Source organism: Methanomassiliicoccales archaeon, assembly GCA_026394395.1.
GTDB lineage: Archaea > Thermoplasmatota > Thermoplasmata > Methanomassiliicoccales > UBA472 > UBA472.
Map to the genome: position 1 here is coordinate 1 of JAPKYK010000002.1, position 227,808 is coordinate 227,808.

The following is a 227,808-nucleotide window of genomic DNA, read 5'->3' on the forward strand; positions in this document are numbered from 1 at the left end:
ACCACCGGAACGCACTTCGGCGCGGTCAAATCATTATGTCAGGCCTGCCGCTCCCAGCTGCGCCGGGCGGACAAGGGGCTGTACTGCGACCTGTGCGAGGCCTACGAGTCCCGCAAGGTCGCCGACGACTACGGCTTTGTCGAGACCATCCTCATAACCGGTAAGGAGTGAGGGGGGAGTGGGTCTTGGCCGAGACCAACCGCGAACTGGCCAAAGAGATACGCGAGCTTAGGGAAGAGGTTCGCCAGATGAAGGAGCTCATCGACATGCTGGTCACGCTGGTGGTGGAGAGCGACGACACTGACGAGGATGACATCTCAGACCTGCTCCTGACCGGAGGCGCGGAGGTCCCGCGCTTCAACACCTGACCATCATGAAGCTCACCGCCCTGCTCTCGGGAGGCATCGATTCTCCAGTGGCCGCCTGGCTAATGGCCGAGAGGGGGGCGGAGGTGACGTTGCTGCACATGGACAACCGTCCCTTCGGCAGCGACCTGGGGGTTCGTAAGGCGCAAATACTGGCCGAAGCGCTGCGCCGGGCCACCGGGCAGGAGATGCCGCTGTATATGGCCCCTCACGGCGAGAACCAGGCCATTAACAAGGAGAGGTGCCACCCATCCTACCAGTGCGTGCTGTGCAAGCGGCTCATGCTGCGCACGGCCCAGGCCTTGGCCAGGCGCGTGGGCGATTCCGGCATCATCATGGGTGATTCCCTCGGCCAGGTGGCATCGCAGACCCTGAACAACATCAGGGCGGAGCAGCATGGCCTGGAGATGCCGGTGCTCCGTCCCCTCATCGGGCTGGACAAACTGGAGATCGAGCGCATAGCCAAACAGATCGGGACCTACGAGATCTCCATAATGAGCGACGGGAGCAAGGATTGCACCGCCGTTCCCAGCCGGGTCATAACCAGCGCCTCGCTCGACGACGTTCTGGCCGAGGAGGCCAAGGTGGACCTGGAGACCATGGCCATAATTTCCGCGGAAAAGGCGATCCGGGTCTATAGTCCAGGGTAGTGGTTGCAGGACATGCCGACCTCGGGCTCGTAGATCATGTCCGCAGTGATCTTCCTGATGTACTTGGCCTGCACCCGTGAGACGTAAAGGGTGTGCTCCCCGACCTTTATAATTATGTCACTGGGCTTGGGGGATTTCAGGGCGATCGGCAGCAGGACCGGTCCGGAACAGGAGGTGCATATGCGATGGTCCCCTCCGTTCTTCATGATATAATTGATCACCATCTGGTCAACAGCTATCTCCGACATTCGTCCCGCTTTAACGATAGCTCGTATATAAGATGAACGAAGGAAGGCCCTGAAAAAGGCAAACTTATTCAGCGCCGCAGATGATAACCGAGGCGTGAAGGTGGTTTTGGACACTTCGGCCCTGTTCTCGTTGGAACAGGTGCCCCAGGACTGGGAGGCCTTCGTCACCGAAGGGGTGCTGGGCGAGCTAGAGAAGTACGGCGACCGCCGGGCGGACCATCTGCTGCCCATGCTCAAGGTCTCCCAGGCCACCTCCCGTACCCTGGGGGCGGTCAGGAAAGCGTCCAAAGGTACGGGCGACTCAGCGCGTCTCTCTCCGGTGGACGTGGAGGTGTTGGCCCTGGCCTTGGAGCTTAAGGCCAGCGTGGTGACCGACGATTATTCCATCCAGAACCTGGCCGTGGTGCTGGGGATAGATTACATGCCCCTGGGCATGAAAGGGATAACCAAGGTCATCAGGTGGAACTATCTGTGCACCGGGTGCGGGAAGGTCTTCAAGGAACAGCATCCCGATTGCCCGATCTGCGGCTCGCCTTTGAGGACCACGCGCAGAAAGTGATCAGCTCTTCCCGCCCAGCTCCTCGCTTTTCTTGGCCGCGGCCTCCACGGCATCGATGAAGGCGCCGCGCACGGCCGCTTCCTCCAATACTCTGAGGCCTTCGATGGTCGTACCACCCGGCGAGGTCACCATGTCCTTGAGCTCACCAGGGTGTTTTCTGGTCTCCAGGTAGGTCTTCCCCGCCCCCAGGACCGTCTGGGCGGCCAATTGCAGCGCGACGTCTCGGGGCAGGCCGGCCAAGACCCCACCGTCGGCCATGGCCTCGATGACCATGTATATGTAGGCCGGGCCGCTGCCGCTGAGGCCGGTGACCGCATCCAGGAGCTTCTCGTCCAAGCAGAAGGCCACCCCCACGGAATTGAGGATGCTCTGCACGGTCTCCTTGTCCTCCTTCTTGGCCGAGCGGCCCAGAGCGAAACCGGAGGCCGAAGCGCCGACCAGGCAGGGCTGGTTGGGCATGACCCGGACCACGCGCACACCCCGGTTGAGGTGCGATTCTATAAGAGAGATCCTAACGCCTGCGGCAATGGATATGATCAGGTGTGACTCTTTGAGGTACGGCTTCAGCTCGTCGAGGACCGGTCCCACATGGTACGGCTTGACCGCCAAGATGACCACGTCCGAGAAATGCACCACCTCGATGTTGTCCGAGACCGTCTGCACACCGACGGTCTTGGTTATAAAGTCCCTCCGTTCCGAAACGATCTCGCTCGCTATGATGTCCTCAGCCTTGGCCATCCCGGCCGAGATGATGCCCTTCATCATGGCCTCGGCCATGTTGCCCGCACCGACGAATCCGATCTTCATTCTTTCACCTGCCATTGGCAGCCCTCCCTCTATCCTCACTATCATATTAATCCGATTTGGTGTGATGTGACGCCAGATGCAGAGCAGGCTCCGCATCGATGAGATGATTTAACTCATGTGTATTAATATCTCCTTGCTTTTTTCCCGAGTTAACAGGGCTTTAATTTTAATTTTATATAATTTAAAATATTTAACTTGCTGGTCATGTTAAAAAATGTTTCATAAAAAGGCCCCATCAAATCTCAAAAGTTTAAATAAAGGAAGCATTATCCCCCTACAATGCTCGTAGACGACTATTTCCCGGTTGCAATGTTTGCTCTGGTGGCTTTACTGATTCCCTTTATTGCCATTTTCATGGGAAAGCTATTCAGGCCGACGAAGCACGCTGAGCTGAGAGAATCCACCTACGAGTGCGGTGAGAGGCCTATCGGAGTGGCCCAGATCCAGTTCCATGTTCAATTCTATATCTACGCCATCATCTTCGTGGCCTTTGACATCGTCACGGTTTTTCTGCTTGTTTGGGCCATGTCCTTTGAAGGACTCTCCGAGATCGCGAAAATCTCTGCGATCGCATTCCTCATCATCCTGCTCGTGGGAGTATACTACTCATTGAAGAAGGAGAGGATATTGTGGATATAGACCTGTCATTCAACGCCATGACCATGACCGCCAAGCAGTTCGGCGAGATGACGAAGAACTTCGTCCGCGAGACCATGGTGGCTACGGGCGGAAAGAAAGCCATTGATAAGCTGACCGCCCCCATATGGTCCTGGGGCCAGAGAAACTCGGTCTATCCGCTGCACTTCGGTATAGCGAAGGCCCTGTACGAGCAGATGCCTTCGCCCAAGTGGGTTGTCGCCATGGGCGAGTGCACAATATCCGGCGGCCCTTGGTATGACGCCTATAATGTCATTCAGGGCGCGGACACGTTCATTCCCGTGGACATATACATACCTGGATGCCCTACCCGCCCCGAAGCCATGATTCAAGGCTTCAATATGCTCAACCGCAAGATGACTGCTGAGAACCGCGGCAGCTTCCTGGACGATTGAGGTGTTGCAATGAGCCAAGTCATCGTTTACGACAAGCCCGACCGGTCCGAAGAAGAGGTCGCCAACGCCATAAAGTCCAAGTTCCCTGCGGTGGAGGTCGTCAAGGTCGCTCCCCGCAACATCGTGCTCAAGGTGGGCCGGGAATCGTTCTTGGACATGTGCAAGTTCATGAAGGACGAGCTGTCCTTCGAGCACACCTCCTGCGTCAGTCCGGTCGACTACCTGGACCATTTCACCGTTGCCTATCACATATCCTCGTGGGCCAACCACGTTATGGCCGAGGTCCTAGTGGACCTCCCCCGCGACGATCCCACCGTGGACTCGATCACCCCGTTATGGGGTGGCGCCAACTGGCATGAGAGGGAGGCGTTCGACCTCATGGGTGTCGTTTTCAAGGGACACCCTGACCTGCGCCGCATCATGCTCCCCGAGGAGTTCAAGTTCCACCCCCTGAGAAAGGACTTCCATGTTGGAAGGAGGGTCTGAGATGTCTGATGAGATGTGGGTCAACATGGGTCCCCAGCACCCCTTCAACCATGGTCTGTGGAACCTCAGGGTAAGGCTCAATGGAGAGACCATAACCGCAGCAGAGCCGATCATCGGCTACCTGCACAGGGGCTGGGAGAAGATGGTGGAGAACCGCACCTACTCGCAGATAGTCCCCCTCGCTGACCGTCTGTGCTATGGGTCGTCCCTGTCCTGGAATCACCTTTATTGCTTGTCCGCGGAGAGACTTTACGGCATCGAGGCTCCAGAAAGGGCCAAATACATCCGCGTGGCCGCCTTGGAACTACAACGCATCACCTCTCACTTGACATGGCTGATGGCCGTCGGTACCGACCTCGGCAGCTACACCATCATGACCTGGACCATCAGGGAGAGGGAGCTGTTCCTCGACCTCCTGTGCCAATTGAGCGGCGCGCGCATGACCTACAACTTCACACGCATCGGCGGGGTCAGGAACGATCTGCCAGAGAATTTCGAGCGTGATGTCAACCGCGTGCTGGACGAGTTCGAGAAGCGCCTGCGCGACATGGAGGCGCTGTGCGACGAGAACGAGCCGTTCCGCATGAGGACCGTCGGCATCGGGAAGATGAGCGCCGAAATGGCCATCAACCTGGGGCTGACCGGCCCTATCATGAGGGCCAGCGGCGTGGACATGGACCTGCGTCGCCTCGACCCGTACGAAGTGTACGAGGACATGAAGTTCGAGGTCTGCGTGGCCACGGATGGCGATGTGTATTCACGATACCGCGTACGCATTGACGAGATGCGCGAGAGCGCGAAGATCGTCCGCCAGGCCTTGGCCGAGATGCCCAAGGGCCCCATCCGGGTCAAGGTGTCCAGATGCCCTCCGAAGGGAACGGTCGCCTGCCGTGTGGAAGACCCCCGCGGAGAATCGCTAATGTACATCGTAAGCGACGGTACGGAAAAGCCCTACCGCCTGAAGGTGCGCTCGCCGAACTTCGTCAACTTGTCCGCCTCCCCGCCCATGCTAGTTGGGTTCAAGATATCCGATGTCCCGGCCATCATGGGAATGATGGACATGTGCATAGGAGAAACGGACAGGTGATCAAATGTCGACTCTCTATTTTGAACTGACAAATTTCACCGAGTGGCTGCTAGGATTGGTCGCCGCGCTCATCGACTGGACAAAACTGAGCTTCCTGAGCGGTCTGGCCGACTGGGTGGAGTCCGAGCCGGTGGTCACCGCCGTGGCCACTTTGTTGGTCGTAGCGATATTTTTGATCACTGCGATGATGTTCGGCCTATGCTTCATATGGCAGGAAAGGAAGTTCCTGGGAAGGTTCATGGACCGCCGCGGTACCCAGGTGGGCCTGCTCGGTTTCTTCCAGAACTTCGCTGACGGTATCAAGGTCATCCTGAAGGAGCACATCGTTCCCAAGGACTCCGACCATGCCCTTTTCGAAATGGCCATATTCACATACCTGGCCTCGACCTTCATGCTCTTCGGATGCATTCCGTTCAGCGATAACTTCTACGTGATAAATGTCAACCTGGCCGTGCTGCTCGGAATAGCCATCTTCTCCTTCGGACCGTTCAGCATCCTGATCGGTGGATGGGCGTCCAACAACAAGTTCACCCTGATCGGCGGTATGAGGGCTGCCGCCCAGCTGATTGCCCTGGAGATACCGCTCCTGCTGTGCGTCGTCTCTGTCGTCGTGCTGACCGGTGACCTTTCGTTCGTTGGTATAGTATCCTGGCAAGAGCATAACATCTGGCTCATTGTACCTCTGTGCATCGGTGCGCTCACGTTCTTCGTGGCCGCTGTAGGTGAGTCTGAGCGTGTCCCGTTCGACCTGCCTGAGGCCGAGGCCGAGCTCGTCGAAGGATGGGCCACTGAATACGGCGATGTAAGATGGGGCCTGCAAATGGCCTCCGATTACTTCCGCGCCTACATCCTGTGTGGTCTGTTCACCATGCTCTTCCTGGGCGGATGGGCCGGCCCCGAGTTCATATGGGCCGAGATATGGTACCTTGCCAAGACCTTCATCGTGTTCTTCTTCTTCATCTGGGTCAGGGCTGCCACTGTGAGGATCAGGACCGACCAGATATTGAAGATGGGCTGGAGGAGACTCCTTCCCCTGGCCGTGATTAACCTGCTCATAGCTATAGCCCTTAAGGTCGCGGAGGTGTTCTGATGAGGATGGAGGAAAGGACTTACACGAAGGCGGACCATCTTCGACCTACTGGATACGTATTGAAGACCATGAAGGTCACCTTCAAAGGCCTGGTACGGGCCACTAAGAACCGTCCCTGCACCATCCTGTACCCATGGGAGAAGCTGATATACCCCGACAACTTCCGAGGCCGCCCCGGGATCGTCCTGGAGAGGTGCATAGGCTGCGCCCGCTGCGCCAGGGAGTGCCCGAACCAGTGCATCGAGATGGTGCAGGTGGAACTTCCTAACGTGGGCAAGGTCAAGCGCCCCCAGGTGAACGTCGGACGTTGCATGATGTGCGGCAATTGCGCCGAGGCCTGCCCGACCAATGCCATGATCGTCACCCCGGAGTTCGAGCTGGCATCATACAACCGCGCCGCCCTGATCTACGACCCGATCAAGCTGCAGCACCCTTACAAGCCCGGATATGAGGTGAACTATCAGTTCGCCTTGCTCTCCGAGATGAAGGGAGGCGAGGTCAAGACCTACGCCAAGAACGACCATAACGTTCATGACACCATCCAGCTGGAGGGCACCAAGTGCATCTCCTGCGGAAGGTGCGCCAAGACCTGCCCTGCCGGAGCTATCGAGATGGTCGAGACCGGCGAGATCAACCAAAAGACCAAAAAGCCGATAAAGCACCCCAAGTTCGAAAACACCAAGTGTGTGGTCTGCGAGCAATGCGTCGATGTGTGTCCTAAATCGGCCCTTTCCGTCAAGGAGGTGTTGTGATGGACCTCGACCTGTTGTTCTTCCTGATATTCTCAGGCCTGACCGTAGGATGCGCCGTCATGGTGCTGGCAACCAAGGACATCGTGCGCAGCGTGGTGTGGCTGGCGGCCACGTTCCTCGGCGTGGGCATAATCTATCTATTCCTGAACGCAGAATACCTGTTCCTCATCCAGATACTGGTGTACGTTGGCGCCATCAACGTCCTGATACTCTTCGGTATCATGCTAACCAAGCGTCGCATGATCGGCGCGGATAAATGCGATGACGAACCCAAAGGGAGGCGGTCGCCGTGAAGTACGATGAGATCACGAAGATAATGGTCTACAAGGTGCTCCTGGCAGGTCTCCTGCTTGAGTTGATGCTGTTCTCCATCTTCTCCGTCGAATGGGGCGATGCGGGCAACACGCTAATCGATACCGCCACCGTCGGAATGGCGGTCTTCAACGACTACGGGGTGGCCGTGCTCATGTTGGGCCTGCTTCTCCTCTCCGCTATCTTGGGCGGCGTCTTCATCGCACAGGAGGATGATGAGGAATGAACATACCTCTGGAATACATACTGATGCTATCTTCATCCCTGTTCGTCATCGGGGCGGCCGGGGTAATACTGAAGAAGAACGCCATCGTCGTGCTGATGTCCATTGAGATCATGCTCAACGCCGCGAACATCAACCTGGTGGCCTTCTCCTCGAACCTGGGCGACGCTCAGGGACAGGCCTTCGCCCTGTTCTCCATAGGCATCGCCGCGGCCGAAGTGACCGTGGCTCTGGCCATACTGCTCAACCTGAACAAGCTGAGGAAGACCGTGAACGTGGACGACATCAACCTATTAAGGTGGTAAAATGAGCATACTCGAATACGCATGGTTGATCCCGGTCCTACCGTTACTGGCCTTCGTCATAGTCGGGTTCCTGGGCGGCAAGATGAAAGACAGTGGCCATTTAGTGGCCTTGATCGGTGTCGGAGGCGGCATGGTCCTGGCCCTGTGGACGGCCTTCGAGCTGCTGACCACCGGGACCGTCTACCGAGACTCCATGGACTGGGTGGTCCTAAGTTCGGACTACACCATCGAGATGGGGATCTTCCTGGACAACGTGGCGGCCATGATGCTCATCGTGGTCTCCTTCATCTCCTTCCTGGTGGTCGTCTACTCCAAGGGTTACATGCACGACCAGGGGAAGAGGCAGCACCGTTACTTCACCGAGATATGCCTCTTCGTGGGCGTCATGCTCGGGCTGGTATTGGCCAACAACTTCCTGCAGATGTTCATCTTCTGGGAACTGGTCGGTCTCTGCTCGTACCTGCTCATCGGCTTCTGGTTCGAGAGGCCTGCAGCGGCCCGCGCGGCCAAGAAGGCCTTCCTGGTGACCAGGGTAGGGGACGTCATGTTCATGATCGGCCTCTTCCTGCTGTTCACCGAGCTGCACACCCTAAACTATGAGCTGGTCTGGGCCTCCCTGGCCTCAGCGGACCAGACGACCCTGGCCTTCGCCGCCTTCTTCCTGTTCGGAGGGGCCATAGGCAAGAGCGCCCAGTTCCCGTTGCATGACTGGCTCCCGGACGCTATGGAAGGTCCGACCACCGTCTCCGCGTTAATACACGCGGCCACCATGGTCAACGCCGGTGTCTACCTGGTCGCTAGAGCCTTCCCGATCATAGCGACGAGCGCCGAGGTAAGCCTCTTCGTGGCCGCCATTGGAGGCATCACCGCCTTCATAGCCGCTACCATGGCCCTCTGCGCCCCTAAGATCAAGGGAGTGCTCGCTTACTCCACCGTCTCACAGCTGGGGTACATGATATTGGCTCTTGGCTCTGGTGCGTTCCTATGGAACCAGGGTCATGAGCTCGCTGGAAGTTTAGCCTTCGGAGCTGGCCTGTTCCATCTGATGAACCACGCCTTCTTCAAAGGCATGCTCTTCCTTGGCGCCGGTTCGGTCATTCACTTCGTAGGCACCGAGAACCTGAACGAGATGGGCGGCCTAGGCAAGTACATGAAGGTCACAAGCATCACCATGCTGATATCCTCCCTGTCCATCGCCGGCATTCCGGTCCTGTCCGGGTTCTGGAGCAAGGACGAGGTGCTCGCCGTGGCCTTCGAGGCCGGGGACCTGAACCTCACGTTCATGCTGTTATGGGTGCTGGGAGTCGCCACCGCCTTCATGACCGCCTTCTACATGTTCCGCATGTGGTTCATGGCGTTCAAGGGCGAAGAGAAGGAGGGTACCAGGCGCGCTCTCGCGCACGGGCACCACGCTCACGAGGCCCCGATCACCATGTTGATACCTCTGATCGTATTGGTGATCCTGGCCTTCGGCTCCGGATTCGCGCTGTTCATCGGCGACGGGTTCTACTCGACCATCAATATGGGCGGTAATTTCGAGGCCATGGATATAGGCGAGCGCCTAACCGAGGTGTTCACCTCCCCGCTGACCTACCTATCCATAGTCGCGGCGGTGGGCGGGATCCTTCTTGCATACTTCACCTTCTTCAAGACCAAGGTGTCCGCGGAGAAGGTCGTGTCCAAAGGCTTCCCCAAGGCCATGCGCCAGCTGTTACTGGACCGCTACAAGTTCCCCGTAGCTTATGACAAGATAGGCTACGTGGGCGTGTACGGCTTCTCCCTGCTGCTGGACAAGTTCGATCATTATATCATCGACGGCATAGTGAATGCCATCAGCGCCTTCCTGATCAAGGCCGGCGGAGTGGTCCGCAAGGCCCAGACCGGGCTGATTCAGAACTACACCACGCTCTTGCTGTTGGGAGTCTCGCTGATAATCGTTCTGCTCTATGTCGTAGGAGCGCTGAGGTGATCCCATGTTAGAGAACATACCGATACTATCCCTGCTGTTGTTATTCCCCCTGATCGGTGCAGTGGTCACCTTCTTCCTGGGGAAGAACCCCAAGATGGCCAAGATGTCGGCGTTGGCTTTCTCCGCCATATCCTTGGCGCTCTCGCTGTTGATGCTCACGGAATACGTGCAGACCGCCGGCGGCTACCAGTTCCATGAATCATTCACCTGGATAGACGCCCTCGGCATCCAATACATCGTAGGCGTGGACGGAATCAGCGTGCCCATGGTCTTCCTGAGCACCCTATTGGTTTTCCTGGCCGTAATATTCTCCTGGGACATCGAACACCGGACCAACCAGTACATGGCCTTGCTGCTAGTGCTGGAGCTCGGAGTGCTAGGTGTCTTCATGGCCCTGGACTACTTCGTGTTCTACATCTTCTGGGAGGTAGTGCTGATCCCGATGTACTTCCTGATCAGCATCTGGGGCGGTCCGAGGCGGTCCTATGCGGCGATCAAATTCTTCATCTATACCCACATCGCCAGTTTGGTCATGTTGCTGGGCATATTCGCCATGTACTTCGAGGCCGGGTCCATCAGCGGAATCTACACCTTCAGCATGGAGACCATAAACGCGATCTCCCCGACGTTCGGGACCACCTTCCAGATAATTGTGTTCGGAGCCCTCTTCTTCGGCTTCGCCGTAAAGATGCCCATGTTCCCCTTCCATACCTGGCTACCGGACACGCACGTGGAAGCCCCCACCGCCGGCTCCGTCCTCCTGGCCGGACTACTGCTTAAAATGGGCGCCTACGGTATCATCCGCATCGCCCTTCCCGCCCTGCCCACCGGTGCTGGTGAATGGCAATGGGTCATGGTCATAATGGCCATCCTGTCCATCATCTACGGCGCTCTGATGTGCCTGGCACAGAAGGACCTGAAGAAGATGGTAGCATACTCCTCCATCAGCCACATGGGGCTGGTGCTGCTAGGATTCGCCACCTTCAGCGAGCTTGGGATCGCCGCAGGCGTGTTCCAGATGTTCGCCCACGGTCTCATCACCGCCGTCCTCTTCATGATGTGCGGCGTGGTGCAGCACAAGACGGGCACCAGGAACATCCCCAGGCTGGGTGGCCTGGCGGCCAAGATGCCGTACGCCGCGACCTTCATGATGATCGGTTTCCTGGCCTCCCTGGGCCTGCCGGGAATGGTCGGCTTCGTGGCGGAGTTCTCGATATTCACCTCCACCTATGATGCCTTCGGCTGGCTGCTACTGATCCCGGTGATGAGCGTGGCCATAACCGCCGCCTATTACATCTGGGCCATGCAGCGGACCCTCTTCGGCCCCCTGACCAAGGAAGTGGACACCGAGCACATGCACGACCTGTACTGGTACGAGGCGCTGCCCCTGGCGGTGCTTAGCGGTTTCATCGTGCTCTTCGGCATGTTCCCCGCACTGGTGATGGACTACATACGCCCCGCCGTCGGCGCGGTCGTGGGTCTTCTGGGAGGGATCTAAGTGGACTACTCAGCGATATACCCCGAGATCATATTGGCCCTGTTCGCCATAGCCATACCCGCCGTGGGCATGGTCATCAAGGACAGCAAGTACCTGGCGACAGTATCGTTGGCAGGCGTTGGGTTATCCATGCTAGCGGTCCTCATGCACTTCCTCAGCAGTGCCGGGGCCGTGGTATTCGACACCGGCATCCTGGTGCTGGATGACTTCAGCGGCCTGTTCATGATGATCTTCCTGAGCGTGGCCTTCGTGGTCATACTGGCCTCGGGCAAGTTCATCGAAGGCCAGAAGCACGCCTCGGAGTATTTCTCCCTGATTCTGCTAGCGACCGTAGGCATGCTGCTGGTGGCCTCTTCGACCGACCTCTTCGTGCTTTACGTAGGCATCGAAGTGACCAGCATATCCTCCTACGCCCTGGTGGCCTTCCGCAAGAAGGACCTGAAGGGGACGGAAGCGGCCACGAAGTACTTCATCTTCGGCGGCGTTTCCTCGGCCTTCACCCTGTTCGGTATATCCCTGCTGTACGGCGTGACCGGCACGACCTCCTTCGCCGGCATCGGGGCGGCAATGGCCACCCTGACCGGGTTCCAGGAGATCGTCTGGGTGGCGCTGGTCATGGTCATCGTGGGCTTCGGCTTCAAGGTGGCCATGGTACCGTTCCATTCCTGGGCCCCGGATGTGTACGAGGGTGCCCCGAGCACCATCACCGCCATGCTGGCAGCCGACTCCAAGAAGATGGGCTTCGTCGCCCTGTTCAAGTTCTTCCTGATCGGTATGATCGCCATCAAGGCGGACTGGGACATCGTGGTGGCCCTAATAGCCATAGTGACCATGACGGTGGGCAACCTGGCAGCGCTCAACCAGACCAGCATCAAGAGGATGTTGGCCTACTCGAGCATCGCCCAGGCCGGCTACATACTGATCGCCATACCGGTGGGTACGGAATACGCCCTGACGGGCGGAATATTCCACATCATGACCCACGCCTTCATGAAGGGCGGAGCGTTCATCATCGTGGCCACCCTGTCCGTCGCGGCCATTGGCGAGAAGATTGCGGACTATAAGGGACTGGCCAAGAGGTCCAAGTTCATGGCCTTTTCCATGATGGTGCTGCTCTTCTCCCTGGCGGGCATACCGCCCCTGGCCGGGTTCGCCAGCAAGGTCGTGCTGTTCTCCGCCCCCATATCGGGTGCGGTGGCCGGCTCGGAATGGATGATCTGGCTGTCCGTGGCAGGCATCATCAACAGCGCCATATCCCTGTACTACTACGCCCGCGTGGTCAAGTACATGTACGTGGACGAGCTGGAAGAAGGTGCCCCATCGGACAAGCTAAAGCTGCCCAAGAGCATGATGGCTGCGGTCGCGATATGCGTCGTAGCGGTCATCGTGATAGGGGTCTATCCGAACTTCTTCATACAGCTCTGCCAGAACGCCGCCCATGCCTTGTTCGCCTGAAATCCCTTACCCCTTTCTCTTATTTTTTCTTCTCTGATGGGAACGCTGGCCTGTTCGATGGCTTAAATACTTCCAGTAATGGTTAAGTATGGATTGCTCATATCCAGCGACGATGTCTCAGTCATGGGAGGCCTCCATCAAGGATGAACTGCAGATGGTGGAACAGGAGATCCACCGTAGCATCCAGTCGGAGCAGCCCATTCTCACCGAGATAAGCGATTACGTCATAACCTCGGGCGGAAAGCGCATGCGCCCGGGGGTCACCATACTGTCCTATTTGACCAACGGGGGCAAGGACGTCTCCGAGGCGGTCAAGATCGCCGCGGCCTTCGAAATGATACACTCCGCCACCCTCATCCACGACGACATCAACGACCGGTCGGAGATGAGGCGGGGCAAGCCCTCCGCATACAAGAAGTTCGGACTGCAGAAGGCCTTGGTCGGCGGGGACTTTCTTTTCGTGAAAGCCTTCGCCATCGGCGGCTTCTTCAACGAGGAGATCGTCAGCCTGGTGGCTGAGGCCTGCACGGCCATCGCCGAGAGCGAGATAATGCAGTTCGAGAAGGAGGGGCAGGTCGCTCCCATCGACGTTTACCTGAACATCATCGAGGGCAAGACCGCCAAACCGATAATGGCCAGTGCCCGCATCGGAGCGTATCTGGCCGATGCCAGCCCCGATCGGATCCACGCCATGGGCGATTACGGGATCAACATAGGGATAGCCTTCCAGATCGTGGACGACATCCTGGACATCGTAGGGAACGAGAAGGCCTTGGGCAAGCCCCGCATGGTGGACTTCGATGAGGCCAAGGCCACCCTGCCGCTAATCTATGCCATGGGAGACCCCGCGGTGAGCGAGCGCCTCTCCAAGCTTTTCCAAAAGAAAAGCAAATCGGAGAAGGACATCGAGGAGGCCCTGTCCCTGATAGCCAAGACCACGGCCATCGAAAGGTCGAAGGTCAAGGCCAGGGAGTACGCCGACAAGGCGCTGAAGGCCTTGGAGGGCGTTCCCGAGTCCAATCACAAGGAAGGGCTGCGCAAGCTCGCCGAGACTGTGGTCAACCGCAGCTATTGAGCGCGCGCCCGTTGGTGAGCAGCATGAGCGAGGAACTCAAGGTGGATGTGGTAGTGGTGGGAGCCGGCCCGGCCGGCAGCACCACCGCCAGGTACGCGGCCGAGAGCGGAGCGGACGTGCTAGTTCTCGAACGCAGGTCCCAAGTGGGCGTGCCGGTCCGCTGCGGAGAGTTCATGCCCAGCTTGGAGGAGATGACCGCCATGTTCCCGAGCACCGGCGACATGGCCGAGCTCTTCGAAGTGCCCGCGGACCTGGTTTGCATTAAATGCGACACCACGCGCATCTACTCCCCCAAGTTCACCCGTTACGAGATCCCTTTCATCGGCTACACCACCGACAGGGACCGACTGGACCAGTTCTTCGCCTCCCAGGCCGAGAAGGCCGGGGCCTGGATCATGACCGGTCAGCGGGTCACAAAGGTGAGCGAAGGGCTGGTGCAGACGGACGACCTGACCGTCAAGGCCAAGGTCATCGTGGGGGCCGACGGTCCCATGTCCATCGTGGGCAAGGCCTTCGGTCTGCCGCGTTCCAAGGACCTGTGCCCCGCCGTGACCACCCAGATAAAGGGAGATTTCGAGCCGGTATGCGAGATGTACTTCGGCACGGTGGCCCCGGGGGGATATGCCTGGATAATCCCCAAGAAGGGCGCAGCCAACGTCGGGCTGGGCGTGGCCCGCCGGTTCAGCAAGGACACGATCAACAATTATTTCGAGAGCTTCTTGGAGGTGAAGGGACTGAAGGCCGACAAGCCCGAAGGTAAGCTCATACCCATGTCCATGCCCGCCAAGAGGACCGTGGCCGGGCAGGCTATCACCGTCGGCGACGCCGCCGGGCAGGTCATGGCCGTGAACGGCGGCGGCATACCCATCGCCCGTATGGCCGGGCGGGTGGCCGGCAGGGCCGTGGCCGAGAACGTGCTCAAAGGGACGAGCCTGGAAAAGTACGAAGAGGAGTGGCGCAGGCAGATCTTCAAGCAGCTACGCACCGCCGCCCACACCAAATTCCTGGCGGGACTGTGCTTCGGCAGCGCCTGGCGCACCGAGACGGCCATGAGGTTCCTGGGCGAGCGGAGGATGAACAACCTCATCCGCTGCCGCCGCATCCTGCCTTAGAGGCCCCGGATCAGGGATATCACCGCTCGGGGCATGCTGCGCACGAGGCTCTTGCTCATCCACTCCATCTCCCGCTTGTGGGTGATGGTGCTCTCCATGAGCTCCTCGGACCTCCTCTGAAGTTCCTGGAAGGCCTTCTTCTTCTCCTCCGGGTCCTGCATGGCCACAGCGGCATCCACCTTCTTCATCATCTCCGCCGCCTCGCTAGAGCGCTGCAAACGGTAGTCCAGCTCCTCCTTGGTGATGAGACCGCAATCGAACCTGGCCTTGTTTATGGCGTCGGCGGCCTCGTAGCTGACCTCCGCGATGTCGTCGCGGGTCATCCATTTGGTCTCGTAGGACAGCACGTATTTCCAACTGGGCGAGGGAAGGCGGGCGCGGTGTTCCTCGAGCGTCCGCGCCAATGAGATGTATCCATACTTTTCTGGGTCCTCGAAGACCATGGAGCCAGGGTCCAGGAACGGGGCCAGGGGGGAGATGAACACGCAGAGCCGGGGGTCCTTGTTAGCGACCTCATACAGATGCTTGGCATATTCTGCGCTCTTGACCGCCGACTCCCTGGTCTGCTTCGGCAGACCGATCATGAAGAAGACGTCGAACCTCTCTGCCCCGTACTTCAGGGCGTTCCTGATAGACTCATCCAGCTCCTCGTTGGAGTACTTACGTCCAAGGGCCTCGCGCACCTCAGGATCGTGGGAATCGGGGGATATCTCCACGGAGAACCCTTTGGTGTGCGTACTAGCTAGTTTGTAGAACTCCTCGTCCGGGGGAGTGAAGAACTCGAAGACCAACGGATTGGTCACCTTGAGGCGCTTCACCTCGGCGAAGAAGCGCTCCATGTACTGCGGTCCGCCGCGGCGGGGGTCGCCGACGATGAACGTTGGCGCCTTGATGTAGTTCTGGATGTTACGCACGTCCATGGCCAGCTTCTCCGGGTCACGGAATGCGGGCTTCTTGCGGTTTAGGAAACGGTGCATGGCCGAGCAGGAGCCGCCGCACACCGAGCAGTTCAGGTGGCAGCCCTTGATGGAAAAGACCATGGTGATCGGGTAGCGGTCCCAGTCCTTGAAGGGCTTGTGACCTTCGATGTCGTGGTGCCTGATCACCGACCTGACGATCCAGCCGTAGTCCACGTCCTGATAGTCCAGGGTGTCGGGGACGTAGGAGATAGGGTTGTGGTGGACGCCCTTCTCGTCCTTCCAGCTGAGGTTCTCCACCTGTTCAAGGGGCGTTCCGCTCTTGAGCGCCTCCATCAAGTGCTGCAGTGGGACCTCGGTGGAATCGCCCTTCAGTATCAGGTCCACCTCGGGGCGGTCGAGGAGCTCCTCGTGGTAGTACGTGGCGGAGAACCCCCCCATGAGCACTTTGGCCTTCGGGTGGTGCTTCTTGACCAGCTTGGCGATCTCCAGCGCCCCGTGGGCGTGGGGCAGCCAATGCAGGTCGATGCCGAAAACCTTGGAATCGAGCTTGGAGATGAGCTTCTCCACGTCCAGCTTCCGGTCGTTCAGCATCATGCTGGCCAGGTTGACGATGCGCACCTTGTAGCCGTTCTTGGCCTGGTGCACGGCCATGGTGATGAAGCCGAAGGGGTACATCTCGAAGACCGGGGTGGACGGCACCATGTCGCTGACCGGCCCGTAGAACAGGAACTCCTTGCGAAAATCGTAGACGCTGGGTGCGTGCAGGAAGATGATGTCCTCTTTGCTCATCCTTGGGCCTCTGGCACGCTGACATTGTCGATTATATTTAAAATGTCATGCACCGAGGTTCATCACTTGCCGAAGCGCCTCTGTCTCGCTTGATAGGAGCGTATCGCCCGCATGAAGTCCACCTTGCGGAAGCCGGGCCAGAAAACGTCGGTGAAGTACAGCTCGGAATAGGCTAGCTGCCAGAGCAGGAAGTTCGAGACCCTCTCCTCGCCCGAGGTGCGCAGGACCAGGTCGGGGTCGGGGAAGTCGGCGGTGTATAGAAAGCTGGAGAACATCTTCTCGTCGATCTCTTCCACGTTCATCTCGCCGTCCTTGACCTTGGTGGCGATGCGCTTGATGGCCGTTATCATCTCCTGCCGGCTGCCGTAGGCCACAGCGATGTTGTAGAAGTAGCGGTCGTAGTCCTTGGTTCGCTGCTCGGCCACCTCTATGGCCTTGATCACCCGCTCCGGCAGCAGCTCCTTCTGGCCCAGGACCGTCACCTTGATATGGTTCTTGTGCACCCGGGCGTCCTCCGCCAGCTTAAGAAAGCTCTCGGCGAAAAGGTCCATGAGGAAAGACACCTCGCCCTCATCGCGGTTGAGGTTCTCGGTGGAGAAGGCGTAGACCGTAAGCACGCGAATGCCCATCTCCTGGCACCATTCCATGACCTCCTCCAACTTGTCTTTTCCCTTGGCGTGGCCCTCGTGCGCCGCCAGCCCGATCTCCTGGGCGAAGCGGCGGTTACCGTCCATGATGATAGCCACGTGGTCCGGGATCTTGCCCTCCATGACCTCCTTGAACAGCCGCCGCTCGTAGGTCTGATAGGCGGTGTTGGCGATCGCGCGGGTAATCTCGTTGGACATCTGTGGCACCTAGGTCATTCGGTGTTCTACTTACTTTCGAAGTCCTCGGGAAGCCCGGCGGCCTTGAGCCCGAGGTCGAAGCAGCCTATCGCCGCCACGGCCCCGATGGTGCCGCGCTTCCCAGTGATCTCCACCAGCTGGACGCCGGTCCGCTTGGCCATGTCGATGGCCTGCTGGAGCTTGTAGATGACGCTCTTGGCTTTCCAGCCATAGTCCTCCAGCTCCTTCGGTATCTGGAGACCTACGAAGTAGGCCATGGTGGTCTCCTCCGAGAAGGTGTTCTTGCCCAGCTCCTTCTTGAAGTAGTCGATCAGCTCCGGCAGCTTGGACTCCTCGATGGCAAAGCTGACGCCTACGGAGACGCAGTTGGTGGTCTTCTCCGGCACATTGGGGTTCAGCTGCACGATCTTGTGCTTCAGCAGGTGGCCGACCGGGCAGTCCCGGGCCACCTTGAGCAGCATGGACCAGGAGGCCCCCTGCTGCTTGGTGTCCGTGTCGTCCACTGATATTATGACGCGGATGAGCTTGGGGGTGACCACGGTCACCTCGATGCGGTGCGCCCCGCCGATCTTGACGTCGTCCGGGTACTCGACGAATATTGTTCCCGGGCCTTGGGGCATGCAGGCGCCCACGCCCACGCTGGCGCCGGCCAATCCCACCCAGGTGGTCCGCACATTCTGCCCGTCGACGACCACTGATCGCAACCCCTGTCCTCCCAGGTCCTTGGAGGCCGGGCCGAAGTGGATCTCCCCCTCGCCGATGATCGCATCCATGACGATGGTGTTCCCCTCCACCGTTATGTTGGTGATGGCCCCGCCCGCCCGCTTGCGGTTGCAGGCGTCCCATTCCACCGGACCCTTGGCCGAACATTCCTCGATTATCTGGGCCACGCCGTTCTTCTCGTCGATGAGCGTGAACACGCCCCGGCAGAACAGCTTTCCGTACTTCTTGGTCACTTCTTCCGGTAAGAGCCTTTGCACCATGATGGCATCACTTCGCCCCATCGGCTGGAGGTGAAGAAACATAATCTTAGCATTTATTATTGTTTCCCTGCTTCAGCATCAAGAAGCGGGACGGCACCGAGGCCATGTCCAGCAATTGGACGCTCCCGTCCCGCAAGCGGTAGAACAGGAACTTGCCCTTGCATCCGAGCACCTCGCCGCGATGGCGGCCAGGAACGTCGGCGAACTGCGCCTTGGACAGGTCCGCGTTGAGCAGCGGATATTGGTCCAGCATCTCCACGGGCGAAGGGTCCGTCGGGACGTCCGCTAGTGAGGACAACGACCTTTCCAGCATCTTCTGGTAGGCCTCCCGGTCGACCTGGCGCCCTTGCAGCTTGAGGAAGGTGGTCTTCCTCACCCATTGGGTAGCCTTCAGGGCTTTGGACAAGGCGTTCTCCGCCCTGCGCGCCTCCAGGCGGTTCAGGTACGTACCCAGGCGGGCGATGGCGTCCGCGCCCTGCTCTATGCCCCTCTCCCGGAAACGGGACGACAGGGTCATGCCCACCTTGATCATGTCGCCGTAGAAGGCCGCGTAGACGTGATGCTGCAGGGCGCAGATGTTCCCTCCCTTCCCGCAGGGCATGTCGTGGACGCCGTCGCACTCCGGTTCGAACACGCAGCTCTGCCTGGGTATCCAGGAAGAGGCGCACTGCGGGCACTGGTCGTGCGGTCCGGAGACTATCTGGCGCAGCATGCACGGCTGATAGCCATCGTCGGCGAACGAGCCCACGCAGCGGCGCTCCGGGGACACCATGAGGTCCAGGCGGTCGCCCGGCAGGAAGCGAAGCGGATTATCCTTCACGCATTTCTCCTTAAGATCGAAGACCGTCAGCCCGGGCTGGAAGCCGTCCCAGTCCCAGGAGAGGACGTGGCTGGAATAGGCCATCAACCCTTTGCGCCGCAGGATCTCGTCGGCGGTCTCGAACACGTAACTTCAACCGAACATCTGAGATTAATAGCTATGTCGCAACGCTCTGGAAGTGCTGAAAAAGGTCGGCCCAAGAGGTATCAATATCGAGGCCAATCCAATAATTCTTTTATACCAGTTATCCTGTTCACATAGCTAATGCTCAGCGTGATAAGTGTAGTGACCACATCCGCAGCAAGCAGCGCCATCTCCATAACCACCGCCATCGGCATTGGCGTGGGCGGCGCGCTCATAGCGATACTGCTGATCATACTGCTCTCCTCCCGTGAGCTGATATCCGCTTCCAGCAAGAGCTCGAAGAAGGTCCTGGCGACCCTCGACGCGGCCATCGTCCCGCTCCTGGTGGTCTTCTCCCTGACCATCGTGTTCCAGGTGCTGGAGATCGTCGGCACCATCTGCGTTTAGGCAGGTTTCTTCACCATTTTATTATCTTGATCCCAACGGCGGACCCGCTCGATCATCAATAAGATAAAATTGAAAACGATGCCGGCCGGTCGCCCAATCCTTCACTGAAAGATATCAGAGGGTCTCTTCCTCTTCCTTCTTGGACAGGAACTCCGGCGGGATCTTGTGGGTCAGGAATACCGTCTTCCCCGCCTGGGAGATGACGTTCCCGGCCTTGATGGCTGCGTCGGCGTCGATCTCCAGTATGATGGGGGCGTCCACCCTCACCTTACCGGCGGTGAAGGCGTCCTGGTAGGTCTTGGACAGGTGCACCATCTTGCGGTCCGAGGGCCTCAGGCCGGTCTCGAGGATGATGTCCGCCTCCTCCGGGGTGGCTGGATAGTACAAATGATCGGGTATGTTCTCCGTGGGCAGCTTGAGATCCAGCTCGATGGAGTGGCCGTAGGTCGCTCTCATGAGATCGTTGCTGATCTGGTACCGACCCTTGGGGTCGGTCTCGATGATGGCGATGACGTGATGCGGTCTCAGCCAATGGTAGCGGCGGTTGTTGTCCCGCAGGGCGTTTATGAACTCCCGGATGTTGACGAAGCCCTGGTCGTCCATACTCAGCCCGAAGCGCTCCGGGAAGTGGCGCAGCACACCGGCCATGGTCCTTCCCAGCTGCTCGAGCTCCTGCTCGCTCATCAGGAACTTTCCAGGCTCTCCGCATATCGGGCAGGTCTCCCCGCGATAGTATCCGTGCTCACCGCATTCCCTTAACATAACGTCCCCTCGAACATACAAAGTTGGACTTAAACTTTAGGCTGCTGCGTTCTTTCCAGAGCCCTTTCCGCCGCTAGCACGGTGTTGTGCATGAGCATGACTATGGTCATGGGCCCCACTCCCCCGGGCACCGGGGTGATGGCCGCGGCCTTCTCTTTCACCGCCTCGAAGTCCACGTCCCCTACGAAACGGTAGCCTTTGGAGAAGCTCTGGTCGTCGATCCGGTTCGAACCGACGTCGATGACCACCGCTCCCTCCTTCACCATGTCGGCCTTGATGAAGTTGGCCTTTCCGATAGCGGATATCAGGATGTCCGCCTGGGAGGTGATCCCCTTCAGGTCCTTGGTGTGCGAATGGCAGACCGTGACCGTGGCGTCGGCCCCCTCGCCCTTCTGCATGAGTATGGCGGCCATAGGCTTTCCTACGATGTTGCTGCGGCCCACGATGACCACGTGCTTGCCCGCCGTGTGATAACCGTAACTGTTCAGCATCACCTGGATGCCGTGCGGGGTGGCCGGAAGGAAACCGTCGCCCTCGCCGATGAGCATCTTGCCCACGTTCACTGGATGGAAGGCGTCCACGTCCTTGTCCGGATCGATGGCCTGGACCACCTTGCTGACGTCGATGTGCCCGGGCACCGGCATCTGCACCAGTATGCCATTGACCTGGGGATCGACGTTCAGCTCAGCGATGAGGCGCAGTAGTTCCTTCTCGGAAAGGTCCGCCGGTTTGTGTAGAGTCAGCGAATGCAGCCCCAGGTCCAGGCAGGCCTTGCCCTTCATCCTCACGTAGGAGGCGGAGGCCGGGTCGTCGCCCACCATTATGACCGCCAGTCCCGGGGTCACCCCTTTTTTCTGCAGCTCGGCGATCCTGACGGTCAGGTCCTTCCTTATCTGGTCCGCGACCTGCTTTCCCTCGATTAACTTGGCACCCATTTCCAGCCCGGCTCTTGATGGATAGCCGGATTAATAATGATTGCCGGCCGGGGTGAAAATGCTTTATCCTTTGGCTGGATATCCGAAGCACCAAGGTGGCGCATGAAGAGCAACATCGAGATCGCCCAGGAGGCCAAGGTCCTTCCCATCGATAAGATCGCGGCCAAGCTGGACATATCCTCAGACGAGATCATTCCGTACGGTCGGTACATGGCCAAGGTCCCATTGGCCGTCCTTCGCCGCTTCGACGGCCATAAGAACGGCAAGCTCATCCTCACCACCGCCATAACCCCCACTCCGGCCGGCGAGGGGAAGACCGTCACCACCATCGGGTTGGTGCAGGCATTGGGGTATCAAGGGCGTGATGTCATGGGAGCCATACGCGAGCCGTCCATCGGCCCTACGTTCGGTCTCAAGGGCGGCGCGACCGGCGGAGGCCTCTCCCAGGTCTACCCCATGTGGGACATCGACCTGCACTTCACCGGCGACATCCACGCCGTGGGCGCGGCGCACAACCTTCTCTCGGCGATACTAGAGAACCATATCGCCAAGGGCAACAAGCTGAACATCGACCCGACGCGCATCTTCCTGAAGAAGGCCATCGACATGAACTGCCGCGAGCTGCGCAACATCGTCGTCGGTCTCGGGGGCCGCAAGGAAGGGGGCGTGCCGCACGAGAGCGGCTTCATTATTACGGTTGCCTCAGAGATCAGCGCCATACTGGCGCTCACCACCTCCTTGAAGGACCTCAAGGAGCGGCTCGGCCGCATCATCGTCGGCTATACCAATGACAACCGCCCGGTGGAGGCCCGGGAGCTGGAGTGCGTGGGGGCCATGGCCACCCTGCTCAAGGATGCCATAAACCCCAACCTAGTGCAGACGCTGGAGGGACAGCCCTTCTTCATACACGGGTCCCCGTTCGCCAACATCGCCCACGGTAACAGTTCCATCATCGCCACCAAGTACGCTCTCAAGCTATCGGACTACGTGGTCACGGAGGCCGGTTTCGGCGCCGACCTGGGGGCAGAGAAGTTCTTCGACATCGTCTGCCGCAACAACGGCTTCCGGCCCGACTGCGTGGTGCTGGTCTGCTCCATCAAGGCCCTGAAGATGCATGGCGGCTGCCCCCTGAAGGCCATCGGCTGCGAGGACCTGAAGACCTTGAAGGCCGGCTTCCCCAACCTGGACAAGCACATCGAGAACATACACCGTTTCGGCCTTCCGTTGGTCGTGGCCATCAACCACTTCCAGGCCGACACCGAGGCGGAGATCGCCGCCGTCCGGGAGCACTGCCGGGAGCTCGGTGTCCGCTGCGCCCTCTCCGACGTTTTCGCCCGGGGAGGGGAAGGCGGGCAGGAGCTGGCCGACCAGGTCGTGGATGCCTTGGAAACGGAGAAGACCGATTTCCGCTTCCTTTACGAGCTGGACCAACCGCTGAAGGAGAAGATCAGGATAATCGCCACCGAGATGTACGGGGCCAAGCACGTGGAGTACGAGACCGCGGCCCAAAGGCACCTCAAGACCATCGAGGACTCCGGGATGGGGAACCTGATGGTCTGCATGGCCAAGACGCAGTTCTCGCTCACAGACAAGCCGGAGATGAAGGGCGCCCCCCGGGACTGGGAACTGACGGTCAGGGAGATATTCGTCTCCGCTGGCGCCGGTTTCGTGGTCCCCATATGCGGGCGCATCATGCTCATCCCCGGACTACCGTCGCAGCCTGCGGCCAAGAACATAGACATCGACGACGAGGGCAAGATCACCGGTCTGTACTGACCAGCATATTGGCCAGGTCGATCCCGACCTCGGCCAGGTCCTCCGACGGCAGGGTGGCCGTCCCGCCCTTATCGAAAAGAAGGTTGGCTCCCGGAGGAACCTCGCCGTCACCCCGCCAGATGACCACGGCCAACCTCAGCCGGGGGAAGGCCTCGAACGACGCCGCGGCGTCGCCCATGGCCAAAGGTCGGCCGCCTAGGCTCCGTCCTCTGCTCAGCAGATCCTTCGGCTCGTTCCCAAAGCGAACGGCCAGCGGAAATAGCGCCCTCTCCCGGAAAGCGGCGGCAAAAGGTCGAGCGTCCGCCAACTGGTCGAAGGAAATCCATCCGTCGTCCCTCTTCCATCCCAGGCATCCTTTGAGGTGGTGCAGAGCGATGAGGCCCCAGGGGCTGGCCAGCTCTGGTGAGGTCATCACTATGCGGTCCCTCAGGTCCACCGAGGTCTCCCCGGCGAAGGTCCTCAGCCACAGTTCGTCGCCCTTCAGCTCCGCTCCGGAACAACGGGCCAGGTCCCTCGACGGTATCCCCTCCAAGGCGGCCCAGGCCAGGGCGACCGCTTGCCGGTAGGCGGGATTACAGGTCATTCCAGCTCCGTAGATAATCGGCCAGGCGCACGAAGTGCGCTCCCGATCCCTGCGCGTGCTCGATGAGCCGACGTAGTCCCTCCAACCCACGGTCCGCCTCCTCTTTGGTCCTGATACCGGCGCAGTAGCTCTCCAATGGATGCCAGGAGTGCGTGGCCACCACTAAAAGGCCGTCCTCGAACTCGTTCAGCAGTTCCAGATAATCTTCGATGGGGCGCTTGCCCTCGTGGAAGGGCCAAAGGTAGGAAACGATCCTCTTGCCCCTATGGTCCATGGTCCAGCAGACCGGCGCCTCCGGCAGGCCATTTTCCCTCCGATAAGGCTGAACGACACCATCTTCCAAGCGGACGGTCTCCGACGAATCATAGAGATAATTCTTTTCGGCTAGCTCTTGGAGCAGCGGACCGCTGGTCCTTTGATAGGGGGCGCGAAAACCTTTCTTTTGTTGGCCGAACACCTTGTTTAGCGCGGCCTCCGCCCGGTCCAGCACGTCCCGGACCTGTTCCCGGTCCAGAACGACCCCCGTCTCCTTCCCGGAGAAGTCCTCGTGGTCGTAGCCGTGCAGGGCCACCTCGTGCCCCTTCATCAGCGAGGACAGGTCAAGGTCTCGAGACATTACCTCGGCGCTCCTTCCCTCCCAGAAGAACGTGCCCTTTACCTCGGTGTCCCGGAACAGCTCCACAAGGCGTTCCAGGCCGCGGGCGGAGGAGGTGAAGCGCGGAGTATTCTTCCCATCCATTTCCTTGGATACGGAACAGGACTGCCCCTGGCAGGCCAGATTGACGTCCCGGTCCACGTCCACGGTGAAGGCCACGGCGCGCACGGAGGTATATCCCGCCCCGGTGACTTAAGAAGTGCGGTCCCTCGCAAAACATTTTAATATCTGGCTTATGGTGGCAAATCTATAATGGAGCTGACACGCGGACCGTCTCGCAGCGCCGATCTGGCATCGCGTCCATCCCTTATCGACCGGGAGGGCGCCTGATGGCCAAGGTCATCGTCGTCGGCGGCGGACCGGCCGGGCTGGCATGCGCCGCGGAACTGGCAAAGAAGGGCGTCAGCTGCACTATCCTGGAGAAGGGGGAAAGGCTGGGAGGGCGGTCGAACGAGCTCTCCTGCAAAGGCCAGGTCCATTGCCGCCAATGCGACGTGTGCCGGGTCCACCGCCTGCGGGACCAGGTCCTGGGCCATGGATCGGTCAGCGTCCTCACCGGCGTGGAGCTGGAACAGGTGGAGCGTAGCAACGGCCGCTACCGCTTCGACCTGATCCGTCCGACGGAGGCCATCGACGCCGGAAGGTGCTCCCGCTGCGGCAAGTGCGTGGAGGTCTGCCCCACCGGGGCCATGACCAAGGTCGCCGGCAAGATAAGGCTGGAGCGGGGAAGATGCCGTTCCATCCAGGGGCTGGAATGCGAAAGGTGCGTCAGCGTGTGCCCTGTTGCGGCCATCGACCTCTTCGGCGAGGAGCATCTGAACGTCTGCGGCGAGGCGGTGGTGGTGGCGACCGGTAGCTCCACATTCTCGGCGAAAGAGGACCGCCGGCTGGGATACGGTGAGGTCCCTGGCGTCATCACCTCCCTGGAGCTGGAAGCGCTCCTCGAAGGCCGAGGGCCACTAAATGGCGGGAACCGCCCCAAGATAGCGTTCCTGCTGTGTGTCGGCTCCCGGACCTGCCGCGCCGGCACCGCCATCTGCTCGTCCGTATGCTGCCAGTACTCATTGCGGCAGGCCCTTAGCCTGAAGGAGAAGCTTCCCCAGGCGAGCATAAGCATGTTCATCATGGATTGGCGGGGGATGAGGGAGGACGATCCGTTATTGACCGAACTGAGGGGGACCGACATCCAAGTGATCCGTTCCCGTCCGGCGGAGATAGGCGACGAAGGGGGGCGGCCGAACGTCAGATACGCGGCCGACGGACAGGTGTTCTCCACCACCTTCGACCTGGCGGTGCTGGCCGTAGGCCTGCTCCCCAATCTAAAGGACGAGCTCGCGGACCAACTGTCCATTCCCCGCAACACCCAGGGATTCCTCGACGACGGTAATTGCCAGGACCGGAACATTTTCCTGGCCGGGAGCTGCACCGGGCCGAAGGACATCAAGCGCTGCGTAGCGGAAGGAATCCTGGCGGCCAGCAAGGCCGCGGAACGCATGGAGGGCGAAGATGGCTGAACCTCTCAAGGCCACACTTTTCATATGCCGGGCGCACGGGGCGAACCCCAAGGCCCTCAGGACGCTCTTGAAGGACCCCCGCGTGGCCCATTCTGAGCTCATGCTGTCCTGCTGCTCCCCGGAAGGCCAGGTCCAGATCGCCCTGCATCTCAAAGCGGGGACCACCCAGGCGCTGGTTATCGCCGGTTGCTCCTCCGAGCATCAGGGCAAATATCAGGACCTGGCCAGATTCGCCGGTGTACCCGTCACCCGCGTAGCGATGGTGCCGGCCTCGGCCTGCCGGAGCCCGGCCATGACCGACATGATGCTGTCCAAGGTGCTGGACCCCCGAGAGGCCTCGGTAGCCCCGGAAAGGACCAGCCAGGGGTTGTTGATCGTAGGCGAGGGCGCTTCGGCCGAAGAGGCCGTTCTGCAGGCCACGGCGGAAGGGATGAACTGTCAGAGGATGACCCCGTCAGAACTGCTGGCCGAGGGGAACCGCCTGCTCGGCGGCCCCGGCAACTTCGTTCTGGAACGCGGGGAGGAGCTCCACAGCTTCGGAGCGGTCCTGTTGGCCCTGGACCAGCAGGTGGAAGTGCAGAGAGAACGCCTGAACGAAGGCACCGGGACCGTCGTTCTGCTTCTAGGCGGCGAGGAATGCCAGGAAGCCTTCCGCGCCGAGATGGCGAGGGCAGAGGGCGCGAAGGTCTATGTGATCGCGCAGGAGACGCCGTTCCCTGGCACTGGCGAGCTGCTCTACGCCGAGCTTCAAGGCAACGGGGTCACCTTCCTCCGCGCAGCCCAGGCCGAGGTCCGGTCGGACGGGGTGCTAGTACGCGACGAGCATCTCGGAGAACACGTTCTACTGCCGGTGGGAAAGGTCACCGTCATCCGTTCCCAGAGGCCGTCGGAGGCCGGTCCGCTCCTGAAGATGTTCGGACTGCCAGAGCGACGTAAGGTCGAAGAGACGGAGCCTGGTCAGAGCGGCATGCCGGGGATATATCTGGCGGGATCAGCCTACACCGAGTTCGCCGGGCTTGACCCGGGACTGGCCGCCCGGTCCACGGTCATATCATTAGCCTCTGAGCTGAGAATGGGACAGAGGCAGATACCTCTGGCTAGGGTTGACCCGGAAAAGTGCTCACTGTGCCTCACCTGCCTGAAAATATGCCCCTACCAGGCGCCCTATATCACCGATGAGAAGATGGCGATATCTCTGCAGAGGTGCCAGGGGTGCGGAATATGTCTGTCCATGTGCCCCAGCCGGGCCATCGATATGCCTCCAGCTGACCTGCGCCACGCCACCCGGACGGGAGGTGTCCCGAAATGATCGTCTGCTACTGCTGTTCCAGGTCAGGCCTGCCGGCCGCCCTCCAGGCCTTGGAGGCCGGAGGGATGGACGACGTGTTAATCAAGGAGGTCCCCTGCACCGCTTCGGTGGAAGGGGCCGAAGCGATCCGCGAGTTCAGGCAGGGGGCCCAGGGCGTGCTGTTCGTCGGTTGCCTGCTGGAGAACTGCGCCCACCATCATGGCAGCGAGGTGGCGGCCCGAAGGGCCATCTCCCTCGAGAGGACCGTGGCCGAGGCCGGGCTCGGAAAGGGCAGGGTGGCCATGGTGCACCTGGCCGAGCATCAGTCCGACCGGTTCAGGAAGGCGGTGGAGGACATGAGGGCCATAACTAAGGATGCGGAGGGGAAAGCTTGATAATCGCCGAAAGGAAGCCGCTGACCGAGGTCATAGGGATGCTGGATGGAACGAAGGAGATCACCGTCCTCGGGTGCCGCTCCTGCACCGCTATCTGTCTCGCTGGAGGGGAGAAGGAGGTCAACGAGCTGACCGAGGCGCTCTCTTTGCACTCGGAACTGAAGAGAAAAGGCTGGACGGTACGCTCCGTCACCGTGGAACGGGCCTGCGAGAAGGAGTTCCTCTCTCCCCTGGAAAAGCGGGAGGGCACCGTGGTCAGCCTGGCCTGCGGCGTCGGCGCCCAGGTGGCGCAGGCGATGTTCCCGTCCTTGCGTGTCGTGCCCGGGGTGGACACCTCCAACATGGGCGCCCCGGAGGGCCTGGGCGTCTTCATGGAGAAGTGCGCCGGCTGCGGCGACTGCATCCTGCACCTTACGGCGGGGATTTGTCCCATCGCCCGCTGTGCCAAGAGCTTGCTCAACGGTCCCTGCGGCGGCAGCCAGAACGGCAAATGCGAGGTGTCCCCGGACACCCCCTGCGCCTGGGACCAGATCGTGCAGGCGCAAATGGCCCAGAGCAGGGCCGACCTACTGGACGTGATAATTCCTCCCAAGGACTGGCGCCCCAGCCGGCACGGCGGGCCAAGGCGAATCGTGAACCTGGAGGCCGCCCCCGGTGAGGTCCAGAAAGGATGGAGGGGTGAGGAATGAGCGTCAGCCTCCTACAGTCGACGCTCGACGGCGGCAAGTTCGTGGTCACCATGGAGATCGGCCCGCCCAAGTCCTGCGAGCCGGAACACCTGCGCAAGATGGCCCGAGAGCTCCGGGGCTGCGCCCACGCCTTCAACCTCACGGACAACCAGGCGGCCAACGTGCACATGTCCAGCTTGGCCTCCTCCTTGATATGTATGCAGGAAGGCCTGGAGCCGGTCATGCAGATGACCTGCCGGGACCGCAACCGCATCGCCATGCAGAGCGAGGTCATCGGGGCCAGCGCCCTGGGCATAAGGAACGTGCTGTGCCTGAGCGGCGACCACCAGGTCTTCGGGGGGCAGCTCCAGGCCAAGAACGTCTACGACGTCGACCCGCTGCAGCAGCTAATGATCTTCCGCCGCATGCGGGACGAGGGCAGGAACTGGTCCGGGGAAGCGCTCCCGCAGCCCCCGCAGCTGTTCCTCGGCGCGGCGGCCAACCCCTTCGCCGATCCCTTCGAGTTCCGCGTGACCCGCCTGGCCAAGAAGGTCAATGCCGGGGCGCAGTTCGTACAGACCCAGTGCGTCCTGGACCTGGAGAGGTTCAAGAGGTTCATGGAATTGGTCCGGGAGCGCGGGCTGCAGGAGAAGGTGCACATCATCGCCGGCGTCATCCCGCTGCGCTCGCACAAGGCGGCGCTGTTCATGAAGGACAAGGTGGCCGGAATGAGCGTCCCCGATTTCGTCGTGGACCGCCTGCGCAACGCCGCGGACCCCAAGGAGGAAGGCATCCGGCTCTGTCTGGAAACGATCGAGCAGCTGAGGTGCATGGACGGGGTGCACGGCGTGCACATCACCGCCATCGCCTGGGAGGAGATCGTGCCCCGCCTGGTCCGCGAGGCCGGTCTGATGCCGTAATCACCCCTTCCCCCTTCTCGCGCCTTCGCAGTAAGCATTATTAACAGTCAGCGACCAATCATTACCGGGAGTTAACGATGGTAGAGTTGAACGTCGATTGTTCAGGGAAGAATTGCCCGGTCCCCCTCATCGAAATGAGGAAGGCCATCAGGAAGGCGTCCAAGGGCGACGTGGTGGTGATCACCGGCGACCATCCCGCCTCCAAGAAGGAGATACCCATGGCCGTGGGATCTTTAGGCCAGGAGCTGGTGGACGTCAAGGAGACGGGGGACAAGTGGACCATCCGCATCCGCAAGGTGAAGGATTGATGATATGACAGAGAAGGCCACCATAATCGTGCACAGCGGAGAACTGGACAAGATCTACAGCGCCCTCATAATCGGTACCGGTTCGCTCTCTATGGGCATAGAGGTGTCGCTCTACTTCACCTTCTGGGGGCTGCAGCGCCTGAAGAAGGGCGGATTGGACAAAGGGGCGCTATCCAAAATGAACATGCTCGGCCTGGGGCGGTGGATGGTCAAGAAGCGCATGAAGGCCGCTGGGGTCGAGGAACTATACAAACTTATGAGCGACTTCCGCGAGCTCGGGGGGAAGATAATCGCCTGCGAGATGACCATGGAGGTCATGGGGATATCGCGCTCTGACCTGCGCGAGGACCTTATCGACGAGTACGGAGCGATCGGGACGTACGTGAACGAGGCCAAAGGCTCGCAGATAACACTGTTCATCTGAGGTGCTAAGTTGCCGATATACATGGACAATGCCGCCGCCACCCGCCTGGACGAGAGGGTGCTGGATGCCATGCGCCCCTATTTCCTGGACTCTTACGCCGTGGCCACCTCCGAGTTCGGCTACTCCATGGGCCTGGAGGCCAGGGAGACGTTGACGGAGGCCAGGCAGAAGCTGTCACAGACCCTCGGCGTCAAGGATCACGAGCTGATATTCACCTCTGGGGACACCGAGTCCAGCAACATGGCGCTGAAAGGGGTCGCATTATCTTTGAGTAAAAAGAAGGGAAAGCACATCTTGGTCAACGCCATCGAGGACTTCCCAGTGCTCAATTCGGCGAAGGCCCTGGAGAGACGGGGGTACAAGGTCACATTGCTGCCGGTGGACACGGACGGAGTGCTGGACCTGGAGGCCTTGAAGTCCTCCCTGACCAAGGAGACCATACTTCTCTCGGTGCAACAGGCCAATCAGGAGATCGGCACACTGCAGGACCTCAAGGCCGTCGGCGAGATAGCGCACGATAAGGACGTGCTATTCCACACCGACGCCACCCACGCCTACACCCGGGTGCCGACGGACTACGGGCGGTTACCTGTAGATATGGTGACCATCAGCGCCCACACCATTCACGGTCCCAAGGGGGTGGGCGGGCTGCTGGTGAAGGAGGGGACGCCCCTCTCCAAATGGATGGACGGCGGATTCCAGGAGAACAACCTGAGGGCCGGACTAGAGAACATACCCGGCATCGTAGGCTTCGCCAAGGCCGTGGAGCTGGTCACCGAGGAGGAGAACGAACGCCTGCGGCAGATCAGGGACACGCTGATCGACCGTCTACTGACCGAGGTGGAGGACACCACCCTCAACGGGCATCGCAGCCAACGCGTCCCACAGAACGCCAACATAACCTACCACTATGTGGAGGGCGAGTCGATAACCTTGCACCTGGACATGAGGGGGATAATGGTGTCCACCGGCTCCGCCTGCTTCAGCCGCTCGCTGGAGGCCAGCCACGTCATCATGGGCATCGGTGGGGACCATGAGCGGGCCCACGGTTCCATACGCTATTCGCTGGGACGGTTCAACCGCCTGGAGGAGACCGGGGAGGTCGTGGAGGCCATGAAGGACATCGTGAAGAGGCTGAGGGAGATCAGCCCTTTAAAGAGAGGAGGTAAGTGACATGCCATTGCCGTACAACGCCATCGTGATGGAGCATTTCAAGAACCCGCGCAACGTGGGAAAGATGGAGAACCCGGACGGGAAGTCCACCGTGGGCAGTCCGGCCTGCGGAGACATGGTCTCTGTCTACATAGAGGTGGACGAGAAGACCAAGGTGATAACGAACGTGAAGTTCGAATCGTACGGGTGCGCGTCCAACATCGCCACCGGTTCTATCATAACCGAGATGGCCAAGGGCAAGACCTTGGAGGAGGTCAAGAAGATCACCTGGAAGGAGGCGTCGGACGCCCTCGGCGGATTACCGAAGATCAAGTCGCACTGCTCGGTGCTCGCGGTGGAAGGGCTGCGCGACGCCATCACAAACTACGAAGAGAAGCACGGCCTGGTCGTAGAGAAGGTGCCTACAACCTTGGAGGTCATACGGCGCCGGCTGAAGAACGTGCTGAACCCGTTGACCGGGCTGGACATCGTACGGACGAACCTGGTGACGGAGATGGGGATCAAGGACGGCGTGGTCACCATACGTGTCGACCTGCCGGAGGACCACCAGTTCGCCAACAACATCAAGGACGAGATAAAGGAGAAGATAGAGAACATCTGGGACGTGACCCGGGTGGACCTCTTCTTTAAAAAGTGATCAGCCGCCCAGGAATATGACCAGGGTCAGGAAGGCCAGGTAAAGCATACCGCCGATGAACAGCCCGGACATCTTGATCTCCCGGTGCGAGGATTCCTTATACAGGATCACCGCGGATATCAGGGCTATCATCATGCTTATGCCCTGCAGCATCTGGGCGGACTGCGACCAGTCGATGGTCCACTCGGTGAAGATGACGCCGATGGTCACCGGGATACAGCTCTGGAAGACCATGGCCCCGGTGATGTTCCCGATGGCGAAGGTGTCCTTTCCCTCCCTGATCCACAGGAAGGAGTTGAACTTCTCCGGCAGCTCCGTGGCCACGGGCACGATGAGGATCGATAGAATGAGCGGGCTGAGGCCGATGGCCCCCGCCAGCGACTCGATCTCTCCCACGAACATGTTGGCGCCGACGATGATGGCGATCAGGGCCAAGGCGATCTGGAAAAATATCATGGGCGTGGATGGTTCACCGGTGCGGATGACGCTGTCCAGACCGCGCCCCACCGGGTCCTCCAGACAGGGTATCTCATTGCCCTCGCGATCGAAGCATTTCTTGGCGATGCGGTCGCAGTACAGACCGTCGACCTCATCATCGGCGCAGGTGTCGCCCATCTTCATGGCGTTGTAGACATAGAACACGTAAAGGCCGATCAGTCCGAACCCCAGGACCACCTTGGCCAGGTGCAGCTCGGCCGGCACCAGGGCCGCCAACACGGCCAGGGCGTAAGCCCCGATGAAGAACTTGAGGTCCCTGCGGATGAGCCTCCCGTCCACGCGCAGAATACCAACCCCCCGCCTCTTGCGGAAGACCAGGACGGCCATTCCGCACACGAACAGGGCCAAGGTGGCCAGCATGAACGGGGCTCCCAATATGGCGCCCACGCCGATCGCCCCGCCCGCTCCGCTGTCGTTCAGGAAGAAGATGGCTATGATGGGTATGACCGTCTCCGGAAGGGCGGTACCTACGGCGGCCAGCACCGAGCCGACCGCCCCCTCGGAGAGCTCGAAGCGCTTACCGGCCCACTCCACACCGTTGGTGAAGAACTCGCACCCGATGAGGATGATGGCGAAGCTGAGAACGAAGGCTATGATGTCCATGGGGGATTGAACACGGATTCCGCTCCGTCTAATAAAGCTAATCTTGGAACGAGGTCGGCCTCAACGACGATCCAACCGTTCCGATGTGCGAAAACCATCCCGACCATTTCCGATGATGGTCGAAGGATATTCGCATCAGTGGTCGACCTGTATAGGTCTATCTCTCAGCTCCCTCCAGCCGCCGAGGCTCCTGCGGCGGCGGCCGCGTCCTCCGAGGCCATGACCGCCAGGTACCAGCATAGGGTTATCAGGAGCGCCAGGTCCCGGTTGTTGAGGCCGGCAGGGAATATGAGCACGTCCCCCGCATGCTTGAAGGCCGCCCATTCCTTCCTCAGCTTGAACATCGATTCGCCGCGCTGGTCCGTGACCTCATAATCGAAACGGGTCATCCCGGAACGGGCGAAATGGTACCTTTGCCCGTTGGTGAAGAGCAGGTCCCCGTTCCCCGACCAGTCCAGGGTGAGCTTGGCCAGTTCGACCTCGAACTCCTGCCGGCGCACAGTGATGTTCGGATGGAGGAAGCCACCCCGCTTGAAGGTGTACCTGCCCTCCCGAGACGACGACAGTCCCATGGACCGGAAGGCCTGCGGCCATTCGAGGGTGGCGTAGGCCTTCTCTCCGGATATCAGTCGGTGCCACCTCTGGGTCCATTTGGGCTGCTCCCAACGCAATACCGGAACGTCGATGCTGCCGAACTCGCCGGTCATGACGATACCATTGACTAGTTAGGTAATTATTTTGTCCGCACCGCAGGTTGCAAATACCTCCTGCTTCCCTGCCATGAATCATGACCGCCGTGGAAAACCAGTTCGCTCCGATCGACGACAAATGGTTCGATGAGGCCAGACAACGCTTCGCCTCCCCCTTCATAGGCACCAACCATGGCCATGTGCCCGTGGACCCCATGATGCTGTCGCACGCCGCAGTGGCCAGCGGTCACACCATACGCGAGTTCTACGAAAACCCCGAGCTGGGGTCGCAATGCGTAGCTTCCATACAAGAGCTCTACGACCTTCTACCGATTACGCACTGGTACTTCTCCCTGCCCTGGTTGACCGAGCTGGGAATGGAGGCCCAGTACATGGACTACATGCCTCCCGTCCCCAAGGCCCCTATAGTCTTCGACCCTTCCCAGGTCGACGAGCTAGTGGTGCCGTCGAAGGAGGAACTATCCAAGGGCTGGACCATAAACCAGCTGTTCCGGGGCAACGACTACACGGAGAAGCACTTACCCAAGATGTTCTCCCCCATCGCCATCGCCACCGACCTCACCGGCAGCGGGGCCCAGCTGTGCGGGGTGGAGAACTTCATCATGTGGACGATAACCCAACCGGACCTGGCCCATAAGCTGGTCCGAGCCTACATGGAGACCGCGGCCATCGGCGCCGGGATAATCGCCGACAGATACGGCACGGCAGCCATCACCACCGGTTCCGTGCTGGGCAACAACGATATCTTCTCCGACGAAGCGGTGAGGGAGTTCTCCGGGAAGTACCTGAACGAGTTCGTGCTCAAGTGCTTCGAGAACGGCGCCGGCCCGCAGGTGTTCTATCACCTTTGCGGCAACCACGAGACCGATTACAAGGTGCTCAAGGAAGAGATGGCCTGGTCCCCCATGACCATCGTCCACGTGGGATACCAGGGCCGGGAGGTGTTCCCATCCGACCTGTTGATACAGGAGTTCGGCGGCTATGCCACCTGCATGGGGGCGGTGGACACCAAGCTGATGCTCAATGGCACGCCTATGCAGGTCTACGAGCAGGCCAAGATGCAGTTGCTGAAGGGAAGGAATTGCTCTTCCGGCTACATACTCGGGACCGCTTGCGAAGTGCCGCCCTACACTCCACCCGGGAACATACTGGCCCTGAACAAGGCCGCCAAGGACTTCGGAACCTACGGAACCTGGTGATAAATAATTTCATTATCTCGCGCCATAATCCAATCGTTGGTGGGTGTGTGGAGAAGAGCGATTACGATCTGCCATTAGAGGTTGACGAAGTAGTCGTCCAAAACCCATCCGATGAGGAGCACCGAACCAAGGAGCTCAGACTTTTTTTCTCCATGATCTCGATTGATTACGATGACCCGAACAATTACCTGACCACCCATGGGATCAACCTCATGGGTGACGAGCACATCAGCCGGAAGAGCAAAGGCTCATTCCAATTTCAGAGCTACCTGGTCTTCATCTTCGCAACCATCATTTTCGGACTAGTGGCGATAGTGGGGTTCAACTCGTCATATCCGGTCCGGGGATTGTGGACGTTGCTGGTCTATCTCATCATCATCCTTCCCCTGGTAGCCCTGTATCTGTGGGTCATGTGGCCGCCCGCACCGTTCAGAGATTGATCAGGCCTTCAGGAAGTCGTCGCAGTACAGCTTCTCCGCCCGCAGCATCTCCCCAGCCTTGATCAGTTCCATCAACTGGGCGTCCTGGACGTCAACGATGGCGGCGTTGAGCCCAGCCCCTATGAGCATTCCCAGGTAGGTACGGTTCAAAATGCCTCTTTCCTTGGATCCGTTGGAGACGTTGGAGAGGCCGACCACGGTGCGCGGCGCCGGGTCGTTCAGTGTCTGGAAAAGGTGCATGGCCTTAATGACCTTCATGGCCTGGTCGGGAGCGGCCTTGATGGGCATGACCAGCGGGTCCAGGTAGAGCCGGTCGGGCATTATCTCGTGCTCCATGGCCGTGGTCATCATCAGCATGGCCATCTCGGCGCGCGACTCGGCGTCGTTCGGGACGCCGCGCTCGTCCATGGTCAAACAGATCACGTCGGCATTGTGCTCCCGGGCCAACGGAAAGATGGCCTGCATCTTCTTCACCTCGGCCGTGGTGGAATTGATGATGACCTTGTTACGGCAGGCTCGGACCCCGGCAGTCATGGTCTTGACGTCAGGGGTGTCGATGCATAACGGCAGGTCGGTCACTTCCTGAACGATGCGCACCAGCCAGTCCATGGCCGCCGGGCCGTCGTCCCTTCCCGGCCCCACATTTATGTCCAGGGCTTGAGCGCCGCATTCGATCTGCTTCAGGGCGTGCTCGTGTATGAACTCGGCGTCCCGGGCGTCTATGGCCTTGCCCACCGCGGTGAACAGGCCGTTGATCCTTTCGCTGATGACCAACATCTTCCTTCGGACGGCTATCGTCTGACGGTGTTTTAAGCGTTCCCGAAGAACGGCCTTCCGATGAACTGGGTCAACACTAGATACCGCCGATCGCATTCGTCCATTGTCGTTATCTTTATTACGAAACGGGCAATATACCTGTGGCATACTACTTCGGCGGTGTGCTTCACGCTGAAGGAATTCACATGGTCAAGATCGAAAGGGCGGTTGTGAGCGTCTCGGACAAGGAAGGCATAATCGATTTCTGCAAAGCTCTCAGCCACATGGGCGTAGAGATAATATCCACCAGGGGCACGGCCAAGCTCCTGGCGTCCAACGGGTTGAAGGTCACCGGCATCTCCGAGTTCACTGGCTCCCCGGAGATGATGGACGGACGGGTCAAGACGTTGCACCCGGCCATATTCGCCGGGCTTCTGGCCAGGCGCGATTCCCCGGAGCACATGCGTCAGCTCAAGGAGGCCGGACTGAAGCGCATCGACATGGTCGTGGTGAACCTCTATCCGTTCAAGCAGACGGTGCTGAAGGACGAGAACGACCTGGAAGAGATAATCGAGAACATCGACATCGGCGGACCGTCCATGATTCGCGCCGCGGCCAAGAACTCCGATTCCGTGGCCGTCGTGACCGATCCGGCCAGGTACGCCGAGCTGCTCCAGGAGATGCAGGGGAACAGTGGAGACCTGTCGCCAGCCACTTTGCGCTCGCTCATGCTGGCCGCTTTCCGTTCCACCGCCTATTACGATTCCCTCATCGCCGCGCATTTGGGCGGGGCCTTCGGCGACACCAGCTTCCCGGACACCTACTCCATGGGCCTGGAGAAGCGACAGGACCTGCGCTACGGGGAGAACCCGCACCAGACCGCCGCCTTCTACGCGGACCCGTTCGTCAAGGGCGTCTGCGTCTCCCGCTCCGAACAGCTGCACGGAAAGGAACTTTCATACAACAACATATTGGACCTGGAGTCCGCGCTGGAACTGGTAAGGGAGTTCGAGCGGCCCACGGCCATAGTCATCAAGCACACCAACCCCTGCGGGGTGGCCTCCGCGAACAGCATCTCCTCGGCCTTCGTCAACGCCTTCAACGTTGATCCGCTGGCGGCCTTCGGTTGCGTCATCGGGTTGAACCGGAACGTGGACCTGGTCACGGCCACGGAGATATCCGGGCACTTCGTGGATTGCGTCATCGCCCCCGGTTTCGACAAGGACGCGCTGGAACTGTTGGAGAAGAAGAAGAACATCCGTTTGCTCAGAACGAATGCCCCCATCACCCCCGACGCCTCCCCGGAATGGAAGATGAAGCGCATTAAGGGCGGGCTGTTGGTGCAGACCAACAAGAGCGTCAGCATCACCCCGGCGGACCTCAAGGTCGTCACCAAGAGGGCGCCCACCGAGGAGGAGCTGCACGGCCTGTTCTTCGCCAACAAGGTCTGCAAGCACGTGTGGTCCAACTCCATCATACTGGTCAAGGGCGAGACCGTCGTCGGTATCGGCGCCGGGCAGATGTCCCGCGTCGACTCCTCCATGATCGCGGCGCACAAAGCCGGGGAGAAAGCGAAGGGCAGCGTGATGGCCTCGGACGCCTTCTTCCCCTTCCGTGACGGCATTGACACCGCGGCCCAGGCCGGCGTGACGGCCATCATTCAGCCAGGCGGCTCCATACGCGACCAGGAATCAATTGACGCTGCCAACGAGCACGGTATGGCCATGGTGTTCACCGGTGTGAGGCTGTTCCGACACTGAGCGCCGCATCGACACGTTCATCCTCGGGGCTGGCAAGGAACATTAAATAACGCCTGAGAGGATTCGCTTGGGGATGAGTCCCCAGATAACCTTCCATCCCAAGGGCCGGACCGTGGAGGTCCCACAGGGCACTAACCTCCTCGAGGCGGCCATACTGGCCGGCGTAGAGGTGAACAGCGCCTGCGCCGGAAAAGGTGTCTGCGGACGCTGCCGCGTGGTGGTCGAAGGGCCGGTCGATTCATCGCCTTCCAACAAGATCACCGAGGAGGAGTGGGCCACCGGATACCGCCTAGCCTGCCTTTCCAAGGTCACCGGGGACTGCACCGTATTCGTCCCTGAGGAGAGCCAGCTGCAACCCATGAACATCGTAGGCGGCAAGGTGAAGAACGAACTGAAGGCACTTTCCCCGTTGGTAAAAGGAAAATACGTTCAGATGCGGAAGCCGACCCTGCAGGACAACGACGGGGACCTGGAGAGGCTCTACAAGGCCCTGGGCATGGAACCTGGGGCTCTCGGTTTTCCTCTTCCGCTGCTCAGGTCGCTGCCCCGGGTGGTGCGCGAGAGCGCCGGGGCCGTCACCGTGTTCCTCAACGGGGACAGGTTCGTGGACGTCCGTCCCTGGAACGCCCTCTCCCGGGCCTACGGCGTGGCCATCGACATCGGTACTACCACGGTAGCGATGCAGCTGGTGGACCTGAGCACCGGGGAGATGATCTCCCAGGTGTCCGATTACAACAAGCAGCTGATCTACGGGGAGGATGTACTCACCCGCATCATGTTCGCCGAGGAGCAAGGTCTGGAACGCCTGCGCCACCTCATCGTTGACACACTGAATCACATGATCGCCCGACTGACCACCATCGGCGCCTGCGTCCCCAAGGGGAAGAAGGTCTGCGCCGAGGAGATAGTCGCCGTCATCGTGGCCGGGAACACGGTCATGATACACCTGCTCCTGGGTTTGGACCCCAAGAACATCCGTCACGACCCGTACGTGGCCGTGACCAATCTTCCTCCGTCCTTCACCGCTGAGGATCTGGGGCTGAAGGTGAATTCCCTGGCCGCGGTGCACCTGGTGCCCGGACGGGCCAGCTACGTGGGCGGTGACGTCATCGCCGACGTCGTGGCCAGCGGCATGGCCGAGAGGGACGAGGTGTGCCTGCTCATCGACGTGGGCACCAACGGCGAGGTCGTGCTGGGGAACAAGGAATGGCTGCTGTCCTGCTCGGCCTCCGCCGGCCCGGCCTTTGAGGGCGGGGAGGTGGTCCACGGCATGCGCGCCGGCAACGGCGCCATCGAGAAGGTCTCGCTGCGCGACGGCGTGCAGATCCAGACCATAGGCAACGACCGCCCCAAGGGCATCTGCGGCTCCGGCCTCATCGACCTGTTGGCCCAGCTCTTCATCACCAGCGTGCTGGACAAGAAGGGGCACCTGCAGGACTCCGAGCACGTGCGGGAAGGGGAGTACGGCCGGGAGTTCGTGCTGGTCTACTCCAAGGACGCCCAGAAGGATGGGTATGACCTTCGTGCAACGGGAATGAGCTGCTGCCCTATTGACAAGGTGGAGAGGCGCCGGGACATCACCGTCACCGAGGCAGACATCGCCAACGTGATACGCACCAAGGCGGCCATGTACGCCGCGGCGGAGGTGCTGCTGGACACCGCCGGCATAACCTTCACCGACCTGGACCGGGTGTACATCGCCGGAGGTTTCGGTCACCACATCGACCTGGACAACGCCGTGGCCATCGGGCTGCTGCCTGATCTTCCGAGGGAGAGGTTCACCTTCCTGGGCAACGCCTCCCTGGACGGGGCCAAGTTATGCCTTCTCTCAGACGAGAGGAGGAAGGAGGCCATGCGGGTGCACAAGGCCATGACCTATGTGGAGCTGTCGACGGACCAGCGCTTCTTCGACCGCTTCTCCTCGGCGTCCTTCCTGCCGCACACCGACCTAGACCGCTTCCCCTCGTTGAAACAGGTCAGAAGATGACGTCGAAGCCGTTGCCCCGCACCCTCACCCGGGGGATGTGCTTCCGGGCCGCGCGCTCCATCTCCATCATCGTCTCCTGTGACGGTCCAGGACTGGTCTTGCTGCCGTAAGGCATGTCGCCAGGGTTGGACAGGAACTGGGTAAGGAGAAGTTCGTCCGCGTGCCCTTTGAGGTCCAGGGCGATCCTCTCCACCTTGGCGGCATCATACTCGTCCGGTATGACGCGCAGCGTGGCCCGGATCTTCTCGCCCTTCAAGATATCCAAAGTCCTCTTGGTCTTCTCCAGGTGCTCCTTGGATTTGGCCAGGTCGTAGCTGGTTAGCCGGCTGAACGTTTCCGGGTCATCTAGAGGTGACTTGACCTCCAGCACGTAGCGGGAGATCATGCCCTTGGTGGAGGCGACGAAGTCCGGGTCGAGCGCGGTGGTCTTGAGCAGGACCTCCTTCCCCCGCTTCTTCAGTATGCGGATGAGGTCCAGGGCGTCCTTGCCGTGTAGGGAAGGCTCCGTTCCCCCGATGAAAACGCTGCGTATGTCGTTATCGGACATGGCCTTCACCACGGTATCCAGATCATGGTCCCGGAACGCCGCCGTGGTGTGGGAGCAGTACTTGCACTGCATGGGGCAACCGTAGAACTCCACCGAAGCGTTGGGCTTGGCCCGGTTGATGGTGATGAGCCGCATGCCGAACATATTCGCCGAAATAGGAAATAATGTTTTCCCGGCAGCGTTGATAAAATCGCTCGTCTCTCCATGGGCGCGAACCAGGGCGCGGTCCAGAAGGTGTTCGACGATAGGACATCGTTCTCAGCCATCAAGACCTCGAAATGATTTAATAGCGCCTCGGCCCACTTTGGGGCATGGCCTGGAACTGTGCCGCCACCGGCATCGGGTCGCTGCCCCACAAAGATCCCGCAGAGGCAGTGGAACTGGTGCTCTCCCGCATGGAGGAGGTGCCGTATTGGCCTCAGCTTCCGTCGCTGGGGTTCGGGGAGAACATGTACGCCCAGTTCTCCACCCGCCTCCCGGGGGTCAAGGTGGACGCTCACTGGAAGCGCATCTCGGTGGACCTGGACGATTACGACCCGGAAGAGTTCTACATCGCGGTGGTGTCCGAGGATGTGGGGCATTTCGCCCATGCCCCCCAGGACTTCCACGGGCTGTACGCCCTTTTGGCCGCTGTCAAAGGAAAGAGGTTCAAGGCAGTCAAGGGACAGGTGACCGGACCGGTGAGCGCCGGACTGCAGGTGCTGGACCAGAACGGGAAGCCGGCGCTGTACGACGAAGCGTACGGCGAGATCATCCGCCGCAACCTGAACATGCAGGCTAAATGGCAGGTGGCTAAGCTGAAAGAGGTCACCGACCGCCCGTTGCTGTTCCTGGACGAGCCTTCGCTGACCCTCGTAGGCACTCCCTTCGTATCACTATCTCCGAAGCAGGTGGTGGACTGGATAGACGAGGTCCTGGACGGGGTGGACGCGCTGAAAGGATTACACTGCTGCGGCAACACCGACTGGCCCCTGGTCCTCTCCACCAAAATCGATGTGCTGAGCTTCGACGCCTACAACTATGCGCACACCGTCTCGCTGTTCCCTCAGGAGATCTCCGCCTTCCTGGAACGGGGCGGGGCCATCGCCTGGGGGCTCGTACCGAACATGGAGGAGCATATCGCCAAGGAGACGGTGGGAACGCTTCTGGGACGCTTCGAGAAGGCCTTGGACGAGCTCTCCCGCAAGGGCCTGGACCCCGAACTGGTGCTGGAGCGCTCACTGATCACCCCGCAGTGTGGGCTGGGCGGGTTGGACGTGGCTCAAGCGGAAAAGGTGCTCGAGCTCCTCAACGGCACTGTGGCGGCCGTCAGAGAACGATACGACCTGGGCGGGATGTCATGAGCTTCCTCCTGGCCGTGGCCGGGAAGGGAGGCGTGGGCAAGAGCACCATCTCCTCGCTGCTGGTGCGTTCGCTATCACAGAAGGGAAAGGTACTGGCGGTGGACGCCGACCCCAACAGCAACCTCGGACTGAAATTGGGCATCGAGGTGCCCGGCACGGTGGGTGAGATCCGTGAAGGTCTATTGTCCAAAGGAGGCGAGCCGCCCCGGGACATGAGCAAACAGGAATACCTCAAGCTCAAGCTCAGGCAGATATTGGCCGAGGGCGAGTCCGCCGACCTCCTGACCATGGGCCGCCCGGAGGGTCCGGGCTGCTACTGCTACGTAAACAATCTTCTGCGGGTCTTCGTGGACCAGCTCATGGACGATTATCAGTACGTGGTGATCGACAACGAGGCGGGCATGGAGCACCTGTCGCGGCGGACGGCGAGGGACATAGACCTGCTCCTGCTGGTCTCCGACGCCACCCAGGTGGGAATATCCACCGCCCGGCGCCTTTCGGACCTGGCCGACGAACTGGGGCTGAAGGTGAAAAGGAAGCTGTTGCTGGTGAACGGCGTCCGGGACGGCCAGGAAACGGCGGTGTCGACCCTTGCCCAGGCCACTGGCCTGTCCTTCATGATCACGCACGAGGACGAGGCGGTGCGAACGGCCGCTTTGACAGGGGCCTTTTTGAAAGGCGATGGGCTACTGACGAAAGAGCTCGACCCGGTCATTCGGAGCCTTTCCCCTTCCAATAGGCGAAAAGAAGGGTGACCACGACCACGCTCAGAACGACGGTCATGATCAAAGTTGAATATTCATCCGAAGGCGGGGGCACTTTCACTATCTGGCTCCAATCCCCTTCGCCGTCGGTGCCGTTGGCGCTGATCGCATAATAGTAGGTGGTTCCACGAAGCACCTCCGAATCATACCCGGCAGTGAAGTTGGCGTCCACGGTGTCATATAGTTCCAGATGGCCGGGGTCGGTGCCCCGGTAGACGTTGTAGCACAGGACGGTGACGTTGTCTGCGGGCGCCTCCCAGGACAGGTATATGTGCGCTCCATCCCGCTCGGCGACGAAGTTCATCGGTGCTCCTAGCACCGCCTCCGCTTCGACCAAAGGCGAGGCCGTCATCAGGAACAGGAACAAGATAAGGCCCAAGGACACCGCGCGCAGCACGTCAAAGCATGCCCTACCCTCATCTAAATGATTTCTGGGCGACGACTCGGGGTTCACAGGAATAGGCGTTCGTTCAACTCAGGGACCTCAGGAACTTGGGGATCCCTGACGATTCCTTTGGACCGACGATCACCTGCAGCCCGGTGGCCTCGTTCAGCTTCACGCTCATCCTGGCCACCATGCCGGGTATGACCAGCACGCCCTTGTTCGAGCGCCCCTTGGCCCCGCTGGCCTCCAAGGCCTTCTTCACCGTCTCGGCGGTGAGCTTGCCGGCGGAGAACGACGTCAGTACGGAAAGCCCTTCGGTGTCCACCACCTGCAGCCACACCGGTATCTTGCTCTTCTCGATGTCCGAGAGGACGGTGAAGTAGGTGAGGGAGAAGTTGGTGGTGAAGAGCAGCGGCGCGTCCGGACCGGGGTTGTTCACCGGGTAGAGGTCCGCCTTCACCTGGATGGGGACCTGCGGGTCGGTGAATATGTTCTGGCGCAGCACCAACAGCGGCAGGACCTGCGAGGCCGGAAGCTCTTCGAACGTTAGAACGCTGCCGTACTTCATGACCGCGGTCATGGCCATGAGCATACCGTCCTTCCCGATGGGCATGCTCAGGTAGATAGGGTAACCGAGGCCGCGGAAGGTCTTGCGTATGGCGCTGCGACGGATGATGGTGCATCTCTCCAGCATCTCCTTCATGTTCCCCGGCAAAGGGTCCAGCACCAGGTCTTCAATACCCTCTTTGCGCGCCATCTCGACCATATCGGCCAGCTGTCCGAGGTCATCGGAGCTCAGGACCAGGGGGCACCCGGACGCCTTGGCCGCCGCGGCCATCTCCTTGACGTTGTTAGCGTTGGCGCCGTGCAGCAAGGGCCGGCGCTCCTTGAACTTGGTCGCCGCCGCGGCCATCACAGTCGCGTCCTGGCAGCACAGGATCATAGGCCAGTCAGTAAGCTTGCCGACAATGTCGACGGCCTGAACGAACCTATCCGCGTTTCCGGTGCGACATTCCACCTCCACCGCATCCAGCTTGAGTACCTGGCCCACCCTCTCGAAGCGCAGGGAGCGGGCCTGTTCGACCTTCTCCTCTATCTTCTCCGCGCTGAGGTCGTCCGTCACCCGCAGAGCGAAGGCCGTGGGATGGAAGAAGCGCTTGTCATGCCGGTACAGCTCGGTCTCGTCGCCCATGTCCACCACGTTCTTCCCAGCGCCGAAGCGCACCAGACGGATGGGCGGGGCCGAGGAGCTGGCCAGGGCGTTCCTTCCCGCTTCGCTAAGATAAGGGCAGTCGTCCAGCTTGGCCTTGCTGTTGGCCAGCTGCATGGCGAACGCCAGGCAAGTAGGGTACTTGCACTCGCCGCAGTTCTTCTTGGGCAGGTGCTTGAAGATCTCGATGGCCGTGGGCATCAGCCCTCACCCCCCAGTCCGAAGGCGGCCTGGCGTGCGAGTTCCAAGGCCCCCGGATGCCCGAGGATCAGGATGTCCGCCCCGGACAGCATGGCGGCCAGGGCGGTGGTGGCTTCCCACCATATGCCCCGCTCCAGCGTGTCGCCGGCCTTGGGCACCTCGTCCGTAGCCTCCCGGGCCTTCCAGGCCGAGGTGCAGTCGCAGATCATGGGCACCTGCAGCATGCTGTCGCCGGCCAGCGCCGAGATCCTTATGCGCTCGTTGACGGAATAGGAATATTCTAGGCCCATGCCGAGGGCGGCCATGAGCGGGTCGACCACGATGTCGCCCTTCTTGACCCCGAAGTCGGTGAGCAGGATGACTATCTGCTTGGCCAGGTTGATGTCCAAGTTCGAGAAACCGATGACCGCGTGGCCGTTGGCCACGGCCGCGGCCGCCGCCGACTTGTAAACGGTCTCCGTTGCCTGACCTAGCAGCAACCGTTCCCCTTTGGTCCGCTCCCCCACCCTCTCCAGCACCTTGGCGTCCTTCTCTTCGTGCCCGCTGCCGTAGACGATGAGCGGCAGCTCCATCGCTTTCAGCACGGCCATTACCGTCTCCGCGGCGCTCTCCGGGGAGGCATCCTGGCCTTCCGGGTTGGTGGAGACGAGGTGCAGGCAAATGAGGTCGGCACCGCGGACCGCCCAGGACCTGGCCCAGCTGACCGGGTCCTTGGCGTCGCTGCCGAAGGCCTCCTGGACCGCTTTAGGGACGTCGTCCAGGGCATCGGCCACCATTCCGGCCAGGGCCACCTTGCGCCGCGTGCCGTCCTCGAAGGACAGGAAAGGGGCGCCCTTATTGCCGCCCAATCGCACCGGTCTTCGCGAACCGCCCTTCTCCTGGAAGCTTCCGAGCTCCAGCTCGCCAATCGAACCCGTCCACTTCTCCTTCGGCACCGGCACTTGCGTCATCCATACACCTCAAAGCAACGGCGGCATCCTCAGCGCGGGATGGTCCACCTTGATCATCCAGTTCATCAGGCCCTCGGCGTCGGTGACGCTGGTCTCGTCCGCCACCTGGTCCAGGAAGCCTGGCGTTCCCAATTCCCTGGCCCTATTAATAAGCTCTTCCCTCATGGACTCCTTGAGCGCGGAGGGCATCCAGGCGATGCGCAGGAACCCGCCGTCCCCGGAGATGAACTTCCTGGAGATCAGGTAGCGGCGGCCGACCCCGATGAACCCCGGGGTCTGCTTGCCCCCGCCGATGCTCCCGGCCAAGGTGGAGAACTTCATGCCCACGGGGGTCATCTCGGCGAACTCCCGGTTGACGACGATGACCGATTGCATGTCCGGGCTCATGGCCACGATGACCTCGAAGCAGCCGCAGGAGGTCATGGGGTCCTCCATCATGCTGTAGGCGCAGAAGCGGGTGAGCTTCCCCCGGGTGAGGGCGGTCACCGCCTCGTTCACCCCTTTCCACGATCCCTTGGTTTCGTCCTCGACCTCCCTCTTGGCTATAGGCTGGTTCGGTCCGGATGGCACGATCTCCTTGCCGGTCTTGGCGTCCAGCCAGTTTATCGCTCCGCACAGCCCAGGCCGCTCCGGGGTTATCACGCACACGTGGTCCGGGGCGAAGGACTGGCACATGAGGCACGAATAGAAGGTGTCCACGCTCTCGTCGGTCAGCCCGGCCATACGCTCCTCCCTCTCCTGGTACGACTTCATTGCCTCCGGTAACCGCTGTTCCAGCTCCTTGTCGTCGGTGACGATGGTCACCTGGACCCGCGAGACGATGTTGCCGAACTCCTCCTTGAGCTTGGTGACCAGGATACGGCCCAAGTGCTCCAGGCGGAACCCGGCGCGGTAGGCCTTCTTACTGATACGCACCCAGTTCATGTTGCGCTGACCGGTGTGCCACACGCCCTCAGCGAAGTTCAGGTACAGGTGGATGCGCCGCTCCATGACCGACTCGAAGTCCGCCTGCATGCGCTTGCCGAAAACGTCCACCAGGATGGCCAATGGGGACTGGGACCCCTCGGGCAGCTGGTCCACCTCCGGACCGATGACCCTGATCTCACCGTCCTTCACCTCCTCCTCCGGCCGGCTCTTCAGCAGCTCGAAGGCCGGGGTGCGCCCCCCTCCCGCCTCCAGATAAGTGTCCGGGCGGCGCACGGTCTCGCCCTCGAAGGCCGGGCCAAAAGGCACCGGGATGTCCACGACGGTAACGGCGGTGCGGATGTCCCGCGATTCCAGGCCTCCCTGGAGCATGTCCGCCGGCTCCTTGTGGAACAGGAGGTCCGGTACGCCTTCAACGAACTGGTCCGTGACAATGGGGACATGATGTATCAGGGCGGCCAAGGCCAAGGAAGCCCGGGCGGCGTCCAGCGGTCCGTAGTGCAGCACGAAGGCCTTGGGCCGCTTGGCCAGGTAGGCGGACAAGCGCTCCGCGTCCCCCTTCTGCACCCCGCCGAAGGACAGCGCCGCTCTGGTCACGAAGTCCAGGGCGTGCACCAGCTGGGTGAAGTTGCCCAAGGGGTACAGCATCATGCCCAGCCCCATCTGCACCTCGTTCTCCTGCAGCACCCGGACCACCTCGTCCGCCGCCAGGACCAGCATGCCCCGGGCCTGCAGCTCGCGCACGGTGGTCACCAGCTGCTTGTGGTCCTTAGGCATGCCCATCAGAACCGCCGCCCCGGGGATGGTGTCGTCCACGAAGGCTAGACCGAGCTCGCGCAGCACCTTGTCCGGGACAAAGCCTACGGTGGCCGTCCCGGTGTGCGGATCGCCGTCAAGGTAACGCAAGACTTCCAAGGCCTCGGCGCTCACCAGCGCCGCCTTTCCCGCCTCCAAGGCGTCCCCCAATCCTCGGCCCGAGGGCAACGCGGAATGCCTCTTGACCACATCCAGAAGTTCCGTCAGGGTGGTGATCTCCGCCCCGTCCCAACCGAAGATGCACGGAAGGCGGTACGCGGTCTCCGGGTATTCCACCGGGGCGTCACCCCTCCGTTCTATCGCAGAGAGCAAGGCCACCCTGGCCAGAGCGGTCATGAGCTCCGCGCCCATGAATCCTATGGCGATGACCTGGGTGTTGCTGACCTGGGCCGGCGCCGGCGGATTGTAACGGTGGGGAAGCCCGCAGACCCACCTTCTCCTTTCGATCTCCCGGGCCAGCTCCTCCTCGTTAAATAACAGCGTTCCGCCGAACAGGTCCCGGCTGACGTTCACCAACAGCTCCCTGACCTTCCCTTCCATCGCCACGTTCCTGAGGACCACCGGGCAGCCCATGAGCACCTGCCATAGCGCCAGCCCCAGGTTCTCGGTCCTCAGTCCTATGGGCAGCTGTGTCGCCGGCATGCCCAGTTCCCTGGATAGCTCCCGGCGGGCCTGGTTGAAAGCGGCCAGCGTCACTGGGAGGTCCCCCTCGATCAAAGTTCTTACGCCTTCGATATCCACTAAGCGCGAGGCGCTTCCGCGGTCCTCCATCATCAGACCCCGGCACACGCCTTCCCTAAGGTCCTGCCGCAGGGCTTCCAGCCCCTCGACCTCATCCCGCCGGCCGTCCACGGCGTATCGGCAATAGGTGAGCATGAAGATCGCCAGGGCCTCGCGCAGGCAGAGCAGGAGGTCGTAGGCCTCCCCGGCCGGGACCCCGTCCAGCGGGGCTAACAGACCGACCTGCTCCCAGGCGCGGCGCTCCCGCAGGGCCACAGGCTCGACGCCCGCGGCCTTGGCCAGGTCCCGTCCCAAGATATCCATTCCGATGCCCAGGTCCGCCTTCCACAGGTCCTCCGGGCCCAAGACCTCAACCACTCGGCGCACCAGGTCCGAGATCCCCGTTCCGGATTCCAAATGCTTCACCGAGTCCAGGCAGCTCCGCCGCTCCTCTCGCAAGGTCGTGAGAAGGTCATGCGCCGTCAAGGGTCCGGACTGGATGGTGGGCTGGGTCAAAGGCATCTCTCCGATAACTGACAGGACCATCGAGTTCCCGCCGATATAAATTTGTAGTGCCGGGGTCTGGCGTGAGAACACGAAGCACGCTTTCACTTCGTTCTCCAAGGAAAGGGCTCATTTCTCGACAGAAGCGTCAGGACGATAGAATTATTATCGACCCGACCGCTAATCGCCTAGGGAGAATATGTCGGGACTCGAGGACATCGTGGGCAAAGAGGTCATCAGCGCGGATGCCAAAATCATCGGGAAGGTCGAAGGTATCACCGTAGACTCGGACACCTGGAAAGTGCCGGCGATAAGGGTCATCGTGCGCAAGGGCAACGAGGCCGCCCTCAATATCAAGAAGAAGGCCATAGGGACGCAGAAGGTCCACGTGGCCACCCCGCAGGTCTCCTCCGTCACGGACACCGTGACCCTGGCGGTCAAGATGGAGCAGGTCAAGGATGTGCTCATAGAGGACAAGAAGGTGCCCCTGAACGCCGACAAGATGATCAACAAGAAGGTCGTGGCCCAGGACGGCACGCAGGTCGGTTACCTGGACAACGTCTATTTCGAAAGAAGCAAGAACTGGGAGGTCACCAAGATAGGCATCAAGCTGGACAAGACCGCCAAGCAGACCTTGTTCATCAAAGGCGGGGCCACACCCTCGGCCCAGATAACCCTCATGACCAAGGACGTCAGGAGCGTGGGTGACATGATCATGCTGCGACTGGACATGGAAAGTATCAAGGACTATCTGAACAAGAAACAGGTGTCCAGGAAGTAGAAGGCGGTCCGGCCGCCGTTCTTTATTTCTTAATTTTTATTCCCGCAGGTCCCGAAAGCCTGGCGACACGCATATCAGCAAGATTGGCGATAGAGCAGTCGTGAAGAGCAAAGGGAATGGCGGACGCGGCGTGGAGCAGAAGATCGACACAGGCACCACGCCTGGCGGAATCAAGGTTATAGTGGAGAGCATGCCCCAGGTGCATACCGTGGCCCTCTCGGTCACCGCCACGGTCGGCTCCCGGGACGAAAAGCGCAGCGAGTCTGGCGTGTCCCATTTCTTAGAGCACATGCTCTTCCGGGGGACCAAGACCAGGGACTTCCGCGAGATCAACGAGAAGATCGAAGCGTCCGGCGGCTACCTGAACGCCTACACCACCCATGAGTTCACCTGCTTCTTCACCTTCACCATCGACGAGTCGCTTAAGGTCGGCGAGGAACTGCTTTCCGACGTATTCCTGAACCCGCGCATGGACCCTTCGCTGGTGGAGCTGGAGCGCAGCATCGTCAAACAGGAGATCGGTATGCACATGAACGATCCCACTTCGCATCTGCACACCAGGATGGCCGAGGCCATGTACAAGGGCAACCCCTTGTCGCGCCCAATTCTGGGGATGGCGGAGAGCCTAGATACCTTCACCTCGGACTTTTTGCTGGAGTATCATCACGCCCATTACCATCCCCCGCACGTGGTGGTCTGCGCGGTCGGCCGGGTCGACCTGCAGAGAGTAATGGATTGGGCCAGCCGGTTCGACGACGTCGCTGGCCAGGCGGCCAGGAAAAGGCGCATCGCTCCTAAGCAGAACGTGGGCACGCACTTCTTCGTCAAGGGCGACGATCGTGCCTACATCGGGGTCGGCACGCCGGCGCTCCCGGCGCCGGACGAGATGGCCATGGCCCAAACGATGCTGACCACGGTGCTTTGCGGTGGGACCTCCTCTCGCCTCAACCACCGCATAAGGGAGATGGAGGGGCTGGTCTATTCCATCGGCATGTACCCGTACGCCTACCAGGACTGCGGCTCCATAGTCACCTATTGCTCCACATCCATGGAGCATGTCCCGCGGCTGTTCGATTCCTTCGGCCAGGAGCTCTCCCGTTTCAAGCGCGAAGGGCTGGAAAGGGATGAGCTAGACAAGGCCAAGAACATCCTGAAGGGCTCATTGTTGCGCAACGCCTGCCGCCCGGACCAGAACATGAGCACCTACCTGCACCACTACCTCGACACCGGCAAGGTGCAAGGCATCGAGGAGCAACTGAGCGAGATCAACGCGGTGACCGAAGAACAGGTCATGAAGGTGGCGCAGGACGTACTGCTCCGCAAGAAAGTGTGCACCGCCATCTGCGCCGGCGAGGACATGCGGGCGGAGATGACGGAGGCGGCGGACTCCTTAGACTTCTAAGGCTCCACGACCAGGAGCACCTGGCCGCCCTCGACGGTCTCTCCGGCGCGGACCTTGATCTCTTTCACCTTGCCGGCCACCTCGGTCTGCACCTCGTTCTCCATCTTCATGGCCTCCAATACCAGCATGACCTGGTTGGCCTGGACGGCGTCGCCGACCTTGACCTTGACCGACATGATCTTGCCAGGCATGGGGGCCAGCACGGCGCCTGATGCGCTGCCTTCCTTACCGCCATCCTCGGACTCCTCCAGCACGATATGCTCGATCTCCCGCACCTGCTGCAGCTTCAGCTCCATGGTCCGGTCATCGACCATGACCTTGGCCCCGGTCTCAAGGTCCCCCTCGATGACCATCGGCGCGGCCTCGCCGTTGACCTGGACCTTATCCTCCTTGACTATACACTTGAAGACATGGTCCTCGATCTCCACGCGATAGTCGCCGCCGTTCTTCTCTACGGTGACCTCGTACTCCTGCCCATTTACGGTCATACGCAGCTTCACAGCGGCCACCCCCCTTGGCCCAAGGCCTCCCGACGGGCGGCCAACTTCCAGGCGTCGGCGGTGCCAGCGGTGGGCGTCTTGTCCATGGCGTGCTTCTCCGTGGAGCGCATGTAGAGCACGGCCACCGCGGCCAGGTCCTTGTAGTTCACGCCCTTCTCCATCATCTGGCGGTGCTTGAAATAGTCCAGAGCGACCTGGGGGAACAGGGCGTACGACAGCACGTCCTCCTCGGAGCAGGACACGTGCTCATTGCAGGCGTACTCCTCTACCTGGGCGCACAGCTTCTCGAACTCCGGCTCCAGCAGGTCGGCCGGGCGTACGGTGATGGGCTTCTCGTCCCCGATGATCTTCTTACGGATGGCCGGATCGATCTCCGCGGGCGTTTTGCCGTAAAGGCCGCGGACCAGGTTCTTGGTCTCGTTGGTCACCATCTTGTAGCGCTCACCGGTGATGACGTTAAGGACCGCCTGCGTGCCCACGATCTGCGAGGTCGGCGTGACCAGCGGAACATGCCCCAGGTCGGCCTTCACCCGGGGCACCTCGTCGTACACGTCGGTCAAGCGGTCCTCCTTCTTGGCCTCCCTCAGCTGGGAGATGAGGTTGGAGATCATGCCCCCCGGTATCTGATAGACCAGGACGTTGGTGTCTATGCCGGAGAACCCACTCTCGAAGGCGTGATACTTCTCCCGCACCGTCTTGAAGTACTCGGCTATCTCGGACAGCTTCTTGAGGTCCAGGCCGGTGTCGTACTCCGTGCCGCGCAGCATGGCCACGATCGCCTCTGTCGGCGGCTGGGAGGTGGCCAGGGACATGCTGGAGATGGCGGTGTCAATGATCTCCGCTCCAGCCTCCACCGCCTTCATGTACGTGCCCGTGACCATGCCGGAGGTGGCGTGGCAGTGCACGTGCACCGGCAGCCCGATCTCCTCGCGCAACTGCTTGACCAGCTCGTAGGCGTCCATCGGCGCCAGCAGCCCGGCCATGTCCTTTATGCAGATGGTGTCCGCCCCCATCTCCTGCAGCTTGCGGGCGAACTTGACGAAACCGTCTATGGAGTGCACCGGGGATATGGTGTAGGATATGCTGGCCTCTACGACCCCGCCGTACTTCTTCACGCAGCGTATGGCCATCTGCATGTTGCGGTAGTCGTTGAGCGCGTCGAAGATGCGGAAGACGTCGATGCCCCGGCGGCAGGCGTTCTTGACGAACTTCTCCAAGATGTCGTCAGAATAATGACGGTAGCCCACGATGTTCTGCCCCCTCAGCAGCATCTGGAAGGGGGTGTTGGGCATGACCTTCTTCAGTTTGGTGATGCGTTCCCACGGATCTTCGCGCAAAAAGCGCAGGCAGGTGTCGAACGTGGCCCCGCCCCACATCTCCACCGACCAGTAGCCGATCTCGTCCAGCTGGGGGGCGATTGGCAGCATATCCTCCGTGCGCATCCTGGTGGCCAGGAGGGATTGGTGCGCGTCGCGCAGTACCGTGTCGGTGATCTTGATCTTCATGCTCATCCCTCACAGCGGCATGTTGCCGTGCTTCTTGGCCGGGCGGGCCTCGCGCTTGCGGTCCAGCATCTGCAGCGCCTCGATAAGGCGCATACGGGTGTTGTTAGGTTCGATGATGTCGTCCAGGTATCCGCGCTCGGCGGAGAAGAAGGCCGAGGCGTACAGCTTGCGATACTCGGAGATGAGAACATCCCTCTTCTCCTGGGGGTCGTCGGCCATGATCAGCTCCTGCTTGAACACGATGTTGATCGCTCCCTCCGGTCCCACGATGGCTATCTCGGCCGTCGGCCAGGCCAAGTTGACGTCGGAGCGCAGGTGCTTGGAGGACATGACGCAGTAGGCGCCCCCGATGGCCTTGCGGGTCACCAGCGTCACCTTGGGGGTGCTCGCCTCCGCGTAGGCGTACAGCAATTTGGTGGCGTCCCGGAGCAACGAGGTGTTCTCCTGCTCTACGCTCGGCATGTAGCCTGGCACGTCGACCAAGGTGATTATCGGGATGTTGAAGGCATCGCAGAAGCGCACGAAGCGCGCCGCCTTGAGCGAGGAGTTAGCGTCGAGCGTTCCGGCCAGCACCATAGGCTGGTTGGCCACGATTCCGACGGCCCGGCTGTCCATGCGGGCGAAGCCGATCACGATGTTCTTGGCGAACTGCTCCTGCACTTCCAGGAACTCGCCCTTGTCCACGGTCTTGCGGATGACCTCCTTCATGTCGTAGGGCTTCATGGGGTCCTCAGGGATTATGGTGTCCAGGGAGTCCTCCCTGCGCTCGGGGTCATCGCCCATGGCCTTCTCCGGCGACTGCTCCAGGTTGTTGCTCGGCAGGTAGCAGAGCAGCTTCCGCACCTGCTTTATGCAGTCCATGTCGTCCTCGGCCACGAAGTGTGCCGAACCGGAGCGGGTGGCATGAACGCTGGCGCCGCCCAGCTCTTCGAACGTCACGGTCTCGTTCTGCACCGCCTTGATGACGTCAGGACCGACCATGAACATGTACGATTTGTCCTTGACCATGAACACGAAGTCGCAGAGCATGGGGGCGTAGACGCCGCTTCCGGCGCAGGGCCCCATGACCATGGCCACTTGAGGTATGATGCCCGAGGCCAAGGAGTGCCTGAGCATGACCTCACCGTAGCCTGCCAGGGAATCGACTCCCTCCTGCAGGCGCGCGCCTCCCGAGTCGAAGAGGCCGATGACCGGGCAGCCGGTCTTGACCGCCAGGTCGATGACCTTGCAGATCTTCTTGGCGTGCATGCGGCCCACGGAGCCGGCGAAGACGGTGAAGTCCTGGGCGTAGACGAACACCTGCCTTCCCTCGATGGACCCGCGCCCGGTGACCACGCCGTCGCCGGGCATCTTCTGCTTTTCCATGCCGAAATGGTACGCCTGGTGGGAAACGAAGGTGTCCAGCTCCACGAAGGAGCCGGGATCGAGCAGGGCGTCCACCCTCTCGCGTGCGGTCATCTTGCCCTGATTGCGGTGCATCTCCACGCGTTCGGCGCCACCGCCGGCCCTGGACCGCTTCTTCATCTCCCGCAGTTCCTTGACCTTGTCCTCGCCCATGGTGTTCCCCCATTATTCGTGCTACTAGCTAATGAACGTTACCTGTTTCGAACCTGACCTGCCCCCGGTCCAAGGGGACCACTTCGTGCACCGAGGTGGCGCGGTATATCATGCCGTCCTCGGAGCGCAGCACCAGGGAGCCGTCGGCCTCCAGATGCATGCCCTTCCCTTTGACCCTCTGGTCGCCCAGCCTGATCTCGAGGTCCTGGCCGAGGGACTCGGAGTACCTTTCGTAGAGGGACAGGTCCCTCTCGCCCCGTTTGAACTTGGAATAGAAGTCGTCCAGCTTGAACAGCAACAGGTTCAGGAAATGTTCCTGGTCCAGCTCCTTGCCGCAAATATGCTTGAGGCTGCCGGCCTCCGGCGAGGTGAGGTCGCCCGGCTGGGTGTTGAGGTTGACACCGATGCCCATGATCAGGAAGCGCGGCTCTCCGCCGCGGTAGCAGGCCTCCACCAGTATCCCGGCCACCTTCTTCCCTTCCAGCTTCACGTCGTTCGGCCACTTGATGCGGGGAACGGCGTGGCAGGTCTCCTCGATGGCCTGCGCCACGGGCAGGCAGGAGAGCACGGTCAGCAAGGTGAGGTCCGAGGCGGGCAGCTCGGGGCGCAGGATGATGGAAAGATAGACGCCGCCCTCCGGGGACTCCCAGCTGCGGCCCAGGCGCCCCTTCCCCCCGCTCTGGTGCTTGGCGGTGACCACTGTGCCCTCCGGCTCACCCTCGAGCGCCAGGGCCTTGGCCACCTGGTTAGTGGACTCCACTTCCTCCTTGACCAGCACCTTGCGGCCTATGAGCATCGCGCAGGCCTCAGAAGGACACGCGCCCCTTGCTGCGGAGCTTGAAGTCCCCGCCCAGGGAGGCCACGGTCTCCTGGGATATCTTCTCCAGGTCCCCGGCGTGGCTCAGGTCCGCTACCAGGTCCAGGACCATCTTCTGTCCGTAGACCAGCACGCGGGACTGCACCGCCAGCAGATTGACGTTATGCGCGGCCAGAGCCTCGGTGGTCTTGAAGATGGCCCCGGGCTTGTCCGGAATCTCGAAGGACATTTCCACTAATTGGCAATCGTTAGGCAGGAAGGACATGGACAGCACCCAGGAGTCCACGTCCCCCACCATCATGACCGGCGTGCCGTCCTGGACCCCTTCCAGGTGCTCCAGGTAATCCTTGGGGATGGCGAAGCTGGCATCCTTGATGGCCGATGGCGAGCGGCTGACCTTGCGCAGGGTCTTGACCTTGATCTTGGAGGCCTGCGGGCTGGTGAACCCCTTGGTGTAGCGGTCGCTGATGTGAGATGTGTTGATCTCCAGCCCCTCCACCTTGGAAAGGGAAGCGGGGCTGCTGCGCCTGGTGTTGGCGAACTCCTCCATCAGCTGGGTAGAGTCGCCGTAATAGGAAAGGTCGACCAGCATCTTCCACACCATAGAGATGCCGCAGGTCATGCTGACCGAGACCGAGTTGAGTATGTCCACGTTCCGGTCGGCCAGGAACTTGGCGGCCTGGGCGCAGGCGCCCGGGGCGTCAATCATGTAGAAGGTGAGATTACATAGTTCCCGGTAGTTCTCCGGTCCGAAGGTGGAAAGGACCATCTCGTGCCCCCGCGTCCCGTTCTGCTCGTACCTGAAGAGGGTGGAGTACACCTGGCTCCCGTCCTCCAGGCCCAGGCGCTGGCGGACCTTGTCTCCAATCCTGACCTTGCCGTCCTTAACCCTGCCGAAATCCCATAGCTTCATATGTGGACCCAAGCGCCAAATATTGTACCCCCTGATAAAGATTATCATGCGAATCTTAGGGGGATTCAAAAAATTCCCGGAGCTCCGTTATGGACGCGACGATCGGTCCACGAGCTTTTCCCGGGTGAACTGACAGCGCATGGGGCGGGCTCAGTCCTCGTCCCCGCCCATCTCGTACTCCAGGACCTCCTCGACCCGGCAACGGCAACTGAGGCAATCGTTCAGCGGCTCGGTCTGGGCCATCCTGGCCCCCCGCTCGGTGATGCGCCGCAGCTTACCCTCGGCCAGCTCGACCAGGCCACGGGTGGACAGCTCCACGATCGCCGAGTCCACGGCCTCGCGCAGAGAGTTGTCCTCGACCTCGATCAACGCTGAACTGACCTGGTCCAGGCTGCGAACGGCGGAAACGACCCCGATGACCGAGCGGTGCACGCCCAACCGGCGCAGCGAGGGTATGAAAGGGTTGAAAAAGTCGAAGGAAAGGCTGTCCAGGTCCAGCTCCTTTCCCTCCAGTTCCTGGGGGACGTACCAAAGGAGCTCCGGAGGTTCCACGATGTCGTCCCAAAGGTTGGGCGATAGCTCGGCCACCTTCTCCGGGGGAAGCTTCCAACGCAGCACCAGGGGATAGTTGCGCAGCAGGAAGCCCAGGCTGCCCAGCACGTCGTCCGCGTCCCGGTGCACCGGTCGGCAGAGGTCGTTGGCGTCGTTGACCCCTTCCTCGTCCATTTCCAGCCGGGAACTCCACATGAGGTCGAAGAGCACCAGCTTGGGCAAGTTGACGGTGTACACCGAGGTGACCTGATAGGGGCTGCTGAGCAAGGTCTGGGTCTCCTCCTCCACCGCCTTCATCAGGCCGCCGGGAGACACCAGCCACACCCAGTCCTCCCACAGGTCCTCAGGGATCTCGTCGAAGGTCAGCTCCATGTTATTTCGAAAAGCCTTACTGCTTTTAATAACAACTGCTGGCGGCCGACGCCAATTATATTATAGCATGTGCACAGTACCGCCCTACTTAGTAGAGGTCTACCTAAGAGGTCGGAACGCATGATGGGCAAGGTCCACGTTTACAAAGGCAACCGCATCAGCCCCTCGCAGCTGATAATGATGGTCCTGCTGCAGGAGAGGCCGATGTACGGTTACGAGGTCTTGAAATCCCTGCGCGAGAAATACGAGGGCGTCTGGGAGCCGCAGACCGGGTCGGTGTACCCCGCTCTGCGCCGGCTGCAGGAGCACGGTCTGCTCGATGTGAAGAAGACGGAGGGCAAGGACCATTACTCCCTGAGTGAGGAGGGGAGCGCCTGGTTGGAGGAGAAGCTGACCGCCCTGTCCTCCGGTGTTCTGTACATGTCCCGGACCATGGAGATACTGGGCCTGGCCGCCAAGAAGAACCGAGAGACCAGGGCCTTCGTCCCCCTGGACGAGGAACCGCTGGAGAAGCAACTGGCCATCATAAAGGAAATGCATGAAGCGATGCAGAACAACCTGCAGATGATAGAAGAGCATATCGCTGAACTGGAGAAGGAGATGAGGAACTGAGCGCGATAATCGAAGTCAAGGACCTTACCAAGGTCTATAATGGGTCAATAAAAGCCGTGGATGATATATCGTTCGAGGTCAAGGAAGGGGAGATATTCGGATTCCTGGGACCCAACGGAGCTGGGAAGACGACCACCATCAAGATGCTGACCACCCTTTTGTTGCCGACCAGCGGTCTGTGCACCGTCTGCGGTTACGATTCGGTAAAGCATCCGACCGAGGTACGCAAGTCCATCGGCCTGGTGCCCCAGGAACTGACGGTGGATGACGACCTAACGGGGCGTGAGAACATGATTCTGCAGTCCACGCTTTACGGAGTCGACCTCAAGCTGGCCAAGGAGCGGATCGGCGAGCTCCTATTGCTGGTGAAGCTGGACGAGGCGGCCGACCGCATGGTCAAGACGTACTCGGGCGGGATGCGCAAGCGCCTGGAGCTGGCCGAGGGTCTGATCCACCGACCCAAGGTGCTTTTCCTAGACGAACCGACGCTAGGGCTCGACATCCAGACCAGGACGACCATGTGGGAGCACATCCGGGAACTGAAGAAGAGCTCGAACATGACGGTGTTCATGACCACGCATTACCTGGAGGAGGCCGATTCGCTGTGCGATCGCATCGGCATAATCGACCAGGGTAAGATCATGGCGATGGACACCCCTCAGGCGCTTAAAAAGTCCCTGGGGGGCGACGTGATATCGCTGAAAGTGGAGGAGGAAGGGGATTTCTCCCCAACCATCGGTGCTGTCGACGGAGTGTTCAGCGTAAAGAAAGAGGACGGCTCGTACCGGGTCAAGGTGCTCAATGGCGAGACGGTGACCGCTCCGTTGCTGCAGGAGATCACCAAAATGGGAGGCAAGGTCACCTACGTGAGCCTGGAACGCCCTAACATGGACCAGGTGTTCCTAGAATACACTGGAAGGTCGCTGCGCGACGCGGAGCAGGCCGGGAGCTTCGATAAGATGGCGTCCGCAAGGCAGATGAGGAGGTCGAGGTGAGATGATCCGCGAAACATTATCGCTGACGGTGCGCGAGCTCAAGCATTGGTACCGGGCCAGGATACAGATCTTGATGACGTTGGTCCAGCCGATCATATGGCTCGGACTTTTCGGTCAGGCCTTTCCCATCAATATGCCCCCGGCGATGCTCAATGGCGCGCCGGACTATATGTCGTACATGGCGGTCGGAATGCTGGCGGTGACAGCGCTGTTCACCTGCATGTTCAGCGGCATGTCCATCGTCTGGGACCGACGTTTCGGTTTCCTCAACAAGCTTCGGGCCGCCCCCATACCGCGCGGTGTGATCCCGGTGTCCAGGGTCATGGCCTCGGTGGTCAGGGCGGTCATATCCGCTCTGATGGTGCTGCTGATAGCCCTGATCTTCACGCAAATACCTGGGCTGAAAGGCCTGACGGTCACCTCGGACTTCGGCGTGCTGAACGCGCTTGGGTTGCTGTTCATACTGATACTGCTGGCAACGGCGTTCGCCGCGATATTCGTGGCCATCGCGCTGACCATCAAGCAACAGGAGACCTTGTTCGGCGTGATCAACCTGCTCAACCTCCCGTTGATGTTCGCCTCGGCAGCCCTGTTCCCGATAAGTGGTATGCCGGGATGGCTACAGTCGGTAGCCAAACTGAACCCACTGACCCTGGCGGTTGATGGTATGAGGCAGCTACTGTTCTCCGGTTCGGTGGGGATTTACCCGCTGGCCACGGATATCATCGGTCTTACGGCGTTCGCGGCCGTCTTCGTGACACTAGGAATATTGGTGGCCATGCGCGCTCTGAAGGAGAAATAAACCTGAAAAGGGCGGCAACGCCCCCATCTCACAATTTTCCCAACCTTTATTTTCATCTATTATCATCTGCGAAACGGTGTCCCCTTTGTCCGTCCCATCTGCCAGATCCGATCCTAAGTCACCGTTCACCCATACCTACTCCATAGTCGCCCGGGACGAAAGCACGGGAGAGATGGGAGCCGGCGTCCAGTCCCACTGGTTCTCTGTCGGTACGGTCGTACCATGGGCCTTGGCCGGGGTGGGAGCGGTGGTGACGCAATCCTTCACCAATCTGGCCTTCGGCCCGCGGGGGCTGGAACTGTTGGCCGAGGGATCGTCCCCGCAGGAAGCGGTGGAGCGCTTGACCGAAGCGGACGGAGGACGGGACTATCGGCAGCTGGCAGTGCTCGATTCCCGCGGGCAGGCCTTCGCCTACACGGGAAGGAAGTGCGTGGCCGAAGCCGGGCACAGGTGCGGCAAGAACTTCTCCGTCCAGGCCAACATGATGCTGAACGATACCGTCTGGGGGGCTATGGCCGAAGCCTTTGAAAGGTCCGAGGGACCGCTAGCGGAAAGAATCCTGACCGCCTTGGAAGCCGCAGAATCGGCCGGCGGGGACGCCCGCGGCCGCCAGAGCGCCGCTATCGTAATGGTCAAAGGCCAAAGCACCGGAGAGATATGGAAGGACCGGGCGGTCGACCTGCGCGTGGACGATCACCATGAACCCTTGAAGGAGATGCGCCGGCTCCTGCAGGTGCACCGGGCCTATGAGAGCATGGACGCCGGGGACGCGGCCATGGAGAAAGAGAACATGACCGGGGCGCTGAGAAGCTATTCCGAGGCCGAGGCGCTCTTCCCGCAGAACGAGGAGATGGTCTTCTGGCACGCGGTGGCCCTGGCCAACAACGGTCGTTTGGAAGAATCCCTGCCGTTGTTCCATCAGGTGTTCAAAAGGAACGCCAACTGGAAGGTCCTGTTGCCACGTCTGCTGCCGAACGGGATGCTCAGGCTGAGCGAGGAGCAGGTCCGACGGATAATCGGTTCGTGACGGAAGGTGTTCACTCCTTCTCCAGGACCACGTTGTTGCTCAGGAGGTTAATCTCCTTGACCCGGACGTTGTGGAACTCCAGTCGCTCCCCCACGTCGTCCAGGATGACCAGCATATCGCCCTCCTTCACCAGCCTGACGGCGTTCTGCATGAGCTCCAGCACCCCGTCTCCGGTGGACATGTATACCGTGGAACGGCACATGCGTCTGATATATCCGTGCCAGGTAAAAAACGATTCTATGGAAGATCCTCAGGCGAACTTCCACTGGGCGTACTTGCCCCGTTTCTTGGTGAGTGGGACGATGACCCCCTGCATGGTGAAGGCGTAGCGCACCGGCACCCGCTTGCGCGGCCCGGTCCAGTAAGGGCACTTGGTGCACTTGAACCCCAGTTCCACCTGCTTGTCCTCGAGCGTCTGGTTATGCAGCTCTTCCGTGGGCGAGCAGCACACCGGGCAGCGCCCTTTGTGGCTCGGCTCCCTGGTCTCCCGGTACAGGATGGTGACCTTGGCCAAGTTCCGGTGCAAGGCCATCCGTCTCATCCGGACCTCCCCCACTTTATACTCGGGGTTCTTCTTCTTAAGGTCCTCCAGAACCAGCTCGGTGAAGCGACGTTGGGAGGGGATGTTCTGCTGCTCCCGGATTATCCTCCTTATGGAATCCTCAAGGACCTTGGCGGAGGGTATGCGGTAGGCCATCCGGAATGAATCGATACGTGAATACTCAAAACTTTGCTAAGCCTCATTTTCCGTAACGGTCCGAATGCCAATGATACGACCCTCTGACCGGCGTCCATCAACGACCGGCCATGTTCCAAGGCAGAAAACTGTATTATCGACCGTCCCGATTGCCGGTACAAGGTAGCGCATGAAACAGAGCAAGGTCGTCATCATGGGCGCGGCTGGGCGCGATTTCCATAATTTCAACACCTACTTCCGGGACAACGAGAGGTACAAGGTCGTGGCCTTCACCGCCGCCCAGACCCCCAATATAGAAGGCCGCTGCTACCCCGCGGCCCTGGCTGGCTCCCTCTATCCACAGGGCATCCCCATACTGGCCGAGGAGGACCTTCCGTCCATCATCCGCAAGGAGAAGGTGGACCAGGTCATATTCGCCTACAGCGACATTTCGCACGCAGAGCTCATGCACAAGGCCTCCTGGGTGCTGTCCATGGGCGCCGACTTCCGCATGATGGGCAACAGCAAGATAACCCTGCGGGCGAACAAGCCAGTGATATCCATCTGCGCCGTGCGCACCGGGGCGGGAAAGACCCAGACCACCCGACGGCTCTGCGCCATATTGAAAGGGAGGGGACTGAAGGTGGTCGTGGTACGGCATCCCATGCCCTACGGCGATCTCACGAAGCACACCCTGCAACGCTACGGGGACAAATCGGACCTGGACCGGTTCGACTGCACCATCGAGGAGCGGGAGGAGTACGAACCGCTCATCGAGAACGGGGTGGTGGTCTATTCCGGCATCGACATGGAACTGCTGCTGAAGGACGCGGAGAAGGAGGCGGACATCATCGTCTGGGACGGCGGGAACAACGACCTGCCGTTCCTGGAAAGCAACCTTCACATCGTCCTCACCGACCCGCACCGCCCCGGGCACGAGATATCCTATCACCCGGGCGAAGTGAACCTGCGGCTGGCGAACGTGATAATAATCAACAAGGTGCAGACAGCCGACCGCCGCAACATACTCAAGGTCAAGGAGAACATCGCCAAGTACAACCCCAAGGCCATAGTGATCGAGGCGGCCTCACCGATAAAGGTCGACGACCCCTCCATGGTCAAGGGGAAGAGGGCGCTGGTGGTCGAGGACGGACCGACGCTCACCCACGGGGAGATGGCCTTCGGGGCGGGGACCATCGCCGCCGAAGACAGCGGGGCCCTGGACATCATTGACCCGAGACCTTATGCGGTGGGGTCCATCAAGGCGCTGTACGACCGTTACAGGCACCTGGGGCCGATACTCCCGGCCATGGGCTACACCGACGAGCAGATCAAGGATATGGAGGAGACCATCAACCGCGCCGATTGCGACGTGGTCGTCGCCGGCACGCAGGTGGACCTCCGCCGGATCATGAACGTCAACAAACCTATCGTCCGCGTGCGGTACGAGCTGGCGGAGATCGGTCATCCCAACCTGGAGGACGTCATCGACCAGGAACTTGGGCCGATACTCTTCGCCTGCCACGACGGCTCCTGCAAGGTCAAATGACCTGCGGTCACTTACGGTCCCGAAGCCAATTCAGGCCGTCCTGGGCCTGCTTCTCCGTCTCGTAGATACCCATCTGCCTGCCCATCTCCACTGCGAACTCTGGATAAGCCTGTCCCTTTCCGGTGATGATGTTGCCGTCGACCGTCACATACTCGTTGGTGAAGACGGTCTTGAAGAACATCTCTCCCGGGTCGTCGATGCTGTGCGTGCACCTGCGTCCATCTAGAACGCCGGCGTAGGCCAGCCACCTCGGTCCGCCACAGATGGCCGCCAGCTTGCCGCCTCTCTTGTTCACTGCTCTGATCAGCGATACAAGTACGTCGACCTTTTCCTTCATGGCCGGGTCGTTGATGATATCCAATGGATGCCCTCCGGGTATGACCAACAAGTCGACGTCGTCCGGGTCGACCTCCGTGGCGTCCATGTCGACAACGGTCCAAAGGTTCTCAAGAGAGCGGCAAGGTTCCTTGCCGAGGCCGACCGTGGCGGTCCTTTTGTTCATGAGGTTGTTGGCTACAAATACTAGCTCGAAGCCAGCGTACCCGTCGTAGAGCAGATAGAAGATCCTGGGTCGGTCTTTCTTTGTCTCTGTCATTCACCTCACCTCCAGAACTTACGTTGCGAGTTGCGTTTGGAATCCCCGAACAATCTCGACCATCGACTTGGGATATCCTTCCGTTCGATGTCCGTACCGCCGCAGAGCGGGCAACGCTCCAACCTGAGCTCGGTGCTCACCTCGAAATCGTGGCCGCTCGCGCAATGCCAGGCGATCTTTCGTTCCATTTGCCCGCACCCTTCCGACACCTCATTGGCGGCAGGCGATTTATTCATATCCCCACACGTCACATATTATCGTTCATGACCGTTTCCAGGAAGGTGGCCAAGACCATCGCCGGTCCACCTACCAGCAACGGTGCCGGTGTGAAGCTCATCAGGATGTTCAGCCGGGACGAAGCGAAGATGATGGACCCCTTCCTCATGCTGGACCTCTTCGGCTCCGACCGCCCCAAGGATTACATGGCCGGTTTCCCTATGCACCCTCACCGGGGCATCGAGACGGTCACCTATATGCTGGAAGGACGCGTGGACCACCGAGACAGCCTGGGGAACGAGGGGACAATCGGCCCCGGGGACGTGCAATGGATGACCGCCGGGAGCGGGATATTGCACGAGGAGATGCCCCAGCTGGGGGAGGGACGGTTAAAAGGGTTTCAGCTGTGGGTGAACCTTCCCCACACCAGCAAAATGATTCCCCCGAAATACCGGGAAATCAAGCGCAACGATATACCTATATCCGGCGTCAAGAACATCTTCGTGGTGGTGTACGACGGGGCGGTCAAGCTAGGCGAGGAGAGGAAGGACGTGGCGTCCGGCAACCTAGCGCTGTTCGGTCCCGGTGACAAGGTCAGGATGGAAGTGGGCAAGAAGGCGGCGAAGTTCCTGGTGGTGTCCGGGGTTCCCTTGCGGGAACCGATCGCCTGGAGCGGGTCAATCGTCATGAATACCACCGAGGAGCTGAACCAGGCCTTAGCCGAACTGGAGGACGGTTCGTTCATCAGGAAGAACAGGTGACCCGCTGAGAGCGCACGTTCTATTTTCCCAATCGCCCCTCTCATTGGCAAATTTATTATGGTCATTCCGCCATCGCCGAAGCACGCGGGGGTAGCCAAGCTTGGCCAACGGCGCAGGACTTAAGATTCTGTCCCTAGCGGTTCAAGGGTTCGAATCCCTTCCCCCGCACCATCAATCAAAGGTTTTATTTCGTCTGGTATGCTAGGATTATCAATCTTTTAACATAAAAATGAAAGGGGGAAATACCTGGGTCTGTTCGGGCTTGTGTCATCGTTCGGCTGGTTCGGCTCGACCTTCATAGGCGACATTCTGTACGACACGTATGATAACGGATGGATGATGTGCGGTATACTGGCGTTCCTTGGCCTAGTAATGGCGGTGGGAATGCTCCCGTTCTGAGCACACATGAGGGTCAAGGCCGCCAAGGTAAACGATTAAGTCAGTCTGGTTCAGATAGTCAACATACGCTTTTTAGACCGGTTTAATTAACTTTAACATCTAAATATCTCTATTCTCCACAGATAACTATGAGCGATATGAAAAAGAAAAAGAAGGGAGCGGGTGAACCCCCGGCGAACAATAATCGGTCAGATCACAGGAATTCGAAGCCCTCATCCTCCGTTGTAAGCGCGGTCAACAATTCTAACCAGAATAAAGGATCGAAGAGCAAGAAGTAAAAAAACGCATCCGATGAGATTTCCCAGATGAGGATAATTTTACGGATGATCATTTTTATTATGTCCGATCACTGAAATTATATCCCTGACCTTTGATCATTGGCTAGAAGGTCGAAGGCAGGGCAAACGGCAAGCATCATTAGATGAAAAGGGTCATTTTGAATAATTGTATACTACCCCTGCACTTGAATTTTTAATCCAACAAGAACATGACTGTATTAAATAAAAAATGAAAAGGGCTTTTTCAGCCCTTGCTCTTGATCATCATGACCTCGATGATCTTGACCGCCTCGTCCTCCGGGACGCCGAGGGTCTGCTGTATCTTGGTCAGCAGCTTCTTCTCCTCCTCGACAATGTCCCCATCGGCGAGAGCCAGGTCGGTAGCCACGGCGAAGGCGGTCGCCTTGAGCTCCTCAGGCAGTGACTCCTTCGACATCATGACCAAGGCGTCCACGCCCTGGCGCTTTATGATGTTGATTAGCTTGTTGAGCATAGAAGACATCTGATGCTCGTTGTATCCGGAGAACATCTTCGTCCTCAGGAGCGCCATGTACAGTCCGTGTGCCTCTTCGTCGGTTATGACCCCATCAGCCGCGATCGAGGCCAGGCTAACACCGGCGAACGCCTCTTCCTTGCTCAGCTTTACTTTCTCATCCTTCGAGCCAAATTTATCGAACAGACCCATGATTTTCCCTCATTTCCGTTTAATCCATGCTAAATTGTTCAAAGCGATCCATTTTCTCTGAACGTTTTAACCCACGTTGGATTTTTAGCCTTGAATAACTAGTCTTCAATATAGCTATCGATAATACAATATGGCCTCATGCAATCGTTACATGTATCTTTGGTCACTAGAGGAAAGGGATCCTGTCCTTTGTGGTTCAAGGGTTCCAATCCTTTTTCCACGATCTTGATCTCATAAATTAATAACGAACCTCATCTCGAACCATCGGGTCCAGATGGGTGACGGTGACCTACTAAAAATTTCTGTCTAATTATACGGTATTTGATTAACAAATTAATATGGGTACTATCAATTGATACAGATACCGACTTATTGGAGAAAAGGTGAGCATATGAAGAAAAAGAAAGGATTTTCTGAAAATTTAGAAAAAGAAACAAGGAACAACGCTGATTTCCGTCGGGTCCTTTACACAGGTAAGTTCAGCCAACTTGTTCTGATGAACTTGAAGCCAGGTGAAGATATCGGCGAGGAGGTCCATGATACCGTCGATCAGTTCTTCAGGTTCGAGGAGGGCGAGGGCAAGGTCGTCATCGATGGCGTTGAGAACCTGGTCAAGGATGGCAGCGGGGTCATCGTTCCCTCGGGAGCAAGGCACAACGTGATCAATACCTCCTCAAAAAAGAACCTTAAGTTGTACACCATCTATTCGCCGCCCGAGCACATCGACAAGGTAGTCAGACACACAAAGGCCGATGCGCTCAAAGAGCCGGAAGAGTACGACGGCAAACCTACTGAGTGAAGAGTTGATCAAAAACCTTTTCCAATTATTTCCTTTGTTTATTAGAATAATATTGGGAATTATTTGTCATCCCCATACTTGTTGGCAATAATTAACGGAACGATGGCTATCATAGGGTTCGAGGATCTTCCCTATACCATCATGCTTTGGTTTAAAGGAAATACCGTTGAAAAAGCGACGCTATTATTTTTGTCATTCTGAAATATATAACGAAATAATCATCAAAAAGCCATTAAAACCTTTATTAAGCAGGCGAAATCCATCTATTCCGTATCGAAGCGAGCTATCGTAACAAAATGGGGTGTCGAATGAAACTGAGGTCTGGAATTTCTGTACTATCCACGATTGTAGTGCTTATGCTTCTATTTGGAGCGTTCTTCGTTGTGGCCATAGACTCAGTGGCCGCTGCTCAGGACGGCGACTATATCTATACAACGGGAGGCAGTCCCACCGTTGCCACGATCACGGGATACTCCGGAGCCGGCGGTTCGATCGTCATCCCCTCCACGCTTGGTGTGTATGCCACAGCGGCCATCGGAGATGGCGCGTTCGAATATTGGGAGACCATCACTTCCGTGACCATACCCAGCAGCGTCACCTCGATTGGGAATGGGGCGTTCCAATACTGCGCCAACCTGACCTCCGTGACCATACCCAGCAGCGTAACCTCGATCGGGGCCTGGGCGTTCGCTTATTGCACCTCTCTAACTTCCGTGACCATACCCAACGGCGTCACCTCGATCGGGAGCAATGCGTTCGCCTTATGTACCGCCCTTACCTCCATCACCATTCCGAACAGCGTCACGTCCATCGGGGGCTTTTCGTTCTCCCAATGCACCAACCTGACATCGATGACCATCGGAAGTGGCGTTACGACCATCGGGATAGCGGCGTTCTCCTACTGCACATCCCTGACCTCCGTGGCCATCCCCGGCAATGTCACCTCAATCGGGAAAAATGCGTTCCAGTACTGCGCCAACCTAACTTCGATATCGTTCAAAGGGTTGATCCCCCCGACCAACATTGGTGTGAATTGGATATTAGAAACCAACGCGGGATTACTGGGTCACGCATACAACCGATCTAGCTTTCCCGTTCCTGGAGACTATTATTATGGATTAATGATGGGTATGTACAATCCCGTCCCTCCCCAAGCTCCCACCGATCTCTCGGCCACTCTGGATGACGAACAGGCGATCCTGGCATGGGTCGCTCCAGCGGACAACGGCTGGAACGCCATCACCAGCTACAATGTCTATCGTTCCAATACCGAGAACGGGACCTACGTCCTTGTGGCCTCGCTCTCCAACACGACCTATAACGATACCGGCCTGAGCGACGGCCATACATATTGGTACAAGGTGGCTGCGGTGAACGTAGCCGGCGAGGGGCACCAAAGCTCTGTGGCCTCAGTCGTCCTGCCCGAATCCAGCATAATCAGCGACAACATGATGCTGATATTGGGGGCAGTGATCGCGATTGTTCTGCTATTGGTTGTGGCGTTCCTGTTCATGCGTCGGAAGAAGTGAACATCGCCTGAACAAAACCCTTCCTAATATCAATTGTCCATGGACCGATGCTAACCTTAAAGGTCGATTGTCCGGACCAGCGCCGACCATGGCATAACCGTTCAACAGAACACGATCCCGATCTTCAAGGCCAGATCAGGCCTTCCAGAGTTCGTCGGTGACGATTTCCTTATTATCATCCAATCGCACGATGTCGACGAAGACGTACTTGCCCACAGGGATGCCGATCTCCTTCAAGCGCTTCATGGTCGTCCTCTTGGAGTCCTCGTTGTTCTCGCATTCGATGGTCCCGCTGGTGATCTGTCCAGACCAGTTTATCTTGTACTCATACTTGAACATCTGATCGTCCCCGTGAATGCACCATCTATAAAAAATATTTATTATTTATTCAATCGTACCAGGGTTGTTTTATTATTTATAAATAATCATAATATTTTACACTTCATTCAGATAGTATCCCAACCTCTTCGTTCAATCCCTTTCGAAGAAGACCTTCTTGTCCTTTATTTTCCACCAGGTATGCAACATGAGCCCCCAGCCGACAAGGCTGAGCGCCATGCCCAATAGCCAGACCCAAGGCTCGTCCGAGACCGGGGCCATCCCATTTCCAGTAATGGTCATGGAGGCGAAGAGCGGGACGATCACGGCGAAAAGCTTCAGCATGGTCTTCCGGTCCTCCAAACCCCACATCATCAGCAGGGTGATGGGCATGATGAAATAGGCCATCAGGATTTTCGGGTAGAACAAGAAGAAGACCATAATCACTAGAGCCGATCCCTGCCAAAGCGTCAATTTCCATTTGAACGCCAGCATGGTGGCGCCGCCCAGCCCGACCAGCGCCAACGTCATCCCGGCCCATCCCGGCAGGCCGTATCCCAATTTGCCAAGGTAGTGCCAGGGGCTGATTGAAGAACCGCCGGTGGGGCTGTCCGGATTGCCGAGGAAATAGTAGCGGAAGGATGGCAACTGGTCCGGAAAGAGGATCATCAACGGCACAAGAATGAGCAAGGCCAGACCGACGAAGGAGACCAATATGGCAATGCGGTTCCTGCGGTCTGCCTGGAGGAACATCCAGGGCACCAGCAGCACATTGAACATCTTTGTGAGCACTCCGACCAGCGAAGTGACGCCGGAAGCCCAGCCCCTTCCGAGGTGCAACAGCACCAGGGGCAGGAGGAAAAGGAAGGTGGTTATCGCTTCGTCCTGCACCCCGATGGCGAACTCCATCAGGCACAACGGGTACGCCAGATAGGCCAAGCCGGCCATCATGGCCTTGCGCTCGTCATGCTGGCGGAACCCCAGGTACAGCAACAGCGACGTCAGAATGGAAAAGAAGGCGAAGAACACCTGGTAGGACAGGGTCGAGCCCCCGGTCAACTGAGGCACTACGAACATGTACATGATCAGCGGCGGCGACTCCGAGGTGAAGTCCACGTAAGGTATCTTGCCGTCCAGAATGGACTCTCCCCGAAAACGGTAGAAAGACAGGTCGGAGTTCTCGCTGAAGACATCACTAAAGAAATGGCGCAGCACCAGCGCATCGAGCGCTATGGTCGCACCGTAAAGAACGCAACCTATGATGATCAGGGCAAGCACGCGGCGTCTGAGGTCTCCGGTGAGGGTCCAATCTATCACCCTATCCATGAGCCCCTTGCCGTCTGGGTCATCCGTCATCTTCTATAGGCCCCCTGCCCCTGCCATATTGCGGACTACATGCGGTTTCCTGATATTTGATTTAGTGGCCAGTTATGAGGGTGTTCAGCGCTGGGCTGGTTCAAGACCGGATGAACTTCAGGTAAGCGATGCCTTCCAACCGGTACATCTTGTCCAATAGGTCGTTTATCTCCTTGGCATCCCCGCTCAGCATCATCATGTTCATGCACTTGTGATTTCCCAGGTGATTGTGCACGTGGGTCCTGATCAGCGGATGGTTGTCGTGATAGATGTCATGGATCGAGCCGGAGGCGCAGGCGTCGTTCACCATGATCAGGACGCCATCGACCGAGCCGACCATGGTCCGCCGTTCGTTGTTCTCCGCCAGAAGCGTCCGCATGGCTGCCCGTATGGCCTCGGAACGGCCGGTGAAGCCCAGTTCCTTCTGCAGGAACGCCAGGTCCTCCACGTTCTTGTCGGTCAGGGATACGCTTATGATAGGCATCGGAATGAGAAATGTTATTAACTATTATTTAAAGTTGTGATTAATGATTATTAATGACATCATCTTCATTTTCAAAATTATTATAGAAATCCAGCATCAGATGTTCAAATGGAACTGAGCAATATCATCAGAAGCGAAAAAGGATTTAATTAATAAATAAATGCGATAATGTTATTAACCTCCTCAATATACCAATTGTTGGGACAATGAACAAAAAGCAGGCCATCTTGGTCATCGGCGTGGTAATGGTCACGATATCGTTGATGACCGTCTCGGTGCTTCTCAGCGACGCATCAGATACTGAGAGCGATAAACTGAATGTCGTGGCCACCTTCTATCCACTGGCCTACATGGCCGAGGCCATCGGCGGGGAGAAAGTTTCCGTCACTTGCCTGATCCCATACAACACCGAGATCCATTCCTATTCCCCGACCACCAAGAACATGTTCGACACCGACAATGCGGACATCATCCTCTACAACGGAGGGCCGGGGGACTCCTGGCTGATATCCGATGTGCTGCCATCTATCGATGCTGACAATAAACTGATCGTGAACACCACGGCGGGCGTGGAGTACATCTCCGGGACAGATGAGCACGAGGAGGGCGGGGCAGGCGTGGACCCTCACACCTGGATTAGCCCGAAACAAGCACTGATCCAAGCGAAGAACGTGTACCAGGCCTTATGCCAGATCGACCCCAACGGAACATCGTACTACGAGCAAAAGTTCGAGGTCCTGAACGCCACCCTAACTGAACTGGACCAGGAGTACCAGTCCCTTTCGCAAGGGAATCTGACCACTATAATCGTCTCTCATTCCGCCTTCGGCTACGTTGCGAGCGACTACGGTTTCAAGCAGGAGGGCGTGATCGGCCTCAGCGGGGACGAGGAACCCTCGATATCCACCATCACCTCCCTGGTCCAACTGATGACCGACCAGAACATCTACACGGTGTTCACGGACCCGCAGTTCTCGGGCAGTTACGCCACCATCCTCAAGGAGGAGGTCCAGGACCAGACCGGGCACGACGTTCAATTGCTGGAGCTGTATCTGATGACCGGGCCGGTGGACGAGATGGACTACCTGAAGCAGATGTCGCAGAACTTAATTAACCTGAAGGCCGGTCTGGAAGTTGCCTGAGGAATTGGTATGGAGCCCATAATCGAAGTGCAGGGACTGACGGTCAAGCGCGGGACCACCGAGGCCATCACCAACGCCTCTTTCGTGATCGAGAAGGGGGATTACGTCGGAGTGGTCGGTCCCAACGGCGGCGGCAAGACCACCTTGGTGCTGGCGCTGTTAGGTCTGCTGCCCAAGGGGTCCGGAAGCATCAAGATACTGGGCCAGGAGGTCGAGTCCTTCAAGCAGTGGGAGAAGGTGGGATACGTCTCCCAATACGCCATCAACTTCGATTCACAGTTCCCCCTGACGGTCAAGGAGCTCGTTGGTCTAGGAAGAATTAACCCCAAGAACCTCGGCCGTTTCCGCAACAAGGACGACTGGAGCGCGGTCAACGACGCCCTGTCGATGATGGGCATATCCGACCTGAAGAACAAACGCATAGGCCAGCTGTCCGGGGGGCAGAGGCAGAGGGCCTTCGTGGCCAAATCCCTGGTCAGCAAGCCGGAGCTGCTGGTGCTCGACGAGCCGGTCACCGGCTTCGACCCCATCACCCAGGAGAAGTTCTTCATGCAGCTGGCCAACCTGAACCAGAAGAAGGGGTTGACCATCCTCATCGTCTCCCATGACCTAGCGGCGGTCTTCTGCCGCATGTCCCGGGTGCTCTGCGTGAACAGAGAGGTGCACAGCAGCGCCATCATCGAAGGCAAGGTGCCGGATGACATACTGAAGAAAGGGTACGGGGAGCACTTCCGTTTCGCCTTCCACGAACATCAATGCCAAGGGGTCTTCATCGATGAGCAGCTTTGATCCCGCGGACATCCTGGGGCTCTTCCAGTACCAGTTCTTCGTTCGGGCCTTGATAGGCGGGGCGCTTGCAGCCATCGTGTCCGCCTGGATAGGACTGTTCCTCATCCTGAGAAAGGAGTCAATGCTGGTCGACGGCGTGGCCCACACCGCCTTCGGCGGTGTCGCGCTCGGTCTCCTCCTCGGCATCGATCCCATGATCGGAGCGTTGGCCATCTCCATCGTGGCGGTTTTCGGCATCACTTACATGAGGCGAAAAGGCTTGGCCCAATCGGACTCGGCCATCGCGGTCATGATGGCCATGGGCTTCTCCCTCGGCATCATCATAATCTACATGGCCGATGGGTTCAACACCGACCTTTTCAACTATCTCTTCGGTTCCATACTCACCATCGACCAGAACGATGTAATGGTCTTGGTGGCCCTGGCCCTGATAATCATCGGCTTCATGGTCTTCTTCTACAAGGAAATGCTAGCGGTGACCTTCGATGAGGATGGGGCCAAGCTCCAGGGCATCCCGGTCAACGGGCTGACCATGGCCTTGTCTTCACTGCCGCTGGCATATTCCTATTCGTGGTCGCCTATCAGCGGTTGGCCTGAGCCCAGACGCGCGTTTCGTATCATTTTTTAATTATTTAAAATGTTAAAAAATTACCATATTTTTGCAATTATGTTTAAATAAATCATATAATTTTGAAAATAATTTCTATTTACTATGTTTATTCATAGTGTTTATGAAACTTTTTTGCGTGTCCCCTGAACAACCATTATATATGGTCCATTGTTGTTAGTGGCATGGGGATTTCCTATGGGCTATGAAGAAATGTTTCCAGCCATGGATAGCAAGTGGCACGGTAATGCCGCTAAGCGCTTTGCGAGCCCCTTTGTGGACAATCCACACGACCGCATAGACGTGGACCCGATCATCTTGTCCAACGCCGCTGTGGCCTGCGGATATACCATAAGGGACTTCTATGAAAAACCAGAGTTGGGTATACACTGCGTCGGCTACATATCCCACCTCTTTGACCTGCTACCAGTTACGCACTGGTTCTTCTCGTTGCCGTGGGTCACTGAGCTGGGTCTGAAGCTGGTCTACAAGGAGACTCTGCCGCCGATCTCTACCGGGCCGATATATTCGACCCCGGAAGACATCGACAAGATGCACGTACCTAGCAAGGACGATCTGTTGAAGGCACAGGCCAAGCACGGTAATCTGGCGACGGTACCTATGTTCTACAGGATCTACGACTATGTGGCGAAGAACCTGCCCATGACCTTGGTTCCGATCTCCTACGGTTTCGACCTGGTGGGAGCGGCTGCCGAGATGGTGGGTGTGGAGAACTTCATCATGTGGACGTTCACGGAGCCGGACGCTGCCCAGAAGCTGGTGCAGAACTACACCGACACCTCCATCAACGGCGCTGAGGCCTTGGCCGACAAGTACGGAATGGCGATGTTGATCGTCGGGTCCGTTCTGGCCAACAACGATATCTTCAGCGACGAGGGCGTTGCGGAATACTCCGTTAAGAACATGTACAGGTACGTGGACGGCTGCTTCAAGCATGGAGCCGGACCGCAGGTGTTCTATCACCTGTGCGGTAACCATGAGACCGACTACAAGCTGTTCAAGGACGGCTTGATGTGGTCCCCGTTCACCGTGATACACGCCGGTTACAAGGGCAGGAACGTTTTCCCGTCCAAGCTCCTGAAGGAGACCTTCCAGGACAAGGCAACCTGCATGGGATCCGTCGATACCAAGCTGATGATCGACCCCGTCCCGAACAAGGTGTACAACCAGGCCAAGGAGCAGCTACTGCAGGGCCGCGATTCGAAGAAGGGTTACATCCTTGGTACCGCTTGCGAGACGCCTCCGTACACCATACCCGGACAGATGTTGGCCTTGGTCAAGGCGGCTAGGGACTTCGGTACCTACGGAACTTGGTGAGGTGACTAAAATGGTACAAGTTACTATACCGCACGATGTGAAGGAGCTTATCGCGAAGAGGGGACTGAAGGAGCACGACGTAATCGATGTTGTGGAAACTGCGGCTAAGACCAATGTGTACATCAAGAAAGGCAACATGGGACTGGCCAAGAAGGTCATCGGTAGCCTCACCGTGTACGTCATGAGCGATCTATCTGGTCACGGCACCGCCGTGGTCAAGAGCGCCTATTCTCACAAGATGAAGCTGGGCAAGATCGTCAACGTCATGGCGGAGACCGAGTGGAAGACCCACGGCGGCAAACCTGTCGCTCAGGGCCACGTGGAGATCGAGTACATGACCGTCAAGAGGAACGGTCCTGCACTGGTCGATCCGGCCACCGGGGACGCTTGGGTCGAGGAGTACCTCGCCGTCAAGACTCTGGCCGCTGCGGAAGGCCTCTTCGAGAAGAAGCGCGCTTAAAACAACTTCAGGCCGCTAAACGCGGCCTTTCTTTTTTCATTTTTTAATTTTATGGCGATGGCGCCGCCCTTCGATTGGCAAAAGTAGAATAGTGCCACATGACATTCCCTTGAAATATTCCGGTGAAATAAATGAGCAAGGTCATTGGTCACACGAACAGCCTCTGCCCCAAATGCCTGAAGACCGTCCCGGCCACCAAGGTCGCCGAGGACGACAAGGTATACCTGATCAAGGAATGCCCCGAGCACGGCACGGAGAAAGTGCTCATCTGGAGGGGCGTGGAGGATTACGAGGACATGAAGAGGTACGCCGCGGTGCAGTCCAAGCCCCTTAAGATAGCGGTGGCCGAGAAAGATAACTGCCCGCAGATATGCGGCCTTTGCCCGGACCATGTGCAGCACACATGCCTAGTGGTCATGGAGATCACCAACGGCTGCAACCTGAAGTGCCCGGTTTGCTTCGCCTCGGCCAACCAGTTCTACAAGTTCAATCCCGCCATGGAGATCATCAAGGGCATGTACCAGACCATGCTCGATTACGTCAATCACCCCATATGCATTCAGATAAGCGGTGGGGAACCGACCATACGTGATGATCTCCCTGACGTCGTCCGCATGGGCAAGCAGATGGGCATCGACCATATCGAACTGAACACCAACGGCATTCGCTTCGCCGAAGACATCGAGTTCCTCAAGAAGGTCAAGGACGCCGGCGTGGACTCGTTGTACTTCTCCTTCGACGGGCTGCACGGTGACATCTACAAACAGACCTGTGGCCGGGACATACTGGCCCAAAAGCTGAAGTGCATTGAGAACTGCGAGAAGGTGGGCATGGGCGTCACCCTGGTTTGCGTCGTATCGCCGAACATCAACCTGGACCGCGTGGGCGAGGTCATCAACTTCGCCAAGTCCAAGGTGCCTACGGTCAAGGGCGTCCACTTCCAGCCCATAGCATACTTCGGCCGCTTCCCCATCGCCCCCAAGGACGAGGACCGGGTGACCATCCCTGATCTGCTGAGGGCCATCGAGGAACAGACCGGCGGGGAGCTGAGGGTGGACAACTTCATCCCCACCTCCTGCTCCAACGTGCATTGCGACGCCAAGTCCATGTCCGTGGTCATGGAGGATGGGACGCTATTCCCCCTGACCAGCCGGGCCTTTGGCCCGCCAAAGGAAACAAAGACCGTGGCCACCAAGACCCGGAAGGAGATATCCGACCTGTGGCGATTCATCGAGGAATCCCTGATCGTCGAGGACGGAGAGGGCGGCGGGGCCAATGAATGGGGTGATTTCGTCGACCGGGCCAAGACAAACTACCTGACCGTCTCCACCATGGCCTTCCAGGACGCCTGGACGTCCGAGACGGAAAGGTTCTGCAACTGCTGCATCCACACCGTGACACCGGATGGGAAGCTGATCCCCTTCTGCCTGTTCAACATCAACTCGCAGGATGGGAAGACCTTGTACCGACACGAGATGTGGTCAAAGTACAGCGAAAAGTGAGCAACGGGGGAAACCCCCATTTTTTTATTTAAAATAATTTACCTGGAGTTCCTTTTTCCGACCTGGGTGTAATAGTTGCCCAGTATATTGTTCACGTAACTGGCCAGGTATTTTTCCCCGTTCCTGTCCTTGGTGATGACCTGTTCCATGGGGAACTCCTTGTCGCAATAGGGGCAGCGGGCATAGCGGCAGTTGGTGCTGGCCTGGCGGCAGCCGCGACAGGCGATGGCCCGGGACTGCATAAGGCTGAACAGTTTTCCGCAGTTAGGGCAATTGAACCGCCTGGTAGTGTTCATTAGTTCGGGTGTGACCCCCGCCCTGCGTAATTCCGGTGTCAGCGGCATATCATTCCTCGTCCAGGTTAACCAACCTCATAATATATTGCTTTTCCCCCGTTTACGTTTCTATAAGGCCTTATCGCTACTCCAGTTCCCGTCCCCGTGGCTCCATGTCCGGAGGGAACAGCACCGGCCAATTGAGGAACGGTCTGAAAGGGTGAGCGGAGAAGGTGTCGGTGGCCTTAATGCCGTCCAGCAATACGTCCATGATGCGCGGGGAGAAGGCCATGACCAGCTGATCATCGGGGACCAACCCCCACATGCGATCTCCCACGCAGGGGATGTCCAGCACCGCGTCCTCCCCGGCGATCACCTTGGCGATGGCCGAGCAGACCGAGGATTGTCCGGCGACGGTGGCCTTCAATATCTTCCCCTCGGCGTACTCGTAGCCCAGCAGGACCTTCAACGCCTGACCCGGGGTAAGATAGGCGACGATGGCATCCGGCTCCGTTGGCATGAGGTCCAGGGGAGCGATCAGCATCGCTCCGTACCTCTGCCCCTCGTTCCCCAGCATGAAAATGCCGTCCTGCAGGGCCTTGGCCGCCTCGTCGTCCTTAGTGAATGGCCGGTTCAATTCACCCTTGGCCAACCTTTCCGGGGTCTTGATCATTCCTAAACAGGCCAGGCCCCACAGGCACTTCATGCCCTGGGAGGTGGATACGCTCACCCCCTCCGTTCGATAATGGCGAGCGAGGACGATCATGTGGCATGTAGCTGTGGAACGAAGGTTGCGGGCGCCGGGGACCGACAGGGCCTCGGAGGCCTTCTCATACATCTTGACCCCCACCGGCCAGGTGCCCAGATTCAAAAGTGAGCGGAACTCCCTGGCCTGCTTGGTCCTATGCGCGTCCGGCATGCCCCATCTATGTTCTTTTGAATTTAATAGTCCTGCGGTTTGAAACAAATATATGTCTCCGATGGCATGGGGTCCAGGATGAGCATTAAAAGCCGCATCGCCATCGCCTACGCGCGCACCAAGCTCTCCTCCAGGAAGGTCTCCGAGGACGTAGAGAACCCCCTGCAAGACTGGGTCCAGCTGAAGGTGCGCAACACGTTCAAGCAGGACGAAGGCTTCCGCAAGGCACTAGACCGGAAGACCCTGGGCGATGTGGACCAGGCGACCTTCGAGGAATACCAGCTGCACAAGTTCCGCAAGCAGGTCGCCTACGTCATGGAGAACAGCTACTATTACAAGAAGAAGTACACCGAAGCCGGGGTGGTGCCTGATAACATCAGGACCATGGACGACCTGGACAAGGTGCCGCTAACCGAGCCTGCCGACCTGGCCGAAGAGCCTTTCTTATTCCTTTGCCCGTCACAGAGCAAGATCGCCCGGACCTTCTCCACCTCCGGGACGTCAGGCAAGCCCAAGCGCCTGTTCTACACCATGGACGACCTGCTGAACATCGTAGATTCCATAGCCGCGGCCCTGAGGTCCGCCGGGCTGAAGAGCAACGAGACGCTGCATATCATGTTCCCAGCGGTGGTGGCCTGGGACCCCAGTCTGATGCTGGAGAACGCTTGCCAGGTGGCAGGGCTGAAGTCGGTGGTGTGCTCCTCGGTGGACGTGGACGAGCAGATCAAGGTAATTAAGGATAACAAGACCCGCATCATCATCGGGCTCACTTCCTTCATCTACCGGGTGACGGTGCTGGCCTGCGACAGGTACGACCTGCGATCCCTAAGGCTCAAAGCCATTATCTGCTCCTCCGAGCCGCTGTCCGAGGCGGTGCGAAAGGAGATGGAGGAGGCCTGGGGCTGCAAATGCCTGAGCCAGTACGGCATGACCGAGATGGGTCTGGCCACCGCCATCGAATGTTACGTTCAAACGGGGCTGCACATCAACGAGGCGGACTTCCTGGTGGAGGTCATCGACCCGGACACCGGGAAGAGGCTGCCTCCGGGAACCGAGGGGGAACTGGTCTGGACCTCCCTGAGCTTTCAGGGCTCCCCCCTCCTGCGCTACCGCTCCTACGACATCTCCCATTACATCCTGCCGCCCTGCGAGTGCGGCCACGTCACCATCGGCAAGATCGGCAAGCCCAAGGGCAGACGGGACGCAGCTACCAAGATCGGTCTGGGAGAGCACATCTTCCCCACGCTTTTCGATGAGGCGATAATGAAGGTGCACGGCGTCCTCAATTACCAGCTGGTCATCGACAAGCCGTCCTTCCGCGACCGGCTGCATTTCACGGTCGAATACAACGGAGATATGGAAGAGGGTCGGAAGGCCGTCCTCGAGACGGTTCTCGCGTTAGAGGAGATACGCAGCGGCCTGGAAAATGATCTTCTGGACCCCATAGAGGTGGAGATGAAGGAGGTCCCCAAGGACTTCACCCCCAAGGCAAAGCCCATAGTGGACCGCAGACCGAGGTTCGACAGCTGACGATTTTCCGTGTTCCTACTCGACTCAGTGCTTGAAAGACAGATATAGGTCGTCTGTTAATCTTTTAATAATCAACATATCCGAAGAAAAGAAAGGCAAGGCTGAGGAGACGGCCGACAAGACTGGAGAAGCGGTCGGCAAGGGTCTGAAGTAAGGCTGGGGTGCGGTCAAGGAAGCTGGAAAGGGCGTGAAGAAAGGGATCGATGAAGATAAAAAATAATAATATCGCCCCATCGCCAACAAACATTGAGGGGTTCCACCCCTCATCTTTCATTTATCCCCGATCGGCTTTTTCAAGGATTTCCCATATAATGAATCAGAACATTCCTCATCCAAACGCATGATAAGGATTATCTACGCATCCTGGAATCAACCTTGACATGAAGGTTGGGGTCATCTCCGTTCAGGGCGCTGTGCCCGAGCACATGCGGATGTCCCAGCTGGCGCTGACGGAGATGGGCAGGAACGGTGAGGTCATCACCGTCAGGCGACCGGAGGAACTGAGCTCCGTCGACTGCCTGATCATCCCCGGCGGGGAGAGCACCACCATCTCCAAGCTCTTGCGCAAGTTCCGCCTCTTCGACGACATCGTGCGGATGGGAGCGGACGGCGTCCCCATCATGGGCACCTGCGCGGGATGCGTGCTCCTGGCCAAAGAAGGAGGAGCGCAGGCCGAGCGCACGGGGACCGAGCTCCTAGGCCTCATGGACATGGCCGTGGAACGAAACGCCTTCGGCCGGCAGCGCGAATCGTTCGAGGCCCATTTGAACATAGATAGAATGAAAGCGCCTTTTCCCGGCGTGTTCATCAGGGCCCCGCTCATTACGAAATCCTGGGGAGAGTGCGAGGTCGTATGCCGTCACCAGGGGGAAGCGGTCATGGCTCGTCAGGGGAACATGATAGCTCTCTCGTTTCACCCCGAGCTTACCTCGGACCCCCGCCTGCACCAGATGCTTTTCTCGTTCGTGTGAAAAAAGTTAAGAAGTTCAGGCGGTCCCTTTGGCCGCCTTGATGAGCTTCCTGAGGTCCTCTCCGAGGTCGGAGTCCTCCACCACGGTCCCGGTGACCACGATGTCCGCCCCGGCCAGCCTGACCTTCTCGGCGGTCTGGGCATCCCTGATGCCTCCTCCGACGATGAGAGGAACGGTAATGGTCTTCTTGACCGCGGCGATCATCTCCAAGGGCACGGCCTCCGGAGCGCCGCTCCCGGCCTCCAGATATACTAGCTTCATGCCCATGTATTCCGCGGCCAGAGCGTAGGCGGCTGCGGTCTTCGGTTCGGCCCTCGGGATGGGGTTGGCCTTACCTACCTTGCCCACCTTCATTCCCGGCTCGACGATGATGTATCCCATGGAGATGGGTTCGAGCTTGATCATCTTGACGATGGGGGCGCCCTTGACCTGCTGCAAAATGACGTTATCCACGGTCGTGCTGTTCAGCATGCTCATGAAGTACATGGCGTCAGCGTAAGGCGAGATGGCGTGGGCTCCGGAGGGGAAGTAGATGACCGGCACCTTGACCTTCTTCTTGATGGCCAGTATAGTAGTGTCCAGGTTCTCCTGGGTCACCCCGGTGGAACCGCCGACCATGATGGCATCGGTTCCCATGCCTTCGGCCACGGAGGCCATCTTAGCGGCGTGCTCCGGGCTCTGCTTGGCAGGGTCCAGCAAGGTCATGTGCATGGTCCCTTTCTTTACCCTCTCATAAATGTAATCCTTAACGTTCACAACAATCCCCCCACGAGGAAGGCCAGCAGGGCCAAGAACATGCCGTACTTAGCCAACTTCTGCCCTTTGGTCGGGTTCTCAAAATGAACTATGGAGCAATATATAAAGATTGCATCGGCGAAGAGGACCGCTCCGAGGTACCAGATGCCGAAGGTCCCGTCCAAGTAGGGCAGGGGGCTCAGGGCCACGGCGACAAGGAAGGAAACGCTGGCGACGATCCCGGCGTTGCGAGCCCCTATCTTCTTCGGCAAGGTCAACCGATCGAAGTCCCCCTCCATGTCCTCGATGTCCTTGACGATCTCCCTTCCCAGTATGGCCAGGAAGGCTAGAAGGGCGATGACGTAGGTGCGTTCCATCATGCCCACCACCGCCCCTCCCAGCAGGAACAACATTCCGGTGAGCAAAGCTATCTCCAGGTTCCCGGTCAAAGCGTCCTTCTTAAGCTTGACCTCGTAGGACATCATCAGCACGATGGCCAGGACCACGATTATCGTGGATGGCAGGTTCAAGGCCAGTGAAGATAGGAAGGATACTACGAAGCAGGCCGCCGAGATGTAGAGCACCTGCCTCGGGGTCACCCGTCCAGAAGGCAGGGGGCGCTCCGGGTGGGCCAGCTTGTCCACCTCACGATCTGTATAATCGTTGAGAGAATTTCCCCCGGCGATGAAGGCGAAGACCGCCACAGCGGCCCAGACGATAGGCTGCCAATGTTCAAGGATGTCAGTGCCAGTAGCTATCAGCACCCCGATGATCAATCCGATCACTCCCATGACGGCGTTGCCCGTCCGGAAGAGCTTAAGCAGCGGGATCACGGCCGAACATCGGCTTGCCCCTACAAAATGTTTGGCGCTGAGGCCAGATTCGGGGAACACCTTTCCCTAAATCGCGTAGGTAGCAAAATGTAATAATAACCCTTCCTGAAATAAGGAACCCATGGCCACCCGTGAACCAGCGGCGGAGGTCGAATCGATCAAGGCCGCCGTGTCGAAGTACTTCCCGATATACGATGTCAGGGTGAGCTACGACGCCCTTACCTTCTTCGTCTCCCCCGATCTATCCACTCTGGACCAGAGGTTCGACAAGCTTCGAGGGGAGCTCAAGGGCCGCATGATGATTCCCATCCTCAAATATTCGGGCGGGGAGTACACCATCAGCGTGGTCAAGCGTCCGGAGATGAGAACCCGCGGGCTTTGGCTGAACGGCATTCTCCTGATCATCACGCTCATCACCACCATCATTGCCGGGGCGGTGCTCTGGGCTTCCTACGCCGGCAACAATGACCTGATGCGCCTGGAGAACTACCTCTGGGGCGGTCTGTTCTTCGCTCTTCCCTTGATGGCCATCCTGGGCACGCACGAGCTTAGCCATTACCTGGCAGCGAAAAGATGCGGCTTGGCCGCCTCACTTCCGTTCTTCATCCCTTCCATTCCACCACTGGGCACCTTTGGCGCCTTCATCTCCATACGGGACCCCATTCCCGACCGGAAGTCCCTGGTGGAGATCGGGGCGGCCGGTCCCATCGGTGGGTTGCTGGTCGCCATTCCGGTGACCCTCATCGGCCTGTGGTTGACCTCCATGGGAGAGCCCTCCACCGGCATGGTGGGCGACAGCGGAGCGGTGGCCATAATGGTCCAGCCCCTGTACGCCCTGCTCACCCTGTTCATTCCGTTGCCGGAGAACGTCACCCTGCACCCCACGGCCTTTGCCGCCTGGGTGGGCTTCCTGGTAACAGCCATCAACCTTCTGCCGGCAGGACAGTTGGACGGTGGGCACGTGGCCCGTGGACTATTTGGTGATAAGGCGAAGTACCTGAGCTACGCTACCGTGGGCCTGCTGCTGGTCCTGGGCATGTACTACAGTGGCTGGCTGCTGTTCGCCCTGCTCATCGTCTTCCTGGGGCTCAAGCATCCCGCCCCTCTCAACGACATAACCAAGCTGGACGTGAAAAGGAAGGTTCTGGGCGTGTTCGCCCTCGGCATATTGCTGGTGACCTTCTCCCCCATACCCCTGGTGGAGATAGCCCCCGACCACTCCTTCGACATCGAGATGCCGGGGGGCAACGAGACGGTCATGATGTCCGGTTCCTCCGTTTATGTGACAATGTACGTGAACAACACCGGGAACACCAACTCCACCATAACTATGAACGTCATGCAGGTGCCCAGCAATTGGAGCGTTTCGCTCTTTGTGCAAGGTGATCCTGAATGGAACGCCACCGACCTGCTAGAAGTTCTCGTGCCCTACAACGAGGGCATCGTGGTCATCATGAAGATCACCGTGCCCCCAGGCGATGACAACGCTACTTGGAACCTGCTCATCGAGATCTCGTCGCTGAACAGCAACCTCACAACTTATCTGGACAAAGAGATAATCTACACCGTCAAGGTCGAATGAACAGGTGATAGTGCCTGGTCAGGGAACGATGGACCCGCTGTTCGTGCTTCTGCATGAGCTGTAGTCCAGTTGCCTCGATCGGCCGGGGAAGCACCACCCCGATACGTCCTCCGCAGACCACCGTCCCGGTCATGGCCTGCAGGCCCCGGAAGTACAACTTGTCGATATCTTCCTTCTTGGTGCTGGCCGCGCGACCGTACGGGGGATCGGTGGCCACGGCCTCCACCGGAGCGAAATTGCTTTCGATATCGCCCACGTCGGAAACCTCAACTCTGACGTCGTGAACCCCAAAATGCTCCAGGTTGCGTTGGCAGCCCTCGACCATCTCCGGGTCTATGTCCGATCCCACGGCCTTCAATCCTAACAAGGCCGCCTCCAGCACTATGCCGCCGGTACCGCAGAAGGGGTCCAGAAGCACGTCTCCCTTCCTCGCCCCGGTGAGGTTCACCAGCGCCCGGGCATAGCGCGGATGAAGAGATATGGGCGAGAAGAACGGCCGCTCAGCTACCTTGCGTTTTTCGAACTGCTTCCGGTCTATCTCACGGTCCTCGATAAAGAAATGTATACGGTCTGATAGCAACAGCCTCAGGCGGATGTCCGGCGAGGACAGGTCTATGCGGTGATCAGCGGCGAGCAGGTAGCCGACCTTCTTGGCCAGCCCGAAGGTGTCGACCTCGGGATGCAATCCCTCCACCGTCTTGGCCCGAACGCAGAGCGTCCCCTCAGGTAGCTGAAGGTCGGGAACCGCCTTCTCTAGGTCTTCCAGATGTGCGCTTCCGAGGTATCGTCCTAAGCGGTGCGTCAGGGCCAACCGTCCGGCTATCGTCGATACGCTGCCCTGGTCGCATTCAGCGACGAGGAATCCCTGGCCGGATTCCTTTTCACGGAAACCAGTGGACTCCGCGCCCAAACAGGCCAGGACCTCCGCTCGAGGTAAGGTGGGATGCTCCCCCGAAAGCTCGAACAGGACCGTGGCATGGGGCATGAGGGCTTCTAATCCCTCACGCCTTCCTCAGACACAGTGATGACCACTTCCGCCTCCGGCCGGTCCGGGGAATCGATGAGCCTAGCGATCCTGCGGTTACCCTTGCTCTTCCTCAGGTAGACCCTGTAAGTTGAAGCGTGTCCTACTATGTGGCCGCCCACAGGCCTCGTCGGGTCGCCGAAGAAGGCGTCCGGCTTGGCCGATACCTGGTTAGTGACCGCTATCACCGCGTTGTTGACCTCGGCGAAGCTCAGGAGCTCGTGCATATGTTTGTTCAACAATCCCTGCCTCTCGGCCAATGTACCGCGCCCAACGAACTCGGCACGGAAGTGGGCTGTCAGAGAATCTACGATCATCAGCTTGACCGGGCTGATCTTGCTAACCTCTAAGGCTTTTTCCACCAGGAGCATCTGGTGCGAGGAATTGTAAGCGCGGGCGACATGTATGCGCTTCAGGACCTCTTCCGGGTCCAAATCCAGAGCATTGGCCATCTGAACGATCCTTTCCGGGCGGAAGGTGTTCTCGGTGTCGATCATGACCACGTCACCGTCGAGCCCCCCCTTCTCCTTCGGTAGAGTAGCGTTGACGGCCAACTGGAAGCATATCTGTGTCTTTCCGCTGCCGAACTCTCCATAGAACTCGGTTATGGCTTGGGATTCCAGGCCGTTTCCAAGAAGCTCATCGAAGGCCTTCGAACCCGTGGTCAACCGGCTCAGGTTCTTTCTCCTTTCCAGGATGACATCGCCCGGTTCGAATCCTCCTACATCGGCGGCCTTCTTGGCGGCATCGATGATCTTGATGGCGGTCGCCTCGCCAATGTCGCAGGTGTCGGCCAAGGTCTTGGGCGACTCCACCGCGATGGTCATTAGATTAGTATATCCAGCTTCTCTAAGCTTATCGGCAGTTGCGGGTCCTACTCCAGGCAACTCTTCAATGTTGGCGTTCGCCATGTCTGCACCTACCTTTCCTTATCTTCCGACATATTAAAAAGGTGTTTGGGGGATGGTCGAAAGTGAATCGACTTAATCACCTATCATCACATACTCATTAAACGTTAGTTGTTACAATCGGTCTTACCCCGATTAAAAGGATTTATTACCGAGTTATGTTTAGGGGAGACCATGGCCCAGAAGAAAAAGAAGGAGCCAGAAGTCAAGGAGGAATACAACTTCATACCTCCGGACTTCAATGAGAGGGAGTTCTTGGAGAAGGACCTGACCGTCACCAAGACCGTCCTGATCACCGCAGCATTAGCAGTGCTGTTCGGCATTGTGGCCTATCTAACGACCGATATTACCTTCGCCATCGGTCTACTGATAATCATCGCCGGGGCCGTTGTTCTTAAGAACATAATCCGGATAATGCCTCTGGACATCAGCACGGTGGAGAACAAGACCTGGCTAGGCAACGGGGTCCTGTTCTTCTTCCTGGCGCTGGGAATTTGGATACTACTGCTCAACCCTCCTTTTGGCGATACTATTAACCCGGAGATCAGCGACATGCAGGTCTGGAACGGAAACGCCCAGCTGACCAAGCCATTCAACAGCGTGCCCGAGGATCAGGCCATCACCTTCAACGCCACCGTGACCGACAACGGCGCCCTATCCCTGGTCCAGTTCACCATATCAGGTTCAGGAGGCAATACCTGGAATATGACCGAGGGTTCCAACGGACGATACGAGATCGTTCATACCTTCGTCGACACAGGCACATACAGCATCGTCATCTCCGCCACCGACGACGTCGGGAACGTGGAGACGCTCAACATGTCGGTGCAGGTCGTTTAAACCCTCCAGTTCTCCCTTTTATCTACTATTATGGTCAGAACTGGACGGTTATCCGCACGGAAGGCCTTCGTTTTGGCGTAACAGCGCATTTCCGACAGATCGCGGAAATCGTTGCCCAGGGCGGCCTTCCCCCCATTCTGCGACAGCAAGGAGTCCGGAGTACGGAAAGCCCGTTCGATAAAGACATTCCAGCATCCCTCTGAAAGGAACGGCTGTCCCAGTCCTCTGTCGCGCCATTTATCGAGGAATTCATCCGCGTTCGCGGTCCAGGCCGGGGGACCCTGGTGCAGCCTTCCCTCCGGCAGCATCGAGCTTTCCAGCTCGAAGGCCAAGCGCACGTCCTTGCCCACTAAATAGGATTGGTCCAGGACCTTGAAGTCGTTAGACTCGAGCAACTTCTTCAGACCCTGCAGGGTCCGTTGGACCTGCGGATAGAGATTGTCGTCCACCAGGTCCGGTCGCTCCAGTACCACTACGAACGGGGACGTCCCCCTGACGCTGAAGGCCTTCCGGATGTCCCTCAGCTCCCACACCGGTCTTTCCCGGGGAAAGAAGAACCGTTCGTCCGGCCGCTTCAGATATTCCCGGCAGGCGTGAATGAACAAGGCCAGGCAATCCAGGGACAACGCCGAGGCCACGTTGCGCTTGGCGTCCACGGGGTCGGCGAAGGTCATCGGTGCCTCACCGCCGCCCTTCTTTTCACCATCAACGCTCAGGACCAGACCTGGGCGCCAATCGGCCGCCTCCTTGAGGACCGCGGCGAAATCGCCATGGCCGAGCGTGAGCAGTTCTGTAAGATAGCCCGAGAACCCCTGTACTCTGGCCTCGGCGCCGTACACGCCTATTCCCTTCATGAACTGCTTGAGCAGACGCACCTGGTCCCTCTGATCGTCCCCCAATCTTCCCAGTACGTATCGGGTGTGGAACGGGGTCCGGTCCACGGCCGAACGGAGCTTGCTGGGATCAGCAATCTTGTAGCAGGGTACCAGGTCCACCTCGAATCTTTGGAAGGACCCGTGGGTGTAGGGGTGCTCGGCATAGTGGGTCTCCCCGTTGAGCACGTCCTTCCCTATCTTCAGACCGACCTTCTCCAAGACGCTCCTTTCCACCTCAGGGGGGAAGAGGACGAAGAGGTCGATGTCCGGCCTTCCTACGTAAGTTCCTTTGGCCACCGAACCTACCAGCATGGTCTCGAGGGGTAGCCCGGTCCTGAAGATGGCCTTGGTGGTGCGGGACTGCAGGTCCTTCACCGCCTGGCCTAGGCTGGTCTGCACCTCCTCGTTCGGCCTTAGCCGGAGCAGCACCTTTTCCTCCAGGGACATGGATTGGGCATGGAGGGAGAGCATTATCTTTTTTTGGGGAAGAAAAACCGCAGCGGGCCGGGCGGTGGGGATTCAAAACTATAGGGAGGAAGAGCACCGGCCTCTTTGCGCTGCAAACTATTCTATGTATGTTCTACTACAAATAACTAACTAATAATTGTTCCATGATCTGTGCACCCTGATGCTCTTGCCCAGCTGCACCGTCATGAGGTCTTCGGCGGCCACGGTACGCACTCCCGTTCCCTTCTCGATCATGGTCGCCTGCTTGTCCGCTCCGGCATGAATGATCTTAGCCCCGAAATGGGTCAATATGGCCATCTCCGGTCCGATCTCCTTGACGAACTCGAGGGCGTCCTCGGTGCATAGGTGGTTGGGTATGCGCGCGCCCCAGGGGCGAGTGAGGGGCAGGACCAGGACCCGGCTCCCCTCCTGCTGCCTGGTGACCTGTTCGTCCAGCTCGGTATCGCTGACGTAGGACACCAGCCCGCTGCTGGTCTGGATGGAAAAGCCCACCCCGGTGGGATCGCTGTGCTTGGTGGCGGTGAACCGTATGCGCATGTCTTCCAAGCTGACCTCTCCGCCCGCCTCGGCCATCTCGATCCGACCGAGCAATGAACGGTGATATTTGGAAATGGCCGGTCCGTGCAATTGCTGGCCCTCCAGCACGGAGCGGCTAGCCAATAGGGCACCTCGCTTCTTCAGGCCTCCCCGGGACATGCCCTCTATCATGACCTCGGCATCGGTGTAATGGTCCGGATGGCAATGGGAGATGAGCACGGCGTCGGTCTTGGCCGGGTCCAGCTTCATGCGGTGCATCTGATGCGCCGCCGAGGGGCCGGGATCGATGTGCAGATTAAGACCGTCCTGAACGTACAGACCACCGGTGGACCTTATCTGGTATATGGTGGAGAACCTTCCGCCGCCGGTGCCCAGGAAGATGAGTTTGGTCACGGTACCCCTTCCGTCATCATCGTCAAAGATGTAAAATCCCCATGCCCTTTGGGCAAATCAAACTTGCCCTCGGCCTCCATACAATTATTATGGCTCGATGGCGTTCCACACACGATGGCTAAGAGCGTTCTGATCAGGAACGGCATGATCGTCACCCAGGACAAGGAAAGGAGGGTCCTGAAAGGGGACGTGATGGTAGAGGACGGTAAGATCACCGAGATAGGCTCGGTGAGAAGAGGGGCGGACCAGATAATCGACGCCGGAGGCGCTCCAGTGCTTCCCGGCCTCATAAACACCCACGCCCACGTGGCCATGACGGTCATGAAGGGGATGGTCGACGACCTGCCCTTCTCTAAGTTCCTGGACCGGGTCTTCGCCATCGATTCCGACCGCCAGGAGTTCGACCTGCTGGCCGGCTCCCGTTTGGGGTGTCTGGAAATGCTCTTGGGAGGGACGACCACCTTCGTGGACCTGTACTACTCCCAGGACGTGATAGCCAGGGCGGTGAAGGAGGCCGGAATGCGCGGCGTGCTCTGCTGGGCGGTCCTGGACCAGGAGTTCACCACTCAGAACGGCGTCCCGCTGGACAACTGCAAGCGGTTCCACGCTCAGTTCGCCGGGGACCGGAACATAATTCCGGGAATGGGGCTGCAAGGTGTGTATGTCTGCTCCGAGGAGACGTGCATGCGCTCCAAGGAGTTCTCCGACCGCACCGGCGCGCTGATGACCTTCCATCTGTCGGAGACGAGGAAGGAGGTCTACGACCACAAGGCCAAGACCGGGGAGCGCCCGGCCGATTGGCTCAACTCCATCGGGTTCCTCAACCATCGCTGCTTGGCGGCCCACGCCGCCTGGCTGACCATAAAGGAAGTACGGGCGCTGGGGAAGGCCGGCGCATCTATCTCCACCTGTCCGGTCTCCAACATGAAGTTGGCCACCGGCGGAGTGGCTCCCATACCAGAAATGCTGCGGGAAGGGGTGAACGTCACCGTGGGAACGGATGGTTCGACGACCAACAATTCCCTGGACCTGTTCGGGGAGATGAAGACTCTGGCCTTGCTGCAGAAGTCCAGCCGCTGGGATCCCACGGTGGTCACGGCACAGGAGGCCTTGGACTTCGCCACGATCAACGCGGCCAAGGCCATCGGCATGGCGGACCAGCTCGGTTCGATCGAGGTCGGCAAGCGGGCCGACATTGTGCTCATGGACGCCCGTTCGCCCGCGCTCCGGCCGGTCACGCCCGAGAACGTCGTATCCAACCTAGTGTACGCCGCCAGCCGGGGAGATGTGCGGACGGTGCTGTGCGACGGGAAGGTCGTGATCAGCGACCGTCGGTCCCTGACCCTCGACGAGGCAAAGGTGCTCGAGGACGCTCAGAAGGCCATGGACCAGATAGTCAAGGCACGCGGTTGAGGAAAAAGGTGGTCCCGACTCCCGGATTTGAACCGGGCACCTGCTGATATCGGCGGCTGAGGACCGGCATGCCGGTATCCCACTACAGTCAGCCGCTCTAGCCAGACTGAGCTAAGTCGGGTGTAAGCCACCATAATACTGATAGCGTATTTATCAATTATTGTACAATAAGACAAGGTCGGACATCCATTTTTACATCTGGAATCGCCACTCTTCGGTCGGCCCCCTAAAAAAACCATTATATAGGGACCGAGTCATAATGTTGTCAGACAAAAGAGGTCTAAACGACCCCTGTTGTCAGGAAATGGCGATGGACGAAGGCGACCTGGAGAAGGTCACGCTGCGATTACCCGCCAGGCATATCCGAGCCCTGGATTTCCTGGTCGAGGTAGACGATTATCCCTCCAGATCCGAAGCCATCAGGGCTGCCGTCCGGGATTTCATATACGCCCGCCTCGACCTGGTCACCGACAAGCTGAAGAAGATGGAGGAGGCCGAAAAAGTACTGGCGGAGATGGAAGCCTACGAAGAGCGGTATTTGAGGAAATAGCCTGTCCAGGAAGGGATGGGATGCACCTAGTCAGGCCCGAGGTTCCCCCCCAGTAACCTCCCCTCATTTTTTTTTCTAAAAAATTAAAAGGTTTAGCCGATGTAGCCGAGATCCTCGCGCTTGGGCGCCTCAGCGGTCTCGGCCTCCTTGAGCTTGTTGGTAATGAGGTCGATCTGCTCGGCCTTCTCCGTCAACGCCTTCAGATCGATGTCGATGTGCAGGAGGGACATCAGGACCTTGAGCACTGCCTCCGCTCCTTTCGGGTCGACGAAGTAGCCAGATGTCTCGCCCATCAGGCATACCGCCTCCAGGCCTTCCATCTTCCCCAGTCCCAGCATCAGTCCGGACGCGCCTACGATGCCGCTGCCCGGTTCGCCCTTCGAGAACACCACTCCGTGCTTGACCATCTCTTCGCAGAGCTTTATGTCGGTCACGGCGCCCAGCACCCGCGGGGCTTCCACTATCCTGCCGATACCGTACCCGCCGAGGGTGTAGATGCGGCTGACGCCCAGCTCCTTGCAGACCTGGATGGCGTGGCTTGACAGCTCGTACTGGCCGTCCGGGGTCATGCCCTGGTAGTCCCCGGTGAGCACGATGATGTCCGGCCGGTCGCCTTCTCCCCGGTAATAATGCAATTCGTTGTTGACCAGGCGGATCACTCCGTCATCGTCCAGCAGCACCTGCGGCGGGAAGTGCTTGGAGAATATATCGGCGAACTTGACAGCCTTCACTTGCTCGACCAGATGTTCGGCCGCCAGCTTGCCTACGTTGCCCACGCCTGGAAGTCCCTCGATCAGCACCGGGGCTTTCAGCTCGGGGCGCTCATGCATGACCATTATGACGCTATCCATCTCAATCACCTTGTTCCTGGCGCGCCTTCCGGCGATACTCCCCGTACCTGTCGTCCGGGGAAAAGCGCGAAGGAATCGGCACCAAGGTAAACGCACCACATCTAGGGCAGGTGTCCTTGAGAGTGTACTCGCGGCACTTCTCGCATAGCCTCAGAGTGGTCTTCATGTTACGATACCTACAGGTCACGATAAGACGTGCCCATTGATAAATCATTATTGAAGCGACACCGTCACTTGCTTTCCCGGTGGAACTGTCCATCGCCGCCGGATTCCTTGATATCAACGATGATCAAGTTGGTGACCACCTTCAAGGCCTCCTCGGCCATCTTATAATCGGGGGCGGTCATGACCATCCGGTAGCGCGGCGCACCGATGTACTGAATCTCCAAGGACTCATCCGAGGAGTCCTTACCCTTCTTCAGGGCGGACTTGATGCGGTCCACACCGTCGGAGGCCGGGGACCGCAGCTCTAATATGCCAGCTATCTGAACGAAGGGCGGGGTGACGTTCTCCTTGGCCACCTCAACCAATGTCCCGGTCCAGTCCCCGGATAGTTCCACATCCTCCAGGGCGTTCTCGTCCATGGCGCAGCTCTCAAAGGCGCCATAGAGCGTTCCGAACTTGTCGACCAGGTCCAGGCCGAACTCTTCCCAACACTGGTCCAAGGTCTTCTCCAGTCGCGAGGCCACTATCTCCAGCAACTTCTCGGCCTTGGTCTCGTTCTTCCATTGCTGGACCTTTTCCCGGCGCTGGTGTTCGTTAACGGATTTCAATGATAGGTCGATATGTCCCTTGGTCGAGTCCACACCCAGAACCTTGCAGACGACCTTCTGGCCCTCGCGAACGTAATCGCGTATGTACTTTACCCAGCCAGTGGCCACATCACGTACGTGAATGAAGCCTTCCTTGTCGCCGTATTCGTCGAGCGTTACGAACGCTCCGAAGTTCTTTACGCTCTGAACAGTGCAGACCACGAGCTCCCCTTCGTCGGGGAACTCGCTGACCTTTGACATTAGTCGACCACCTCAAGCAGCTCTCCCTTGATCTCTCCCTCGCCTCCTCGGGACTTGACCAGGGTGGAGCCGCACACAGCGCAGGCCACGTTCATGGCCGGCTTCTTGTAAGTGATCTGCTCGTTTCCGCAATCCTGACACTTTACCTTTATGAACTTTCCAGTGGTTGCCATGGGATCACTCACCCACAATTTCGAACTTCTTGGCCCGGATGCATGCTTTCTGATGGGCCTTCTTGCACTTCTTACAGCGGTATCGGAGAGAGACCCTCTTGGTGGGCTTTTCGCGTCCTTCAGGCTTTGGCCTGGGGAAACCACCGTAACCGGCGGTGGCCCTGCGGAACCTTCTCTGACCCCACTTCATCTCGCTGGCCTTCCTCTTCTTAACCCTCTCGACCTCATGATCGGTGTGAGTCTTGCAAGTTGGACAGTAAGTCTTGATGGACCTGGGCAACTTCATAATATACATCCCTTTGGAGCAAAACTGCCTTAATACTCAATCTATATTTAAACCCTTAGCAAGGGCAAATATGCTCCTGGGAATGCTGGGTGGCGTGTTCGATCGAATGGCGATATATGCTCCAAATGGATAATCGTCAATTGCTATACGAATCATCGGGACCGCGCTCTCAGACAAGGATATTTTTCAGGACTGTAATCGAACGCCGCTGTATTGAGACCATCCACACTAATGTGGTCGATGCAAAATTTTCGTCAGTGCGATTTCAACGGATTCCTAAATATATCCAACAAAAGCTTATAATATAAGTCTCCTTTTTCCGCTAATTCCCTCATATTATATATTGAATGACATTTTTGTCCAGAAGGGAGAAAATGTTATTGGCCAGTAGAATAGCCAGCAATATAAAATAATGGGGAAATAGAAAAGGATATATATCCATCAATTAATAATTGATATGTATTTATAAATGAGAAAAAGGGTGCATCAATATGGCCGACAAGGGCTTCAATAAAAAGGACGAGTCGCTGGTCGATCTTCTAGTGAACACGGGAATGCCGAAGAACGTTGCCAAAACCTTGGCGTTCTTGCGCAAGAAAGAGGAAACGACATCTGTCGAAATAGAGATCATGACCGCTCTGAGGCAGCCCGAGGTTTCCATCGCTATGCAGGAGCTGCGGCGCAGGAAGTGGGTCATAAAGCGGGACATCAAAAAGGAGGGCAAGGGCCGCCCGGTGCACGCCTATAAGCTGGCCATACCCTTCGACAAGATCATCGAGACGCTGGAGAAGGAAGAGAGGAAGCGGATGGAGTCGATCGAAAAGAACATCGACCAGCTCAAGGCGCTGTCCTTAAACCCCTGATCAAACCCTTTCCATAACCCTTATTCCATCTTCTGAGGCCACCACGACCTTCTTGGCCATTTTCAGGAACAGTCCTGTCTCGACCACTCCCGGGATGTCCTTGAGCTTCCGCTGCAGCTCGTACGGGTCCTTGATCCCATGTTCAAAATGCAGATAGTAGATGTAGTTGCCGTTGTCGGTGACGAACGGGACGTTCCCCCCGCGCAGCTCCGCCCGGCATCCTAGCTCCTCCATGTACATGCGTGTGCGTCCATGGGAGAACTGCACCACCTCCACAGGCAGAGGGAACTTGGTCCCTAGCACATGGACCATTTTAGAATCGTCCACCACGATGACCTGCATGCGCGTCGAATGCGCCACGATCTTCTCTCTCAACAGGGCGCCGCCCATGCCTTTGATGAGGTCAAGGTTGTCGTCCACCTCGTCGGCCCCGTCGATGGTGATGTCGAGGGTCCCTGTCTCATCCAATGTCGCTAGCGGTATCTTCAGCTCGCGGGCCTGCCTTTCGCTGGCGATAGAGGTGGGAACAGCGAGTATGTTGAAACCATCCTTCACCAGCCTCCCGATGGCCTCTATGGCGAAGTAAGCGGTGCTTCCGGTCCCCAGCCCCACCTTCATCCCGTCCTGCACCAGCTCCACAGCCTTCTCCGCTGCCAACCGCTTCTTTTCGCTCATCCTAACCCTCGAAGTTCTTACGCACCAGCTCAATGAGAGTGTCTATGACGTACTCATTTACCAACCGGCCCTTCTCCTTTGAGGCGAGCCGGGCGTCACCACCGAAACCCTGCGGCAGGCATCGCTCCGGGTCGGGATGGATCATGAAATGGCTATCTACGAACACCCCGGCCGTTCGATCGGCAGAGACCAGGTCGGGTCGGATATCTATCATCCGGGACGTTTCCACGATGCCTCCGTGCCCGTCCGGCAACCCCTCGCACACATCGGCCTTCTTAAGGTACGCCAGCTCATAATCGCTCAGCATCATGACCTTAAGCCCTTGACGTGCCGAGGATTCGCAGGCCAACTTGATGGCGGCGCGGTGCACTGAGCCCAGGTGACCTGAGACCACCACTACCTTCCGTACGCCGTTCCTCTGAAGCGCGGCAAGCACGTCGAGTACTAGGGAACGTAGGGTGTCGAAGCTTATGTCTATCGTCCCGGGAAAGTTGCGGGTCGAGGAATGCTGCCCGTAATTTATGGTGGGTGCCACCAGGCCTTCCAGGCGCTCGCTGACCGCGTTGACCACGAACTCCGGCTGGAAGGTGTCCGTACCTAGTGGAAGGTGGGGCCCATGTGCCTCTATGGCGCCTATGGGCAAGAACACTATGGGGTCCGCCCTCACCGCCTGGGCGAAGGCGGTGGAGCTCATCTCGTCGATCCTCATCACTTCACCTTCTTCTCGGTGTCTATGAGCGGCGTCCTGCACACCGGGCACAACCCCTGCCTCAGGGAATCGTTCTGGAAGGTGCTCATGAGCTGGGCGTCGATCTCCTTGACCTTGGCCTTGTCGATGTTCTTGTTGCAACGGGGGCAGTGCAGTGGCATGGTCGCTCCTGTTGGGTTATAGCATGGATTCGATTTCAATCCTTCCACGGCGCATCGATTATAAGCTCCAAGGCACTTCCTGGTTCATGCGCTTGGCCTGCCTTTTCTCTGGGGGTAAGGATTCCACTTACGCCGCGTACCTCATGGAGCAGTCCGGACACGAGATAACGTGCTTGGTAACCGTCGTTCCATCCGATCCTCATTCATGGGTGTTCCACACCCTGAACCTGGAACACCTGCCGGAGATGGCCAAGGCCATGGAGAAGGACCTCATCGCCGTCCCCTCCAGTGGAGGAGAGGACGAAGACCTGGCATCTCTCAGGAAGGCCCTGTTCGGGTTGGATGTGGAGGGCGTGGTCACCGGGGCCATCGCCTCCGATTACCAATGGGACCGCATCAACGGGGTGTGCGAGTCCCTCGGGCTCAAGGTCTTCTCGCCGCTGTGGCGCAAGGACCAGCGGACCCTCATCGAGGACATGCTGTCGTCAGGGCTGAAGATCATCATCGTCGGGGTCTTCGCCGAGGGACTGGACGGATCTTGGCTCGACCGGGAACTGGACCAGAAGGCTTTAAGCGAGCTCGTCAAATTGTCCTTGGAGAAGGGCATCAACATTTCCGGAGAGGGCGGGGAGTACGAGACCCTGGTCCTGGACTCTCCCATGCACCATCAGAGGCTTCAGCCCACGGATGTGGTATCACGCTACTCCCGGGATTCTGGACAGTTGCGCATCGGACGTCTGGTCAGCGTCGAGAAGTGACAGAGCGAGCCTCATCCAATAGCGCCTGGGTGTCCGGACCAACGTGAGGGTTGGACGGTATCCAACGGTACTGTACGGTCATGTCCCGATCGATGACGAAGGCTCCCCGGCAGGCTCGGTTCTTGAACCAGGAGTCATCGTCGCAGTCTATCGCGTATGAGGCCGTCACCCGCCCATCCTCATCGGCCAGCAGCGAGAAAGGCAGTTTCATGGACTCCCTCCAGGCGGAATGGGACCGCACACTGTTGGTGGAGACAGGCAGGATCTGGATGTCGGAGGCCTCAATCTCCGGGAAGGAGTCCCGTAGCTCTCCCATCTGGATCGAGCATATCATCCCAAAATCGGCCGGATAGAACAGGAGCAGGACCACACCCTTCCTCGTCGTCTCGCTGAGCCGCACCGGCTTCCCCATGTCGTCCGGCAGCTCGAAGTCTAGGGCCTTCTGGCCAACGGCCGGCATGCGTTCGAGATCCATCAGTATACAAACTTCCCGGTGCGGTTATAAATTTTCCTTAGCCAGTTTACGGGCCTCGGCCAGCACCTCATCGTAATCGGGCTCCCAGTTGGAGTCTGGAGGTATGTGCATGTAACGGAGTATCCCATGGCGATCGATCAGGAACTCGGAGCGCTTGGGAAATCCAGGCCAGGGGCCATCATCGGCCTCCATGGCGTTCAGGAGCCTAGCCAGCCGCGCCCCATCGTCGCTGAGCAGGTGGAAGGACATCTTCAGGTTCTCGCTGTACGCGCCCAGGGAACGCTGGGAATCATTGCTCACTCCGAAGATGCGGCAGTTGGCCTCATCGAAGGCCTTGTGCATGGCCGTGAAGGTCAGCATCTCCAGGTTGCACACGAACCCGAAGGAGGAGGAGAAAATAAGCAATAGGACGCTCCCTTCCGCCCACTGCTCGCTGAGGCGCACCTCCTGGCCGATCTCATTTATCATGGTCCAGTCTGGGAAGGGCTTGCCCAGGAGGTCTTCGGTCATGCCCTCCCCATGCTCCCGGAGAGCTAAATAAGATTTGCTGACGGACCATGGCCATCTGGAAAGGACTCCCTTCCCGTACCCTTATCATATTATGTTTTTCAACGGATCCGAGCGCCAATAAAAAAAGAGAAATAAAGAGAAATAAGGTGAGGCCGTCCGAATTTGAATCGGAGTCTCAGGCTCCCAAAGCCCGAAGGATGGACCAAGCTACCCCACGGCCCCTCGGCGGCGGGATGGAGTGTCCGGTAATAAATAATTGCCTAAGCTGGCAAGACATTATTAACCCAGTAGTCCAAATACCTGGCATGAAAAAGGGCCTGGTGCTGGGGGCGATCGCCGTGATCGTGGTGGTCATGCTTCTCGCGTTGTTCCTGCTGGGAGGCATCGCCCAGGACCCCCAGGGTTTCACCGAAAACGACCTGAACGCCCCCGCGGTGACGGTCATCGTCCGCGACGAGGACCTGCCCGGCCCCCTCAGCGGTATGGATTTCCCGGCGCACCTGACCCCCTGGATCAGTTACACGCCCATGTTCGAAGAGTTCGGCGGGGTCGTGGAACTGCTGATCGAGAACAACGGCATAAACGATCTGTACGTTCGCTCATACAGCGTCACGTGGGAAGGAGGGAACGCTACCTTTTCCGTGAACTGCTCCAAGCTGGTGGGGTCCGGGGACACCGCAGGCATGGGGGAGCTTTATCTAGCCGGACCTGGTATAAATGGTACGGTCTCATTCCTTATCTCCATGGACCTGTGGGTATCCTCTAACGACGGTTCATTATGGTACAACAAAGGGGAGTTGCCTGTCGAGAGCATTGCGATCAATGTCCTTCCTGAAGAAGACCTTCAAGGACGGGACGTAGAGAAGAACCCAATCGGCTATTACAACAAGGTCAACGAGCTGATAAACTTCGAGGCCGTACAGGTACTGGCGGACCTGGTGCTGACAGCAGCCCCAGGCAATTTTAGCGTCCTCCAGATAATCAAGGCGTTCGAACTGGTCAGCTCCACAATAACGTACGCCGAGGACGAGGACAACCACTGGCAATCGGCCTCGGAGACCATTGCCCTCGGCACCGGCGATTGCGAGGACCAGGCCATCCTTTTGGCCTCACTGGTAACCGTTCTCGGCGGCGATTGCCGGGTCAATCTGATAACCGGACACGCGTTCCCCACGGTCTATATAGGCAACAACACCTCGGACATGCAGGAGGTCAAGGGGAACATCCAGGACTACTATGGGAACGAGGTACCGGTCCATTGGATGGAGGACGAGCTAGGGTTCTGGCTGGTGATCGACACGGTGGGCATGCCTTACGTCGGAGGCTATCCCGCCGCCTCTGTGCCCGTCGGCGACGGCGGAGGGGAGAACTGGAACTTTGAGGATGGCGACTGGGTCAGGACGATAGACGTCACCGGAGAGACCGTCGAAGGGCTGACGTTCTAATCACGATGCGCCAGGATCTCCCGCACCGCCGTCTTGATGGCCTGCTTGCTGTTCATGGACGGGTCCCAGCCGTACGAACGCAGTTTGTCGGAGGACAGCAGCATGCTCTTGACATCGCCGATCCAACCCCGCCCGCCCTGGACCCCGCCGGTCCATTCGTATCTGACGCCCTTCAGCCCCATGGCCTCGGTGACCGCGTCCGCTATCGCCTTCACGGTGAAGGCGTCCGCGGAGCCCAGATTGAATATTTCCACCTTGTTGCGGGCGTACTCCGTTCCGAGGACGAGGCCGCGCACGCAATCGTCCACGTGCACGTACGATTTCACGGTCCCCGGTTCAGCTCCCAATATCTCCAGGCGCGTGGGGTCCAGACGCAACTTGGCTACGAAGTCGTGCAGCACGTTGTGCGTGCTGCGGGTGCCGACGACGTTGGCGAAGCGGAATATGACCGCCTGCATGTCGAAGGAATGGGCGTAGGAGCAGATCAGCGCCTCGCAGGACAGCTTGGTGGCGCCGTACACCGATATGGGCACCAGCGGGCCGTAATCCTCGGGAGTAGGGATGACCGTGGTCTCGCCGTAGACGGTGGACGTGGAAGGGAAGACGAGATTGCTAATCTTCAGCTCCCGCATGGCCTCCAGCACCCGGTAGGTGACCTCTATGTTCTGCTGGAAATGGGACAAGGTGTCCTTGGCCCCGGAGCGCACGTCTGGGTTGGCGGCCATGTGGAATACCATGTCCGCTCCCTTGAATATCGGCCTCAGGTCGTCCTTCAGCAGGTCGGCCTGGACGAAACGGAAGTCCTTGTACCCCTCCGCATCCTCTAGGAAGACCTTCTTTCCCGCGCTGAGGTTGTCCACTCCTACCACCTGGTTCCCCTGCTCCATGAGCGCGTCCGTAAGGTGGCTGCCAATGAAACCAGCGCATCCCGTGACCACGATATTGTTTCCCCTGACCTTCATCTCCTTCCCTCCATCCTCACCTTGATCTGCGCGGCCAGTTCGGCCATGGCCCGGCCCCGGTGGGAGCATTCGTTCTTCACTCCCAGGTCCATCTCGGCAAAGGTGAGCGAATGGCCGTCCGGAACGAATATGGGATCGTAGCCGAAGCCACCCTTCCCCCGCTCCTCGCCGATTATGCGCCCAGGGGACACGCCGATGACGGTGAACTCCCCCAGCTCCTCGGAGCTGACCCCGATGCAGCACTCGAAGCGGGCCCGGCGGTCCCGCCCCTCCAGCAACCTAAGCATCCCCTGACAGCCGAGGGTGTCCATGACGTAGGCCGAGTACACTCCCGGGAAATCGTTGAGCGAGGGCACGAACAGGCCAGAGTCGTCCAGCATGAAGTTGCGATGGCCCTCCCGTTTGAGCTGTGCCAGGCAGGCCAGGACCACCTCATGCAAGGTGTCCGCCTGTATCTCGTCGCACTCCACCGGAAGGTGAAAGACCTCCACGCCCAGCGATGATAGGCTGTGGCGGTATTCCTGCAGCTTGTGCGGGTTCCCGGTCACCAATCCCAGCTTCAAGCGTAACGCCCCCTCTCCTCTATCTCCTTGACCTTCAGAAGGACCTCGTGACCTCGGGGGAACTCCCTAACGTAAGTATCAGCTATGATGTCGTAAGCGTACATCATCTCAGAATGGGCGGACTGGAACGCTTCCCGCAGCAAGTGCATGTCCACGCCCATCTCCTCTAGGCTGGCGGCCTTGGCCCCCAGCGAGAGGTCGATGAACCAGACCCTCCCCCTTTCCAGTATCATGTTCGAGGTGGTAAGGTCCCCGTGCGTCATGCCGTGAGTGTGCAGCCTGGCCACCATCCTGCCTATCTCTTGGCACACGTTCTCAACCTCTTCGGCGGAGGCGGTGGACAACGCGTCCTTCACCCTCGGGCCATCTATCTCCTGCATCCACAGCTCGGCCTTCGCCAGATCGATGTCGTAGACTATCGGGGTGGGAACGCCGCACTCCCGGGCCTCCTGCAACAGACGGGCCTCGGTCCGGGTGCGCTGGGCCCGCAGGGTCCGGTCCAGCTCGGGATGTCGGTAGGTTTTGGGAACCCTGCTCTTCACCAGCACCTGGCGCCCCATCCACGTGTCCCGGCGGATCTCGGCCTCCGCCCCTTTTCTCAGCACTTGCACGGACTGAGTAAAGTCAATGCCCCGTTATTATCCTTTCACTTTCCGCCAGCGGCGACCAATAGGTCGGCGGCTCCGGGGCGAAGAAATCCCTCAGCAGGGCCACCGGGTCCCCCTCGGAGAACCTCAGGTCCGGGGGCAGCAGCCTGGTCACCTTTTCTTCCAGATACCTCGGGTCAAGCAGCAGCACCGCCGCCCGGTCCTCCTCCCGCCTTATGGCCCGGCCGCAGGCCTGCAGTACCTTGCTTAGCGCCTCGTAGGTGTCCAGGTAGGTCCTGGCCTTGTCCTGCCCCAGCTTCTTCGAGGTCCGAGAGAGCATCTCCTTGCGCTCCAGGGAAGGCGGGGGTATCGGCAGTCCGGCCACCATGACCGCCGCGAGGCATCCGGGAGGGAAGTCCACCCCCTCGGAGAACGAACCGTGGATGTTGCAGAGCATGAGCACCTCCCGCCGCCCCAGCAGCCTCTGCACCAGTCCGTCCTTCTCCCCCTTGGACAATCCGGGGCGCTCAGCAAGCAGCTGTTTGCGTCCTTTTATCCCCCTTAGGTCGCGATGCACTGCCGAGAGGAACGAATAGGATGGCAGGAAGACCATGACGTTGCCAGGGACGGCATCGCTCAATCTGGCCAGGCAATGGGCCATGGCCGCCGTCCTCTCCCGACAGCGTTCGCGATAGCGCGTACCCACCTCCGGGACGACGATAGCCAGGCGCCGCTCCGGGTCGAACGGGGAAGAGTAGGAACGGCACACGCTGCCTTCCAGGCCCATGCGGGCGGCGTAGACCTCGGGCGGATGAAGGGTACCGCTCATGAACAGGGCTCCAGCGCAATACTTCAGCACGTTCTGCACCACCAGGGAGGGCTCCAGGAAGCGCATCGATATCTTACCGTCGGAAGGAAAAGCCAAGCGCACGCTAGCGTCGCCGAAGCGCATCCAATCGTTCACGAACTCCTCGCTCTCCGCCAGCTCCTCCGGCTCCGGCAGCCCCACGGAATCAAGGCAGGAGCGTAGCTCCCCCACAGGTATCACTCGATGCCCCCGGGACAGCATGTCCTTCCACACCCTATCGAGCCCTTCGTCTGATCGGACCGTCAGCTCCTTGCTGAAGGCGTCCATTATGCGCGATGGCAGGTTGTGGGCCTCGTCCACCACCAGGTTCTGTGGGCGGGAGCATCCCTGGAAACGTAGGACGTCTGGCAGGTCCCCGAAGGCCCGGGAGAAATCACCGACGATGAGGTCGGCCCCGTTCAGCGCCAGACGGGCGGTCAGATAGGGGCATGTCCCTCGTCTCAAGCTCAGGGCGATGAGCTCCTGGGCGTGCAAGGGCCGTTGCAGCACCTCCCGGGCGCACCGGGCCATGCGCCCGTCCGCCTGTAGGTGGCAGCGCCGGTCGGCCAGGCAGGGCGGGGAGGAGCCGAACGGGCACATGCTTTCCCTGGACAGCAGGTCCACCATCTGGATGTGGCGAGGGAACATCTTCACCGTCTCCACCACCGCCCGATGCTGCGATTGCCTGGGGGTCAGGAACACCGTCCTGCCCCCGGTCCTCAGCGATGATTCGAGGGCGGCGCTCAAGGCCACGGCTGTCTTCCCCAGCCCGGTGGGGGCGTGGGCTACCAGCACCTTGCCCGAGGACATGCACTCCCGCGCGTCCCGGAGGAACTCCCGCTGTCCGAGCCGGGGGGCGGTGAAAGGGAATAGATCGTCATTATCGGGGGTCATGAGACCCTGATCCCCCGGGCCGAAGCAGTCCTTTGGCACTACGGTCAGACTGACCGCAGGCTCACCGCCGAGAAAGTGGATATACGACCAAGTTGGTAACCACCACTGGGGAGCATATGAGGTTCAACATCACAGGGGACAACCTGCAGTTCGTGAACATCGAGTTCGGGCCCGGGGAGGTCATCTACTCTGAGGCTGGAAGTATGCTCTACATGAGCGGGAACGTAAGACTGGAGACCAAGGCCAAGGGCGGCGTGTTCTCCGGCCTGAAACGGGCCATGACCGGGGAGTCCTTCTTCGTCACCAATTTCTCCGTCGAGGGCGGCACCGGCCTGGTGGGCTTTGGTGGCAGCGTTCCAGGGAAGATAATAGCCTTGGACCTGCGGGGAGGGAAGCAATGGCTCCTGCAGAAGACTGCCTTCCTGGCCGCGGAGGACAACGTGCTCCTGGACATAGCCTTCCAAAGGAAGTTCGGCGCGGCGCTGTTCGGCGGCGAAGGCCTGATATTGCAGAAGGTGACAGGGGACGGGACGGTCTTCATCGCCGGCTGCGGCGACTTCATCGAGTACAACCTGGCGCCGGGGCAGGTGATGAAGGTCTCCACGGCCAACGTGGCGGCCTGGGAGAGCAGCGTGCAGTACGACATCCAAAGCCTGGGGATCAAGACCGCCCTGTTCGGCGGAGAAGGGCTGTTCGTCACCACCCTCACCGGTCCGGGAAAGGTGATCATGCAGTCCATGACCATGTCCAAGCTGGCCAATTCCCTGGTCCCCTACCTGCCTAACCGGAGCTGATACATTGGGCTCGCACGGCAAGGACGCCACCATAATGGCGTTGCTCATAATCGCCATGATAGCCGTGGCCTTACTGGCCCTCCTCTATCTCGAATGGCTGCTGGCGGCCATCATCATAATTGTGGTAATCGCTTTTCTGGCGGCCGTGATTATCTTAGTCCTCGGAGGCCTGATAGCCATCCCCTTCTATTTCGCCAAGCGCGGCCGGGACTCGGAGCCTGGATCCTACAAATTGGAACAGATGGAAGACCCGGAACAAAAGAAGAGGGAGTGAACTTGCAGGACGTCGTCCTGGTCCCCTTCCAATGTGCGCCTTTAGACGAAATGCTCGACGGGGGAGTGGAGAGCGGATGCCTCACCCTTTTGTACGGGGAGGCCGGGACCGGCAAGACCAACCTCTGCCTGACCTTGGCCAGGAACCTGGCCTTGCAGGGAAAGAAGACGGTTTTCGTGGACAGCGAGGGAATCTCGCTACAACGTCTAAAGCAGATGTCCGGGGAGGAGCAGGAGAAAGTGCTGAAGGAGGTCCTTGTGAGCGAGGTGCACAGCCTGGACGACCAAGACCGCATGATCACCCAGGCCATCAAGCTGGTCGAGGGGAACTCCGAGGTCGGGTTGATGGTGGTCGATTCCATCACCATGTTTTACCGTTTAGCAAGCAAGGACGAGGAGCGCGCGGAGCGGCGCGTACTTTCAGGCCAGAGCGCCAAACTGCTGACCCTGGCCCGGAGACGCAACGTCCCGGTGGTGGTCACCTCCCAGGTCTACACCGACGTGGAGACCGGGACCTTCGAGGCCCTGGGGGGGAACGTCCTGCACCATAACGCCAAGACCATCATCCGTCTGGATAGGGTCGCTCCCGGGAAGAGGAGAGCGGTGCTGATGAAGCATCGTCATCTGGCCGAGGGTCGGAACGCCGTCTTCTACCTTACCGATAATGGAATCGAGGCCGAACCTCAGATGTCCCTTCCGACGGCGTAGTCCACCATCTCCCGCAGCATCTCCTTCTCTGTGGAGTCCTTCAGGCAGGAGAGCAGGTCCTTGGCCCTCTTGGCGTAGTCCAAAGCGAAAAGGCGGGCGTGCTCTATCGAACCGATGTCCTCCAGCAGCTTTATGGCGGCGTTGACCTCGGCGTCGGTGGCCTGGGCGTTGCCCAGGGCGGACGTCAGCACGCTTTTCCGGGGATCCTTCTCCAATCGTTCCAGGGCGTCGACGACGATGAGGGTGCGCTTGCCGTTCCGGATGTCGCTGCCCACCGGCTTGCCGGTCCTCTTGGCGTCGCCCTTGATCCCCAGCACGTCGTCCCAGATCTGGAACCCGATGCCCAGCAGCCGGGCGTACTCCTTCATGGAGGCGATCTGCTTATCCGTCCCCCGCCCGATGATGGCGCCGCCCTCGGCAGCGCAGGCGAACAGCACGGCGGTCTTCTTCTCCACCATTCCCAGGTACTCTTCGCGGGATACCTCCGGTTTGTCCTCATTGTCCACGTCGATCTGCTGACCCTCGGCCACTAGGAAGACGGTGATAGAGACGATGCGCAGCAGGCGCCTGAGCTCCTCGCCGTTCACGTCAATGTCGGCCAGCATCTCGTAGGCCCGGGCGAACAAGGCGTCCCCGGCGATGATGGCCGTAGGTATGTCGAAGGCGACGTGCACCGCCGGGATCCCCCGCCGTACCGAGTCCTGGTCGATGACGTCATCATGAACCAAAGTGAAATTATGGATGATCTCCAGGGCGCAACCGTACGGCAAGGCCGCCTTTCCCCGGCCGCCCACGGCCTCGGCGGTCAGCATGGCCATTAGGGGTCGCATGCGCTTCCCGCCCGCCTCCGGGTAATGCCTCATCGCTTTGATGAGCTTCTCGTGACTGCCGTAGTTGACGTACCCGAGAAGGGCCTGGTCTATCTCCTTGACCATTTCCCTCGTTCTCTTGCTGTGGTCCATGAACATCACCTACTCGGCGGTAAGCCAGTCGGCCGTCCGTCCGCTTACGATGACCCGCTTTTGCCTCAGTTCGGCCACCTTGGCGCAGCCGGTGAGGAACATGGCGGCCTTGAACTCGGCCTTCATTCGTTCTAGTTTAGCCACGACCTTTTCGCTGGAGTCCAAGGCCTCGGCCAATAGGGAGCGAGCGCATCCGGCGGAGCTTGCGCCTAAGGATATGCCCTTGGCCATGCGCAGTCCGTCGTCCACTCCCCCACTGACGATCATCTCCAGTCCGACATCGGCCTCGATGACCGCCGCCGGGGCGGGGACCCCCCAATCGAAGAAGGTCATGCCCAGGGCACTGGCCACGGAATTCCCCTGGGCTTCGGCCCGGTACATCTCCACCGCGGCGAAGCTTGTACCGCCCACTCCGGCCACGTCCAGCCCTCGTATTCCCGTGCCCTTCAACTGCAGGGCGGTCTCCCGGGATATCCCGGCGCCGGTCTCCTTCACCATGCAAGGCAGCTCTTTCGCCAGGGACCGGATGCCGTCCAGGCATCCCTTGGCGTTGACGTCGCCATCGGGCTGCACGACCTCCTGCAGGAAGTTCAGATGGATGGCCATGATGTTCGCCCCGATGATCTCCTTGGCCTTGACCACGTCCTCCACGGAGAACGGTTTCTTTCGTTTCTGCTTGACCAGCTGAGGAGCGCCAATGTTACCGATCACCAGAGGCACATCGTATTCTTTCACCACGGAATAGGAACCGTCATCGCCGTGCTCGATGGCCGGCCTCTGGCTGCCCACCCCTAACCCGATGCCCATCTTAGCGCAGGCCTCGGCCAAGTTACGGTTGATCTTCTCGGCCTGCGGGAAGCCGCCGGTGATGGCGGTGACCACCAGAGGAAAGTCCAGCCTCTTGCCGAACAGGGTCACCGAGGTGTCGAGGTCATCCATGTCCACCTCCGGCAGCGCCTGATGCACCAGCTGCACGTCCGACCAATAATCGTAGTCCGGAACTACCTTCTGTCTCAGGGCGATGTCGATGTGGTCCGATTTCCTGCGCTCGATCTTCTTCATTTGCCGCTCACCACCCTGGAGGCCACGACACGCTCGCCGCGCAACGCTGACTCCAGCCTGCCGGGGGCCTTTCCGTTCAGGACCAGGCACTCTCCGGTCATCCCGGCCATGTCTATCATATGCTGTATCTTGGCGAATATGCTGCCGGTGACATCAACGTTCCTCTCGGTGCGTGGAAGGGCGTCTAGAACTGCCTTGTCCACCTTCTCGATCAGCCTGGCCCCCGGGTCCTTGGTCGGATCGGAGGTGTAGACGCCGTCGACGTCGGTGACGAACACGACCTTCTCAGGACGGAACTCGCGGACCAGGGCGGTCATCAGCTGATCGCCGGAGCAGATGCTCAACCCCCGCTTTGCATCCCATACCACGTCCCCGAAGGTAAGGGGGACCATGCCCATCTCCAGGTATCTCTTGAAGACGCCCAGGTCCAGACGCTCGAGGGCGCCGTCCTTCATGACGGCGCAGGAGACCGGCGGCAAGGGGACCACGGCGATCCCGCTCTCCGTCAGGCAGCGGGAAACCTCCAGGTCCAGCTCTCGGACGTCGGCCATGACCTTGGCCGCCCCGATGAGCTGGGAAGGTTCAGTGATGCCCAAATGCAGGCGGTTCTCCTTGGCAAGCATGTGCCCGAAGGAGCCCGCCCCGTGCACCAGCATCACTTTCTGCCCGGACGCGGCGATCTCCGAGGCGAGCCTTAGCGTAGTGTCGCGGTCGAAGGTGCGGTACCGCCCTTTGTCAGTTATCACGCTGCCACCCAATTTGACCAGTATCATCTGCTTCAAGATAATCCGTCTCCCGCTATTAATCTTTCAACATCGGAAGTTGGACGGTCACACCTGCCGCCCGCACTTAGGGCAGAAGGCGTCGCCGGCGGCAAGCTCGGCCTGGCAATAGGCGCAGGTCCGCGGCGATCCCAACGGAGCTCCGCACTTGCGACAGAACTGGTCGTCCTGGGCGGTGATGGCCTGGCACTTTGGACACTTACTCTCCGGCTTGGGCACCTTGATCAGATGTACGTCCGCCTTGGCCTCAATGGATTCCGGAGAGTCCCCCAAAAGCTTCCTGGCCTTGAGCCCTTCCTTAAGGGCGTCGTTATATCTATTGTCCGAATAGCACTCCTCGGCCAAGCACAGATGGGCTTTCGCATCCCCCAAGTCCTTTCCCGACCTCTCCTCCTCGGCCAACCGGTCGCGACAGGCGTTGATGATGAAGCGCGACTCGATCAAGTTCAGTTCCAGCTTCTTGACCTCGTGCACCGTCTTGTGCTCCTCCTCCGTCGGTTCAGGCTCAGACGGTTTCGTAACAGGTACATCCAATATCACCGTAGGGGACTTGATCAGCACGTCGCGGGCTCTCAAGGCCAATTCCTTGGCCGGCAGGAAATTGTTGCGGCGGTAAGATTGTTCGGCCTGCAGGATGATGGCCTCGGCCTCTTTGGTGTCCCTGCCCTTCTCCTTCAAGGACGTCGCTATGGACCTGGTGGTGGCGATGCAATTGTAAGCATCGTCTTTTACTATGTTCCTGGCCACGTACTCCTTGTTCCGGGTGCGCATGAAGCGCAGCTCGAAATAGATTACGAATAGCAAGAGTATAAAGAGGACGACAAGGAGAACGATGTTAGTATCCAGCACTATCACCTTACATCTTGGAGGGCACTAGGTTTTGTTCAATATTAATCCTATGTGTAGAATGATATGATAAAAGAAAATGAAGTAGAATGGCTGACAGCGTTCCAGGCTTCCCGTGGGCTCGCGCACCACAGTACAACGGAGAACGCGGGCGGGCTTAGCTTCTGGGATCGGACGAGACCAGGCGTATCCCCGCCGCGATGGCCGTCAAACCATTCTGAATCAGTGCAACCAATCCGATTATAAAAACTTTATTCGCAAAGCACCTTAAATTTTAGAAAATGAACAAGACCGGTCATTTATCACTATTTAATAATATATTTATATAATAAATAATAAATAGACAATAAATTACCGAAATTAGCTTATATTCAAAATTGAGAACAATAATGGAACAATTGAACTTTTAAAATTATATTAAATCACAATAAAAAATACTGGGTAAGTAACATACGCTCAATGAAGAATGAGGTTTATTAAATTATCAACGCTGATAATAACAATTATATATCCATATCTTCGTAATTCATCAACAATTCAATCACTTACAGACGACCTACTGACCAATAAGTTGTAAGATCAATCTTCGCAATAGATGCACCGTCGATGTTTGAGATTGAATCATCAATGGGGGGGACGAGAACATGAGTGCTAGTGACGATGCAGATAATCGTATTAATCTAGGTAAGATCGCCTCTATTTTGATTGCGGTCTTTATGATAAGTGCCGGGCTCATCACAGTGATGCAGTTCGGTGTGAACTCTAGCTCCGGGCAAGGCGATCCGGCTGAATACTTTGTTGGATATAAGTCGGAAAGCGGCACCTGGGTGACTGGTGATCTTGGCAATGCATATATAGAAGGAGATTTTGTCTCTTACCAGTTACGCATTGACAACAGTAGCAAAATATGGGGTGCGGAAGAATTCAGTATCAATTATAATTTCTATCAAAGTTCCCAAGATGCAATTTTTGTTGACGGTTTTGACACATCAAACGCCACTGGCTTCCAATATTCTACTACCGGGCTCCTGGCTGATGGATTTGAGGTTCCATCCTCAGGATGGGGCACGCACATTGCGACCCCCGAGGCTGGAGAGACCGCGGCGGCTGGTGATGCTCAGATCGTCAATTACATGGACGCAGTCGGTGGTACGGATTCCGAGTCCACGCCGAGCGCCATGCGTTACTTCACAGTCAAGAACCTTCCATGGGAAGCTTTCATGGATGGCTATGTCATCTTCTTCTTCAGGGCGCACCTATCCCTGAGCATAATATGGATGGCAGATCTGGAGAAAGATCTTCCCCAGGCCTTGGACGGTAACGAGTTCGAGGGTTGGACCGGGATCAGCCCGCACAATGGTTCCTCTTATGCCAGCGGTGCCTCAAGACATTTCACCGTTGTATATCCTGGGGTTGGAGGAAAGACGATCCCCATCCCCATCACTGATTATCCGAAAGATGTAATCAACGTGCGGAAGTTCATCAACAACGTGCCCTACAATAACTGGTTGATGCACCTCGAGGGCAAGCTGAGCCTATGGGGTACAACTGGTGAGGGTTATGTGTATATACCATACTGTCCTCAACCGGTCCTCACCGGTGCCGGACCATGGGCATTAGGCTACTGTGCCTTTGATGCCCTGCCGCGCGGTAACTATACGGTATGGGAAGAAGGTGTGGGAGGCTATATCCTACGGGGCATAGGAACTAATCCAGACCTTCACCTATACAACCCAGGTAAGTTGCAGTACTTCGATGCCGCTACAGAGACCTTGCTGGACAATCCCGATGTTAATTTCAAGGTCAGGTTCGATATGGAACGCGGTACGTGGCTCAGCCCCAAGACCGAGATCATCGATTTCTATAATTTAGCTGTCGGCAACATCTCCGGGTACAAGATACACGATGTCAATGGTGACGGCACCGTCGACGCTGGCGAATCGGGATTGGCCGGGTGGACCATCGAGCTGTACGAACTGGGCGGCATTTCCCCCGTCGCTACAACCACCACGAACGATACAGGTTATTTCGAGTTCGCTAACGTTCTCGTTGGTGATTATACAGTGAAGGAGATCATGCAAGAAGGATGGTACAACACCTCCCCGATCTCTGAGAACGTATGCATTGGTTGCGCCTCAGAAATAACCGACATAATGTTCCTCAACACCATGTACTCCTCGATCTGTGGAAACAAGGTGGAGGATATCAACGGTAACGGCGTCCAAGACGCGAACGACACCACGATCGCGAACTGGGAGATATGGTTGTACAAGAACAGCGAGCACGTCAACACCACCCATACTGACGAAACAGGTCACTTCTGTTTCGACATGCTCACCCCTGGAAATTACACCGTCGAGGAGCAGGTTCCCGCTGGGTGGTATTACACCGATGTGCAATCATACACCTTCAACCTGATATCAAACAGCCACGAGAGGGTCACCTTCCTGAACACCGAGAAGGTTTCCATCTGCGGTTACAAGTTCGAGGATATGAACGGTGATGGCGTGTGGAACGAGGGAACGGACCTCGGCCTCCCCGGTTGGACCATATACCTGTTCAACGGGACCATCGAGGCGGGGGAGCAACCCTTCAAGACCACCACCACCGACAGCACCGGGTACTTCTGCTTCTCCGGACTGCCGGTGGGCGAGTACACCGTCAAGGAACAAATGAAGTCCGGATGGTATAACACCTCTAAAGATGAGGTTACAATATCGCTAACGTCCGGAGAATCTAAAAGCATCATGTTCCTCAACACCGAAAAGGTGCATATCTGCGGATTCAAGTACGAAGATATGAATGGAAACGGCACGTGGGACGAGGGGGACCTCGGCCTCCCCGGTTGGACCATATACCTGTTCAACGGGACCATCGAGGCGGGGGAGCAACCCTTCAAGACCACCACTACTGTCAGTGGTGGTGGCTTCTGCTTCCATGGACTGCCGGTGGGCACCTATACCGTTAAAGAAGAAATGCAGTCCGGATGGTACGCCACCTCCGACGAAGAGGTGACAGTGTCGCTAACGTCCGGAGGATCTACGTGCGTTGAGTTCCTCAACACCCACCTCGGCCAAATATGCGTCTTCAAGTACGATGACCTGAATGGAAACGGTACATGGGAGCAAGGCGAACCCGGTGTGGCCGGCGTGCTCATGGAGCTGTTCGAGGGCACCATCGGAATCGATGAATCACCTATAGCCACGGGCACCACCAACAGCACCGGCTATGTATGCTTCACTGGTCTGACTCTCGGCACGTACACCGTGCGCGAGAATCCCCTGCAGGGAACCTATCCCAGCAACGGAACGACCAATGTAGCTGTAATCGACCAGTCCAATGAGACCGTGAGGATAAGCTTCGGTAACATCGAGGTCGGCCGTATATGCGTCTACAAATACGAGGATGAGAACGGCAACGGCGTGCGTGACGCGGGCGAGGACACCCTGGTCGGTGGAGTGCACGTAGAGCTTTGGAAGGGCGGGGTGATGATTGGTTGCGGATCAACAAGCGGATGTCCCTGTCACTGCCTGTGCTTCTATAACCTCGTGTTCGGCACCTACATCGTCAACGAGACCGTGCCCGAAGGCTGGTACAACACCACCTCCGCCGAGGTGGAGGTGGTCATCGACCAGTCGGGTGAACATGTTGGCGTGACCTTCCTGAACACCGAATACTCATCCATAAGCGGATACAAGCTGCAGGACATCGACGGCGACGGCTACGCCGACGCCTCGGATACGCCTATAGAGAACTGGGAGATACAACTGTGGCGCGATGGCCATTTGGTCGATACCAACTTAACTAACGAAACGGGTCACTTCTGTTTCGACATGCTCGTCCCCGGTAATTACACGGTGATCGAGGAAACGCGGACTGGCTGGTACAACACAACTCCTGACGAGATACCGGTGACCATCGTCTCCGGCGACCACGTCAACAGCGTCCTCTTCCTGAACACCGAATACTCCTCCATCTGCGGTTACAAGGTTGAGGACCTGAACGGTGACGGACAACAGACCGGGAACGAAACAGGCCTCTCCAACTGGGAGATCCGGTTGTACAAGCTGAACGAAGAGGTGCCCACATCCATCGTTGTAAGCAGCTATGTGCTTGTGGCCACGAACTTCACCGACGAGAACGGACGCTTCTGCTTCACCAACCTGACGCCGGGCCAATACCTGGTCGAAGAGGTCATGCAGGCGGGATGGTACAACACCAGCCCGATAAACTATACCGTCGAGATATCGTCCGGTAACCACGTGGAAAGGGTCTTCCTAAACACCGAGATGGGCCGCATATGCGGTTACAAGGTCGAGGATCTGAACGGTAACGGATCGTGGGACGAGGACGAGCTCGGCGTCCAAGGCTGGTACATAGAGCTAAGGAAGGATGAGGAGTACTACAACTCCACTCTGACCGGTGCCGACGGGAGCTTCTGCTTCACCAACCTCACACCTGGGGAATATGTGGTCTACGAAGGTTACGACTGCCATTGGTACAACACCTCCGCGACCTATGTGGAGGTGTCCATATCCTCTGGTGTTGTCGTGAACGATGTGGTGTTCCTCAACGTGCGCTATGGCCAGATCTGCGTCTACAAGTACGAGGACGAGAACGGCAATGGCGTGCGTGACGAGGGCGAGAACACCCTGGTCAACGGCGTGTTCATCGAGCTGCTGCTTGATGGACAGGGCATACGCTCCGGATACACCGGCCAGTGCCCCTGCATGGTCCGCCTGGGACAGATATGCGTCTTCAAGTACCAGGACATGAACGGGAACGGCGAAAAGGATGCCAACGAACCAGTGCAAGCTGGAGTGACCATACAGCTGTGGTCTAACGGCTCGATGATCGCCAGCGGCGTCACCGGCGAGGACGGCAAGGTGTGCTTCACCAACCTGACCCTGGGCGACTACATCGTAAATGAGACGGTGCCCACAGGCTGGTATGCAACGAACGGCACCTCCTTCAATGTGACCATCGACGAATCAGGACAATACATAGAGCTGACGTTCCTGAACACTGAGTATGGTCAAATATGCGTCTACAAGTACGAGGACGAGAACGGCAACGGGGTGCGCGACGAAGGCGAGAACACCTTGGTCAACGGGGTGACCGTCGTTCTGATGGACGCCTGCGGCGCGGTGATAGGCACCGGCGTCACGGGTGACAACGGCACCGGCAAGGTCTGTTTCACTAACCTGACACTGGGCACCTACTACGTGGAAGAGACCGCCTGGCCTTCGGGATGGTACTCCACCGATGCGACGATGAAGGAAGTATGTCTGGAGACCTCCGGGGCCTCGAACAGCACATTCTTCCTGAACACGCAGTATGGACATATATGCGTCTACAAGTACGAGGACGAGAACGGCAATGGCGTGCGTGACGAGGGCGAGAACACCCTGGTCAACGGCGTGTTCATCGAGCTGCTGCTTGATGGACAGGGCATACGCTCCGGATACACCGGCCAGTGCCCCTGCATGGCAACTACACGGTTCGTGAGACCGTGCCCACAGGATACTACAACACCACCTCCACCTCGGTGAATGTGACGATCGACCAATCGGGTGAAGAGGTCTGTGCGACCTTCCTGAACACCGCGTATGGAAGCATCTGCGTCTATAAGTACGAAGATAAGAACGGAAACGGTGAGCTGGACGAAGGCGATGCCGTAGTGCCAGGCATAACCATCATTCTTTACGATGCGCAGAAGGTGGAGATAGCCAATGGTACTACTGGCGAGTGCGGAGCGGTCTGCTTCACCGGCCTGATGCTCGGCACCTACTACGTCGAGGAGGTCCTCACCGCAGAATGGCACGCCGAGGGCCCCACGATGAAACAGGTGGTCGTGAACGAGTCCGGCGAACAGGTAATCGAGCACTTCCTGAACATACGCTACGGCAAGATCTGCGTCTTCAAGTTCGAGGACCTTAACGGCGATGGCGTGTGGCAGGAGGGAGAGCCTGGAGTGCCCAACGTAGTCATTGAGCTGGTCCAGAATTGCGAGATAGTGCGCTCCGGAGAGACCAACAGCACCGGTTGGATATGTTTCGACCTGCTGCCCTTCGGAACCTACTGCGTCAGGGAGAACCTGGCCCTTAGCGACATGGACTGCTGCTGGTACAACTCCACGCCGAGCCGGGTAAGGGTGACCATCGACGGGGAGAACCTGCACGAGCTGGTGACCTTCGGCAACGTCAAGTACGGCAAGATATGTGGATTTAAGTACTACGACGCTAACGCGAACGGACAGTTAGACTGCAACGAGAATGGAATATACTATTGGGAGATACAGCTGTGGCTGAACGGCAAGCTTTTAGCCACGACCCACACCGACCACAGCGGACACTTCTGCTTCGCGGGGCTGGAGTTCGGCAACTACACGGTGAAGGAGGTCATGCAGAACGGCTGGTACGCCACTGGTCCTACGCAATGGAACGTGACCATAGACCGCTCCGGCGATAGGGAGGACGTCTACTTCCTGAACGCCCAATGCGGCAAGATCTGCGTCTACAAGTACGAAGACCTTAACGGCGACGGTCAGTGGCAGGTGGGCGAACCACCGCTGTCCAACATATCCATCTACCTTTACAAGGACGATATCCTTGTAGGTAGCGGCGTCACCAATGCAGACGGCCGGATATGCTTCGAGAACCTGACCACGGGCACGTACATCGTCATGGAAGACATCCCCTGCAACTGGTACGCCACCGTGGACATGATTCAGGAAGTGATCATGAACGGACAGGACGCCACCGTGACCTTCCTGAACGCCCAGTACGGATGCCTCGGCGGTTACAAGTTCAACGATGCCAATGGTAACGGCGTCCGGGACATGTTGACCGAAAGGGGCATCGCCGGCTGGGAGATCGAGCTGTACCAGGATGGTGTGCGAATCGCCTGCTTCACCACGGGCGTGGACGGGCATTACGCCTTCTGCGGCCTCAGGATCGGCAGCTACGAAGTGAGGGAGGTCATGCAGTCGGGTTGGCTAAACACCACTCCGGCCGTCATCGTCGTCTCGATCGACCACTCCAACCAAATGGTGTGTCATGTTGACTTCCTCAACATGGAGCTCAATCCCTGCATCTGCGTGACCAAGACGGTGAGCTACGATACCATTACCGAGGAAAACGGTTGTCATTGTTGCTGCTGCGGCGGTGACGAAGAGGTAGAGTACGTCCTGACCTATACCGTCAACGTGACCAACTGCGGGAACGTGGCGCTGTACAACGTCAAGGTCTACGACTCATTGCTCAACCAGACCTTCTACCTAATCACCTTCGGCGACCTCGATGGCATCCTTGGCGTGGGCGAATGGTGGACCATCACCTACACCTATGTGATCCCGGAGAACACCTGCGGAGACGATAATGACGGCTGCGGCGGCTGGGAATGGAACTGGGGCTGCGGCGGCGGTTGCGGCAACTGGGGTCAGTCTTGGAACGGCGGTTGCGGTGGCTTCGAAGGCTGGAGCTGCTCCTGGGGCTGCGGCGACCTGAACGGCAGGAACGACGGCGGTTGCGGCGGCTGGAACTGGGAACTGAACTGCGGCGATGGCTGCGGAGGCTGGGAATGGCACTGGAGCTGCGGTGGAGACCATGAAGGCGGCTGCGGATGCTGCTGCGGCGGCGGAGAAACCACGACCTGCGTCATAACCAACATCGCCACGGCCTACGGCCAGTGGGGTAACGTCGAAGCCGGCACTTGGATCAGCGATTCGGCCCAGGTCGATTTCACCGTGCCACAGAACGAACCTTGCCACGATGGTCACGACGGCGGTTGCGGCGGAGGCTGTGGCGGCTGGAATTGGAACTGGGGCTGCGGTGAACACGACAGCTGGAACCATGGTGGTTGTGGCGGCGGAAGCTGTTCCTGGGGCGGCGATTGGGGCTTCGGTAACGGCGGCCACAGCAGCGGTTGCGGCGGAGGCTGCAGCTGGAACCTTGGCATGAACAGCGGATGCCGCTGGTGGGGCACGTGCAATGACGGTATGATAGGCGCGTGCTACTTCCACAATGCCGGTCCCCGTTCGGACGACGAGAACCCTGAAGAGGACCAGATCGAGAGACAGGAAGCTCCGGAAGACTCCGTACAGTAAGAAAACCCGAAACAGGGGGGCAACCCCCTGTGATCAACCTTTTATTTTGTTTTAATAAAACATCCCGATATTCAAGATGAAATGAATGAAAAGTAAGGAGGCTGACAGCGTTCCAGGCTTCCCGTGGGCTCGCGCACCACAGTACAACGGAGAACGCGGGCGGGCTTAGCTTCTGGGATCGGACGAGACCAGGCGTATCCCCGCCGCGATGGCCGTCAAACCATCCTTAAGCCCAGTGAAAATGACCAAGCTATTTAACTGTTTCTGAGGGAACGGGGCCGAAAAGCTGCTCCGGTTCCTCCAGCACCACCATCTCCCGTTCCAGGAAGGCCATCTCCTGCTTGGTGAAGTCCTCTGGGTCGGCGAACATGAGCACCAGCCCGCGGTTCACGCAGGCCTCCTCGCACAGCCGTTCGACGAAGTTGGTGATGTCGTGGAACTCGTTGCCCTCCCTCAGGGCCTTCAGCCCGAATATCACCACCGCCTTTCCCTCGCCACGCCTCAGATGCCTGGTGAGCTCACGCAACAGGGTTATGAGGCAATCCGTTTTGATGGCCCGGTCCTCCTGTTCCGGCTCTAGAACGGTCATCTCGGTGTCCGAGGGGATGGGGGCGGTTTCCGGAGCCACCAGGACCGGGTCTAACCCCGCCTTGACCAGGCGGTGGATGAACGCCGATGCGGTTCCGGCCTCTCCATGCAGGATAAGATAAGCCCCGAAATCATCCAAGCTCGCCATGTCTCGAACCATTGAAATTTAATCATATAGACCTTCTTAACAGTTTGTTCATAAAAGCACAATAAGCGAAATAATCGCTCCTAAGGCCATGGAGGTGATGTTGTTCCCTAGCTTGCTCACCCATCCCTTGGTCTCCAGAGTGGCCCCGATAAGACTGTCGATGAAGCAACCGGATATGCCCATCACGATTGGTACGAGCACGGCCACCTGGGGAACGGTGCCTATTATCACCATCCACCCTACCAAGGCGGCGAAGGCGCTGGCCACGAGGGCCCAAGCCGTGCCGTACAAAGACACGCCGCCGTCCACACCCGGCGTGACCTTTTTAAATGTGGTGACCATGTAGACGCGGTCGGAAAGTATGCCCAGCTCGCTGGCGGTGGTGTCGGCCGCGGCCACGCAGATGACGCTAAGATAGACCAGTACGGGTATCTGTCCCTCCCAGCCACCGAGATAGCTGACGACAGCCACCAGCGCAGGCACAGCCCCGTTGGCTACGACGTTACGATAGGAGCGTTCGCCCCTTTTCCCTTCCTGCACCCCCTTCTTGACCTTCAGGTCCATCTTGTACCTGGTGACCACGAAACCTGTCAAGGCGAACAGGATCAGGACGAAGAGCCATCCTATGCCGCCGAAGACGCCGATGATCATGCCCATGGCGAAAGAGGCCAGGCTGCCATCATAGGTCAGCAGTCCCAGCTTCCAGGAGAGCAGGCATAGCGTAGCGCAGAGCACGAGGACGATGATCACATCTTCAATCGAGATCATTCTCCCTCACTCACGACCAAGCGATATTAAAGGGAATCCCCGTCCTTGCGCCGGAGGCGGTCCAGGGGATTGGCCCGTTGGAACATGGGCTTTGTTTCCTCTCGTATTCCGCGCACCTTCTCCAGGTTCCCATCCCATTCCTTGAGCACTTCTGAGTAACCGTCCTCTATACTGTCCAGGACCTTCAGCATGCGCTGCGGGGCACTGCCGGCCCGCTTGCCGCTCAGCATCACGGCCAGGAAGAAGTCGTCCTTGCGTTCCACCAGCAATTTTCGCTCCCCGAAGTCCATGCGACTGAGCACGGTGGAGATCTCGTCCTTGAACGAATCGCGCACGAAGTTCTGCAGAGCGATGAGCATGCCGCCCAGTATATCGTCGTCCATCCCCGGCTTAAGGCGCCTGGTCTGATGCGCCAATAAAGTGCCGTCGTGGTACATAACGAAGACCTCGTCGACTATGGGCCGGGACAGGAAGAGGTAGATCAGCAGGATCAGCAGGGCGATCAGCAGCACCGCCGAGGTGAGCACGAACAGGCTGGAATCCTCGTACTCCACGGAGATCGTTAGGATAGCAGTTGTAGATACATGCCCGGCCAGATCCTCGGCGATGATGCGGTACGATATTTCCGCAGTATGGTTCTGGGCCGGGATCTGGCCGATGTAGATGCCGTCGCCCTCCGGGGTCATGAGGACGGTCCTGGTGACGTTATTGATGGTGTATTCTAGTATCACCGAGTCCACGCCCACCGCGTCGGTCACGTTAGCTCGGATGATTATGGTCCGCCCGACCGTGCCCTTCAACACTGGTTCGTTGAGGGAGATGACCGGCGGAAGCAGGTCGACTGTCACGTTCCTGGTCTTGGAAACCGCGCTGTTGTGATCGTCCTTGACCTCCAACTTGACAGAGTAAATACCATCGGAGAAGGTGTGATATGTGGAATTGGAAGTGCTCCAGGAACTCCATGTGCCCTCGAAGTTCCAGCGATACTGCAGGATGGGCTGATCGTTGTCCGTATCCGAGGAAAGGGCCGCGGAGAAGCTCACGTTGCCCGTGGCCTGGTCGATGGTGAACGAGTAATCAGCTGTCGGTGCTGGGTCTGTGATGAGGACCATGATGTACGCTTCAGCGTAACTGTCCCCATCCCACACGCGGACGGTGACCTTGTAAGAGCCCGAGGAGTTATAGCGATGGTAAGTGGAGTTGAGATTGGTCTCCTGGTCCGCTTGGAAGGTGGGGGTCTGGAAGTCCCACTGATACTTGGATATACCATCCCAGCGTTCCGTGGCCATGACCGCGAAGGTAATCTCGTCCCATTCTTGATAGGTGCTTAACCCATCGGAGGTGTAAAGCCGGACGATGGAGGGGGTTGTATCCTTGACTATCAAGGTCCTGGTGACGGACTCGACGTTTCCATCGACATCTGTCACTGTCAGGGTAACATAGTAAGTGCCGTTGTCCACATAGATATGATGGATGGTCACGTTCGATGTCTCGTTCAGCCAAGTACCGTCCCCAAGGTCCCATGTCCATTTGACGATGGGATTGATGACGAAGCTGCTGCCATCGATGAAAGAGACATCCTGCCCCTCTTCGGGGGATTCCACGGAGGTAAGGAATTCGGTCACAGGCGCCGAGTCCTGAACCACCATCTCCTTGCTCACAGAATCCATGCTGCCATCGATGTCCCAGACCGTCAGAACGACCAGGAAAGTCCCGTTGCACGCATAGGTGTGGTGTACGGTTCCATTGGAGGTGGCGTTCACCCAGGTCCCGTCGCCAAGGTTCCAGCTCCAGCGGATGATGGCATCGGCAGTATAGGAGCTGCCATCGATGAATGAGACCTCCTGCCCTTCTAAAGGAGAGTTTATTGACGCATTGAAAGCTGCTGTGGGTGAGGAATCCTGAACCACTATCACCTTAACTGTCAAATCGGTACTACCATCGCTGTCATGGACGGTCAAGGTGACTGTGAAGGTGTCGTTCCATGCGTATGAATAGAAGACCGCTTGGTCCGTCGTCTGGTTCAGCCAGTTGCCGTCACCGAAGTTCCACTCCCAACTGACGATCGGATCGGAGGGGGAAGTGCTCAGGTCAATGAACTGGACCGGCGAACCCTCCACCGGGGCCGGATCCTGCGAGTAAGTGAAGTTAGCCACCGGAGCCCGGTCCCCGATGGAAACGGATATGGTCGTTACGTCCCAGCCACCCCACGGGTCGCTTACGTTCAGGACAACGGTGTAATCACCGTTCTGCTGGAACACATGGCTAGTGCGAACTCCAGTGCCGGTGGACCCGTCGTCGTCAAAATCCCAATTGTAGGCCAGCCGGTCAATGTCGGATAGGGAGTCCATGCTTCCGTTGGCGTTGAACCACACCTGCTCTCCTTCCAAGAAGCCTGTACCTTCGACCTGGCCCATGGCGATGGGCGGGAAGTTGTTCTGGTAATAGTAGGATACCGTACGAGAAGAGATGGAGTAAGCTATCAGGTCGTCCTTTTGATCCCCATTCATATCCCCGGCCATTACGACCGCCGATGAGGCTCCAACGGTTTGCATGGTAACGAGGACCAGGCTGGAAGAGGTAACATCGAAACGATAGGCCATCAGAGTGGAGTTGCCGCTTATCAAGGCCAATTCATTAGAACCGAGATCATCCAGGTTTCCAATGGTCAGGTCATCTATCCCCTGCCCAGGCACCAGCTTCAGGGGGAATTCGGGGGCCCCAGAGAACCCTCCCGCATATTGTAAGAAGACGTAGAGCGTGTCCGACGAGTGCGTGGCCAGGTCCAATCGCCCATCACCATTGAAATCCTCGCTTACCAGACCGCCTATATGAGGCACGATGGTCAATAATGTCCTCGCCGTGCTTAGGAAAACGGGGGAGGACGGCTGTTGATGGTATATCTCAACCCTGTTAGAGGTCGCGTTCACGATGGCGATATCCGCAAGGTCATCCCCATCGCCAGTGAGATTCCCTATCTCCACCGATGAGACCTCGCTATCGGCCAGAGGAAGGACGAATCTGTTACTGGCGCTGAACGGCGTGGCCGTTCCGGTGTTCCAGTACACCTCCAATCCACCCGTGCAGCCAAGGACCAGGTCCCTCCTCCCATCATGGTTGAGGTCACCAAAGCCCAATGACCTGGAAGGCATGGTTACGGTCAACGAAGTACTGCTTACCGATGAGAAAAAGGTGGTCTTTCCCCACCAGATGACGACCGATGTGGCGTTGGACCAAACGAGCTCGTCCTTACCATCTCCATTGAGGTCGTCGGACGATAGGGCCGTCACTCCTCCGGGCGCATTTAGCTGCCCCAGAGGTGTGGAGGAGGTCCTATAGAAGTAAGCCTTTTGGGTCGCCTGGTCATAGAACACCATCTCCTCCAGAAGGTCCCCATTGAAATCCCCCACGGTCGTCAATGCGGAGCTGATCGAATCGATCACCAGGTTGTCATTGGCATTGGATATTGCCGCGGAAGAATGGTAATAAATGGTGAAGCTGCCAGCATTCGCGGTTGAGTTACAGATCACCACCAGGTCGCTCGCTCCATCTCTGTTCATATCCTGGGCCAGCAATGACACAGGACCGTTGGGGGTGGGTGACGAAATTGAGTTGGAATACCTCCAGATGGGACTGCCAGATGGTGTATTGAATATTGTGAGGTTATGGCGGTAATCCGATATCCTAGCGAGGTCAAATGTGCTGTCAGGATTGTTGAGCACCACGGTCATTCCGGTGACATCGGGCTGGTTGGGGATCTCGTCCACGAATTCAGCGAATAGGCTGGAGGCGTTAGTGTAACGCAATACTCGAACGATAGGAGTGTCCGTCACGGGCAGGTTCTGCGCCAGGGCCATGATAAGTTCCTCCCGGTTATCGCCGGCAATTTGTTCGACAAGGAGGGAGGTGGCGATCACATCGTTAATCGGTCCGATAAGGGTCCAGGAAGCTCCAGTAGAAGCGTCATTGCGATATCCAGCGACCTTTTTGGCTGTCCCGTCACCGATGACCAGGTCCTGACGCCCATCTCCATTGAAGTCGCCCATGGTCATCAGGTCGGGGCTGTACATCTCCGATGGGAGCGATTTAATGGTCTGACTGTAGTTGTTGGGGGTCGTCGATCGATATACGGCGAAGCCAGCCTGGTAGCCGGGATCATCCATGGAATAGAGGGCGACCACATCCAACCAGCCATCTCCGTTCAGGTCGTGCACCAACACGTCCTTCTGCTTCAGGGAGTTATAGAAGTATTTGGCCGCAGGGGAGACGGATGAGAAGTTGTTCTTTTGATAACATATAATTATATTTTCACCACTATCGTAATTCAAGCTTACGACGAGGTCGGCCTTACCATCCTTATCCATGTCCCCAGACGCCAGACCGGTAGGTTGCCAATCGAAGGTGATCGTACGGGATGGTGCGGATGAAAAGGCATAGGTCTCGTTTGCCAGGAAGATATCCAAAACGTTCGACCCCTCATAGATGATGGCCAGGTCGACCCGGGTATCGGCGTTCAGGTCCGCTGCGATGTGCTTCAAAGGGTTAGCCCTGACGACCACGGTCTGGGAGAAGGTGTCGAACAAAGCACCATCACCTAGCAAACCGGGGTTAACCTCTGACAATGGGGTTTGGCTCAACTGATCACTGGGGGCTATGATACCCGGAAGGGTCGTGCTGAGAAGGAATAAAACTAACAGCACAGCTACGGCTGAACGATTCATGCCCACCCCTTGTCGTTTGATATTCATATACGTTGATAAATAATTTGCTAGTTCTGGGTACCCCTGTCCAGCAGAAAGTGAAAAAACGGTCACGAGGGCTCTTTGATCAGGAGGGCAAAAAGCCTTCCCGTCAGTTCCTTGGCCTTCGCCTTGTCGTTCAAGGGATGGTAGAGGAAACGCCCGCTAGGATAGATGGTCACGTTCAGCCCATCGACATCCGTCACTATGTATAGCTCGTGCTGCTCAACGGAAAGCCCAGCGGCCTGCAGGTTCTTCACAGAAACGTTCAGGTCGAACCTCTGGCGTTCCATGGGCACGGCCGATATAGAATCGGTGTGGCAGATCCTCTCCACCCTGAACTTCATCCCCGTATCTCCTGTAGCAAGGCGGCCGCCTCCTTGCGGAAAGAGCATAGGTCGGACTCGTTGATCAGAACGATGTCCGCCAAGGCGATGGTCTCTCCCAGGCCCCAGCTCAGCTCCCGACGGTCCCTCTCCTCGAACTCTTTAATGCTTTTAGGGGCGTCCGCCCTGCCCCTTCCGACCAAGCGGAGGTAGCGCGTCGCTGGAGAGCTGTGGATCGAGATGATCTTGACCTCTTGACCGAACGCTTCCCGGAAGACACGCACCTCGGGCATCCCCCGGCACCCGTCAATGATGGTGTCCCCGGTACCGACCAGGGGAACGATGCGCTTGGCCCAGATGTCGTACCCGTACCGCTCCCGCTCCTTATGGGCGAACTTGCCGACGTCCTGTGCGGGAACGTCATGTTTGGCCGCCTCCGCCCGGACCACGTCGCCCATGCGACGGACCTCGAACCCCAGGCCCAAAGCGACGGCGACCAGTTCCTCCTTGCCCGCCCCAGGCATCCCAGTTAGGATGAAAACGCACATCTTCCTCGCCCTGTCGAACGCTCGATCAAATAATGAATGGCGAAAAGGTTTGCCGGCCTACATCAGGTTCTCGGCGATATCGTCCACCAGCCGGTCACAGTAAATGCAGCGCAGCACCGGCGGGTTCTTGGATTCCACCACGAACTCCGGTTCCACTGGTTCGTTCATGTTGGTGATGCAATTGGGGTTACTGCAGCGCGCTTTTCCAACCACGCGCTCCGGCATCTTGACATTGTACTTCTCCGCCACGTTAAAGTCGCGGATGATGTTGATGGTGGCCTTCGGCGAGATCAGCGCTATCTTGTCGACCTCCTTGGGGTCGAGCTCGCGGTCCTCCACCTTCACCACGTCCTTCCAGCCCTCCTTCTTCGAGGGCACGTGCATCAGCACGCTCACCGGGGACTGCACCTTGCCATCGGTCATGCCGATGATGCGCAATACCTTGAGGGCCATGCCGCAGTCGATGTGGTCTATGACCGTTCCGTTGCGGATCGGTGTTACCTTGAACTCCTTCATCACAGCTCACCTCCCAGGACCAGATTGAGCAAGGCCATTCTCACGGGGACCCCATTGAAGGCCTGCTCGAAGTACTTGGCGTGCGGCGTCTCGTCCACCTCCGGGTCGATCTCATCCACCCGGGGCAACGGATGCATCACGATGAGGTCGCTCTTGGCTTCCCGCAGAAGCTTGCGGTCCACCCGATAGGTGCCGGCCACCTTCTGGTACTCGGCCATGTCCGGGAACCTCTCCTTCTGTATGCGCGTGACATAGAGCACGTCCGCGTCGGCGATGGTCTCCTCCAGATGATTGGTCAGCTTCGGTTTGCAGCCCAGCCTCTCCACCTGCTTCACCGTCTCCTTGGGCATCTGCAGGGTGGGCGGGGCCACGAAGGTCAGTTCCACCCCGAAGGAGGCCAACGCCTCCGCCAAAGAGTGCGCCGTGCGCCCATACTTCAGGTCGCCGACCATGACTATCTTGAGCTTTTCGAAGTCCTTCTTGACCCGTTTGATGGTGAAAAGGTCCAGGAGCGTCTGGGTCGGGTGCTGACCGGCTCCGTCCCCGGCGTTAATGACCGGCTTGGACGAAAACCTGGCCGCCAGCCTGGCCGACCCCTCCCGTGGATGCCTAATGACGATGATGTCGGAGTAGACCTCCACCATGCGAATGGTATCGGCCAGGGACTCGCCCTTGGATATGGAGCTCATGGACGGTACCCCCAGATCGGTGATGCTGCCGCCCAGGCGCATCATGGCGCTCTCGAAGGACATGCGGGTCCTGGTAGAGGGCTCGAAGAAAAGCGTAGCCAGGATCTTCCCGTCCAGGGCCTTGGACCGCTTCTCCCCCCGAGCGTAGGGTATCATCTTTTCGGAGTATTCAAGGATCTGCTCGATCTGTTCTCGGTTCAGATCACGGATCGACACGATGTCCATGCCTGTGAAGCTCATGCTCTCGTTGTTGAATCCTCAAGACCGTATTTGACTCTTGGGATAGTGTGGGAAGGTTACCGGGCAGGTCTCAGTAGAAAAAAGAACATCACTTGGGTTCTCCGCTCTCGAAATGCTCGAGGGCGGACCTCATCTTTTCATACCATTTGTCCACGCAGCTCTGCAGCTTGTCCCGCAGCTCGGAACGGCTGATGGCCCGGTACACGTGATAATATCCCCCGCGCGGTATGCTGCGGGTCTCCCTGAACACCATGCCGCAGGTCAGCATCTTCTGCAACGCCCGGTAGACGGTGGAGCGGTCCTTGCCCATGAGGTCAGATAGCTCGTTGGCGTTGACCGGTCCGGTCTCCAGCAGGCGTTCGTACACCTCCACCTCGAAACCGTTGAGGCTGTAGGCGCATTGCACCAGGTCCTGACAGTTGTTGATCTTCCCTATGGATTCCGGCAGCATAGACCCCGCTCCTTTCCTAAGAAAAGCTTATAAACTAACAGTTATATATAATTGTTGCACAACCGTGCAAAACCGTTAAGGTGAGTTCAATGGATAAGAATGATATGCTTGACGCCAAGGGCCTCATGTGTCCTATGCCTATCGTGAAGCTTGCCAAGAAGATGAAGGAAATGAAGGTCGGTTCCGTCCTCGAGTTGATCGCCGACGACGTGGGGGCCAAAGAGGACGTGCCCGCGTGGTGCAGTCGGACCGGCAACGAGCTTGTGGGGCAGAAGGAAGAGGGCGGCAATTTCTACTTCTACATCAAGAAGGTCTAGTAAATAAGATGGATATCGATATAACAGGGTGATGAAAATGGCAGAGAGCAAGAAATTCGCTATAGTGGTGTCCGAAGGCACCTTCGACAAGGCCATGATGTCCATGATGATGGGCAACACCGCGGCCAGCATGGGGATAGACACGCATATCTACTTCACCTTCTTCGGCCTGAACCTGCTGAAGAAGGGAGCAAAACCGAAGATGCCCGGGATGTTCCGGTTCTTCACCGGCATGATGGTCAAGAAGATGAAGGGCATTGGCATAGAGGGATTCCAGGAACAGCTGGCCATGGCCAAGGACCTAGGCATCCACTTATATGCCTGCGGCACCTCCATGGAGATAATGGGGGTCAAGAAGGAGGACCTCATCGAGGGTGTTACCATACTCGGAGCTGCGGCCTTCCTAAACGTCGGCATGGATTCCGACATGCAGCTGTTCATCGGCTGAAGGTGATAGCGTGAAGTCCAAGCTGTTCATGATGCTGAAATCGCCCCACGAGTTCACCGGGATGGACCTAATAAGGTCCATCGGCGCAGGCTCGAGCACCGCCGCCATCCTCTTCGAGGACGCGGTGATTTTCGCGGCCAACGCCAAGAAGGGCCAGGAGCTGCAATCCGCGGTTAAGGATGTGTACGTGATAAAGGACGACTGGGAGGCCAGGGGCCTTCCGTTGGCCATGACCAGTTTCAAGCTGATCGACTACCCCGAAGCGGTCGACCTCATCATGGAGAGGTACGACCAGACCATAACGGTGTGAGGTGACAAGATGAAGACCATGGTGATACAGGTGAGGACAGGTACCATGATGAACATGGACACCAACATCGCCGTCAAGCTGGTCCAGGCCGCTCTCGATAAGGGATACGGGGTGCGCATATTCGGGTACGGCGAGGCCGTGACCCTGGTGAAGGGTAACCAAGCCCCCGTACGGGTTCGAAGAGGCCTTCGCCGGCCTGCGTGCCGGACTAGGCATGCTGGCATCAGGACAGGTCCCGGTCTCCAATGCATTGTTGGTGGGTGAGGGCACGCTGAACGCCGTGGCTGCCCAGAAGCCCGAGGCCATTAAAATGCCTTCTAACATCGAGGCCATCAACGACCTGCTGGACTTCGAGGCCAAGGTCTACGTCGTCCGCGAGGACCTACAGCGCATAGCCGGTGACGTACCCTTGCTGGAGGGCGTGGAGCTCATCGATTGGGAGAAGGCTCGCCAGGTCATCGCCGAGCATGACATGGTCACCACCTTCTAAACCCCTTCAAACCATCCTTTTTTAATAGGCAGAGCAATCACCGTTTTATGTTGGAGCTGCTGGCCAGGTCGGGTACCTCCCGCCGGTGCCGCTGGACCGTGGAAGGCGCCTCGGCGGAAACGCCGGGCGTCTTCACCGTGAACGGCGGTGAGCAGGAACTGAGCGTCACCGCGGACCCCGACGGCCTGAGATTGTACTTGGACGGGAGGTCGGTCCTGCAAGCGGCCGGGAACGGTCTGACGTTCCCCCTGCGCACACGCGGCTCCAAGAACGAAGCGTGCCTGCCCCCGACCCCAACGTCCTCGGACGTGGCCGTGATAGAGGGGTCCTTCGAGCTCCGGCGCGACGCCCGGGCGTTCGTAGAGGCGATCGTCTCCCTGAGAAAGGAGGTCGGTCGCTCTCAGCTCATATACGTCCCGGGTATGGCCGACGTATCCAATGTCGCCCTCCTGATCTATCTGGGTGTGGACCTTGTGGACACCGCCCTGGTGGACCACCGCGCCGCGCTAGGACAGGCCTCGCTCCCGGAAGGCAGCGTCTCCGTGGAAAAGGCCCCCTGGGCCTTGGATGGGGAGGACAGCCTGATGCTGCTGAACCGCCGGGCCTTGCGGAAGGAGCTGGACCTGGTCATGCACATGATAGCCGCCGGCCGGATGCGGGAGTTCGCCGAGCTGCGCTGCCATTCCAACCCCTGGAACGTGGCCGCCCTGCGCATATTCGATGAAGATCATTATGAGCATCAGGAGGAGGACTACCCGCTGGTCGGTCCCCGTTTCTACTGCAACGCCAAGCAGTCCTTGGTCCGACCGGACGTCCGCCGCTTCAGAGAGACGGTGAAGTCCAGGTTCCACCGCCCTGACCATCGCAAGATACTGTTGCTCATCCCCTGTTCGGCCAAGAAGCCGTACTACACCTCCAAGAGCCACCAGCTGTTCCGCCAGTTGCTCTATGAGGTACCTAATTCCCAAGTGGTCCAGGAGATGATCGTGACCTCTCCGTTGGGCGTGGTCCCCCGGGAGCTGGAACTGTTCTATCCCGCGGCGCAGTACGACATCCCGGTCACCGGCCACTGGGACAAAGAGGAGCAGGCCATGGTCCAGCACATGGTGCTGTCCATGGCCAACCAGGGCTACGACCACGTGGTCATGCACCTGGGCGAAGAGGAGAGCATCATCCAGGAAGTGCTGGACGGGACCGTGACCGCGGAAGGGTCACCCACCTCCAACGAGTCCCTGAGCAGGCTGAGGGAGACCCTCAAGGTGCTGTGCTCAGGATACCAGATGGTGGACCCGTCGCTCGACCGCTGGGCGGCCATGTCCTCCGTGGCCGGATACCAGTTCGGGCCAGGGAGCGAGGAGCTCATGCGCGACACCCGCGTGATGGGCAACTATCCGTTTATGAAGATCATGCACCACCAGGAGCAGAGAGGCATGCTGAACCCGGAACGAGGGATGATATCGCTGACCCTGGAAGGGGCCGAATCGATACTGCCGCTGATGCCCAAAGTGGTAATGGGCGACTTCGAACTGAAGGGCAGCCTGTTCGCCGTAGGCGTTCAGGAGGCCGATTCCCGGATCAGGGCCGGAGAAGAGGTGGCCATAATTCACAACGGGCAACTGGCCGGAGTGGGCGTGGCGAACATGAGCGGAAAGGAGATGACGGAGATGCGCCGCGGTGAGGCGGTGAAGGTGCGGCACAAACGCAAATGAGATGGCACTTTCACTTCCTTTTATGATATCCAGTCACATTTTTTCACATTCGGTCTTCAGCCACCTCTCCCCTTCCTGGCTTTAATACTCGTGTAGCGTACCTTGGATTACAGGCAAGAACGCCTATCACGATGAATACCATCCCAAGGTGGAGGGAGGCATAAGGCCCCGCTTCCCCCGCCTTACCATTTCTCCCCTATTTTCTTTAAATAGCGCCCAAATTATTGATCATGAACACACCAAAGGATCCATCTGGGAAGGGCATCTAAGGCGCAGAAGGTCAACAATCTTCGATACGGTCCGGTCCTTTAACATCTTACATACTATCTTCAGAAAGTGTCCAATATGACATATAACACTCTCGATTTACTTAAACCGAGGCGATTGTCATTTCAAATTACTCCATCCAGAATGTCGTAGCATCTGCAAATTTGGGAACGGAGCTCAACCTCACCGAACTCGCACTTAATCTGAACGGGGCCGAATATGAACCCGAAACCTTTCCGGGACTGATCTTTCGGATCAAGGAACCCAAAACGGCGACCCTTCTCTTCCGCAGCGGAAAGCTCGTCTGCACCGGAGCGAAGACCCTGGAACAGGTAAATAGTGCCATAAAAAATGTGATAGCCAGCATCAAGAAGACCGGGGTTAAGATCAATGGACTCCCAACAGTCGAGGTCCAGAACATCGTCGCTTCGGCGGATCTCGGGCAACCGGTCAACCTTTCCTCGGTGGTCATAACCTTAGGCCTGGAAAGGGTGGAGTACGAGCCAGAGGTATTTCCCGGATTGGTATATCGTTTAACCGATCCGAAGGTCGTCATCCTTCTCTTCGGGTCCGGAAGGCTCGTTTGCACAGGGGCGAAAGTACCGGAGGACGTCGAGAAGGCGGTGGAGAAGATCAAGAACGAATTACGTTCGGCGGATCTGCTCTTATAGAAGATACCAATCCCTGAAATGAGAACAATTCGTTCAATGATTTCATTTCAGGCTTGAAAATATCGACAACCCGCCATAGCGGGATTGCTGGTAAATGTTAGGAGTGCAGGTGTCGGGATTCGAACCCGAGTGTTTAGCTTGGAAGGCTAAAATCCTAACCGCTAGATTACACCTGCGCGGTGCGCTCATAATGGAGATTTTATATTTTAACCCTTTCATAAACAATAAAACACTGGCAGTTCCAGATGTAAAAAAATAAAGTTTGAGGCTAGTGGAAAGGTAAGGGGGGACCATGCTTCCCACTAGAGTTCGTTCGTGGAACGCTTAACGGCTCATAACTTTCAGGTCATTGATGAGGTCCCAGACTGGAAAGGTGTCCTCGCCATGTTGATCCATTTGATAGGCCATCAACTTGAGGTCCTTGATGGAGTGGGTCTTCATCCATTCCTCGACATGACCGTCGTATTGTTGTTCCACGTGCGAATCCTCATTTCGCCTCATTTGCATCCCATCCGTCCGACTTTCGTCGGACATATTGGTTATAGTGTCCTATGGTATATATATTTTACTAAAACGCATATCCAGCATCTAAATAATTACCTTATAATGGGTCAAATATTCAAAATAACAACTGTCAGACAAAACTGATATAAACGTATGACATTACGATATTTGGGTCCTCACGACAAAGATATTAATTGTCCGGACCCCATTGAAGTCAGTGCAGGTGGAGAGATGGGATTATTTGGAGGGTTGGTGGACGGCGAGAAAAGGGCGGTCAGCAGGACCATGAAATCGCTCGAACTGGTGGACAAACACCACCAGGCCAACGAAGCTGACCGGGCCAAGGCTGAGCTGGACCGTGCCCGCGCACATCTGGAGAGCATTGACCTCAAGTCCTGCGCTCGTCCGGACGAATATCGCGCTGCGGCCGCCCGCCTTTCCAACGCTTATCTGGAGAGCAGTCTCCCCATTCCGGCCAAAGAGGTGCTGTTGAGACTGACCAGTTCCGTCCCTTCCGACAGGAACAGCGCACTCCTTCTGGTATCCCTATATCGAAGACAGGGCATGCCAGAGGACGCGGTCAAGGTGATGGACGACTTCATCTCCCGCAACCCCAAGGACCGGTTGGGCCACGTGGCCAGGGCCGAGCTCCTTGAATCCCTCGGGCATCTTCCCGAATCTTTCCAGGCTCTGCTCAAGGCCCTCGAGGTCGATCCCCTTGAGGAGAGCACTTACGAGCTCATCTTAGAGAAGGTGGAGAAGACCGAGCTGAAGGCCTCATGGAAAGGGCGCAAGGCTTCGGCGCTATTGCACAAGGAAAAACCAGAGACCGCCCTGGCCGAGATAGAAACAGCTCTATCTCTGGCACCCCAGGATACTGGCCTGATGATGATCAAGGTGGACATCCTGGAAGAACTGCAGCGCCTTGAGGAGGCCCAGGACCTGCTAGAGGAGGTATTGATCCGGGATAGGGACAATCCCCGGGCCAACCTGAAGATGGCCAGGCAGGCGCACCAAGGCGGGGACGACGTCCTGTCGCTAGAACACTACAAACGAATGCTGCGCACCGACCCCGAATCCGATACTGGTTGGAACGAGGTGGCCGCGCTGCTGTTCAGCCTGGAAAGGTACGAGGAGAGCCTGCTCTCCTATGAGCGCCTCAGGGAGGTCAGCCCGGAGGACAGCAAGGCCCTCTACGGGCGGTGCACCGTGCTGGCGGCCATGAACGACCGGGCGGGCTTCGACATCGCGGCCGCTGACCTGTTACAGGCATGCAACGACCCTACCGCTCACATTTTCGTGGCCGACACCCTGATCAAGATGGAGGACGAGGCCGCGGCCTTGGAGGTCCTCGGGAAAGCGCAGAAGGCCTTCCCCAAGCAGCTGGACATCATGGACCGCCGCCGGAGCATCCTGTTGAAACAGAGCAAGTTCCAAGAGGTACTGGCCCTCAGCGAGGAGCAGCTGGCCATCAAACCGGACCACCTGCCGGCGCTACGCGACAAGGGAACGTCCGAACTGTCACTGGGCCGGGTGACCGAGGCCATAAAGACCTTGGAGAAGGCCTTGAAATCCTTCCCTGACGACCCGGAACTGCTCGATACCCTCAAGGAGAGCTACAAGCAGGCTGGCCGGGACAAGGACGTGGCCGACGTCTGCGACCGGTTGCTGAAGCTCGATCCGAACAACACGGAAGCCCTCTTTGACAAGGCCGTGGCCACCGACCGCCTGGGGCGAAAGGAGGAGGCCATTGCCCTCTATGGGCAGGTGCTGACGCTGGACCACAACGATGTTGACGCTTCCAAGGGCATAGCCGTGGTGCTCTTCTCGCTTGAAAAGTACGAGGACGCCCTGGCCCGGGCGGTGCAGGGCAGCCTACACGACCCCGGACAGCTGGTATTGTGGCGCATACAGGCCGATTCGCTGTTCATGCTTAAGCGTTTCGAGGAGGCGGTCCAGGCCTACAACAAAGCCATCGCCCTGGCCCCCCAGGACCGGAAGGCCATCTACCAGAAGGGGCTGTGCCTGGAAAGCCTGCGCCGTTTCGAGGAGGCCATAGTCTGCTATGACCAAGCCCTTTCATTGGACCTCAAGGACAAGAACGTCTGGATCAGCAAGGGGATTGCCCTGGAGTGGCTGGAAAGGTTCGAGGAGGCCTTGGGCTGCTATGACCAGGCCATACTCCTGGAAAAGGAAGGCCGCTTCGTGCACGCCCGCCGGGGACAGGTGCTGGCCAAACTGACGCGCTACGAGGAGGCGGTGCAGTCCTTCGACAAGGCCTTGGAGACCGGGCCCAAGGACCTCGAGGTGCTGGCGGCCAAGAAGAGCAGCCTGAAGTTCCTGGGACGCAACGAGGACATCATCAAGGTCTGTGACCGCATCGTCAAGCTGGACCCCAAGAACAAGGTGGCCTGGATCGACCGGGGGGTGGCCCAGTTCCGCCTGAACAACCACCCGGAGGCGGTCCGTTCTTACGACCGGGCCCTGGAGATCGAGCCAGGGGACATGCAGGTGCTGCAGCTGAAGCGCAACGCCTTGGTGGCCAAGGGCGACGCCGAAGCGATAAAGAAGGTCTGCGAGGACATACTCCGCATAGACCCGCGCAACAAGTCCGCCCTGATCGATAAAGCTGGCGCACTGGAGAAGCTGGGCCGGCTGGAGGAAGCGCTGGCAACCTTCTCCTCGGCCATCATGCTGGACGAGTCCGACCCCCTTCTGTACAAGGGCAAGGGCCGGGTGCTCATGGCCATGGGCAAGTACGGCGAGGCGGCCGAGGCCTATGACATAGCCTTCACCCTGAACCACGACGTGGATTCGCTGGCCAGCAAGGGCCGGGCCATGCTGATGATGCGCAACTACGAGATGGCCTTGAACCTCTTCGAACAGTGCGTGTCGCTCGACAGTTCGGTGGCCAGCTACCACTCGGACCGCGGCCGGGCCCTGGCCTCGTTGAACCGCCTGCAGGAGGCGGTGGAAGCCTTCGACAAAGCGCTGACCATCGACCGCTCCGACGCCCAGACCTGGAAGTACAAGGGCAACGCCCTGTACCGGCTGGGAGAGATGGAGAACGCCCTGCTGTGCTTCAACCGGGCCATGGACCTGGGGGTCGATGAGTTCGGTATCTACAAGTTGCGGGGGAAGGTGCTGGAGGAAATGGGCCGCCACGAGGACGCCATGGACTCCTACGCCAAAGCGCTGGCCCTGGAACCCTCCGAGGCCTCCGTCCTGGAGAGCATGGGCCTGTTGGAGGACAAGATGGGCAACCCCGAGAAGGGCTTCGCCCTGTTGGAGAAATCACTGTCCATCGATCCCCGTAACCGTCACGCCTGGATGGAGCGGGCCGATCTGGCCGAGCGGCTGAAGCGCGACGACGACGTGGTGCGCAGCTACGACAACGCCATCGGCCTGGACCCCAGCGACCCCGCCGCCTGGAACGGGAAGGGCTTCGCCCTGCTGCGCCTGGGTAAGTACGAGCAGGCCCGCCGGGGTTTCGAGAAGGCGCTGGAGCTCAACCCCAATATGACCTCGGCCACCGAGGGCCTGCGCATGGCCGACGGCAAGCATCGCGAAAGCCAGGTGTCGGAGATGGCCGGCAAGGTGCTGGAGTTCCAGTATCGGAACGGAAGGCGCATGGGCAAGGAGGAGGTGTTCCGGGAATGCAACGTCCCCTATCAGATGCTGGACGACGTCTTCGCCTACATCGATCAGCGCGAGTACGTCGACCCGGCGCAGCTCCCCGACGACGAGTGCACCTCGCTGGAGATGCAGTCCCGGACGGTGTTGCGGACCACCGACCGCTCCGCCCGCAGCGGTCAGGGCGGGCTGTCCCTCTCTGACGTCTACTCCTCTCTGCCGGAAAGGGACATCGACCAGGCCAGGCGCGTGCTTGGCTACATCGAGGGGGTGAACGACATCGACTTCACCTACGTCAATCCGGACCAGGGGACGGAAAAATTGTTGCGCACCGCCCTCAACATGCCGGAGGAGAAGCGCAACCTGTTCTCCCTGATGGAAGGGCTGAACATCGGCGTGTACAAGGCGCGTAACATCATCGCCATCATGGGTTCTTTGAAGGCCGGGGAGCGCCCGGCGCCCATGCCCCGTTCCAAAGGTCAGAGGGCCGCCTCCGCCACCCGCAGCACCGACGACCTGTTCGTGGAGCAGCCCAAGCGCAAGAAGCAGACCAAGGCCGACGCGGTCTTCCTGCCGGACGACCGTTCCCAGTCGACCGAACGCGCGGACCGCGACGGCCTGCGCCTCTTCGGTTCGGAGGAAAAGGAGCTCTACGACACCTTCTATCCGCCGAAACCGACGGCCAAGAAGCCGGAGAAGGCCGACGACATGGACGGCCGCCGCTGCCTGTTCCACGGAGCGTTGGCCGTATCGGCCTGCCCCAACTGCAACAGCATGCTCTGCAAGGAGTGCCTGAGCGCCGGCAAATGCCCGCGCTGCGGCCACGTCCTGGGAGAGAGGCCGACGAAGATGAAGGCCGCCGAGGAGCCAGAGAAGAAGGTTCCCGAGGCTCCGGAGCCGGAGGACAGGGACTGGAGCAGGCTCTGATCAATAGTCGCCTATGTCCGATTTCATGAACTCCCGCAGGAGCACCGTGGCGTAGCACCCCTTTCCCAGGAAGAAGGAGGCGGTGAACTCGTCCTGACCTACGTCCAACTTCAGGTCCCGGTATTCGCAGATCAGCTCGCGCCGGGAGCCTTTGGACGAGCAGTGCGGGATGGCCGGCACCAGGAAGTCCTGCGGCGACAGCCCCTCGCGCTCGATGGCCTTCCTCTCCATCTCCCCCATCTCCCCCATCTCCCCCTCCGCCAGCACCGATTCCGAGCCAAAGAGCGTTCCGGAGACGAAGGCCCGGCGGTCGCGCACCTGCCGTTCCACCAGGTCCAGGTTGACGGTGGTTACTGGCACCTGCTTGTCGTGGTCGGGGTTCCCGTCCTTGTCCGCCGGCAGGACCACGTCGCCAACGATCGGGGCGTTCAGAGGTATCCCCCTGCGCATCCTCTCCGAAAGCACCAGGTTGAACAGGTAGGACTGGTAGGCGTGCACGAACATCATCTGCAGGTTCGGCGGCAGCACGCATATGGCCCCGGCGAAATCTCCCGGATTCCGTTCGAGGAAACCGATTACCATGCGCTCGAAGGTCAGCTTCCAGGGGAAGTCGCGCAACGCCGCTGTGTAATCGCGGTCCCTCTGCAGGGCTTCCCGGGCCGCCCTCGATTGCTCGTCCTCCTCCTCGCTGGGATTGCCGATGTACAGCAGCACGGCCTGCTCCAGGTCGCCCTTCACGATGGCCCGGCCGACTAGGTGCGTGACCGGCCGCACGGTACCGAAGCGCTGCACGCCGAAGAAATTGGGAAAGCCGCCCAGGCCGTGCAGGGACGCCTCCGTCCCTTCCAACGACGAGCGCAGCTCGTCACCGTGAAGGTTCGTGTCCCGGACGCGGATGGTGAAGCGGTTGCCCACCAGGTCCCCGATGGTCATGCTGCGCTTGGCCATGTAGCCGTCATTGATGCTGACCTGCGAGAGGCGAAGGGCCATGACGCTCTCCACCGGAGCCTGGAAGGACATCAGCTGGGTGGTCACGGCCCGCTTGTCCTTGGTGCCGGCGAACCCGATGAGGTTCCTGGAGATGCCCAGCGATTTCGACAGGTGCCGGACCAGGCGGTTGGTCTCCCAGTTGGTGGCGGTCACACGAGCTACGCACACCTTGCCGTCGGGCTTGGTCGGGGGATACTTGGAGACCTCGTCGACGACGAAGTCCTCGGCGGCGGCCTTGAGTTTTCCTCCACTGCCAGGAGTTTCAGAAAAAAAGACCTCTAGACCGATGTTGCGTTCCCGGTCGCCACTGGTCTGAACCATGAAAATTACTTCAGGTCCTTCTGTAAAGCTTCCCTGGCCTCCTTGAACTCGTTGGTCAGGGACTTCGCCGTCTTCTTCAGGGCCGATTGGGGCTTTCCGGTCTTGACCCGGATGTAAAGGGTGGGATCTTCCAGTTGGCTGTGGCCTATGGTGTACTTGACCTCGGCCACGTCCTTGTCCTCCAGCAGTGCCTGTACCATGGGGGTGATCAAGGTCATGTCCGCTCCCTTGATGCGGACCCTGATGGAGTCCTTTTCCTTCTCTAAGAGCTCGATCTCCATGAATTGGACCAATATGGGAGGGGGCTATAAACCTTTTGACATCACTCCACCCGTTTGAGCTGGGCCTGGTACATGGTCAACAGCTCCTGGCTGGTGGTAGCCTCCCGCCCCTCCTTGTCGTCCCGGAAGCGCCCGGTGAAACGCGGGAAACGGATGGCCAGCCCGGAATCCTTCCTCACCGAGCCGAAGGAGCAGGTGTGTATCGGCGACAAAGTTATCTCAGCCCCCCTGACCTCCAGAACCAGGCGGGGCTGGAACCAGTAGTCGGCCACCATCTTCGAATCCACTAGATGGTGCTTCTCCGCCAGGCGGTCCCCGGCCAGCATTTCCAATAGCGAAGCCAAGTTGGCGTCGTCGAAGCCGCTGCCCAGCTTGGAGACCGTTTGGAAGGTGTCCGTCTGCGCGTCGTAAGTGGCCATGAGCAGGGCGCCGTAGAACCCCTTGCGTTTCCCCCTTCCGGCGAAGGCGCCGACCACCGCCAGGTCTACGGTGTCGTTCATCTCCGAGCGGTACTCCTTCTTGTACTTGATCCACAGGAACCCGCGGTTGCCGGCGCGGTAGACGGAACTTTCGGCGATGGACTTGGCCATCAGCCCCTCGCAGCCGTCCTTTATAGCTTCCTGAAAGAAGACCTGAACTTCATCAGCGGAAGAGAGTACGCGAATCTCCGATAGCTTCACTGCGTCGTCCGGACTGACCATCGAACTCAGCGCTTCCCTTCTCTGCAGGAACGGCCGGGCGGTGAGGTCCTCCCCGTCCTTCAGGATGCAGTCGAAGAGGCACATCTGGACAGGGTAGTCCTCCACCGCCGCCTCCAGCCCGTACTTGCGACCCCGGCGATGAGATACCTCCTGAAATGGGAGGAACTCCCCGGTGTTGAGGTCCACCGGCACGCACTCCCCCTCTACGATGGTGCTCTCGGCCACCACGGCCTTCTTCAGGGCGGCCACCACGTCCGGGAACTGCGACGTGAGATCGTCCAGCTTGCGCGAGTACAGTCGGACATCGCCCTGGCATATGTGCGCCTGGACCCGGACACCGTCGTACTTGTACTCGAAGGCGCAGGTCCCGCCCATCTTCTCCAGTATCTCCTCCGGCGAGGACATGCGCTCGGCCAGCATGGCCCGCAACGGGCGGTTCACTTGGACATGTATGTCCTTGACCCCGTCCAGCCCGTGCAATGCCATCTCCTCGGCCACCAGCCCCAGGTCGGAGGAGACGTTGAAGGCGCGCTCCACCACGTCCCGGTCCTCCTTGGTAGCGAAGGCGGAAGCAAGGGCGTCAAGGACGGTCATGGAGGAGACGCCCAGGCGCATCCTCCCGGTTATGACCCGGGAAAGGAACTTGGCCTCGGAGGACGAGGAATCGCTCAGCAGCTTGGACATCAGCTTGATCTTCAGGTCCTGCGAGCCTCCGCCCTCCGTCCGGGCGATCGATTCCAGAGTCTCGTAGGTACTCTTGAGCGTCAAAGGCTCGGAGAACAGGGTGGTCTGCTTCTTGCTGGCGAAGACCTGCTGGGCCACCAACCCGGGGTCTCCCTCCTTCAGCATGAGCTCCTGCACCTCGCTCTCCTTGGTCCCGGAGGCGAAGGCGATGGCCTTGAGTATCATCTTGTCGGCCATTCCCAGCTTCAAAGGGTAGAAGTCCGGGTAGAGCTGTCCCTGCGTCAGGTAGGTGGCCATCCTGATCTCGAGGGGATCGAAGCGGCGAAAGGCCTCGGCCAATATCTCCGTCATCTCCAGCCTGGAAGAGGTGGCCTCTAACCTCTCGTAGGTGTCGGCCAGTTCCCGGAAGAGCATGCTTATGCCAACGACTCGCGATTATTTAATTCATGACCAGCTAGAAATCGCCCAAGTTGCGCTGGCCTCCCTTGGAACGTTCCCCGGACAGCTCGTCCTTCATGGTCTCCAGGCGGCGACGCATGGTCTTCTCCTTGTTCAGGCTGGAGAAGTAGTACGCTTCGTCCTTCGTTCCTTTGGTGATAAAGATGACCACCTTCCCCGCCCGGGAACGCCCGGTGCGGCCGCGGCGCTGGATGCTGCGGATCTCCGAAGGCACCGGTTCGTAGAAGACGACCAGGTCGGTGCTGGCCACGTCCAGCCCTTCCTCACCGACGGAGGTGGCCACCAGCACGTTGAACTCCCCCTGACGGAATCGTTCCAGCACTCCCACCTGCTCCTTCTGTTTCAACCCCTTCTCTCCCTTGCGGTCCGACTGGCCGACCAATTTGGCCACGCGGGCGCCCTCCACCTTGGAAAGCTTGGAGGCCACCAGCTCGCAGGTGTCGCGGTAATGCGTGAAGACCAGTATCCGAGAGGACGGGCTCTCGCTGATCTGCCTGGCCACCACGTTCATTACCCGTGAGAGCTTGGGGTGCTCGGCCTTCACCGACTGGGCCATGTCCCATATCTCCTGGAAGTGGGACGAGGACACTATGTCGCGCGAGGCCTTGGAGCTGGTGTCGGAAGAGACCTCATCCTTCATCCTCTCCAGATACGCCCTCAGGGCGGTCATCCCTTGCGTCTCCACCAGGTCCAGGGCGTGCTCCACCTTGACTACCTTGGACTGGACGCTGACCGCTTTGAAGAGGGTGCGGCTCTTCTCCCCGGAACGCAGCCGGGCCTGCCAGGTGGCCGCCATCTCCAGCAGGTAGCGCTTGTTCAGCACCCGGTCCTTGTCCACCACGCCCAGCGCGACCAGTTCCTTGGCGTACTCCTCGTACAGCGCCCGTATGGTCCCGGCGATGCGGTTCATCTCCAGAGGCAGCTCCACCTCCACCCAGTCCATGCGCACGGAATGGACGTACTTGGTCACGTCCGGGTCCTTCTCCGTCCGCACCTCGATGTCCTTGATGTTGAGGTTCTGGCAGACCTCCTTGACCTTCCCCTTGTCGCTGCCGGGGGAGGCGGTCATGCCTAGGACCAGTCCATCGTACTCCATGTACTCCTTGGCCACGTCTACGTAGGCGTAGTTGCCCACGGCCCGGTGCGCTTCATCGAATATTATGAGTTTCACGTCCTTGAGGTTTATTCGGCCCTGCCGGAGGTCGTTGGCCACCACCTGAGGCGTGGAGGCCACGACATCGTTCTCCAGAAATATCAATTCCCGTTCCAGGGGGTCGACCTCGCCGGTCATCATGCCGATGCGCTTCCCCTCGATCATGCTCTCGAGGGTACGCTGGTGCTGCTCCACGAGAGGCCGGGTCGGGGCCAGGAAAAGCACCTTTCCCCCCTTCTTCTGTAGCACCTCGGCGATGACCATGACCGCCACCACCGTCTTTCCCAGGCCGGTGGGGAGCACCAACAACGTGGAGGACCGGGAAGCACGGCGGGCCAGCTCCACCTGGTAATCCCGCAGCTGCACGCACTGCTTCCTGATCAGGGGGTGCTCAAAATACACGATGGGTGAATTGATGTTGGATAATAAAAGAAAAGGGGGTTGGAAGGGGGTTTAGTGGCAGCCGCCGCCGCAGGAACCGCAGCCGCCGCTGGCGTTGGGGTTGTTGACCACCAGGCCGGAGCCATAGGGGGTCTCCACGAAATCTAAGGTGCAGGCGTCCAGGACCTCCTTGGTCTCCCCGTCGTAGTATACGGAGAACCCGTCGATCTTCTGCTCGATGTCCCCCTCCTTGGCGTCCTTCTGGAAAGACATGCCGAACTGGGCTCCGGAGCAGCCCATCCCGGCCAAGTAGATCCTGATGCCGAATCCGGGCTTGTTGTTCTTGGCGATCAGATCCACGATGTACTTGCTAGCTTCATCGGTTACAGTGACCATCTTTAACTGCCTCTGAAAGTTTCAAAATAACAGCACATATATAAACAATTGTATGGATGCTCCATACTAGGTAAAAAATCGGGTCTCGAACCGAACGCACAGCCAAGTCGTCGACGGTATGACCGATTGTCCGGGAGCACGCCTCAGGTCATGCAGGATATCGACCTTCCTTAACTTTTTCTATGCGGGCGCGCTTTCCGGTCCGATGCGCTGCCGCCAAATGCTCAGGTCCGATCTTCCCGATCTCGTGGCCATGAGCCGGGAGAACATGGCCGACATTATCCTGTCATCCTGGGGAGAAGAGTGGAACGACGAGAAGCTGATGGAGCTTCTTCTCGACCAGCAGGTGACCACTTCCGTGTTGGAGGGAAACGATGGGATAATGGCCTATTACTGTATGGAGGAGATGGACGAGTACATCTTCATATCATCCTTCCAGGTCAACCGAAGATGGCAGGGCCAGGGGATAGGCACGCGGATGATGGAAATGATAGAGTCCACGGGCAGAAAGGAGGGCAAGGCCGGGGTGGAGCTGTGCGTGCAATCCACCAACGAACACGCCATCGAGTTCTATTATTACAACGGCTACGACCTCATGTACCGCAACGGCAACAACCTGGTCATGCGCAAGCGACTGGTCTGAGCCCCAAGATTTTAAATCGTCTCCGGAACATCCTTCGTCAAGGTAAGTCCATATGACCTTCCGCTGCCTACTGCCTTGCTGCTCACTGCTGGCCATAATCATACTTCTGACCGTCCCCTTGGCGCAGGCCCAGCCCTCGGCTCCGGAAGGGCTGCAGGCCACGGTGGGAAAGGATTACGTGGACCTAAGCTGGCAGGCAGTACCGGGGGCGGACTACTACGTTCTGTACCGCGGGGACCTGGACGAGATGGTACCCATTGCCAATCTCTACCCACCCTTCACCGCATTTCATAACAGCGGGCTGGAGGAAGGTTCCACCTACCTTTACTACGTAACAGCGGTCGATGGCGGGGAAGAGAGCTCCCCCAGCAACACCGTCTCCGTGACCGTCCCGCCGAAAGAGAACGAGAGCGTGATGCTGTCCATAATAGCGCTGATCCTCTCGGCCATCGCCATCCAGGTGTGCGTGGTCTTGCTTCTTTACCACTTCAAGATGAACATGAAGCTGAAGTGACGGACGGCACATCCCGTTCCTAGACCAACGGACTTAGGACACCTTTTCTAGAAGGTCGTCCAGGAAAAGCCCGTTGCTGCCCGTGGGTATCCTGGCCCCGGCGGCCTTGGGATGCCCTCCGCCGTCCACGCCGTTCTCGCTGGTGAACTCCTCCACGAACCTTCCGAGGTCGATGGAACTGGGCGATATTCCTCGCACCGATACGGAGGAGTACTTGCCCCGGGGGTTTATCATGACCGCATAGCCGCATCCTCGGCGGTGGGCCACCTCCACCAGCGCCCTGGTGCCGAAACCGTAAAGGGAGCGGTTGCGGTCCATCTCGTCCATGATGCCCAGCGGCCCGCGTACCTTCATGCAGCCGTCGACCTTGGCCAGGGCTCGCGGCCATCTTTTCTCGTTGATCACCTGGATGTAGCGGCGCTTGATCAGATCGATCTGCGAAGGCCACAGTCCCTGGGACAGCAGCTTCGCCGCGCTGTAGCGGAAACGGTCGTCCTCGATTATCAAGCGCCAGGAGAAGTCCAATACCATGGACTCCTGATCCACGCGCTGCATTCCATGCCTTCTCATCTCCTGGTCCAGCAGAGGGGTGGGCATGTACTCGACCAGGTCGGCCACCGCCACCAGCTTCCTCAGCTCGTCGTGGGGGTGCAGGTAATGGAACAGCACGTTGGCGGCGCTGACACCCTCGGTAACTAAGGTGGAACATTCCACTGACAAAGAGGAGGGGTGGTGATCGACCAGCGTCAGCTTCTGGCTAGAGCGACGGGAGCGCACCGCCTCCACCAGGTCGGGAACCGGGGCCAGATCGACCAGGTACAGCTCGTCGGATGTGATGTCCATCGCCAAGGCCTTGGCCCCGGCCACCGGGGAGGTTACAAAGGTGACCTTCGCATCTGGATATATGCTAAGAAAGATGGCCGCCGAAACGATGCCGTCAACGTTGCCTCTCGTGATAATATGTTTGTCCCGGTGGTCCCGCGATAAGCAGACCATTCCCATCCAGTAAGCATAATGAAACTCCAGGCTACTTAAATCTATTGTTATATATCTAAATTTAAATATGCATCGAAGCAACGCTTCATATCGTTTCGAGTCGTTGTCCAAATGCGCGTTCCAGCGACGCCCCCCCACGGGAATGGGCGTAGTGTGCAACTATGCTCAGCGGTTATATTCCCGCCGCAAGACTTCGCTGGCAGGTGAAATAAGTGACGGACGTTTCCTATAGGAATACCACCGAGGTCTACGACCGGGACAGTCTATTGCAGAAATGCTTCACCAGCGTCGGCGCGGAGCACGGCTTTTCGAACGTGAGCGCCAACTGGGAGAGCTTCAAGGAATTCAAGGCCACCTGGAGGCGGTGCTCGGAGAGCGCGGAACTGCACATAACCGATTACATGATGGACTCGGGCGCGGAGCTCATCACAGATCTGGCCCGCGGCATATTCGGCCGCATGGGGCGCGGAGGTGCCCGTGACATCTATTCCGAAAGGCTCCGGCAGCATTTCCTGAGCCCAGAGTTCATCCAAAGGAACCAGCCCCTCTACCTGAAACGGAGCCGGAACCTGGCCTACTGCCAGGCAGGCAGGGTGCACGACCTCGGTTCATTGTACCAGGACCTGTTGGACACTAGGCTGGTCAGCAAGGTCCCGGGATCCTATCTGACATGGACCAAGGGGGACAACCGGCAGAGGGTGGGCTACTGCAGCGTCATAATGCGCGTGGTGGCCGTAAGCCGGGTCCTGGACCGGAAGGAGATACCATCCTACGTCCCCAGCTACGTGCTGTACCATGAGCTGCTGCACCTGCAGAACGGACTGCGCTTCGGTTCCTACCACGACCGGGAGTTCCGGGAGCGAGAAAGGGTCCATCCGTACCATGAGGAGGCCGAACGCTGGCTGAGGAGGATCGTGGCCAAACCGCAGTTTCGGTGAGGTCACAACAATTCTTTTAAGGGTCTAAGGTCAAACAGAGAGGAGAGAGAGATGCGCAAGACGATCACGATAAGGGAACTGAAGGCCGGCGGGACCGTGGACGACCTATTCGCCGTACGCTTCAAGAAACCGGTGGCTCAATTCAAGAACGGGTTCACCTTCCAACTATGGATATCCGATTCCGGTGGTGACCTGGCACTGAAGTACTGGGGCGACAAGGACGAAAAGAAGGTCAAGGCCTTGTTGGATACTATCGACAAGGGATCCGTTATCCACGTCAAGGGCAAGGTCAGCGAGTTCAAGGACGCCTTGGAGATACACGTGAACCCCACTTCCGGAGACTCTGTGGCGGTGCTGAAGGAGGGCGAGTTCGAACTGGCGGATTTCGTGGCCTCGACGACCGAGGACGTGGAGGCCATGCGCTCCCAGCTGTTCTCCATCATAAGAAAGGTGGAGAACAAATGGCTGAAGGATCTGTTGGCCTCCTTTTTCACCGATGAGGATTTTGTCAAAAGGTTCTGCTCCTGTCCCGCCTCCATAACCCATCATGCCAATTGGCTGGGCGGTCTACTGGAGCATACCCTCAGGGTCACCAAGCTCTGCGAGTTCTACGCCCAGCAATATCCCGATCTGGACCGGGACCTCCTATTGACCGGAGCGATACTGCACGACATCGGCAAATTGCACGAATATACGGTCACCAGCATAATAGGCTCCACGGACGAAGGGCGCCTGGTCGGTCATATTGTTGTGGGCGCGGGAATGGTCAACGACGCTTGCCGGCTTATAGAGAGCTTCCCCGCGGAACTATCCTACAAGGTGCAGCATCTGGTGCTTTCTAGCCACGGCACCACTGATTTCGGGTCACCAAAGGAACCGTTGTTCCCGGAGGCGCAAGCCTTGGCCATGGCCGATCTGACGGATACCCGGATCGAGGACATCATCACAGTGAAGAAGACCGCCAACACCGAGGACGATTGGGTGCAGGATAAGAGCATAGGTAGTGTCTATCTAAAATGATGTGAAGAAGACGAGGTGTGCCCCCCGCCCTAACAGATTGGTTCACGGCCGCGGCGGACCGCGCTCCCCACACTGACCCGGGCGGGTGGTTCGTTGTCGTGCCCCGGGGTTGTCCTCCAGTCATGACGCGATGTCACATCGCAGTTCCTGCAGGGACCTATCGGTGCACTGTGCACCGCCAGGCTATCGTAGGGATCACGGTCACCCTCATTTTTACTGGCGGCGTTGATGTACACCGCGGCCGGCCATATTAACCTTGTGCCGAAAAGGATATGACTGCCCCCCAGCAATTATGCTTCCAGATGCGTGAGCTTTTTGAACCGGCCAGCGTGGCGGTCATCGGGGCCTCCCAGGAGAAGAACAAGGTAGGGCACATAATCCTGGCCAATATCATCGAATCAGGTTTCCAGGGCGGACTGTACCCTATAAATCCGCGCTATCAGGAGGTCCTCGGACTGAGATGCTATCCGGTCATAACCGACGTTCCTGACGGTGTAGAGATGGCCGTGATCGTCGTGCCGGCCAAGGCCGTCCTGCAGGTCATGGAGGACTGCGGAAAGAAAGGAGTGAAGGCGGTCATCGTCATCAGTGCCGGCTTCAAGGAGGTGGGCCGGGAAGGGGCGGAGCTGGAACATCGGCTGGGGGAAGTGGCCAAGAAGTACGGCATGAGGGTCCTGGGCCCCAACTGCCTGGGCCTGGTGAACACTCATCATCATATGAACGCCACCTTCGCCACGGAGCCCCCGAGGCAGGGGAACATCGCCATATCGTCGCAGTCTGGGGCCATCTGTGTGGTCATGCTGGACTGGGCGGCCAACATCAACATCGGTTTCTCTAAGTTCGTCAGCGTGGGCAACAAATTGGACGTGGACGAGGGGCATCTGTTGGAGTACCTAAGGGACGATTCCCTGACCAAGGTCATCGGCATGTACATCGAAGGGACCGACCGAGGGAGGGAGTTCCTGCGGCAGGCGGAGATGACCACACGGGTGAAACCGGTCATCGCCCTCAAGGCCGGCCGCACCAGCAGCGGGGCCAAGGCGGCCTCCTCCCACACCGGGGCCATGTCCGGCAGCGACAAGGTGTACGACGCGGCCATGAAGCAGTCTGGCGTCGTCCGGGTCAAGAACATCGAGGAGATGTTCGACCTGCTGCAGGCCTTCTCCACCATGCCATTGCCGCAGGGCGAGGGGGTGGCCATTGTCACCAACGCCGGAGGCCTGGGCGTGATGGCCGCGGACGCCTGCTCGGACAACGGCCTCACGTTGGCATCATTCGAGGCGACCACGGTGCAGAAGCTGAAGGAGAAGCTGCCTCCGGCCGCCAGCCTGTACAACCCCATCGACGTAGTGGGGGACGCCGACGACGTGAGGTACGATTACGCCATCCGCACGGTCATGGATGATCCGAACGTGGCCTGCGTCCTGGCGCTCCTGGCGCCCACGGACCTGGTGGACATCTCATCGGTGGCCAGGACGCTGACGGCCTTCGCCGGCTCCTCGCCCAAGCCCATCGTCACGGCCTTCGTCGGCGGCAAAGAGATGGCTGGCCCCATCGAGATGCTCAAGGCCGCCGGAATTCCCAATTACCCCTCTCCGGACCGGGGCATTCGGGCGCTCGCGGCCATGGTGGAGCACAAACGCAGCATGGAGAGGAAAGAGGTGCAGGTCATCAAACGCATGGAGGCGGACCGCGAGGCGGTGCAGGACGTGCTGAGGTCGGTCCGTTCCGAAGGACGCTTGGCGCTTAGCGAATCTGAAGGGAAGCGGATTCTGAAGGCCTACGGCATTTCCACGCCGCAAGAGGGCCTGGCCCACGACCTGCCTTCGGCGATCGAGCTGGCCAACAGCATCGGCTACCCGGTGGTAATAAAGGTCGAGTCGCCGGACATCGCGCACAAGACGGACGTGGGCGGAGTGGTACTTAACATCGACACGGACGAGGAGCTGACCCGCTCCTACGAGGTCATGCTCAGCAAGGTGCGGGAGAAGGTGCCGCGGGCCAAGGTCGACGGCGTATCCATCCAGAAGATGATGAGCGGACGCGAGGTCATCGTGGGCATGGTGCGCGACGATCAGTTCGGACCGGTGATAACCTTCGGGCTGGGCGGCATATTCGTGGAGATCATGAAGGACGTCACCCAGGGCATCGCTCCGCTGGACCGCGACGACGTGGAGCACATGATCCGTTCCATTAAAGCGTATCCGATACTCACCGGGGCCAGGGGCCGCCGTCCCGGGGACGTGCCCGCCCTGGTGGACGTCATCCTGAAGATATCCCAGATCTCCATGGAGTTCCCGGAGATAGAGGAGCTGGAGATCAACCCGGTCATGGTGGGGGACGAGGGCACTGGCGTCGTGGCGGTCGACGCTTTGGTCACGATAAAGGGGGAGCAGCAATGAAATCGATATACCTAGGTTCAGTGGTGGAGAAGTCGGGCAAGTCCATGGTCACTCTTGGTCTCGCCAAGAACCACCCAGGCAAAGTAGGCTTCTTCAAGCCATTCAAGGAACGCCTGACCAGGCACGGCGACCGGGTCATCGACCAGGACGCCTACCTCATGCGGCAGGTGTTGAAGCTGGAACGCCCGGAGGAAGTGCTATGCCCGTTCACCTACGATATCTTCCGCCCGACGCACATGGATGATATACTGGCCGCATACAACAAAGCCTCATGTGACTGCGACCTGCTGCTCATCGAGGGCACCAGGGAGGTCACCACCGGCTACCTCAACGACACCTCAGGCATGGCAATCGCCCAGGCCACTGGCTCTGATCTGGTGCTCATCTCCACGTCCGACCCAGCCGCCCTAGACAAGATATCCATGCTGTACAAGCTCATAACCAATTACAACGTCCACCTGAAAGGGGTCATACTCAACCAGACCGACGACCTGGCGGTGGCGAACTTCCTGGAGGGGAAGGGGATCAAGGTGCTCGGCTGCATTCCCCACATCCCGGAGATGACCTACTTCACCGTCAAAGAGGTGGTGGAGGCCATCTCCGCCGATGTGGTGGTGGGCGAGGACCATCTGGACCGTATCGTGGAGGGCGTGTTCATCGGGGCCATGACCATGGAGACGGCGCTGAAGTACATGCGCCGCCATCGCCGCAAGGCCATCATCACCGGCGGAGACCGTTCCGATATACAGTTGGCGGCACTGTCCACCGACACCTCCTGCCTGATCCTGACCGGAGGGCTATACCCGGCCAACCAGGTGGTGTCGAAGGCGTACGAGAAAGGGGTTCCCATACTGGTGACCAGGTACGACACGCTGTCCGCCTCCGACATGGTGGAGCACCTCATCGCCCGGATCGAGCCGGAAGACACGGAGAAGGTGCGCCTGGTGGAGAAGGCCATATTGGACAACGTGGACCTGGAAGAGGTGTACCGTTAGTCGGAGCGATAAGGTTTTTATCGCCGTCCTCCATGCGCCGTCCATGGTCAAAGAAGTCAGGGCAGCGCACATACTGGTCGAGAAGGAGGCCAAGGCGAAGGAGCTGTTGGAGAAGATCAAGGTGGGCGCCAAGTTCGAGGACCTGGCCAAGCAGTTCTCCATGTGTCCCTCCGGACGCAAGGGCGGGGACCTGGGCTGGTTCAAGAAGGGCATGATGGTCAAGGAGTTCGAGGACGCTGCCTTCAACCACGCCAAGGGAGAGATCGTCGGACCGGTCAAGACCGAGTTCGGCTATCACCTCATCCAGGTGCTGGACCAGAAGTAAAACTCAATCCTCCAGCACCACGGTGCTGGAGCCATCCTCTTTTTCCGTGACGCGCAGCACGGCGCTCACGTTGTCCTTGACGTCGTCGATATGGGTTATCAGCAGTATCTGGCGGAACTGTTTCTGCAGCTGCCCCAGCGTCTCCAAGATGTTGCGCTTGCGGTTCTGGTCCTGGGAACCGAAAATCTCGTCCAGCACTAGGAAGTTCATCTGGCTTCCCGACCGTTCCATGATCATGCGCGAGATCGCCAATCGCAGGCACAGGTTGGCCAGATCCGTTTCTCCTCCGGAGAAACGTTCCAATTTATACTCCTCCCCTTGGTCGTAAAGGAACATATGATATTCCTCGTCCAAGCGCATCCCGCCGTACTTACCTTCCGTCAGCTGCGAGAGCAGGTCGGAAGAGACCTCGGACAGCGTGGGCACGATGCGGGATATGACGTTCTCCTTGAATCCCTTCATCACCTGGCCCAGGCGGTTGAGCATCTCCTGCTCGGACATGAGCGCCTTGTGCTTCTCCCGGACCTCCTTGAGTTCCGCCTCCCTTTTCCGGAGGGATTCCATTTCCGAACTCAGACGCTTCTGCTCGCCCTCCGCGCGAATGATGTCCTGCACCAGCCCCTCCTCTACAGTACGGGCTTCCTCGTGCTGTTTCCGGTGGTCCTGAAGTAATCTGGGGTCGAAGTTCAGCTCCTTCCGGTCCCGGGAGACCAGGCGTGTCTCCTCTTCCTCCTTGACCAAGGCGGCGGACGTCTCTTCCCTTTCCTTATAGGCCAGTGGCAGGCGCTCCATCTTGGCCTGGGCCTTGCTCAACGCCAAGTGTGATGGCTCCAGCTCGACCACTTGACCACGCGTCCTCTCGTGCGCCGCTTGGTCGTACTCCACCGGTCCCGATGCTTTCAGTTCCTTTTCCAGCGCAGTTACCTTTTCCGATCCGGACTGTAGGGAGTTCAACGCTTTCCGGAGTCGCTCTTCCAGGGAGGCCTTCAGCTTGGACTGGGCGAGCAGCTCCCGGCGCCGGTCCTCCAGCACCTTCTTGCGCCTCTCGTTTCGTTCCCTTTGGTCCAGAAGCTCCCGTCCCACCTCCTCCTGCTGGGAAACGCCATCGGTCAAGGTCCTCTGCTCTTTCTCATACCTCTGGAGCAGTTCTGTGTACGCCTCTCCTAAGCGCCTGAGGCAGGTAGGGCAGTTGCTGTCCTCTCCCAGGGTCCTTATCTCCTCGGCCTTCTTCTTCGATTCCTCCAGAGACTGCCATAGCCGTTCCTTCTCCGCCACTGCCAGTCCCAGCTGGGAGGCAATGGAGGAGGCCAGGTCCCGGGTGCTTTCCAGGCTGGCCTCCACGGTGGCCAGGCTGCGCTCGACGTCCGGCATCTTGGCCAGTTCCTGCGCTGCCTGCTCCCTTTCCTTATCCAAGGCCTCCAGGTCCCGGCGCCGTACGTCCAGTTCCTCCTCCGTGCGCTTCTTCTTAAGATATTTCTCCCGCAGTGCGCCCAGCCTCTCCGCCTCCGCCCGGGCCCGCTGGAACTCCTCTTCCTCCCTTTCCAACTGAGGCAAGGAGGAATGCAGGCTTTCCAGCTCCCTCACTTCCTTATCCAATCGGGCCAGGGACTCCTGGCGACCCTGCAGGGAGACCTTGAGGCCGGTCAGCCGGCGTTCCAAGACCACGTCCTGGCGATACCTTTCCTCCTCCGTTTCCCAGGCGACCTTTGAGCTCCGCGTGACCTCGGCCGCCTGCGTCCGTTCAGCCGTCAGGCGTGACGCACCTTCTACGATCTTCCGGAGGGTTTCGATGCTCTGCCGTTCCTCTTCCTTCAATAGTGCTTCTTTGTCCCGCCCATCCTTGTCCTTCAACAGCCCCGACAGGTGGACGGCCTCGTTCTTGGCCGTCCTGGCATCACGGTCCACGTTCACGATGACCTTGTCCAGGTAGTCTACGCCCAGCATGCGTAGAACCAGGGTCTTGCGCTCCGCCGCCCCTATGTTCGCCAAGGCGTTCAGGTCCTTCTGCTTGGCGAAAACGGAGACGAAGAAGGCCTTGTGGTCCATTCCCAGGCGCGAAGTGACCAATTTCGTCACGTCGGTGTCACCGGTGGCGACGACATGACCGTTGACCTCGAGGGAGGCTTCTGCCTTCAGGCTCTTCCCGGTCATGCTGCGGACAAGTCTATAACCGTCCTCCCCCAGCTCGAACTCCAGGACCACGGAGCAATCATCTCCCGGGGGTGCCCCGGCGCTCTTGACCCCTTCTTTCCCGTCCCGAACCACCGACGATTCGTTCCCGAACAAGGCCCAGGTGACCGCCTCCAGCAGCGTGGTCTTCCCGGTCCCGTTTTGGCCCACGATGGCCACCACCCCGTCCGGGAACTCCACCTTGGCGTCACGGAACTTGCGGTAGTTGAGCAGCTCCATGTAACGCAGCCTCATTCGCCCTTCCCCCGGCGTATGTAGTCCAGACCTCTCGTTCTCAGCTGCTCTTTGTCCATTCTCTCGACCGATACCTGCATCAGGTAGGACTCGAACTCTTTGTCCATGGAGTCCAGGGAGGTCGAGCGCCACTGCACTGAATTGCTCTCCTGAACTATCTCGGTCTTTATCTCTAAGTGAATGGCCTTCTCGCCGATCTTCCGCAATGCGTTCAGATCTAGGCTACGGTAGGTCGAGGAGGGAATGTCCTGCACCACCAAGCGTACCAGGGCGCCCTCCTGCTCCACCGACTCCAAGGCCGCGGTCAGCTCCTTCTGCAGCTCTGTCGCGTCCTTGCCCTTGGCGCTCACCGGTGCCAGAGAGTACATGGGGCGGGTCTTCAGGTCCACGAACTCTTTCCTTTTCCGCTCCAAGTCCACCATTATATACCCCTTCTTCTGTCCGGCCTCGGCGAAGGACATCCTTTCCAGCGATCCGCTATACCAGGCGTTCTTGGTAATCTCCTCCTGGTCATGGAAGTGCCCTAGCGCGATGTAATCGGCGTCCAGGTTGAGCAGGGACGAGGGCAGATTCAGCTCGTTAGCCTCCCCCATGCTGTAGCGGGACAGCCCCTGGATGCCGGCGTGCAGCATGCCCACCTCGAAGCGGTGCTTGCCCCTATTCCAGTCCTGGAGGGCGGCCATCATCGATTCCTTGTCCTGGTGGGGGAAAGCGGTCACCTGCAGGTCCCCGAACTCCAGGCGGTGCATGCCTTGGGTGTACACCGGATGCACGCCCTCGATGTGCTCGAAAAGGCGGAAAACGCTCCCCGTCTCCCTCAGTCTGGGCGTGGAATGGTTACCGGCGATGAGCACCACCGGGATCTTCTCCTTCGAAAGCCGCAAGAGCTGTTCCAGCACCACGGACAGGGCCCGGTTGGACGGTCTCACTGAATCGAAGAGGTCGCCGGCGTGCAGCACGATGTCCGGACGCTTCTCGATGATCGAATCGACCATGCGCACGAACGCCTGGTACACGTCCACCTCCCGCTGGTTGATGCCCGTCTCCGGGTCGGAGCGACGGTAGGCGTAGAAGCCCACGTGGGTGTCGGCGATGTGCGCTATCCTCATGCGGAGAGGGTTAGGGTCCGACGCTTAAATAAAAGTTCGATTGGGCGCGTTGAAAATGACCTACTCCTCGTGCAGCTTGTCCGATAATATATGGCACATGCGGTCGTAGGCGCTCTTGTTGGCGTCCCACAGCAGGTAGGCGATGACCAGGCCGACCACCACTCCGAATATCAACAGTAAGGGGAAGCCCTCCACCTGGGGGGCGATGGGGATGAACAGGAAGAAGAGGATGACCCCTATTCCGGAGACAATGAGTTCGACGAAGACCTTGAACAGGCGGCCCTCGGCTCCTTTTTCGAAGTGCCCACCCTCCATGACGCCGCGGATCAGCATCAGTCCGATCAGGCGCACCCGGCTCAATATGTTAAGCAGCGGGGGCAGCATGAGGGCGATGAGAATGGTTATGGCGACCATGTAGGTGATGGCGCCGCTGCCCTCCGGGTCCACGCCCAACAGCCCTACGAAATCGTAGAACATCACCACGAAGACCTGTAGCAGGAAGATAATGGCCAGGTCGACGATTATCCAAAATATCTGGCGCTGCACCTCTTGGCGTCGGTCGAGGTGCGCGTTCATCCATACGGACATGTCGATCCGCAGCCGGTCCACCCGGTGCATGGTCTCCTTGACCGAGCCCGGCAGCACCTTACTGGCAGTGCTGATGATCTTCGGGGCCCGGCGGAAGGATATGGGAAGATACAGCATGGTGATGAGCGCCGCCCCTATGACCGATGAATAGAACACCTGGTCCACCGCGCCCAGGTCGAAGGCCGTTTTAGCGATGACGAAGGAGAACTCCCCCATGGCCACCATTCCCAGGCCGGTCATCATGGAGGTGCGGGTGTCCTTGTTGCTGAGGTAGGTGCCGATGGTCACGCTGAAGACCTTGCCCACGATGAACACCACGGTGATGATCACGACGACGAACAGGTTGTCCATGATCATCCAGGGGTCGATGAGCACCCCGATGGAGACGAAGAAGAGGGCCATGAACATCTCCTTGATGGGGGCGATTCTATCAGACAGCCGCTCCTGGGCCTTCGACTGGGAGATGATTATACCCATGAGGAATGCCCCGATGGCCACGGAGAGGCTGAACAACTTGGCCAGGATGGCCATGCCAAAGCACAGGCCCAGAGCCACCACCATCAAGGTCTCGGCCGAATACTTGGTGTACAGTAGGTCCATGGCCTTGGGGACGATGGCTAGGCCCAACAGGAGCATGATGCCCATGAATATGCCGATGTAAAGCACCTGGAGCAGTATGCTTCCGAGCGTGATGTTGTCCCCGGAGGCCAGCGGTGACGCCAGCGTCAGTATGATCACCGCGGCGATGTCCTCGATGATGAGTATGCCTACGATGGCCTCGGCGAACTCCTTCTTGAGCATGTCTGCGTCGGACATCACCTTGATGATGACGGCGGTGGAGCTGATGCTCATGACCGCGCCCAGGAACACCGACTGCACCGGGGACCAGCCCAGCATCCTTCCGAGACCAAAGCCGAGCGAGATCATCAGGGCGATCTCCACGCCGCCGGCCAGGGCGGCGAACAGCCCCACCTTCTTCAGGCGCTTGAGGTTGAACTCCAGGCCCAGGGTGAACATGAGCAGGACGATGCCGGCGTTGGCCAGGTCGTTGATGATCTCCATGTCGCTGATAAAGGAAGGCTCAAAGAGGTTAGGGCCCAATATCATGCCCGCAGCCAGGTAACCGATCACCACCGGCAGGCGGAGACGAGAGAACAGCACGGCGATGGCCCCGGCGGTCACCAGGATTATGGCCATCTCCAGGATAAAGGTCGTTTCCGTGTCCATTAATCAACCTCAAAAGAATTTCTGGTCGACATCCTTCTTTACCTTATTCGACCTTTCGGCCTTGCCGTTCATCTCCTCGACGTACTCCTCGTACAAGTGCACCCGGCAGGGGATGGCGAAGGGCGTGAAGGGGGAGGCTATTAGCGCTTCCCCGGGCATCAGCATCTGTATCTCGTTGTCCAGCATGGAAATGTCCTGCTTGGCCGAGTTCCTCAGAATGTCCCGGTCGCGCTTGTCCGCCAGCCCCAATATGAACAAGGTGTTGAACTGGCTGATGATCTCCTCGTTGATCAGCTTGGGCTGCTGGGAGACGGCGCACAGTCCCACCTTGAACTTGCGCCCCTCGCGGGCGATCTGGGCGAACACCGTGCCCTTGGATTCGGAAAGCACCCGCTGCGCCTCCTCCAGGGCGATGAGGACCGGGGGCGATTTTTCGAAGTGCTCCTTGTCCGAGTACATGGACTTGTTGTTCTCGAAGACCGCGCGCGCCAGCACGGTGGACACCAGCAGCTCCTCGGCCTCGAACATGTTGGAGGTGTCCACCAGAACGGTCTTCCCGGCCTGCAGGGCGGAGATGACCGCCTTGGTCATGCTCAGGTTCCGGTCGGTGGTCACCAGATCGAACTGGAATATGGAGTCTAGGCGGCGCTTGATCACGTTCACGCTGCCCTCGTGGAACTTCCCCCCCAGGTCCTTGACGATCGTCGCCACATCCTTGTCCCGCAGCTCCTCCAACCACCTCTCCCCGTAGCGCCACTGGGAGGCTTGCAGGCATTCCAACTGAGCCCCGGAGAACTCGTATAGGTTGGCCAGATCAGGTATGTCTATCTCTGCGCTGGAGATGTGTATGGAGCTGTGCGGCCCGTCCAGGCGCCGGGACGAATAAACGTCAAGGGATTCCGCGGCCAGCTTGGAATGCGACAACCCCTTCTTGCCCCGTTCCCCGCCGTCGAAATATTCCCCGTGGGGGTCCAGTATCAGGAACCCGCAGCGTCGGGAGGCCATGCAGGAGAGCGCTAGCGACTTCATCAGATTGCTCTTCCCCATTCCAGTGGTGGCGAAGATGCCCACGTGGTGGGGAAAGGCATGAGATTCGATCCCCACCCGGAAGTCCATCACCCTATCGCCTGAACGGAGCTTGCCGACCTCCACATCGCCCATCATCGGTTTGAGGAAATCGTAGTCCCGCTGGTCGGTGCGGCGGACGCTGGAGAAGTGCCGTGGTATGGACTTGGCCTTCTTGTAGGAACCGTCCTTCAGACAGCCCAGGGGCGTGCAAACGCCTACCTTGTACAGATTGTCCTTCACCCCGTCGTAGTCGAAGCCCTGACCGCTTTCCTGCCGGAGCGCCACTCCGGCCTCCATCTCCATCCAATCGTCCTCCTCGGCATCGGCGCCGAAGAGCACGTCCATGGTGCGGACCAGGAACTTCACGTCCGCTTCCTCGACCACCAGCATCTCCCCCACCTGGATGTCCTCCGCCTCAGCGGTGCGGAATCTCAATTCCATGACCCGGTTGCCGAAGACCCTGCCTATCTCTGTCATAACGAGCGGCCATGGTCGCCATAGGTATAGAAATTTCTGCCGGGTCGGTGAAAATGCCATATCTGAGAAAGTCATTAGAGCAATCGTGCGACCAGAGGTCGTGGAGCTGACCAGCCGATCCACCCTTCCCCGTCCAGAGGTATTGGTCGTCGGCGTGGGAGGGGCCGGAAGGCACATGGCCTCGCAGATGCCCGGCACCAAGCTGGCGGTATGCCAGGAGGGGGACGTCAGCGTCCCAGGCATAAAACAGGTCATCCTGCGCCGGAGCGAGATCGCCGTGGCCCGCACCAGCTCGTCCATCGCTCTGCACACCTCCGACCTTCCCTGGAAGACCCGGCTGGCCGAGGCCATCGGTCGACCGGACCTGATGTTCATCTTCAGCGGCCTGGGCGGGGAGACCGGTAGCTCCATAACGCCCCTGATAGCGGAGATGGCGCACTTTGGGACCACGACGTTCGTCAGCGTCTGCCTGCCCTTCTCCGTGGAAGGATCGGGAAGGCGCTCCCTGGCCAAGGACGGACTGTCGCGATTGCGGCAGGCCTCTCACATGGTGGCAGTCTACGCCAACGACCCCCTGATCAAACTGGCCCCCAACCTGCCGCTCGGCAAGGCCTTCGGGGTCATGGACCAGATCATGCTCTCCCTGCCGGTGGAGATGTGCCAGTGCCTTACGGCCGAGGCCATCTCCCAGCTGAAGCAGGGATTGGGTGGCAGGGAGCTGAGGGCCGGCATCGGTTACGGCATGGGCTTTGAAAAGGAACGCCTAGCCGTGGAGGACGCCGTGTCGTCGCCCTGGTTCCCCTCGGGGGACTTCGCCCCGGAAAGCGCCTTCCTCCTGGTCACCCAGAGTGAGGAGGACGCGGACAGCGTGAAGAGCTGCCTGGAGTTCGCCAGAGAGGTCCTGCCGGTGAAGCGTTTGCTGTATACGGCCCGTGTCGATCCCTCGCTGGGAAGAAAGCTCAAGGCCTCCCTGCTCCTGGCCTACAAGTTCTGATCGTCCGAGATCTCTTCAGGGGCTTCGGCCAGCTTCACCAGGGCGTAGGCCTCCACGAAATGCAGTTTTCCGGGGACGACCACGACGTGCAGTGGAGGGCCCATGTCCTCCTTCAGCATCTTGTCGGGATATCCCGCGGCCACCTTCTCCGTGCGTGACCCGACCCGGGCGGCGGCGCAGATGATCTGCTTCTCGGTGACCATTCCCTTGCCCTGGGCTTTCTCCGCCGCCAGCAGCCACTCCACCGCCTGGTTGGTGGTCATGTAGCGGCCCTCCTCCTCCCGGATGTCCAGCAGGACCAGGGTATGCAGTCCCCGGGACCAGTTCTCGTAGATGTTGTCGTACGGGGAGAGGGGCGTGTACCCCGGCTCGGAGAAGGGGATGGTGACGGTTCGTCCGAACTTGTACGGCTGCAGCCCTAGCGCCGAGGAGCAGGCGGTAAATATGGACATGCCGTACAGAATTTTAGTGGGCACGCCATCCTCCATCGCCCGTATCCTAAGGTCCACGTGCGTGGTGGCGGCCATGGTGTCGCCGGCAGTGACAAAGGCGACCTTGGCCTTCTTGGCCGCCTCCACCACGATCTCTTCTTCCTCCACCTCGCGGCGGGACAGGCGGACGATCTTCTTGCCGATGGCCTTCTCCAGGTCGTCCGGCGTGGAATCTATCAGCTTGGAAGTGTAGAACTCCCCGAACACCTGGTCGCACTCCTTCAGGACGCGCAAGGCCCTGGCGCTGAGATCCTCTACTCCGCCGAGCCCTAAACCAACAAATATCAATTCTCCCATGGCAACACCGTGCGTTCCCTTTGCGTCAGGGTCCGGAAGAGGGAAGGAGAGTCCGTCCGTAAAAAGCTTTTAGAGGACGGTCTCCTGGACCAATCCCTGTACGTGGAGAAGGACAGCGAGCACCTTTACCTTCCCGTGGGGTCCGCACCAGATGGCATGGACGTGGAGGAGCGCGAGTTCCGGGAAAGGGAGAGGGAGGAAAGGGACTATAAGGCCCTGGCTAACGTCCCGGTGGAGCTAAGGCCCCTGCTCCCCACCGCCTTCGACACCCTCGGGGACATCGCCATAATCCGACTGCCGGACGAGCTCCTGCCGTACTCCGGCGAGATCGGCAAGGCCCTCATGTCCGCCTTCCCCCGCCTGCGCTCGGTCTTCATGGACCACGGCGTGGCCGGGGAGCTGCGCGTGCGCGACCTGGAGGTCATCGCTGGCGAGGACCGCAGCGACACGGTGCACGTGGAGTACGGGCTGCGTTTCAAGGTCGATCCGAGGAAGGCCTACTTCAACTCCAGGTTGGCCAACGAAAGGAGGCGCGTCGCCTCCCTGGTGACGGACGGGGAGGTGGTCGTGGACATGTTCTCCGGCGTAGGCCCGTTCGCCATCATGATTGCCCGCAACGCCAAGCCAGGATTGGTGTACGCCATCGACCTCAACCCGGAGGCGGTGGAGCTGATGCGGGAGAACGTGGAGCTCAACAAAGCTGACCGGGTCGTCCCGTTGGAGGGCGACGCCCGGCAATGGGTGTTCGACATCCCCTGCGCCGACCGGGTGATCATGAACCTGCCGCATTCGGCCATCGACTTCTTCGCCGACGCCCTGACCAGGATGAACCTCGGGGGGACCATGCACCTGTACCATATATGTGAGCGGGGCGAGTTCCCGACGGTGCTGGAAGATCTGGTAGCGAAGGCCAGGGGCATGGGCGTGGAGCTCAAGGTGCTGCGCAGCGAGGAGCTTAAGACCTACTCGCCGAGCGCCTCGGTGTTCTCCGCCGACCTACTTCTTGCCGGCTGGTGCTAACGTTATCCCTTTCTGTCCCTGGTAGTGCCCGCTGCGCTTGGCGTAGGTGCGCTCCACCGGCGAATGCATGCGCTCGAGCACCATCTGCACCATGCGGCTGCCTATGGGCAGCTCGACGTTCACGGAGGAGGCGTTGAACCCGCTGAAGGTCAACGTGCCATGGAAGCCGGCGTCGATCTTGCCCAGGCCCATGAGCAACCCTTTCCGCAACCAGGAGGTCCTGGTCCACAGCTGCGCGGCCAGGTCGTCCGGGAGCTCCACCCTCTCCATGGTGGAGACGAAGAACAATCGGCCCGGAGGTATGCTGACCGTACCGGAAGTGATGCTCTTCCCCCCTTCTAGGCGCACCTCGGCCACCCGCAGGTCGTAGCCGTTGGGGGTGAGCCCCTCCGGATCGAAGTCGCTGATGACCAGGGAGCCGTCGCGCAACATCGCCTCTATCTCGTGGTCCGGGACCAAGCACATGAACGGTAGAACGCATCCCACCATCATTATTTTTTGTGAAAAAGGTTCGAGCAATGTTTTAACTATCGCAACATATAATTTTCCAATGAGCGGTCTGAGAGGGGACAAAGAAGCACCTCTATCCGAGACGAGGCTACGCCCTCTCTCCTCCCTGCATGCGGGCGAGAAGGTCGCCCTGTTCTACCACCGCCCACGGGAGATGTACGAGGTCACGGCCGACCTGTTCCAATTGGCCATAGGTCGAAAGGAGCTATGTGTCTTCGAGAGCCGCGCCCCGGCTGCGCAGGTCGAGAAGGAGCTCAAGGCCCTGGGCCTAGACCTTAGCAAGCATCCCGAGATCATCGTACTCCCACAGACCAAGGAGCGCATCAGGGGTCTCTCGCAAGCCACCATCATCGAGCTTCTAAGGCAGTTCTCCTCCCAGGCCCGCGACCAGGGCTTCTCCGGGGCCTTGCTAATAATGGACGTGGGGAAGAGCTGGCCGCTCAGGTCCCCTTGATGGATACCTGGCGAAGCCTGGACCAGGAAAGGGAGAGGCTGGACATCACGATCGCCGTCTTCTATGAAATCACGTCTCTCCCACCAGAACTGCTGGTGAGCTCGCTCACCTCCTATCGCACGGTCATCCTGCAAGGCACGCTTTGTTACAACTTTTACTACCTTCCACGGTCAGAGAACGGAGCCGCCGATCCTTCCAAAGCGTAGCACCAGCATCTGAACCAGATCCGCCTGGAGAATGCGCAGAGGATGATGGCCGAGGAGGAACGCTCGCGCCTCCTGGACACCAACGAGCAGATGCAAGAGGAAATGGTCCGTCACCGGATGACCGAGTTCGCCCTGTTGCAGGCGGAGAACAACCAGCGGACCATGCTGGACGCCATGGCGGACATGGTCTTCAAGTGGACCGGGACCTGAGGGTGACCCAGGGAAATCGGGCCTTCATCTCCTCCTTGGAAAAGAGGGACATGGGCCCGGCCTTCGAGGGGAAGACCATATTCGAGCTGTTCCTTGGGCTGCCCCCCGAGATCAGGAGCTTGTATGAGGAGATATTCTGCTTCGGTCACACCACCATCGCCGATGAATCGTTCGATCTGGATGATGGTCGGTTCGAGGCCGAGGTACGCCGAGTTCCAGTGTTCCGAGGGGACATCGTGGACCGCATCGTGGTCATACTGCGGCAGAAGTCGATGACGGAAATAATGATGCCTGGCATGTGGGAGTTCGCCGAGCTACTGAAGGCCGAGGTCCGGGAACCGAACGGCCCGCTCCGGGGGACAACAGAGAGGTGCGCTCACATGGTGCTGGTGAACGAGATGGGCGGCCGACTTTACAATTTCAACCAAGCCGCCTGCGATGGGCTAGGATACACCATGGAAGAATTAGCCAACCTGGGCAGCACCATGCCCATATTCGAGCCCATGAACCGCATGATCAAGTTCCACCGTCGCTTCAACTACAACGGTCGCATCTCCATGCCTGCCACCGTGCAGCGCAAGGACGGGAGCCGCATGGAGGTCATGTGCTACTTCAGTTACCTTGGCCAGGAGAAGGGCCACAAGGTCATAACCATCCTCATGCCTTACCGATGAGGCAGGCCAACGACATCTAACATGACGATGCATGACGATACGAGGGTTGAAATAACATCGACCGGATTTTATGGCATGGACATACTATCGGCCATCAGCGTCTTCATGGGGGCCATGAGCGCTTTGCTGCTAATGTCCATGAGAGCCCTTCCCCAAAGATGGGCCAGGATGTATGCGGACGCCAGCCGGGAGAAGGGCCGCCCGAAATGGGCCTGGCTGACCATTGTCGGTTCCCTGATCGGAATTATAATCGTTTGGTTCCTGCACTTCACCGCTGGAGGCGGCTATTCGCTGGCCATAGCGGTCCTCTGCACCTTCCTCCTGGGTCGCACGGCCCAGGCGCTGTTCTCCAAACCGGGGTTGCGCCAGGGGGTCCAGGTATTCCTGCAGGACAAAGTGGCGGCGACCTTCCTGCCCTACACCATCGCCGGCATCGTCCTCATCGTGCTCGGGCTGCTGTGAACGGGGCTCAGAAGACGTCCAGCGACCCGCTCTTCAGGGCCAGCTTCTCGAAGTAGTTGAAGAGGAAGTAAGCTACGACGTAGAAGGCCGCTCCCAGGACCAGCATCACCAGCAGCAGCCCGGAAACGTCCATCATGCCGCTCCCGGCCGTCACCTCCCGCACCGCCTCCACGCCGTAGGTCAGAGGGAAGATGTACGACGCCGGCTGCAGCCAGGAAGGCAGGTATGATATGGGAAAATTCACCCCGCAAAGCAAAAGTCCCAGGTACAGGATCACCGAACCCAGCACCATGGAGGAGCGTAGGTGCACGCCCACACTGCCGATCACCATGCCAAAACCGACCATGGCGAAGCAGGTGACCAGCAGCACCACAACCAGAGTCAGGGGGTCGGCCACGGAGAGGTCCACGCCGAAAAGGAGGGAGGCGAACAGCAGGGACACTGCGACCGTGAAAAGACCGATCAGCGACTGGTACGCTCCTTTTCCCAGGAAGACGTAATACATGCGCGTCGGCGTGGACATGATGGCGGACATGGTACCGATGTGCTTTTCCGAACCGGCTGACATCGTGACCCCGTAGACGGCAGCATAGGTGAGCGAGGAGATGGCGTTCCCCAAGGCCACGTACGAGGGGGTGGCGGTGGGGTCATTGGCGAAGTCGCTCACCAGCACGAAGAACCACATCTGGAAAATGGTGGTGGCAAGGATCTGCATGAGCCATAGGACCGGGCCCACCACGGCGAACTGCGAGCGCATGGCCACCAGCGCCGAAGCCTTGACGCCTAGGAAGTTGCGCAGCATGTCAGTACCTCACCAGGCTCCCGTTGACCTTGGCCTTGTTCTCCAGATAGGAGAATAGCACCAAGGAGAGCAGTAGATAGGCGACGGTCGTAAGAACGGTAAGGGCCAAGGCGCCGGACAGTCCCAATCCCAGTGAATCGTACCCCTCGACCGAGGAGATCTTCAGAGCCTCGGCGCCCCAGGTGGCCGGAACAGCGTAGGAGAACGGGCGAATCCAATCCGGGAGGACCATCAGAGGGAAGACCGCCCCCGACAGCACGTATATGGGGTACTCCAGCATCTGGAAGACGGCGCTGGAGGCTCGGGTGACCACGTAGAAGGCTCCGAAGACCATGCCCAGTACGGATAGCGATATCAAGGTAAGGACCAAGGCCACGGCGAATCCCAGAGGGTTCTGCACCGTGACCTCTATGCCGAAGGCGAACTGGGCCACCACGAACACGGCCAGGGCGTTCAGCAGGCCCAGAAAGGAATTCCACAGGCAGCGACCAAAGACCACCGAGGACAGCGGGGCGGGGGTTACCATTATGGCCTCCAGGGTCCCGTTCATCCGGTCGTAGCCGATGGACCAGCTGCTGCTGCTTATGGTGTTCCCCCACATGCCCAGGACGCCTCCGCCCAGGACGGCGTACAGCAACAGGTCGCCTCCGGCGTGGCGGAAGAGGAACAGGGTCACCGTCGTGAAGATGAAGGGGGCGATGATGCTGGGGATGATCCACTGCGGGTCTACGAAGAAGTGGATGGACTGCTGCTTCAGAGCGGCCTTCATGGCCCGTAGGTCGATCATCTTCCGTTCACCGTCTTGATGTAGGCGTCCTCCAGCGTCGGCTGGTCCACCCGTATGCTGATCACTTTTCTGCTCTCCAGGAGCGCGGCCACGGTCGGTATCAGGGAGGGAGCGTCCTCCACAACCATACGGGCCAGCTGCCTGCCCTCCAGGAACTCGATGGAGACTGCGGAGACGCCGGGTAGCCCTAAAAGTTCCTTCCTCTGCGCCTCCCCCATCTCTCTGGCCTCTATTTCGATGACCGTATCGTTGCGCACTGCCTGCTTCATGGAATAGGGTGAGCCTAAGGCCTTGATCCGGCCGTCGGAGATGATGGCCAGGCGATTGCACAGTTCGTCGGCCTCGAACATGTAGTGCGTGGTAAGCATGATGGTCATGCCTTCATGGGACAGCGCGCGGATCAGTGCCCTGGTCTCCCTGGATATCTCGGGGTCCAGGCCCAGGGTCGGTTCGTACAGGAAAAGGACCTCGGGGTCGTTGACCAGCCCCCTGGCCAAATGCAAACGCTGCTTCATCCCCCGGGAGTAGTTCTCCACGCGCGTGTCCGCTGCCTCCGTGAGGCCGACCTGTTCCAGGAGCGCCTTGATCTTCCGCTTCTTCTCCTCCCTGGGCACTCGATACATGTCCGAGAAGAACTCCAGGTTCTGTCTTCCCGTGAGCCGGAAGTACAGGCCGCGCTCGCCTCCGGAGACCAAGTTGATCATAGGCCGCAGACGCACCGCGTCCTTGACCACGTCCATCCCTAGTACGGTGGCGCTCCCGGATGTGGGTATCAGCAAGGTGGAGAGCATCTTGATGGTGGTGGTCTTGCCCGCTCCGTTGGGCCCCAGCAATCCGAATATCTCCCCGCGCCCAACCTCGAAGGTGACGCTATCGACCGCCAGTTTCTCCTTTCCCCTGTCGCCGAAAAGGCGGACCGCCGCAGGGTAGACCTTGGTCAGGTCCTGGACCGATATGGCCGCCCCGTTGTCCTCGCTCACAGCAGGATGGATGAAATGGCCGATATAATGAGCTTATGCCGGGCCGCTCAGCTTCCGCAGGACGGTCTGCAGGATGCCGCCGTTGCGGTAGTACTCGACCTCCACCGGAGTGTCCAGACGGGCCACCGCCTGGAACTGGAACATGTGCTCCCCCTTCTTCACCGTGACCGTGACCGCGGCCCGGGGCTTGAGCTCGACGATGTCCACGTCGTACTCCTCCGTACCGTCCAGCCCGAGCACTGCGGCGTTCTGTCCCGAGGCGAACTGCAGGGGCAGCACGCCCATGCCCACCAGGTTGCTGCGGTGGATGCGCTCGAAGGACTCGGCGATTACCGCCCGGACGCCCAGGAGATGCGGGCCCTTGGCCGCCCAGTCCCGGGAACTGCCCGTGCCGTATTCCTTGCCCGCGAGGACGATGAGCGGAAGGCCTCGGCGCCTGTACTCTTCGGAGGCGGAGTAGATGTCGGTTACCGCGCCATCGGGCATCACGGTTGTAAAGCCGCCTTCCTGGCCCTTTGCCAGAGCGTTCTTCAGGCGCAGGTTGGCGAACGTGCCCCGCATCATGACCTCGTGATTGCCACGGCGGGAGCCGTAGGAATTGAAGTCCTTCTCCGGCACGCCCAGCGAAATAAGATGACGGCCGGACACGCTTACCGCCGAGAACTCCCCGGCCGGGGAGATGTGGTCGGTGGTGATGCTGTCCCCCAGCACCGCTAGGGCTCGAGCGCCCCGAATGGGCTTCGGTTGAATGACCTCTCGGCCCATACCCTCGAAGAAAGGCACCTTACGGATATAGGTGGAGGAAGGGTCCCAGCGGAACGTCTCGCCTTTCAAGGCTGGTACGTTATCCCAAAGGTCGCTTCCCTGGAAGACGGTGGAATAGGCCTTCTTGTACATGGCCGGGGTGACCTTCTTCAAAGCCGCCCTGAGCTCCTTGGGCGTGGGCCAGATGTCCTTCAGGAACACCGGCTGCCCGTTGGGGTCGACGCCCAACGGTTCCTCTTCCAGGTCCAGGTCCACGCGGCCGGCTATGGCGAACGCCACTACCAAGGGCGGAGAGGCCAGGTAGTTGGCCTTGACGTACGGTGAGATTCTCCCCTCGAAGTTGCGGTTGCCCGAGAGCACCGCCGCCACGGTGAGATCGTTATCCACGATGTCCTTGGCCAGGTCCTCGCGGGTCGGTCCGCTGTTGCCGATGCAGGTTAAACATCCGTAGCCCACTACGTGGAAGCCCAAAGCATCCAGATAGGGCAGGAGGCCGGCCTTCTGAAGATAAGCGGTCACGGCCCGGCTGCCCGGGGCCAGCGACGTCTTGACGTTGGAGCTGGAATGCAGCCCATGCTCCACGGCCTTCTTGGCCAGAAGCCCGGCGGCCATCATGACCGAGGGGTTGGAGGTGTTGGTACAGGAGGTGATGGAGGCGATCAGGACGTCCCCGTCCTTCATGAGCTTCCCGGCCTTCCGGCCGCCCCGCTTTACCATCATCTCCTCGAAACTGACCTTCATCTGGGACAGATCGATGCGGTCCTGAGGCCGTTTAGGACCGGCCAGGGACGGTCGGACCTTGGAGAGGTCCAGCTCCAGGTGTTCGCTGTAGTTCGGGACCTGGTCCTCGTAGAAAAGCCCCTGTTCGCGGCTATACCTCTCCACCAGCTCGCACAGGTGCTGGCGTCCGGTCTGCTTCAGATAGGATATGGTCACTTCGTCCACCGGGAAGAAGCCCATGGTGGCCCCGTACTCCGGGGCCATATTGGTCAGGGTAGCGCGGTCCGGCAACGATAGATGCTTGACACCGGGGCCGTAGAACTCCACGAACTTGCCCACCACGCCCTTCTGGCGCAGCATCTCCACCGCGGTGAGCACCATGTCGGTGGCGGTGACGCCGGCCTTCAGCTTACCCTTGAGTTCGAAACCCACGACCTGCGGCAACGGCATGTAGTAGGGCTGGCCGAGCATGACCGCCTCCGCCTCTATGCCGCCCACGCCCCATCCGAGGACGCCCAGACCGTTCACCTGCGTGGTGTGCGAGTCCGTGCCGAAGACGGAATCGGGGAAGGCCAGGCCGTCCCGCACCGCAACGACCGTGGCTAGGCACTCCAGGTTGACCTGATGGATGATGCCGTTCCCTGGGGGGACCACTCGGAAATTGGTGAAGGAGCCCTGTGCCCACTTCAGCAGCGAGTATCGTTCCAGGTTGCGTTCCATCTCCCTCTTCTCGTTGTTCTCTTGAGCATAGCATGTGCCGTGATAGTCGGTCTGCACCGAATGGTCGATGGTGAGGTCCACAGGGACCAAAGGATTGATCTTGGCCGGATCGCCGCCCATATCCTTCACCGCGTCGCGCATGGCCGCCAGGTCCACGACGCAGGGAACACCGGTGAAGTCCTGAAGAATGACCCTTGCTGGTATGAAGGGAATATCGACGTTGTCGTCCCCTGCTGGCGTCCAGGCCAGAAGCTTACGGACGTCATCTGCGGTCACCAGGACACCATCTTCCTGACGCAGCAATGACTCCAGCAGGACTTTGATAGAGAAGGGGAACCATTCCGTTCCCGGCCCCAGCTTCTTCAAGGAATGAAAGCTCAGGGTCCCGTCCTTCAGTTCAAGTATGCTTCGGGTGTGGAAAGAGTCGGCCGATGTAACCATTTTACTCGGATGGCAGTAGGCAATCCTACCTTTAAAATGTTGCAAGGGACGGGGAAAGGATATTATGGCGTCAGGAGGTTGCACTAATTGGATGATTAATCCAACTGAACCGGTGCAGGACGATTCCGAAGGGAACTATACAATCCACATCGACGCACTGCGTTCACAGATGGCCAAAGGACTGATCGAAGGCGATCGACAGTGCCCCAACTTTCCCTGCCATCATCCTGACCAGAACTGTACATTCTGCTTCTGCCCGCTCTATCCTTGCGAGGACCCTGCGTTGGGAGAGTTCGTCACCTCCAGGCGTACCGGTGGAAAGGTCTGGTCCTGTCAGCGCTGCCTGTGGATTCATCGTGACGATGTCGCCAGTTCGCTCTTCCAGATCATGCCCGACATCGGACCAGGAGGTCTGGACCTGCCTACAAGAAGAAAATTGAAGGCGCAACTGGAGAGAAAGCACGCGAAGAGGGCCAAGGCCATCATGGTCCTAGGTGCGACCTCCGGCGCCGGTAAGTCCCTTCTGGTGACAGCCCTCTGTCGGGCCTTCCGTAATCGCGGCCTGACCGTAGCCCCGTTCAAATCGCAGAACATGTCACTGAACTCCATGGTGACGGACAGGGGCGAGGAGATAGCTCGGATCCAGGAGCTGCAAGCTCGGGCCGCCGGCACCCGCCCGCGCGGAGAGCTGAACCCCATACTGCTCAAGCCCAAGGGCGGCGTCACCTCCCAGATAATCGTCGAAGGCCGTCCATACCGCGACACCACCGTGCAGGAGTACTACTCGAAGTTCGTTCCCGACGAGGCTCCGGCTATCATCGCCCGCAACCTGGAACACCTGATGGGGTCCAATGACGTGGTGGTGATAGAAGGCGCGGGCTCCCCCGCGGAGATCAACCTGCGAGGGAGGGATGTAGCCAACATGTACGTGGCCAAGCTGGTCCATGCCGACTGCCTGCTGGTGGTGAACATAGATTGGGGCGGGGCGTTCGCCTATGCCGTGGGTACCCTTTCCTTGCTCGATGACGAGGAACGCCAGCTGTTCAAGGGCGTGATCATCAACAACATGTGCCCGGGCGGCGGCTCGCTAGGACCGGCCGTGGACATCATCGAGAAGATCACCGGCGTACCGGTGCTGGCAGTTATGCCTCACATGCCTTCGCTGTACCTTCCGGTGGAGGACTCCATGGACCTCTCCCTGCGCGAGGAAGGGAACGGTCATACGGTGGTCGCGGTAGTGCGCTTGCCCATGATATCCAACTTCACCGACTTTGACGCATTGGGGCTGGAAGAAGGCGTGTGCGTCGTCTACGCGCAGGAGCCTTCCGAGCTGGATGGAGCTAGCGCGATCATCATCCCTGGCACAAAGAACACGGTCCACGACCTGGAATGGCTGAGGGAGAGCGGAATGGCCAAGGCCATACTGGTCCGGGCGGGAGACCTTCCCATATTGGGCATTTGCGGCGGCTACCAGATGCTCGGGCGAATGATAGTGGACGACCACGGCCTGGAGGGGGACGTGTCCGCGAAGATCGACGGGCTCGGGCTTCTGAGGGCGGTGACCCACTTCGATTCCTACGACAAGAGGACGATGCAGGTCATCGGGAAACTGGCCGCAGCGGGCGGTGCCGTAAGAGGTTACGAGATCCACATGGGACGGACGGAGGGCAGCGATGCGCCACCGCTGTTCATCATGGACCCCGATGGCCGCCCGGAGGGGATGTACGACAAGGACCGCATGGTCATGGGGACCTACCTGCACGGGGCCTTCGACCTGCCAGCGTTCCGGCGCTTCTTCCTGTCGCTAGTAAAGAATCCCGTCGCCGGTGACGCCGTGGTCATGGACCACGATTCCGCAGTTGACGGCTCCTTACGGCGCCTGGCGGAAGAGATCGAGAAGCATCTGGACCTAGACGCCCTGTTGGGAGGCGACCAAGATGGCGCGTAGGCTCATGATACAGGGCGTGACCTCCGGCGCTGGAAAGACCACGCTGACCGCCGCCCTGTGCCGGTATTTCTTTTTGAAGGGAGTGGACGTCGCGCCCTTCAAGGCCCAGAACGTCTCCCTAAACTCTTTCGTCACCGCTGACGGGAAGGAAGTGGCGATGTCTCAAGCGTATCAGGCCTGGGCCAGCGGCCTGGAGCCATCATCGGACATGAACCCGATGCTGGTAAAACCGAAAGGCAATGGGCGCTGCCAGATGATGCTCGGGGGGATCCCCTGGCGGGACCTGAGCCGGGGGGAGACCACTCCCGAGATGATCGAGGAGATCAGGTCACGGATACTCGGGTCCTTCAACAACCTCTCCTCGACAAGGGACACGTTGGTCATCGAGGGCATGGGCTCTCCGGTGGAGATGAACCTGAAGGACCGGGACGTGGCCAACATGTGGCTGGCCAAGGCGACCCGTTCACCTGTCGTGCTGGTCGGAGACATCGAGAAGGGCGGGGTCTTCGCCGGATTGTACGGGACCTACCTTCTATTGGACGAGGAGGAGCAGGACCTGCTGAAAGGTTTCATCATAAACCGCTTCCGCGGGGACGCCTCCATATTGAAGGCTGGCATCAATGAGCTGGAGTCCCGAATGGGCGTGCCCTGCCTGGGCGTTCTGCCATATGTCCGTTTCAACGCTCCCCAAGAGGACTCCATGGATCTGATACGGAACCCCAGCGCAGGCCGGGGGGAGGGTGATGTGCGTCAACTATGGACGGCGGAACTAGATGGGCTGCTAAATAAATGGGATAAGGCCTGGGACCTTTCCAGGATCGAAAGCCTGTTCAGTAGGGTTTGATCGGCCGGGCCTAGCTGTTGCGGTTGCCGCACTTCGGGCAGAACTGCGCACCAGGCTCCATGAACGCACCACATTTCTGACAGTAGTTGCCGCTCGGTTGGTTTGGTTGGGCAGGAGCACCGTAGGAAGGTGCGCCGAAGGTCGGCTGCTCCTCATATTTAATCACAAAATAGACCAAGGCAGCAGGCCAGCATAAGATCAGAAGGATGATGAATATCACCCAGCTTCCAGTGAATTTCTTTGCCACGATGAAACACCTGTTTGAATACCATGACCTTCCATAATATTTATCCATTGCTCATTATTTTCATTTTTCTAGACGGACGGGTCCCGTAACGCATTTTGGAAAAGAACTATAGTTCGGACAGTCACGGCAACGGGCCAGCACCCTCATCCCTTTAAGGTACTCGAAACTCAATATGACCGCGGCAATGAACGGATAGAGGTATATCCTCAGTTCCGCCGGGCAAACGATGGCCGAATAGATTATGGAAGCCAGACTACTCCCGAGCATCAGATTGAAAACGATGGACGCTCCCTGCCCTTTGGAGAGGAAGCGCAACAGCTGCACGCCATAAAGGGCGAGGGCGATAATCAGTGCCGACCAGAAATCCGGTCGAACAAGGTAAAGGACCAGCGCCAGAAGAAGGGCGATCGGATATACGGTGAGGCAGCCCCGGCAAACGCGCCGGCCTCGGATATTGAGGAGATGATCTTCGAACTTACCGCAGAGCGGATGATGAGCCAATAGTATCGGTTCGCTCCTCAGCTCGTCCAAGAACTTCACGGCCTCGCCTCCTCCGATGGTGCATAAGGGCTTCCCAAATAAAAAAGCCCGCCAGGTGAATTCTGGAACTCCCGCTAAATCATATATACTTGGATGATATATCCAATTCAAGTTGGATTATACATCCAACTGAAGTGGTCAGAGTGTGTTCGAATGGATCGAAAAATGATTATCGCCGTACTACTGGCAGTTATTATTATAACTGCCGGTGCCTTTGTTTTGCTCAGCAATGGGAATAAAGAGGAGGCCGGGCCGGTCACCCTGGTAGACGCTGAAGGGCGCAACGTTACAACGTCTGTCGCTCCATTGCGCATCGTCTCCTGCTCTCCATCCTTGACCGAGATCGTCTATGCCCTCGGGCTGGGGGACCGTCTGGTGGCGGTGACCGACTACTGCGACTGGCCTGAGGACGTCACCGCCAGGAAGAGCAACGGCTCCCTGGCATCCATAGGTGGGTACTTCACGCCCAGCATCGAGGCCATAGCTCAGGCGAACCCTGACATCGTCCTGGTGGACCAGGGAGTACAGGCACAGCTGGACATGATGCCCCAGATGAAGGACCTACAGCTGAACTTCATAGTGTTGCACAAAGGTCTCACCTTCGAGGAAGTGTATCAGAACATTGCCATGGTCGGCGAGATCTGCTGGGAGGAAAAGGCGGCCAAGGATCTCACTGACTCCATGAAGGACCGCATCGCGGACATCCAGGAGACCGTGGGTGATACCGAGGAACTGCCCACGGTGGTCTTCGCCGTCTGGCTGGAACCGATATACGTTGCTGGAAATGGTACCTTCTCGCACGAGATGATGACCACCGCATTGGGAGAGAACGTTTATTCCAACACGACCTCCTGGCCCGCGGTGAACATCGAATCCCTTCTGGAGGAAGACCCCGACTACATCCTGGTGTCCATGATGTCCCTGCCCAACCCGGCCGAGGACATCCTTGCCGACATGAAGAACGACACCCTATGGTCAACGCTTACGGCGGTCCAGAACGACCACGTGTACATATTCACCGGGCAATGTGACAACGTGTTCTCCCGCCCTGGTCCGCGCATAGTGGACGGAGTGGAGCTGATGGCCGAGATAATGCATAGCGCGGCCTTCAACGTCACCATTCCCAACGTGATCGCTGACGATTACGTAGACTGGGTTTCCTCTGATGACGCTTCGGTCGGGTCATCAGCCCTCGAGGTTATCTCTTATGTATCGAGCGTATCGAGCATATTAGTACAAACTGTGGAACGGAGGGCTTGATGCGAAGATGATCTATCGGCGGTCAAATCCAGGGGTTAATTTATTAGCCGCCCTGACATACCCCGAGGCGTTCGGAATCGAGCCGTAGACCACGGTCATCGGCGACGATCGCTAAACGTGTTAGTGAGGTAGAAAAATGGAGGGCACCAAGGCTGACCGGGCGAAATACAAGCTGGCCGGGATACTCGGCTTGGGCATGGTCAGCCTGGTCCTCCTTTTTTTCCTATCACTTACCACCGGGACCATGGACATATCGTTCTCCAAGGCCATGGAGTCCACCTGGAACATCATCGTTAACTGGGGCGAGACCCAGAACGTCCAGGAGCTGGTGATCTTCAACCTAAGATTGCCCCGAACCATAGCGGTCATCGCCGTGGGCATCGGCCTATCCGTGGCCGGAGCGGTCATGCAGGCTCTCATACGCAATCCTCTGGTCGATCCTTACATCACTGGGGTTTCGACCGGGGCCGCTTTAGGCGCGACCTTGGCCGTGCTTGCCGGCGTGACCGTCATGGGCATAACCAATTACGCCCTGCCGGTCATGGCCTTCATCGGTGCCGCTGGAGCCTTCATGGTCACCATGACCCTGGCCGAGGCGGCCGGCGGGCGCCCCATCAGCTACGTCCTGGGCGGTACGATAATCGGCATCGCCCTCTCCTCCGGGACCACCTTGCTGATGTACATGAACGCCGACCGCCTGCATGGCGTGCTCTTCTGGCTCTTCGGTTCTTTCGCCTACATGACCTGGGATTCGACCCTGATAGTCCTGTTCGTGGTCCTGGCCCTCACCGTTATCATGCTGCTCTACGCCAAGGAGTTCAACGTCATATTGCTGGGCGACGAGCAAGCAAAGCAGCTGGGCATGAACGTGAAGAGGTTCAAGACCACCATGTTCCTGCTGGTGTCCGCCCTGGCCTCCGTGTGCGTGGCCTTCACCGGCGTTATCGGCTTCGTCGGTCTCATCGTCCCGCACCTGGCCCGCATGTTGATCGGCGGCGACCACCGCCTGCTGCTCCCGGCCTCCATGATGTTAGGGGCAAACATTCTATTGGTGGCGGACATTGTATGTAAGACCGTGGTGGCCCCTTCCGAGCTACCTATTGGGGCCATAATATCGATCATCGGGGCGCCCTTCTTCGGCTACCTCATGATCAGGATGGGCAAGGAATATGTCATGTGATGACGAGCTGACGGTGAAGTTGGACAACGTCTCCTTCAGCTATGGCACCAAACGGAACCCTTGCGCCAAGACGTTGAAAGGAATAACGATCAACGCCCAGAAGGGGCAGCTCATCGGGATAATGGGACCGAACGGTTGCGGGAAGACCACCTTCCTTCGCTGCATCAACAAGGTCCTCAAGCCCCAGGAGGGCGCCATCTACATCGACGGAAAGGACGTGGACCGCCTGAAGATGATGGAGGTGGCCAAGCTGTGCGCCAACATTCCTGCGGACGTTCCAGACGATTTTCATCTCTCGGTGGAGGAGTTCGTGGCCTTGGGGCGGTACCCCTTTGTCACCGGCATCTGGTGGGAGGGAGAGAAGGACGAGCGGTTGGTCCGCGAGGCCATGGCCGCCTATCACGTGACGCACCTCCGGGACCGCAAGTTGGGGGAGCTCAGCAGCGGGGAGAAGGCGCGCGTGCTCTTGGCCAAGGGCGCCGTCCAGCAACCGAAGATACTGCTGGCCGACGAGCCGAGCGCCCATCTGGACCTAAAGTTCAAGCTGCAGGTCATGCAGGCCCTGAAGGACCTGTCCCGACAGGGGGTGACGGTGATCACCGCCTCCCATGATATCAACCTTATCGCCAAATACGCTGATCTGGTCATAATCATCAGCGAGGGCGGCATACTCAGCTACGGCCCCCCGGCCGAGATCATCAACGAGGAGGTCATCCGCGCCGTCTACGGTGTGGAGGTGGCCATCGTCCGCGAGAAGGGCGAGATATTCGTGGTCCCATTAAGACCGGTGGACCCGGAGAAGGGTGACAATGAAGATCCAAGAACTTGTGAAAAAGGAATTGTTGCCGATTAAGCGCCCGGTCCACGGCGGCCAGGGCTGGCGGCTCTCCGGCGTGGAGGACTTTAGTCACAACCTTAACCCCTACGGGCCTCCGGCCGAGCTGCCGCAGCTGGTGGCGGAGGCCGCCAAGCAGCTGGACCACTACCCGGACGACGTGTCCGCCGATTTCCGCGAGGCGGTGGCGACGCTGCACGGCGTCTCCCCGGAGAACGTCATCGCCGGGGCCGGGTCCGCCGAGCTGATAAAACTGTATCCAGAGGTATTCCTTTCGCACAAGGCCAGGGTCATCATCCCCCGGCCCACCTTCTCGGAGTATTCGCACGCCTGCCGCATGCAGGGGGCGAACGTCCTCGATGTTCCCCTGTTGGAGGGGGACGGGTTCTGCCTGGACCTGAACACCACCTTGGAGAAATTGCCGCTGGCCAAGGCGGTGTACGTTTGCAACCCCAACAACCCCACCGGGACGCTGGAGTCCCGGCGCAAGATAATGGAGCTGGTGGACGCCTGCGAGAGGACCGGGAAGCTGGTCTTCCTGGACGAGACCCTGCTGGAGCTGGTCGAAGGGCACGAGGGCATCTCCTGCATGAAGGATGTGCAGAACCACAGCAACCTGTTCATCGTCTCCTCCCTGACCAAGTCCTTCGCCATCCCTGGCCTGAGGGTCGGTTACGGCGTGGGCAGCGAAGAGATAATCAACATGATGGACCGCGCCCGCCTGTCCTGGAACATCGGCGTGATCGAGCAGTACGTCGGCGCCCGTCTTCTGCGGGAGCACATGGACCACGTGAGAAAGGCGGCGGAGATGATGGGACGGGAACGCGGCCGTATAAAGAAGGCGGTGGACGGCACCAACCTGTTCTCGCCTCTGACCGAGCAATCCTTCTTCTTCTTCGCCCGGGTCAGCAGTCCCCGTCTGAGCGGGGAGGACATCGTGGAGTATCTTCTGCCGCGCAAGGTGCTGGTGCGGGACTGCTCGACGTTCGGGCGGCCGTTCGACAAGTTCGTCCGCTTCAGTGTCAAGACCCCGGAGAAGAACGACCATTTGATACAGGCCATGGAAGAGACGGCGCAGGAGATCCGCAGCACGGCCTTCGGGGCGAGGATGCATGTTTGAGATGGTCCTCTACGCCCTCCTAGCATTGCTTATAGCGCTCCTCATCGACAGCTTCATCGGCGAGCCGCCTAACGCCCTTCATCCTGTGGTATGGATGGGCAAGGTCATCTCCTTTCTGGACCGCCGCGTGACCCGCGGCCATCCGCGAAAGGAGCGGGCGGCGGGCGTGGCCCTGGCCCTGACCACTATACTCCTGTTCGCTTTCCTGGTCTTGCTGCTGATGACCGCCGTGCGCCACACGCTCGGGCTGCTGGCCTGGGCCATCGTCGGCGGGGTGCTCCTCAAGACCATGTTCGCCATTGGGGCCATGCGCAAGCACACCGAACCGGTGCGGCTGGCGCTGCTGTCCGGTGACCTGAAGCTGGGTAGGCAGAAGGCCTCCTTGATGGTCAGCCGGGACGTGAGCCAGCTGGACGCGCCGCACGTTATATCCTGCGCCGCGGAGAGCGCGGCGGAGAACACCGTGGACAGCATCTTCTCGCCTTTGTTCTATTTCGGCCTGTTAGGTTTACCGGCGACCGTGGCGTACCGTGCCTCCAACACCCTGGACGCCATGGTGGGCTACCCGAACGACAAGTACCGTTACGTCGGGTGGTTCTCGGCCAAGCTGGACGACTGCACCAACTGGCTGATGGCCCGCGCCTCCCTGCCGTTCATACTGCTGTCCCTGGCGCTTCTGGGAAAGGACTGGCGGGCGGGATGGGCGGCCGCGAAGAAATATCACGACCAGACGCTCTCCCCGAACAAAGGCTGGCACATGTCGGCCTTCGCCGGCGGCCTGGGCATACGCTTCGAGAAGATAGGTTGGTACATCATGGGGGACGGACCGCTCCCCACCGACCCCGAGGTCCTGCGGGACACCATAAAGGTCATGACCCTGGCCTCTTATCTCTTCATATTCACCGTGGCGATACCGTTGTACCTTCTGATGGGGGTGCACCTGCAGGTGCTCGCCGAGGACCTGCTCTGGAACATCATAGGTGGTTGAACAAATGCAGATCAGCGACTTGCGGATCGAGAAGGGCGAAGTGAAAGGGCACAAGTACGTGGCGATCAAGATGCCCCGACGCATGAGGGTGCTGGCCTCCACCATCCTGAACGGCGGACTGGGCGAGGCGGACTCCGTGCTGATGCTGCAGGTCCCCCTGCACTACGACCACGCCGATCCCATGGCCCACATGCGCGAGCTAGTAGCGGAATTGAGAATGCCCAAGAGTACCGTCACCTTCATGACCGCGGCCGAACTGGACAAGGCCTTCTACGTCAAGGAGGCCGAGCACAACGGTTCCCAGGCCATCGCCCTAGTGAGCGCCGGTATATCCAACTCCATCCGGGCTGGGGAATCCTCCCGCGAGGGAACGGTCCCGCACCGCCAGGTAGGTACGATCAACGTCATGGTCATCACCGACAAGTCCCTGGACGACTGCGGGCTGGTGAACGCGGTCATGACCGTCACCGAGGCCAAGGCGGCGGCGCTGCAGGACCATCACATTCCGGGAACGGGCACCACCAGCGATGCGGTGATGATAGCTTGCCCCAAGGAAGGGGAAAGGTGCCTGTGGGCGGGGAGCAGCTCCGACCACGGACTGGCCATGTCCGTGGCGGTGCGGAGCGCCCTGGGGGAGTCCATCACCAGATGGAAGGGCGCCAACGGCGACTCCGTGCATTTCCTGCGTTCCCTGGCCATCCGCGGCATCACCTACGACGACATGTGGAAGGCGGTGCAGGAGATGAACGCCCTGGACCCGGCCTGGGACGAGAACCTGGTGCGCCAGATGTTCGAGGCCAAGCTGGAGATGCTGGCCAAGGACGTGAACGTCAACGCCCTGCTCACCGCGGCCATGACCCTGGAGGAGAAGGGCCGGTACGGGCAGCTGTACGGTCTGAGCGAGAGCAAGTACCAGGAGGACCCCGTGCACCTACTGGCCGACGAGCTGCTGGGGATAGCGCTCGCGGAGTACATCGGCGGCAGCAAGTGTATCTTCGAGTATATCCGCTACGACAAGAAGAAGCCTGGGATATTGTCCGTGCTGGGCCCGTTCATGGACGACATCGTGGCCTCGTTGATAGGCGCCACCATGTCCACCATCTACTCTGATCTGCTGGAGGGAGAAGGACGACTGTCGTAGGCGCGCTGAAGTCGGCGTTGACGCTGTTCACCATCATCCCCGCCAAGAACGACGGCAAGGACGTGGAGGACCTCTCCCACCACTTCTATCTCATACTGTTCGTAGGCGTCCTGTACGGCCTGCTGGTCGGCGGGATCATGTACCTCACCACCGACTGGATATCGAGGATATTGGCTGCCGCCATAGCTTTCGCCTCGTTGCACCTGCTGAACCGCTTCCTGCACATAGACGGGCTGAGCGACTTCGGTGACGGGATGGTCTGCGGCGGGGACGCCGAACGGAAGCTGGCGGCCATGAAGGACTCCAAGACCGGCGCCGGCGGCGTCGGATACGTAATCGTCTTCAGCCTGCTCAGCTTCGCCGCCCTGAGCTCGACCTGGGGAGGCCTGGGCCTGCTCCTGCTGCCATTGGTCGCCGAGATCATGAACAAGAACGCGGTGGTCATGTGCGCCTACGGCGGCAAGGCCCGCGAGGGCCTGGGGAACCTGTTCGTCACCAACACCACCGAGAAGAGCGCCATCATCTCGCTGCTGCTTTCCATGCTGCTTTCCTTGGGCCTTATGCTCTCCTTCAACCTTTTTGTGGATAGCTGGGAAATAGGAAGGATGATCGCGGTGACCGTGATCGCGGTCCTGGTCAGCTCATTGGTGGGATATGGCATGAGCAGCCTGGCGGAGAAGAACTTCGGGGCGGTGAACGGGGACGTACTGGGGGCGACCAACGAGATATGCCGCCCGCTGGTCCTCATCGCCATGCTGGTGGTGCTGGCATGAGCGTGGCCGCCCTTATCACCGCCGGAGGGAAGGGCACCCGCATCAAGGAGCTGGGCGTGGAGAAGCCCATCGTCAAGGTGGTGGGGAGGCCGATGGTGGACATCGTTCTCGAGCAGCTGCTGGCGGTGGACGAGATAGCCTCGGTGTACGTCTCGGTCAGCGACAACGTGCCCCGCACCCGCGAGCACCTAAAGAAGATGGGCGTGAAGGTCCTGGAGACGTCCGGAACGGAGTACTGCCACGACCTCATCCAGGCGGCGGAGAGCATAGCGGAGGACCACATCTTCATCTGCCCCGCCGACCTGCCATTAATGCAGGCCGATCTGGTTAAAGAGATCGTTACCGATTACCTGTCAAAGAAGGAGGCGTCCCTGACCGTGGGCATACCGCTGGAATGGGCCATCGAGTTCGGGGTGGACGTCACGTTCTACGAGCATTGCGATGGAAAACCGGTCATGCCCTGCGGGGTCAGCGTGGTGGACCGGGAGAAGATGCTCACCCGGGAGTTCCTTCCCGGCGGATACTTTTTAACGCAGACGCCGGACGTGGTCATCAACGTCAACACGGTCAAGGACCTGAAGCAGGCGGAAAAGGTGCTCCGCCACCGCCTCACTTGCCCATGATCTTCATCAGCCGGACGTAGTTCTCCTCGACGGCCGCCAGCATCTGCTTGGCGCCTATCTTTCCCTGGGAGCTCAGGAAGGCCGCCACGGATATGCCTCCCGCGCCCACTCCCTCCTTCACCAGTCCCTTCTCGAAGATGTTCAGCCCCTCATGCTTGGAAGGGCCGAAGTCCAGGTCGGCCGCCAGGATGGGCAGGTTCCCGATCTGCTTGACGATCGCACGTACGTCCGAGCTCTTGTCGTTCACGATCCACTTGGTGGTCCCGAGGGCGACGTTGCTCAGCGAACCGGGGGAGAGCCCCTTCACGATGGCCATTACCGCGGCCATCTGCGTTCCTCCGGCCATGATGACCGGCACGCTCTCCGCCGCCCCGGCGATGACCCCGGCCGCGGCGGGCATCATGGGGTCGCCCACGGCCTGCACGGCCTTCAGCGGGTCGGTCTTCATTTCTTTCTTGGAGAAAGGTGATCTGGAAATGCCTTCCAGAGCTATCTGGGTCTTGAGGTCATGAGGGTTGTCGATCATGCTGCTGGAGACCTTCGCCTCGTATCCCATGGCCATGAGGACGGCCAAGGCGGTGGTGGTCCCCCCGGCGATGCTCTCGCCGATGACCAGATAATCGATGTTCTTGGCCATCTCCTTGCCCAGCATGAACGCGTTCTCGTACACCCGGCGGGGATCCTTCAGCGCCTTTCCGGTGCGTATGTCCTCTCCCGGGGTCCCATCCAGTTCGAAGTAGGGGGTGTGAGGCCTGACCCGCACGCCGCCGTTTATAGCGAAGATGGGCATCGGCGCTAGCTGCAGGGCGCTCATGGTGATTATGCCCGGGGTGGGAACACCAGTGGGCGTCACCGGCACGCCGTCAATGCACTTGCACCGCCCATAATGAAGAAGCTCCACGTCCGCCGCCGGGGTGAAATCGGTTATCGCCGGTACGGCGCCTGCAGCGGAAACGCCAGGTATCTTGGCCGTCTCGGTGTTACCGATGACCACGGCGAAGGTCGGGCGCTTGCCCCAGACCCTTTCTACGAACTTCCTTCCCGCCTGCTCCTCGAACGCGTAGATGATGTCCGCCTTGTACATGGGTTATGCCTCAGGAATCATTGGTTGTATCATCCAACTCAATGGCAAGAACATATTTAACACATTTGCCACATCGCAAAACATCAATCTTCGAGGATGTTGTCCAGCAGCGTCCCTAACGGGAAATGCTCACCGCCGTTCTCGTGGAAAGAGGCCTTCCCCGCCCCCTTCCATCTCCCGCCGCGGACGGCGAAGGGCACCTGCATACACATGTGCTCGCCGGTGACCGAGGAGGCACCATGGTCTATGAGCAGCGCCACCTGGCAATCGCTGAAGTATTTTTTATAATGGACCAGTTCCCGGTCGATCTCCTCGATCAGCCGCAGCTTGTTCTTGGGGTTGCACTTGTGGCTGATGTCGTCCGTCTCCTCTATGTGTAGGAAGACGTCCTGTCCTTCGACCGTATGGCTGGCGACCTTGATCCCTTCCTTGAAGCCCGGCACGCGCACCGTCTCCATACCCAGGAACTTGCCGACGCCGAGCGCAGAGGGGCTCTTGGAGATGACGATGAGGTCCGGGACCTTGGTGATCTCCCGGCGGACGTCCACGGCCACGCGGCCATGCCCCCCGCCCCACGGGAGCAGCGCGATGCCGCCGGTGCTCTCCTTCACGCCATCGGCGAACTCCTGGAACGGACCGAGCTGCTCGGCGGTCAGCATGGCTGGGCCGGGGGGCTTGGGCAGGTTCAAAATATCGTTCCCCCTGACCGTGAGGACGCCCTTCCCGCCGTGGTAGGCCAGGATCTTGGGGTCCATGGAAGAGAGCTTGGAGCGGTTCTTGATGATGGCCCGCTGCAGGAACATCTCCTCGTCGCAGGTGATGTTATAATACCATTCCACGTGCCCGTCGAGCACCTTGGCCGGGGTCATGCGGTAGGCCACCCGGTCCTCGCCTATGGGCAGCTCTAGACCGTACGCTTCGATCACCCCGCGGGGTATCTCGTACGGCTTTCCGGTCAGAAGCTCCAGGAGGAAGGTGTGGGTGTAGTCCTTCCCGTCGGTGATGCCCACCTTGCCTTCCCGGGCAACCCCGTCCATGAACTCTTTGTGGGCCGCCTCTAGGGGGGTGCGGTTGTTGAAGATGGATATGCGCTCGTCGGCCGCGCCGTCCAGTAGGATTATAAGCTTCCTCATTTAACAGGCCTTAACGCTCCCGAATGGCGTTGGCCATATAATATCTGTTGGTCGTATCGTCCAACTTGAGCATCCTATAAGCCTTAGGAAAGCATCTGGACCTTCATGACAGGTCCCCAACGCTTAGGTAAGATGGAGCATCGGACCGGACTGCCCCCGGTGATAGGGAAGGGGCCGAAGGTCCTGGTCCTCGGCACCATCCCCAGCGTGCTTTCCGACCGGAAGCAGGAATACTACGGCAATCCCCAGAACCGCTTCTGGAAGGTCGTCTACGGCATCTTTGACGAGGACGCCGATCCCGATTACGAAAGACGGCTGGAATTTCTCAAGGGGAAGGGCATCGCCCTATGGGACGTCCTGCGGGAATGTGACATCAACGGCAGCAAGGACTACAGCATCGAGAACCCCGTGGCTAACGACATCGTGGCGCTGCTCCGGCAGCACGAGGGCATAGCTCACGTCTTCATCAACGGAAAGAAGGCCCAGAAGCTCTACGAGGGCCTGATACAAGGAGAATTTCACGATGATATGAAGCGGCCAATGATGATTGTGCTCCCCTCGACCTCCACGGCGAACCCCGTTCCGTTCTTAGAAAAGGTAAGGGCCTGGAAGATCATACGCCAGGCGCTCAGCAATTAGTTACCGGTCTTCGAAAGGGCCACCGCGCACTGCCCCGTCGAGATGCACCCGTCCCCGTTGGGCGTCCGGTCGTGGCACACGAACTTGAGCCCCCGGTCCTCCACCAATTCCTTCGTCCAGGTTGATATGGGACGATTGTAGCTGACCCCGCCGCTAAGTCCGATATGCTCCACGCCCTCGTCCTCCGCCACCTCCGCAGCGATGTCCACCAGGCCGCGCACCATGGCGTATACCATGCTTCCAGCTCTATCCGCCTTGGTTCCGGAGGCCTCTATCATGCGGCGGAACATCTCCGGGGTGTCGATGACGTTACCGGAGCGGAGCGTCGGCACCAGGTCCAAACGTTTGGCGTTTCCCAGCCATCTCTCCAACTTCATGGCCGGTTCCCCGTCGTAGCTGCGATATTGGCACACGCCCAGGTAGCACGATATCGCATCCAGCACCCGTCCGAAGGAAGTGCTGGTGCCGGAGCGGGACATCATTTTGCGGAATACTTCCGCTTCCGCTTCCGGGAAATAATCCAGGCCTCCGCCGGTCATCTCGGCCATGGCGAAGGCCAGCCGGCGCACGTCGTACACCGTCTTCTCCCCTCCAAGAAGAGGTATCTCCTTTAAATGTCCAATCCGCCGGTAGTCCTCCAGGTTGGATAAAAGGACCTCTCCGCCCCAGGCCACCCCGTCGTCCCCGTAACCTGTTCCGTCTATGGTGATGGCCGAGATCTCCTGGAGCCCCGATTCTACCAGCAGGGCGGCGGCGTGAGCGTGGTGGTGCTGCACCTCCACCGCCTCGATGCCGTTCTCCTCGGCCCAGGCCTTGGCCAGACGCCTCGTCGTGTGACCGGGATGCATATCCATGCCCACGGCGTCCAGATGGTCCGCTCCAAGCAGACGGCGCAGATATCTCAGGCTCTCCTCCAGGAACTCCAGAACGCCTGGCGAGGTGGCATCGCCGATGTACTGCGTGGCGTACAGCCTTCCGTCGAACGTCAGGGCGCCGGCCAGCCCCTCCTGCGCTCCGACACCCACGGCCACGCCCTTCAGGGGGAAATCGATGTAGGAGGGGATGTGCCCCCTCGACTTCCGCAAATAGTAGGTCCGGTCGCCAAAAGAGCGCACTACCGAGTCGTCGCAGCGGTTGACGATCTCCCGATCGTGCATCAGATACAGGTCCGCCCCGAGCGTCAGGGCGTCCTTCTCCCTCAATACCATTGGTTCGCCGGGAACGTTGGCCGAGGTCATGACCAGGGCGTCCTGCTTAAGGTGATGGAAGAGCAGGTGCTGCATCGAGGTGTAGGGAAGGAAGACCCCGATGTTGCCGAGGCCGGGGGCTATCAGCTCCGTGAACGCGTTCTCCACCTTGTCCACCAGGACGATGGGGCGGTGACTGGAGGTGAGCAGCTCCAGATCGTGCGCCGTCGGCCTGCCGAAGCGCTTAAGCGCTTCCAGGTCCCGCACCATGATGGCGAACGGTTTCTCCTTCCTCCGGTACCATTCGCGCATGTGCGGCAGACGGTCCAAGGTGCAGCACAGGTGCATCCCGCCCCAGCTCTTGGTCACGCCGATATTGCCCTGCTGCAAGCCCAGGGCGAACTTGGCTATGGGGTTCTCTCCGTCCCGTCCTCCGTCCGGTCCTAGCAGGTAATAGCGCGGGCCGCACACCGGGCAGGTGATGGTCTGATGATGGAAACGGCGGTCCGCTGGGTCCCCGTACTCTTTCTGGCATTCCAGGCAGAGCGGGAACGGCCGCATGGACGTCCTGTCCCGGTCGTAGGGCAGGTCCTCGATTACCGTAAATCGCGCCCCGCAGTCGGTGCAGTTGGTGAAAGGGTAAAGGTAACGTCGGTTGGACGGATCGAACATCTCCTTGAGGCAGGAGGGGCACACCGCGGTGTCGTTGGGTATCCCCACGCCCTTGTTCCCGGCCTGGCTGGGGACGATGACGAAGCCTATCTCCCTCAATTTGGCGTCCGGAAGGCCTTTGGAGATGACCACCTCGTCCAGTCGGGCCAGGGGCGGAAGGGCGGCCTTCAGCCGGGAAACGAACTCTTGAGCATCGCCGTCGATCTCGATGACGACGTTAGAACCGTTGTTCTGCACGTATCCGTGAAGGCCCATGGAACTGGCCAGGCGATGGACCGTCGGGCGGAAGCCGACGCCCTGGACCACTCCCCACACGGTGACGCGCATGCCTCTTTCCATCATGCCTTGGATATTTATCCCTTGTTGATGGCGGGGCGCACGAGGCATAAATATTGGTAAACCGTTCCCACCGGGGATAGCATGAGCGAGGTACCAGAGGGACTCCGTTACACCAAGGACCATGAATGGACCAAGGTCGAGGGCGACGTGGCCACCGTGGGCATCACCGACCACGCCCAGGAGGAACTGACCGAGTTCGTTTACATCCAATTGCCCAAGAAGGGCGCCAAGGTCAAAAAAGGCGAGGTGCTAGCTATAGTGGAGAGCGTCAAGAACACCGCCGACGTCTACGCTCCGGTGTCCGGCGAGGTCATCGAAGCGAACGCCCCTCTCGACGACGACCCCTCCCTCATCAACAAGTCGCCCTACGCCAAGGGCTGGATGGCCAAGATAAAGATGGCCGACAAGGCGGAGCTTGGTAAGTTAATGGACCCCGCCGCCTACCGCAAGCACATCGGCGAGTGATCAGTACTCGAGATAGATGTTGGCGGCGATGCAGGCCTCCCGCAAGTGCTGCACGAAGGCCTCCTCGTCCTTTAACATGACCTTTAAGGCCTTCGTCACCTTGGTGCAGTCCTTGTAGTTCACCCCGGCCATCTCGTGAATGATGATGTCGACCCTCTTTCGATTGTCCACATCGATAACCAAACCGGCCTTTAGGAACACCTGCTCGAGATGCCGGAAGTAGCAGGTCATGAAAATAGTATGCAGTTGCATAGAATAAAAATGTTTCACTGACCGTGAATTTTATTATCCAGTTATATGTGAAATGAACGCTGGCCCGCGGCCCGGGCCAAATGTTCCCGTGGTCCGGCCTCAGGCCCCGGCCGATTCCAGGACCTTGGCGCAATCGCACTTCTTCCTTTCGGCCGGTATCTTGGGCAGGGTGCTCGTCAGCAGGGTCCGGAGCTTGTCCATGTTCTCCGACATTATCCTGAGGATGGTCGCCGTGTCCACTGGGTGTTCTGCCCACACGTCGTAGTCGGTGATCATGGCCAGGCTGGTGTAGCACATCTCCATCTCCCGGGCCAGGGCGCACTCCGGGGCTAGGGTCATCCCGATGACGTCGGCGAAAGCACGGTACATCTTGCTTTCCGCCCGGGTGGAGAAGCGCGGGCCTTCGATGCACACGTACGTTCCGCCCAGATGCACCAGTATGTTGGCCTTCTTGGCTTCCTTGGCGAACAGGGCGTTGACCTCCGGGCAGAAGGGGTCGGCGGCGCCGATGTGCACCGTCTTCGGTCCGTCGAAGAAAGTATACTGACGGCTCTTGGTGAAGTCGATGAACTGGTCGACAAGGACGATCTCTCCGGGCTTGAACTCCTCCTGCAGAGATCCGACGGCGCAGGGCGAGATTATGCGCTCCACGCCCAGCTGTTTCAAGGCGTAGATGTTGGCGCGGTAGTTGATCATGTGCGGCGGTATGGTGTGCCCGCGCCCGTGGCGGGGCAGGAAGGCCACCGGCACTCCCTTCAGCTCGCCTATCTGTATCTCGTCGGAGGCCGTGCCGTAAGGGGTGTGCGGCCTGACCGTCTCCTTCAGCTCGAACATCTTGGGGTCATAGACCCCGGTACCGCCGATGATCCCGATCCTCGCCTTCATCGTCATCCTTCCGGATACGGAAATGAACGTAATTAAATTGCACGCCTCCCGGCTGGCCATTAGCATGAAGTTCGCGCTTGTCATCCTTCCTATTTCATGAACGAGGTACCCAATCCTATTTTTACAACCTGTAAAATCTCTTGGCGATGGCAGTAGGGGAAAAGGTCGAGGTCAATCCCATTTGGGCCTGTCGGGCCTTTCCGGCGTTCCCGGTGGCGCTGGCCGCGGTAGGGGATGAGAAGGGGAACAAGAACATCATCACCATAGTCCTTGTTCACATGTTCTCGTTCGATCCGCCGGTATTGGGCATAGGTGTTTCCCCGGCCAGGCATAGCTATCAGATGCTGGAGGCCGCGGACGATTTCTCCATCAACATCCCGGGAAAGGAGCTGGTGGAGGAGGTCGTCTATTGCGGCAGGACGTCCGGGCGGGAAGTGGACAAGTTCGAGGACTGCGGCTTCATCGACGCCCCGGGCAAGAAGATCAAGGCGCCGGTGATCGCCGAGTGCATGGTCAACCTGGAGTGCGTCAAGCGCCAGAGGATCGACGCCGGGGACCACGTCTGGTTCCTCGGCGAGGTGGTGCACGCCGAGATGATCAAGGACCTGAACCGGGAGAACACGCTGATGTACTGGTCGGGCGAGTTCCGCGTTCTCGGCGACGTCATCCGCCGCCGCTGAAGTATTTTGTACCGGATCAAGGCTGGCTGGCCTTCAGGAAGGAGCCGAAGACCCGGACGCAGGAAGCGCTCTCCTGGAGCTGTTCCAACGCCATCCGCACCTTCTCGTCCTTGACATCGCCGTCCAGGTCCAGATAGAAAACGTACTCCCAAGTGCGTCCGCGCCAGGGGCGGGACTCCAGCTTGGTTATGTTGACGTCGTTGGTGGCGAAAGTCTTCAGGCAATCGAAGAGCGCCCCTGGCTGGTTCTTGGTGGTGAAGGCCAGGGCGGTCTTGTTGCCCTTGGCGCCAGCCTTCTCCTTGGACAGCACGAAGAAGCGGGTGATGTTGTCCTGCACGCTCTGCACATCCGCCAGAAGCACCTTCATGCCGTAGGTGGACGCGGCCCGGCGGCTGGCTATGGCCGCCTCGTCCTTCGATCCCCTTTCCTTCACCATGCGCACCGAACCGGCCGTGTCGAACGCCGGCACCTTCTGCCACTCCGGATGCGAGGTCAACAGGTCCCGGCACTGCGCTAAAGCTTGTGGGTGGCTGTAGACCCGGCGCACGTCCTTCAACGAACCGTCCGGATGACCGATGAGGCAGTGCCGGATGCGCACCATGACCTCCCCCACGACCTTCAGGTCGCTCTGGAACAGCAGATCGTTCGCGGCGGTCACGCTGCCCTCGATGGAGTTCTCCACCGGCAACATGCCCAGGTCCGCCTTGCCGCTCTTCACGGCCTCGAACAGGTCCACGAACTCGGCGCACTCGAGGGTGCTGGCGCTATCGTCGAAAGAGAACACCGCGTCCTCGCTGTAAGCGCCTTTCACTCCCTGGAACGCCACTATCATGTCAGCACCCGAACAGCTCCTCGTGAACGGCCTTGGTGGCCTTCTCCAGGTCGGCCTCGTCCACCGTGAAATGGAAGGCCACGAGCGATGCGCCTGCGGATATCAGCCCGACGTTCACACTTTCCTTCGCCACCGCCTTGAACACCCGGGACGCCAGCCCCGTGTGGTGGCCCAGTCCCTCGCCCACGATGCACATCAGGGCGAAGTCGGTGTGCGTCTCTATCCTGGTGGCGCCGCCCTCCGTCAGTACCTTCTGGGCCTTGGCCACGTCCTTCTTGTCCACCAGCAGCGCGATGCAGGTCAGCGACGTCACCACGCTGTAGATGTTGATCTCCGCCTGGCGCAGCGACGACGCCACATCGGCCAGCACTCCCAGCTTGTAGCCGGTGTTCTCCCCGAACACCTTCACCAGGGAGAGGTTCTTCATGCAGGAGATGGACTTGATGCTCTTCTCCACGTTCTCCACCCCCTTGATGGCCGTCCCCGAGGCCTCCGGGCGAAAGACGTTCTTTACCCGGATCTCGATATTGCCGGAACGCGCCGGTTCCATGGTCATGGGATGGACGATTTTAGCTCCGAAGTACGCCAGCTCGGCCGCCTCGTCGTAGGTCAGCTGTGGGATCGGCCTGGCGGACGGAACGATCTTGGGGTCCACGCTCATGAACCCGTCCACGTCCTTCCATATCTCGAGGACCGAGGCGCCCATGGCGTTGGCCACGGCGGCCGCACTGTAATCGCTGCCGTTGCGCCCGAATACGGTGACGCTGCCCTCCGGCGCTCGTCCGAAGAACCCGGTGACCACCGGGGTGACGCCATCGTGCATGATCTTCATCAATTTGGGGCGGATAGTGGAGCGGGTGGCCTCCAGGTTCACCGTGGCCGTCCCGTACTCGCCGTCGGTGATTATGCCCAGCTCGTCAGCGTCCATTGCCCGCGCCTTCATGCCCATCTCGTTGAGCAGGGCGGAGACGACGATCACGGAGAGGCGCTCCCCGAAGCACTGCACGTAGTCCCGGATGCGGGGATTGACCTCTTCGATGTAACTGGAACCGTAGAGCATGCGCTCCAGTTTGACCAGTTTCGCCACCAGCTCCTCCATGGCCTGGGCCTGGCACTTTTCCGAGGATAAGGCCTCCTTGACCAGGTCGGTGTGCAATTTGGTGATGGCCTTCATGAAGTCGTCCACATCCTCCTCGGTCCGGGTGCGGGAGATGAACTGGACCAGCATCTCGGTAACGCCGGAGACGGCGCTGAGGACCACGACCTTCTTCTCCTTCTCGACCATAATGATGCCAGCCACCTGGCGCATGGACTCCCCGGTCTTCAGCGAGGAACCGCCGAACTTCAGTACCTTCAGGTGCGGCACCTCCTCTTGACTATCATCTGGGGCGTCTCCACCAGCGCGCGGTCGGCCTCTTCCCTGGTAAGACCGGCGGCCAGCGCGATCTGCGTGGCCGTGACCAGGTCTATCAGGTCCCCCGGGCTGTGCGCGTCGGTGTTGACCACCATGTGGGCCCCGGCCTGCTGGGCCATGCGGGCCACGTGCCCGTTGGTCTTGCAGTGCGAGCCGCGGGAGGTTATCTCCAGCACCACGCCGTTGTCCCGGGCATGCTGTGCTTCCTCCAGGGTGATGAACCCAGGGTGCGCCAGGATGTCCACCTCGGGGTTCATGACCGCCGCCAGGTTGGTCCCCTTCTCCACCGGCTCGCTTATCGTTTCACCGTGAATCACCACGATCTCCGCCCCCAGCTTGCGTGCTTTGGAAACGACCTCGTCGATGCGGCGCACGGGAACGTGCGTTATCTCCACTCCGACCAGCACTTTCATGCCCCATTCGGTGGCCAGGTCGGCGTCCCTCCTTCCTTCGGAAATGATCCGTTCCAGGTTGCTCAGCGAGGCGTGATCGGTGAACGCCAAGGTCTTCGTTCCCTTTACCAGGGCGCGGCGCGCCAGCTCGATCGGGAGCAGCTCGCCGTCGCTCATCAGAGTGTGGGTGTGCAGTTCGGCCCTCATTTTCTTCTCTCCGCCAGTTTACGATAGACGTCCTCCCACTTTATCTCCATGCCTTCCATCGCCACCAACAGGTGGTAGACCAGGTCGGCGACCTCCCAGGCCTCCTCCTTCTCTTGGTGGTTCTTGGCGGCTAGCAGCACTTCCGCCGCTTCCTCCACCACCTTCTTCAGGCGCTTGTCCTCGTCCGCCAGGAGCTTGCAGGTATAGCTGCCCTCCACCGGGTGGGCCTTGCGGTCGCGGATGATCCGTATGAGCTCGGGGACCACGGCCATGGTGCCCTCGAGATCGCCGTACACCACCTCGTCGAAGCAGGACATGCGCTCCAGGTGGCAGGCCACCCCGGTCTGCTTGACCCGCACGAGCAAGGTATCATTGTCGCAGTCCAGCTGGATGGAGACGATGTCCTGCACGTGGCCGGACGTTTCGCCTTTCATCCACTGGGCCTGCCGGGACCGGGAGTAGAAATGGGTTCGCCCGGTCTTCAGCATCTGGCGGTACGCTTCATCGTTGGCGTAGGCCATCATCAGCACCTCGTTGGTCTCGTGGTCTTGGACGATGACCGGTATCAGTCCGTTGGCATCGAACTTCGGGCTGCTCATCTAACCTCAACTCCATTCTCTCGGAGATATTGCTTCACGTTCCCCACCGTGCACTGGCCGTAGTGGAATATGGAGGCTGCCAGCGCCGCCGCCGCCTTCGTCTCTTTCAAAACCTCCAGGATATGCTGCGGCGAGCCGCAGCCCCCGGAGGCGATGACCGGTATGTCGACCGCGTCCGCCACCGCCCTTGTCATAGCAATATCGTAACCGTCCTTAGTGCCGTCGGCGTCCATGCTGGTCAACAGGATCTCCCCGGCCCCCAGCTCCTCCACCCGGCGGGCCCATTCCACCATGTCCAGGTTGGCGTTCTTGCGCCCCCCGTGCGTGTACACGGTCCAGGAGCCCCCCTGGCGCTTGGCGTCTATGGCCACGACGACGCATTGCGAGCCGAAGTCCTTGGCGCACTCGGAAACGAGGTCGGGGTGCTGCACGGCGACGGTGTTCACGGACACCTTGTCCGCGCCGGCGTTGAGGGCCTTGCGCATGTCGTCCTTCTCCCGGATCCCACCGCCCACGGTAAGCGGGACGAAGAGGCGCTTGGCCGTCTCCTCGACGATGCCCAGCAAGGTCCGTCGCCCCTCGGCGCTGGCGGAGATGTCCAGGAAGACGATCTCGTCCGCCCCCTGCTTCTCGTACGCTTCGGCAAGCTCCGGCGGGTACCCCACGTCCTTCAGGTCCAGGAACTTGATCCCTTTGACCACCGCCCCGTCCTTCACGTCCAGGCAGGGGATTATCCGTTTGGTCAGGCTCATCTCTTGCTCACCTTGGGGCGGTCCTTGGTGCTGAGCTCCTTGGACCGCGGCCTCACCGCGGCCTGGAGGGCCTTTCCTAAGGCTTTGAAGGTGGCCTCGATGAGGTGGTGCTCGTCGTACCCCCGCAATATCAGCACGTGCAGGGTGATGTCCGAGGACATGGCGAAGCTGCGGAGGAAGTGGGTGTACAGCGGGTCGGGGCAGTCCAGGTCGGCGTACGGCCTTTCGATTATGTCCACCACCACCTGCACTAGGGCGTCGTCCATGGGCATGAGGGAGGAGGCGGTGCGCTCGATGGGCGTCTCGCCCAGGCTCTGCCTCAACGTCTTGCCTAGGACTATAGCAACATCCTCCACCAGGTGGTGCACGTCGTCGCCCGTGGCCTGCACGGTCAGGTTGAAATTGGCGTAGCGGCCCAGGGTCTCGACCATATGGCGCAGGAACTGGTCGTCGCACTCCACCCTGGTCTCTCCCACCCCGTCCAGTTCCAGCACGATGCGCACCTCGGTCTCCCGGGTCTTGCGCACCAACTCCGCTTTCCTTACCATGCCATCAGCTCCGAAATACTTTATGATTCAATTTTCCAGTATAAAGCGCTAATCCCACCACCGCCTCCAGGACGCCCATTCGCCGCAGGGCCTCGACGTCCCTCTGGTCGGTGACGCCGCCGGAGACGATGGTCAGGTGCGGGCATCTGGACACGAAGGAGCGCACCGCCCCTTCGTCTATGCCTTGGGCTTGCCCCTCCACGTCCACGTTGGTGAACAGGACGCCGGCCAAGGGAACGCTCTCGATCTCCTTGAACACGGTCTCCATGTCCAGTCCGGCATCGGCCTTCCAGCCGTGCGTCTGGATCTTCCCGCCCTTCATGTCCATGGCCAGGACCACCCTCTTGGGGTACTTACCAGCCATGGTCCTCAGCCACTCAGGGTCCTGCAGTCCCTTGGTGCCCACGATGACCCGGTCCGCGCCGCAGTCCAGGTAATACTCCGCCACCTCTGTCGAACGGATGCCGCCGCCGACCTGCACCGGCATCTTCACCGAAGCGATCACCCTCCGGATGGTCTGGGCGTTGTGCCCCTTCCCCAGGGCGGAGTCCAGGTCTATTATGTGCAACCGCTGGGCGCCTTGGGCCTCCCAGTCCTTGGCCGTGGTCAAAGGGTCGGGCAGCACCACCTGCTCCGTGCCCGGGACGCCGCCCACCAGCTGCACCACACGGTGGTCCAGTATGTCCACCGCGGGCATGACCATCATCTGCACTCCTCCGCGAAGCGCACGAAGCCGTTCAGGAACTCCAGTCCGGCCGCGGAGCTCTTCTCCGGGTGGAACTGCGTCCCGTAGGTGTTCCCCTTGTGGAACAAGGTGGGGAACTCCCCGTAATAATCGGTATGGCCAACGTCGGAGTAGTCCTCCGGGCGGCCGTGGTAGGAGTGGGCGAAATAGAAGTACGGCTCGCTGATGTTGCGCATGATGTGGTCCTCCGACTCCACACGGTTCCAGCCCATGTGCGGGACCCGGGGTGCCTTCAGCCGCACAACCCTGCCTTTCAAATAACCGAGCCCAGGGCTCGTTCCTTCCTCGCTCCCCTCGAACAGTATCTGCATGCCGATGCACACCCCCAGGCAGGGCACGCCGTCCTCCAGGCGGTCCACTATCACGTCCCGGTGGGGCAGCAGCCGCTCCAAGGTCTTGTCGAAGGCCCCCACGCCGGGAAGCACGATGCACTCGGCCTCCGGCAGCTTGGACATGTCATCGATGACGGTCACCTGCGCCCCGCAGAGCTCCAGGGCCTTGCGTATGCTGTGCAGGTTGCCGACCCCGTAGTCGGCCATGGTGACCTTCAGCATTACCCTAGGACCTCCCCGATCTTGCGCAATAAGGTGGAGTTCATCTCCCTGGTGCCTATGGTCGTCCGTACGCAATTCTCCAGGCGGCGCTCCTTGCCGAAGTCCCGCACCAGCACGCCCTTGTCCGCCAGTTTACTGGTCAGCGCGTCCGAGGGCACCGTGGAACGGAACAGCATGTAGTTAGCCTCGGAGGGGAACACATCGAATCCCAGGTACCTCAGCCCCCTCTCCAGGTACGGCCTCTCCTCCTTCACGACGCGCACGCTCCTCTCCAGGAACTCCCGGTCCTTCAAGGCGGCCATGGCCACCCTCTCCCCTATCATGTTGAGCGAGTAGGGGATCTTGACCTTCTGCAGGGCTTCGGCCATCTCCTCGCCCGCGACCAGGTAGCCCACGCGCATACCCGCCAGTCCGTACGCTTTCGAGAACGTCCGGGTGACGATTAGGTTGTCATACTTCTTGACCAGGGGGATGAAGGACATACCGGCGTACTCCCCGTAGGCCTCGTCCACCACCACCGGACGGTCGTTCCCTTCGATGACTGCCTTGACGTCGTCCAGGCGAAAAGTGTTGGAGGTGGGGTTGTTAGGCGTGCAGATAAGCGCCAGCTTTCCTTTGGCGTCGTTCATCTTCTCTACGACCAGCTGGAACTCGTCGTCCAGGTCTACGGTGACGGTCCGCCCGCCGTTAATCTTCACGAAGAAGGAGTGCAATACGTACGCAGGGTGGGCGGTGATGACCATCTCGCCCGGCTCCACGAAGGTCTTGATGATGATGTCCAACGCTTCGTCGGAACCGTTGCCCACCACGAAGTTCTCCGGACGCAGCTTGTACAGCTCCGCGAGAGCGCCCCTCAGCCCGTCTCCGTAGGTGCTCGGGTACTGTCCAACGTCCAGCGAGGCGCATTCCTTGAGCGCACGTTGCCCGGCGGGGTTGGCCCCCAGGGCGTTGGTGCTGGTGTCCATGCGCAGCTTGTCCCCCACCTGGGGGTTGTAGTAGAGCTGCAGGTCCCGGCAGCTGCTGCGTATCCAGTTCTTGTCCATGCAGGCACCTCAGGGGACCATGCGGTCGATGGGCGTGAGCAGTATTCCTGTCGCTCCCATGCGCTTGAGCTTGATGATGGCGTCGTAAGCGTCCGTCTTGTCGATGACCACGTGCACGGCCACGACGTCGTCCCGGCCGATGATGTTCATGATGGTCGGGCCGGCGATACCGGGGAAGGATTTGCGGACCTCGTCCAGCGAGGTCTTCGGCACGTCGGCCATGAGATACTGTTTGTTCTCCGCCTCGGTGACGCTCAGCATGGCGGAGATTATCTCCTGCACCTGCTGCTCGTGGCTCTCGTACGCTTTACGGTTGGCGATCACGACCGCTTGTGATTCGGCGACGACCGCCAGCTCGCGCAGGTGGTTCATCTTTAACGTTGAACCGCTGGAGACCAGATCGACGATTATATCGGCGACGCCCAGGTGCGGGGCGATCTCCGCCGCCCCGGCGATGGAGGCAATCTCCACCTTCTTGCCCAGCTTCTCGAAGTACTTGCGGGTCATGTTGGGGAACGACGTCGCCACCACCAGCCCGTCGGGCAGGTCCTCTGGGCGCTTGACGTCCATGGCCTCCGGGACGGCCACGGATAGACGGCAGCGCCCGAAGTTGAGCTCGTAGGGCACGACGACGTCCAGGCCGGACTCCAGCACCAGGTCGTAGCCGGTGATGCCCACGTCCACCGCTCCCTTGTGCACGAACTTGACGATGTCCTGGGCCCGGAGGAACATTACCGCCAGGTCCTGGCGCTTGACGTTGGCGTACAGCCTGCGCTCGTCCCCGTTCTCTATCTCCAGTCCAGCCTGCTTGAGGATCTCGATGGACCTCTCGCTCAGCCTTCCTTTGTTGGGTATGGCCAGCCTGAGTGTCATATGATAACCCTTGGCAATACCCCATCAATGGACAAATGCTACTTATAATTACTGACACTCTGGTCGCGAACGCGCGTTTGTCCAGGAAGAATGACAAAAAAGAGACGTCCCGTCAGCGCTCGTAGCGCACCTTGGTGATACGGTCTTCGGGAATGTCGCAGCGGACCAATCGTGGAACGTCCCCGCCCATGCCCATCTTGCCGTTGATCATGACCAGCGCTCCCAACACGCCGTCGATGGCCAGCACCCCACGGAGCGCCTTGTCCATGGTGGTGACGTCGTCATCGGAGATCATGTTCCCCAACTTCGTGGCGCAGGCGTCGGCCAGGGCCACATCGTTCGAGATGACCGTGGCCAAGTCCGCCCGTCCCAGGGAGATGGAAGGGCCGATGGTGCCGGAGGACGTGCATATCCCGTACAGCTTCCTGGTCGGCGGCACCTCTAATGCCATGTATATGGGCGAGGCCTCTCCGGCGTAGAGCCCCACGGTCACCGTCTTGGAGGTGCGCATGGCGATGTCACCACCGTTATCCACCATGCAGTGCTTGCAGCCGGCCTTGGTCATGGTCATCACCGCCTGCTCGCTGATAGCCCCGGCCACCGCGGCCATGGGCCCCACACCGGCCTTCTGGGCCGCCAGGCACATGCGCTTGACCACTTCGTCCATGTCCGGAGCGACGGGGTAGGGATCGAAGGTGGTCTTGAAGTACTCGTCCTTGGCGATGTAGGCCTCGACCTGCTGGCGGGCGTCCATAATCGCCGTCTCGGCCATGGATAGGTACTCTTCCGCCGCTTCGATGGTCACGGCGGTCTCGCGGATCTCGAAGTGCTTTCTCATATTCGGAAGTTCATCGCTCCTGGCGGGCAGGCGTCGATGCACATCCCGCAGGCGATGCACTTCTCGGCGTCATAGCGCACCTTCCATACCGAACGGTCCATGGTCAGGGCCTCCACTGGACAAATGGAGATGCACATGCCGCAATGGGTGCAGCGCCCCTCGTCCTTGTCCACGTAGTTGGTCAGCTCCTGCACGTCGACCCTGGCCTCGTTCAAGAATCGAACCGCGTCCCTGATGCTGGCGGCCTTGCCCTCGACCTCCATGAGCAATCGTCCGCCCATCTCCCGGACCTCCGCCCGCAGGATGTTGATCCGCAGGTCGTAGTCCTTGACCAGGTGGTATACGACCGGCTCGTTGACCAGGTCGGGGGTGAATCCGAGCATGAACTTCTTCTTGACCATCAGACCGCCTCCTCCCGGGAACGAACCTCGAGCGTGCCCACGCTGCGGTCCTCGGGCAGCTGGGCCACCGGCTCGGTCAGAAGGAACTCCCCGTCCTCAATGCGTTCCGATAGAAGCTCGGCGATCTGCCTGGCCTTCAAGTAGCTAGATAGCGACGAGGTTCGCACTTCCTTACCGAAAAGCTCGACCTTGCCCGAGCGTAGCTCGGCGTAGGAGACGTGCTTTATGGGCCGGCGGTTCCTGGACTGCACGGAGTAGTCTATGATGGGAGCGAAGAGCTGCTCGTCGCTGACGGTCGTGGCCTTCAGCACCTCCTCGTCCAGTATCGGGATCGGCACGCCCACGCCCAGGGCCAGGGAAACGCCGTATCCGGGCAGGTTCAACGCCCTGACGAAATCGGGGGACATGCCCCGCAGGTCGCCGATGGTGGCCAGGTTGCGCGCGGCTCCCATCGGCACCCCGTTCTTGGTCTCCACGTTGGTACGGAACTGCGTGCCCTCCCAGGCCACGTAACCAGTGCCGCCGCCCAGGAATATCCTGGTGCCGATGCCGATGGTGCGCAGGGTGGGGTCGTTCATCAGCGGGGAGAGCTGCCCGGCGCTGGAGTAGGTGATGTTGCCGTATCCGGCCAGCAGCTTACCCATGTAGGTGTAGAGCGTCCGTTCGGAGGAGTTCGTTCCCGCCGCATAGTTCTGATAGGCGTTGCGCGGGTTGAAAAGATAGGCCTGGTTCATGCTGTTCAGGGAGACGAAGGTGTCGATGTCCTTGCGCGGGTAGCAGTCGCTGCCGCTGGAGGACGCCTTCAGTCTAACAGGTTTTCCGGACACCAGGTCCTCGATGACATGCGCCCCGCCGTAACCGGAGCTGTCGTTCTGCTTGAGCTCCGTGGCCCCGATGAAAGCGTCCACGGCGGCGAGGCCGGCGTAGGCCGGCACGTCGTTCAAGGTGACCTTCTGCATGCGGATCGGTGGCTCGGAATGACCAAAGTTGAGGAAGGCCCCGGAGGAGCACATGGCGCCGAAGGTTCCCGTCGTTACGACGTCAACCTCCTTGGCGGCGCGCTCCAGGCCCTCGCTCTGGACGTAGGGTATGACCTCCTCGGCGGTCATGACCACCACGTCCCCGTTCTTGATCTTCGCGTTTATCTCGGCGACCGTCCGCTTCATCCGGTACCCCCTCAGAGGAGCTTCCTAGCCACGGCCAGTTCCGCGTTGAGCACGGAACCGCCAGCCCCGCCCCTCAGGGTGTTATGGGAAAGCAACCAGAACTTGATATATCCTTTGCTCTCGCGCACCCGACCGACGGAAACGGCCATGCCCCTGGCCCTCTCCGGCTCGCCGGCCAAAGCGTCGGCGGCCGGCTGCGGGCGGTTCTCCTCCTTCCGTACAATGATGGGATGAACAGGCGCGGTGGGCAGCTTGAGCTTCTGCGGCTCCGGTCTGAAGGCCTCCAGGACCTTGACCACGTCCTCGGCCGACCCATTCTTACCCAGCTTGATCACCACGGACTCCAGATGACCGTCGACCACCGGCACGCGGGCGCAGCTGGCCACCATGTCGAAGTCGGCGTACTTGACCTTCTTTCCGTCCAGCTTGCCCAGCATCTTGTAGATCTCGGCCTCCATCTTCTCCTCTTCGTTCTTGATGAAGGGGACCACGTTGCCGAGAATATCCAGGGACGGCACGCCGGGGTAACCAGCGCCGGAGACCGCTTGGTAAGTGGATACGTAGCAGGCCTTCAGCCCGAACTTCTGGTAGATGGCCTGCAGCGGGACGGCCAGGCCGGTGGTGGAGCAGTTGGCGTTGGTCACGATGTAACCGCCGTTGGCGAACGTGGACTGCGTGCGCACCAGTTCCAGATGGTCCGGGTTGACCTCTGGTATGAGCAACGGAACGTCGTCGCGCATGCGGTGGGAGGCGGCGTTGGAGAACACGGCTACACCTACATCCGCCAAAGCGGACTCGGTGTCCTTGGCCACCTCGGTGGGCAGGCCGGAGAAGGCCGCCCGGCAACGCTTGGATATGGCCTTGGGCTCCAGCTGTTCGATCTTCAGGTCCAGGGTGTCCGGCTTGAAGCGCACGTCCTTGACCTTCAGCACCTCGCTGAGCGACTTCCCCTCCGACCGTTCGGAAGCGTAGAGGCCGCCTATCTCGAAGTAGGGATGGTCCTCCAACAGCTGCACGAACCTTTGTCCGATCATTCCTGTGGCGCCTAGTACGGCCACATTTATCTTCTTCATTGCTTCACCTCGAAATACTTCCTTCCTTCCTGCATGATCCTGATCAAGTGGGACCGGTCCTCGTCCGTGCCGGCCTCCTGCACTTCCCTCAGGGCGGAGATGAACGCATCCAGCACATCCTGGTTGTATGGGTTCAGATGCTGGATCTCGTAGTAAAGGTTGGGGCTCTCCCGGGCCACGCTGCTGCTGGTGTTCATCTGCCTCTCGAACGTGGTGGAGGACACTCTCTTGAGCTCCTCGAAACCGAAGTCGCTGTGGCGTAGGGCCTCGAAGAACGCCAAGTTCAGGGCATGGCTCATCCCCAGCACCACGGCTATGTACTTGTCGTGGTCCTCCAACGGCATCTGGATGACGTTGGCACCGGTGCCGTTCAGCAAGGGCATGAACTTGTTGACGGCGGCGTCCGAGCCGCAATCGCACACTATCAGGTTCCGGGCAAATATGAAGGAGGCGCTGGGGCCGAACATCGGATGGATGGAGCACACCAGCAAGCCTTGGTCCGCCCCTTCCTTGAGGACCTCGATCAGCGGCGACTTCACCGAGGCGATGTCGAAGACCAGCCCCTTGGGCTTCAGCTTGAATATCTGGCGCAGCATGTCCGCGGTGGCGGAGATGTGCGAGGACACGGCGATCACGTCCGCTTCCTTGACCCCCTTCTCCAGCGACGTAACGTTGGGGAACGACTTGCCGGGAAGGGTATCGAACACCTTGACCTCATGGCCGCGGGAGGAGAAGAAGCGGCACAGCCACTGTCCCATGGCGCCACCGCCGCCCACCACCAGCACCTTGCGCGGCTTCATTTGTCTGGGTAAACGGGCCTGGGCCTCTACCGATTCACGCACTATCAGCGAGGAAAGCTCGATGGCCGCCGCATCGCTGATGCCCACATCTTTGGCCCTGGCGAGATATCTGTCGCGGACCTGCTCCTCGACGCGGATGTCCCTAACGGGCATTTCCTTCTCCACCTTGTGATGCCCCATGGCCAGGGCTATGCTCATACGCTTCTTGATCAGGTCCAGTATCTCGTTGTCGATCTCCTCGATCTTCCACCGGATGCCTTCCACACTATCAGTCAACTACACCACCTCTCATGCTCAGGTCGGCCAGGACCAGGGCGGCCGCGGCCTCCACCACGGGCACGGCCCGCGGCGCTATGCAAGGGTCATGTCGTCCCTCTATTTTTAGCTCCGTCTGCTTCCCGCTCTTAACGTTCAGCGACCGCTGCCCCTTGGCTATGGAGGCGGTCGGCTTGATGGCCACGCGGAAGACCACCGGCATGCCGTTGGTTATCCCGCCGAGAATGCCGCCGGCGTCGTTCTTGGACGTTCTTACCTTCCCGTCCACCAGCACGAAGGGGTCGTTGTGCTGCGAGCCCCTCATCCCTGCGGCGGCGAACCCTGACCCGAACTCGATGCCCTTGACCCCGGGCACGGCGAAAACGAGCTTAGCCAGCTCTCCCTCCACGGTGTCGAAGAACGGTTCTCCTAATCCCATGGGCAGGCCGTCTACGATGCATTCCACCACCCCGCCCACGCTGTCCCCATCCTCCTTGGCCCGGAGGATCTCCTCCTTCATCCGGTCGGCGACGTCGGCGGAAGCTGCCCGCACCTCGTTGGAACGGGAGAGCATCGCTTCGGTGACGCTCCTTTCCTCCTGGTCCCGTACGGTTCCCACCTGTTTCAGGTAGGCGGCCACGCGCACCCCGCGCTCCTCCAGCAGCATCTTGGCTATGGCCCCGGCGGCCACCAGCGCCACGGTCATGCGGCCGGAGAACTGCCCCCCGCCCCGCAGGTCCGCGCACTCCGAGTACTTGGAGCGGGCGGTGAGGTCGGCATGCCCCGGACGGGGGACCTGCTTGAACTTCTCGTACTTGCTGGAATCGATGTCCCGGTTCACCACCATCAGGGTGATGGGGGCGCCGGTGCTCTTGCCCTCCAATATTCCGGAGACCACCTCTACCTTGTCCTCCTCGGCCCTTGGCGTGCCGATGCCCGCCGACGGCTTCCGTAGGTCGACCTCGTTCTGTATGCGGATGGGATCGATCGACATGCCCGGTGGGACCCCGTCCAGCACCGCGCCGACGCACGGTCCGTGGCTGGCGCCGAACAGGGTCAAGCGCAATTCGCTGCCAATGGTGTTCACGGTATCATCTCCAGCTTGGCCCCCAGCGACCTCATGTCTTGCACAAAGTCCGGGTAGGATATGCGGTGGCAGTCGCCATCGTTTATGATCGTCTCGCCGTCCGCCACCAGGGCGGCCACCGCCGCGGCCATCAGTATGCGGTGGTCGTTGAACGAGTTGACGCGCGCGCCCCGGAGCTTGGTCCCGCCCCGGACCACACAGCCGTCCTCCGTCTCCTTCACCTCCGCGCCCATGTCCCTCAGGAAGGCGGTGGTGGCGGCGATGCGGTCGCTCTCCTTCAGGCGCACGTGGGCCGCGTTGGTAATATGGCTCTCTCCTTTGGCCTGGGTGCAGAGCACGGTCACGATGGGGAAGAGGTCTGGGGCGTCGCCCAGGTCTATCTCCATCCCCCTCAATTCTCCGCGAGCGCAGCGCAGGTCGTTACCCTCCCAGCGGACCTCCGCCCCCAATCCTTTAAGGATGTCCAGAAAGGAACGATCGCCCTGCCTGTCTTTAGGATCTAAGTTCTTCACGGTGACCTGGCCGGTGAGCGCGGCCGCCGCCAACGGGAACGCCGCCGAGGAGAAGTCCCCGGGGACGGTGTAGTCCTGGGGTCGGTACCTCTGGCCTCCGGGGACGATGAATCCGTCGGCGGTGCTCTGGCATTTAACGCCGAAACGCGTCATCATCTCCATGGTTATGTCCACATAAGGCCGGGACTTGAGCGGGGTGGTCAGGTGAATGGTAGTATCCACATCCTTGACCGCCGAGGATATCAGTAACGAGGAGATGAACTGGGAACTGACGTCCCCGCGTATGCTGGTCTCCTTTCCCTTGTTGGGTCCTTGGACCATCAGGGGGGCCAGCCCGTTGCCGCGGGTGGACTCGCATCGCACGCCCAGGCCGATCAGCGCCTCGATCAGGGGCTGCATCGGTCGCCGTCTAACGCTCTCGTCGCCGGTGAGCACGGTGGTGCATGATAGCAGCGAAGCCACCCCGGCCATCAGCCGTATGGTGGTCCCGGAGTTCTTGGCGTCGACGATGCCGTCAGGGCATCTCAGCCGCCCGCCGGTTATCTCCAGGTCCGTACGCTCCTCGACCAACCCTCCGAAGGCCTTCACCGCCTCCAGCGTGGCCAGCGTGTCCTCGCCTCGCAGCGGGCGATGCAGGACGCTCCGGCCCTCCGCCAGCAGGGACAGGGTCATGGCCCGGTGGGTGTAGCTCTTGGACGGCGAGGAGACGACCTCCCCTTCCGTCCTGGACCTAATGACCTTCAGCATCATATCGGCTCCCCCTGGAACACGTCCACGGCCAGGGCCCCGGGGCCCATGGCCTCGATGACCTTCTTCTCCCTGGTCGCGCCCACGAAGGCGGCCACCGCCGGCCCGGTGCCGGATATGCCCGCCCCGATGGCCCCGGCCTTCATAGCCTGTATAGTCAGGTCCTGGTCCAGACCTAGCGCCGCTCCATAGCACAGGCCGTTTAGGAACATGGCATCGAGGTAATGCCGGTTCCAGGCCATCTCGAAGGCCTTCTCCACCATGGGCTTGTAGACGGCGATGCGGTCCCGGGGCAGGTCCGCCTTGCGGATCATGCGCTCCGGCACGCCGATGACCACCCTCGGGCTGAGGGTCCACTTCTCCCTCCTCAGCAGCTTGCGGCGGAGGTTGTCGGTGCACACCACCCCACCCAACAAAGAAGCGGCGGCGTCGTCCATGGACCCGGTGACCGAGACCCCGGCGGCCACGGAGATGTCGGCGTTCATGCGCAGCACCTCCAGGTAGCCCATCTTCTCCCCCAGGGCGTCCAGGGTGGCCAGTATCACCGCGTTGGCCGCGGCGCTGCTGCTCTTGAGCCCCCGGGAGACCGGGATCTGAGAGCCAGAGCGGACCTTGGCCTTCATCCTCCGCGAGAAATGGTCCATGACCGCGTTGGCGCAGGAACTGACCAGCTTGGTCGGTTCGTTGGGCAGCCCTTCCATGACCACCTCTACCCCTTCACCGGGTGAAAGCTCCACCTCGGCCCAGGTGCGCAGATCTACGCCGACCGCGCAGCCCTTGCCGGCGGCGATGGCGTTTATTATGGTGACGGCGCCGTGCGCCTCTCCCCTTCCGATCAAGGCAGCGCCTCCCGGAAGGCCTGCTCCATGACTTCGTACTCGGCGGCCTTTCCGGTCCAGAGCTCGAAGGAGGCCAGGGCCTGATAGATGAGCATGTCCTTGCCGCTTACCGCCACCGCTCCCTTGCGCGAGGCCTCGGCCAGCAGCGGCGTCACCGCTGGATTGTATACGATATCCATGACGAACTGCCCCTCTCGCAGCGAGTGCGGGGAGATGGGCATCTCCATGGGGAACCCCTTCATTCCGAGGGGGGTGCAGTTCACGATGATGTCGTACTGCTTCTCCTCGGCGATGGGACGGCCGACGGCCGAAACGCCGTCGAAGGCCTTGGACAGGGACTCGGCCTTGCCCATGGTGCGGTTGGTGATGTCCACCTCCGCTCCCTTGGACGTGAGGTAGGCCAGGACGGAGCGGGACGCGCCTCCGGCGCCCAGCACCAAGGCCATCTTGTCCTTGGGGTCCACGCCGTTCCTCTCGAAGGTCCTCTCCACCCCGATCACGTCGGTGTTGCGCCCCACCAGGTTCCCGTCCTCGTTGACCACGGTGTTCACCGCCCCGATCCTCTCGGCCAACGGGTCGACCCGGTCCAGGAAGGGAATGATGGTCTCCTTGTGCGGGATGGTGACGTTGAAACCTTTTATGCCGAGGGCGTCCGCCACGCCCAGCAGGTCCTCCAGCTCATCGTTCAAAGTGACCCACTTGAGATAGATGCCCTTGATCCCCAAGGAGCGGAAGGCGGCGTTGTGCAGCTGCGGCGACACGGAGTGGTCCAGGGGATATCCGATTATCCCGGTGACCAGCGGCTCCTTTCCCAGCCACTTCATGGTCTCCAGGTCGAGCTGGCCCGGGGCGGTCTCCTTACCTGCGGACACGGAAGCATAGGTGAGAACACTGTCCAGCCGGTACGCCAGCACCCGGGTGACCGTGCCCAGCTCGCCCATGCCGATGACCGTGAAGCGCTCCCGGCTCAGGTCGAACCACATGGCCGCCTCCACCAGCTGTGCCATGTCGTGCATCGTCCGTACATTGAAGGCCGCCTTGGCCATGTCCGCCCGCGCCGAGCACTCCACCAGGGTCTCGATGATCTTTCCTATGGAGGGCGTCATCTTCAGGTCGTGATAGGAGATGATGACCTTGGACGGTTTCAGCAGGTGCGCTCGCATCACGAGGGGATGACCGAATTCGAGGTCCACGTCGAAACCGGCGTGCGCTGCCCGCCACAGGAATTCCCACTTCTTCTCCAACGGCCCTTCCCAGGCCCCGCCCTGGTCCTTCTCCCGTAGGGTGGCGATGCGACGAACGTCGAGCTCTTGGAACGGTGCCAGGTCGTCCGGCAGCACGGGCATGGCATCGAAACGGAACTCCAGGCACTCAGCTCCTCTGGACACGGCATCCTTCGCCACCGCCAATGCCGAGGTCGCGTCGGCCTCCGATATAGCCACGCATATCCTGGTCATCTTTCCACTACGCTCTCCTTCACCGCATGCCCGAAATGCCTTCCGCCCTTTTCCAGGCGTACCAGCACCTTGTCGCCCTCTTTAATTTCAGCGACGGATATCGAACCATCCTTGCTGCACAACCGAATGGTCTCGGCGTTCTGCAGTATGGTGGTGAAACGCGAACCATCAGCTTCCGCTTCCAGCAGGAGCAGCGGGCGCACTTCTACCTTAGCGCGTCCGACCACCACCGGCCTAGTGCGACCGGACGAATCCACAGCCAGAAGTTCGGTGCCGCTACCAACCTCCGAAAGGTATTTGGTACGTCCGTCCGAACCGAGGACGTAGGCGTGCACCGCCCCGGCGTTGACCCGGAACGGACGGGAGGAAACGTAATGTGAGTCCATGGCCTCGCTCTGGACCAGGAAAAGGCAGGCGGACTGCGATCCCACCAGCATGCCCTCTCCCACGTTCAGCGTAGAGCAGGTGTCCACGCAGACCCGGTCCCCGATATTTACTGGACGAACAGATCTCACCGTGGCCTCGGTCAGCTCTACGTCGGTCACGCCGGAACGTCCGAGGGGGGCGAACAGCCTCAGCTGTGTGGGGTCCTTGACCGTGATAGCTAGACCGTCCACCCCGCTCTCGAGGGTGGTGGCGAACAGGTTCGCTTCATCTAACGTCGCGCAGGAGGCGATGACCTTGGTGTTGGTCCCCTGGAACTCGGCGATGAGGTTCTCCAGTGGAATCACTTTCCAGTCATGCGACTCCACCAGCACGTATCCCTGCTTTCCTTTCAGGGTGGCGGCCTTCTCCGCGTCCTTGTGACTGCGTATGGTCAGTACCACGCCCACCGGCTTTCCGTCGGCGAACAGCTCGTCCCCCCGCCGCACGATAGCGTTGTACCGCCCCACCTTCTGCAGGGCGGCGTCCTCCTCCCGGAGCACGATGCTGACGTACCCTGATTCCAGGGCGGAGGTCACCATGCGCTTCCTTTCGGCAGCGGAAGGAAGATGGTCGGTCCGCACCCAGACGATCTTGCCCTTCCCGGACATGTTATCACTTCAGTAGTTGCAAGGCCTCTTCGACTTCCATGTCCTCCAGCACGATGCCGCTGACGGCCTTGGTTATGCCGATCACGTTCTTATGCTGGAAGATGTTCCTTCCGATGGAGACGCCCTTTCCGCCGGCGTCAATGGAGTCGCGCACCATCTGCAGCAATTTCTCGTCAGAGTCCATCTTGGGCCCGCCAGCGATGACCACCGGCGCCTGTGCTCCCCGCACAACCTCGCGGAAGGAGTCGATATCGCCAGTGTAGCTGGTCTTGATTATGTCCGCCCCCAGCTCCGCCCCTACGCGGGCGCAGACCTTGATGGCCTCAGCGTCGTAGCCGTCCTTCATGTCCTTGCCCCGGGGATAGATCATGACCATCAGGGGCATGCCCCATTCGTTGCAGCGCCTGGAGATGTCCCCGAAGTCGGCTAGCATCTCGTTCTCGTAATCGTTGCCGATGTTGACGTGGATGGAAACGGCGTCCGCCCCTATCTTGATGGCCTCCTCCACGGTGGTCACCAATATCTTCTGGTCGGTGCGCCGGCTGTACTTGGTGCTGGCCGAGAGGTGCACAATCAAGCCAATGTCGCGCCCAAAGGACCGGTGGCTGTAGGGGATGATGCCCTTGTGCAGGACCACCGCGGTGGCCCCTCCCTGGGCCACCTTGTCTATGGTCGACCTCATGTCCACTAGTCCTTCGATGGGGCCCTGGGTAATGCCGTGGTCCATGGGGACGATGACCGCCCTCCCGGTGCCCCGGTCCATGATCCGCTCCATCCTAACGCTCTTGCCTAGCACTTTTTCACCTTCTTGCCGTGTCAATTCTTAGCACGCATATAAGAGTTGCGTCATCTACGCATATGTCAGGCATGAGATATAAATCACTGGTCGAAGTCCTCGTCCTCTTTCATCATTTCACCTACCCCCGACTTGAAATTTCCGGTGGACGATTTCCATAGTTCGACCGTGATTCGCCGTTCATTGTTGTTTAACAATACGATACATCGTTGAATGAATTAGGGCATCAATGAGTTTTTATATCCGTCATTCTGGTGAGGAGAATCATGTGGCGCTCTCTCTCCAAGCATTTCGGCAAGTACCCTTCCCAAGCCAAGGTGGCCAAGCTTCTCCTGCAGTACGGTCTCAAGGTGCAGGAGGCCCGGGTGTATTGCGGGGACATCGAGATAGCCGACATGGCCATCGGGCGGGCGGCGGGCGTCGACCGGCGCATCGTGCGCTCGGCCATCGAGACCATCGAGGGGAGCAACGAGCTGCGGACCTTGTTCTGCCGTTTGGAACCGACCGCCCTGCTCTGCAACGTGGCCCCGGTCATGGGCTGGACCGCCCTCGAGATATTTCCCACCGACGCCAAGACCTGCGGCATCATCGCCGAGGTGGCCGGGGTCATCGCCCGGGCCGGGATATCGTTGCGGCAGGTGGTGGTCAGCGATCCCGACCTATCCCCAGAGCCCAGTCTTTACATCATCACCGAGGGTGTGGTGCCTCCGGAACTGATACCCCAGATCCGTGCCTGCAAGGGCGTGCGCTCCGTCGTCCTGCATTGATACCATGAGCCAGGAGCGATGGGCCTACCCGGCACTGTTCGTGGCCATATTGGCCGTGTCCTTCGCCTCCATATTCATCCGCTGGAGCGACGCCGACCCTCTGATCATCGCCGGCTACCGCATGCTCTTCGCCTCGCTCATACTGGCGCCCTTCGCCTTCCGTGAACGACGAAACGCGGAGAGGATGCCGCGCAAGACCTCACTGCTGGTGCTCATCACCGGGGTTGTTTTGGCCGTCCACTTCTTCACCTTCATCTCCTCGCTTAACTACACTTCCGTCGCCGCCAGCACCCTGCTGGTAAATTGCCACCCGCTTATAGTCGGTGCCGTTTCGGTGCTGCTGCTCAAAGAATCCTCGAAAAGGACCGTGCTGGGCGTGATCATCGGTTTCGCCGGGGTGGCCTTCATCGCCCTGTCCGGCCTCGGTTCCGAAGGGGCCTACGGCAACACGCTGGCCCTGGTCGGTGGGGTCATGGCCGCGATATACATTCTTGCCGGCAGGGTGCTCCGGCGCTCCCTGGGCATATTCACCTACGCCTTCCTGGTGTACCTGACGGCCAGCGTGGTGCTGCTTTCCTCCGCCTTGATCACGGGCGTCCCTCTGTGGCCATACTCCGGCGAGGAGCTGCTCATCTTCATGGCCCTGGCCGTGGTCTGCACCATCTTCGGCCACACCGTCTACAACTGGTCGCTGAAGTACCTGTCCGCCCCGGTCATCAGCACCTCCTTGCTGGGAGAGCCGATACTGGCCAGCCTGATGGCCTTCCTGCTGCTGGCCGAGGCCCCGGGTTGGACGGTGATATTGGCCGCCCCGCTGGTGCTATTGGGGGTGCTGCTCACCGCTTCGGACCGTCCGGTCAAAGAGAGCGGATAAAAAAGGAAAGGGAAAGGGTTTGGCCTACTTCTTGCGGAGGACCAGCACGATAGCCACGACGGCCACCAGCAAGCCTACGACACCTAACGCCACCGCTATCAGGGGCAGAGGTCCGGGCGAAGCTACGCCGGTGATGACCGCCAGCGGGACGCCGGAGACCGGCGCATCGGGCAGCGGTCCCTCGCCGGCTGCGTTCACCGCTGTCACCCAGTAGTCGTACTCCGCACCCGGTTCGACCGAACCGTCCACGAAGGTGTCCGTGCCGGCGGGAACGGTGGCTATGAGCTGCCTATCGCCTCCCTCCCCGCGCCGGTAGATATTGTAACCGGTGACGGCCGAGCTGCCCTGGTCGTCAGGGACGGACCAGGTCAGGGTGAGGCGGCCTTGTCCCTCCTCCACCTCCACGTTCACCTCTCCGGGGACGGCCAGGGCCACCAGGGAGGCGCTGAGCACCCTGGAAGGTTCGCCCTCTCCCCACTGGTTGAGGGCGGAGACGCAGTAATAGTACGTGGTGCCGTAGACCGCCGCACCGTCCACGTAGGTGGTGGATCCAGCGGGAACGGACACCAGGAGCTGCAACGCCAGGGGGCTGGTCCCGCGGTACACGTTGTAGCCGGTGATCGGTCCGTCACCCGTATCGCTCGGGACGCTCCAGAGCAATGTTACGCTGGAATTGCCACCGGTGGCCGAGATCAGGTACGGTGCGGCGGGCGCATCGGTATTGGGCGAGGGTTGCTGATTGGTGCGCAGCACCATGGTGTTTGACGGCGCTCCCTCCCCGAAGGCGTTGAGGGCGGTCACCATGTAAGTGTAGTTCACACCGGCAAGCACGCTGGTGTCCACGTATGCGTTCCCAGTCAGGGAGGCCAGCAGCACGGTGGTCCCGATGCCCGGCGTGCGGTAGAGGCGGTAACCGATGATCGACGAGCCGCCGTTGGCCGGGACCGACCATCCCAGGGTGATGCGGTCCACCGCGGTCTGGGCGTTCAGCGTGGCCGCCCCGGGCACCGTTCCCGGCGTGGCGTCCACCGTGGCGTTCTCTCCGTTCGCCGTGCCGATGAAGCAATACACCCGGTAGGTGTACGTCACTCCGTTCACAAGTCCGACGTCAGTATAGGACGAGCCGTTCTGAGCGCTCAGGAAGGTGAAGTTCCCGCCGTCGCTCCGGAACACCCGGAAGCCGTTCACATGGAAGGATACCATGGGGTCCCAAGTTAGGGTCACCGTCCCGTTGCCGACCGTGGCCAGCAGGTAGGACGGGGCCGGAAGACCGGTAACGACCACCTCGTCAGGCGTCACGTTCACGCGAGCGGATTCCGGACCGGCCCCCCAGGCGTTCAAGGCCACCACCCAGTAGGTGTGCGGCAGGCCGCTGACCACGTTATGATCGGTGTAGGTCATGATATTGACCATAGCTTGCAACGTCACAGTACCGTCCAGGTCGCGATACACCCGGTAGCCGAGCACGGCCGAGCCGCCGTCGTCCGCCGGGGCCTCCCAGTCCAGGGTGACGATGCCCGCTCCTTCGGTCAGGGTGAGATTCTGTACCGCGCCCGGGACACTTCCCGGGGTGGCCAGGACCGTCGTGGAGTTACCGCTCTCCCCTCCGTCGTTGTAAGCTGTCAGCCGGTAGGAGCAAGGAACTCCGTTAAGCACCGTCCCATCTGAATATCCCACCCCAGCCACCGTGTCCAGCAGCGCGTATCCGCTTCCGTTGTCCCGATAGACACGGTAACCTACGGCTCCGTTCGAAGCGGTCCAGCTAAGGGTCACCAGGGAATCACCTGCTATGGCCGTCAAACCCTGCGGCGCTTCCGGCGGAAGGACGATGCCGAGCGTGGCCTGGTAGGGGGCGCTCATTTCGCTCACGCCATACTGGTTGGAGGAACGCAGGGCGTAGAACATGTCGGCCGTTCCGGCCAGGTCCAGGTACTCGAGCACGTCTCCATCGATTATGGCGATGAGCATCAGGGAGTCCGACGCGGCTCCCCGGTAGATCAGGAACTGGTCCGGAACGGTGGAGCTCTCTGGCACATGCCAGACGATCAGCACGCCGTCATCCTCCTGCACCGCGGAATCTATGACCGGGGCCTCCGGGGAAGTCAAGGGAAGGGTGAGGATCGCCGCGTTGGACGGGGATCCCTCTCCGTTGAGGGTGACCGCGCTGACCCGATAGCGATATTCAATTCCGGGGGTAGCGGTGGCGTCAAGATAGCTCAGCGAACCAGCGCTAACCGAGCCCAGGTAAATGAACCCGGAGCCGCCGTCGCGGTAGACCTTATAACCTACTATGTCCGTTCCGCCGTCATCCGCCGGAGCGGTCCAGTTGAGGCGGACGTTCCCGCCGTCATTGGTCGCCGTCAAACCGGTAGGGGCCAAGGGCAAGCCCGGTACGGCCCCGGTCTCTTTTGAGATCGAGCCTTCGCCAGCCTTGTTCACCGCGCTCACGCGGTAGTAGTAGATCATGCCGTTGATCACAGTCGAATCGACATAGCTCCGTACTGTGCTGTTTCCCAGCAGCGCCCAACCGTTCTCCAGGTCCATACGGTAGATGTTGTAGGAAGTAGGGGCGTCTCCGCCATCGTCCGATGGCAGCTGCCACGAAAGGCTTACGCTGGAATTCCCCGGCACGGCCACAAGACCTTCAGGTGCTCCGGGCAGGGTGGCCGGAGTGTCATAGATGATGGTGGACCAGTCCCCCTCCCCGGCGATGTTCACCGCGTAGACGCGGAATCCATACTCCACACCATTAGCCAGGCTGATAATAAGGGCGTTGCGGACGGCCGGTCCGAAATAATAATAGCCGCTCCCGCCGGAATGGCTGACCTCCACAACGTAACCGGTCACGAGCGTCCCGCCATCGCTGGAGGGGGCGTTCCAACTGACCGTCACGTTGTGGTTGCCGAACTGGGTGTCGACGTTCAGCGGTGCGGAGGGCGCGTCGAAGGTGGTATTGCCCACGGTAGCCGACGCCGCTCCTGGCCCGGCCTGGTTGATGGCCCTGACCGCATAATAATAGGTCTCGCCGTTCCCGAACGGACCATCGAAGTAGATGGTTTCTATCCCCAGGGTGTTGCCCAGGAAGGCCAAGCTCGACGGGTTCGTTCCCCGGTATATTGCGTAACCGGTGATCTCCGCCCCGCCATGGTCCGTCGGCGCGGTCCAGCTCAGTTCCAGGGAACCGATACCGCGGCTAACGGATAGACCGGTCGGTGCTCCCGGCGTGTTGCAGGGAGTTACGGATAACGGCAGGCACATGCTACCGATCTCCGCTCCGCGATATGCGGCCACGCGATAGTAATATGTGGTGCCCATTGTCAATCCAGTGTTGTTGAAATGGCGAGCGGTCGTCGTTCCGATGGACGCAAAGGGCCCACCTGCATCCAGGCTGCGATAAATTACATATCCGTCGACCCCGGATGTGAAGTCATAAATGACCTCGTCCCAGCTGAGCAGGGCCCAACTGTTGCCCACCTGAGCCTGCAGCGATGTCGGGACACCGAACGCATGCGCCAAGGGCGCATAGTCCAGATATTCCTCCTCACCCAAGCCGTAAGGCTGGTCCACAATGCCGTCATAATCGACGTCCGGAGAGGTCCATTCGGCCCAATAATTCCCATATCCTCCGGACGACCACTGGCAGCTCAGATATTTGTCAAAGGCCTGGATCGTTCCTGTGGAATACGTGCCATCGTTCCCGTTGTTGCCGCGGAACATGTTCAGCGTGAAGGTAGCGGAGATGCTCTGGTCAATATATACGCCGTAACCGAGGTTGTCACCGAAGATGTTGCCTCTGACGGTCAGACCGCTGATGCCCGAACCCAGCTGCATCCCGTGCATTCCGTTGCCAGATACGTTGTTGCCCTCGATCAATCCAATGCTGATCGATTGCAGGTACATCCCATTGTAACTTCCGTCAATAACGGTGTTGTTCAACAACTGGATGAATGATCCAGCAGATACACTGATGCACGTGGTAAATCCACTCAGTGAATTCCCTTCGACTATGACCGAGTAACCTTGGTAGATGTTCAAACCAACCGAATTGCCGTTGCCATCCACTGTGTTGTTACGCACCTGGACATTGTTGGCGTTGTTGAAATATCCGAATAATTCGATGTCCGTACCCACATTCGCCTCGACGGTGACCGTCGCCACAACGCTCAGGTCGATAAAACGTCCTCCGATGGCAGTGTTCTCACTGACCTCCAGGTCCTCGCCTTCGAACGCGTAGACGCCGGTCAAACAGTTCAGGAAGCTGCTACCACGAATGGTGACGTCATTGAACGAAAAGAGGCCTATTCCAGTATTGCATCCATCGAAGGTGGAGTTGGCCACCAGGATCCCGAATCCGTATTGAGCGAGCACCGCATAGTTCGATGGTCCGCTGAATGTACACTGCTCCACGATGAATTGACTTAGTTCAGAATTTATTCCATTCAACATCTCCCCGGCGAAGGTGCATTCGAAGAATTGGCCGTTGACGACGTCCAGAAGACCGATGCCGTTACCAGACATGCCTAGGGTGCCGAAGTAAAAGGTGCAGTTGCGCACGACGAAATGCACCGTAGTGTGCCAGATTTCGATGCAATCCTCCCATCCAGACCCGTCGATGATGAGGTCCTCGATGACGTAGGGACTTCCCACACTGCCGTCCCCTACCCATCCTTTCAGGTCGGCCATGTCCGCGAACTCCTGGTCGCTATGTATGATTAACGGACCGGAATTGGCCAGGGGGTAGAGGGTGTAGTTGACCTCCATGATATTGGAAAGCTCACTAACGAAATCGTAATTGTTTACTGCCGCCACCGCGAAGTAATAGATGTTACCGTTGACCAGCTCGTAATTGACCTGATAGAACAGCTCACCGTAGGTGTTGCCGATGAATTCCAGGGAGCCCGGGGACAGCCCCATGTACACATAGTAATACACGACCGTGGCATTCCCGCCGTGAACCGGTTCAGTCCAGTTCAGATCTATGTAGCAAGAGGAAAGGACCCCCACCAATCCAGTGGGTGCGGCCGGGGCTTCTATCTTGGGGCCATAAGGCAGCTGGTATTGGTAGTGGAGGTATGACCCGCCGATCCAGACCGAGTCATCCACATAACTATCCTCGTTGAGGTCCACGTTGGGCAGGTTGCTCCAGCCGTTGCCCCAATTGCGGTCGCCTGCCCAGACGAACCAATCGTCTAATGTGCCCTGGTCATAGCACTGGTATGAATTGGGATCTATGAACGAGATCCCATTGTTGTTCAGGAAGGTGTTGTTGTAGATCCACCAACTATTGCAGGTGATTCCCAGGTAGATACCGTAATCCAGATTGTTAGCGAAGTGATTGCCGAACACATCAGCCCAATGACCACCGTAGGCGTGTAGCCCGTCCGCGGAGTTGTTCTCAATGAAACAATCCTTAACCGTGATCGGTTGCTCGTGATTAATATCCAAATTGACGCTTATGCCATACACGTTCCAAGAGAAGGTGGAGTTGGAGACAAAGGTATACATGGCGTTGCTGATCTGCAGCCCGTACGCCCCGCAGTGGGAAGCGCTCACATTCTCGATGTTCCCACCCTCGTTCCCCACGGAGACGCCCACATTACAGTAGTCGAAAGAGCCTCCATGCACCATGCATCCCTGGCTGTCGCCTAAATCGATTCCGACCCCACAATGCGTGGCTGTGTTGTTGCCAGCGTAGGAGAGCATGGATTCACTAAAGAATATCCCGGCGTTGCTTCCGTAGGAGCAATCGTTATCTTCGACCACTACATTGCCTATGGCGCTCACAACGATGCCCGTATCACAGTTCACGCAGAAATTATAGCGGACGGTCACATTGGAATAGGAACCGCCGCTCTCCACTGATATGCCTCGCACCATGCTCCAGTTGGCATAGTTCCCCTCGATCGTGGCGTCGTAGGAATTCTGTAAAACGATCCCGTAATGATTGGATTCCAGGTCATTCCCATAAACATGCAGGTCATGAGAGAGCGAGACCAGCAGTCCGGTCTCGAGTCCGCCCTCGATGGTATTGTCGAATACCGCAGCTCCATGGATCGTATCAAGATTGATGCCGATCGAACCGATGGTGGCCAGATAGTTACCCGAGATCAAAATGTTACTACTGCTGTACACAGCGATGCCTGTGTTGGCTAGGCCCGTGATGGTATTGTTGACGATCTGGCAGTTCGAGCTCAAGGTTAGGAATACGGGCTTGTTGAACTCCCCGGTCTCAAAATCGATGACGTTATCTTCCACCCGCATGTCCTGGCATTGGTATAGATTGAACCCCTCGCTACCAAATGATGGTGTCACGGTGAGATCATTGTCAAGGACGGTCACGTCGATGCAGTTCATAAAAGAGATACCGAAGGGGGCGCTGGCAACGGTGTTGTTTTGCACGCGGCCATTTTGTATAGTCAGGCGCATGTTGAAGTCCGAGGTATTGGTGCAGATGTTGCTATCCACGGTGACGTTCTCCGCATCGTCAAGGAAGATCGCGTAGACCGTATCGTTTATCCGGTTGTGACCGATATGGACCTGGTCACTGGTGAATAGGGCGATGCCCTGGGCATGGGTCCCCACGAGGTCGTAAATATTATTCTGGATATCAATGTAGGTCACTTGTTGCCCATAAATGCCGTAGCTATAATCCCCAAAATTGGTGAACGTTGAATTTGTGATGGTGACTTCCGAAACATGATCAACGTTAATTCCCTGGCCGGCCTGTCGGTCCAAAGTGACGTTGTCCATGATAACGTAACGACTGGAATCGGTAATCGCAATGCCATAGATGCATCCAACGATAGCCGTATCGTTAATGGCTACATATTGCGAGTTCTTTACAAGAATTCCATAGGTTGGTGTCGTCCCTATTATATTCTTGAAGTTATAGTCGGTAATCACCCAGTATGAATATTCTATTGAGATTCCTATGGTGGAGATGGAATTGATATCATTATTGAGCAGGGTGCAATTGTCGGATTGAGAAGCGACTATGCCGTAATCACAATCAGAGAATGCGCTCTCGTTCACGGTGACGCTCGAACAGTTCTGAAGATAGACCCCGTAGCCTCGCAGGGTCTCACTGACATATTGACAGTTGTGAATGGTGCAGTTTTCGATGTTCACGTAGCGCGTGGTGTCCTTCAGCCATATGCCATATCCTTCACCGGTACAGGTGATGTTGTAATCAGCGAAGACGTACGGACTTCCTTCCGTACCGTCGCCGGTGCAATAACCGTCGACCTTGGCCTGGTCCAAGGCGGTGTCGCCTTCGAAGTGCAGCGGACCGCTGTCCCTCGCCGAAGCGTTCCCGGAGAACAGCATAACAGCGATCAATAGCAATCCCAAGAATACGAATATGCCCAATGCTAAAGCTCTGCCCCGTGACATCTGAGAATCCCCCCGAATTCTATGACCAAGACCATGCAGTTGGGGGAGATATCTATTTTATCCAGATTTTCTTAGGATTCCTTATCGGAAGTATCAATGGTACGAGGCGATGTCCCGGACCTTCAGATCGCCCTGCCTAGCCCGTTTTATAGCGCAAACCGTCGCTTTCGCCCCGTGCACCGTGGTCAGGAACGGTATCTCCAATTCGACGGCCAGGCGTCTCATCATGTACCCGTCCCGGCGAGAGCCGGAAGAGTACGTCGGTGTATTTATTATCAGGTTGATTTCCCCGCGGCGCATGAGGCCCAGGGCGTCCGGGGCGATGTTCTCGGCCACCTTGTAGACGGTGGTGATCGGCACGCCGTTGTTGCGCATGTAGGTGGACGTTCCCTTGGTGGCGTATATGGTGAATCCCATCTCATGTAGCTCTTGGACGATGGGCAGTATCTGGGCCTTGTCCGCGTCGGCCACGGTCACGTAGACCCCGCCTTGCAGCGGGAGCTTGTTCCCGGCGGATATCATGGCCTTGTACATCGCCGCCCCGTAGTTCTTGTCGATGCCCATGACCTCGCCGGTGCTGCGCATCTCCGGACCGAGTATGGAATCCACGCCTGGTAGTTTCAGGAAGGGGAAGACGGACGCTTTGACGGCCACGTGCTTGAACTCCGCCACGCCCACGTGCCCCAGGTCCTTGAGCTTCTCACCCAGCATGACCTTGGTGGACAGTTTCGCCAGCGGCACGCCGATGGCCTTGGAGATGAACGGGACGGTACGAGAGGCGCGGGGGTTCGCCTCGATCATGAACACCTCGTCGTCCTTCACCGCCAGTTGTAAGTTCATGCAGCCCTTGATCTGCAGCGCGAGCGCGACCTGCTTGGTGATTTCGATGACCCTCTTCATGACCTCGGGGGGTATGGTCTGGCACGGGAGGACCATGGTGGCGTCGCCGGAATGCACGCCCGCTTCCTCGATATGCTCCATGACCCCGCCGATGAAGACGTCCTTGCCGTCGCACACCACGTCCACGTCCAGCTCCTTCGCGTGCGTCAGGTACTTGTCTATCAGCACCGGATGCTTCTTGGAGACCTTGACGGCCGTGGCCACGTAGGTCTTCAGCTCCTCCTCGCTGTAGATGATCTCCATGCCCCTTCCGCCCAGCACGTAAGACGGCCTCAGCAGCACAGGGTAGCCGATGTGATCGGCCACGACCTTCACCTCATCGTAGGAATGACCCGTCCCCGATTCAGGCTGGGCGATGTTCAGCTGGCTCATCAGCGCGCTCCAGCGCTTGCGGTCCTCCGCCACGTCCATCATGTCCGGGGACGTGCCCAGCACCTGACACTTTCGGCCCTTCAGGGCGGCCTCCAGCGGAACGGCCAGGTTGACGGAGGTCTGCCCTCCGAACTGCAGGATGACGCCGTCGGCGTCCTCCTTCTCAATGACGTTCATCACGTCCTCGAGAGTGAGCGGCTCGAAGTACAGGCGGTCGGAGATGTCATAGTCAGTGGAGACCGTTTCCGGGTTATTGTTGATGACGATGGCGTCCACGCCCTGCTCCTGGCAGGCCATGACCCCGTGCACGCAGCAATAGTCGAACTCGATGCCCTGCCCGATGCGGATGGGGCCGGAGCCAACGATGACCACCTTTTTGTTGTCGGAATGCGGCACCTCGCAATCCGTGCCGTAGGTGGAATAGAAGTAGGGCGTCTCCGCCTGGAACTCCGCGGCGCAGGTGTCCACCATCTTGTAGGTCGGAAGAATCTTGTTCTCCATCCTAATATGGTGCACCGCGGCCTCGCTCTTCTTTGTGAACTTGCCGATGCTCTCGTCCTGGAAGCCCATGCGCTTCGCCCTTCTCAACAGCTCCGGGGTGAGCGGGCCGGTGGCCAGCTCCTTCTCCATGTTGACGATGTTCAGTATCTTGCGCACGAAGAAGGCGTCCCACTTGGTGAGGTCGGCTATCTTATCGATGGGCATCCCGCGGCGCAGCGCTTCGGCGATGCCATACAGGCGCTTATCGGACGGAGAGATCAGCTCCGCCTCCAGCTCCTTGTCGCTCCAGATCTCCGGCTCCAGGTCGATGCGGTCCGTCTCCAGGGAGCATACCGCCTTCATGAGCGATTCCTCGATGGTGCGTCCGATGGCCATGACCTCGCCGGTGCTCTTCATCTGCGTGCCGATCTTTGTTTCGACCGTCCGGAACTTGTCGAAGGGCCAGCGTGGAATTTTAGCCACCACGTAATCGATGGTCGGTTCGAAAGCGGCGAACGTCTTCCCGGTGATCTTGTTCGGGATCTCGTCCAACGTCTTCCCGATGGCGATCTTGGCCGCCACCCTGGCTATGGGGTAGCCGGTAGCTTTAGAGGCCAGGGCGGAAGAGCGCGAGACGCGCGGATTAACTTCAATGACGCGGTACTCCCTGGTCACCGGGTTGAAGGCGAACTGCACGTTGCAGCCACCCTCGATTCCCAGGGCGCGGATGATCTTGATGGATGCCGTCCGCATCAGCTGAAAGTCCTCGTCGTTCAGCGTCTGTATGGGCGCGACCACGATGCTCTCGCCGGTATGGATGCCCATGGCGTCCAGGTTCTCCATAGAGCAGATGATGACGCAGTTGTCCTTGCGGTCACGCATGACCTCGTACTCCAGCTCCTTCCAGCCCAGCACGCTCTCCTCGATGAGCACCTGGCGGATGCGCGAGTAGATCAGACCGCGGCCGGTGATGGGTATGAGCTCCTCCTCGTTGTAAGCCACTCCACCGCCAGTGCCTCCGAGGGTGTAAGCGGGACGGATAAGCACTGGAAAGCCGCCCACGGACTCCACGGCCTTCTTGGCGTCGTCGATGCTATGGACGGTGACACTGCGAGGGATAGGTTCGCCGATCTGGATCATGGTCTCCCGGAACAGCTCCCGGTCCTCGGAGAGGGCGATGGCTCGGGGTTGAGTGCCCAGTAAACGACAGTTGAGCTTTTCTAGATAACCCTTGTCAGCCAGCTCGGAGCACAGGTTCAGGGCGGTCTGCCCGCCCATACCGGAGAGCACCCCCTCCACCTTCTCCTTGCGGATGATCTCCGCCACCGTCTCCACGTTCAGCGGTTCGATGTAGACGATGTCGGCCATCTCCAGGTCCGTTTGGATGGTGGCGGGGTTGGAATTGACCAGGACGGTTGTGTAGCCCTCCTCGTGCAAAGAGCGACAGGCCTGCGAGCCGGAGAAATCGAACTCCGCCGCCTGACCGATAACGATAGGTCCGGAGCCAATGACCATGAGCTTGCCCTTGCTCATTTTCTCGCCTCCAGCATCTTGGCGAAATCGTCGAAGAGGAAACCGGTGTCCCTCGGCCCCGGCCGAGCTTCCGGATGATATTGCACGGAAAAGATGGGCAGCTCGTTGTGGCGCATGCCCTCCACCGTCCCGTCGTTGACGTTGACCTGGTCGATCTCCATCCCAGAATTGATCATGGTCTCGGGGTCCACGGCGTACCCGTGGTTCTGGGAGGTGATGTACACCCGGTCATTGTACTTCACCGGTTGGTTGACCCCGCGGTGACCGAACTTGAGCTTGTAGGTGTTGCCGCCGAAGACCTCGCAGAGCAGCTGGTTGCCCAAGCATATTCCCATGATAGGGTAATCGTCCTTCAGCTGGCGGACGTTGGAAACGATGGTTTCCTTGATTGCGGGGTGGGCCGGATCGCCCGGCCCGTTGGAGATGAAGAGACCGTCGACCTCATGGTCGCGGAAGAACTTGACCGGAGTATCGTAAGGCAGCTGGTATAATTCGAAGCGCTTCCTCAGCTCGCGCACGATGTTGGCCTTGGCCCCGCAGTCGAACAGCGCCACCTTCTTGGCGTCCTCCTTGGGGAAGTGCAGCGCTTCCTTGGGGCTGACATCGCCGACCAGGTTGCTCTCTGAGGGGTAGGGCATCTTGCGCAGCTGCTCCAGATGTTCGTTCGGGTCGCCGTCGTAGACGATGGCGCCTTTCATCGTACCAGCGGTCCTGATTCTGATGATGAGAGAGCGGGTGTCGATGCCGGCGATTCCGGGGATCTTATTTTCCTTAAGAAATGAGTTGAGGTCCCCATTACCGTAGCCGTTGCTGGGGGCATCGCATAGCTCCCGCACCACATAACCGCTTACCTGGACCTTCTCCGACTCCATGTCGCGGGAGTTGACACCGTAATTGCCGATTAGCGGGTAGGACATCGTCAGGATCTGGCCGCGGAAGGAGGGGTCGGTCAGGCTTTCCTGATAGCCGGTCATCCCAGTGCTGAAGACCACCTCCCCGGAGGTGTTCTCCATATAACCAAATCCCGTGCCCTCCATGATAGTCCCGTCCTCGAGCACCAGGAAGCACTTTGCCATCAGAATTTCATGGTAGCATTATAGGATACTTAATCCTTACTGAGCGTCTGACACCGCCCAGCAGCGCCATGCCTGGACAGATACAAGGCGTTCAATTATCAGGCATCTCTACCCGACGAATGTCCAATGCCGGACTAGCATTGAGACAACCATAAATTCCTGATAAAGCATCATGCCGACGATGAAGGTACTGCACCAGGACCGGTTCAAGGGCGAGATCAAGATGCAGGTGGAGGTGGCCGACGATCTGTGGCACCTCTACAACATTTTGACCCCCGGCGATCTGGTGTACGCCTCCACGTACCGTCGGGAGGAGACGAAATCCGACAAGATCCGGGCGGAGCGGGGGGAGAAGAAGCGCATGACCCTGGGCATACGTCTGGAAAAGGTGGAGTTCGGGGAGTTCGACAACCGCCTGCGGTTGTTGGGCGTCATCGAGGAAGGCCCGCAGGACGTTGGTGCGTATCACACCCTGATCATGGAGGAGGGCGAGGTGCTCTCCGTAGTGAAAGTACAATGGAAGCCGTCACAGCTAGAACGGGTACGCAGGGCGGTGGAGGATTCCAAAAAACCGTGCGTCATCTTCATATCCCTGGACGATGACGAAGCTACCGTAGCTGTGCTGCGCCAGTTCGGCGTGCAGCGCCTGGCTGATATTTTTGCGGGCGGGCACGGCAAGGATTACGCTACTAAAGAAGAGGGGAACTACTTCGGCGAGATCATTGCCAAAGCCAAGCAGGCCCACTCGCCCGGCGTTCCTTTGATCGTCCTAGGCCCCGGCTTCGCCAAGGAGACGCTAATGGCCAAGGGCAAGGAGAAGGAGCCGGAGATGTTCTCAAAATCCTTCCTTTACCATACCGGTCAATCAGGCATGACCGGCATACAGGAGCTGATGAAGCGGGGCATGGGAGCGGAGGTGCTCAAAGATTCGCGCGTGGCCGAGGAGACCGAGCTGGTGGAGAAGCTCCTCGAAGCGGTGGGGACGGACGGACTGGCGACGTACGGTCCCAAGGAAGTGCGCGAGGCGGCCAAGGCCGGAGCGGTGGAGCTGTTGCTTATCCTCGATTCCATGGTCCGAGAGAAGGACGTGGAGGCGCTGATGCGTTCCGTGGAGGACGCCCGCGGGCGGGTGACCGTCGTCAGCGAGCTGCACGAGGGCGGGAAGAAGCTGGAGTCGCTGGGCGGGATGGCCGCGCTGCTCCGGTACCGGGTCTGAGGGAGGCCAGAACCAGATATTACCGCGCGATGTTGTACGTTCCCATCCGAAACACTTTAGTACGTTTTTTCGCATTGACGCTTTGTCGTCCATTTATCCAATCCCAGAGGATAAAGGAAGGAATATGTCGACAGGGAGACGATGATTTTGTCACTCTGTCCGATGCGGGGCGCCTGGACAAAATACTGCGTTCCGCATGTCCGGGAAGTCCCCGCGGACATCCGGAAGATGGCCGACGAAGCCGAGGGTATGTGAGATGAAGAACAGGTCCGAGATCCTTGCCATGTTCGAGAAGAGTCCCCTGATCACCTGCGACACCACGCTGCGCGACGGTGAACAGGCCGCCGGGATCGTCTTCGCGAACATCGAGAAGCTGCGCATAGCCAAGCTCCTGGACGAGATAGGGGTGCAGCAGATCGAGGCCGGCATACCGGCCATGGGCGGGGACGAGAAGAAGGCGGTCAAGGACATCGCCGGCCTCGGGCTGGAGGCGTCCGTCCTGGGCTGGGGCCGGGCCACCATAGAGGACGTGCAGCACTCCATAGACTGCGACGTCGATTCCGTATCGATATCCATGTCCTCCTCTGACATACACATACAAAACAAATTGATGAAGACCAGGGAATGGGTCCTGGAGAAGGTGGTGGAGAGCGTGGAGTACGCCAAGGACCACGGTCTGTACATCTCTTGCAACGCCGAGGACGCCTCCCGCGCCGACCCGGCGTTCCTGGTCCAGTTCGGCAAGGCGGCCAAGGAGGCCGGGGCCAACCGTCTGCGCTACTGCGACACCATCGGACTGCTGGAGCCGCGCCGCGCATACAACGAGATCAAGGCACTACGCGAGGCCGTCGATATGGACATCGAGATGCACACCCACAACGATTTCGGCATGGCGACGGCGAACGCCGTCGCCGGCATGCAGGCCGGGGCTAAGTTCGTCAGCACGACGGTGATGGGGATAGGGGAGCGCACCGGGAACACCCCGCTAGAGGAGATTATAATGGCCTCCAAGCACCTGCTGCACATGGACGTGAACTTCCACACCGAAAGGTTCCGCGAGGTCGCCGAGTACGTGGCCCGCGCCGCCGGTCGGGAGATACCCGACTGGAAGCCCATCATAGGCACCAACTGCTTCGCCCACGAGGCCGGGATACACACTGACGGCATCATTAAGTACCTCAGCAACTACGAGCCCTACACCCCCGAGGAGGTCGGGCTGTCCCGCAAGATCGTCATCGGCAAGCACTCCGGCCGCCACACCATAAAGCAGATACTGGCCAACAAGGGCATCGAGGTCAGCGATGAGCTGGCCGGGGACATCCTGACGCAAGTGCGGGCGAACTCCATCGCTCTGAAGCGCTCGCTGTCGGAGAACGAGCTGATCTACATCTACCAGGACTTCCAGTCCGGTCACTACAAGAAGACGAACTAGGTGCGCATCGCTCCGTTGATGGCTATCTCGGCGATGTCCACGCCGTACATGGTGGAACGGATGATGGAATCGAGCACCATGTTGGTGATGATGGCGTCGCGGCTGCTCTCGGTAAGAAGCCCGCGGCCGACCTTCTCGCACTTCCGCACAACGTTCCGGCCCTCGTCGATTATGGCGTTGGCCTTGTCGATGTCCTTGCGGAAGAGCGCCTCCATCCCCTTCTCCAGCACGCTCATGGCCTCGGCGCTCAACGTTTTCAGCTGGTCCGCTCCCTCCAACTTCTCCTCGTCCTCGGCGCTGAGCAATGCGTTCCGGGCTATGCGCACGGCGTGGTCGCCTATGCGCTCTATTCCCCTGGCCACCAGCATCAGGTCGTTGGAACCGAAGATATCGATGCCCATGCGCTCCCCCATCTTGCGGTCGCGGGCCACCAGGTTGTTCTGCTTCATGGCCATCCAGTACAGCCGGTCCACATCGGTGTCCCGGTCGATGACGTCCTCCGCCAATCCTTTGTCCTCTAGGCGCAGGGCCTCTATGGCATCGGCGTGCATGGAGCGGACGATGAGCTGCATGCGGCGTATGCATTTCTCCAGCGGCAGCTCCACCGGGTCGGACAGGTCGTGCATGATGATGCTGTTGGCCGTCTCCTCCACGATCTCCGGGCCTATGGCCAATCTGGAGAACTCCCGTACCGCACCTTTCGCGCTGGGTTCCATGCGTTCCTTGGAGCGCACCTCTATGACATTGTATCCCACCAGGTAGGCGCCTATGAGCTTGCGCGTAAGGTGCTCGACGCTCTCATCGCCGTTGGTCCATATCTCCTTCTTCAGGACCTCCCGCCGCTTGTCGGTGTGCGTGTCGAGTATGATAGTGCCGTCTGGCTGGATGGCCATGGATACCTGATCTCCAGGTTTCAGATTGGACGAGTCGGCCCATTCCTTAGGAAGCGAGACGGTCAGGGTGGAAGTACCGGTCTTCTGTACTCTGCGTAGTTCGGCTCTCATTTCGTACTCCTCATACCTTGAATATATTTAATACCTTAATGTATATACAATATATACAGAATATGTAAAAAATATTCTACTTACAGGTCAATGCCGCAGGTGCTCGCAAGTACCAGTTGCCTTTCTGTCCGGTCGGAATATATTCTATTTCGCTAACGAATATTAATCCCCACCTTCGTAACCCGATATCATGGAACAGAACAGCAGAATGAAAGGGACTGGCATATCCAGTGCTTATTGTTGGCGACCTATTCTCGATCCTCTTGAACGTAGTCGCTCGCCCTTCACCGCACCTTTTCAGTCTTTGAACAAGGAGCTGTAAAAATGGAGAACAAGACGAAATACGCAGTGATCGGCGTGGTCGCCATAATGATCGTGGCGGCCATCGGATTTGCCGTTCTCAATCAGGGCGAGGACGGGTCGATCACCATCACCCAGAAGGGGTCCGACACGATGTTGGAGCTCTGCCAGTATTGGGCCGAGGACTTCATGACCGAGAACGATAACGTTACCGTGGAGATATCGGGCGGCGGAAGCAGCACCGGTTTCACCGCCCTCATCAGTGGCCAGGTGGACCTGGCGCAAGCGTCCCGGCAAATAAAGAGCAGCGAGCTGGCCAGCGCCAACTCCAGCGGCGTAACCCCGGTCGAGTTCAAGGTGGCCATCGATGGAATATCGATAATCACCAGCGACGACAACACAATACAGAATTTGACCATGGAGCAGCTGCGCGGCATCTACAACGGCACGATCACCAATTGGAACCAGGTGGGTGGGGCCGACCATGCCATAACATTGTACGGCCGCCAGTCCACGTCCGGCACTTACGAGTACTTCTGGGAGGTTGTGCTGAAGAAGGAGAACTACTCCGCCAGCATGAACATGCTCTCCGGTAACTCGGCGATAGTGGCCGCGGTGCAGGGCGATGAGTACGGCATCGGATACGTCGGACTAGGTTACGCCAATGCCACCGGTATCGAGATAGTTGACCTGAAGGCGAACGAGAGTTCCACGGCTTTCTCCCCGAAAGATAAAGCCGCGGTGCTCGACGGCGACTACGCGCTGAGCAGGTATCTGTATATCTATAGCGACGGGACGCCCACGGGCGCGATCGCCGATTGGCTGGAGTGGATCCTGACCGCTGACGGAGGCCAGGCGGTGGCCGAGGAGGTCGGGTTCTACGCGTTGCCCAGTGATATGCTCAGCGAGCAGCTGGCAAAACTAAGCTGATCCAGCCTTCAAACATCTTCCCTGAACTTTTAAACCAGGGTTCAAAAAGGAGCGTTCGCGAATTGGCACTGAAATTACCGGTCAAGAGCAGGAAAGGGCGCGGGAGGCGCCGCATTGACCACGTCCCGTCCAGCGAGCGGGCCATAAGATACGTGCTGATGGCCGCCACCTGGATGTCCATCATAGCCTTGGCCGCGGTCTTCGCCGAACTGCTCCTGGGCGCCTTTCCGGCGTTCACCAGCATCGATATCATCGATTTCTTCACCGGGACGGTGTGGAACCCCTCCCATCCCCTCTATCCTCTCTACGGCATCCTTCCATTGTTCGTGGCCACGCTGATGGTATCGTTCGGGGCAGCCCTCATCGCCATCCCCATCGGCCTGGGATGTACCATCTGGCTGGCCGAGCTGGCCAGTCCCCGGGTCAAGGCCATCTTCAAGCCGGCCATCGAGATATTGGCCGGTATTCCGTCGGTCATCTTCGGCTTCTTTGCCCTGGTCATACTCTCGGAATGGATCGCCGTCATCTTCGACCCCATCAACAAACTGAACGCGCTTAACGGTGCCATAATGCTGGCGGTCATGATGATTCCCATCATGGTCACTGTCGCTGAGGATGCCATCAACGCCGTCCCGCGCAGCTTGCGCGAGGCCTCGTTGGCCTTAGGAGCCACCCGCTGGGAGACCATCCGCCACGTGGTCCTGCCGTCAGCCCTCTCCGGGATCGTGGCGGCCATCGTCCTGGCCTTCGGCCGGGCCGTGGGCGAGACCATGACCGTGCTCATGGCCACCGGGAACGCCCCCCTGCTCTCCTTCGACTTCCTGCGCTCAGTGCAGACCATGACCGCCGCCATCGCCATCGACTTTGGCGAGGTGGAGTTCGGCTCCGAGCACTATCACGTGCTCTTCCTCGTCGGTCTGGTGCTGTTCATAATAACCTTCATGATCAATTTCTTGGCCGACTGGATCACCAGGCGCTACCGGGAGGAGTACTGATGGACCGGAGGACCAAGGAACTGGTCTACTTCAGCGCCTTCCGTCTCTGCGCCCTGCTGGTGGTGCTCGCGTTGGTGGTGCTCATCGGCTACATCGCCACCGGCGGACTGGAGCGCCTAAGCGTCGAGTTCCTCACGGAGATGCCCCGCCGGGCCAACACCCAGGGTGGGATACTCCCGGCCATCGTGGGCACCTTCTACCTCATGGTCATCGTACTGTTGGTCTCCGTCCCCATCGGGGTCATGTCCGCCATATACCTGGTGGAGTACGAGCAGAGCTCCTGGATGGGCCGGGTGTTCAAGCTGGCCGTCTACAACCTGGCCGGCGTTCCGTCGATAGTGTACGGGCTGCTCGGCCTGAGTATATTCGTGGCCTACCTGGGCCTAGGCTTCTCCCTGATCTCCGCTGGACTGACCTTGAGCATAATGGCACTGCCATTGATGATCACCGCCTCACGGGAAGCGCTCGCCGCCGTGCCGAATTCATTGAGGGAGGCCTCCCTGGCCCTGGGCGCTACCAAATGGCAGACCATCTGGCATCACGTACTGCCCTACGCTATGCCCGGCATATTGACCGGGATGATTCTCTCCGTGTCCCGGGCCGCCGGGGAGACCGCCCCGCTAATGTTGACCGGGGTGGCCATGTCCCTGCAGACGTTGCCGGACAGCTTCTCCGACAGCTTCATGGCCCTACCGTACCACGTTTTCTACATGGCCACGCAATCGTCCGACCTGCTGGCCACCAGGCCCATTCAATACGCCACCGCGCTGGTGCTGCTGTTGCTGGTGCTGGGCATGAACCTGATAGCCATAGTGATGAGGAAAAGATATCGCGACAAGTACAAGTGGTGAACATGACGACCGCAATCCATACTGACGACCTGCACGTATACTTCGAGAAGAACCACGCCCTGAAAGGCGTGAACATGGACATACGGAAGAACGAGGTGACCTCGGTCATCGGCCCTTCTGGGTGCGGCAAATCGACGTTCATCCGCTGCATCAACCGCATGAACGACCTGATACCTGGGTGCACGGTGAAGGGGAAGGTCATCGTGGACGATCAAGACGTCAATAGCGATGAGGTGGACGTGGTGGACGTGCGCCGCCGCATCGGCATGGTGTTCCAGAAACCCAACCCCTTCCCTAAGAGCATCTACGAGAACGTGGCGTACGCGCCTCGGTTGCACGGGGTGACGGAAGAGGTGAACGGTAAGATACGCCGACGCAAGCACACTAAGAAGGAGCTGGACGAGATCGTGGAGAGGTCGCTGCGCCGAGCCGCGCTGTGGGACGAGGTCAAGGACCGCCTGGACAAGGGTGGGATGTCGCTGTCCGGCGGGCAGCAGCAGAGGCTGTGCATCGCCAGGACTCTCTCCATAGATCCGGAGATAATCTTGTTCGATGAGCCGTGCTCGTCCCTCGACCCCATCGCTACAGCGAAGATAGAGGACCTGCTGGTGGACCTGAAGAACGATTACACCGTGGTCATCGTCACGCACAGCATGCAGCAGGCCGCGCGCATCTCCGATAGGACGGCCTTCTTCTATCTGGGCGATATGATCGAGATGGGAGAGACCAAACAGATATTCGAGAAGCCGCAGAAGGAGCTGACCGAGCATTACATAACCGGGAGGATGGGCTGATGACGCCGAGGACGACCTTCAACCATGAGATGGAGGAGCTGAACAAGGAGATAACCGAGATGGCCAACGCCTCCAAGACGGCCTTCGAGAGAGCGGTGAGGATGATCACGGACACGGACTTCTCCCTGCGCGAGGACGTCCGCGAGCTGGACCATCGCATCTACGAGCTGAACGAGCAGATAGACCGGCACTGCCTGGACATTATTGCTTTGCATTCGCCGGTGGCCGGCGACCTGCGCACGGTAAGCGCCTGCCTGAAGATGATCGAGGACCTGAACCGCTTCGGCCGCTACGCCCGGGACATCGCCGAGCTCATCGACGACTTCGAGGAGGGTAAAGCGTTCAAGAGCTTCGAGTCGCTGCGCAACATGTCCTGTCTCGTCGTCGGTATGGTGGACGACGCGGTATACTCCTTCCTGCAAAGGGACGCGGAGAAAGCGTCCCACCTGCACGAGCGGGACGACGCCGTGGACGCCCTCTACGACACCATATTCCGAGAAATACTAACGTACATGATGGAGGACCCCCACAAGATCACTGTGGGCATCGACCTGATATTGGTCGCTCGCTACATGGAGCGGGTGGCCGACCACGCCTGCAACATCGGGGAGTACGTCTTCTATATGGTTACGGGCGAGCGCCTGGACCCCAAGGCCAGGTCCGGGAACCTGGAACCGGACGTCTGCTCGAGGACGCTGGACCATCCCGCGCCCCGTAACGAGCTGGACGAGAAGTGAGACGCATCGTACAGGACGCCCAACACCCAAAAGACATAATACTGTTCAGTTCCCATGACCAATCGGAGATATTCATATGAGCGAATGCCGCAGGAAGGCCGAGAAGGCCGTCAAGGAACTGGGCGAGCAGATGGGCGGTTACGTGCCACCGACTTTGCACCACATCAAGAACAACCACCCCGCCCTGGCGGTCATCATCAAGGACATGGACTGCGTGATCAACACCGACGGCGCCCTGGACCGCAAGACCAAGCGCCTCATCGCCCTGGCCTGCGTCTCCGTGCGCATGTGCGAAGGCTGCATCTATCCGCAAGCGAAGGTAGCCAAGAACTGCGGGGCCACGCGCGAGGAGATCATGGAGGCTTTGAACATCGCCGTGCTCACCGGTGGCGTGCCGTCCTGGTCCACCGCCAGAGTAGGCATCACCGAGCTGTTCGAGGAGTGGGACGCCGAGGATGCCGAGAAGGCTAAAATGAAGGCTAAGAAAGCTCCGGCCAAGGCCAAGCCCAAGGCTAAGAAGACAACGGCAAAGAAGTGAACCAGTCACTTCTTTATTTTCCCTTTTTTATCCTTTATTATATTGTAAAATTTATTCTTATATTAAAAAAGCTTTTATAATGCATGTCCATCACATCACTCTGGAGAAATCAATTTGGCCTATAGACCCAACAGGAACAAGAGCAAGGCGGGAAAACCGAATCGTAACCGGGACCGAGACCGAGACTCGACCCGTGTCGGTATGCTCAACTTGCGTCGCCTGGGGGAGTTCAGGTACGATGTCCGCGAGCTGTTCGTGCAGAACCAGATGGACCCGGACCTAGCCACCACGTTCCTGGCCAGCATTATTGCGAAAGCCTCCCGCCAGAGCATCAGGGAGGCCAAGGACTTCGTGCGCGACCAGATGGACGCCACGATCATAACCAAAGAGGTCTCCGACGGCATCTGCTACCTTTTGGACCGCTACACCAAGTACCAGACCCAGCAGACCGGGGATTAAGGGCTTCCATCATCGCTCCATTCTCACTTTCTACCGATTCTCGTTTTTCTCAAACGCGTCGATACTTTTATCTTTAGACCGAAATATCAAATTTCGGGGGAAGTGGAGACATTGTCCAACGATTCGAAGGTCTGGCAGGTACTATTGGTAGCCGCGTTGATGGTCGGGACGACTTGGGGGGTTCTGCTGATCGGCGCGCAGAATGAACCAGACGAGCCCGGCCTGCCATCATTGGAACCGATTATGCTGACTTACGAGGTCGATGGCACTTACAACGGCACCGAGGTGAACGGCTCGTTCGAAATGCAGATCACGATCAGCGACGACAACGGTCTGGGATATATCGCGGAACAGCACAACGTCACCGGGAACATCGGCGACCTGGCCTATTATTCCTTCGGGATCCTGGGCTATGGGACCTATCTGGACGATGCTTTCTTAGAGACGCTCTGGGGGGAGAAGGCGATCCATAGGTATCTGGAATTCGCCATCATCCTGCCCTCGTTGATGTCCTCGGTGTGCGTGTGCCATCGGGGAGCCCACACCGGCCTGGCCTATCGCGTTTACCTGATAGCCCCCGATATGAGGGTGAAATATGAACTGGTGAACATCAGCATCACCGGGATGGAGGAGCTGGACCTGAACCACCGCGGGGACGCGCAAGGGTTCCCCCGGGCTCGCCACGTGGACGTGGAGATCGTCGGCAACAACTTCGTCGGCAACAGCGACGGAGGGCCGGTTTGCCTGGTAGAACCTAACGTGGGCGAAGATATCCAGTTCAACTTCACCGCCACCAACTACACATGCCTCATCTGCGACGAGGAGGACATCTGGAACATGGTGAACGGCGGAGAGTTCCAGTACAACACGGATTGGTCGGTCGTCGGCAATGGCAGCGTGGAGTTCCTGATCGAGGACCAGATGGTGTACTATATGGTCTTCCCTACCGAGGAAGGTCCCGGGGCGACGGCGCATCTGCTGATTACCGTTTTGGACGAGTAGGAGTAACTATTAGGGTCTGAGGGCTAGAACGCCCTCATACTTTCAGTTCATTCCTCCAAGATGGTAATATTGATCTCACCATGTGGGGTCCCGTCGCCATACTGCCCAATGTAGACCAAGGTCAACCCCTCCCCTATTTCAAATTCCAGGCTACCGTTACCTATCAAGGACCGTTCCTCGTCATAAATGTAACTATGTCCCTCGACCATGGCCGATATGTCGGCTCCGCCGATGGTGTACAGTGACGTGTTCATGGAATTGAAATGCACGACATAGTCCCGTCCCTTAGGGGGCTCGAATATCGTCCAGGCCGAGCCTGCTCCCATTATGAAGGCCTCATCATTCCGCAGTTGACGGGAATGGGTCACGATGGTGTTCTCCATCACGTTCCTATACGTATTCTCCAGATCCAGGTCCCAGATGGACGAGAAATTGGCCTGGCTTAGCTTGACCTCTATGTGGTAATCGGGCTTTATCAGATCGGTCCGGTAGATGAGGTCGGAGTCGACCCCCCGATATTGCACCGACATCCCCGCCACCTGGTCCTCGTAAAGGAATCCTAGGTATCGGTCGACCGCCTTCGTTCCCCACGGCGTCTCAATCGTGACCGTGTCCAAATAGCCCATGTCCCCGGTACCGCGGCCTTGGGGCAGCCCCTCATAATCATTGACCAGGTCCTCGTACCACCATCTGACCGTTGAGAAGTACCAATCACCATCTATGTGAAATTCGACTCCGTACTCCCCCAGGGATTGTATCTGGTAATTATTTCTGACCGTATAGGTCAGAGCGCCGTATTCGGGAAGGGACGGCGCCTCGTTCTCCCCGCCTATCATGAAGGCCGCTCCCCCGGTTGCCACGATCAACGTAGCTACTATCAAGATCGCCCCGTTCCTCGAATGATCGGATACCAATTCAGCTTCCCTGAAATTCACAGTCCTCGAGCAGATAATAAAACTATCTTCTGATTTTAATTTTTATAAAAAGGCAACTTGTTAATAATATTCACTGATAATAATAGATATTGAAATGGATTGAAAGGGTTTATTTTCCTTTGGCGGCCTTCCAGGCCTTCTCCAGGTCCTTGCGGGCGACGGTCTCCAGAACATATTTTCCGAACTGCTCGCCGGTAGCGCCGTCGGAACGTCCGGTGATCTTGACCTTCTTTTCGAACTGAGTGCACAGGTCCAGGGTCATCTCCAGCTTGCTGGCCTTCTCCACATAGCCTACATGGTTAAGCAGCATCGCCGCAGCCTTTATTATCGAGCTGGGGTCGGCGTATTGGGCGCGCCCTTCCTCCACCATGCGCGGCGCGGTGCCGTGTATCGCTTCGAACATAGCGTAGCGCGAACCGATGTTGGCGCTGCCTGCCGTGCCTACGCCGCCCTGGATCTGAGCGGCCTCGTCGGTGATGATATCCCCGTACAAGTTAGGCAGCACCACGACCTTGAACTCCGAGCGGCGGTAGGGGTCTATGAGCTTCGCGGTCATGATGTCGATGAACCAGTCGTCCCACTTGACCTCCGGGTACTCCTTGGCCACGCGCTCGGCTGTGCTCAGGAACTTGCCGTCCGTTTTCTTTATCACGTTGGCCTTGGTGACCACCGTCAAACGGTTCGAACCGGTCTTCCGTGCATGCTCGAAGGCCAGGCGTATGATGCGCTCGCACCCTTGCGTCGTAGCTACGGTGAAGTCGACGCTTATGTCGTCGTCCACGTCCACGCCTTTGCTTCCCAGGACGTACGCCCCCTCGGTGTTCTCCCGGAAGAATATCCAGTCTATGTTCTGCTCCGGGATGCGCACCGGCCGCACGTTAGCGAAGAGGTCCAGCTCCCGGCGCATAGCGATGTTAGCGGACTCGATGTTCGGCCAGCCGTCACCTTTCTTTGGCGTGGTGGTCGGTCCCTTCAGAATGACGTGGCATTTCTTGAGCTCCCTCAGCACGTCGTCCGGGATGGCCTTGAGATGCTTCACCCGGTTCTCGATGGTCAGGCCGTCGATGGTCCTTATTTCTACCTTCCCGGCCTTGATCTCGTCCTTTAAAAGCTCCCTCAGCACGTTCTCCGCGTGCTTGCAGATATAAGTCCCGATGCCGTCGCCGCCGACGACCCCGATGACAATTTTGTTCAGTTTGGAATAATCCGTCCAGCTGGCGGAGGCCTTCATAGCCTCCACCCGGTCCAGCTGCTCCTTCAGGATCTTGCCGAAATGCTCCTTGGCGGCGTCAATGTCAACGTTCGTCATCTTGACCAGGTGAAGGCTATCGATGAACGCATATTACATTTTTGGCCGAGAGGCGTTAATATGACGATTAGAACTTAGGAAAAACATCATCGCATAGGTGTGCGGTGGCTATAGAATTTATCGGCGTCCGGAAGGGACTGGTGGAGGATCAGATCGATAATCGTTCTGGGAGAGATAGTTTATGGGATGGGATTCGGTCCTCCGGACGCCTTAGCCTACAAGGCTAGGAATATTCGTAGTTCCGCGTTTATAAAGGATTGCCCGTCACTATCAAAAGGTTAGAACGAACCGTCCTTCACTTGGCCTTCCCCTGACTGGCCACCGCGTCCATGGCCTTCCTCACCGCATCCTGGTCTCCCAGGTAGTAGCTGCGGACCGCCCTCATGTCCTCGTCGAGCTCGTAGACCAGCGGCACGCCCGTCGGTATGTTCCGG

231 protein-coding genes, 4 tRNA genes, 2 rRNA genes and 1 pseudogene (1 of these 238 only partly in view) are annotated in these 227,808 nt (G+C 59.3%); 113 read left to right on the forward strand and 125 right to left on the reverse strand.

All coding sequences use genetic code 11. The features are described from left to right. The first annotated feature begins 185 nt into the window (after positions 1-185). Both NT131_02340 and NT131_02345 read left to right on the forward strand, forming a co-directional pair. Positions 186-368 (forward strand): hypothetical protein, encoded by a 183-nt coding sequence (locus NT131_02340; GenBank protein ID MCX6650483.1) that lies wholly within the window; start codon positions 186-188, stop codon positions 366-368. A 5-nt stretch (positions 369-373) separates the two neighbouring features. Next, a complete protein-coding gene (locus NT131_02345; protein ID MCX6650484.1) occupies positions 374-1,015 on the forward strand; it encodes a tRNA 4-thiouridine(8) synthase ThiI in 642 nt (213 codons plus the stop codon). Here the strand turns inward: NT131_02345 and NT131_02350 are convergent. Continuing rightward, complete coding sequence (locus NT131_02350; GenBank protein MCX6650485.1) at positions 1,000-1,263, reverse strand: hypothetical protein; 264 nt, start codon at positions 1,261-1,263, stop codon at positions 1,000-1,002. The two genes, NT131_02345 and NT131_02350, sit on opposite strands and share 16 nt — an antisense overlap. 94 nt (positions 1,264-1,357) lie before the next feature. Between NT131_02350 and NT131_02355 the strand changes: the two genes are divergently transcribed. Then, entirely contained in the window at positions 1,358-1,822 is a 465-nt protein-coding gene (locus NT131_02355; protein ID MCX6650486.1) for a nucleic acid-binding protein, read from the forward strand. On the opposite strand, the gene proC is transcribed toward NT131_02355, so the two are convergent. Continuing rightward, on the reverse strand, positions 1,823-2,644 hold the full coding sequence (gene proC / locus NT131_02360) for a pyrroline-5-carboxylate reductase (GenBank protein MCX6650487.1): 822 nt from the start codon (positions 2,642-2,644) through the stop codon (positions 1,823-1,825). A 264-nt stretch (positions 2,645-2,908) separates the two neighbouring features. Here proC and NT131_02365 point away from each other — a divergent pair, with 264 nt between their 5' ends. The 14 genes and pseudogenes from NT131_02365 (at position 2,909) to NT131_02430 (ending at position 15,045) form a co-directional block, all read left to right on the forward strand. Beyond that, positions 2,909-3,268, forward strand: a complete 360-nt coding sequence (locus tag NT131_02365; GenBank protein MCX6650488.1) for an NADH-quinone oxidoreductase subunit A — start codon at positions 2,909-2,911, stop codon at positions 3,266-3,268. Positions 3,269-3,450: 182 nt separating this feature from the next. Then, positions 3,451-3,681: pseudogene (locus NT131_02370) on the forward strand (NADH-quinone oxidoreductase subunit B). Positions 3,682-3,690: 9 nt separating this feature from the next. Further along, positions 3,691-4,167, forward strand: a complete 477-nt coding sequence (locus NT131_02375; protein ID MCX6650489.1) for an NADH-quinone oxidoreductase subunit C — start codon at positions 3,691-3,693, stop codon at positions 4,165-4,167. 1 nt (position 4,168) lies between these two features. Beyond that, complete coding sequence (locus tag NT131_02380) at positions 4,169-5,254, forward strand: NADH-quinone oxidoreductase subunit D (GenBank protein MCX6650490.1); 1,086 nt, start codon at positions 4,169-4,171, stop codon at positions 5,252-5,254. 4 nt (positions 5,255-5,258) lie between these two features. Beyond that, entirely contained in the window at positions 5,259-6,344 is a 1,086-nt protein-coding gene (locus NT131_02385; protein MCX6650491.1) for an NADH-quinone oxidoreductase subunit H, read from the forward strand. Continuing rightward, positions 6,344-7,096 carry a 4Fe-4S binding protein gene (locus NT131_02390; protein ID MCX6650492.1) on the forward strand — a complete coding sequence of 251 codons (753 nt, stop codon included), beginning with the start codon at positions 6,344-6,346 and terminating at the stop codon, positions 7,094-7,096. Before NT131_02385 ends, NT131_02390 begins: the two co-directional genes overlap by 1 nt. Then, the gene (locus NT131_02395) at positions 7,096-7,389 is read left to right on the forward strand and encodes an NADH-quinone oxidoreductase subunit J (GenBank protein ID MCX6650493.1); all 294 of its coding nucleotides are present in this window, start codon (positions 7,096-7,098) and stop codon (positions 7,387-7,389) included. The genes NT131_02390 and NT131_02395 overlap by 1 nt, the downstream gene beginning before the upstream one ends. Continuing rightward, positions 7,386-7,634, forward strand: coding sequence for a hypothetical protein (locus tag NT131_02400; GenBank protein MCX6650494.1), 249 nt, complete (start codon positions 7,386-7,388; stop codon positions 7,632-7,634). Before NT131_02395 ends, NT131_02400 begins: the two co-directional genes overlap by 4 nt. Next, on the forward strand, positions 7,631-7,936 hold the full coding sequence (gene nuoK / locus NT131_02405; GenBank protein MCX6650495.1) for an NADH-quinone oxidoreductase subunit NuoK: 306 nt from the start codon (positions 7,631-7,633) through the stop codon (positions 7,934-7,936). The genes NT131_02400 and nuoK overlap by 4 nt, the downstream gene beginning before the upstream one ends. 1 nt (position 7,937) lies before the next feature. Beyond that, on the forward strand, positions 7,938-9,905 hold the full coding sequence (gene nuoL / locus NT131_02410; GenBank protein MCX6650496.1) for an NADH-quinone oxidoreductase subunit L: 1,968 nt from the start codon (positions 7,938-7,940) through the stop codon (positions 9,903-9,905). Positions 9,906-9,909: 4 nt separating this feature from the next. Further along, the gene (locus NT131_02415) at positions 9,910-11,403 is read left to right on the forward strand and encodes an NADH-quinone oxidoreductase subunit M (protein MCX6650497.1); all 1,494 of its coding nucleotides are present in this window, start codon (positions 9,910-9,912) and stop codon (positions 11,401-11,403) included. Further along, complete coding sequence (locus NT131_02420) at positions 11,404-12,858, forward strand: NADH-quinone oxidoreductase subunit N (protein MCX6650498.1); 1,455 nt, start codon at positions 11,404-11,406, stop codon at positions 12,856-12,858. 112 nt (positions 12,859-12,970) lie between these two features. Further along, positions 12,971-13,933, forward strand: a complete 963-nt coding sequence (locus NT131_02425; GenBank protein MCX6650499.1) for a polyprenyl synthetase family protein — start codon at positions 12,971-12,973, stop codon at positions 13,931-13,933. A 23-nt stretch (positions 13,934-13,956) separates the two neighbouring features. Further along, positions 13,957-15,045 (forward strand): NAD(P)/FAD-dependent oxidoreductase, encoded by a 1,089-nt coding sequence (locus NT131_02430; protein MCX6650500.1) that lies wholly within the window; start codon positions 13,957-13,959, stop codon positions 15,043-15,045. Here the strand turns inward: NT131_02430 and NT131_02435 are convergent. From NT131_02435 to NT131_02450, 4 genes are all read right to left on the reverse strand, one after another. Then, the gene (locus NT131_02435) at positions 15,042-16,754 is read right to left on the reverse strand and encodes a TIGR04190 family B12-binding domain/radical SAM domain protein (GenBank protein MCX6650501.1); all 1,713 of its coding nucleotides are present in this window, start codon (positions 16,752-16,754) and stop codon (positions 15,042-15,044) included. The genes NT131_02430 and NT131_02435 overlap by 4 nt on opposite strands. Before the next feature lie 62 nt (positions 16,755-16,816). Then, the gene (gene uppS, locus NT131_02440) at positions 16,817-17,599 is read right to left on the reverse strand and encodes a polyprenyl diphosphate synthase (GenBank protein ID MCX6650502.1); all 783 of its coding nucleotides are present in this window, start codon (positions 17,597-17,599) and stop codon (positions 16,817-16,819) included. A 26-nt stretch (positions 17,600-17,625) separates the two neighbouring features. Beyond that, positions 17,626-18,603 carry a DUF1743 domain-containing protein gene (locus NT131_02445; protein ID MCX6650503.1) on the reverse strand — a complete coding sequence of 326 codons (978 nt, stop codon included), beginning with the start codon at positions 18,601-18,603 and terminating at the stop codon, positions 17,626-17,628. 25 nt (positions 18,604-18,628) lie between these two features. Continuing rightward, positions 18,629-19,528: a DUF2797 domain-containing protein gene (locus tag NT131_02450; protein MCX6650504.1), complete on the reverse strand. Its 900-nt coding sequence runs from the start codon at positions 19,526-19,528 to the stop codon at positions 18,629-18,631. A gap of 138 nt (positions 19,529-19,666) precedes the next feature. Here NT131_02450 and NT131_02455 point away from each other — a divergent pair, with 138 nt between their 5' ends. Then, positions 19,667-19,933, forward strand: coding sequence for a hypothetical protein (locus NT131_02455; GenBank protein MCX6650505.1), 267 nt, complete (start codon positions 19,667-19,669; stop codon positions 19,931-19,933). Between the two features lie 114 nt (positions 19,934-20,047). Here NT131_02455 and NT131_02460 read toward each other — a convergent pair whose 3' ends face one another. Then, complete coding sequence (locus NT131_02460; protein MCX6650506.1) at positions 20,048-20,695, reverse strand: RNA 2'-phosphotransferase; 648 nt, start codon at positions 20,693-20,695, stop codon at positions 20,048-20,050. A gap of 29 nt (positions 20,696-20,724) precedes the next feature. Then, on the reverse strand, positions 20,725-21,630 hold the full coding sequence (folD, locus tag NT131_02465; GenBank protein ID MCX6650507.1) for a bifunctional methylenetetrahydrofolate dehydrogenase/methenyltetrahydrofolate cyclohydrolase FolD: 906 nt from the start codon (positions 21,628-21,630) through the stop codon (positions 20,725-20,727). 102 nt (positions 21,631-21,732) lie between these two features. On the opposite strand from folD, the gene NT131_02470 reads away from it, so the two are divergent. Beyond that, complete coding sequence (locus tag NT131_02470; protein MCX6650508.1) at positions 21,733-23,406, forward strand: formate--tetrahydrofolate ligase; 1,674 nt, start codon at positions 21,733-21,735, stop codon at positions 23,404-23,406. Here NT131_02470 and NT131_02475 read toward each other — a convergent pair. Then, a complete protein-coding gene (locus NT131_02475; GenBank protein ID MCX6650509.1) occupies positions 23,390-23,989 on the reverse strand; it encodes a DUF3786 domain-containing protein in 600 nt (199 codons plus the stop codon). The genes NT131_02470 and NT131_02475 overlap by 17 nt on opposite strands. Beyond that, complete coding sequence (locus NT131_02480) at positions 23,979-24,812, reverse strand: polysaccharide deacetylase family protein (GenBank protein ID MCX6650510.1); 834 nt, start codon at positions 24,810-24,812, stop codon at positions 23,979-23,981. The genes NT131_02475 and NT131_02480 overlap by 11 nt, the downstream gene beginning before the upstream one ends. A gap of 161 nt (positions 24,813-24,973) precedes the next feature. Here NT131_02480 and NT131_02485 point away from each other — a divergent pair, with 161 nt between their 5' ends. From NT131_02485 to NT131_02525, 9 genes are all read left to right on the forward strand, one after another. Continuing rightward, a complete protein-coding gene (locus tag NT131_02485) occupies positions 24,974-26,158 on the forward strand; it encodes an FAD-dependent oxidoreductase (protein ID MCX6650511.1) in 1,185 nt (394 codons plus the stop codon). Beyond that, positions 26,151-27,467 (forward strand): 4Fe-4S binding protein, encoded by a 1,317-nt coding sequence (locus NT131_02490; protein ID MCX6650512.1) that lies wholly within the window; start codon positions 26,151-26,153, stop codon positions 27,465-27,467. Before NT131_02485 ends, NT131_02490 begins: the two co-directional genes overlap by 8 nt. Beyond that, positions 27,464-27,841, forward strand: coding sequence for a hydrogenase iron-sulfur subunit (locus NT131_02495; protein MCX6650513.1), 378 nt, complete (start codon positions 27,464-27,466; stop codon positions 27,839-27,841). Before NT131_02490 ends, NT131_02495 begins: the two co-directional genes overlap by 4 nt. Further along, positions 27,838-28,530 carry a methylenetetrahydrofolate reductase C-terminal domain-containing protein gene (locus NT131_02500; protein ID MCX6650514.1) on the forward strand — a complete coding sequence of 231 codons (693 nt, stop codon included), beginning with the start codon at positions 27,838-27,840 and terminating at the stop codon, positions 28,528-28,530. Before NT131_02495 ends, NT131_02500 begins: the two co-directional genes overlap by 4 nt. Continuing rightward, entirely contained in the window at positions 28,527-29,429 is a 903-nt protein-coding gene (locus NT131_02505; protein MCX6650515.1) for a methylenetetrahydrofolate reductase, read from the forward strand. Before NT131_02500 ends, NT131_02505 begins: the two co-directional genes overlap by 4 nt. 77 nt (positions 29,430-29,506) lie before the next feature. Next, on the forward strand, positions 29,507-29,737 hold the full coding sequence (locus NT131_02510; GenBank protein ID MCX6650516.1) for a sulfurtransferase TusA family protein: 231 nt from the start codon (positions 29,507-29,509) through the stop codon (positions 29,735-29,737). Between the two features lie 4 nt (positions 29,738-29,741). Further along, complete coding sequence (locus NT131_02515; protein ID MCX6650517.1) at positions 29,742-30,161, forward strand: DsrE/DsrF/DrsH-like family protein; 420 nt, start codon at positions 29,742-29,744, stop codon at positions 30,159-30,161. A gap of 9 nt (positions 30,162-30,170) precedes the next feature. Continuing rightward, positions 30,171-31,334, forward strand: a complete 1,164-nt coding sequence (locus NT131_02520) for a cysteine desulfurase family protein (GenBank protein ID MCX6650518.1) — start codon at positions 30,171-30,173, stop codon at positions 31,332-31,334. 1 nt (position 31,335) lies between these two features. Next, complete coding sequence (locus tag NT131_02525) at positions 31,336-31,971, forward strand: iron-sulfur cluster assembly scaffold protein (protein MCX6650519.1); 636 nt, start codon at positions 31,336-31,338, stop codon at positions 31,969-31,971. On the opposite strand, the gene NT131_02530 is transcribed toward NT131_02525, so the two are convergent. Together NT131_02530 and NT131_02535 are read right to left on the reverse strand one after the other, a co-directional pair. Next, complete coding sequence (locus tag NT131_02530; GenBank protein MCX6650520.1) at positions 31,972-33,072, reverse strand: hypothetical protein; 1,101 nt, start codon at positions 33,070-33,072, stop codon at positions 31,972-31,974. Positions 33,073-33,236: 164 nt separating this feature from the next. After that, entirely contained in the window at positions 33,237-33,779 is a 543-nt protein-coding gene (locus NT131_02535; GenBank protein ID MCX6650521.1) for a hypothetical protein, read from the reverse strand. Between the two features lie 80 nt (positions 33,780-33,859). Here NT131_02535 and NT131_02540 point away from each other — a divergent pair, with 80 nt between their 5' ends. Together NT131_02540 and NT131_02545 are read left to right on the forward strand one after the other, a co-directional pair. Further along, the gene (locus tag NT131_02540) at positions 33,860-34,981 is read left to right on the forward strand and encodes a hypothetical protein (GenBank protein ID MCX6650522.1); all 1,122 of its coding nucleotides are present in this window, start codon (positions 33,860-33,862) and stop codon (positions 34,979-34,981) included. A gap of 47 nt (positions 34,982-35,028) precedes the next feature. Beyond that, a complete protein-coding gene (locus NT131_02545; protein MCX6650523.1) occupies positions 35,029-35,421 on the forward strand; it encodes a hypothetical protein in 393 nt (130 codons plus the stop codon). On the opposite strand, the gene NT131_02550 is transcribed toward NT131_02545, so the two are convergent. After that, positions 35,422-36,198 (reverse strand): dihydropteroate synthase, encoded by a 777-nt coding sequence (locus tag NT131_02550; GenBank protein ID MCX6650524.1) that lies wholly within the window; start codon positions 36,196-36,198, stop codon positions 35,422-35,424. It abuts the gene before it with no gap. A 185-nt stretch (positions 36,199-36,383) separates the two neighbouring features. On the opposite strand from NT131_02550, the gene purH reads away from it, so the two are divergent. Both purH and NT131_02560 read left to right on the forward strand, forming a co-directional pair. Beyond that, entirely contained in the window at positions 36,384-37,937 is a 1,554-nt protein-coding gene (gene purH / locus NT131_02555; protein MCX6650525.1) for a bifunctional phosphoribosylaminoimidazolecarboxamide formyltransferase/IMP cyclohydrolase, read from the forward strand. A gap of 73 nt (positions 37,938-38,010) precedes the next feature. Then, entirely contained in the window at positions 38,011-39,924 is a 1,914-nt protein-coding gene (locus NT131_02560) for an ASKHA domain-containing protein (GenBank protein ID MCX6650526.1), read from the forward strand. Here NT131_02560 and NT131_02565 read toward each other — a convergent pair. Further along, entirely contained in the window at positions 39,914-40,606 is a 693-nt protein-coding gene (locus NT131_02565; protein ID MCX6650527.1) for a radical SAM protein, read from the reverse strand. The genes NT131_02560 and NT131_02565 overlap by 11 nt on opposite strands. A 176-nt stretch (positions 40,607-40,782) precedes the next feature. Between NT131_02565 and NT131_02570 the strand changes: the two genes are divergently transcribed. Then, a complete protein-coding gene (locus tag NT131_02570; protein MCX6650528.1) occupies positions 40,783-41,814 on the forward strand; it encodes a hypothetical protein in 1,032 nt (343 codons plus the stop codon). Then, positions 41,811-42,569 (forward strand): AAA family ATPase, encoded by a 759-nt coding sequence (locus tag NT131_02575; GenBank protein ID MCX6650529.1) that lies wholly within the window; start codon positions 41,811-41,813, stop codon positions 42,567-42,569. Before NT131_02570 ends, NT131_02575 begins: the two co-directional genes overlap by 4 nt. Here the strand turns inward: NT131_02575 and NT131_02580 are convergent. The 4 genes from NT131_02580 to acsB all read right to left on the reverse strand — a co-directional run bounded on the left by NT131_02580 (position 42,526) and on the right by acsB (position 48,330). Further along, a complete protein-coding gene (locus tag NT131_02580; protein ID MCX6650530.1) occupies positions 42,526-42,975 on the reverse strand; it encodes a fibronectin type III domain-containing protein in 450 nt (149 codons plus the stop codon). The genes NT131_02575 and NT131_02580 overlap by 44 nt on opposite strands. A gap of 73 nt (positions 42,976-43,048) precedes the next feature. Continuing rightward, complete coding sequence (gene acsC, locus NT131_02585) at positions 43,049-44,374, reverse strand: acetyl-CoA decarbonylase/synthase complex subunit gamma (GenBank protein ID MCX6650531.1); 1,326 nt, start codon at positions 44,372-44,374, stop codon at positions 43,049-43,051. Beyond that, complete coding sequence (locus NT131_02590) at positions 44,374-45,324, reverse strand: acetyl-CoA decarbonylase/synthase complex subunit delta (protein MCX6650532.1); 951 nt, start codon at positions 45,322-45,324, stop codon at positions 44,374-44,376. Before NT131_02590 ends, acsC begins: the two co-directional genes overlap by 1 nt. 9 nt (positions 45,325-45,333) lie before the next feature. Next, on the reverse strand, positions 45,334-48,330 hold the full coding sequence (gene acsB, locus NT131_02595; protein ID MCX6650533.1) for an acetyl-CoA decarbonylase/synthase complex subunit alpha/beta: 2,997 nt from the start codon (positions 48,328-48,330) through the stop codon (positions 45,334-45,336). Between the two features lie 157 nt (positions 48,331-48,487). Between acsB and NT131_02600 the strand changes: the two genes are divergently transcribed. Next, positions 48,488-49,069 carry a PRC-barrel domain-containing protein gene (locus NT131_02600; GenBank protein ID MCX6650534.1) on the forward strand — a complete coding sequence of 194 codons (582 nt, stop codon included), beginning with the start codon at positions 48,488-48,490 and terminating at the stop codon, positions 49,067-49,069. A gap of 100 nt (positions 49,070-49,169) precedes the next feature. After that, entirely contained in the window at positions 49,170-50,471 is a 1,302-nt protein-coding gene (locus NT131_02605) for a pitrilysin family protein (GenBank protein ID MCX6650535.1), read from the forward strand. Here the strand turns inward: NT131_02605 and NT131_02610 are convergent. The 6 genes from NT131_02610 to NT131_02635 form a co-directional block, all read right to left on the reverse strand. Beyond that, positions 50,468-50,971, reverse strand: a complete 504-nt coding sequence (locus NT131_02610; protein MCX6650536.1) for a hypothetical protein — start codon at positions 50,969-50,971, stop codon at positions 50,468-50,470. The two genes, NT131_02605 and NT131_02610, sit on opposite strands and share 4 nt — an antisense overlap. Then, positions 50,968-52,476, reverse strand: coding sequence for a pyruvate/oxaloacetate carboxyltransferase (locus NT131_02615; protein ID MCX6650537.1), 1,509 nt, complete (start codon positions 52,474-52,476; stop codon positions 50,968-50,970). Before NT131_02615 ends, NT131_02610 begins: the two co-directional genes overlap by 4 nt. A 9-nt stretch (positions 52,477-52,485) precedes the next feature. Then, a complete protein-coding gene (locus tag NT131_02620; protein MCX6650538.1) occupies positions 52,486-54,033 on the reverse strand; it encodes an acyl-CoA carboxylase subunit beta in 1,548 nt (515 codons plus the stop codon). Positions 54,034-54,061: 28 nt separating this feature from the next. Beyond that, positions 54,062-54,829 (reverse strand): biotin--[acetyl-CoA-carboxylase] ligase, encoded by a 768-nt coding sequence (locus tag NT131_02625; protein MCX6650539.1) that lies wholly within the window; start codon positions 54,827-54,829, stop codon positions 54,062-54,064. 10 nt (positions 54,830-54,839) lie between these two features. Then, on the reverse strand, positions 54,840-55,763 hold the full coding sequence (locus NT131_02630; protein ID MCX6650540.1) for a hypothetical protein: 924 nt from the start codon (positions 55,761-55,763) through the stop codon (positions 54,840-54,842). Positions 55,764-55,913: 150 nt separating this feature from the next. Further along, positions 55,914-56,687: a hypothetical protein gene (locus tag NT131_02635; GenBank protein MCX6650541.1), complete on the reverse strand. Its 774-nt coding sequence runs from the start codon at positions 56,685-56,687 to the stop codon at positions 55,914-55,916. 120 nt (positions 56,688-56,807) lie between these two features. On the opposite strand from NT131_02635, the gene NT131_02640 reads away from it, so the two are divergent. The 4 genes from NT131_02640 (at position 56,808) to NT131_02655 (ending at position 60,123) form a co-directional block, all read left to right on the forward strand. Continuing rightward, positions 56,808-57,299 carry a PadR family transcriptional regulator gene (locus tag NT131_02640; protein ID MCX6650542.1) on the forward strand — a complete coding sequence of 164 codons (492 nt, stop codon included), beginning with the start codon at positions 56,808-56,810 and terminating at the stop codon, positions 57,297-57,299. Positions 57,300-57,307: 8 nt separating this feature from the next. Further along, the gene (locus tag NT131_02645; GenBank protein ID MCX6650543.1) at positions 57,308-58,294 is read left to right on the forward strand and encodes an ATP-binding cassette domain-containing protein; all 987 of its coding nucleotides are present in this window, start codon (positions 57,308-57,310) and stop codon (positions 58,292-58,294) included. 1 nt (position 58,295) lies between these two features. Continuing rightward, complete coding sequence (locus NT131_02650; GenBank protein ID MCX6650544.1) at positions 58,296-59,096, forward strand: ABC transporter permease; 801 nt, start codon at positions 58,296-58,298, stop codon at positions 59,094-59,096. An 85-nt stretch (positions 59,097-59,181) separates the two neighbouring features. Then, the gene (locus NT131_02655; protein MCX6650545.1) at positions 59,182-60,123 is read left to right on the forward strand and encodes a DUF1028 domain-containing protein; all 942 of its coding nucleotides are present in this window, start codon (positions 59,182-59,184) and stop codon (positions 60,121-60,123) included. Positions 60,124-60,133: 10 nt separating this feature from the next. On the opposite strand, the gene NT131_02660 is transcribed toward NT131_02655, so the two are convergent. Beyond that, positions 60,134-60,325, reverse strand: coding sequence for a CooT family nickel-binding protein (locus tag NT131_02660; protein MCX6650546.1), 192 nt, complete (start codon positions 60,323-60,325; stop codon positions 60,134-60,136). Positions 60,326-60,373: 48 nt separating this feature from the next. Further along, on the reverse strand, positions 60,374-60,820 hold the full coding sequence (locus NT131_02665; GenBank protein MCX6650547.1) for a hypothetical protein: 447 nt from the start codon (positions 60,818-60,820) through the stop codon (positions 60,374-60,376). Positions 60,821-60,989: 169 nt separating this feature from the next. On the opposite strand from NT131_02665, the gene NT131_02670 reads away from it, so the two are divergent. Beyond that, on the forward strand, positions 60,990-62,348 hold the full coding sequence (locus NT131_02670) for a cyclic 2,3-diphosphoglycerate synthase (GenBank protein ID MCX6650548.1): 1,359 nt from the start codon (positions 60,990-60,992) through the stop codon (positions 62,346-62,348). A gap of 7 nt (positions 62,349-62,355) precedes the next feature. Here NT131_02670 and NT131_02675 read toward each other — a convergent pair whose 3' ends face one another. Further along, positions 62,356-62,943 carry a DJ-1/PfpI family protein gene (locus tag NT131_02675; protein MCX6650549.1) on the reverse strand — a complete coding sequence of 196 codons (588 nt, stop codon included), beginning with the start codon at positions 62,941-62,943 and terminating at the stop codon, positions 62,356-62,358. Positions 62,944-62,948: 5 nt separating this feature from the next. Continuing rightward, the gene (locus NT131_02680) at positions 62,949-63,131 is read right to left on the reverse strand and encodes a hypothetical protein (GenBank protein ID MCX6650550.1); all 183 of its coding nucleotides are present in this window, start codon (positions 63,129-63,131) and stop codon (positions 62,949-62,951) included. A gap of 75 nt (positions 63,132-63,206) precedes the next feature. Here NT131_02680 and NT131_02685 point away from each other — a divergent pair, with 75 nt between their 5' ends. From NT131_02685 to NT131_02695, 3 genes are all read left to right on the forward strand, one after another. Next, positions 63,207-63,920 carry a pirin family protein gene (locus NT131_02685; GenBank protein MCX6650551.1) on the forward strand — a complete coding sequence of 238 codons (714 nt, stop codon included), beginning with the start codon at positions 63,207-63,209 and terminating at the stop codon, positions 63,918-63,920. 84 nt (positions 63,921-64,004) lie between these two features. Then, positions 64,005-64,091 (forward strand) — tRNA-Leu (locus NT131_02690). Between the two features lie 93 nt (positions 64,092-64,184). Continuing rightward, positions 64,185-64,319 carry a hypothetical protein gene (locus NT131_02695; GenBank protein MCX6650552.1) on the forward strand — a complete coding sequence of 45 codons (135 nt, stop codon included), beginning with the start codon at positions 64,185-64,187 and terminating at the stop codon, positions 64,317-64,319. A 522-nt stretch (positions 64,320-64,841) separates the two neighbouring features. Here NT131_02695 and NT131_02700 read toward each other — a convergent pair. After that, entirely contained in the window at positions 64,842-65,282 is a 441-nt protein-coding gene (locus NT131_02700; GenBank protein ID MCX6650553.1) for a tellurite resistance TerB family protein, read from the reverse strand. Between the two features lie 391 nt (positions 65,283-65,673). Between NT131_02700 and NT131_02705 the strand changes: the two genes are divergently transcribed. Continuing rightward, a complete protein-coding gene (locus NT131_02705) occupies positions 65,674-66,081 on the forward strand; it encodes a cupin domain-containing protein (protein ID MCX6650554.1) in 408 nt (135 codons plus the stop codon). A gap of 383 nt (positions 66,082-66,464) precedes the next feature. Next, positions 66,465-67,610, forward strand: a complete 1,146-nt coding sequence (locus tag NT131_02710) for a fibronectin type III domain-containing protein (protein MCX6650555.1) — start codon at positions 66,465-66,467, stop codon at positions 67,608-67,610. A 135-nt stretch (positions 67,611-67,745) separates the two neighbouring features. Here the strand turns inward: NT131_02710 and NT131_02715 are convergent, their stop codons facing one another. From NT131_02715 to NT131_02725, 3 genes are all read right to left on the reverse strand, one after another. Next, positions 67,746-67,949 (reverse strand): hypothetical protein, encoded by a 204-nt coding sequence (locus NT131_02715; protein MCX6650556.1) that lies wholly within the window; start codon positions 67,947-67,949, stop codon positions 67,746-67,748. Between the two features lie 132 nt (positions 67,950-68,081). Beyond that, positions 68,082-69,284 carry a glycosyltransferase 87 family protein gene (locus NT131_02720; protein MCX6650557.1) on the reverse strand — a complete coding sequence of 401 codons (1,203 nt, stop codon included), beginning with the start codon at positions 69,282-69,284 and terminating at the stop codon, positions 68,082-68,084. A gap of 100 nt (positions 69,285-69,384) precedes the next feature. Then, positions 69,385-69,768: a CopG family ribbon-helix-helix protein gene (locus tag NT131_02725; protein MCX6650558.1), complete on the reverse strand. Its 384-nt coding sequence runs from the start codon at positions 69,766-69,768 to the stop codon at positions 69,385-69,387. 206 nt (positions 69,769-69,974) lie between these two features. On the opposite strand from NT131_02725, the gene NT131_02730 reads away from it, so the two are divergent. The 6 genes from NT131_02730 (at position 69,975) to NT131_02755 (ending at position 75,606) form a co-directional block, all read left to right on the forward strand. Continuing rightward, on the forward strand, positions 69,975-70,910 hold the full coding sequence (locus NT131_02730; protein MCX6650559.1) for a zinc ABC transporter substrate-binding protein: 936 nt from the start codon (positions 69,975-69,977) through the stop codon (positions 70,908-70,910). 9 nt (positions 70,911-70,919) lie between these two features. Continuing rightward, the gene (locus tag NT131_02735; protein MCX6650560.1) at positions 70,920-71,699 is read left to right on the forward strand and encodes a metal ABC transporter ATP-binding protein; all 780 of its coding nucleotides are present in this window, start codon (positions 70,920-70,922) and stop codon (positions 71,697-71,699) included. Beyond that, positions 71,686-72,327: a metal ABC transporter permease gene (locus tag NT131_02740; GenBank protein ID MCX6650561.1), complete on the forward strand. Its 642-nt coding sequence runs from the start codon at positions 71,686-71,688 to the stop codon at positions 72,325-72,327. Before NT131_02735 ends, NT131_02740 begins: the two co-directional genes overlap by 14 nt. Positions 72,328-72,582: 255 nt before the next feature. Continuing rightward, positions 72,583-73,644 (forward strand): hypothetical protein, encoded by a 1,062-nt coding sequence (locus NT131_02745; protein ID MCX6650562.1) that lies wholly within the window; start codon positions 72,583-72,585, stop codon positions 73,642-73,644. A gap of 10 nt (positions 73,645-73,654) precedes the next feature. Next, on the forward strand, positions 73,655-74,104 hold the full coding sequence (locus tag NT131_02750) for a hypothetical protein (protein ID MCX6650563.1): 450 nt from the start codon (positions 73,655-73,657) through the stop codon (positions 74,102-74,104). Positions 74,105-74,235: 131 nt separating this feature from the next. Next, positions 74,236-75,606: a radical SAM protein gene (locus NT131_02755; GenBank protein MCX6650564.1), complete on the forward strand. Its 1,371-nt coding sequence runs from the start codon at positions 74,236-74,238 to the stop codon at positions 75,604-75,606. Between the two features lie 38 nt (positions 75,607-75,644). On the opposite strand, the gene NT131_02760 is transcribed toward NT131_02755, so the two are convergent. Together NT131_02760 and NT131_02765 are read right to left on the reverse strand one after the other, a co-directional pair. Further along, complete coding sequence (locus tag NT131_02760) at positions 75,645-75,902, reverse strand: hypothetical protein (protein MCX6650565.1); 258 nt, start codon at positions 75,900-75,902, stop codon at positions 75,645-75,647. 124 nt (positions 75,903-76,026) lie between these two features. Continuing rightward, a complete protein-coding gene (locus NT131_02765; protein MCX6650566.1) occupies positions 76,027-76,800 on the reverse strand; it encodes a DUF169 domain-containing protein in 774 nt (257 codons plus the stop codon). Between the two features lie 78 nt (positions 76,801-76,878). Here NT131_02765 and NT131_02770 point away from each other — a divergent pair, with 78 nt between their 5' ends. After that, entirely contained in the window at positions 76,879-78,330 is a 1,452-nt protein-coding gene (locus tag NT131_02770) for an AMP-binding protein (GenBank protein MCX6650567.1), read from the forward strand. A 64-nt stretch (positions 78,331-78,394) separates the two neighbouring features. On the opposite strand, the gene NT131_02775 is transcribed toward NT131_02770, so the two are convergent. Further along, positions 78,395-78,604, reverse strand: coding sequence for a hypothetical protein (locus tag NT131_02775; protein ID MCX6650568.1), 210 nt, complete (start codon positions 78,602-78,604; stop codon positions 78,395-78,397). Between the two features lie 106 nt (positions 78,605-78,710). On the opposite strand from NT131_02775, the gene pdxT reads away from it, so the two are divergent. Then, positions 78,711-79,301, forward strand: a complete 591-nt coding sequence (gene pdxT, locus NT131_02780) for a pyridoxal 5'-phosphate synthase glutaminase subunit PdxT (GenBank protein ID MCX6650569.1) — start codon at positions 78,711-78,713, stop codon at positions 79,299-79,301. Positions 79,302-79,316: 15 nt separating this feature from the next. Here pdxT and NT131_02785 read toward each other — a convergent pair whose 3' ends face one another. Continuing rightward, the gene (locus NT131_02785) at positions 79,317-80,057 is read right to left on the reverse strand and encodes a geranylgeranylglyceryl/heptaprenylglyceryl phosphate synthase (GenBank protein MCX6650570.1); all 741 of its coding nucleotides are present in this window, start codon (positions 80,055-80,057) and stop codon (positions 79,317-79,319) included. Beyond that, positions 80,054-80,869 (reverse strand): UbiA family prenyltransferase, encoded by an 816-nt coding sequence (locus NT131_02790; GenBank protein ID MCX6650571.1) that lies wholly within the window; start codon positions 80,867-80,869, stop codon positions 80,054-80,056. The genes NT131_02785 and NT131_02790 overlap by 4 nt, the downstream gene beginning before the upstream one ends. Before the next feature lie 121 nt (positions 80,870-80,990). On the opposite strand from NT131_02790, the gene NT131_02795 reads away from it, so the two are divergent. Beyond that, positions 80,991-82,451, forward strand: coding sequence for a site-2 protease family protein (locus tag NT131_02795; protein ID MCX6650572.1), 1,461 nt, complete (start codon positions 80,991-80,993; stop codon positions 82,449-82,451). On the opposite strand, the gene NT131_02800 is transcribed toward NT131_02795, so the two are convergent. Together NT131_02800 and radA are read right to left on the reverse strand one after the other, a co-directional pair. Next, positions 82,438-83,436, reverse strand: coding sequence for a methyltransferase domain-containing protein (locus tag NT131_02800; GenBank protein MCX6650573.1), 999 nt, complete (start codon positions 83,434-83,436; stop codon positions 82,438-82,440). The genes NT131_02795 and NT131_02800 overlap by 14 nt on opposite strands. 8 nt (positions 83,437-83,444) lie before the next feature. Next, complete coding sequence (radA, locus tag NT131_02805; protein ID MCX6650574.1) at positions 83,445-84,386, reverse strand: DNA repair and recombination protein RadA; 942 nt, start codon at positions 84,384-84,386, stop codon at positions 83,445-83,447. Positions 84,387-84,557: 171 nt separating this feature from the next. On the opposite strand from radA, the gene NT131_02810 reads away from it, so the two are divergent. After that, on the forward strand, positions 84,558-85,223 hold the full coding sequence (locus NT131_02810) for a hypothetical protein (protein MCX6650575.1): 666 nt from the start codon (positions 84,558-84,560) through the stop codon (positions 85,221-85,223). On the opposite strand, the gene cca is transcribed toward NT131_02810, so the two are convergent. Then, on the reverse strand, positions 85,220-86,545 hold the full coding sequence (gene cca / locus NT131_02815; protein MCX6650576.1) for a CCA tRNA nucleotidyltransferase: 1,326 nt from the start codon (positions 86,543-86,545) through the stop codon (positions 85,220-85,222). The two genes, NT131_02810 and cca, sit on opposite strands and share 4 nt — an antisense overlap. Positions 86,546-86,695: 150 nt before the next feature. Beyond that, the gene (locus tag NT131_02820) at positions 86,696-87,496 is read right to left on the reverse strand and encodes an MBL fold metallo-hydrolase (protein ID MCX6650577.1); all 801 of its coding nucleotides are present in this window, start codon (positions 87,494-87,496) and stop codon (positions 86,696-86,698) included. Positions 87,497-87,610: 114 nt separating this feature from the next. Here NT131_02820 and NT131_02825 point away from each other — a divergent pair, with 114 nt between their 5' ends. Next, entirely contained in the window at positions 87,611-88,909 is a 1,299-nt protein-coding gene (locus NT131_02825) for an amidohydrolase family protein (protein ID MCX6650578.1), read from the forward strand. 9 nt (positions 88,910-88,918) lie between these two features. Here the strand turns inward: NT131_02825 and NT131_02830 are convergent. After that, positions 88,919-89,030, reverse strand: a tRNA-Tyr gene (locus NT131_02830). A 189-nt stretch (positions 89,031-89,219) separates the two neighbouring features. Here NT131_02830 and NT131_02835 point away from each other — a divergent pair. Beyond that, entirely contained in the window at positions 89,220-89,459 is a 240-nt protein-coding gene (locus tag NT131_02835) for a ribbon-helix-helix domain-containing protein (protein MCX6650579.1), read from the forward strand. Between the two features lie 92 nt (positions 89,460-89,551). On the opposite strand, the gene NT131_02840 is transcribed toward NT131_02835, so the two are convergent. The 5 genes from NT131_02840 to NT131_02860 form a co-directional block, all read right to left on the reverse strand. Further along, positions 89,552-90,310: a proteasome assembly chaperone family protein gene (locus NT131_02840; protein MCX6650580.1), complete on the reverse strand. Its 759-nt coding sequence runs from the start codon at positions 90,308-90,310 to the stop codon at positions 89,552-89,554. Position 90,311: 1 nt separating this feature from the next. Then, complete coding sequence (locus NT131_02845) at positions 90,312-90,476, reverse strand: RNA-protein complex protein Nop10 (GenBank protein ID MCX6650581.1); 165 nt, start codon at positions 90,474-90,476, stop codon at positions 90,312-90,314. A gap of 64 nt (positions 90,477-90,540) precedes the next feature. Next, positions 90,541-91,323 (reverse strand): translation initiation factor IF-2 subunit alpha, encoded by a 783-nt coding sequence (locus NT131_02850; GenBank protein MCX6650582.1) that lies wholly within the window; start codon positions 91,321-91,323, stop codon positions 90,541-90,543. Continuing rightward, positions 91,323-91,496, reverse strand: coding sequence for a 30S ribosomal protein S27e (locus tag NT131_02855; GenBank protein MCX6650583.1), 174 nt, complete (start codon positions 91,494-91,496; stop codon positions 91,323-91,325). The genes NT131_02850 and NT131_02855 overlap by 1 nt, the downstream gene beginning before the upstream one ends. Positions 91,497-91,500: 4 nt before the next feature. After that, positions 91,501-91,782 (reverse strand): 50S ribosomal protein L44e, encoded by a 282-nt coding sequence (locus tag NT131_02860; protein MCX6650584.1) that lies wholly within the window; start codon positions 91,780-91,782, stop codon positions 91,501-91,503. A gap of 491 nt (positions 91,783-92,273) precedes the next feature. Between NT131_02860 and NT131_02865 the strand changes: the two genes are divergently transcribed. Next, the gene (locus NT131_02865; protein MCX6650585.1) at positions 92,274-92,645 is read left to right on the forward strand and encodes an ArsR family transcriptional regulator; all 372 of its coding nucleotides are present in this window, start codon (positions 92,274-92,276) and stop codon (positions 92,643-92,645) included. Here NT131_02865 and rpiA read toward each other — a convergent pair whose 3' ends face one another. From rpiA to NT131_02880, 3 genes are read right to left on the reverse strand one after another with little or no spacing between them, the layout of a single operon-like run. Further along, the gene (gene rpiA, locus NT131_02870) at positions 92,646-93,320 is read right to left on the reverse strand and encodes a ribose 5-phosphate isomerase A (protein ID MCX6650586.1); all 675 of its coding nucleotides are present in this window, start codon (positions 93,318-93,320) and stop codon (positions 92,646-92,648) included. A 1-nt stretch (position 93,321) separates the two neighbouring features. Beyond that, positions 93,322-94,029, reverse strand: a complete 708-nt coding sequence (locus tag NT131_02875) for a creatininase family protein (protein ID MCX6650587.1) — start codon at positions 94,027-94,029, stop codon at positions 93,322-93,324. Further along, positions 94,029-94,190: a hypothetical protein gene (locus NT131_02880; protein MCX6650588.1), complete on the reverse strand. Its 162-nt coding sequence runs from the start codon at positions 94,188-94,190 to the stop codon at positions 94,029-94,031. Before NT131_02880 ends, NT131_02875 begins: the two co-directional genes overlap by 1 nt. Positions 94,191-94,213: 23 nt before the next feature. Between NT131_02880 and NT131_02885 the strand changes: the two genes are divergently transcribed. Next, positions 94,214-94,948 carry a diphthine--ammonia ligase gene (locus tag NT131_02885; GenBank protein ID MCX6650589.1) on the forward strand — a complete coding sequence of 245 codons (735 nt, stop codon included), beginning with the start codon at positions 94,214-94,216 and terminating at the stop codon, positions 94,946-94,948. Here the strand turns inward: NT131_02885 and NT131_02890 are convergent. From NT131_02890 to NT131_02900, 3 genes are all read right to left on the reverse strand, one after another. Beyond that, positions 94,932-95,423: a redoxin domain-containing protein gene (locus tag NT131_02890; protein MCX6650590.1), complete on the reverse strand. Its 492-nt coding sequence runs from the start codon at positions 95,421-95,423 to the stop codon at positions 94,932-94,934. The two genes, NT131_02885 and NT131_02890, sit on opposite strands and share 17 nt — an antisense overlap. Positions 95,424-95,447: 24 nt before the next feature. After that, complete coding sequence (locus tag NT131_02895; GenBank protein MCX6650591.1) at positions 95,448-95,933, reverse strand: peroxiredoxin family protein; 486 nt, start codon at positions 95,931-95,933, stop codon at positions 95,448-95,450. Positions 95,934-96,080: 147 nt separating this feature from the next. Further along, positions 96,081-96,155: transfer RNA gene (locus tag NT131_02900), tRNA-Pro, on the reverse strand. An 83-nt stretch (positions 96,156-96,238) separates the two neighbouring features. On the opposite strand from NT131_02900, the gene NT131_02905 reads away from it, so the two are divergent. Next, positions 96,239-97,378, forward strand: a complete 1,140-nt coding sequence (locus NT131_02905) for a hypothetical protein (protein ID MCX6650592.1) — start codon at positions 96,239-96,241, stop codon at positions 97,376-97,378. Here the strand turns inward: NT131_02905 and NT131_02910 are convergent. The 4 genes from NT131_02910 to NT131_02925 are packed head-to-tail and all read right to left on the reverse strand — an operon-like array spanning position 97,375 to position 101,231. Further along, complete coding sequence (locus NT131_02910) at positions 97,375-98,340, reverse strand: NAD-dependent epimerase/dehydratase family protein (protein ID MCX6650593.1); 966 nt, start codon at positions 98,338-98,340, stop codon at positions 97,375-97,377. The two genes, NT131_02905 and NT131_02910, sit on opposite strands and share 4 nt — an antisense overlap. After that, positions 98,337-98,903, reverse strand: coding sequence for an RdgB/HAM1 family non-canonical purine NTP pyrophosphatase (rdgB, locus tag NT131_02915; protein MCX6650594.1), 567 nt, complete (start codon positions 98,901-98,903; stop codon positions 98,337-98,339). The genes NT131_02910 and rdgB overlap by 4 nt, the downstream gene beginning before the upstream one ends. Further along, positions 98,900-99,514, reverse strand: a complete 615-nt coding sequence (locus NT131_02920; protein MCX6650595.1) for a KEOPS complex kinase/ATPase Bud32 — start codon at positions 99,512-99,514, stop codon at positions 98,900-98,902. The genes rdgB and NT131_02920 overlap by 4 nt, the downstream gene beginning before the upstream one ends. Positions 99,515-99,527: 13 nt before the next feature. Further along, the gene (locus tag NT131_02925) at positions 99,528-101,231 is read right to left on the reverse strand and encodes an ATP-dependent DNA helicase (protein ID MCX6650596.1); all 1,704 of its coding nucleotides are present in this window, start codon (positions 101,229-101,231) and stop codon (positions 99,528-99,530) included. Between the two features lie 116 nt (positions 101,232-101,347). Here NT131_02925 and NT131_02930 point away from each other — a divergent pair, with 116 nt between their 5' ends. From NT131_02930 to radB, 3 genes are read left to right on the forward strand one after another with little or no spacing between them, the layout of a single operon-like run. Further along, complete coding sequence (locus NT131_02930; protein MCX6650597.1) at positions 101,348-102,025, forward strand: TIGR00266 family protein; 678 nt, start codon at positions 101,348-101,350, stop codon at positions 102,023-102,025. A gap of 4 nt (positions 102,026-102,029) precedes the next feature. After that, positions 102,030-102,299: a hypothetical protein gene (locus NT131_02935; protein ID MCX6650598.1), complete on the forward strand. Its 270-nt coding sequence runs from the start codon at positions 102,030-102,032 to the stop codon at positions 102,297-102,299. A gap of 2 nt (positions 102,300-102,301) precedes the next feature. Continuing rightward, positions 102,302-103,006: a DNA repair and recombination protein RadB gene (gene radB / locus NT131_02940; GenBank protein ID MCX6650599.1), complete on the forward strand. Its 705-nt coding sequence runs from the start codon at positions 102,302-102,304 to the stop codon at positions 103,004-103,006. Here the strand turns inward: radB and NT131_02945 are convergent. From NT131_02945 to rrf (NT131_02965), 5 genes are all read right to left on the reverse strand, one after another. Beyond that, on the reverse strand, positions 102,982-103,968 hold the full coding sequence (locus tag NT131_02945; protein ID MCX6650600.1) for a polyprenyl synthetase family protein: 987 nt from the start codon (positions 103,966-103,968) through the stop codon (positions 102,982-102,984). The two genes, radB and NT131_02945, sit on opposite strands and share 25 nt — an antisense overlap. Before the next feature lie 9 nt (positions 103,969-103,977). Further along, positions 103,978-105,030, reverse strand: a complete 1,053-nt coding sequence (gene fni / locus NT131_02950; GenBank protein MCX6650601.1) for a type 2 isopentenyl-diphosphate Delta-isomerase — start codon at positions 105,028-105,030, stop codon at positions 103,978-103,980. Beyond that, complete coding sequence (locus NT131_02955) at positions 105,027-105,803, reverse strand: isopentenyl phosphate kinase (GenBank protein MCX6650602.1); 777 nt, start codon at positions 105,801-105,803, stop codon at positions 105,027-105,029. The genes fni and NT131_02955 overlap by 4 nt, the downstream gene beginning before the upstream one ends. 57 nt (positions 105,804-105,860) lie before the next feature. After that, positions 105,861-106,667 carry a zinc ribbon domain-containing protein gene (locus NT131_02960; GenBank protein MCX6650603.1) on the reverse strand — a complete coding sequence of 269 codons (807 nt, stop codon included), beginning with the start codon at positions 106,665-106,667 and terminating at the stop codon, positions 105,861-105,863. An 82-nt stretch (positions 106,668-106,749) separates the two neighbouring features. Then, positions 106,750-106,870: ribosomal RNA gene (rrf, locus tag NT131_02965) — 5S ribosomal RNA — on the reverse strand. Positions 106,871-107,791: 921 nt separating this feature from the next. Here rrf (NT131_02965) and NT131_02970 point away from each other — a divergent pair. Both NT131_02970 and NT131_02975 read left to right on the forward strand, forming a co-directional pair. Beyond that, positions 107,792-112,210, forward strand: a complete 4,419-nt coding sequence (locus NT131_02970) for a SpaA isopeptide-forming pilin-related protein (protein ID MCX6650604.1) — start codon at positions 107,792-107,794, stop codon at positions 112,208-112,210. Further along, complete coding sequence (locus NT131_02975; protein MCX6650605.1) at positions 112,135-114,765, forward strand: SpaA isopeptide-forming pilin-related protein; 2,631 nt, start codon at positions 112,135-112,137, stop codon at positions 114,763-114,765. The genes NT131_02970 and NT131_02975 overlap by 76 nt, the downstream gene beginning before the upstream one ends. Before the next feature lie 99 nt (positions 114,766-114,864). Here NT131_02975 and rrf (NT131_02980) read toward each other — a convergent pair. The 9 genes from rrf (NT131_02980) to NT131_03020 all read right to left on the reverse strand — a co-directional run bounded on the left by rrf (NT131_02980) (position 114,865) and on the right by NT131_03020 (position 123,778). Then, positions 114,865-114,985 (reverse strand): 5S ribosomal RNA (gene rrf / locus NT131_02980). 30 nt (positions 114,986-115,015) lie between these two features. After that, positions 115,016-115,501 (reverse strand): DUF835 domain-containing protein, encoded by a 486-nt coding sequence (locus NT131_02985; GenBank protein ID MCX6650606.1) that lies wholly within the window; start codon positions 115,499-115,501, stop codon positions 115,016-115,018. Between the two features lie 48 nt (positions 115,502-115,549). Continuing rightward, the gene (locus NT131_02990; protein ID MCX6650607.1) at positions 115,550-116,269 is read right to left on the reverse strand and encodes a DUF92 domain-containing protein; all 720 of its coding nucleotides are present in this window, start codon (positions 116,267-116,269) and stop codon (positions 115,550-115,552) included. A gap of 26 nt (positions 116,270-116,295) precedes the next feature. Then, positions 116,296-120,891: a PKD domain-containing protein gene (locus NT131_02995; protein ID MCX6650608.1), complete on the reverse strand. Its 4,596-nt coding sequence runs from the start codon at positions 120,889-120,891 to the stop codon at positions 116,296-116,298. 188 nt (positions 120,892-121,079) lie between these two features. Continuing rightward, positions 121,080-121,355 (reverse strand): hypothetical protein, encoded by a 276-nt coding sequence (locus NT131_03000; GenBank protein MCX6650609.1) that lies wholly within the window; start codon positions 121,353-121,355, stop codon positions 121,080-121,082. Continuing rightward, entirely contained in the window at positions 121,352-121,882 is a 531-nt protein-coding gene (locus tag NT131_03005; protein MCX6650610.1) for an AAA family ATPase, read from the reverse strand. The genes NT131_03000 and NT131_03005 overlap by 4 nt, the downstream gene beginning before the upstream one ends. A gap of 57 nt (positions 121,883-121,939) precedes the next feature. After that, the gene (gene pyrI / locus NT131_03010) at positions 121,940-122,398 is read right to left on the reverse strand and encodes an aspartate carbamoyltransferase regulatory subunit (protein MCX6650611.1); all 459 of its coding nucleotides are present in this window, start codon (positions 122,396-122,398) and stop codon (positions 121,940-121,942) included. Further along, positions 122,398-123,327 (reverse strand): aspartate carbamoyltransferase, encoded by a 930-nt coding sequence (pyrB, locus tag NT131_03015; protein MCX6650612.1) that lies wholly within the window; start codon positions 123,325-123,327, stop codon positions 122,398-122,400. Before pyrB ends, pyrI begins: the two co-directional genes overlap by 1 nt. Before the next feature lie 88 nt (positions 123,328-123,415). Then, the gene (locus NT131_03020; GenBank protein MCX6650613.1) at positions 123,416-123,778 is read right to left on the reverse strand and encodes a hypothetical protein; all 363 of its coding nucleotides are present in this window, start codon (positions 123,776-123,778) and stop codon (positions 123,416-123,418) included. Positions 123,779-123,867: 89 nt separating this feature from the next. Here NT131_03020 and NT131_03025 point away from each other — a divergent pair, with 89 nt between their 5' ends. The 7 genes from NT131_03025 to NT131_03055 all read left to right on the forward strand — a co-directional run bounded on the left by NT131_03025 (position 123,868) and on the right by NT131_03055 (position 127,990). After that, positions 123,868-124,095 carry a sulfurtransferase TusA family protein gene (locus NT131_03025; GenBank protein ID MCX6650614.1) on the forward strand — a complete coding sequence of 76 codons (228 nt, stop codon included), beginning with the start codon at positions 123,868-123,870 and terminating at the stop codon, positions 124,093-124,095. A gap of 37 nt (positions 124,096-124,132) precedes the next feature. Beyond that, a complete protein-coding gene (locus tag NT131_03030; protein ID MCX6650615.1) occupies positions 124,133-124,543 on the forward strand; it encodes a DsrE/DsrF/DrsH-like family protein in 411 nt (136 codons plus the stop codon). Positions 124,544-124,553: 10 nt separating this feature from the next. Then, a complete protein-coding gene (tusB, locus tag NT131_03035) occupies positions 124,554-124,853 on the forward strand; it encodes a sulfurtransferase complex subunit TusB (protein ID MCX6650616.1) in 300 nt (99 codons plus the stop codon). A 9-nt stretch (positions 124,854-124,862) separates the two neighbouring features. Then, positions 124,863-125,117 carry a hypothetical protein gene (locus NT131_03040; protein ID MCX6650617.1) on the forward strand — a complete coding sequence of 85 codons (255 nt, stop codon included), beginning with the start codon at positions 124,863-124,865 and terminating at the stop codon, positions 125,115-125,117. Further along, positions 125,068-125,343: a DsrE family protein gene (locus NT131_03045; GenBank protein ID MCX6650618.1), complete on the forward strand. Its 276-nt coding sequence runs from the start codon at positions 125,068-125,070 to the stop codon at positions 125,341-125,343. The genes NT131_03040 and NT131_03045 overlap by 50 nt, the downstream gene beginning before the upstream one ends. Before the next feature lie 47 nt (positions 125,344-125,390). Continuing rightward, positions 125,391-127,052: a DUF5591 domain-containing protein gene (locus NT131_03050; GenBank protein ID MCX6650619.1), complete on the forward strand. Its 1,662-nt coding sequence runs from the start codon at positions 125,391-125,393 to the stop codon at positions 127,050-127,052. A 404-nt stretch (positions 127,053-127,456) separates the two neighbouring features. Then, positions 127,457-127,990, forward strand: coding sequence for a TATA-box-binding protein (locus NT131_03055; protein MCX6650620.1), 534 nt, complete (start codon positions 127,457-127,459; stop codon positions 127,988-127,990). Positions 127,991-128,094: 104 nt separating this feature from the next. On the opposite strand, the gene NT131_03060 is transcribed toward NT131_03055, so the two are convergent. Continuing rightward, positions 128,095-128,166 (reverse strand) — tRNA-Gly (locus NT131_03060). Positions 128,167-128,314: 148 nt separating this feature from the next. Then, positions 128,315-128,491, reverse strand: coding sequence for a hypothetical protein (locus tag NT131_03065; protein ID MCX6650621.1), 177 nt, complete (start codon positions 128,489-128,491; stop codon positions 128,315-128,317). Between the two features lie 255 nt (positions 128,492-128,746). Between NT131_03065 and NT131_03070 the strand changes: the two genes are divergently transcribed. Beyond that, positions 128,747-133,054: a tetratricopeptide repeat protein gene (locus NT131_03070; protein MCX6650622.1), complete on the forward strand. Its 4,308-nt coding sequence runs from the start codon at positions 128,747-128,749 to the stop codon at positions 133,052-133,054. On the opposite strand, the gene truD is transcribed toward NT131_03070, so the two are convergent. The 5 genes from truD to NT131_03095 are packed head-to-tail and all read right to left on the reverse strand — an operon-like array spanning position 133,055 to position 138,420. After that, positions 133,055-134,365: a tRNA pseudouridine(13) synthase TruD gene (gene truD, locus NT131_03075; GenBank protein MCX6650623.1), complete on the reverse strand. Its 1,311-nt coding sequence runs from the start codon at positions 134,363-134,365 to the stop codon at positions 133,055-133,057. 5 nt (positions 134,366-134,370) lie between these two features. Further along, complete coding sequence (locus tag NT131_03080; GenBank protein MCX6650624.1) at positions 134,371-134,646, reverse strand: DNA-directed RNA polymerase subunit L; 276 nt, start codon at positions 134,644-134,646, stop codon at positions 134,371-134,373. A gap of 41 nt (positions 134,647-134,687) precedes the next feature. Next, positions 134,688-136,445, reverse strand: coding sequence for an ATP-dependent DNA ligase (locus NT131_03085; protein ID MCX6650625.1), 1,758 nt, complete (start codon positions 136,443-136,445; stop codon positions 134,688-134,690). 40 nt (positions 136,446-136,485) lie between these two features. After that, positions 136,486-138,045 carry a helicase-related protein gene (locus tag NT131_03090; protein ID MCX6650626.1) on the reverse strand — a complete coding sequence of 520 codons (1,560 nt, stop codon included), beginning with the start codon at positions 138,043-138,045 and terminating at the stop codon, positions 136,486-136,488. Positions 138,046-138,096: 51 nt separating this feature from the next. Continuing rightward, complete coding sequence (locus NT131_03095) at positions 138,097-138,420, reverse strand: iron-sulfur cluster assembly accessory protein (GenBank protein MCX6650627.1); 324 nt, start codon at positions 138,418-138,420, stop codon at positions 138,097-138,099. Positions 138,421-138,625: 205 nt separating this feature from the next. Between NT131_03095 and NT131_03100 the strand changes: the two genes are divergently transcribed. Next, a complete protein-coding gene (locus NT131_03100) occupies positions 138,626-139,063 on the forward strand; it encodes a GNAT family N-acetyltransferase (GenBank protein ID MCX6650628.1) in 438 nt (145 codons plus the stop codon). A 52-nt stretch (positions 139,064-139,115) separates the two neighbouring features. Next, positions 139,116-139,577 carry a fibronectin type III domain-containing protein gene (locus NT131_03105; GenBank protein ID MCX6650629.1) on the forward strand — a complete coding sequence of 154 codons (462 nt, stop codon included), beginning with the start codon at positions 139,116-139,118 and terminating at the stop codon, positions 139,575-139,577. A gap of 33 nt (positions 139,578-139,610) precedes the next feature. Here the strand turns inward: NT131_03105 and NT131_03110 are convergent, their stop codons facing one another. Next, the gene (locus NT131_03110; protein MCX6650630.1) at positions 139,611-140,573 is read right to left on the reverse strand and encodes a DHHA1 domain-containing protein; all 963 of its coding nucleotides are present in this window, start codon (positions 140,571-140,573) and stop codon (positions 139,611-139,613) included. A 212-nt stretch (positions 140,574-140,785) separates the two neighbouring features. Between NT131_03110 and NT131_03115 the strand changes: the two genes are divergently transcribed. The 5 genes from NT131_03115 to NT131_03135 all read left to right on the forward strand — a co-directional run bounded on the left by NT131_03115 (position 140,786) and on the right by NT131_03135 (position 146,253). Further along, positions 140,786-141,511 carry a hypothetical protein gene (locus tag NT131_03115; GenBank protein MCX6650631.1) on the forward strand — a complete coding sequence of 242 codons (726 nt, stop codon included), beginning with the start codon at positions 140,786-140,788 and terminating at the stop codon, positions 141,509-141,511. 51 nt (positions 141,512-141,562) lie between these two features. After that, positions 141,563-142,531 carry an HD domain-containing protein gene (locus tag NT131_03120; GenBank protein ID MCX6650632.1) on the forward strand — a complete coding sequence of 323 codons (969 nt, stop codon included), beginning with the start codon at positions 141,563-141,565 and terminating at the stop codon, positions 142,529-142,531. A 302-nt stretch (positions 142,532-142,833) separates the two neighbouring features. Further along, complete coding sequence (locus NT131_03125; protein ID MCX6650633.1) at positions 142,834-144,933, forward strand: acetate--CoA ligase family protein; 2,100 nt, start codon at positions 142,834-142,836, stop codon at positions 144,931-144,933. Continuing rightward, positions 144,930-145,928, forward strand: a complete 999-nt coding sequence (locus NT131_03130; protein MCX6650634.1) for a DRTGG domain-containing protein — start codon at positions 144,930-144,932, stop codon at positions 145,926-145,928. Before NT131_03125 ends, NT131_03130 begins: the two co-directional genes overlap by 4 nt. Positions 145,929-145,971: 43 nt before the next feature. Beyond that, positions 145,972-146,253: a peptidyl-prolyl cis-trans isomerase gene (locus NT131_03135; protein MCX6650635.1), complete on the forward strand. Its 282-nt coding sequence runs from the start codon at positions 145,972-145,974 to the stop codon at positions 146,251-146,253. A gap of 3 nt (positions 146,254-146,256) precedes the next feature. Here NT131_03135 and NT131_03140 read toward each other — a convergent pair whose 3' ends face one another. The 4 genes from NT131_03140 to NT131_03155 are packed head-to-tail and all read right to left on the reverse strand — an operon-like array spanning position 146,257 to position 153,146. Next, a complete protein-coding gene (locus NT131_03140) occupies positions 146,257-148,677 on the reverse strand; it encodes an SMC family ATPase (protein MCX6650636.1) in 2,421 nt (806 codons plus the stop codon). Then, positions 148,674-149,786: an exonuclease SbcCD subunit D gene (locus NT131_03145; GenBank protein MCX6650637.1), complete on the reverse strand. Its 1,113-nt coding sequence runs from the start codon at positions 149,784-149,786 to the stop codon at positions 148,674-148,676. Before NT131_03145 ends, NT131_03140 begins: the two co-directional genes overlap by 4 nt. 60 nt (positions 149,787-149,846) lie before the next feature. Next, positions 149,847-151,601 carry a cation:proton antiporter gene (locus NT131_03150; protein MCX6650638.1) on the reverse strand — a complete coding sequence of 585 codons (1,755 nt, stop codon included), beginning with the start codon at positions 151,599-151,601 and terminating at the stop codon, positions 149,847-149,849. Positions 151,602-151,610: 9 nt separating this feature from the next. Next, positions 151,611-153,146, reverse strand: coding sequence for an ATP-binding protein (locus NT131_03155; protein ID MCX6650639.1), 1,536 nt, complete (start codon positions 153,144-153,146; stop codon positions 151,611-151,613). 85 nt (positions 153,147-153,231) lie between these two features. On the opposite strand from NT131_03155, the gene NT131_03160 reads away from it, so the two are divergent. Beyond that, positions 153,232-154,140 carry a hypothetical protein gene (locus NT131_03160; GenBank protein MCX6650640.1) on the forward strand — a complete coding sequence of 303 codons (909 nt, stop codon included), beginning with the start codon at positions 153,232-153,234 and terminating at the stop codon, positions 154,138-154,140. Here the strand turns inward: NT131_03160 and dph5 are convergent. Continuing rightward, positions 154,128-154,928 carry a diphthine synthase gene (gene dph5, locus NT131_03165; protein MCX6650641.1) on the reverse strand — a complete coding sequence of 267 codons (801 nt, stop codon included), beginning with the start codon at positions 154,926-154,928 and terminating at the stop codon, positions 154,128-154,130. The two genes, NT131_03160 and dph5, sit on opposite strands and share 13 nt — an antisense overlap. A gap of 9 nt (positions 154,929-154,937) precedes the next feature. Here dph5 and NT131_03170 point away from each other — a divergent pair, with 9 nt between their 5' ends. After that, positions 154,938-155,948 carry a class I SAM-dependent methyltransferase family protein gene (locus NT131_03170; protein MCX6650642.1) on the forward strand — a complete coding sequence of 337 codons (1,011 nt, stop codon included), beginning with the start codon at positions 154,938-154,940 and terminating at the stop codon, positions 155,946-155,948. Here NT131_03170 and dcd read toward each other — a convergent pair. Beyond that, entirely contained in the window at positions 155,925-156,440 is a 516-nt protein-coding gene (gene dcd, locus NT131_03175; protein MCX6650643.1) for a dCTP deaminase, read from the reverse strand. The genes NT131_03170 and dcd overlap by 24 nt on opposite strands. 58 nt (positions 156,441-156,498) lie before the next feature. Here dcd and NT131_03180 point away from each other — a divergent pair, with 58 nt between their 5' ends. The 5 genes from NT131_03180 to NT131_03200 all read left to right on the forward strand — a co-directional run bounded on the left by NT131_03180 (position 156,499) and on the right by NT131_03200 (position 158,464). Continuing rightward, entirely contained in the window at positions 156,499-156,912 is a 414-nt protein-coding gene (locus NT131_03180) for a hypothetical protein (GenBank protein ID MCX6650644.1), read from the forward strand. Beyond that, positions 156,912-157,118, forward strand: a complete 207-nt coding sequence (locus NT131_03185) for a hypothetical protein (protein MCX6650645.1) — start codon at positions 156,912-156,914, stop codon at positions 157,116-157,118. Before NT131_03180 ends, NT131_03185 begins: the two co-directional genes overlap by 1 nt. Positions 157,119-157,163: 45 nt before the next feature. Beyond that, positions 157,164-157,328 (forward strand): hypothetical protein, encoded by a 165-nt coding sequence (locus NT131_03190; GenBank protein MCX6650646.1) that lies wholly within the window; start codon positions 157,164-157,166, stop codon positions 157,326-157,328. Continuing rightward, positions 157,313-158,002: a PAS domain-containing protein gene (locus NT131_03195; GenBank protein ID MCX6650647.1), complete on the forward strand. Its 690-nt coding sequence runs from the start codon at positions 157,313-157,315 to the stop codon at positions 158,000-158,002. Before NT131_03190 ends, NT131_03195 begins: the two co-directional genes overlap by 16 nt. Positions 158,003-158,077: 75 nt before the next feature. Next, positions 158,078-158,464, forward strand: coding sequence for a hypothetical protein (locus NT131_03200; GenBank protein ID MCX6650648.1), 387 nt, complete (start codon positions 158,078-158,080; stop codon positions 158,462-158,464). A 7-nt stretch (positions 158,465-158,471) separates the two neighbouring features. Here the strand turns inward: NT131_03200 and NT131_03205 are convergent, their stop codons facing one another. Genes NT131_03205 through acnA form a run of 4 tightly spaced genes read right to left on the reverse strand, consistent with a single transcriptional unit; the run spans position 158,472 to position 163,679 of the window. After that, complete coding sequence (locus tag NT131_03205; GenBank protein ID MCX6650649.1) at positions 158,472-159,266, reverse strand: ABC transporter permease; 795 nt, start codon at positions 159,264-159,266, stop codon at positions 158,472-158,474. 1 nt (position 159,267) lies between these two features. Continuing rightward, positions 159,268-160,053 (reverse strand): ABC transporter permease, encoded by a 786-nt coding sequence (locus NT131_03210; protein ID MCX6650650.1) that lies wholly within the window; start codon positions 160,051-160,053, stop codon positions 159,268-159,270. Further along, a complete protein-coding gene (locus tag NT131_03215; GenBank protein MCX6650651.1) occupies positions 160,050-161,033 on the reverse strand; it encodes an ATP-binding cassette domain-containing protein in 984 nt (327 codons plus the stop codon). Before NT131_03215 ends, NT131_03210 begins: the two co-directional genes overlap by 4 nt. 33 nt (positions 161,034-161,066) lie before the next feature. Then, positions 161,067-163,679 carry an aconitate hydratase AcnA gene (gene acnA / locus NT131_03220; protein MCX6650652.1) on the reverse strand — a complete coding sequence of 871 codons (2,613 nt, stop codon included), beginning with the start codon at positions 163,677-163,679 and terminating at the stop codon, positions 161,067-161,069. Between the two features lie 91 nt (positions 163,680-163,770). Here acnA and NT131_03225 point away from each other — a divergent pair, with 91 nt between their 5' ends. Continuing rightward, a complete protein-coding gene (locus NT131_03225) occupies positions 163,771-165,627 on the forward strand; it encodes a cobyric acid synthase (protein MCX6650653.1) in 1,857 nt (618 codons plus the stop codon). Continuing rightward, complete coding sequence (locus tag NT131_03230) at positions 165,617-166,471, forward strand: cobyric acid synthase (GenBank protein ID MCX6650654.1); 855 nt, start codon at positions 165,617-165,619, stop codon at positions 166,469-166,471. The genes NT131_03225 and NT131_03230 overlap by 11 nt, the downstream gene beginning before the upstream one ends. A 10-nt stretch (positions 166,472-166,481) precedes the next feature. Here the strand turns inward: NT131_03230 and NT131_03235 are convergent, their stop codons facing one another. Continuing rightward, positions 166,482-166,637, reverse strand: coding sequence for a zinc-ribbon domain-containing protein (locus NT131_03235; GenBank protein MCX6650655.1), 156 nt, complete (start codon positions 166,635-166,637; stop codon positions 166,482-166,484). 141 nt (positions 166,638-166,778) lie between these two features. Next, on the reverse strand, positions 166,779-167,258 hold the full coding sequence (locus NT131_03240; GenBank protein MCX6650656.1) for a hypothetical protein: 480 nt from the start codon (positions 167,256-167,258) through the stop codon (positions 166,779-166,781). Positions 167,259-167,477: 219 nt separating this feature from the next. Here NT131_03240 and NT131_03245 point away from each other — a divergent pair, with 219 nt between their 5' ends. The 8 genes from NT131_03245 to NT131_03280 all read left to right on the forward strand — a co-directional run bounded on the left by NT131_03245 (position 167,478) and on the right by NT131_03280 (position 175,178). Then, entirely contained in the window at positions 167,478-168,518 is a 1,041-nt protein-coding gene (locus NT131_03245; protein ID MCX6650657.1) for an ABC transporter substrate-binding protein, read from the forward strand. 136 nt (positions 168,519-168,654) lie between these two features. After that, the gene (locus NT131_03250; GenBank protein MCX6650658.1) at positions 168,655-169,698 is read left to right on the forward strand and encodes an iron ABC transporter permease; all 1,044 of its coding nucleotides are present in this window, start codon (positions 168,655-168,657) and stop codon (positions 169,696-169,698) included. Then, the gene (locus NT131_03255; protein MCX6650659.1) at positions 169,688-170,551 is read left to right on the forward strand and encodes an ABC transporter ATP-binding protein; all 864 of its coding nucleotides are present in this window, start codon (positions 169,688-169,690) and stop codon (positions 170,549-170,551) included. The genes NT131_03250 and NT131_03255 overlap by 11 nt, the downstream gene beginning before the upstream one ends. Then, on the forward strand, positions 170,508-171,653 hold the full coding sequence (locus NT131_03260; protein ID MCX6650660.1) for a histidinol-phosphate transaminase: 1,146 nt from the start codon (positions 170,508-170,510) through the stop codon (positions 171,651-171,653). Before NT131_03255 ends, NT131_03260 begins: the two co-directional genes overlap by 44 nt. Beyond that, on the forward strand, positions 171,646-172,641 hold the full coding sequence (locus NT131_03265) for a cobalamin biosynthesis protein (protein MCX6650661.1): 996 nt from the start codon (positions 171,646-171,648) through the stop codon (positions 172,639-172,641). The genes NT131_03260 and NT131_03265 overlap by 8 nt, the downstream gene beginning before the upstream one ends. Positions 172,642-172,645: 4 nt before the next feature. Continuing rightward, positions 172,646-173,782: an adenosylcobinamide amidohydrolase gene (locus NT131_03270; GenBank protein MCX6650662.1), complete on the forward strand. Its 1,137-nt coding sequence runs from the start codon at positions 172,646-172,648 to the stop codon at positions 173,780-173,782. Positions 173,783-173,799: 17 nt separating this feature from the next. Then, a complete protein-coding gene (gene cobS / locus NT131_03275; protein ID MCX6650663.1) occupies positions 173,800-174,555 on the forward strand; it encodes an adenosylcobinamide-GDP ribazoletransferase in 756 nt (251 codons plus the stop codon). Then, positions 174,552-175,178 (forward strand): NTP transferase domain-containing protein, encoded by a 627-nt coding sequence (locus NT131_03280; protein ID MCX6650664.1) that lies wholly within the window; start codon positions 174,552-174,554, stop codon positions 175,176-175,178. Before cobS ends, NT131_03280 begins: the two co-directional genes overlap by 4 nt. On the opposite strand, the gene NT131_03285 is transcribed toward NT131_03280, so the two are convergent. Then, positions 175,165-176,262, reverse strand: coding sequence for a TIGR00303 family protein (locus NT131_03285; protein ID MCX6650665.1), 1,098 nt, complete (start codon positions 176,260-176,262; stop codon positions 175,165-175,167). The two genes, NT131_03280 and NT131_03285, sit on opposite strands and share 14 nt — an antisense overlap. 83 nt (positions 176,263-176,345) lie before the next feature. Continuing rightward, the gene (locus NT131_03290; protein MCX6650666.1) at positions 176,346-177,395 is read right to left on the reverse strand and encodes a hypothetical protein; all 1,050 of its coding nucleotides are present in this window, start codon (positions 177,393-177,395) and stop codon (positions 176,346-176,348) included. Positions 177,396-177,527: 132 nt separating this feature from the next. Between NT131_03290 and NT131_03295 the strand changes: the two genes are divergently transcribed. Further along, entirely contained in the window at positions 177,528-178,034 is a 507-nt protein-coding gene (locus tag NT131_03295) for a DNA-deoxyinosine glycosylase (protein MCX6650667.1), read from the forward strand. On the opposite strand, the gene hypF is transcribed toward NT131_03295, so the two are convergent. Then, positions 178,031-180,220 carry a carbamoyltransferase HypF gene (hypF, locus tag NT131_03300; protein MCX6650668.1) on the reverse strand — a complete coding sequence of 730 codons (2,190 nt, stop codon included), beginning with the start codon at positions 180,218-180,220 and terminating at the stop codon, positions 178,031-178,033. The genes NT131_03295 and hypF overlap by 4 nt on opposite strands. Before the next feature lie 93 nt (positions 180,221-180,313). Between hypF and gcvH the strand changes: the two genes are divergently transcribed. Beyond that, positions 180,314-180,697, forward strand: coding sequence for a glycine cleavage system protein GcvH (gene gcvH, locus NT131_03305; protein MCX6650669.1), 384 nt, complete (start codon positions 180,314-180,316; stop codon positions 180,695-180,697). On the opposite strand, the gene NT131_03310 is transcribed toward gcvH, so the two are convergent. Together NT131_03310 and NT131_03315 are read right to left on the reverse strand one after the other, a co-directional pair. Beyond that, the gene (locus tag NT131_03310) at positions 180,698-180,928 is read right to left on the reverse strand and encodes a hypothetical protein (GenBank protein ID MCX6650670.1); all 231 of its coding nucleotides are present in this window, start codon (positions 180,926-180,928) and stop codon (positions 180,698-180,700) included. A 120-nt stretch (positions 180,929-181,048) separates the two neighbouring features. Next, the gene (locus tag NT131_03315) at positions 181,049-181,834 is read right to left on the reverse strand and encodes an S-methyl-5'-thioadenosine phosphorylase (protein ID MCX6650671.1); all 786 of its coding nucleotides are present in this window, start codon (positions 181,832-181,834) and stop codon (positions 181,049-181,051) included. Between the two features lie 146 nt (positions 181,835-181,980). Here NT131_03315 and NT131_03320 point away from each other — a divergent pair, with 146 nt between their 5' ends. Continuing rightward, entirely contained in the window at positions 181,981-182,514 is a 534-nt protein-coding gene (locus NT131_03320) for a flavin reductase family protein (GenBank protein MCX6650672.1), read from the forward strand. 16 nt (positions 182,515-182,530) lie between these two features. Here NT131_03320 and pheA read toward each other — a convergent pair whose 3' ends face one another. The 21 genes from pheA to NT131_03425 all read right to left on the reverse strand — a co-directional run bounded on the left by pheA (position 182,531) and on the right by NT131_03425 (position 201,478). Then, complete coding sequence (gene pheA / locus NT131_03325) at positions 182,531-183,346, reverse strand: prephenate dehydratase (GenBank protein MCX6650673.1); 816 nt, start codon at positions 183,344-183,346, stop codon at positions 182,531-182,533. A 1-nt stretch (position 183,347) separates the two neighbouring features. Next, a complete protein-coding gene (locus NT131_03330; protein MCX6650674.1) occupies positions 183,348-184,712 on the reverse strand; it encodes an aspartate kinase in 1,365 nt (454 codons plus the stop codon). Then, positions 184,700-185,359 carry a histidinol phosphate phosphatase domain-containing protein gene (locus NT131_03335; protein MCX6650675.1) on the reverse strand — a complete coding sequence of 220 codons (660 nt, stop codon included), beginning with the start codon at positions 185,357-185,359 and terminating at the stop codon, positions 184,700-184,702. Before NT131_03335 ends, NT131_03330 begins: the two co-directional genes overlap by 13 nt. Beyond that, a complete protein-coding gene (gene hisIE / locus NT131_03340) occupies positions 185,356-185,958 on the reverse strand; it encodes a bifunctional phosphoribosyl-AMP cyclohydrolase/phosphoribosyl-ATP diphosphatase HisIE (GenBank protein ID MCX6650676.1) in 603 nt (200 codons plus the stop codon). The genes NT131_03335 and hisIE overlap by 4 nt, the downstream gene beginning before the upstream one ends. Then, entirely contained in the window at positions 185,955-186,710 is a 756-nt protein-coding gene (gene hisF, locus NT131_03345) for an imidazole glycerol phosphate synthase subunit HisF (protein ID MCX6650677.1), read from the reverse strand. The genes hisIE and hisF overlap by 4 nt, the downstream gene beginning before the upstream one ends. After that, positions 186,707-187,258, reverse strand: a complete 552-nt coding sequence (locus NT131_03350; GenBank protein MCX6650678.1) for an imidazoleglycerol-phosphate dehydratase — start codon at positions 187,256-187,258, stop codon at positions 186,707-186,709. The genes hisF and NT131_03350 overlap by 4 nt, the downstream gene beginning before the upstream one ends. A 4-nt stretch (positions 187,259-187,262) precedes the next feature. Further along, positions 187,263-187,964 (reverse strand): 1-(5-phosphoribosyl)-5-[(5-phosphoribosylamino)methylideneamino] imidazole-4-carboxamide isomerase, encoded by a 702-nt coding sequence (locus NT131_03355; protein MCX6650679.1) that lies wholly within the window; start codon positions 187,962-187,964, stop codon positions 187,263-187,265. Then, positions 187,961-188,557: an imidazole glycerol phosphate synthase subunit HisH gene (gene hisH, locus NT131_03360; protein ID MCX6650680.1), complete on the reverse strand. Its 597-nt coding sequence runs from the start codon at positions 188,555-188,557 to the stop codon at positions 187,961-187,963. Before hisH ends, NT131_03355 begins: the two co-directional genes overlap by 4 nt. After that, positions 188,557-189,600 carry a histidinol-phosphate transaminase gene (hisC, locus tag NT131_03365; protein ID MCX6650681.1) on the reverse strand — a complete coding sequence of 348 codons (1,044 nt, stop codon included), beginning with the start codon at positions 189,598-189,600 and terminating at the stop codon, positions 188,557-188,559. The genes hisH and hisC overlap by 1 nt, the downstream gene beginning before the upstream one ends. Before the next feature lie 9 nt (positions 189,601-189,609). Then, positions 189,610-190,473, reverse strand: a complete 864-nt coding sequence (gene hisG, locus NT131_03370) for an ATP phosphoribosyltransferase (GenBank protein ID MCX6650682.1) — start codon at positions 190,471-190,473, stop codon at positions 189,610-189,612. Between the two features lie 112 nt (positions 190,474-190,585). Then, the gene (locus NT131_03375; GenBank protein ID MCX6650683.1) at positions 190,586-191,311 is read right to left on the reverse strand and encodes a UPF0280 family protein; all 726 of its coding nucleotides are present in this window, start codon (positions 191,309-191,311) and stop codon (positions 190,586-190,588) included. Next, positions 191,308-191,712 (reverse strand): 4Fe-4S binding protein, encoded by a 405-nt coding sequence (locus NT131_03380; GenBank protein ID MCX6650684.1) that lies wholly within the window; start codon positions 191,710-191,712, stop codon positions 191,308-191,310. Before NT131_03380 ends, NT131_03375 begins: the two co-directional genes overlap by 4 nt. Further along, positions 191,712-192,878, reverse strand: a complete 1,167-nt coding sequence (locus NT131_03385; GenBank protein MCX6650685.1) for a homocysteine biosynthesis protein — start codon at positions 192,876-192,878, stop codon at positions 191,712-191,714. Before NT131_03385 ends, NT131_03380 begins: the two co-directional genes overlap by 1 nt. Positions 192,879-192,889: 11 nt before the next feature. Continuing rightward, positions 192,890-193,951 (reverse strand): aspartate-semialdehyde dehydrogenase, encoded by a 1,062-nt coding sequence (gene asd, locus NT131_03390; protein MCX6650686.1) that lies wholly within the window; start codon positions 193,949-193,951, stop codon positions 192,890-192,892. Beyond that, the gene (locus NT131_03395; protein ID MCX6650687.1) at positions 193,948-195,027 is read right to left on the reverse strand and encodes a prephenate dehydrogenase/arogenate dehydrogenase family protein; all 1,080 of its coding nucleotides are present in this window, start codon (positions 195,025-195,027) and stop codon (positions 193,948-193,950) included. Before NT131_03395 ends, asd begins: the two co-directional genes overlap by 4 nt. Next, positions 195,020-196,093 carry a chorismate synthase gene (gene aroC / locus NT131_03400; GenBank protein ID MCX6650688.1) on the reverse strand — a complete coding sequence of 358 codons (1,074 nt, stop codon included), beginning with the start codon at positions 196,091-196,093 and terminating at the stop codon, positions 195,020-195,022. The genes NT131_03395 and aroC overlap by 8 nt, the downstream gene beginning before the upstream one ends. Continuing rightward, positions 196,090-197,352, reverse strand: coding sequence for a 3-phosphoshikimate 1-carboxyvinyltransferase (aroA, locus tag NT131_03405; protein MCX6650689.1), 1,263 nt, complete (start codon positions 197,350-197,352; stop codon positions 196,090-196,092). Before aroA ends, aroC begins: the two co-directional genes overlap by 4 nt. Further along, positions 197,352-198,191 (reverse strand): shikimate kinase, encoded by an 840-nt coding sequence (locus NT131_03410; protein ID MCX6650690.1) that lies wholly within the window; start codon positions 198,189-198,191, stop codon positions 197,352-197,354. The genes aroA and NT131_03410 overlap by 1 nt, the downstream gene beginning before the upstream one ends. Continuing rightward, positions 198,188-199,648 (reverse strand): shikimate dehydrogenase, encoded by a 1,461-nt coding sequence (locus tag NT131_03415; GenBank protein MCX6650691.1) that lies wholly within the window; start codon positions 199,646-199,648, stop codon positions 198,188-198,190. The genes NT131_03410 and NT131_03415 overlap by 4 nt, the downstream gene beginning before the upstream one ends. Further along, complete coding sequence (locus NT131_03420) at positions 199,645-200,682, reverse strand: 3-dehydroquinate synthase II (protein MCX6650692.1); 1,038 nt, start codon at positions 200,680-200,682, stop codon at positions 199,645-199,647. Before NT131_03420 ends, NT131_03415 begins: the two co-directional genes overlap by 4 nt. 4 nt (positions 200,683-200,686) lie before the next feature. Continuing rightward, positions 200,687-201,478: a 2-amino-3,7-dideoxy-D-threo-hept-6-ulosonate synthase gene (locus NT131_03425; protein ID MCX6650693.1), complete on the reverse strand. Its 792-nt coding sequence runs from the start codon at positions 201,476-201,478 to the stop codon at positions 200,687-200,689. Between the two features lie 266 nt (positions 201,479-201,744). On the opposite strand from NT131_03425, the gene NT131_03430 reads away from it, so the two are divergent. Next, a complete protein-coding gene (locus NT131_03430; GenBank protein ID MCX6650694.1) occupies positions 201,745-202,245 on the forward strand; it encodes a regulator of amino acid metabolism, contains ACT domain protein in 501 nt (166 codons plus the stop codon). Positions 202,246-202,249: 4 nt separating this feature from the next. Beyond that, positions 202,250-203,119 (forward strand): DMT family transporter, encoded by an 870-nt coding sequence (locus tag NT131_03435; GenBank protein ID MCX6650695.1) that lies wholly within the window; start codon positions 202,250-202,252, stop codon positions 203,117-203,119. Between the two features lie 24 nt (positions 203,120-203,143). Here the strand turns inward: NT131_03435 and NT131_03440 are convergent, their stop codons facing one another. From NT131_03440 to carA, 3 genes are all read right to left on the reverse strand, one after another. Beyond that, complete coding sequence (locus NT131_03440) at positions 203,144-210,511, reverse strand: right-handed parallel beta-helix repeat-containing protein (GenBank protein ID MCX6650696.1); 7,368 nt, start codon at positions 210,509-210,511, stop codon at positions 203,144-203,146. Positions 210,512-210,604: 93 nt separating this feature from the next. Next, the gene (gene carB, locus NT131_03445) at positions 210,605-213,796 is read right to left on the reverse strand and encodes a carbamoyl-phosphate synthase large subunit (protein MCX6650697.1); all 3,192 of its coding nucleotides are present in this window, start codon (positions 213,794-213,796) and stop codon (positions 210,605-210,607) included. Then, complete coding sequence (carA, locus tag NT131_03450; GenBank protein ID MCX6650698.1) at positions 213,793-214,872, reverse strand: glutamine-hydrolyzing carbamoyl-phosphate synthase small subunit; 1,080 nt, start codon at positions 214,870-214,872, stop codon at positions 213,793-213,795. The genes carB and carA overlap by 4 nt, the downstream gene beginning before the upstream one ends. A 181-nt stretch (positions 214,873-215,053) precedes the next feature. Here carA and NT131_03455 point away from each other — a divergent pair, with 181 nt between their 5' ends. Then, entirely contained in the window at positions 215,054-216,088 is a 1,035-nt protein-coding gene (locus NT131_03455; GenBank protein ID MCX6650699.1) for an mRNA surveillance protein pelota, read from the forward strand. A 150-nt stretch (positions 216,089-216,238) separates the two neighbouring features. Here the strand turns inward: NT131_03455 and NT131_03460 are convergent, their stop codons facing one another. Beyond that, a complete protein-coding gene (locus tag NT131_03460; protein ID MCX6650700.1) occupies positions 216,239-216,373 on the reverse strand; it encodes a hypothetical protein in 135 nt (44 codons plus the stop codon). Between NT131_03460 and nifV the strand changes: the two genes are divergently transcribed. Continuing rightward, positions 216,372-217,520, forward strand: a complete 1,149-nt coding sequence (nifV, locus tag NT131_03465) for a homocitrate synthase (protein ID MCX6650701.1) — start codon at positions 216,372-216,374, stop codon at positions 217,518-217,520. The two genes, NT131_03460 and nifV, sit on opposite strands and share 2 nt — an antisense overlap. Here nifV and NT131_03470 read toward each other — a convergent pair. Beyond that, positions 217,517-218,524, reverse strand: a complete 1,008-nt coding sequence (locus NT131_03470) for a phosphate uptake regulator PhoU (protein MCX6650702.1) — start codon at positions 218,522-218,524, stop codon at positions 217,517-217,519. The two genes, nifV and NT131_03470, sit on opposite strands and share 4 nt — an antisense overlap. Before the next feature lie 324 nt (positions 218,525-218,848). Here NT131_03470 and NT131_03475 point away from each other — a divergent pair, with 324 nt between their 5' ends. The 8 genes from NT131_03475 (at position 218,849) to NT131_03510 (ending at position 225,130) form a co-directional block, all read left to right on the forward strand. Continuing rightward, entirely contained in the window at positions 218,849-219,754 is a 906-nt protein-coding gene (locus NT131_03475; GenBank protein ID MCX6650703.1) for a phosphate ABC transporter substrate-binding protein, read from the forward strand. A 62-nt stretch (positions 219,755-219,816) separates the two neighbouring features. Continuing rightward, entirely contained in the window at positions 219,817-220,749 is a 933-nt protein-coding gene (gene pstC / locus NT131_03480; GenBank protein MCX6650704.1) for a phosphate ABC transporter permease subunit PstC, read from the forward strand. After that, positions 220,749-221,600, forward strand: a complete 852-nt coding sequence (gene pstA, locus NT131_03485) for a phosphate ABC transporter permease PstA (protein MCX6650705.1) — start codon at positions 220,749-220,751, stop codon at positions 221,598-221,600. Before pstC ends, pstA begins: the two co-directional genes overlap by 1 nt. Positions 221,601-221,602: 2 nt before the next feature. Beyond that, entirely contained in the window at positions 221,603-222,394 is a 792-nt protein-coding gene (pstB, locus tag NT131_03490) for a phosphate ABC transporter ATP-binding protein PstB (protein ID MCX6650706.1), read from the forward strand. Beyond that, positions 222,394-223,131 (forward strand): phosphate signaling complex protein PhoU, encoded by a 738-nt coding sequence (gene phoU, locus NT131_03495; GenBank protein MCX6650707.1) that lies wholly within the window; start codon positions 222,394-222,396, stop codon positions 223,129-223,131. The genes pstB and phoU overlap by 1 nt, the downstream gene beginning before the upstream one ends. A gap of 76 nt (positions 223,132-223,207) precedes the next feature. Then, on the forward strand, positions 223,208-223,669 hold the full coding sequence (locus tag NT131_03500; GenBank protein MCX6650708.1) for a carboxymuconolactone decarboxylase family protein: 462 nt from the start codon (positions 223,208-223,210) through the stop codon (positions 223,667-223,669). Positions 223,670-223,783: 114 nt separating this feature from the next. Continuing rightward, on the forward strand, positions 223,784-224,128 hold the full coding sequence (locus tag NT131_03505) for a hypothetical protein (protein MCX6650709.1): 345 nt from the start codon (positions 223,784-223,786) through the stop codon (positions 224,126-224,128). A gap of 111 nt (positions 224,129-224,239) precedes the next feature. Continuing rightward, a complete protein-coding gene (locus tag NT131_03510; protein ID MCX6650710.1) occupies positions 224,240-225,130 on the forward strand; it encodes a hypothetical protein in 891 nt (296 codons plus the stop codon). A 47-nt stretch (positions 225,131-225,177) separates the two neighbouring features. On the opposite strand, the gene NT131_03515 is transcribed toward NT131_03510, so the two are convergent. The 3 genes from NT131_03515 to gpmA all read right to left on the reverse strand — a co-directional run. Then, a complete protein-coding gene (locus NT131_03515) occupies positions 225,178-226,011 on the reverse strand; it encodes a hypothetical protein (protein MCX6650711.1) in 834 nt (277 codons plus the stop codon). Positions 226,012-226,174: 163 nt separating this feature from the next. Beyond that, positions 226,175-227,374: an isocitrate/isopropylmalate family dehydrogenase gene (locus NT131_03520; GenBank protein MCX6650712.1), complete on the reverse strand. Its 1,200-nt coding sequence runs from the start codon at positions 227,372-227,374 to the stop codon at positions 226,175-226,177. A gap of 295 nt (positions 227,375-227,669) precedes the next feature. Next, positions 227,670-227,808: the end of a 2,3-diphosphoglycerate-dependent phosphoglycerate mutase gene (gpmA, locus tag NT131_03525; protein MCX6650713.1), read on the reverse strand. It continues 608 nt past the right edge of the window; 139 of the gene's 747 nt are visible here — the last part of the coding sequence; its start codon lies off the right edge, out of view; it ends in the stop codon at positions 227,670-227,672.

Bases quoted from the DNA above. Each gene is read 5' to 3' on its own strand.
- NT131_03280 (MCX6650664.1), top strand. From the start codon at position 174,552: ATGAGCGTGGCCGCCCTTATCACCGCCGGAGGGAAGGGCACCCGCATC.
- NT131_03205 (MCX6650649.1), bottom strand. From the start codon at position 159,266: ATGCTGCGCAACTTCCTAGGCGTCAAGGCTTCGGCGCTGGTGGCCATG.
- NT131_02365 (MCX6650488.1), top strand. From the start codon at position 2,909: ATGCTCGTAGACGACTATTTCCCGGTTGCAATGTTTGCTCTGGTGGCT.
- NT131_02835 (MCX6650579.1), top strand. From the start codon at position 89,220: ATGGACGAAGGCGACCTGGAGAAGGTCACGCTGCGATTACCCGCCAGG.
- NT131_02895 (MCX6650591.1), bottom strand. From the start codon at position 95,933: ATGACCGAAGACCTCCTGGGCAAGCCCTTCCCAGACTGGACCATGATA.
- NT131_03130 (MCX6650634.1), top strand. From the start codon at position 144,930: ATGAAATCGATATACCTAGGTTCAGTGGTGGAGAAGTCGGGCAAGTCC.
- NT131_02810 (MCX6650575.1), top strand. From the start codon at position 84,558: ATGGCCCAGAAGAAAAAGAAGGAGCCAGAAGTCAAGGAGGAATACAAC.
- NT131_03455 (MCX6650699.1), top strand. From the start codon at position 215,054: ATGAAGGTACTGCACCAGGACCGGTTCAAGGGCGAGATCAAGATGCAG.
- NT131_03430 (MCX6650694.1), top strand. From the start codon at position 201,745: ATGTGGCGCTCTCTCTCCAAGCATTTCGGCAAGTACCCTTCCCAAGCC.
- nuoK (MCX6650495.1), top strand. From the start codon at position 7,631: ATGAACATACCTCTGGAATACATACTGATGCTATCTTCATCCCTGTTC.
- pstA (MCX6650705.1), top strand. From the start codon at position 220,749: ATGGACCGGAGGACCAAGGAACTGGTCTACTTCAGCGCCTTCCGTCTC.
- NT131_02560 (MCX6650526.1), top strand. From the start codon at position 38,011: ATGAGTCCCCAGATAACCTTCCATCCCAAGGGCCGGACCGTGGAGGTC.
- NT131_03045 (MCX6650618.1), top strand. From the start codon at position 125,068: ATGCTGGCATCAGGACAGGTCCCGGTCTCCAATGCATTGTTGGTGGGT.
- NT131_02855 (MCX6650583.1), bottom strand. From the start codon at position 91,496: ATGGCAACCACTGGAAAGTTCATAAAGGTAAAGTGTCAGGATTGCGGA.
- NT131_03460 (MCX6650700.1), bottom strand. From the start codon at position 216,373: ATGGCAAGGATCTCGGACCTGTTCTTCATCTCACATACCCTCGGCTTC.
- NT131_02955 (MCX6650602.1), bottom strand. From the start codon at position 105,803: ATGATACTGGTCAAATTGGGTGGCAGCGTGATAACTGACAAAGGGCGG.
- NT131_02850 (MCX6650582.1), bottom strand. From the start codon at position 91,323: ATGTCAAAGGTCAGCGAGTTCCCCGACGAAGGGGAGCTCGTGGTCTGC.
- cca (MCX6650576.1), bottom strand. From the start codon at position 86,545: ATGTCCCTGGAGGAAAAGGTGCTGCTCCGGCTAAGGCCGAACGAGGAG.
- NT131_02620 (MCX6650538.1), bottom strand. From the start codon at position 54,033: ATGGGCGAGGACAAGGTCAAGGAACTGCGGGAGATGAAGAAGCGGTCC.
- NT131_03355 (MCX6650679.1), bottom strand. From the start codon at position 187,964: ATGATGGTCATGCCCGCGGTGGACATACTGGACCACCGTGTGGTGCAG.
- NT131_02460 (MCX6650506.1), bottom strand. From the start codon at position 20,695: ATGTTAAGGGAATGCGGTGAGCACGGATACTATCGCGGGGAGACCTGC.
- NT131_02530 (MCX6650520.1), bottom strand. From the start codon at position 33,072: ATGGACATCATAGCCTTCGTTCTCAGCTTCGCCATCATCCTCATCGGG.
- NT131_02575 (MCX6650529.1), top strand. From the start codon at position 41,811: ATGAGCTTCCTCCTGGCCGTGGCCGGGAAGGGAGGCGTGGGCAAGAGC.
- NT131_03125 (MCX6650633.1), top strand. From the start codon at position 142,834: ATGCGTGAGCTTTTTGAACCGGCCAGCGTGGCGGTCATCGGGGCCTCC.
- NT131_03385 (MCX6650685.1), bottom strand. From the start codon at position 192,878: ATGAAGCGGACGGTCGCCGAGATAAACGCGAAGATCAAGAACGGGGAC.
- NT131_02550 (MCX6650524.1), bottom strand. From the start codon at position 36,198: ATGTTGGTCATCAGCGAAAGGATCAACGGCCTGTTCACCGCGGTGGGC.
- NT131_03020 (MCX6650613.1), bottom strand. From the start codon at position 123,778: ATGCTGCCGGAATCCATAGGGAAGATCAACAACTGTCAGGACCTGGTG.
- folD (MCX6650507.1), bottom strand. From the start codon at position 21,630: ATGGGTGCCAAGTTAATCGAGGGAAAGCAGGTCGCGGACCAGATAAGG.
- NT131_02345 (MCX6650484.1), top strand. From the start codon at position 374: ATGAAGCTCACCGCCCTGCTCTCGGGAGGCATCGATTCTCCAGTGGCC.
- NT131_02845 (MCX6650581.1), bottom strand. From the start codon at position 90,476: ATGAAGACCACTCTGAGGCTATGCGAGAAGTGCCGCGAGTACACTCTC.
- NT131_03335 (MCX6650675.1), bottom strand. From the start codon at position 185,359: ATGAGGGCCGAACTGCACACCCACACTCTGATGAGCGACGGCGAGCTG.
- pyrB (MCX6650612.1), bottom strand. From the start codon at position 123,327: ATGAGCTTCACAGGCATGGACATCGTGTCGATCCGTGATCTGAACCGA.
- NT131_03040 (MCX6650617.1), top strand. From the start codon at position 124,863: ATGAAGACCATGGTGATACAGGTGAGGACAGGTACCATGATGAACATG.
- NT131_02510 (MCX6650516.1), top strand. From the start codon at position 29,507: ATGGTAGAGTTGAACGTCGATTGTTCAGGGAAGAATTGCCCGGTCCCC.
- acsC (MCX6650531.1), bottom strand. From the start codon at position 44,374: ATGCCCACGGCCATCGAGATCTTCAAGCACCTGCCCAAGAAGAACTGC.
- NT131_03000 (MCX6650609.1), bottom strand. From the start codon at position 121,355: ATGAAGTTCAGGGTGGAGAGGATCTGCCACACCGATTCTATATCGGCC.
- NT131_02565 (MCX6650527.1), bottom strand. From the start codon at position 40,606: ATGCGGCTCATCACCATCAACCGGGCCAAGCCCAACGCTTCGGTGGAG.
- NT131_02615 (MCX6650537.1), bottom strand. From the start codon at position 52,476: ATGAAGATCAAGATCACCGACACGGTACTGCGCGACGCGCACCAATCC.
- purH (MCX6650525.1), top strand. From the start codon at position 36,384: ATGGTCAAGATCGAAAGGGCGGTTGTGAGCGTCTCGGACAAGGAAGGC.
- NT131_02725 (MCX6650558.1), bottom strand. From the start codon at position 69,768: ATGCCTATCATAAGCGTATCCCTGACCGACAAGAACGTGGAGGACCTG.
- NT131_02470 (MCX6650508.1), top strand. From the start codon at position 21,733: ATGAAGAGCAACATCGAGATCGCCCAGGAGGCCAAGGTCCTTCCCATC.
- NT131_02760 (MCX6650565.1), bottom strand. From the start codon at position 75,902: ATGAACACTACCAGGCGGTTCAATTGCCCTAACTGCGGAAAACTGTTC.
- NT131_02390 (MCX6650492.1), top strand. From the start codon at position 6,344: ATGAGGATGGAGGAAAGGACTTACACGAAGGCGGACCATCTTCGACCT.
- NT131_03080 (MCX6650624.1), bottom strand. From the start codon at position 134,646: ATGGAGATCGAGCTCTTAGAGAAGGAAAAGGACTCCATCAGGGTCCGC.
- NT131_03290 (MCX6650666.1), bottom strand. From the start codon at position 177,395: ATGAGGAAGCTTATAATCCTACTGGACGGCGCGGCCGACGAGCGCATA.
- NT131_02685 (MCX6650551.1), top strand. From the start codon at position 63,207: ATGACCGTTTCCAGGAAGGTGGCCAAGACCATCGCCGGTCCACCTACC.
- NT131_02875 (MCX6650587.1), bottom strand. From the start codon at position 94,029: ATGAGGATCGACGAGATGAGCTCCACCGCCTTCGCCCAGGCGGTGAGG.
- NT131_02860 (MCX6650584.1), bottom strand. From the start codon at position 91,782: ATGAAGTTGCCCAGGTCCATCAAGACTTACTGTCCAACTTGCAAGACT.
- NT131_02670 (MCX6650548.1), top strand. From the start codon at position 60,990: ATGAAACAGAGCAAGGTCGTCATCATGGGCGCGGCTGGGCGCGATTTC.
- NT131_02640 (MCX6650542.1), top strand. From the start codon at position 56,808: ATGATGGGCAAGGTCCACGTTTACAAAGGCAACCGCATCAGCCCCTCG.
- hypF (MCX6650668.1), bottom strand. From the start codon at position 180,220: ATGCGCGTCACCGTGTGGGGAGTGGTCCAGGGCGTCGGCTTCCGCCCG.
- NT131_02535 (MCX6650521.1), bottom strand. From the start codon at position 33,779: ATGACCGGCGAGTTCGGCAGCATCGACGTTCCGGTATTGCGTTGGGAG.
- NT131_02770 (MCX6650567.1), top strand. From the start codon at position 76,879: ATGAGCATTAAAAGCCGCATCGCCATCGCCTACGCGCGCACCAAGCTC.
- NT131_02590 (MCX6650532.1), bottom strand. From the start codon at position 45,324: ATGACGCAAGTGCCGGTGCCGAAGGAGAAGTGGACGGGTTCGATTGGC.
- NT131_02755 (MCX6650564.1), top strand. From the start codon at position 74,236: ATGAGCAAGGTCATTGGTCACACGAACAGCCTCTGCCCCAAATGCCTG.
- NT131_02350 (MCX6650485.1), bottom strand. From the start codon at position 1,263: ATGTCGGAGATAGCTGTTGACCAGATGGTGATCAATTATATCATGAAG.
- NT131_02375 (MCX6650489.1), top strand. From the start codon at position 3,691: ATGAGCCAAGTCATCGTTTACGACAAGCCCGACCGGTCCGAAGAAGAG.
- NT131_02570 (MCX6650528.1), top strand. From the start codon at position 40,783: ATGGCCTGGAACTGTGCCGCCACCGGCATCGGGTCGCTGCCCCACAAA.
- NT131_02445 (MCX6650503.1), bottom strand. From the start codon at position 18,603: ATGGGGCGAAGTGATGCCATCATGGTGCAAAGGCTCTTACCGGAAGAA.
- NT131_02475 (MCX6650509.1), bottom strand. From the start codon at position 23,989: ATGACCTGTAATCCCGCCTACCGGCAAGCGGTCGCCCTGGCCTGGGCC.
- NT131_02945 (MCX6650600.1), bottom strand. From the start codon at position 103,968: ATGGACCACAGCAAGAGAACGAGGGAAATGGTCAAGGAGATAGACCAG.
- dph5 (MCX6650641.1), bottom strand. From the start codon at position 154,928: ATGGGAGAATTGATATTTGTTGGTTTAGGGCTCGGCGGAGTAGAGGAT.
- NT131_02625 (MCX6650539.1), bottom strand. From the start codon at position 54,829: ATGCTCATAGGCCGCAAGGTGCTGGTCAAGGAGGAAGTGGAGTCCACT.
- NT131_02890 (MCX6650590.1), bottom strand. From the start codon at position 95,423: ATGGATCTCGAACGCATGCCGGCCGTTGGCCAGAAGGCCCTAGACTTC.
- radA (MCX6650574.1), bottom strand. From the start codon at position 84,386: ATGGCGAACGCCAACATTGAAGAGTTGCCTGGAGTAGGACCCGCAACT.
- NT131_02425 (MCX6650499.1), top strand. From the start codon at position 12,971: ATGTCTCAGTCATGGGAGGCCTCCATCAAGGATGAACTGCAGATGGTG.
- acsB (MCX6650533.1), bottom strand. From the start codon at position 48,330: ATGGTCCTGTCAGTTATCGGAGAGATGCCTTTGACCCAGCCCACCATC.
- NT131_02735 (MCX6650560.1), top strand. From the start codon at position 70,920: ATGGAGCCCATAATCGAAGTGCAGGGACTGACGGTCAAGCGCGGGACC.
- hisC (MCX6650681.1), bottom strand. From the start codon at position 189,600: ATGGACAAGAACTGGATACGCAGCAGCTGCCGGGACCTGCAGCTCTAC.
- NT131_02495 (MCX6650513.1), top strand. From the start codon at position 27,464: ATGATCGTCTGCTACTGCTGTTCCAGGTCAGGCCTGCCGGCCGCCCTC.
- hisF (MCX6650677.1), bottom strand. From the start codon at position 186,710: ATGAGCCTGACCAAACGGATAATCCCCTGCCTGGACGTGAAGGACGGG.
- NT131_03030 (MCX6650615.1), top strand. From the start codon at position 124,133: ATGGCAGAGAGCAAGAAATTCGCTATAGTGGTGTCCGAAGGCACCTTC.
- NT131_02750 (MCX6650563.1), top strand. From the start codon at position 73,655: ATGGTACAAGTTACTATACCGCACGATGTGAAGGAGCTTATCGCGAAG.
- NT131_03150 (MCX6650638.1), bottom strand. From the start codon at position 151,601: ATGGACACGGAAACGACCTTTATCCTGGAGATGGCCATAATCCTGGTG.
- NT131_02880 (MCX6650588.1), bottom strand. From the start codon at position 94,190: ATGCCACTGCACTGCCCCCGTTGCAACAAGAACATCGACAAGGCCAAG.
- NT131_03500 (MCX6650708.1), top strand. From the start codon at position 223,208: ATGAGCGAATGCCGCAGGAAGGCCGAGAAGGCCGTCAAGGAACTGGGC.
- NT131_03110 (MCX6650630.1), bottom strand. From the start codon at position 140,573: ATGGTCTGCTTATCGCGGGACCACCGGGACAAACATATTATCACGAGA.
- nuoL (MCX6650496.1), top strand. From the start codon at position 7,938: ATGAGCATACTCGAATACGCATGGTTGATCCCGGTCCTACCGTTACTG.
- phoU (MCX6650707.1), top strand. From the start codon at position 222,394: ATGACGCCGAGGACGACCTTCAACCATGAGATGGAGGAGCTGAACAAG.
- carB (MCX6650697.1), bottom strand. From the start codon at position 213,796: ATGAGCAAGGGCAAGCTCATGGTCATTGGCTCCGGACCTATCGTTATC.
- NT131_02925 (MCX6650596.1), bottom strand. From the start codon at position 101,231: ATGACCCCCGATAATGACGATCTATTCCCTTTCACCGCCCCCCGGCTC.
- NT131_03250 (MCX6650658.1), top strand. From the start codon at position 168,655: ATGGAGGGCACCAAGGCTGACCGGGCGAAATACAAGCTGGCCGGGATA.
- NT131_03210 (MCX6650650.1), bottom strand. From the start codon at position 160,053: ATGATCGACCTACGGGCCATGAAGGCCGCTCTGAAGCAGCAGTCCATC.
- NT131_02455 (MCX6650505.1), top strand. From the start codon at position 19,667: ATGCTCAGCGTGATAAGTGTAGTGACCACATCCGCAGCAAGCAGCGCC.
- NT131_03095 (MCX6650627.1), bottom strand. From the start codon at position 138,420: ATGGTCACTGTAACCGATGAAGCTAGCAAGTACATCGTGGATCTGATC.
- proC (MCX6650487.1), bottom strand. From the start codon at position 2,644: ATGGCAGGTGAAAGAATGAAGATCGGATTCGTCGGTGCGGGCAACATG.
- NT131_02505 (MCX6650515.1), top strand. From the start codon at position 28,527: ATGAGCGTCAGCCTCCTACAGTCGACGCTCGACGGCGGCAAGTTCGTG.
- NT131_02930 (MCX6650597.1), top strand. From the start codon at position 101,348: ATGAGGTTCAACATCACAGGGGACAACCTGCAGTTCGTGAACATCGAG.
- NT131_03225 (MCX6650653.1), top strand. From the start codon at position 163,771: ATGATTAATCCAACTGAACCGGTGCAGGACGATTCCGAAGGGAACTAT.
- pyrI (MCX6650611.1), bottom strand. From the start codon at position 122,398: ATGAAGGAGTTCAAGGTAACACCGATCCGCAACGGAACGGTCATAGAC.
- fni (MCX6650601.1), bottom strand. From the start codon at position 105,030: ATGAAGAAGATCGAGCGCAGGAAATCGGACCACATCGACATCGCCCTG.
- NT131_02765 (MCX6650566.1), bottom strand. From the start codon at position 76,800: ATGCCGGACGCGCATAGGACCAAGCAGGCCAGGGAGTTCCGCTCACTT.
- NT131_02720 (MCX6650557.1), bottom strand. From the start codon at position 69,284: ATGACGGATGACCCAGACGGCAAGGGGCTCATGGATAGGGTGATAGAT.
- NT131_03470 (MCX6650702.1), bottom strand. From the start codon at position 218,524: ATGAGAGCCGAACTACGCAGAGTACAGAAGACCGGTACTTCCACCCTG.
- NT131_03285 (MCX6650665.1), bottom strand. From the start codon at position 176,262: ATGTACAAGGCGGACATCATCTACGCGTTCGAGGAGCAGGCGGGAAGG.
- NT131_03270 (MCX6650662.1), top strand. From the start codon at position 172,646: ATGCAGATCAGCGACTTGCGGATCGAGAAGGGCGAAGTGAAAGGGCAC.
- aroA (MCX6650689.1), bottom strand. From the start codon at position 197,352: ATGCTGAAGGTCATTAGGTCCAGGACGGAAGGGGAGGTCGTCTCCTCG.
- NT131_03320 (MCX6650672.1), top strand. From the start codon at position 181,981: ATGGCAGTAGGGGAAAAGGTCGAGGTCAATCCCATTTGGGCCTGTCGG.
- NT131_03155 (MCX6650639.1), bottom strand. From the start codon at position 153,146: ATGACAGAGATAGGCAGGGTCTTCGGCAACCGGGTCATGGAATTGAGA.
- NT131_02985 (MCX6650606.1), bottom strand. From the start codon at position 115,501: ATGGCGAGCTTGGATGATTTCGGGGCTTATCTTATCCTGCATGGAGAG.
- NT131_02660 (MCX6650546.1), bottom strand. From the start codon at position 60,325: ATGTGCCGTTCCACGGTATACATGTCCACCGGAGACGGGGTGCTGGAG.
- asd (MCX6650686.1), bottom strand. From the start codon at position 193,951: ATGAAGAAGATAAATGTGGCCGTACTAGGCGCCACAGGAATGATCGGA.
- truD (MCX6650623.1), bottom strand. From the start codon at position 134,365: ATGGTTCAGACCAGTGGCGACCGGGAACGCAACATCGGTCTAGAGGTC.
- NT131_02485 (MCX6650511.1), top strand. From the start codon at position 24,974: ATGGCCAAGGTCATCGTCGTCGGCGGCGGACCGGCCGGGCTGGCATGC.
- NT131_02665 (MCX6650547.1), bottom strand. From the start codon at position 60,820: ATGGCCTACCGCATACCCTCCGCCAAGGTCCTTGAGGATTCCATAAGG.
- NT131_03475 (MCX6650703.1), top strand. From the start codon at position 218,849: ATGGAGAACAAGACGAAATACGCAGTGATCGGCGTGGTCGCCATAATG.
- hisIE (MCX6650676.1), bottom strand. From the start codon at position 185,958: ATGAGCAGCCCGAAGTTCGATGCCAACGGACTGATACCGGTCATCGTC.
- hisG (MCX6650682.1), bottom strand. From the start codon at position 190,473: ATGACACTCAGGCTGGCCATACCCAACAAAGGAAGGCTGAGCGAGAGG.
- nifV (MCX6650701.1), top strand. From the start codon at position 216,372: ATGTTCGAGAAGAGTCCCCTGATCACCTGCGACACCACGCTGCGCGAC.
- NT131_02380 (MCX6650490.1), top strand. From the start codon at position 4,169: ATGTCTGATGAGATGTGGGTCAACATGGGTCCCCAGCACCCCTTCAAC.
- NT131_02395 (MCX6650493.1), top strand. From the start codon at position 7,096: ATGGACCTCGACCTGTTGTTCTTCCTGATATTCTCAGGCCTGACCGTA.
- NT131_03140 (MCX6650636.1), bottom strand. From the start codon at position 148,677: ATGAGGCTGCGTTACATGGAGCTGCTCAACTACCGCAAGTTCCGTGAC.
- NT131_02540 (MCX6650522.1), top strand. From the start codon at position 33,860: ATGACCGCCGTGGAAAACCAGTTCGCTCCGATCGACGACAAATGGTTC.
- NT131_03230 (MCX6650654.1), top strand. From the start codon at position 165,617: ATGGCGCGTAGGCTCATGATACAGGGCGTGACCTCCGGCGCTGGAAAG.
- rpiA (MCX6650586.1), bottom strand. From the start codon at position 93,320: ATGAGCGAAAAGAAGCGGTTGGCAGCGGAGAAGGCTGTGGAGCTGGTG.
- gcvH (MCX6650669.1), top strand. From the start codon at position 180,314: ATGAGCGAGGTACCAGAGGGACTCCGTTACACCAAGGACCATGAATGG.
- NT131_02415 (MCX6650497.1), top strand. From the start codon at position 9,910: ATGTTAGAGAACATACCGATACTATCCCTGCTGTTGTTATTCCCCCTG.
- pdxT (MCX6650569.1), top strand. From the start codon at position 78,711: ATGAAGGTTGGGGTCATCTCCGTTCAGGGCGCTGTGCCCGAGCACATG.
- NT131_03350 (MCX6650678.1), bottom strand. From the start codon at position 187,258: ATGGTAAGGAAAGCGGAGTTGGTGCGCAAGACCCGGGAGACCGAGGTG.
- NT131_02730 (MCX6650559.1), top strand. From the start codon at position 69,975: ATGAACAAAAAGCAGGCCATCTTGGTCATCGGCGTGGTAATGGTCACG.
- NT131_03295 (MCX6650667.1), top strand. From the start codon at position 177,528: ATGGAGCATCGGACCGGACTGCCCCCGGTGATAGGGAAGGGGCCGAAG.
- NT131_02740 (MCX6650561.1), top strand. From the start codon at position 71,686: ATGAGCAGCTTTGATCCCGCGGACATCCTGGGGCTCTTCCAGTACCAG.
- NT131_03380 (MCX6650684.1), bottom strand. From the start codon at position 191,712: ATGGTCAAGAAGAAGTTCATGCTCGGATTCACCCCCGACCTGGTCAAC.
- NT131_02630 (MCX6650540.1), bottom strand. From the start codon at position 55,763: ATGAAGCTATGGGATTTCGGCAGGGTTAAGGACGGCAAGGTCAGGATT.
- NT131_02430 (MCX6650500.1), top strand. From the start codon at position 13,957: ATGAGCGAGGAACTCAAGGTGGATGTGGTAGTGGTGGGAGCCGGCCCG.
- NT131_02715 (MCX6650556.1), bottom strand. From the start codon at position 67,949: ATGTTCAAGTATGAGTACAAGATAAACTGGTCTGGACAGATCACCAGC.
- NT131_03315 (MCX6650671.1), bottom strand. From the start codon at position 181,834: ATGAAGGCGAGGATCGGGATCATCGGCGGTACCGGGGTCTATGACCCC.
- NT131_02635 (MCX6650541.1), bottom strand. From the start codon at position 56,687: ATGGAGCTGACCTTCGACGAGATCCCTGAGGACCTGTGGGAGGACTGG.
- NT131_03120 (MCX6650632.1), top strand. From the start codon at position 141,563: ATGCGCAAGACGATCACGATAAGGGAACTGAAGGCCGGCGGGACCGTG.
- NT131_02600 (MCX6650534.1), top strand. From the start codon at position 48,488: ATGTCGGGACTCGAGGACATCGTGGGCAAAGAGGTCATCAGCGCGGAT.
- NT131_03025 (MCX6650614.1), top strand. From the start codon at position 123,868: ATGGATAAGAATGATATGCTTGACGCCAAGGGCCTCATGTGTCCTATG.
- NT131_02700 (MCX6650553.1), bottom strand. From the start codon at position 65,282: ATGGGTCTGTTCGATAAATTTGGCTCGAAGGATGAGAAAGTAAAGCTG.
- NT131_03005 (MCX6650610.1), bottom strand. From the start codon at position 121,882: ATGTGCGTTTTCATCCTAACTGGGATGCCTGGGGCGGGCAAGGAGGAA.
- NT131_02840 (MCX6650580.1), bottom strand. From the start codon at position 90,310: ATGGATAGCGTCATAATGGTCATGCATGAGCGCCCCGAGCTGAAAGCC.
- NT131_03085 (MCX6650625.1), bottom strand. From the start codon at position 136,445: ATGCTCTTCCGGGAACTGGCCGACACCTACGAGAGGTTAGAGGCCACC.
- NT131_02970 (MCX6650604.1), top strand. From the start codon at position 107,792: ATGGACGCAGTCGGTGGTACGGATTCCGAGTCCACGCCGAGCGCCATG.
- NT131_02905 (MCX6650592.1), top strand. From the start codon at position 96,239: ATGAAAAAGGGCCTGGTGCTGGGGGCGATCGCCGTGATCGTGGTGGTC.
- acnA (MCX6650652.1), bottom strand. From the start codon at position 163,679: ATGGTTACATCGGCCGACTCTTTCCACACCCGAAGCATACTTGAACTG.
- NT131_02650 (MCX6650544.1), top strand. From the start codon at position 58,296: ATGATCCGCGAAACATTATCGCTGACGGTGCGCGAGCTCAAGCATTGG.
- NT131_03440 (MCX6650696.1), bottom strand. From the start codon at position 210,511: ATGTCACGGGGCAGAGCTTTAGCATTGGGCATATTCGTATTCTTGGGA.
- NT131_02775 (MCX6650568.1), bottom strand. From the start codon at position 78,604: ATGAAAGATGAGGGGTGGAACCCCTCAATGTTTGTTGGCGATGGGGCG.
- hisH (MCX6650680.1), bottom strand. From the start codon at position 188,557: ATGCTGAAGGTCACCATGGCCGACTACGGGGTCGGCAACCTGCACAGC.
- carA (MCX6650698.1), bottom strand. From the start codon at position 214,872: ATGGCAAAGTGCTTCCTGGTGCTCGAGGACGGGACTATCATGGAGGGC.
- NT131_02675 (MCX6650549.1), bottom strand. From the start codon at position 62,943: ATGACAGAGACAAAGAAAGACCGACCCAGGATCTTCTATCTGCTCTAC.
- NT131_03435 (MCX6650695.1), top strand. From the start codon at position 202,250: ATGAGCCAGGAGCGATGGGCCTACCCGGCACTGTTCGTGGCCATATTG.
- uppS (MCX6650502.1), bottom strand. From the start codon at position 17,599: ATGTCCAACGAGATTACCCGCGCGATCGCCAACACCGCCTATCAGACC.
- NT131_03310 (MCX6650670.1), bottom strand. From the start codon at position 180,928: ATGACCTGCTACTTCCGGCATCTCGAGCAGGTGTTCCTAAAGGCCGGT.
- NT131_03255 (MCX6650659.1), top strand. From the start codon at position 169,688: ATGTCATGTGATGACGAGCTGACGGTGAAGTTGGACAACGTCTCCTTC.
- NT131_02525 (MCX6650519.1), top strand. From the start codon at position 31,336: ATGCCATTGCCGTACAACGCCATCGTGATGGAGCATTTCAAGAACCCG.
- NT131_03185 (MCX6650645.1), top strand. From the start codon at position 156,912: ATGGATACCTGGCGAAGCCTGGACCAGGAAAGGGAGAGGCTGGACATC.
- NT131_02990 (MCX6650607.1), bottom strand. From the start codon at position 116,269: ATGATCTCGATTGAAGATGTGATCATCGTCCTCGTGCTCTGCGCTACG.
- NT131_03420 (MCX6650692.1), bottom strand. From the start codon at position 200,682: ATGTCCGGGAAGGGCAAGATCGTCTGGGTGCGGACCGACCATCTTCCT.
- NT131_03190 (MCX6650646.1), top strand. From the start codon at position 157,164: ATGGCCGAGGAGGAACGCTCGCGCCTCCTGGACACCAACGAGCAGATG.
- NT131_03265 (MCX6650661.1), top strand. From the start codon at position 171,646: ATGTTTGAGATGGTCCTCTACGCCCTCCTAGCATTGCTTATAGCGCTC.
- pstB (MCX6650706.1), top strand. From the start codon at position 221,603: ATGACGACCGCAATCCATACTGACGACCTGCACGTATACTTCGAGAAG.
- NT131_02515 (MCX6650517.1), top strand. From the start codon at position 29,742: ATGACAGAGAAGGCCACCATAATCGTGCACAGCGGAGAACTGGACAAG.
- NT131_02800 (MCX6650573.1), bottom strand. From the start codon at position 83,436: ATGCCCCATGCCACGGTCCTGTTCGAGCTTTCGGGGGAGCATCCCACC.
- NT131_03100 (MCX6650628.1), top strand. From the start codon at position 138,626: ATGCGCTGCCGCCAAATGCTCAGGTCCGATCTTCCCGATCTCGTGGCC.
- NT131_02865 (MCX6650585.1), top strand. From the start codon at position 92,274: ATGGCCGACAAGGGCTTCAATAAAAAGGACGAGTCGCTGGTCGATCTT.
- NT131_03135 (MCX6650635.1), top strand. From the start codon at position 145,972: ATGGTCAAAGAAGTCAGGGCAGCGCACATACTGGTCGAGAAGGAGGCC.
- pheA (MCX6650673.1), bottom strand. From the start codon at position 183,346: ATGATAGTGGCGTTCCAGGGAGTGAAAGGCGCTTACAGCGAGGACGCG.
- NT131_02910 (MCX6650593.1), bottom strand. From the start codon at position 98,340: ATGAAGGTCAGGGGAAACAATATCGTGGTCACGGGATGCGCTGGTTTC.
- NT131_03105 (MCX6650629.1), top strand. From the start codon at position 139,116: ATGACCTTCCGCTGCCTACTGCCTTGCTGCTCACTGCTGGCCATAATC.
- NT131_03260 (MCX6650660.1), top strand. From the start codon at position 170,508: ATGAAGATCCAAGAACTTGTGAAAAAGGAATTGTTGCCGATTAAGCGC.
- NT131_03375 (MCX6650683.1), bottom strand. From the start codon at position 191,311: ATGAGAAAGCACTTCGAGATCCGCGAGACCGCCGTGACCATCGAAGCG.
- NT131_03145 (MCX6650637.1), bottom strand. From the start codon at position 149,786: ATGAGGATAGCGCACATCGCCGACACCCACGTGGGCTTCTACGCCTAC.
- NT131_03050 (MCX6650619.1), top strand. From the start codon at position 125,391: ATGTTGGAGCTGCTGGCCAGGTCGGGTACCTCCCGCCGGTGCCGCTGG.
- NT131_02490 (MCX6650512.1), top strand. From the start codon at position 26,151: ATGGCTGAACCTCTCAAGGCCACACTTTTCATATGCCGGGCGCACGGG.
- NT131_03065 (MCX6650621.1), bottom strand. From the start codon at position 128,491: ATGAGGCGAAATGAGGATTCGCACGTGGAACAACAATACGACGGTCAT.
- NT131_02705 (MCX6650554.1), top strand. From the start codon at position 65,674: ATGAAGAAAAAGAAAGGATTTTCTGAAAATTTAGAAAAAGAAACAAGG.
- NT131_03200 (MCX6650648.1), top strand. From the start codon at position 158,078: ATGGACATACTATCGGCCATCAGCGTCTTCATGGGGGCCATGAGCGCT.
- NT131_03180 (MCX6650644.1), top strand. From the start codon at position 156,499: ATGAGCGGTCTGAGAGGGGACAAAGAAGCACCTCTATCCGAGACGAGG.
- NT131_02885 (MCX6650589.1), top strand. From the start codon at position 94,214: ATGGATTCGATTTCAATCCTTCCACGGCGCATCGATTATAAGCTCCAA.
- NT131_02435 (MCX6650501.1), bottom strand. From the start codon at position 16,754: ATGAGCAAAGAGGACATCATCTTCCTGCACGCACCCAGCGTCTACGAT.
- NT131_02825 (MCX6650578.1), top strand. From the start codon at position 87,611: ATGGCTAAGAGCGTTCTGATCAGGAACGGCATGATCGTCACCCAGGAC.
- NT131_03520 (MCX6650712.1), bottom strand. From the start codon at position 227,374: ATGACGAACGTTGACATTGACGCCGCCAAGGAGCATTTCGGCAAGATC.
- dcd (MCX6650643.1), bottom strand. From the start codon at position 156,440: ATGATGGTGGGATGCGTTCTACCGTTCATGTGCTTGGTCCCGGACCAC.
- NT131_02795 (MCX6650572.1), top strand. From the start codon at position 80,991: ATGGCCACCCGTGAACCAGCGGCGGAGGTCGAATCGATCAAGGCCGCC.
- NT131_02385 (MCX6650491.1), top strand. From the start codon at position 5,259: ATGTCGACTCTCTATTTTGAACTGACAAATTTCACCGAGTGGCTGCTA.
- NT131_02680 (MCX6650550.1), bottom strand. From the start codon at position 63,131: ATGGAACGAAAGATCGCCTGGCATTGCGCGAGCGGCCACGATTTCGAG.
- NT131_03415 (MCX6650691.1), bottom strand. From the start codon at position 199,648: ATGACCAGGATATGCGTGGCTATATCGGAGGCCGACGCGACCTCGGCA.